General features: G+C 69.0%; 213 protein-coding genes, 5 tRNA genes, 3 rRNA genes and 1 pseudogene (2 of these 222 running past the window's edge). 86 read left to right on the forward strand and 136 right to left on the reverse strand.

The features are described from left to right. The 11 genes from BKA02_RS03545 to BKA02_RS03595 form a co-directional block, all read left to right on the forward strand. Positions 1–1,096, forward strand: partial view of a hypothetical protein gene (locus tag BKA02_RS03545; RefSeq protein WP_179431366.1) — the 3' portion only. 215 nt of this gene lie to the left of the window's left edge; only the last 1,096 of its 1,311 coding nucleotides appear in the window; its start codon lies off the left edge, out of view; it ends in the stop codon at positions 1,094–1,096. Next, complete coding sequence (locus tag BKA02_RS03550) at positions 1,093–2,166, forward strand: hypothetical protein (RefSeq protein ID WP_179431368.1); 1,074 nt, start codon at positions 1,093–1,095, stop codon at positions 2,164–2,166. Before BKA02_RS03545 ends, BKA02_RS03550 begins: the two co-directional genes overlap by 4 nt. Then, the gene (locus tag BKA02_RS03555; RefSeq protein WP_179431370.1) at positions 2,163–3,833 is read left to right on the forward strand and encodes a hypothetical protein; all 1,671 of its coding nucleotides are present in this window, start codon (positions 2,163–2,165) and stop codon (positions 3,831–3,833) included. Before BKA02_RS03550 ends, BKA02_RS03555 begins: the two co-directional genes overlap by 4 nt. A 19-nt stretch (positions 3,834–3,852) precedes the next feature. Beyond that, positions 3,853–5,181: a CHAT domain-containing protein gene (locus BKA02_RS03560; protein WP_179431372.1), complete on the forward strand. Its 1,329-nt coding sequence runs from the start codon at positions 3,853–3,855 to the stop codon at positions 5,179–5,181. Positions 5,182–5,250: 69 nt separating this feature from the next. After that, positions 5,251–9,837 carry an ATP-dependent helicase gene (locus BKA02_RS03565; RefSeq protein WP_179431374.1) on the forward strand — a complete coding sequence of 1,529 codons (4,587 nt, stop codon included), beginning with the start codon at positions 5,251–5,253 and terminating at the stop codon, positions 9,835–9,837. Between the two features lie 31 nt (positions 9,838–9,868). Further along, positions 9,869–10,645, forward strand: coding sequence for an EI24 domain-containing protein (locus tag BKA02_RS03570; protein WP_179431376.1), 777 nt, complete (start codon positions 9,869–9,871; stop codon positions 10,643–10,645). Continuing rightward, positions 10,638–11,411: a DNA-formamidopyrimidine glycosylase family protein gene (locus tag BKA02_RS03575; RefSeq protein ID WP_179431378.1), complete on the forward strand. Its 774-nt coding sequence runs from the start codon at positions 10,638–10,640 to the stop codon at positions 11,409–11,411. The genes BKA02_RS03570 and BKA02_RS03575 overlap by 8 nt, the downstream gene beginning before the upstream one ends. Positions 11,412–11,448: 37 nt before the next feature. Continuing rightward, positions 11,449–12,246 carry an APH(3'') family aminoglycoside O-phosphotransferase gene (locus BKA02_RS03580; protein WP_179431380.1) on the forward strand — a complete coding sequence of 266 codons (798 nt, stop codon included), beginning with the start codon at positions 11,449–11,451 and terminating at the stop codon, positions 12,244–12,246. A gap of 134 nt (positions 12,247–12,380) precedes the next feature. Further along, positions 12,381–12,788 (forward strand): DapH/DapD/GlmU-related protein, encoded by a 408-nt coding sequence (locus tag BKA02_RS03585; protein WP_179431382.1) that lies wholly within the window; start codon positions 12,381–12,383, stop codon positions 12,786–12,788. Positions 12,789–12,914: 126 nt separating this feature from the next. After that, positions 12,915–13,538 carry a LysR substrate-binding domain-containing protein gene (locus BKA02_RS03590; RefSeq protein WP_179435173.1) on the forward strand — a complete coding sequence of 208 codons (624 nt, stop codon included), beginning with the start codon at positions 12,915–12,917 and terminating at the stop codon, positions 13,536–13,538. Between the two features lie 21 nt (positions 13,539–13,559). Beyond that, the gene (locus tag BKA02_RS03595) at positions 13,560–14,288 is read left to right on the forward strand and encodes a glutamine amidotransferase-related protein (protein WP_179431384.1); all 729 of its coding nucleotides are present in this window, start codon (positions 13,560–13,562) and stop codon (positions 14,286–14,288) included. Positions 14,289–14,343: 55 nt separating this feature from the next. Here BKA02_RS03595 and BKA02_RS03600 read toward each other — a convergent pair whose 3' ends face one another. Continuing rightward, positions 14,344–14,817 carry a glutaminase gene (locus BKA02_RS03600; RefSeq protein ID WP_179431386.1) on the reverse strand — a complete coding sequence of 158 codons (474 nt, stop codon included), beginning with the start codon at positions 14,815–14,817 and terminating at the stop codon, positions 14,344–14,346. A gap of 78 nt (positions 14,818–14,895) precedes the next feature. Between BKA02_RS03600 and purU the strand changes: the two genes are divergently transcribed. Beyond that, complete coding sequence (gene purU, locus BKA02_RS03605) at positions 14,896–15,747, forward strand: formyltetrahydrofolate deformylase (protein WP_179431388.1); 852 nt, start codon at positions 14,896–14,898, stop codon at positions 15,745–15,747. 17 nt (positions 15,748–15,764) lie between these two features. Here purU and BKA02_RS03610 read toward each other — a convergent pair whose 3' ends face one another. From BKA02_RS03610 to BKA02_RS03620, 3 genes are read right to left on the reverse strand one after another with little or no spacing between them, the layout of a single operon-like run. Then, entirely contained in the window at positions 15,765–16,160 is a 396-nt protein-coding gene (locus BKA02_RS03610; RefSeq protein WP_179431390.1) for a PIN domain-containing protein, read from the reverse strand. Further along, a complete protein-coding gene (locus BKA02_RS03615; RefSeq protein ID WP_179431392.1) occupies positions 16,151–16,408 on the reverse strand; it encodes a type II toxin-antitoxin system Phd/YefM family antitoxin in 258 nt (85 codons plus the stop codon). The genes BKA02_RS03610 and BKA02_RS03615 overlap by 10 nt, the downstream gene beginning before the upstream one ends. A gap of 48 nt (positions 16,409–16,456) precedes the next feature. Beyond that, on the reverse strand, positions 16,457–17,509 hold the full coding sequence (locus tag BKA02_RS03620) for an NAD(P)H-dependent flavin oxidoreductase (RefSeq protein WP_179431394.1): 1,053 nt from the start codon (positions 17,507–17,509) through the stop codon (positions 16,457–16,459). 81 nt (positions 17,510–17,590) lie between these two features. Between BKA02_RS03620 and BKA02_RS03625 the strand changes: the two genes are divergently transcribed. The 8 genes from BKA02_RS03625 (at position 17,591) to BKA02_RS03660 (ending at position 26,459) form a co-directional block, all read left to right on the forward strand. Then, positions 17,591–18,625 (forward strand): hypothetical protein, encoded by a 1,035-nt coding sequence (locus BKA02_RS03625; protein ID WP_179431396.1) that lies wholly within the window; start codon positions 17,591–17,593, stop codon positions 18,623–18,625. Positions 18,626–18,700: 75 nt separating this feature from the next. After that, positions 18,701–19,573, forward strand: a complete 873-nt coding sequence (locus BKA02_RS03630) for a tryptophan 2,3-dioxygenase (protein WP_179431398.1) — start codon at positions 18,701–18,703, stop codon at positions 19,571–19,573. Beyond that, positions 19,570–20,586, forward strand: a complete 1,017-nt coding sequence (locus tag BKA02_RS03635; protein WP_179431400.1) for an amidohydrolase family protein — start codon at positions 19,570–19,572, stop codon at positions 20,584–20,586. Before BKA02_RS03630 ends, BKA02_RS03635 begins: the two co-directional genes overlap by 4 nt. Position 20,587: 1 nt before the next feature. Continuing rightward, positions 20,588–21,838, forward strand: a complete 1,251-nt coding sequence (locus tag BKA02_RS03640) for a kynureninase (RefSeq protein ID WP_179431402.1) — start codon at positions 20,588–20,590, stop codon at positions 21,836–21,838. 127 nt (positions 21,839–21,965) lie between these two features. Beyond that, positions 21,966–23,255, forward strand: coding sequence for a M18 family aminopeptidase (locus tag BKA02_RS03645; RefSeq protein WP_179431404.1), 1,290 nt, complete (start codon positions 21,966–21,968; stop codon positions 23,253–23,255). A 47-nt stretch (positions 23,256–23,302) separates the two neighbouring features. Continuing rightward, positions 23,303–24,748 (forward strand): purine-cytosine permease family protein, encoded by a 1,446-nt coding sequence (locus tag BKA02_RS03650; protein ID WP_179431406.1) that lies wholly within the window; start codon positions 23,303–23,305, stop codon positions 24,746–24,748. Beyond that, positions 24,745–25,293, forward strand: coding sequence for a cysteine hydrolase family protein (locus tag BKA02_RS03655; protein ID WP_179431408.1), 549 nt, complete (start codon positions 24,745–24,747; stop codon positions 25,291–25,293). The genes BKA02_RS03650 and BKA02_RS03655 overlap by 4 nt, the downstream gene beginning before the upstream one ends. Positions 25,294–25,400: 107 nt before the next feature. Next, complete coding sequence (locus tag BKA02_RS03660) at positions 25,401–26,459, forward strand: alpha/beta hydrolase (protein WP_179431410.1); 1,059 nt, start codon at positions 25,401–25,403, stop codon at positions 26,457–26,459. A 24-nt stretch (positions 26,460–26,483) separates the two neighbouring features. Here BKA02_RS03660 and BKA02_RS03665 read toward each other — a convergent pair whose 3' ends face one another. The 13 genes from BKA02_RS03665 to BKA02_RS03725 all read right to left on the reverse strand — a co-directional run bounded on the left by BKA02_RS03665 (position 26,484) and on the right by BKA02_RS03725 (position 42,889). Beyond that, positions 26,484–26,969 carry an FBP domain-containing protein gene (locus tag BKA02_RS03665; RefSeq protein ID WP_179431412.1) on the reverse strand — a complete coding sequence of 162 codons (486 nt, stop codon included), beginning with the start codon at positions 26,967–26,969 and terminating at the stop codon, positions 26,484–26,486. A 297-nt stretch (positions 26,970–27,266) separates the two neighbouring features. Further along, positions 27,267–27,383, reverse strand: a 5S ribosomal RNA gene (gene rrf, locus BKA02_RS03670). Between the two features lie 106 nt (positions 27,384–27,489). Continuing rightward, positions 27,490–30,601, reverse strand: a 23S ribosomal RNA gene (locus tag BKA02_RS03675). A 385-nt stretch (positions 30,602–30,986) separates the two neighbouring features. Continuing rightward, positions 30,987–32,512, reverse strand: a 16S ribosomal RNA gene (locus BKA02_RS03680). Together the 16S, 23S and 5S rRNA genes form the textbook arrangement of a ribosomal RNA operon. A gap of 465 nt (positions 32,513–32,977) precedes the next feature. Further along, positions 32,978–34,789, reverse strand: a complete 1,812-nt coding sequence (locus BKA02_RS03685; RefSeq protein WP_179431414.1) for a glycerophosphoryl diester phosphodiesterase membrane domain-containing protein — start codon at positions 34,787–34,789, stop codon at positions 32,978–32,980. Positions 34,790–34,858: 69 nt separating this feature from the next. Continuing rightward, positions 34,859–36,331 carry an MFS transporter gene (locus tag BKA02_RS03690; RefSeq protein ID WP_179431416.1) on the reverse strand — a complete coding sequence of 491 codons (1,473 nt, stop codon included), beginning with the start codon at positions 36,329–36,331 and terminating at the stop codon, positions 34,859–34,861. A 285-nt stretch (positions 36,332–36,616) separates the two neighbouring features. After that, complete coding sequence (locus BKA02_RS03695; RefSeq protein WP_179431418.1) at positions 36,617–37,396, reverse strand: DUF4184 family protein; 780 nt, start codon at positions 37,394–37,396, stop codon at positions 36,617–36,619. A 13-nt stretch (positions 37,397–37,409) separates the two neighbouring features. Further along, positions 37,410–38,714 carry a tyrosine--tRNA ligase gene (tyrS, locus tag BKA02_RS03700; RefSeq protein WP_179431420.1) on the reverse strand — a complete coding sequence of 435 codons (1,305 nt, stop codon included), beginning with the start codon at positions 38,712–38,714 and terminating at the stop codon, positions 37,410–37,412. 56 nt (positions 38,715–38,770) lie between these two features. Continuing rightward, the gene (locus BKA02_RS03705) at positions 38,771–39,580 is read right to left on the reverse strand and encodes a hypothetical protein (protein WP_179431422.1); all 810 of its coding nucleotides are present in this window, start codon (positions 39,578–39,580) and stop codon (positions 38,771–38,773) included. After that, on the reverse strand, positions 39,577–40,224 hold the full coding sequence (locus tag BKA02_RS03710) for a SatD family protein (RefSeq protein WP_179431425.1): 648 nt from the start codon (positions 40,222–40,224) through the stop codon (positions 39,577–39,579). Before BKA02_RS03710 ends, BKA02_RS03705 begins: the two co-directional genes overlap by 4 nt. 77 nt (positions 40,225–40,301) lie before the next feature. After that, positions 40,302–40,871 (reverse strand): NADPH-dependent FMN reductase, encoded by a 570-nt coding sequence (locus tag BKA02_RS03715; protein ID WP_179431427.1) that lies wholly within the window; start codon positions 40,869–40,871, stop codon positions 40,302–40,304. 87 nt (positions 40,872–40,958) lie between these two features. Beyond that, positions 40,959–41,165 carry a DUF1653 domain-containing protein gene (locus BKA02_RS03720; protein ID WP_179431429.1) on the reverse strand — a complete coding sequence of 69 codons (207 nt, stop codon included), beginning with the start codon at positions 41,163–41,165 and terminating at the stop codon, positions 40,959–40,961. A gap of 14 nt (positions 41,166–41,179) precedes the next feature. Continuing rightward, a complete protein-coding gene (locus BKA02_RS03725) occupies positions 41,180–42,889 on the reverse strand; it encodes an acyl-CoA dehydrogenase family protein (RefSeq protein WP_179431431.1) in 1,710 nt (569 codons plus the stop codon). A 156-nt stretch (positions 42,890–43,045) separates the two neighbouring features. Here BKA02_RS03725 and BKA02_RS03730 point away from each other — a divergent pair, with 156 nt between their 5' ends. Both BKA02_RS03730 and BKA02_RS03735 read left to right on the forward strand, forming a co-directional pair. Then, positions 43,046–43,771: a FadR/GntR family transcriptional regulator gene (locus BKA02_RS03730; RefSeq protein ID WP_343045333.1), complete on the forward strand. Its 726-nt coding sequence runs from the start codon at positions 43,046–43,048 to the stop codon at positions 43,769–43,771. A 28-nt stretch (positions 43,772–43,799) separates the two neighbouring features. Next, entirely contained in the window at positions 43,800–45,065 is a 1,266-nt protein-coding gene (locus tag BKA02_RS03735) for an alpha-hydroxy acid oxidase (protein ID WP_179431434.1), read from the forward strand. Positions 45,066–45,238: 173 nt separating this feature from the next. Here the strand turns inward: BKA02_RS03735 and BKA02_RS03740 are convergent, their stop codons facing one another. The 4 genes from BKA02_RS03740 to BKA02_RS03755 are packed head-to-tail and all read right to left on the reverse strand — an operon-like array spanning position 45,239 to position 49,004. After that, on the reverse strand, positions 45,239–45,484 hold the full coding sequence (locus BKA02_RS03740; RefSeq protein WP_179431436.1) for a YHS domain-containing protein: 246 nt from the start codon (positions 45,482–45,484) through the stop codon (positions 45,239–45,241). 56 nt (positions 45,485–45,540) lie between these two features. After that, a complete protein-coding gene (locus tag BKA02_RS03745) occupies positions 45,541–47,802 on the reverse strand; it encodes a heavy metal translocating P-type ATPase (protein WP_179431438.1) in 2,262 nt (753 codons plus the stop codon). A 57-nt stretch (positions 47,803–47,859) separates the two neighbouring features. After that, the gene (locus tag BKA02_RS03750; protein ID WP_179431440.1) at positions 47,860–48,795 is read right to left on the reverse strand and encodes a hypothetical protein; all 936 of its coding nucleotides are present in this window, start codon (positions 48,793–48,795) and stop codon (positions 47,860–47,862) included. Then, positions 48,795–49,004, reverse strand: coding sequence for a heavy-metal-associated domain-containing protein (locus tag BKA02_RS03755; RefSeq protein WP_179431442.1), 210 nt, complete (start codon positions 49,002–49,004; stop codon positions 48,795–48,797). Before BKA02_RS03755 ends, BKA02_RS03750 begins: the two co-directional genes overlap by 1 nt. A gap of 135 nt (positions 49,005–49,139) precedes the next feature. Between BKA02_RS03755 and BKA02_RS03760 the strand changes: the two genes are divergently transcribed. Next, the gene (locus BKA02_RS03760) at positions 49,140–49,607 is read left to right on the forward strand and encodes an ArsR/SmtB family transcription factor (protein ID WP_179431444.1); all 468 of its coding nucleotides are present in this window, start codon (positions 49,140–49,142) and stop codon (positions 49,605–49,607) included. Here BKA02_RS03760 and BKA02_RS03765 read toward each other — a convergent pair. From BKA02_RS03765 to BKA02_RS14295, 10 genes are all read right to left on the reverse strand, one after another. Further along, entirely contained in the window at positions 49,533–50,747 is a 1,215-nt protein-coding gene (locus BKA02_RS03765; protein ID WP_179431446.1) for an MFS transporter, read from the reverse strand. The genes BKA02_RS03760 and BKA02_RS03765 overlap by 75 nt on opposite strands. A 58-nt stretch (positions 50,748–50,805) precedes the next feature. Next, positions 50,806–51,597 (reverse strand): IclR family transcriptional regulator, encoded by a 792-nt coding sequence (locus BKA02_RS03770; protein ID WP_179431448.1) that lies wholly within the window; start codon positions 51,595–51,597, stop codon positions 50,806–50,808. A 19-nt stretch (positions 51,598–51,616) separates the two neighbouring features. Next, complete coding sequence (locus BKA02_RS03775; RefSeq protein ID WP_343045334.1) at positions 51,617–52,822, reverse strand: aminotransferase class V-fold PLP-dependent enzyme; 1,206 nt, start codon at positions 52,820–52,822, stop codon at positions 51,617–51,619. Further along, positions 52,815–53,576 carry an amino acid ABC transporter ATP-binding protein gene (locus BKA02_RS03780; protein ID WP_179431450.1) on the reverse strand — a complete coding sequence of 254 codons (762 nt, stop codon included), beginning with the start codon at positions 53,574–53,576 and terminating at the stop codon, positions 52,815–52,817. The genes BKA02_RS03775 and BKA02_RS03780 overlap by 8 nt, the downstream gene beginning before the upstream one ends. Continuing rightward, positions 53,573–54,487, reverse strand: coding sequence for an amino acid ABC transporter permease (locus tag BKA02_RS03785; RefSeq protein ID WP_179431452.1), 915 nt, complete (start codon positions 54,485–54,487; stop codon positions 53,573–53,575). The genes BKA02_RS03780 and BKA02_RS03785 overlap by 4 nt, the downstream gene beginning before the upstream one ends. 231 nt (positions 54,488–54,718) lie before the next feature. Beyond that, a complete protein-coding gene (locus BKA02_RS03790) occupies positions 54,719–55,663 on the reverse strand; it encodes a cation diffusion facilitator family transporter (RefSeq protein WP_179431454.1) in 945 nt (314 codons plus the stop codon). A 140-nt stretch (positions 55,664–55,803) separates the two neighbouring features. Next, positions 55,804–57,132, reverse strand: coding sequence for an NAD(P)/FAD-dependent oxidoreductase (locus tag BKA02_RS03795; protein WP_343045335.1), 1,329 nt, complete (start codon positions 57,130–57,132; stop codon positions 55,804–55,806). Next, a complete protein-coding gene (locus BKA02_RS03800; protein WP_179431458.1) occupies positions 57,050–58,210 on the reverse strand; it encodes an enolase C-terminal domain-like protein in 1,161 nt (386 codons plus the stop codon). Before BKA02_RS03800 ends, BKA02_RS03795 begins: the two co-directional genes overlap by 83 nt. Positions 58,211–58,290: 80 nt before the next feature. Further along, a complete protein-coding gene (locus BKA02_RS03805) occupies positions 58,291–59,247 on the reverse strand; it encodes a transporter substrate-binding domain-containing protein (RefSeq protein WP_179431460.1) in 957 nt (318 codons plus the stop codon). 463 nt (positions 59,248–59,710) lie between these two features. Further along, positions 59,711–60,097, reverse strand: coding sequence for a DUF3024 domain-containing protein (locus tag BKA02_RS14295; protein WP_246285967.1), 387 nt, complete (start codon positions 60,095–60,097; stop codon positions 59,711–59,713). Between the two features lie 56 nt (positions 60,098–60,153). Between BKA02_RS14295 and BKA02_RS03815 the strand changes: the two genes are divergently transcribed. Further along, on the forward strand, positions 60,154–61,314 hold the full coding sequence (locus tag BKA02_RS03815) for an IS481 family transposase (protein WP_370467900.1): 1,161 nt from the start codon (positions 60,154–60,156) through the stop codon (positions 61,312–61,314). Positions 61,315–61,429: 115 nt separating this feature from the next. On the opposite strand, the gene BKA02_RS03820 is transcribed toward BKA02_RS03815, so the two are convergent. From BKA02_RS03820 to serS, 6 genes are all read right to left on the reverse strand, one after another. Next, positions 61,430–61,521: transfer RNA gene (locus BKA02_RS03820), tRNA-Ser, on the reverse strand. Positions 61,522–61,612: 91 nt separating this feature from the next. Next, a complete protein-coding gene (locus BKA02_RS03825; protein ID WP_343045336.1) occupies positions 61,613–62,791 on the reverse strand; it encodes an LCP family protein in 1,179 nt (392 codons plus the stop codon). A 68-nt stretch (positions 62,792–62,859) separates the two neighbouring features. Next, on the reverse strand, positions 62,860–64,113 hold the full coding sequence (locus BKA02_RS03830; protein ID WP_343045337.1) for an LCP family protein: 1,254 nt from the start codon (positions 64,111–64,113) through the stop codon (positions 62,860–62,862). Between the two features lie 39 nt (positions 64,114–64,152). Continuing rightward, positions 64,153–64,237 (reverse strand) — tRNA-Ser (locus BKA02_RS03835). A gap of 106 nt (positions 64,238–64,343) precedes the next feature. Next, a complete protein-coding gene (locus tag BKA02_RS03840) occupies positions 64,344–65,141 on the reverse strand; it encodes an HAD family hydrolase (RefSeq protein WP_179431462.1) in 798 nt (265 codons plus the stop codon). After that, complete coding sequence (gene serS / locus BKA02_RS03845; RefSeq protein ID WP_179431464.1) at positions 65,138–66,448, reverse strand: serine--tRNA ligase; 1,311 nt, start codon at positions 66,446–66,448, stop codon at positions 65,138–65,140. Before serS ends, BKA02_RS03840 begins: the two co-directional genes overlap by 4 nt. A gap of 98 nt (positions 66,449–66,546) precedes the next feature. Here serS and BKA02_RS03850 point away from each other — a divergent pair, with 98 nt between their 5' ends. Continuing rightward, a complete protein-coding gene (locus BKA02_RS03850; protein WP_179431466.1) occupies positions 66,547–67,536 on the forward strand; it encodes a diacylglycerol/lipid kinase family protein in 990 nt (329 codons plus the stop codon). Positions 67,537–67,614: 78 nt separating this feature from the next. Here the strand turns inward: BKA02_RS03850 and BKA02_RS03855 are convergent, their stop codons facing one another. From BKA02_RS03855 to BKA02_RS03930, 16 genes and pseudogenes are all read right to left on the reverse strand, one after another. Further along, on the reverse strand, positions 67,615–68,346 hold the full coding sequence (locus BKA02_RS03855; protein WP_179431468.1) for a hypothetical protein: 732 nt from the start codon (positions 68,344–68,346) through the stop codon (positions 67,615–67,617). 33 nt (positions 68,347–68,379) lie between these two features. Beyond that, a complete protein-coding gene (locus tag BKA02_RS03860) occupies positions 68,380–69,282 on the reverse strand; it encodes an IS982 family transposase (RefSeq protein ID WP_179431470.1) in 903 nt (300 codons plus the stop codon). 168 nt (positions 69,283–69,450) lie between these two features. After that, positions 69,451–70,626 (reverse strand): metal-dependent hydrolase family protein, encoded by a 1,176-nt coding sequence (locus BKA02_RS03865; protein ID WP_179431472.1) that lies wholly within the window; start codon positions 70,624–70,626, stop codon positions 69,451–69,453. Between the two features lie 54 nt (positions 70,627–70,680). Further along, on the reverse strand, positions 70,681–71,520 hold the full coding sequence (locus BKA02_RS03870) for an ABC transporter ATP-binding protein (RefSeq protein WP_179431474.1): 840 nt from the start codon (positions 71,518–71,520) through the stop codon (positions 70,681–70,683). After that, on the reverse strand, positions 71,520–72,395 hold the full coding sequence (locus tag BKA02_RS03875) for an ABC transporter ATP-binding protein (RefSeq protein WP_179431476.1): 876 nt from the start codon (positions 72,393–72,395) through the stop codon (positions 71,520–71,522). The genes BKA02_RS03870 and BKA02_RS03875 overlap by 1 nt, the downstream gene beginning before the upstream one ends. Continuing rightward, positions 72,395–73,420, reverse strand: a complete 1,026-nt coding sequence (locus tag BKA02_RS03880; RefSeq protein ID WP_179431478.1) for an ABC transporter permease — start codon at positions 73,418–73,420, stop codon at positions 72,395–72,397. Before BKA02_RS03880 ends, BKA02_RS03875 begins: the two co-directional genes overlap by 1 nt. A gap of 1 nt (position 73,421) precedes the next feature. Further along, positions 73,422–74,300 (reverse strand): ABC transporter permease, encoded by an 879-nt coding sequence (locus BKA02_RS03885; protein ID WP_179431480.1) that lies wholly within the window; start codon positions 74,298–74,300, stop codon positions 73,422–73,424. A gap of 18 nt (positions 74,301–74,318) precedes the next feature. Beyond that, positions 74,319–75,449, reverse strand: coding sequence for an NAD(P)/FAD-dependent oxidoreductase (locus BKA02_RS03890; protein ID WP_179431482.1), 1,131 nt, complete (start codon positions 75,447–75,449; stop codon positions 74,319–74,321). Between the two features lie 38 nt (positions 75,450–75,487). Beyond that, positions 75,488–76,495 carry a dipeptidase gene (locus BKA02_RS03895; RefSeq protein WP_179431484.1) on the reverse strand — a complete coding sequence of 336 codons (1,008 nt, stop codon included), beginning with the start codon at positions 76,493–76,495 and terminating at the stop codon, positions 75,488–75,490. A 35-nt stretch (positions 76,496–76,530) separates the two neighbouring features. Next, positions 76,531–78,132, reverse strand: a complete 1,602-nt coding sequence (locus BKA02_RS03900; protein WP_179431486.1) for an ABC transporter substrate-binding protein — start codon at positions 78,130–78,132, stop codon at positions 76,531–76,533. Next, positions 78,129–78,785, reverse strand: coding sequence for a helix-turn-helix domain-containing protein (locus BKA02_RS03905; RefSeq protein WP_179431488.1), 657 nt, complete (start codon positions 78,783–78,785; stop codon positions 78,129–78,131). Before BKA02_RS03905 ends, BKA02_RS03900 begins: the two co-directional genes overlap by 4 nt. Then, positions 78,782–79,114, reverse strand: coding sequence for an antibiotic biosynthesis monooxygenase (locus tag BKA02_RS03910; RefSeq protein ID WP_179431490.1), 333 nt, complete (start codon positions 79,112–79,114; stop codon positions 78,782–78,784). The genes BKA02_RS03905 and BKA02_RS03910 overlap by 4 nt, the downstream gene beginning before the upstream one ends. 262 nt (positions 79,115–79,376) lie before the next feature. Then, entirely contained in the window at positions 79,377–80,168 is a 792-nt protein-coding gene (locus BKA02_RS03915; protein ID WP_343045434.1) for a serine hydrolase, read from the reverse strand. 171 nt (positions 80,169–80,339) lie between these two features. Then, positions 80,340–81,496: pseudogene (locus tag BKA02_RS03920) on the reverse strand (IS3 family transposase). A gap of 255 nt (positions 81,497–81,751) precedes the next feature. Next, positions 81,752–83,212 (reverse strand): cardiolipin synthase, encoded by a 1,461-nt coding sequence (gene cls, locus BKA02_RS03925; RefSeq protein ID WP_179431492.1) that lies wholly within the window; start codon positions 83,210–83,212, stop codon positions 81,752–81,754. 67 nt (positions 83,213–83,279) lie between these two features. Then, positions 83,280–83,456: a hypothetical protein gene (locus BKA02_RS03930; RefSeq protein WP_179431494.1), complete on the reverse strand. Its 177-nt coding sequence runs from the start codon at positions 83,454–83,456 to the stop codon at positions 83,280–83,282. Positions 83,457–83,600: 144 nt separating this feature from the next. Between BKA02_RS03930 and BKA02_RS03935 the strand changes: the two genes are divergently transcribed. Further along, positions 83,601–84,734, forward strand: coding sequence for a DUF4192 family protein (locus tag BKA02_RS03935; protein WP_179431496.1), 1,134 nt, complete (start codon positions 83,601–83,603; stop codon positions 84,732–84,734). A gap of 42 nt (positions 84,735–84,776) precedes the next feature. Here BKA02_RS03935 and lysS read toward each other — a convergent pair whose 3' ends face one another. The 11 genes from lysS to hpt form a co-directional block, all read right to left on the reverse strand. Further along, positions 84,777–86,306, reverse strand: a complete 1,530-nt coding sequence (gene lysS, locus BKA02_RS03940) for a lysine--tRNA ligase (RefSeq protein WP_179431498.1) — start codon at positions 86,304–86,306, stop codon at positions 84,777–84,779. 69 nt (positions 86,307–86,375) lie between these two features. Beyond that, entirely contained in the window at positions 86,376–87,056 is a 681-nt protein-coding gene (locus BKA02_RS03945) for a DUF2520 domain-containing protein (protein ID WP_179431500.1), read from the reverse strand. Next, positions 87,046–88,794 carry a PH domain-containing protein gene (locus tag BKA02_RS03950; protein WP_179431502.1) on the reverse strand — a complete coding sequence of 583 codons (1,749 nt, stop codon included), beginning with the start codon at positions 88,792–88,794 and terminating at the stop codon, positions 87,046–87,048. The genes BKA02_RS03945 and BKA02_RS03950 overlap by 11 nt, the downstream gene beginning before the upstream one ends. Next, positions 88,791–89,372: a PH domain-containing protein gene (locus tag BKA02_RS03955; protein ID WP_179431504.1), complete on the reverse strand. Its 582-nt coding sequence runs from the start codon at positions 89,370–89,372 to the stop codon at positions 88,791–88,793. The genes BKA02_RS03950 and BKA02_RS03955 overlap by 4 nt, the downstream gene beginning before the upstream one ends. Continuing rightward, positions 89,332–89,850: a DUF3180 domain-containing protein gene (locus BKA02_RS03960; RefSeq protein ID WP_179431506.1), complete on the reverse strand. Its 519-nt coding sequence runs from the start codon at positions 89,848–89,850 to the stop codon at positions 89,332–89,334. The genes BKA02_RS03955 and BKA02_RS03960 overlap by 41 nt, the downstream gene beginning before the upstream one ends. Then, entirely contained in the window at positions 89,847–90,395 is a 549-nt protein-coding gene (folK, locus tag BKA02_RS03965; RefSeq protein WP_179435185.1) for a 2-amino-4-hydroxy-6-hydroxymethyldihydropteridine diphosphokinase, read from the reverse strand. The genes BKA02_RS03960 and folK overlap by 4 nt, the downstream gene beginning before the upstream one ends. 29 nt (positions 90,396–90,424) lie before the next feature. Beyond that, entirely contained in the window at positions 90,425–90,898 is a 474-nt protein-coding gene (gene folB, locus BKA02_RS03970; protein ID WP_179431508.1) for a dihydroneopterin aldolase, read from the reverse strand. 40 nt (positions 90,899–90,938) lie between these two features. Next, positions 90,939–91,730 (reverse strand): dihydropteroate synthase, encoded by a 792-nt coding sequence (folP, locus tag BKA02_RS03975; protein ID WP_179435187.1) that lies wholly within the window; start codon positions 91,728–91,730, stop codon positions 90,939–90,941. A gap of 13 nt (positions 91,731–91,743) precedes the next feature. Then, positions 91,744–92,349, reverse strand: a complete 606-nt coding sequence (gene folE / locus BKA02_RS03980; RefSeq protein ID WP_179431510.1) for a GTP cyclohydrolase I — start codon at positions 92,347–92,349, stop codon at positions 91,744–91,746. A gap of 2 nt (positions 92,350–92,351) precedes the next feature. Continuing rightward, positions 92,352–94,352, reverse strand: a complete 2,001-nt coding sequence (ftsH, locus tag BKA02_RS03985; protein WP_179431512.1) for an ATP-dependent zinc metalloprotease FtsH — start codon at positions 94,350–94,352, stop codon at positions 92,352–92,354. Between the two features lie 77 nt (positions 94,353–94,429). Next, entirely contained in the window at positions 94,430–94,981 is a 552-nt protein-coding gene (gene hpt / locus BKA02_RS03990) for a hypoxanthine phosphoribosyltransferase (RefSeq protein ID WP_179431514.1), read from the reverse strand. A gap of 130 nt (positions 94,982–95,111) precedes the next feature. On the opposite strand from hpt, the gene BKA02_RS03995 reads away from it, so the two are divergent. Further along, complete coding sequence (locus BKA02_RS03995; RefSeq protein WP_179431516.1) at positions 95,112–95,744, forward strand: DUF937 domain-containing protein; 633 nt, start codon at positions 95,112–95,114, stop codon at positions 95,742–95,744. A 9-nt stretch (positions 95,745–95,753) separates the two neighbouring features. Here the strand turns inward: BKA02_RS03995 and tilS are convergent, their stop codons facing one another. After that, positions 95,754–96,749, reverse strand: coding sequence for a tRNA lysidine(34) synthetase TilS (gene tilS / locus BKA02_RS04000; RefSeq protein ID WP_179431518.1), 996 nt, complete (start codon positions 96,747–96,749; stop codon positions 95,754–95,756). 187 nt (positions 96,750–96,936) lie between these two features. Here tilS and ppa point away from each other — a divergent pair, with 187 nt between their 5' ends. Continuing rightward, positions 96,937–97,428, forward strand: coding sequence for an inorganic diphosphatase (ppa, locus tag BKA02_RS04005; protein WP_179431520.1), 492 nt, complete (start codon positions 96,937–96,939; stop codon positions 97,426–97,428). Between the two features lie 91 nt (positions 97,429–97,519). Here ppa and BKA02_RS04010 read toward each other — a convergent pair whose 3' ends face one another. Then, the gene (locus BKA02_RS04010; protein ID WP_343045338.1) at positions 97,520–98,896 is read right to left on the reverse strand and encodes a peptidoglycan DD-metalloendopeptidase family protein; all 1,377 of its coding nucleotides are present in this window, start codon (positions 98,894–98,896) and stop codon (positions 97,520–97,522) included. Between the two features lie 261 nt (positions 98,897–99,157). On the opposite strand from BKA02_RS04010, the gene BKA02_RS04015 reads away from it, so the two are divergent. The 3 genes from BKA02_RS04015 (at position 99,158) to BKA02_RS04025 (ending at position 99,471) form a co-directional block, all read left to right on the forward strand. Next, positions 99,158–99,230, forward strand: a tRNA-Glu gene (locus tag BKA02_RS04015). Between the two features lie 26 nt (positions 99,231–99,256). Beyond that, positions 99,257–99,330, forward strand: a tRNA-Asp gene (locus BKA02_RS04020). A gap of 68 nt (positions 99,331–99,398) precedes the next feature. Then, positions 99,399–99,471 (forward strand) — tRNA-Phe (locus BKA02_RS04025). A 144-nt stretch (positions 99,472–99,615) separates the two neighbouring features. Here BKA02_RS04025 and BKA02_RS04030 read toward each other — a convergent pair. Both BKA02_RS04030 and BKA02_RS04035 read right to left on the reverse strand, forming a co-directional pair. After that, on the reverse strand, positions 99,616–99,900 hold the full coding sequence (locus BKA02_RS04030; RefSeq protein ID WP_179431522.1) for a hypothetical protein: 285 nt from the start codon (positions 99,898–99,900) through the stop codon (positions 99,616–99,618). Positions 99,901–100,112: 212 nt separating this feature from the next. Continuing rightward, the gene (locus BKA02_RS04035; RefSeq protein WP_179431524.1) at positions 100,113–100,301 is read right to left on the reverse strand and encodes a hypothetical protein; all 189 of its coding nucleotides are present in this window, start codon (positions 100,299–100,301) and stop codon (positions 100,113–100,115) included. Between the two features lie 96 nt (positions 100,302–100,397). On the opposite strand from BKA02_RS04035, the gene BKA02_RS04040 reads away from it, so the two are divergent. Continuing rightward, a complete protein-coding gene (locus tag BKA02_RS04040) occupies positions 100,398–101,558 on the forward strand; it encodes a polysaccharide deacetylase family protein (RefSeq protein WP_179431526.1) in 1,161 nt (386 codons plus the stop codon). A 30-nt stretch (positions 101,559–101,588) separates the two neighbouring features. Here the strand turns inward: BKA02_RS04040 and BKA02_RS04045 are convergent, their stop codons facing one another. Continuing rightward, positions 101,589–102,764: a glycosyltransferase gene (locus BKA02_RS04045; RefSeq protein ID WP_179431528.1), complete on the reverse strand. Its 1,176-nt coding sequence runs from the start codon at positions 102,762–102,764 to the stop codon at positions 101,589–101,591. 145 nt (positions 102,765–102,909) lie between these two features. Between BKA02_RS04045 and BKA02_RS04050 the strand changes: the two genes are divergently transcribed. The 3 genes from BKA02_RS04050 (at position 102,910) to BKA02_RS04060 (ending at position 106,456) form a co-directional block, all read left to right on the forward strand. Continuing rightward, positions 102,910–103,173 (forward strand): glutaredoxin family protein, encoded by a 264-nt coding sequence (locus BKA02_RS04050; protein ID WP_179431530.1) that lies wholly within the window; start codon positions 102,910–102,912, stop codon positions 103,171–103,173. A gap of 83 nt (positions 103,174–103,256) precedes the next feature. Further along, positions 103,257–104,657 (forward strand): MFS transporter, encoded by a 1,401-nt coding sequence (locus tag BKA02_RS04055; protein ID WP_179431532.1) that lies wholly within the window; start codon positions 103,257–103,259, stop codon positions 104,655–104,657. A gap of 80 nt (positions 104,658–104,737) precedes the next feature. Then, positions 104,738–106,456, forward strand: coding sequence for an aldehyde dehydrogenase family protein (locus tag BKA02_RS04060; protein WP_179431534.1), 1,719 nt, complete (start codon positions 104,738–104,740; stop codon positions 106,454–106,456). Positions 106,457–106,483: 27 nt separating this feature from the next. On the opposite strand, the gene ypfJ is transcribed toward BKA02_RS04060, so the two are convergent. Next, positions 106,484–107,365, reverse strand: a complete 882-nt coding sequence (gene ypfJ, locus BKA02_RS04065) for a KPN_02809 family neutral zinc metallopeptidase (protein WP_179431536.1) — start codon at positions 107,363–107,365, stop codon at positions 106,484–106,486. 67 nt (positions 107,366–107,432) lie between these two features. Between ypfJ and BKA02_RS04070 the strand changes: the two genes are divergently transcribed. After that, positions 107,433–108,422 carry a malate dehydrogenase gene (locus BKA02_RS04070; protein WP_179431538.1) on the forward strand — a complete coding sequence of 330 codons (990 nt, stop codon included), beginning with the start codon at positions 107,433–107,435 and terminating at the stop codon, positions 108,420–108,422. A 160-nt stretch (positions 108,423–108,582) separates the two neighbouring features. After that, positions 108,583–109,050 carry a recombinase family protein gene (locus BKA02_RS04075; RefSeq protein WP_179431540.1) on the forward strand — a complete coding sequence of 156 codons (468 nt, stop codon included), beginning with the start codon at positions 108,583–108,585 and terminating at the stop codon, positions 109,048–109,050. Positions 109,051–109,071: 21 nt separating this feature from the next. Here BKA02_RS04075 and BKA02_RS04080 read toward each other — a convergent pair whose 3' ends face one another. The 4 genes from BKA02_RS04080 to recQ form a co-directional block, all read right to left on the reverse strand. After that, positions 109,072–110,115, reverse strand: a complete 1,044-nt coding sequence (locus tag BKA02_RS04080; RefSeq protein WP_179431542.1) for an NAD(P)-dependent alcohol dehydrogenase — start codon at positions 110,113–110,115, stop codon at positions 109,072–109,074. A 73-nt stretch (positions 110,116–110,188) separates the two neighbouring features. Further along, positions 110,189–110,752, reverse strand: a complete 564-nt coding sequence (locus BKA02_RS04085) for a DNA-3-methyladenine glycosylase I (RefSeq protein ID WP_179431544.1) — start codon at positions 110,750–110,752, stop codon at positions 110,189–110,191. A gap of 37 nt (positions 110,753–110,789) precedes the next feature. Then, positions 110,790–112,841, reverse strand: coding sequence for an acyl-CoA dehydrogenase family protein (locus BKA02_RS04090; RefSeq protein WP_179431546.1), 2,052 nt, complete (start codon positions 112,839–112,841; stop codon positions 110,790–110,792). Positions 112,842–113,009: 168 nt separating this feature from the next. Continuing rightward, positions 113,010–115,046, reverse strand: coding sequence for a DNA helicase RecQ (gene recQ / locus BKA02_RS04095; RefSeq protein ID WP_179431548.1), 2,037 nt, complete (start codon positions 115,044–115,046; stop codon positions 113,010–113,012). Between the two features lie 140 nt (positions 115,047–115,186). Between recQ and BKA02_RS04100 the strand changes: the two genes are divergently transcribed. The 5 genes from BKA02_RS04100 (at position 115,187) to BKA02_RS04120 (ending at position 119,749) form a co-directional block, all read left to right on the forward strand. Then, positions 115,187–115,549: a GNAT family N-acetyltransferase gene (locus BKA02_RS04100; protein WP_179431550.1), complete on the forward strand. Its 363-nt coding sequence runs from the start codon at positions 115,187–115,189 to the stop codon at positions 115,547–115,549. A 2-nt stretch (positions 115,550–115,551) separates the two neighbouring features. Next, on the forward strand, positions 115,552–116,472 hold the full coding sequence (locus BKA02_RS04105) for a pirin family protein (protein ID WP_179435191.1): 921 nt from the start codon (positions 115,552–115,554) through the stop codon (positions 116,470–116,472). 59 nt (positions 116,473–116,531) lie between these two features. Further along, positions 116,532–117,077 carry an ECF transporter S component gene (locus tag BKA02_RS04110; protein WP_179431552.1) on the forward strand — a complete coding sequence of 182 codons (546 nt, stop codon included), beginning with the start codon at positions 116,532–116,534 and terminating at the stop codon, positions 117,075–117,077. A 171-nt stretch (positions 117,078–117,248) separates the two neighbouring features. After that, complete coding sequence (locus BKA02_RS04115) at positions 117,249–118,913, forward strand: energy-coupling factor transporter ATPase (protein WP_179431554.1); 1,665 nt, start codon at positions 117,249–117,251, stop codon at positions 118,911–118,913. Positions 118,914–118,927: 14 nt separating this feature from the next. Beyond that, entirely contained in the window at positions 118,928–119,749 is an 822-nt protein-coding gene (locus BKA02_RS04120) for an energy-coupling factor transporter transmembrane component T family protein (RefSeq protein WP_179435193.1), read from the forward strand. Positions 119,750–119,761: 12 nt separating this feature from the next. Here BKA02_RS04120 and BKA02_RS04125 read toward each other — a convergent pair whose 3' ends face one another. The 4 genes from BKA02_RS04125 to BKA02_RS04140 are packed head-to-tail and all read right to left on the reverse strand — an operon-like array spanning position 119,762 to position 122,029. After that, positions 119,762–120,526, reverse strand: coding sequence for an ABC transporter permease (locus tag BKA02_RS04125; protein ID WP_179431556.1), 765 nt, complete (start codon positions 120,524–120,526; stop codon positions 119,762–119,764). Beyond that, positions 120,523–121,302, reverse strand: coding sequence for an ABC transporter ATP-binding protein (locus BKA02_RS04130; protein WP_179431558.1), 780 nt, complete (start codon positions 121,300–121,302; stop codon positions 120,523–120,525). Before BKA02_RS04130 ends, BKA02_RS04125 begins: the two co-directional genes overlap by 4 nt. Next, entirely contained in the window at positions 121,299–121,679 is a 381-nt protein-coding gene (locus BKA02_RS04135) for a DUF1048 domain-containing protein (protein WP_179431560.1), read from the reverse strand. The genes BKA02_RS04130 and BKA02_RS04135 overlap by 4 nt, the downstream gene beginning before the upstream one ends. Positions 121,680–121,681: 2 nt before the next feature. Beyond that, on the reverse strand, positions 121,682–122,029 hold the full coding sequence (locus BKA02_RS04140; protein ID WP_179431562.1) for a helix-turn-helix transcriptional regulator: 348 nt from the start codon (positions 122,027–122,029) through the stop codon (positions 121,682–121,684). Between the two features lie 155 nt (positions 122,030–122,184). Here BKA02_RS04140 and BKA02_RS04145 point away from each other — a divergent pair, with 155 nt between their 5' ends. Next, entirely contained in the window at positions 122,185–122,328 is a 144-nt protein-coding gene (locus tag BKA02_RS04145) for a hypothetical protein (protein ID WP_179431564.1), read from the forward strand. Positions 122,329–122,410: 82 nt separating this feature from the next. Next, positions 122,411–123,229, forward strand: a complete 819-nt coding sequence (locus BKA02_RS04150; RefSeq protein WP_179431566.1) for a hypothetical protein — start codon at positions 122,411–122,413, stop codon at positions 123,227–123,229. A 216-nt stretch (positions 123,230–123,445) separates the two neighbouring features. On the opposite strand, the gene BKA02_RS04155 is transcribed toward BKA02_RS04150, so the two are convergent. Beyond that, the gene (locus BKA02_RS04155) at positions 123,446–124,189 is read right to left on the reverse strand and encodes an SDR family NAD(P)-dependent oxidoreductase (protein WP_179431568.1); all 744 of its coding nucleotides are present in this window, start codon (positions 124,187–124,189) and stop codon (positions 123,446–123,448) included. Next, a complete protein-coding gene (locus BKA02_RS04160; protein ID WP_179431570.1) occupies positions 124,186–125,037 on the reverse strand; it encodes a TIM barrel protein in 852 nt (283 codons plus the stop codon). The genes BKA02_RS04155 and BKA02_RS04160 overlap by 4 nt, the downstream gene beginning before the upstream one ends. Before the next feature lie 208 nt (positions 125,038–125,245). Between BKA02_RS04160 and BKA02_RS04165 the strand changes: the two genes are divergently transcribed. Genes BKA02_RS04165 through BKA02_RS04185 form a run of 5 tightly spaced genes read left to right on the forward strand, consistent with a single transcriptional unit; the run spans position 125,246 to position 131,005 of the window. Next, a complete protein-coding gene (locus BKA02_RS04165) occupies positions 125,246–126,274 on the forward strand; it encodes an ABC transporter permease subunit (RefSeq protein WP_179431572.1) in 1,029 nt (342 codons plus the stop codon). 58 nt (positions 126,275–126,332) lie between these two features. Further along, the gene (locus tag BKA02_RS04170; RefSeq protein ID WP_179431574.1) at positions 126,333–127,412 is read left to right on the forward strand and encodes a sugar ABC transporter substrate-binding protein; all 1,080 of its coding nucleotides are present in this window, start codon (positions 126,333–126,335) and stop codon (positions 127,410–127,412) included. 13 nt (positions 127,413–127,425) lie between these two features. Further along, positions 127,426–128,955, forward strand: coding sequence for a sugar ABC transporter ATP-binding protein (locus BKA02_RS04175; RefSeq protein WP_179431576.1), 1,530 nt, complete (start codon positions 127,426–127,428; stop codon positions 128,953–128,955). After that, the gene (locus tag BKA02_RS04180) at positions 128,948–129,727 is read left to right on the forward strand and encodes an SDR family NAD(P)-dependent oxidoreductase (protein ID WP_179431578.1); all 780 of its coding nucleotides are present in this window, start codon (positions 128,948–128,950) and stop codon (positions 129,725–129,727) included. Before BKA02_RS04175 ends, BKA02_RS04180 begins: the two co-directional genes overlap by 8 nt. Next, positions 129,728–131,005 (forward strand): FCD domain-containing protein, encoded by a 1,278-nt coding sequence (locus BKA02_RS04185; RefSeq protein WP_179431580.1) that lies wholly within the window; start codon positions 129,728–129,730, stop codon positions 131,003–131,005. 58 nt (positions 131,006–131,063) lie between these two features. Here the strand turns inward: BKA02_RS04185 and BKA02_RS04190 are convergent, their stop codons facing one another. Beyond that, positions 131,064–131,846 (reverse strand): IclR family transcriptional regulator, encoded by a 783-nt coding sequence (locus tag BKA02_RS04190; RefSeq protein ID WP_179431582.1) that lies wholly within the window; start codon positions 131,844–131,846, stop codon positions 131,064–131,066. Positions 131,847–131,920: 74 nt separating this feature from the next. Here BKA02_RS04190 and BKA02_RS04195 point away from each other — a divergent pair, with 74 nt between their 5' ends. The 7 genes from BKA02_RS04195 to BKA02_RS04225 are packed head-to-tail and all read left to right on the forward strand — an operon-like array spanning position 131,921 to position 138,776. Beyond that, positions 131,921–132,733: a 2-keto-4-pentenoate hydratase gene (locus tag BKA02_RS04195; RefSeq protein ID WP_343045339.1), complete on the forward strand. Its 813-nt coding sequence runs from the start codon at positions 131,921–131,923 to the stop codon at positions 132,731–132,733. After that, positions 132,730–133,626: an acetaldehyde dehydrogenase (acetylating) gene (locus BKA02_RS04200; protein ID WP_179431584.1), complete on the forward strand. Its 897-nt coding sequence runs from the start codon at positions 132,730–132,732 to the stop codon at positions 133,624–133,626. The genes BKA02_RS04195 and BKA02_RS04200 overlap by 4 nt, the downstream gene beginning before the upstream one ends. Further along, a complete protein-coding gene (gene dmpG, locus BKA02_RS04205; protein WP_179431586.1) occupies positions 133,623–134,663 on the forward strand; it encodes a 4-hydroxy-2-oxovalerate aldolase in 1,041 nt (346 codons plus the stop codon). Before BKA02_RS04200 ends, dmpG begins: the two co-directional genes overlap by 4 nt. Further along, positions 134,660–135,460: a 2-keto-4-pentenoate hydratase gene (locus BKA02_RS04210; protein WP_179431588.1), complete on the forward strand. Its 801-nt coding sequence runs from the start codon at positions 134,660–134,662 to the stop codon at positions 135,458–135,460. The genes dmpG and BKA02_RS04210 overlap by 4 nt, the downstream gene beginning before the upstream one ends. Then, positions 135,457–136,950 carry an aldehyde dehydrogenase gene (locus tag BKA02_RS04215; RefSeq protein WP_218844438.1) on the forward strand — a complete coding sequence of 498 codons (1,494 nt, stop codon included), beginning with the start codon at positions 135,457–135,459 and terminating at the stop codon, positions 136,948–136,950. Before BKA02_RS04210 ends, BKA02_RS04215 begins: the two co-directional genes overlap by 4 nt. 29 nt (positions 136,951–136,979) lie before the next feature. Beyond that, positions 136,980–137,879, forward strand: coding sequence for a VOC family protein (locus BKA02_RS04220; protein ID WP_179431590.1), 900 nt, complete (start codon positions 136,980–136,982; stop codon positions 137,877–137,879). Between the two features lie 3 nt (positions 137,880–137,882). Continuing rightward, positions 137,883–138,776: a fumarylacetoacetate hydrolase family protein gene (locus tag BKA02_RS04225; RefSeq protein WP_218844440.1), complete on the forward strand. Its 894-nt coding sequence runs from the start codon at positions 137,883–137,885 to the stop codon at positions 138,774–138,776. An 83-nt stretch (positions 138,777–138,859) separates the two neighbouring features. On the opposite strand, the gene BKA02_RS04230 is transcribed toward BKA02_RS04225, so the two are convergent. Genes BKA02_RS04230 through BKA02_RS04240 form a run of 3 tightly spaced genes read right to left on the reverse strand, consistent with a single transcriptional unit; the run spans position 138,860 to position 140,645 of the window. Continuing rightward, a complete protein-coding gene (locus tag BKA02_RS04230; RefSeq protein WP_179431592.1) occupies positions 138,860–139,069 on the reverse strand; it encodes a tautomerase family protein in 210 nt (69 codons plus the stop codon). Next, on the reverse strand, positions 139,069–139,977 hold the full coding sequence (locus tag BKA02_RS04235; protein ID WP_218844442.1) for a VOC family protein: 909 nt from the start codon (positions 139,975–139,977) through the stop codon (positions 139,069–139,071). The genes BKA02_RS04230 and BKA02_RS04235 overlap by 1 nt, the downstream gene beginning before the upstream one ends. A 17-nt stretch (positions 139,978–139,994) precedes the next feature. Next, entirely contained in the window at positions 139,995–140,645 is a 651-nt protein-coding gene (locus tag BKA02_RS04240) for a class II aldolase/adducin family protein (RefSeq protein WP_179431594.1), read from the reverse strand. Positions 140,646–140,730: 85 nt separating this feature from the next. Here BKA02_RS04240 and BKA02_RS04245 point away from each other — a divergent pair, with 85 nt between their 5' ends. Further along, positions 140,731–141,306: a PadR family transcriptional regulator gene (locus BKA02_RS04245; protein ID WP_179431596.1), complete on the forward strand. Its 576-nt coding sequence runs from the start codon at positions 140,731–140,733 to the stop codon at positions 141,304–141,306. Between the two features lie 47 nt (positions 141,307–141,353). Here the strand turns inward: BKA02_RS04245 and BKA02_RS04250 are convergent, their stop codons facing one another. Together BKA02_RS04250 and BKA02_RS04255 are read right to left on the reverse strand one after the other, a co-directional pair. After that, entirely contained in the window at positions 141,354–142,517 is a 1,164-nt protein-coding gene (locus BKA02_RS04250) for an acyl-CoA dehydrogenase family protein (RefSeq protein WP_179431598.1), read from the reverse strand. 173 nt (positions 142,518–142,690) lie between these two features. Beyond that, positions 142,691–143,644 (reverse strand): M15 family metallopeptidase, encoded by a 954-nt coding sequence (locus tag BKA02_RS04255; RefSeq protein WP_343045340.1) that lies wholly within the window; start codon positions 143,642–143,644, stop codon positions 142,691–142,693. 98 nt (positions 143,645–143,742) lie between these two features. Between BKA02_RS04255 and BKA02_RS04260 the strand changes: the two genes are divergently transcribed. Both BKA02_RS04260 and BKA02_RS04265 read left to right on the forward strand, forming a co-directional pair. Continuing rightward, on the forward strand, positions 143,743–144,786 hold the full coding sequence (locus BKA02_RS04260; RefSeq protein WP_179431600.1) for an Rv2578c family radical SAM protein: 1,044 nt from the start codon (positions 143,743–143,745) through the stop codon (positions 144,784–144,786). Positions 144,787–144,825: 39 nt separating this feature from the next. After that, a complete protein-coding gene (locus tag BKA02_RS04265; RefSeq protein WP_179431602.1) occupies positions 144,826–145,491 on the forward strand; it encodes an HAD-IA family hydrolase in 666 nt (221 codons plus the stop codon). 147 nt (positions 145,492–145,638) lie between these two features. On the opposite strand, the gene BKA02_RS04270 is transcribed toward BKA02_RS04265, so the two are convergent. Next, positions 145,639–147,819: a DEAD/DEAH box helicase gene (locus BKA02_RS04270; protein WP_179431604.1), complete on the reverse strand. Its 2,181-nt coding sequence runs from the start codon at positions 147,817–147,819 to the stop codon at positions 145,639–145,641. Between the two features lie 257 nt (positions 147,820–148,076). Here BKA02_RS04270 and BKA02_RS04275 point away from each other — a divergent pair, with 257 nt between their 5' ends. After that, complete coding sequence (locus BKA02_RS04275; RefSeq protein WP_179431606.1) at positions 148,077–148,982, forward strand: aldose 1-epimerase family protein; 906 nt, start codon at positions 148,077–148,079, stop codon at positions 148,980–148,982. A 71-nt stretch (positions 148,983–149,053) separates the two neighbouring features. On the opposite strand, the gene BKA02_RS04280 is transcribed toward BKA02_RS04275, so the two are convergent. From BKA02_RS04280 to BKA02_RS04300, 5 genes are all read right to left on the reverse strand, one after another. After that, complete coding sequence (locus tag BKA02_RS04280; RefSeq protein ID WP_179431608.1) at positions 149,054–152,224, reverse strand: efflux RND transporter permease subunit; 3,171 nt, start codon at positions 152,222–152,224, stop codon at positions 149,054–149,056. A 16-nt stretch (positions 152,225–152,240) separates the two neighbouring features. Next, positions 152,241–152,831 carry a TetR/AcrR family transcriptional regulator gene (locus BKA02_RS04285; RefSeq protein ID WP_343045341.1) on the reverse strand — a complete coding sequence of 197 codons (591 nt, stop codon included), beginning with the start codon at positions 152,829–152,831 and terminating at the stop codon, positions 152,241–152,243. An 86-nt stretch (positions 152,832–152,917) separates the two neighbouring features. Then, the gene (locus BKA02_RS04290; protein ID WP_179431612.1) at positions 152,918–153,277 is read right to left on the reverse strand and encodes a fluoride efflux transporter FluC; all 360 of its coding nucleotides are present in this window, start codon (positions 153,275–153,277) and stop codon (positions 152,918–152,920) included. Continuing rightward, positions 153,274–153,648, reverse strand: coding sequence for a fluoride efflux transporter FluC (locus BKA02_RS04295; protein ID WP_343045342.1), 375 nt, complete (start codon positions 153,646–153,648; stop codon positions 153,274–153,276). The genes BKA02_RS04290 and BKA02_RS04295 overlap by 4 nt, the downstream gene beginning before the upstream one ends. A gap of 137 nt (positions 153,649–153,785) precedes the next feature. Further along, positions 153,786–154,568 (reverse strand): TipAS antibiotic-recognition domain-containing protein, encoded by a 783-nt coding sequence (locus BKA02_RS04300; RefSeq protein WP_179431614.1) that lies wholly within the window; start codon positions 154,566–154,568, stop codon positions 153,786–153,788. Between the two features lie 153 nt (positions 154,569–154,721). Here BKA02_RS04300 and BKA02_RS04305 point away from each other — a divergent pair, with 153 nt between their 5' ends. Then, positions 154,722–155,600: a DUF4097 family beta strand repeat-containing protein gene (locus BKA02_RS04305; protein WP_179431616.1), complete on the forward strand. Its 879-nt coding sequence runs from the start codon at positions 154,722–154,724 to the stop codon at positions 155,598–155,600. Then, positions 155,597–156,232, forward strand: a complete 636-nt coding sequence (locus tag BKA02_RS04310) for a helix-turn-helix transcriptional regulator (RefSeq protein ID WP_179431618.1) — start codon at positions 155,597–155,599, stop codon at positions 156,230–156,232. The genes BKA02_RS04305 and BKA02_RS04310 overlap by 4 nt, the downstream gene beginning before the upstream one ends. Here BKA02_RS04310 and BKA02_RS04315 read toward each other — a convergent pair whose 3' ends face one another. Further along, positions 156,233–156,775 (reverse strand): universal stress protein, encoded by a 543-nt coding sequence (locus tag BKA02_RS04315; protein ID WP_179431620.1) that lies wholly within the window; start codon positions 156,773–156,775, stop codon positions 156,233–156,235. 150 nt (positions 156,776–156,925) lie between these two features. Between BKA02_RS04315 and BKA02_RS04320 the strand changes: the two genes are divergently transcribed. Then, positions 156,926–157,111 carry a DUF3073 domain-containing protein gene (locus BKA02_RS04320; protein WP_179431621.1) on the forward strand — a complete coding sequence of 62 codons (186 nt, stop codon included), beginning with the start codon at positions 156,926–156,928 and terminating at the stop codon, positions 157,109–157,111. A 7-nt stretch (positions 157,112–157,118) separates the two neighbouring features. Next, positions 157,119–157,958, forward strand: a complete 840-nt coding sequence (locus tag BKA02_RS04325) for an MOSC domain-containing protein (protein WP_179431623.1) — start codon at positions 157,119–157,121, stop codon at positions 157,956–157,958. Between the two features lie 11 nt (positions 157,959–157,969). On the opposite strand, the gene BKA02_RS04330 is transcribed toward BKA02_RS04325, so the two are convergent. The 8 genes from BKA02_RS04330 to BKA02_RS04365 all read right to left on the reverse strand — a co-directional run bounded on the left by BKA02_RS04330 (position 157,970) and on the right by BKA02_RS04365 (position 168,832). Next, positions 157,970–159,352, reverse strand: coding sequence for an MFS transporter (locus BKA02_RS04330; RefSeq protein WP_343045343.1), 1,383 nt, complete (start codon positions 159,350–159,352; stop codon positions 157,970–157,972). Continuing rightward, complete coding sequence (purF, locus tag BKA02_RS04335; RefSeq protein WP_179431625.1) at positions 159,325–160,800, reverse strand: amidophosphoribosyltransferase; 1,476 nt, start codon at positions 160,798–160,800, stop codon at positions 159,325–159,327. The genes BKA02_RS04330 and purF overlap by 28 nt, the downstream gene beginning before the upstream one ends. An 8-nt stretch (positions 160,801–160,808) precedes the next feature. Then, entirely contained in the window at positions 160,809–161,912 is a 1,104-nt protein-coding gene (purM, locus tag BKA02_RS04340; RefSeq protein WP_179431627.1) for a phosphoribosylformylglycinamidine cyclo-ligase, read from the reverse strand. Positions 161,913–162,057: 145 nt separating this feature from the next. Further along, on the reverse strand, positions 162,058–164,682 hold the full coding sequence (locus tag BKA02_RS14545) for an HtaA domain-containing protein (protein WP_179431629.1): 2,625 nt from the start codon (positions 164,680–164,682) through the stop codon (positions 162,058–162,060). 151 nt (positions 164,683–164,833) lie between these two features. After that, positions 164,834–165,601 (reverse strand): heme ABC transporter ATP-binding protein, encoded by a 768-nt coding sequence (locus BKA02_RS04350; protein WP_179431631.1) that lies wholly within the window; start codon positions 165,599–165,601, stop codon positions 164,834–164,836. Further along, entirely contained in the window at positions 165,598–166,734 is a 1,137-nt protein-coding gene (locus BKA02_RS04355; protein ID WP_179435207.1) for a FecCD family ABC transporter permease, read from the reverse strand. Before BKA02_RS04355 ends, BKA02_RS04350 begins: the two co-directional genes overlap by 4 nt. Positions 166,735–166,739: 5 nt before the next feature. Then, on the reverse strand, positions 166,740–167,903 hold the full coding sequence (locus tag BKA02_RS04360; RefSeq protein WP_179431633.1) for a heme/hemin ABC transporter substrate-binding protein: 1,164 nt from the start codon (positions 167,901–167,903) through the stop codon (positions 166,740–166,742). Beyond that, positions 167,900–168,832 carry an HtaA domain-containing protein gene (locus BKA02_RS04365; RefSeq protein ID WP_179431635.1) on the reverse strand — a complete coding sequence of 311 codons (933 nt, stop codon included), beginning with the start codon at positions 168,830–168,832 and terminating at the stop codon, positions 167,900–167,902. Before BKA02_RS04365 ends, BKA02_RS04360 begins: the two co-directional genes overlap by 4 nt. Before the next feature lie 115 nt (positions 168,833–168,947). On the opposite strand from BKA02_RS04365, the gene BKA02_RS04370 reads away from it, so the two are divergent. After that, positions 168,948–169,550, forward strand: coding sequence for a zinc-binding alcohol dehydrogenase (locus BKA02_RS04370; RefSeq protein ID WP_246285969.1), 603 nt, complete (start codon positions 168,948–168,950; stop codon positions 169,548–169,550). Positions 169,551–169,648: 98 nt separating this feature from the next. Here BKA02_RS04370 and BKA02_RS04375 read toward each other — a convergent pair whose 3' ends face one another. Next, positions 169,649–169,972 carry a potassium transporter Trk gene (locus BKA02_RS04375; protein ID WP_179431639.1) on the reverse strand — a complete coding sequence of 108 codons (324 nt, stop codon included), beginning with the start codon at positions 169,970–169,972 and terminating at the stop codon, positions 169,649–169,651. A gap of 14 nt (positions 169,973–169,986) precedes the next feature. Here BKA02_RS04375 and BKA02_RS04380 point away from each other — a divergent pair, with 14 nt between their 5' ends. Beyond that, complete coding sequence (locus BKA02_RS04380) at positions 169,987–170,643, forward strand: DUF2249 domain-containing protein (RefSeq protein WP_246285970.1); 657 nt, start codon at positions 169,987–169,989, stop codon at positions 170,641–170,643. Between the two features lie 115 nt (positions 170,644–170,758). Here the strand turns inward: BKA02_RS04380 and BKA02_RS04385 are convergent, their stop codons facing one another. Continuing rightward, entirely contained in the window at positions 170,759–172,354 is a 1,596-nt protein-coding gene (locus BKA02_RS04385) for an isocitrate lyase (RefSeq protein ID WP_179431641.1), read from the reverse strand. A gap of 140 nt (positions 172,355–172,494) precedes the next feature. Beyond that, complete coding sequence (locus BKA02_RS04390) at positions 172,495–172,863, reverse strand: sterol carrier family protein (protein WP_179431643.1); 369 nt, start codon at positions 172,861–172,863, stop codon at positions 172,495–172,497. Between the two features lie 158 nt (positions 172,864–173,021). Here BKA02_RS04390 and BKA02_RS04395 point away from each other — a divergent pair, with 158 nt between their 5' ends. Both BKA02_RS04395 and purD read left to right on the forward strand, forming a co-directional pair. Next, complete coding sequence (locus BKA02_RS04395; RefSeq protein WP_343045344.1) at positions 173,022–173,705, forward strand: NUDIX hydrolase; 684 nt, start codon at positions 173,022–173,024, stop codon at positions 173,703–173,705. A gap of 38 nt (positions 173,706–173,743) precedes the next feature. Then, positions 173,744–175,021 (forward strand): phosphoribosylamine--glycine ligase, encoded by a 1,278-nt coding sequence (gene purD, locus BKA02_RS04400; RefSeq protein ID WP_179431647.1) that lies wholly within the window; start codon positions 173,744–173,746, stop codon positions 175,019–175,021. A 9-nt stretch (positions 175,022–175,030) separates the two neighbouring features. Here the strand turns inward: purD and BKA02_RS04405 are convergent, their stop codons facing one another. From BKA02_RS04405 to BKA02_RS04415, 3 genes are read right to left on the reverse strand one after another with little or no spacing between them, the layout of a single operon-like run. Beyond that, positions 175,031–175,564: a GNAT family N-acetyltransferase gene (locus BKA02_RS04405; RefSeq protein WP_179431649.1), complete on the reverse strand. Its 534-nt coding sequence runs from the start codon at positions 175,562–175,564 to the stop codon at positions 175,031–175,033. Positions 175,565–175,601: 37 nt separating this feature from the next. Further along, complete coding sequence (locus BKA02_RS04410) at positions 175,602–177,098, reverse strand: DHA2 family efflux MFS transporter permease subunit (RefSeq protein WP_179431652.1); 1,497 nt, start codon at positions 177,096–177,098, stop codon at positions 175,602–175,604. Further along, positions 177,095–177,712 carry a PadR family transcriptional regulator gene (locus BKA02_RS04415; protein ID WP_343045345.1) on the reverse strand — a complete coding sequence of 206 codons (618 nt, stop codon included), beginning with the start codon at positions 177,710–177,712 and terminating at the stop codon, positions 177,095–177,097. Before BKA02_RS04415 ends, BKA02_RS04410 begins: the two co-directional genes overlap by 4 nt. Positions 177,713–177,802: 90 nt before the next feature. Between BKA02_RS04415 and BKA02_RS04420 the strand changes: the two genes are divergently transcribed. Then, the gene (locus BKA02_RS04420) at positions 177,803–178,687 is read left to right on the forward strand and encodes a phosphoribosylaminoimidazolesuccinocarboxamide synthase (protein ID WP_179431654.1); all 885 of its coding nucleotides are present in this window, start codon (positions 177,803–177,805) and stop codon (positions 178,685–178,687) included. A gap of 8 nt (positions 178,688–178,695) precedes the next feature. Here BKA02_RS04420 and BKA02_RS04425 read toward each other — a convergent pair whose 3' ends face one another. Together BKA02_RS04425 and BKA02_RS04430 are read right to left on the reverse strand one after the other, a co-directional pair. Then, the gene (locus tag BKA02_RS04425) at positions 178,696–179,085 is read right to left on the reverse strand and encodes a type II toxin-antitoxin system VapC family toxin (protein WP_179431656.1); all 390 of its coding nucleotides are present in this window, start codon (positions 179,083–179,085) and stop codon (positions 178,696–178,698) included. Continuing rightward, positions 179,082–179,348, reverse strand: a complete 267-nt coding sequence (locus BKA02_RS04430; RefSeq protein WP_179431658.1) for a type II toxin-antitoxin system VapB family antitoxin — start codon at positions 179,346–179,348, stop codon at positions 179,082–179,084. Before BKA02_RS04430 ends, BKA02_RS04425 begins: the two co-directional genes overlap by 4 nt. 114 nt (positions 179,349–179,462) lie before the next feature. Here BKA02_RS04430 and BKA02_RS04435 point away from each other — a divergent pair, with 114 nt between their 5' ends. Next, on the forward strand, positions 179,463–180,794 hold the full coding sequence (locus tag BKA02_RS04435) for a uracil-xanthine permease family protein (RefSeq protein WP_179431660.1): 1,332 nt from the start codon (positions 179,463–179,465) through the stop codon (positions 180,792–180,794). A 69-nt stretch (positions 180,795–180,863) separates the two neighbouring features. On the opposite strand, the gene BKA02_RS04440 is transcribed toward BKA02_RS04435, so the two are convergent. The 5 genes from BKA02_RS04440 to BKA02_RS14305 form a co-directional block, all read right to left on the reverse strand. Continuing rightward, complete coding sequence (locus tag BKA02_RS04440) at positions 180,864–182,489, reverse strand: 5-oxoprolinase subunit B/C family protein (protein ID WP_246285971.1); 1,626 nt, start codon at positions 182,487–182,489, stop codon at positions 180,864–180,866. Positions 182,490–182,497: 8 nt separating this feature from the next. After that, the gene (locus tag BKA02_RS04445; RefSeq protein WP_179431664.1) at positions 182,498–183,268 is read right to left on the reverse strand and encodes a LamB/YcsF family protein; all 771 of its coding nucleotides are present in this window, start codon (positions 183,266–183,268) and stop codon (positions 182,498–182,500) included. 151 nt (positions 183,269–183,419) lie between these two features. After that, positions 183,420–184,853, reverse strand: coding sequence for an amidase (locus BKA02_RS04450; RefSeq protein WP_179431666.1), 1,434 nt, complete (start codon positions 184,851–184,853; stop codon positions 183,420–183,422). Positions 184,854–184,855: 2 nt separating this feature from the next. Next, positions 184,856–185,998: a LacI family DNA-binding transcriptional regulator gene (locus tag BKA02_RS04455; RefSeq protein ID WP_484502627.1), complete on the reverse strand. Its 1,143-nt coding sequence runs from the start codon at positions 185,996–185,998 to the stop codon at positions 184,856–184,858. After that, complete coding sequence (locus tag BKA02_RS14305; RefSeq protein WP_246285972.1) at positions 185,895–187,325, reverse strand: glycoside hydrolase family 1 protein; 1,431 nt, start codon at positions 187,323–187,325, stop codon at positions 185,895–185,897. Before BKA02_RS14305 ends, BKA02_RS04455 begins: the two co-directional genes overlap by 104 nt. 168 nt (positions 187,326–187,493) lie before the next feature. Here BKA02_RS14305 and BKA02_RS04460 point away from each other — a divergent pair, with 168 nt between their 5' ends. The 6 genes from BKA02_RS04460 to BKA02_RS04485 all read left to right on the forward strand — a co-directional run bounded on the left by BKA02_RS04460 (position 187,494) and on the right by BKA02_RS04485 (position 192,977). Continuing rightward, the gene (locus BKA02_RS04460) at positions 187,494–188,015 is read left to right on the forward strand and encodes an adenine phosphoribosyltransferase (RefSeq protein ID WP_343045347.1); all 522 of its coding nucleotides are present in this window, start codon (positions 187,494–187,496) and stop codon (positions 188,013–188,015) included. A gap of 70 nt (positions 188,016–188,085) precedes the next feature. After that, positions 188,086–188,334 carry a phosphoribosylformylglycinamidine synthase subunit PurS gene (locus BKA02_RS04465; protein ID WP_179431672.1) on the forward strand — a complete coding sequence of 83 codons (249 nt, stop codon included), beginning with the start codon at positions 188,086–188,088 and terminating at the stop codon, positions 188,332–188,334. 2 nt (positions 188,335–188,336) lie between these two features. Next, positions 188,337–189,038 carry a phosphoribosylformylglycinamidine synthase subunit PurQ gene (gene purQ / locus BKA02_RS04470; protein ID WP_179435210.1) on the forward strand — a complete coding sequence of 234 codons (702 nt, stop codon included), beginning with the start codon at positions 188,337–188,339 and terminating at the stop codon, positions 189,036–189,038. A 45-nt stretch (positions 189,039–189,083) separates the two neighbouring features. Beyond that, positions 189,084–190,016, forward strand: a complete 933-nt coding sequence (locus BKA02_RS04475; RefSeq protein WP_179431674.1) for an NAD(P)-dependent oxidoreductase — start codon at positions 189,084–189,086, stop codon at positions 190,014–190,016. A gap of 48 nt (positions 190,017–190,064) precedes the next feature. Continuing rightward, complete coding sequence (locus BKA02_RS04480) at positions 190,065–191,726, forward strand: glycoside hydrolase family 13 protein (RefSeq protein WP_179431676.1); 1,662 nt, start codon at positions 190,065–190,067, stop codon at positions 191,724–191,726. A 36-nt stretch (positions 191,727–191,762) separates the two neighbouring features. Next, positions 191,763–192,977, forward strand: coding sequence for an amidohydrolase (locus BKA02_RS04485; protein ID WP_179431678.1), 1,215 nt, complete (start codon positions 191,763–191,765; stop codon positions 192,975–192,977). A 20-nt stretch (positions 192,978–192,997) separates the two neighbouring features. On the opposite strand, the gene BKA02_RS04490 is transcribed toward BKA02_RS04485, so the two are convergent. The 3 genes from BKA02_RS04490 to BKA02_RS04500 all read right to left on the reverse strand — a co-directional run bounded on the left by BKA02_RS04490 (position 192,998) and on the right by BKA02_RS04500 (position 197,003). Further along, positions 192,998–193,720 (reverse strand): GTP pyrophosphokinase, encoded by a 723-nt coding sequence (locus BKA02_RS04490; RefSeq protein ID WP_179431680.1) that lies wholly within the window; start codon positions 193,718–193,720, stop codon positions 192,998–193,000. Between the two features lie 10 nt (positions 193,721–193,730). Next, positions 193,731–196,646, reverse strand: coding sequence for a helix-turn-helix transcriptional regulator (locus BKA02_RS04495; RefSeq protein WP_179431682.1), 2,916 nt, complete (start codon positions 196,644–196,646; stop codon positions 193,731–193,733). A gap of 72 nt (positions 196,647–196,718) precedes the next feature. Next, the gene (locus BKA02_RS04500) at positions 196,719–197,003 is read right to left on the reverse strand and encodes a hypothetical protein (RefSeq protein WP_179431684.1); all 285 of its coding nucleotides are present in this window, start codon (positions 197,001–197,003) and stop codon (positions 196,719–196,721) included. Positions 197,004–197,147: 144 nt separating this feature from the next. Here BKA02_RS04500 and BKA02_RS04505 point away from each other — a divergent pair, with 144 nt between their 5' ends. Next, positions 197,148–198,179: an FUSC family protein gene (locus BKA02_RS04505; RefSeq protein WP_179431686.1), complete on the forward strand. Its 1,032-nt coding sequence runs from the start codon at positions 197,148–197,150 to the stop codon at positions 198,177–198,179. 62 nt (positions 198,180–198,241) lie between these two features. Beyond that, complete coding sequence (locus BKA02_RS04510; protein ID WP_179431688.1) at positions 198,242–199,282, forward strand: DUF222 domain-containing protein; 1,041 nt, start codon at positions 198,242–198,244, stop codon at positions 199,280–199,282. Between the two features lie 304 nt (positions 199,283–199,586). Here BKA02_RS04510 and BKA02_RS04515 read toward each other — a convergent pair whose 3' ends face one another. The 5 genes from BKA02_RS04515 to BKA02_RS04535 all read right to left on the reverse strand — a co-directional run bounded on the left by BKA02_RS04515 (position 199,587) and on the right by BKA02_RS04535 (position 204,642). Continuing rightward, positions 199,587–200,603 (reverse strand): siderophore-interacting protein, encoded by a 1,017-nt coding sequence (locus tag BKA02_RS04515; RefSeq protein WP_179431690.1) that lies wholly within the window; start codon positions 200,601–200,603, stop codon positions 199,587–199,589. Then, positions 200,578–201,393 carry an ATP-binding cassette domain-containing protein gene (locus BKA02_RS04520; protein ID WP_179431692.1) on the reverse strand — a complete coding sequence of 272 codons (816 nt, stop codon included), beginning with the start codon at positions 201,391–201,393 and terminating at the stop codon, positions 200,578–200,580. The genes BKA02_RS04515 and BKA02_RS04520 overlap by 26 nt, the downstream gene beginning before the upstream one ends. Beyond that, positions 201,390–202,460: a FecCD family ABC transporter permease gene (locus tag BKA02_RS04525; protein WP_343045348.1), complete on the reverse strand. Its 1,071-nt coding sequence runs from the start codon at positions 202,458–202,460 to the stop codon at positions 201,390–201,392. Before BKA02_RS04525 ends, BKA02_RS04520 begins: the two co-directional genes overlap by 4 nt. After that, positions 202,457–203,494, reverse strand: coding sequence for a FecCD family ABC transporter permease (locus BKA02_RS04530; protein ID WP_179431696.1), 1,038 nt, complete (start codon positions 203,492–203,494; stop codon positions 202,457–202,459). Before BKA02_RS04530 ends, BKA02_RS04525 begins: the two co-directional genes overlap by 4 nt. 77 nt (positions 203,495–203,571) lie before the next feature. Then, positions 203,572–204,642 carry an ABC transporter substrate-binding protein gene (locus tag BKA02_RS04535; protein ID WP_179431698.1) on the reverse strand — a complete coding sequence of 357 codons (1,071 nt, stop codon included), beginning with the start codon at positions 204,640–204,642 and terminating at the stop codon, positions 203,572–203,574. A gap of 160 nt (positions 204,643–204,802) precedes the next feature. Here BKA02_RS04535 and BKA02_RS04540 point away from each other — a divergent pair, with 160 nt between their 5' ends. From BKA02_RS04540 to BKA02_RS04555, 4 genes are all read left to right on the forward strand, one after another. Then, complete coding sequence (locus BKA02_RS04540) at positions 204,803–205,366, forward strand: hypothetical protein (RefSeq protein WP_179431700.1); 564 nt, start codon at positions 204,803–204,805, stop codon at positions 205,364–205,366. A gap of 149 nt (positions 205,367–205,515) precedes the next feature. After that, entirely contained in the window at positions 205,516–206,781 is a 1,266-nt protein-coding gene (locus BKA02_RS04545) for a CaiB/BaiF CoA transferase family protein (RefSeq protein WP_179431702.1), read from the forward strand. Continuing rightward, positions 206,781–207,560, forward strand: coding sequence for an enoyl-CoA hydratase/isomerase family protein (locus BKA02_RS04550; protein WP_179431704.1), 780 nt, complete (start codon positions 206,781–206,783; stop codon positions 207,558–207,560). The genes BKA02_RS04545 and BKA02_RS04550 overlap by 1 nt, the downstream gene beginning before the upstream one ends. Before the next feature lie 64 nt (positions 207,561–207,624). Next, on the forward strand, positions 207,625–209,613 hold the full coding sequence (locus tag BKA02_RS04555; RefSeq protein WP_179431706.1) for a helix-turn-helix domain-containing protein: 1,989 nt from the start codon (positions 207,625–207,627) through the stop codon (positions 209,611–209,613). On the opposite strand, the gene BKA02_RS04560 is transcribed toward BKA02_RS04555, so the two are convergent. The 8 genes from BKA02_RS04560 to BKA02_RS04595 all read right to left on the reverse strand — a co-directional run bounded on the left by BKA02_RS04560 (position 209,604) and on the right by BKA02_RS04595 (position 218,407). Beyond that, positions 209,604–209,786, reverse strand: coding sequence for a hypothetical protein (locus BKA02_RS04560; RefSeq protein WP_179431708.1), 183 nt, complete (start codon positions 209,784–209,786; stop codon positions 209,604–209,606). The genes BKA02_RS04555 and BKA02_RS04560 overlap by 10 nt on opposite strands. Further along, positions 209,783–211,234 (reverse strand): amidase, encoded by a 1,452-nt coding sequence (locus BKA02_RS04565; RefSeq protein WP_218844444.1) that lies wholly within the window; start codon positions 211,232–211,234, stop codon positions 209,783–209,785. The genes BKA02_RS04560 and BKA02_RS04565 overlap by 4 nt, the downstream gene beginning before the upstream one ends. A 36-nt stretch (positions 211,235–211,270) precedes the next feature. Continuing rightward, on the reverse strand, positions 211,271–211,975 hold the full coding sequence (locus BKA02_RS04570; protein ID WP_179431710.1) for an ABC transporter ATP-binding protein: 705 nt from the start codon (positions 211,973–211,975) through the stop codon (positions 211,271–211,273). Beyond that, entirely contained in the window at positions 211,968–213,752 is a 1,785-nt protein-coding gene (locus tag BKA02_RS04575; protein ID WP_179431712.1) for a branched-chain amino acid ABC transporter ATP-binding protein/permease, read from the reverse strand. Before BKA02_RS04575 ends, BKA02_RS04570 begins: the two co-directional genes overlap by 8 nt. Next, complete coding sequence (locus BKA02_RS04580) at positions 213,749–214,612, reverse strand: branched-chain amino acid ABC transporter permease (RefSeq protein WP_179431714.1); 864 nt, start codon at positions 214,610–214,612, stop codon at positions 213,749–213,751. Before BKA02_RS04580 ends, BKA02_RS04575 begins: the two co-directional genes overlap by 4 nt. A 64-nt stretch (positions 214,613–214,676) precedes the next feature. Beyond that, positions 214,677–215,873: an ABC transporter substrate-binding protein gene (locus tag BKA02_RS04585; protein ID WP_179431716.1), complete on the reverse strand. Its 1,197-nt coding sequence runs from the start codon at positions 215,871–215,873 to the stop codon at positions 214,677–214,679. Positions 215,874–216,203: 330 nt separating this feature from the next. Beyond that, positions 216,204–217,145 carry a hydroxymethylglutaryl-CoA lyase gene (locus BKA02_RS04590; RefSeq protein ID WP_179431718.1) on the reverse strand — a complete coding sequence of 314 codons (942 nt, stop codon included), beginning with the start codon at positions 217,143–217,145 and terminating at the stop codon, positions 216,204–216,206. Further along, positions 217,142–218,407, reverse strand: coding sequence for a hydroxymethylglutaryl-CoA reductase, degradative (locus BKA02_RS04595; protein WP_179431720.1), 1,266 nt, complete (start codon positions 218,405–218,407; stop codon positions 217,142–217,144). The genes BKA02_RS04590 and BKA02_RS04595 overlap by 4 nt, the downstream gene beginning before the upstream one ends. A 153-nt stretch (positions 218,408–218,560) precedes the next feature. Between BKA02_RS04595 and BKA02_RS04600 the strand changes: the two genes are divergently transcribed. Continuing rightward, positions 218,561–221,065 carry a DEAD/DEAH box helicase gene (locus tag BKA02_RS04600; protein ID WP_179431722.1) on the forward strand — a complete coding sequence of 835 codons (2,505 nt, stop codon included), beginning with the start codon at positions 218,561–218,563 and terminating at the stop codon, positions 221,063–221,065. A gap of 103 nt (positions 221,066–221,168) precedes the next feature. On the opposite strand, the gene BKA02_RS04605 is transcribed toward BKA02_RS04600, so the two are convergent. Beyond that, the gene (locus BKA02_RS04605) at positions 221,169–221,558 is read right to left on the reverse strand and encodes a VOC family protein (protein ID WP_179431724.1); all 390 of its coding nucleotides are present in this window, start codon (positions 221,556–221,558) and stop codon (positions 221,169–221,171) included. A 340-nt stretch (positions 221,559–221,898) separates the two neighbouring features. Between BKA02_RS04605 and BKA02_RS04610 the strand changes: the two genes are divergently transcribed. Beyond that, on the forward strand, positions 221,899–222,837 hold the full coding sequence (locus BKA02_RS04610) for a DUF808 family protein (protein WP_179431726.1): 939 nt from the start codon (positions 221,899–221,901) through the stop codon (positions 222,835–222,837). A 19-nt stretch (positions 222,838–222,856) separates the two neighbouring features. Here BKA02_RS04610 and BKA02_RS04615 read toward each other — a convergent pair whose 3' ends face one another. Genes BKA02_RS04615 through BKA02_RS04630 form a run of 4 tightly spaced genes read right to left on the reverse strand, consistent with a single transcriptional unit; the run spans position 222,857 to position 227,400 of the window. Further along, positions 222,857–223,930: a mechanosensitive ion channel family protein gene (locus BKA02_RS04615; protein ID WP_179431728.1), complete on the reverse strand. Its 1,074-nt coding sequence runs from the start codon at positions 223,928–223,930 to the stop codon at positions 222,857–222,859. A gap of 47 nt (positions 223,931–223,977) precedes the next feature. Beyond that, entirely contained in the window at positions 223,978–225,198 is a 1,221-nt protein-coding gene (locus BKA02_RS04620) for a CehA/McbA family metallohydrolase (protein ID WP_179431730.1), read from the reverse strand. Position 225,199: 1 nt separating this feature from the next. Beyond that, positions 225,200–226,030, reverse strand: a complete 831-nt coding sequence (locus BKA02_RS04625) for a ChbG/HpnK family deacetylase (RefSeq protein WP_179431732.1) — start codon at positions 226,028–226,030, stop codon at positions 225,200–225,202. Further along, a complete protein-coding gene (locus BKA02_RS04630) occupies positions 226,027–227,400 on the reverse strand; it encodes an MFS transporter (RefSeq protein ID WP_343045349.1) in 1,374 nt (457 codons plus the stop codon). Before BKA02_RS04630 ends, BKA02_RS04625 begins: the two co-directional genes overlap by 4 nt. Positions 227,401–227,479: 79 nt before the next feature. On the opposite strand from BKA02_RS04630, the gene BKA02_RS04635 reads away from it, so the two are divergent. Next, positions 227,480–227,698, forward strand: a complete 219-nt coding sequence (locus BKA02_RS04635; RefSeq protein ID WP_179431734.1) for a hypothetical protein — start codon at positions 227,480–227,482, stop codon at positions 227,696–227,698. 18 nt (positions 227,699–227,716) lie between these two features. Here the strand turns inward: BKA02_RS04635 and BKA02_RS04640 are convergent, their stop codons facing one another. After that, positions 227,717–228,319: a hypothetical protein gene (locus tag BKA02_RS04640; protein WP_179431736.1), complete on the reverse strand. Its 603-nt coding sequence runs from the start codon at positions 228,317–228,319 to the stop codon at positions 227,717–227,719. Positions 228,320–228,458: 139 nt separating this feature from the next. Between BKA02_RS04640 and BKA02_RS04645 the strand changes: the two genes are divergently transcribed. Then, positions 228,459–228,781, forward strand: partial view of a ribonuclease H family protein gene (locus BKA02_RS04645; protein ID WP_179431738.1) — the beginning only. 349 nt of this gene lie beyond the right edge of the window; 323 of the gene's 672 nt are visible here — the first part of the coding sequence; the start codon lies at positions 228,459–228,461; its stop codon lies off the right edge, out of view.

Consider the following 228,781-nt stretch of genomic DNA (forward strand, 5'->3'; position numbering starts at 1 on the left):
CGGCTCGGCCCTCGACGCCGAAGCGGCTGCGGAACTCACCACGCGGATGCGCGACGCGGCCGACGCCCTGCGCGCCACGGCCTCGTGGTTCCAAGAGCTCAAGCGCGCCCGCCGCGCCTTGCGCATCACCGACGGCAACCCGCAGGACCTCTACTTCCAGCGCTGCTTCGAGCTCGCACGGATCCACGGCGAGCCGGGCACCGAGGCCGAGGCGGTCGCCGCCGACGTCGTCGCCGAGGTGCAGCGCGCCGCGGGAGACGCACTGCTCGCCCGCATCCGCTCGGCGCTCGGCGACGACGCGGTGCGCGCGCGCCTCCAGTCCGCGCTGGATCAGGCATGGGCGCGGCGCGGCGCATCCGACTCCCCTGCCGACGCGACGGCCGACGTCTTCGCCGCGCTGGACGCGTGCGTCGACGACCCGGACGCCACCGAGGCGCCGTACGCGGCGCTGGTCGACAGCGCGGCGGGATCGGCTGCCGCGACCGCACTGGACGAACCGGGCGGCGCCTGCGCCCTCGGGCTCACCGTCGAACGCGTCCCGGTCGCTCCGGCGCTCGGCGAGAACGCGAGGAAGAAGGATCTGCCCCGCCCCTTCGACCGTTCGATCTTCGAGCGGCTGTTCGCCGCGTTCTCCTCGAGCGCGAACCGCGAGCTCGAGATCGACGCCGAAGACCTGCTCGACGACGAGGCCGCCCGCTCCGCGCGACCGTGGCAGCTGGCCCATGAGCACAGCCGTGTGATCATGCTACTGGGGCGCGAGGCGAGCGTCGCGCTCGACGCCTCGCCGATGCACCCGGCCGCCGCGCATCGGATGCTGCGCGCACGCTGGTCGCGAGAGGCGTACGTACGGCGCGTGCTGCGCCTGCCCGCGGCGGCCAGCGGGGTTCCCGAGGCGCTGCGCGAGGATGTGCGCGTCGTGCGTCAGGGGTATCTGCGTCGCCTGTGGGTGCGACTGCACGGCCGCGAGCTGCGCGGGCACGACGTGTCGGCGGCCGAGCTGTGGGACACGCTCGACGGCGTGCTGCGGTCGGTGGTCATGGATCAGCGCCAGCGCCTCAAGACCGCGCTGGGACGCGAGCTTCCGGGGGCCGCATGAGCGTGCTCATCCGCGTGCGCGACGGCGCTGCGACGATCATCCCCGCCGAAGCGAGCGACGACGACGCGACGGCGCCGTTCGCGGTCGCCCTCGTCGAAGCGCGGGGCGCACTGCTGCGGTGGGATGTGCTGTCGGATGAGACGCATCCGGATGCCGTGGTGTGGGATGCGGCTGCCGCGCGCGACGTGCTCGAGGAGTTCTACGGCGTCGAGGTCGCCGAGGCGGTCGCGGGGCCGACGGCGGCGACGATCCCTGTGACGCCAGGATCCGGCACGACGTCATCCGGCACCGCGCGCACTCTTGCGATGCTGACCTGGGCGCGTGCGTGGTGGCCCGCAGGGGCGGCCGTGCCCGCGCTGGATCCCGCGATCCTCGACGCCGAGATCGCGCTGGCCACCGCGGCCGTGGAGCATCTGCTCGACGATGACGAGGCCGTGGAACGCGCACTCGCCGATGCGGCAGGGGCCGAGCATGCCCTGCGGCGGGTTCCCGCGCTCGCCGCCGAGGCGGCGCAGCTCTCCGAGATGCTCGCCGCGCTCGCGGAGGACTACGGCGTCGATCTGGACGCGGACACCACCGGCCCCGTGGCGGCGGCCCCGCGCGAGGAATGGGCCCTGGCTGCCGGCGGCCACGCCCCGAGCGCGGGCATCGAGCTCGGTGGAGGCACCGCGGCTGTCGCCTGGCGAGACGTGCCCGCGCAGACCGTCGCCGCGGATGTCGACGCCCGCTGGGCGCTGCGCCAAAAGGGCGCACTGTATCTGCACGTCTGTGTCACCGCCGCCCCGGGCGACGGGGACACAGCACTGCGCGCCCGGTTCGGCCCCGCTGCCCTCGGGATCGATGTCACCCTCCAGCGCGAGGGCGCGGGTTTCCACGCGACGGCAGAGGTCCCCGATGAGGTCGTGTCGCTGCCTGCTGCGGAGCGTACGCTCTGGGTCCGCGATCCGCGGCTCGTCGATGAGCCGGGCCCCGCGGAGGACTCGAGACTGCGCGGCGGCATCGTGGCCCTCGCACTCGCACGCCTCGCGCATCCGAACACCCTCGCCGAACGCGCGGCCGTCGGACGATGACCGCACAGGAGGGGTCGCCCGACGACGCGCCGCGCCACGACCCCGGCGCCGTGCATCCACCGTCGTCCACGGCGCCGCGCTGGCATCCGGCGCGCGATCTCAACAACGCCGGCGCCGACGCGCTGCGCCGCGGCGACCTCTCCGAGGGCGAACGGCTGCTGCGCGAGGCGGTCGCGCTCACCGAGGTCGCGGATGCCGACGACGCCGCCCGCGACATCCGCGCCCGCGCCATGCTCAACCTCGCCTCCGTTCCCGAAGCCGCCGGCGACCTCGCCGAAGCCCTCCGGATGACCGATGGGGCCATCGGCCTGGCCGCCGAAGTGGCCCAGCGCACCGACGACCGCCTCGGTACACGCACGGTGAGCCTGAACGCGATGCTCGGCCGTTGCCAGATCCTCACCGCGATGGATCGCCTCGACGACGCCGGCGCCGTGCTCGACGAGGTCGAGACCCGGCTCGACGACACGGTGCACCAGGCCGGCCTCATACGGTACTCCCTGCACCTCGCGCGCTCGACGCTGCTCATCATCCGCGGACGGCTGCCTCAGGCCGAGCGCGAGGCGCGCGTGGCGCTGCAGAGCGCGCTCGCCGTCGACCCGCAGCTGACGGCGAACGTCTACGTTAACCTCGCCTCGATCGCCCAGCGCACGGGCGACGACGCGGCCTCGCAGGAGTATCTCGAACTCGCCGAGCGCGTGAGCGCCGCGAACGGCGATGCGGTGAGCCGCCAGCTCGCCGCGGAGAACCTCGCCCGCGCGGCCGCGCACCGCAAGGACTGGCCGGCCGCACAGGAATCCTTCCTTCGCGCGGGGTCGCTCGCCAGAGAGGCGGGCATGGCCCGTCGACTGGCAGCGTGCAACACAGGACTCGCCGCGATCCACCTGGAGACGAACAACCCGGTGCAGGCGGCGCGCGTGCTGCGCACGCTCATCCGCGAGCTCGTCGGCCTCGGCGCCGTGCAGGAACTGCGCGAGGCGTACGGATTCCTCGGCGATGCGGAATCGAAACGCGGCAAGTTCGCCAAGGCTCACGAGGCCTATCTCGCCGCACGAGACCTGGCGCACACAGCCCACGAGCGGTGCCGGGTGGATGTGCGTCGCGCCGAGATGCACGCGGAATGGGCGTCGGTCACGCCTCTGCCCCGACGACGCCAGGAGCGCCTCGAGCAGGCGCGCGACATCGCCGTGCCCGTGCTGCTGGCGACAGAGGCGCTGCGCGCCGACTTCCCACCAGGCCCCACGCGGGAACGGTGGAGTCTGCAGATCGCCGCCCCGGCCCGTGAGCTCGCCTTCCGGCTCGCGATGACGTTGGGCGAACCGGAGCTGTTGCTCGCGCTCATCGAGAACGCGACGGCGTCCGCGACGCTGCAGGCCGAGACGATCGAGGCGACTCTGCCCACCGCCGCGGAGCCTGATCCGATCGAGGAGATCGCCCCGGTGCTCCCGTTGCGCGTGCCCCTCCCCGCGCCGGAGGATGCCGCCGAGCTGCCCGCCGCGGCCTCCGGCTTCGCGGCCGTGCCCTCGGCGCATGACGGCCTGCGCTTCGCCGCCCCGCCGCGCGTCGTCGCGATCCCCGGAGCGGAACCGGCGCTGGAGCCCTGGATCCGCGTCGCCGAGGCCGAGTATGGCGTCGCGGTGCGCTCCGACACCGTCGTGGCGGCGTGGTGAGCAGGGCGGTCGCGAGCAGATGGTGAAGAACTGGCGCGAGGTGCGGCATCTGGCCACGCCCATGCAGAGGCTGCGCGTGGACGGCACGGGCGTGCTCGCCGACCTCCCCGACAGGGAGCAACCCACCGCCCGGCTGCGCTTCGTCGACGGCGATGCCCTGTTCATCAACTGGGTCTGGGATCACCAGCGCGACTCGCCGCGCATGACGATGATCGACCGGCAGCACGTCGCCCCGGCGCTCGACGAGCTCGCCCGGGCGCTGCCTACTCCTCTGCCCGGCGAGTCGGGCGAGGAGGCGCTGCGCCGCGCCCTCACGGGCGTGCTTCTCGACGCCGAGCGCGAGCAACGTCTTGCCGAGACGCTCACGGCCTCGCTCATCCCCGAGTGGCTCGCCCTCGAGCTCAACGCGCTGGAGACGGCGGGGCGCCGCCCGCATCTGCGCATCCAGCTCTCGCCGTCGACGGCGCACCTGCCGTGGGAGCTCATGAGCACCTCCGGCGGCGAGCGCGGCATCGACATGGTCGACGCCTCCGTGCTCCTGCCCGCCTCGTTGCGCAACGATCCGGCGCGCGAGGTGCGCTCGTGGGATGCGCAGTCCCCGGTGCAGGCGATCCTCGATCCCGTCGTGCCCGGTTTCGCCGCCGCGAGCGAGCTGGGCAGTGTGCTCGGACCGATCGCCTCCGACTCTCCGCTCGTCGAGATGGTACGCCGTCTCGGCGACCGCGTGCGCCCGACTGTCGATGCCCCCGAAGAGCTGTTCCGCCGCACGGATGCCCGTCGCGAGTGGCTTGCAGACGCCGATGCGGGCAGGCTGCTGTACGTCGGACACGTCACCGCATCGACGCACGCCCTGGATGCCCAGATGCACCTGTCGGATGCGGCGGGTGCGCCCGGCCATGCGGCGCCCCTCGGCATCCACCGCCCGTACTCGGCGGCCGATATCGCGCTGGGCGCCGACGGTCTCGCCCCGCTGCGCTCACCGAGCCGCGTGGCGCTCATCGCGTGCGATTCGGGCTCGGACATGCGCTTCGCGGAGCCGACCGGGCTGGTCGCGGCGTTCGTGCACCGCGGCGCCGAGTATGTCACGGCGACGCGGTGGACGCTGCCCACCGAGGCGGGCCTGCGGCGCTTCGCCCCCGTGCTCGGAGACCGCGCGGAGGGCATGCTCGCCGAGGCGATCGTCGCGGTCGACGCCGCGCACGAGTCCGCCGATCCGGTGTCGGCACTGGGCGCATGGCAGCGCGAGAAGCGACGGCTGTGGACGAGCACGGGCGATCCGAGGCATTCGCCGGTGATCTGGGGCACGCTCGCCACGGCATGGGCGCCGGTTCCACCGCCGGTGAGCTGAGCGGTCCGCGATCCGGCCGGGCGAGGCCGGATCCGAGCGGATGTCGGCATCGGCGACGAAGATGGAGGGGTGGGTGACGTTCTCGACCGCTTCACCCCGGCCACGCAGGACTGGTTCCGGGGGGCCTTCGCCGCGCCCACTCCGGCGCAGACCGGGGCGTGGGAGGCGATCTCCGGCGGACGCAACGCCCTCGTCGTCGCGCCCACCGGCTCGGGCAAGACGCTGTCGGCCTTCCTCTGGGCGATCGACAGCGTCTTCCGCGAGCGCATCGGCGCCGCCGGCGACCCGCCGGCCGGCACCTCGCGCACGCGCATCCTCTACATCTCGCCGCTGAAGGCGCTGGGCGTGGATGTGGAGCGCAACCTGCGCTCACCGCTCATCGGCATCGGACAGTCCGCGAAACGCCTGGGGATGCCGGCCCCCGCCGTGACCGTGGGCGTGCGCTCGGGCGACACGACCTCATCCGACCGCCGCAAGCTCGTCGCCGATCCGCCCGACATCCTCATCACGACGCCCGAGTCGCTGTACCTCATGCTCACCAGCCGTGCGGCCCAGACCCTGCGCGACGTGCACACCGTCATCATCGACGAGGTGCATGCCGTCGCCGCGACCAAGCGCGGTGCGCACCTCGCCGTGAGCCTGGAGCGCTTGGATGCGCTGCGCCGCGCGAGCAGGCCCGAGGCCGCGCCCGCGCAACGGATCGGTCTGTCGGCGACCGTGCGGCCCATCGACGAGGTGGCCCGCTTCCTCGGCGGATCGCAGCCCGTGGAGATCGTCGCGCCGCGGGCGTCGAAGACCTTCTCCCTCGACGTCGTCGTCCCCATCGACGACATGCTCAACCCGCCCCCGCCCGCAGGGGCGGCGACGGATGAGCCCGCCGAGTACACCGAGGTGACCGGATCGGTGTGGCCGCACGTGGAAGAGGCGATCGTCGACCGCATCCTCGCCAACCGCTCCACCATCGTGTTCGCCAACTCGCGGCGCCTCGCCGAACGCCTCACCGGCCGGCTCAACGAGATCTACAGCGAGCGGATGGGTCTCGATCTGCCGGATCCCGCCGTCCCCGCCGCGATGATGGCGCAGGCGGGCGCCACGGCGGGAGCGGATGCGGTTCTCGCCAAGGCCCACCACGGCTCGGTGTCGAAGGAGCAGCGGGCGATCGTCGAGGAGGAGCTGAAGTCGGGGGCGCTGCGCTGTGTCGTGGCCACGAGCAGCCTCGAGCTGGGCATCGACATGGGAGCGGTCGACCTCGTCATCCAGGTGGAGGCGCCGCCCTCGGCCGCCTCGGGCCTGCAGCGCGTCGGCCGCGCCGGGCACCAGGTGGGCGAGATCAGCCGCGCGTCGCTGTTCCCCAAGCACCGCGGCGACGTGCTGCATACGGCGGTCGTCACCGAGCGGATGCTCGCCGGGCAGATCGAGGCGATCGCCGTGCCGCGCAACCCGCTCGACATCCTCGCGCAGCAGACCGTCGCCGCCTGCGCGCTCGATCCGCTCGACGTCGAGGAGTGGTTCGAGACGATCCGCCGCAGCGCGCCCTTCGCCTCGCTGCCGCGCTCGGCGTACGAGGCGACGCTCGATCTGCTCGCGGGGCGCTATCCCTCCGACGAGTTCGCCGAACTGCGCCCGCGACTCGTGTGGGATCGCGATACGGGCACGCTCACCGGTCGCCCCGGTGCGCAGCGCATCGCCGTCACAAGCGGCGGCACCATCCCCGACCGCGGACTGTTCGGCGTGTTCGTCGCCGGCGAGACCACGGGGGCGCGAGTGGGCGAGCTCGACGAGGAGATGGTCTACGAATCGCGCGTAGGCGACGTGTTCACCCTGGGCACCACGAGCTGGCGGATCGCGGAGATCACCCACGACCGCGTGAACGTCATCCCCGCCTACGGCCAGCCGGGCAAGGTCCCCTTCTGGCACGGCGACGGCCTGGGCCGCCCCTACGAGCTGGGCGAGGCGCTGGGGCGCTTCACCCGCGAGGTGCACGCGGCCAGCCCTGAGAAGGCGAGGGAGCGGCTGGACGAGGCCGGGCTCGACGAGAACGCCCAGACGAACCTGCTCGCACATCTCACCGAGCAGCGCGAGAGCGCGGGAACGCTGCCGACCGACCGCGCGCTCACCGTCGAACGAGGCCGGGATGAGATCGGCGACTGGCGCGTCATCCTGCACTCCCCGTTCGGCATGCCCGTGCACGCACCGTGGGCGCTGGCGGTGAACGCCCGCGTGCGCGAACGGCTGGGCGTCGAGGGGGCGGCGGTGGCCAGCGACGACGGCATCATCGTGCGTGTCCCGGATGCCGATGCCGAGCCCCCTGGCGCCGAGCTGTTCGTGTTCGACCCCGATGAGCTGGAGCGCATCGTCACCGGCGAGGTGGGCGGTTCGGCGCTGTTCGCCTCGCGGTTCCGAGAGTGCGCGGCCCGCGCGCTGCTCATGCCGCGGATGAATCCGAACAAGCGCACCCCGCTGTGGCAGCAGCGGCAGCGCTCGGCGCAGCTGCTGGAAGTCGCGCGACGGCATCCGACCTTCCCGATCATCCTGGAGACGCTGCGCGAAGTGCTGCAGGACGTCTACGACCTGCCCTCCCTGCGGCGCCTGGCCACGGCGATCGGCGAGCGGCGCATCCGGCTCGTCGAGACCGAGCCCGCACAGCCCTCGCCCTTCGCCCGCGATCTGCTGTTCGGCTACGTGGGCGCGTTCATGTACGAGGGGGATTCGCCGCTGGCCGAGCGGCGTGCGGCGGCGCTCTCGGTGGATCCTGCGCTGCTGGGCGAACTGCTCGGCACGGTCGAGATGCGCGAACTTCTCGATCCCGAGGTGATCGCGCAGTTCGAGCGCGAGGTGCAGCGGCTCGCCCCTGAGCGGCATGCGCGCGGCGTGGAGGGCGTGGCCGATCTGCTGCGCACCCTCGGCCCGCTCGACGCCGCCGAGGTGGCCGCCCGCCTTGAACCGGAGACTGCCCCTCGGGCCGCCGCCTTCCTCACCGAGCTCGTCGAGGCGCGGCGGGCGATCGAGGTCACGATCGGCGGCGTCCCCCGCGTCGCCGCGATCGAAGACGCGGGCCGCCTGCGCGATGCGCTCGGCGTTCCGCTACCGGTCGGCATCCCGGTCGCCTTCCTCGATCCGGTGGCCGATCCGCTCGGCGACCTGCTCTCGCGCTACGCCCGCACGCACGGCCCGTTCGCGGCATCCGCTCCCGCCGCACGACTCGGCCTGGGCCCTGCGGTCGTTCGCCAGACCCTCCTTCGCCTGGAGTCGGAGGGACGCCTCGCGAGCGGCTTCTTCCTGCCCGAGAGCACGGGCGCGGCAGACGAGACCGAGTGGTGCGACGCCGAGGTGCTGCGCCGGCTTCGGATGCGCTCGCTCGCAGCGATCCGCGGCAGCGTCGAGCCGGTGGCCCCCGAGGCGTTCGCCCGGTTCCTGCCGGAATGGCAGCACGTCACCCGCCCGCTGGAGGGTGTCGACGGCGTGGCGGCGGTGATCGAGCAGCTCGCCGGCGTGCCCATCCCGGCAAGCGCGTGGGAGTCGCTCGTGCTCCCGCAGCGGGTGCGCGACTACGCACCGGGGATGCTCGACGAGCTCACCTCCGCGGGCGAGGTGCTGTGGGCGGGGCACGGCGCCCTGCCCGGCCGCGACGGCTGGATCTCACTGCACCCGGCCGATCTCGCCCCGTTCACGATCCCCGATCCGGATGCCGAGGCGATCGCCGACGGTCTCGAGCGCGAGCTGCTCGCGGCGCTCGGTGCGGGCGGGGCGTACTTCGCCTCCCAGCTGCGCGAGGCGACGACGGCCGAGAACGAGCTGTCGATCGTCGAGGCGTTGTGGAACCTCGCCTGGGCGGGGCGTGTCACGAACGACACCTTCGCCCCGATCCGCGCCCTGCTGGCGGGCGGTTCGCAGGCGCACAAGGTCACGCGCCGCGCCCCGCGCACCCGCACCTTCCGCGGTACCTCCCTCGCCAGACCCTCGGCGGCTCCCCGGCCGGTGGCGGGCGGGCGCTGGTCGCTGATGCCGAGGGTCGAGCAGGATCCGTCGCGCCGCGCGACCGTCACCGCCGGTCTGCTTCTGGACCGCTACGGCGTCGTCACGCGCGGCTCGGTGCAGTCCGAGGCAGTTCCGGGCGGGTTCGCGCAGGCATACCGGGTGCTTGCCGGGTTCGAGGAGGCCGGGCACTGCCGCCGCGGCTACGTGATCGAGAAGCTCGGGGCCGCCCAGTTCGCCTCATCGACCACGGTCGACCGCTTGCGCACCTTCGCGGGGCTCGCCGATCCGCCCCCGCGTGCGGCCGTGACGCTCGCCGCCACCGACCCCGCCAACCCCTACGGCGCCGCGCTCGGCTGGCCGCGGCTCGATGCCGTCTCGCATCGTCCGGGGCGCAAGGCCGGAGCGCTCGTGGTGCTCGTCGACGGGCGGCTCGTGCTGTATCTGGAGCGCGGCGGCAAGACGGTGCTCGCCTTCGACGACGATCCGGAGACCGTGCGCGCCGCCGCGGCCGACCTCGCCGCGACAGCCCGCACCCGCCGGCTCGAAACCCTCACGATCGAGAAGGTCAACGGCGAAGGCATGTACGGCACCGAGCGTGGATCCGCCTTCGGCCGGATGCTGCAGGAGGCCGGTTTCGTGACGACTCCCCGCGGCTTCACGCTCCGGAAGGCGCTGTGAGCGGCGCGGTGACCGGCCCTACGCTGGCACCATGATCTCCGAGTTCGCCGCCGGCATCGGCACGCTGCTGCGCGGCGCCGGCTTCTGGAAGAAGCGCCCCGGCCTCATGTCGCTCGGGCTTGTGCCCGCCCTCATCGCTGCGGCCGTGCTGCTGGCCGCACTCATTCCGCTCGCGGCGTTCCTCGGGCCGATCAGCGACGCCGTCACCCCGTTCGCCGACGGATGGGCGGACGGATGGCGCGCCGCCCTGCGGATCGCGGTGAGCGCGGTCATCCTCATCGCTGCGCTCGCGCTGGCAGCCGCAGTGTTCACCGCCCTGGCGCTCGTCATCGGCGATCCGTTCTACCAGCGCATCTGGCGCGCTGTCGAAGAGGATCGCGGATCGGCACCCGCGGGCGAAGGCTCGTTCTGGACGACGGTCGGCGAGGGCCTGCGGCTCGTCATCACAGGCCTGCTCGTGAGCATCCTCGTGCTGCTCGTGGGCCTGATCCCCGTCATCGGCGGGATCGCGGCCGCCGTTCTGGGCGTCGTGCTCACGGGGCGCGTCCTCGCGCGCGAGCTCACCGGGCGCGCGTTCGACGCCCGCGACCTCGACAGCCAACAGCGCGCGGCGCTGATCCGCGGCGGTCGCGCACGCACGCTGGGCTTCGGCGCCGCGACTCAGCTGTGCTTCCTCATCCCGCTCGGGGCCGTACTGGTCATGCCGGCCGCCGTCGCCGGAGCGACGATGATGGCCCGCGATCTCCTGGACCGATCCCCGTCGCCCACGGCGTCCCTCCCCGCTGATGGGGCGCCGCCGCATGCCTGAGGGCGACACGGTCTACCGCGCGGCGAAGCGGCTGGATGCGGCGCTGCGCGACGGCGTCGTCGACCGGTTCGAGCTGCGCGTTCCGGCACTAGTGACGGCCGATCTGCGCGGCGAGACCGTACGCGAGGTCGTGCCGCGCGGCAAGCATCTGCTCATGCGCATCGGCGCGATGACGCTGCGCTCGCATCTGCGCATGGACGGCTCGTGGCACGTGTACCGGCCGGGCGAGCGGTGGCGAGCGCCCGCGTTCAAGGCGCGTGCGATCGTCGGCACCGACCGCGCGGGTGCCGTGGGCTTCGACGTATCGATGCTCGCCCTCGTGCCCACCCGCGACGAGGAGACGCTCGTCGGGCATCTCGGGCCCGATCCGCTCGCCGACCGCTGGGATGCCGCCGAGGCCACCCGGCGGGTCTCCCTCGATCCGCGCCCGGTGCACGTCGCGATGCTCGATCAGCGCAACGTCGCCGGCTTCGGCAACGAGTACGCGGCAGAGCTGCTGTTCCTGCGCGGCATCCTGCCCACGACCCCGGCGACCGACGTGGATGCCGAAGCGCTGATCGCGCTCGGTACCCGCACCATCCGTGCGAACGTCGCGCTCGTCGACCGCACGTTCACCGGCGTCAACCGCCGCGGCCGGACCACCTGGGTGTACGGGCGTGCGGGGCGGCCGTGCCGCCGCTGCGGCACCCTCATCGAGACGGGCGCGCTCGGTGCCGGCCCCGCCGAGGAGCGCACCACCTTCTGGTGCCCGCGCTGCCAGCGCTGACGCCGGGTCCTCGTCCCCTTCCCTGGAGTCACATCCCATGACCGCTGCTTCGCTCTTGGACCCGCGCTTCGATTGGACACCGATCGATACCGGCGAGTCGGAAGACCAGGTCCACAGGCGCGACGATGGACGCGCATACGCCAAAGTCTCGCCCCCGCACCGCGTCTCCGCGCTCGCCGGCGAACGCGACCGGCTGGAGTGGGCGGCGGGTCGCGGACTGGCCGTCCCGCAGCCGCTCGACTGGCGCGAAACCGTCGGCGGGGCGTGCCTCGTCATGACGGCGATCCCCGGCATCCCCGCCTCCGAGCTGCACGGAGGCGATCTCCGCACGGCATGGCCTTCGATGATCGGCCTGCTGGCCGCACTGCACGAACAGGACCCTTCGACATGCCCCTTCGATCGCGAGCTGGAGCGGGTGTTCGCGCGCGCCGAGGACGTCGTCCGTCGCGACGCCGTCAACCCCGCATTCCTCCCCGACGACGACAGCCACCTTCCGGCCGCGGAACTCCTGGCCCGGGTCGCGGCAGACCTTCCCGCTCGTCTCGCGCGGGAGCAAGCGGAGCGCGTGGTCTGCCACGGCGATCCGTGCCTTCCGAACTTCCTCGTCGACCCGGGAACCCTGAAATGCACGGGCATGATCGACCTCGGGCGCCTCGGCACGGCCGACCGATACGCGGATCTGTCGCTGATGCTGGCCAACGCCGAGGAGAACTGGGACTCGGTCGCACAGTCGGATGCCGCCGCCGAGGCGCTGTTCAGGACCCTCGGCATTCCGCACCCGGACCGGTCGGCACTGGACTTCTACCTCCGTCTGGATCCGCTGACCTGGGGATGAGGCGGATCGGTGCTCGTCGCACGACGCCGAGGAACGAATCACGGTCGGAACAACCTTCAACCAGGGAATGAATCCGTGCCCTTCGCGGTTGTCTCTAGTTCCGGGCCGACACAGCCCGGTCACGGGAGGTTTTCGTGGGCAAGAACTACATCGACATCGAAGACGACCACGGCGGAACGCTGCGCTACCGCAAGCACGCCAACGGCCGCGGTCTCGTCGCGCACGGCGCGAAGGTGCACCCTCAGGCGCACGTCGAGGCGGGCGCGTACATCGAGCCGGGAGCGCGCATCGGCGCGGGAGCCGTCGTCTCACGCGGGGCGTGGATCCAGGACGACGCGGTCATCGGGAGCAACGCCCGCATCGACGCGCACGCGCACATCGGCGCGGGCGCGACGGTCGGCGACGGCGCAAGCATCGGCGTGCGCACAGAGGTCGGCGCCGGGGCGCACATCGCCCGCGGCGCACGCATCGGAGATGACGAGACGGTGCCCGCAGGTCAGGCCATCGCGACCGATCGGAAGGGGCTCTGGCTAGCCGCCTGATCCAGCGCTTCTCCCCGTAGCGGTAGCGTGACACGCATGGCACGACGAGCGCCGCGACCCGCGCGGAAGAACCCGGCCGCTCCGCACGCCGCGAAGGCGAAGCCCCGGTCGGCCTCTTCACCGCGGGTGGCGCCGGCACCGCGGCGGACTGCTCCGCCCGAGCCACGCACTCTCCGCCTGGGCGCTGTGCCCGGCGCGACGCCGGGGCGGTGGATCGCCACGTGGAAGGCGCGGATGCCGCACGTCGCGATCGAACTCGTCGAGGTGCCATTCGCCGCGCAGCGCGAGCGCATCGCCGACGACGACCTCGACCTCGCGATCGTGCGGGAGCCGTTCGACCGCGACGGCATGCACGCGATCCCGCTGTATGAAGAGCTGCCGGTGGTCATCACCTCGGTCGATTCGCATCTGCTCGCCGCCGACGAGCTCGATCCGGCGGATCTCGAGGGCGAGACGCTGCTGACCACCGCAGAGGACGTGCTCGATCTCACGCTGCCCACGACACCGGCGACCTTCGGGATGCTCGACACGGTGTCGGATGCGGTCGCGACCGTCGCCAGCGGCGTCGGGATCGTCGTCGTGCCGCTCTCGCTCGCCCGGCTGCACCACCGCAAAGACGTCGAGCACCGACCGCTGCGCGGCGGCCCCGTCTCACCCGTGCTGCTCGCCTGGCGCGCCGAGCGCACGACCGAAGACGTGGAGACGTTCATCGGCATCGTCCGCGGACGCACGGCGAACTCCTCGCGCTGACGCCTCGCCTAGAATCTCCACGTGGCCTCGCTTCTCTATGTCGGCGTGCGCCCCGAGCTGGATGCGGCGACGGCGGAGCGCGCATCCTTCCGCATCGGACTCGGTGTGCCGTCCGAGCAGCTCGACCGCATCGACCTCGTCTCCTCGCCGCTGCCGGATGACGCCTTCGACCGCTACGCGGGTTTCGTCATCGGCGGGTCCCCCTTCAACGTCACCGACGCGGCCAAGTCGTCGATGCAGCTCCGGGTCGAAAGAGACCTCGAACGCATCGCCGCCCGCGCGCTCGACGGCGCGACGGCCGCGTTCTTCACCTGCTACGGGATCGGCGTCGTCACCCGGCTGCTGGGCGGCGAGGTGACGACGGATCACCCCGAGGAGGCCACGGCGACCTGGATCCGCACCACGCCGGCGGGCCTCGATGATCCGCTCTTCGGACCGTCCGGCGCCTCGTTCACGGCGTTCACGGCGCACAAGGAGGGGTCGACGACGACGCCTCCCGGTGCAACGCTGCTGGCGGTGGGCGACGTCTGCCCCGTGCAGGCGTACCGCGCGGGCGGCCGCCTTTACGCGACGCAGTTCCATCCCGAGCCTTCACCGCGCGACTTCGCCGATCGGATGGTGTTCTACCGCACGACCGGATACTTCGACGCGGATGCCTTCGACACCGTGCAGGAGGCGGTGCTGAGCGCCTCGGTCACCGAGCCCGCACACATTCTCGGCCGTTTCGCCGCCCTCGCGCTCTCCCACTGACGCTCGCCGGTCGCCGAGCGAGGGGAACGAGACTGAAGCGAGGTGAGGTCCGCATTCAGCCTTCGCCGGTGAGCAGCGTGATCCGCTCGCGCAGATATGCCCCCAGCGGCATGTACGCGCCCGACGCGGACCACCGCACCGACGAAACCCCGTCGACGAGCGCCAGGGGCCCCGATGCGCCTCCGGCATCCACCGTCGCGAGGTCGATCGGCGTCCACCCCACGTGCACGACCTCGCCCTCGCCGAAGCCGCCGCGGGCCGCGGCGAACCGGCGCTCCGCTCGCTGCCTGGCCGACTCTGCGGCATAGCCTCGGCGCACCTCGGCCGCCGCGCGCAGCACTTCCCCGGTCGCGAAGACGGCATCCGATCCGATGAGCAGCACGCCGAGATGCCAGGCGCCGCCTGCCCGTACGATGCGCGGACGGCGCCATCGCGAGGTCTTCTCCACCCCGAGCGCCTCGACGGGAGCCTCCGCCAACGCCACCCGCGCCTGCGCGATCAGCGCGGCGGAGGTGGGCTCGGCGGTCATGCCCTCACGCTACCGATTCGCGCGGATCGCCCGCACGCGGGAGAATCGACGCACACCCGCGACACCGAGGATTCCGCCATGGCCCAGCCCGACACCGCTCGCCTGCTCATCGCGTGCGACGACCAGCCCGGTATCGTCGCCGCTGTCGCCGGGGTGCTCGCCGATCACGGGGCGAACATCGTCTCGCTCGATCAGCATTCCACCGATTCCGAGGGCGGCCGCTTCTTCCAGCGCACCGTGCTGCATCTCGACGGACTCGCCGCTGCCCGGACGGCACTGGAGGAATCGCTTACAGAGGTGGCCGACCGGTTCGGCATGGAGTGGTCGCTGCACGACGCCTCACGGCGCAAGCGCGTGGCGATCTTCGTGTCGAAGTACGATCACTGCCTGCTCGAGCTGCTCTGGCGCGCACAGCGCGGGCAGCTCGACATCGACGTGACCATGGTCGTCTCCAATCACCCCGACCTCGCCGAGTCGGTGCGCTCGTTCGGCGTGCCGTTCGTGCACATCCCCGGCACCGACAAGTCCGAGATGGAGCGCCGCCAGCTGGAGCTGCTGCAGGGGAACGTCGACCTCGTCGTGCTGGCCCGCTACATGCAGATCCTCACCGACGACTTCCTGACGAGCCTCGAAGCGCCGGTCATCAACATCCACCATTCGTTCCTGCCCGCCTTCATCGGCGCGAACCCGTATGCACGGGCGAAAGAGCGCGGCGTGAAGCTCATCGGCGCGACGGCCCACTACGCCACGGCCGACCTCGACGAGGGGCCCATCATCGAGCAGGATGTCACGCGGGTCACCCACGCCGAGTCCGCCGCTCAGCTTCAGAGCCGCGGCATGGATGTGGAGCGCCTGGTGCTCGCCCGCGCCGTGCAGTGGCACGCGGAGGATCGCGTGATCGTGCACGGCCGCTCCACCGTCATCCTGTAGCGGGCGAGCAACCGCCGTCATCCGCCGATGATGTCGACGGCGAGGCCGTTCGAGGCCGCGGCGAGACGTCTGTCGTTCGTCCAGAACTGCGTGCACCCCGCCAGTTGCGCCGCGGCGAGATGGATGGCGTCAGGCGTCTTCAGCCCGAACCCGGCGCGCAACTGCGCCGCCCGCAGATACGACTGCGTGCCCAGCTCGATGATCTCCAGCCGTTCGAAGACTGCGAGGTAGCGATCGCGCAGCGCATGATCCTGCGCGCGCAACGGGCCAGGAAGGCATTCGGGAAGGATGAGCGCGCTCGTCGCCAACGGCGCGTCGGCAGCGCGGAAGGCCCGACGCACAGAAGCTCCACGCGTGCCCTGATCCTCGACCGCATAGATGAGGATGCACGCGTCGAGATAGATCAATCCCACGCCTCCCGGCCCGCCGCGATCTGCTCGTCGAGCTGCGCCGTCGAACGCACCAGGTGCGAGGGCAGCGGGTTGTCATCGAGCCACTCGGCCAGTGCCGGCCCGTTGAGGATGACATCAGGCGGGCCGATCGGAACGATCTCGACCACCGGCCTGCCCCGATTCGTGATGACCACCTCGAGCCCCGACTGGGCATCCGCGATCAGTCGCGAGAGGTTGTTGCGCGCATCCAGAACGCTGTATCGGGTCATGACCTGAACTTAGCCATATACCTGGCTAAGTTCAAGTCAGATTCCCCCTCACAACCCTGCGGCGAGCTCGGCGAAGACGTCTGCCGCGGTGTCGCGCGTGGCCAAGGGGGCGCCCTGACCGAGCCACAGCGACTGCAGCTCGCCGAGGTTCTGCTGACCGGCCGCGGCGCGGAAACGCCCGGTGAGCCAGTTCTGCACGGGGAACGGCGCGATCCCGCCGCCGGCCTCGATCGCGCGCACGGCGCGGTTGCGCGCCCCGCGGGCCAGCCGGCCGCTCATGGCCGTGGTGAGCACGCTCTCGTCGGCCGCGGTGGAGCGGATGGCCTGCCGGTGCGCGTCATTCGCGGCCGACTCGGCGGTGACGAGGAACGCGGTGCCCGCCTGCACACCGTCGGCGCCGAGGGCGCGTGCGGCCGCGACTCCGCGGCGGTCGGCGATGCCCCCTGCGGCGATCACGGGGATCGACACCGCGTCGACGATCTGCGGCACGAGCGCCAGCGCGCCCACGAGCGACTGCTCGGGCGGCTTGAGGAACGACACCCGGTGGCCCGCAGCCTCGGCCCCGGTGGCGACCACGGCATCCACCCCGCCGGCTTCCAGGGCGACGGCCTCGGCGACGGTCGTGGCGGTGCCGATCACGCGGATGCTACGGCGATGCGCCTCCTCGACGATCGCCGGCGACGGCACTCCGTAGACGACGCTGAGCACGGCCGGAGCCGCCTCCCAGATCGCCTCGAGCTGCTCGTCGAGTGCAGGCAGGTAGCGCGCGGGGATCGCCGGGACATCGACGCCGACCGCCTCGTAGAACGGCGCAAGCGCCTGCGCGAACGCGACGTGCGCGGGGGCGGGCGCGACCTCGTCGCCCGTGGGCAGCCAGATGTTCAGCGCGAACGGCCCATCCGTCGCCGCCCGCAGGGCCGCGGTCGTCGCGCGGATGCGGTCGCCGTCGTACCCGTACAGGCCGTAAGACCCGAGGCCCCCGGCCTGGCTCACCGCGGCGACGAGTTCCACCGACGACAGCCCGCCGAAGGGGGCGAGCACGATCGGCACCTCGACTCCGAGCAGGCGGGCGAGGCGGTTCGGGGCGGTCGGGGTGCTCATCCTCCGAGGCTACGCCCGGCGCATCGGCACCCTTCGGCGTATGACGACCGGGATGTCGCGGGGCGCGGATACACTGCCCGCATGGCGGTGAGCGAGGGGATGCGGCGCACGGCCTGGGCTCCGGTCGTCGCGGGAACCGCCAGCGGAGCGATCGCCACCGTCGCGGTCACGACGCACATCTACGAAGGAAACTGGTATGCACCGCTGATCATGGGCGGCGCGCCGGGCCTCGTCGTCGGAGCTCTCGCGGCCCTCTTGTGTCTCGCATCCGCGGCGCTCCTCGCCGCACGTCCACTCGCGATCGTCACGTCGTTCCTCTCCTCGCTGCTCTTGCTCGCCCTGCCCTTCGGCCTGCTCTCACGCTGGTCGTTGCCGATGTCAGCGGTCTTCGCCGGGGTGGTCGTCTTCTCCGTCGCCTCCTTCTGGGTCGCCGCAGCGCTCTTCGGCGGGCGCTCTGCCCGCATGGCGGTGAGCGAGGGGATGCGGCGCAGACGAGGCGAGGCGATCACCGTTCTCGTCATCGGCGGGCTCTGCATCCCGATCGCCATGACCTCTGCCATCGGGATGCTGCGCGAGCAGCTCCATCTGCGCTGCAGCTACCTCACCATGGGCGACCCGACGGGCGACTGGGTCTGCGCCGACGGGATCGGCTACATCGGGGCCGGTGTCGCGCTCCTCCTGCTCTCCGGCCTCCCTGTGCTCATCGCCTTCTTCGTCGTGCTCGCGACCGACGACAGCCCGCGGGTGCTCGCCGCATTGGCACCGCTGCCCGTGGTTCTCGTCGTCGCATCCACGGCCCTGTTCACCCTCACCCGCGGCGACGCCGTGCCCGCGGGTGAGAGCTGGCCCGGCATCTGGTGGGCGGCGGTCGGCATCGCCGGCCTTCTGGCGATCCTCGGCGTCGTCGCGCTGGCCATCCCCACGCCGGGCCCCCGACGGCGCGTGCTCATCGTCGCGGGGACCGCGCTGCTGCTGACCGCCGCCGTCATGCAGCCTGGGCTGGCCGGCGCGGCCCTCGCCACGGGCACGATCCTCGGCGCCCAGGCGCTGCGGGCAGCCCGCGCTCCCGCCGTTTCCCCCGTTCCGGAAGGCACTCCTGCCCCGAATCGCCCCTGACGAAGACGGGCCCCGCCGCGTTACCGTGAAAGAGCCGCACACCCCCGCGGCGTTCCCGGAACCCGATCGGATGACATGACCGCGCACGACGACGTGAACGCCCCCGACAACGAGCGCGCCCTCGAGGAGGGCATCGTCACCGACTTCCGCGAGCGCATGACCTACGGCTCGTACCTCGACCTGGATCGGCTGCTCGGCGCGCAGCATCCGGTGAGCAGGCCCGAGCACCACGACGAGATGCTGTTCATCATCCAGCATCAGACGACCGAGCTGTGGCTCACTCTCGTGCTGCACGAGATCCGTCGCGCCCGCGAGCTGCTCGCCGCCGACGATCTGCGCGAGGCACTCAAGCCGATCGCGCGGCTGAAGAACATCCAAGAGGTGCTCACGCAGCAGTGGTCGGTGCTTGCCACGCTCACTCCCACCGAGTACGCCCAGTTCCGGGGCTTCCTCGGCAGCGCCTCCGGATTCCAGTCGGTGCAGTACCGCGCGGTCGAGTTCGCACTCGGCAACAAGAACGGCAAGATGCTCGGCGTCTTCCGCAACCATCCCGAGAACCTCGCGCTGCTCACGGCCGAGTACGAGAGTCCCACGCTGTACGACGAGTTCCTGCGGCTCGTCGCCCGCCGCGGGCTGCCCGTCCCCGCGGAGATCCTGGATCGCGATGTGCGCGAGCCGTACCGCGAGCATGCCGATCTCGTCCCTGCGATCCGCGCGATCTACGAGAACCCGCACGAGCACTGGGACCTGTACGAGGCGTGCGAGAAGCTCGTCGACGTCGAAGACAACTTCCAGTTCTGGCGCTTCCGGCACCTGCGCACGGTGACGCGCACGATCGGCCGCAAGATCGGCACAGGCGGCTCCAGCGGTGTCGACTTCCTGCAGCGGGCACTCGATCTCACCTTCTTCCCCGAGCTGTACACCGTGCGCACCTCGATCGGGACGTGAGGATGCCCGGATCGCCGCGCCGGTTCGCCGCCGCGTTCGTCGACGGCACCCGCATCCGACAGGGCACGCTCGTGGTGACGGACGACGGACTGCGCCTCACCGCTGATGCGCCCGACCCCGACCTGCCGCGCCTGGACGGCGTCGTGCTCGGCGGGTTCACAGACCATCACGTGCACCTCATGCTCGTCGACGATGCGGTGCTCGACGACAGCCGCCTGCGCCATGTCATCGACCTCGGGGCGCCGCGGGACTGGATCCGTGCCCGGGCCGATGCGCCCGGCCGCACGCGGGTGTCGTACGCCGGACCGTTCCTCACGGCGCCCGGCGGCTACCCCTCCGACCGCGACTGGGCGCTGCCCGGATCGGTGCGCGAGCTCGCGGATGCGGATGCCGTGCGCGCGGCGATCGCCGAACTCGCCGAGGCCGGAGCGAGCTGCATCAAGATCGTCGCGAACACCATCGCGGGTCCTGTCCTCGACGACACCCTCGTGACCGCCCTGGTCGACGCCGCGCGCACCCACGGCCTGCCCGTCGTCGCGCACGCGGAGGGCGCGGGGCAGGCTCAGCGCGTCGTGCGCCTCGGTGCGACCCGTCTCGCGCACGCGCCGTTCACGGAGCGCCTGAACGACGACGAGATCGCCGTGCAGGCGGCATCCGCGGAGTGGATCTCGACGCTCGCGATCCACTCCGGCCGCGAGCGCGACGTTGCGCTCGACAACGTCCGGCGATTCCATGTTGCCGGCGGCATGCTGCGGTACGGCACCGACATGGGCAACGGCCCCTCCCCAGTCGACCTGCGCCGCGACGAGGTCGAGGCGCTGCGCGCGGCGGGCGTGGACGGGTGGGACCTGCTGCACGCCCTCGCGCCGGTCGACCCGCTCGAACCCGGCGCCCGCCTGCTCATCGCCGACGCGCCGGAGACCGCACGTACCGCCCCCGATCCGCTCACCGCCCGCCCGCTGCGCACCGCACACGATCTGCCCCTACCGCCCACCCGATCGCCCGGAGCCTGACATGACCGACTCGACCGCCGATGCCGCCGAGACCGCGCTGTACGACGAGGCCGCAGACCTCGACGCCGCCGATCCGCTCGCCCCGCTGCTCGACCGCTTCGCCGACGCGCCGGGGGTGAGCGCCTATCTCGACGGCAACTCGCTGGGCAGGCCGATGCGCGACCTGCCCGAGCGGCTCGCCCGGTTCGTGCGCGAGGACTGGGGCACGCGCCTGATCCGCTCGTGGGACGAGCAGTGGATGGCGATGCCCGAGACGCTCGGCGACCGGATCGGCGAGGTCGCGCTGGGGGCGGCGGCCGGGCAGACGATCGTCGCCGACTCCACGAGCGTGCTGCTGTACAAGCTCATCCGTGCCGCGCGCGCCCACGATCCCGCGCGCACCGAGATCGTGATCGAAGAGGGCAACTTCCCCACCGACCGCTTCGTCGCCGCCGGCGTCGCGGACGAGACCGGCGGCACGATCGTTCGTCTCGCCCCCGATCCGGTGCGCGGCGTGAGCGTCGACGACGTCGCCGCGGCGGTCACCGAGCGCACGGCGGTCGTCGTGCTCAGTCACGTCGACTACCGCTCCGGCGCGATGGCCGATGCGCCCGCCATCACCGCCGCGGTGCATGAGGCGGGCGCGCTCGTGCTGTGGGATCTGTGCCACTCCGTGGGCGTCATCCCGCTCGATCTGGACGCGTGGGGCGTCGACCTCGCCGTCGGCTGCACCTACAAGTACCTCAACGGCGGCCCCGGATCACCCGCCTTCGCCTACGTGCGCACGGGGTTGCAGGGTGCGCTGCGCCAGCCGATCCAGGGCTGGTTCGGCGCGAAGGACGTCTTCGCGATGGGGCCCGCCTACGAGCCCGCGCCCGGCATCCGGCGACTCCTCAGCGGCACCCCGCCGGTGCTGTCGATGCTCGGCATGCAGGGGATGATCGAGGTGATCGCCGAGGCCGGGATCGACGCGGTGCGGGCCAAGTCGGTCTCGCTCACCGAGCTCGCCCTGCGCGCGTACGACGCCGTGCTCGCGCCACTCGGGGTGCGCCTGCTCAGCCCGCGGGATGCGGCGCTCCGCGGCGGGCACGTGACGATCGGGCATCCGCGGTTCCAGGCCGTGACGCAGACGCTGTGGGCCGAAGGCGTCATCCCCGACTTCCGCTTTCCCGACGGCATCCGCCTCGGCCTGTCGCCGCTGACCACCACGCACGCCGAGACGGTTCGCGGCGTGCTCGCCGTGCGGGATGCGCTGTCGGCATCCGGGGTCTGAGGCGCCCCGAGTGCACGGGATCCCGCCGAATGTGCGGCTTGTTTCGGGAAACACGCCGTGCACTCGGCGATAAGCCGTGCAGTCGACGCACGACTCAGCCCTGAGACCCCGCGGCTACGATCGAAGCATGCCTGTCTCGCCCGCCGCCCTCGCTCACGCCGAGGACCTCGCCGACTTCGTCGCCGCCTCGCCGTCGAGCTATCACGCCGCCCACGAGGTCGCCCGTCGCCTCGAATCCGCCGGGTTCACCCGGCTGGATGAGACCGACGAGTGGCCCGCGCAGCCCGGCGGACGATTCGTCGTCGTGCGCGACGGCGCCGCGATCGCCTGGGCGGTGCCCGCGGATGCGACGGCCACGACCCCGGCGCACATCTTCGGTGCGCATACGGACTCGCCCGGCTTCAAGCTCAAGCCCCGGCCGACGACCGGGGTCAAGGGCTGGCTGCAGGCGGCGGTGGAGGTCTACGGCGGACCGCTGCTGAACTCGTGGCTCGACCGCGAGCTGCGCCTCGCGGGTCGCCTCGCCCTCGCCGACGGCCGCGTCGTGCTCGCCGACACCGGCCCGTTGCTGCGCCTGCCGCAGCTGGCGGTGCACCTCGACCGTTCGGCGAACACGTCGTTCTCGCTCGACAAGCAGACCGAGACCCAGCCGGTGTGGGGTCTGGGCGAGGCGGGGGATGCCGACCTGCTCGCCGAGCTCGCCGCATCCGCCGACGTCGACCCGGCCGACATCCGCGGGTTCGACGCCGTGGTGGCGGATGCCGCGCGCGGCGCCGTCTTCGGCAAGGACGACGCCTTCTTCGCGAGCGGCCGCCTCGACGACCTCGCCTCCGTGCACGCGGGTGTCGTCGCGCTCGCCGAGATCGCGTCGGACACGTTCGCCGGCGATGCCGTCGCCGTGCTCGCCGCGTTCGACCACGAAGAGCTCGGCTCCGCCTCTCGCTCCGGCGCCGCGGGGCCCTTCCTCGAAGATGTGCTCGCCCGCATCCAGGCGGGCCTCGGCGCCGACGCCGTCCAGGCGCGGCGCGCCATCGCGGCGTCGTGGTGCCTGTCCAGCGACGTCGGCCACTCCCTGCACCCCAACTACATCGGCAAGCACGATCCGGTCGTGCAGCCCGTGCTGGGTTCCGGGCCGATCCTCAAGATCAACGCGAACCAGCGTTACGCGACGGATGCGGTGGGCGCCGCGAGCTGGAACGCCTGGTGCGAGTCGGCCGGTGTCGCCTCGCAGGAGTTCGTCTCGAACAACGACGTGCCGTGCGGCTCGACGATCGGGCCCATCACGGCCACCCGCCTCGGCATCCGCACGGTCGACGTGGGCATCCCGATCCTCTCGATGCACTCGGCCCGCGAGCTCGCCGGCGTGAGCGACCTGCACGACCTCGCCGCCGTCGCGCGCACGTTCTTCTCCGCCTGACCAACCGATTCCTGCCGCAGGCCCGCGCATTCTGCCAGGATGAGGGCATGTCAGAGAAGATCGCCGCGGGGCCGACACTGATCGAGCACGCCGGAATCGAGATCATCCCGGAGTCCGAGCGCACGGCCAAGCCGCGCGACCTGTTTTGGCCGTGGTTCGCGGCCAACGTGTCGGTGTTCGGCATGTCGTACGGATCGTTCGTGCTCGGATTCGGCATCTCGTTCTGGCAGGCGACGCTCGTCTCGGTCATCGGCATCGTGATCTCGTTCGCGCTGTGCGGGCTGATCGCGATCGCCGGCAAACGCGGCTCGGCACCGACCATGGTGCTCTCCCGCGCCGCCTTCGGAGTGCACGGTCAGAAAGTTCCCGGCATCGTCTCGTGGCTCACCTCGATCGGCTGGGAAACGTTCCTCGCGATCATGGCGGTGCTCGCCACGGCGACCGTGATCACGCAGCTCGGCGGCGACGGTGACAGCGTCGCGCTGAAGATCATCGCGACCGTCGTGGTCGCAGCCCTCATCGTCGCGGCATCCGTTCTCGGCTATCACACGATCATGAAGATGCAGTCGGTGCTGACGTGGATCACCGGTGCCGTGACGATCCTCTACGTCATCCTGACCATCCCGCACATCGACTTCGCCGCGGTCTTCGCACGACCCGACGGCGGCTTCGCACAGACCGTCGGAGCCCTGGTGATGGTGATGACCGGATTCGGCCTGGGCTGGATCAACATCGCCGCCGACTGGTCGCGGTATCAGAAGCGCACGGCGTCCGACGGCGCGATCGTGTTCTGGAACACCTTCGGCGGTGCGATCGCCCCTGTGCTGCTCGTCGTCTTCGGTCTGCTGCTGGCCGGATCCGACGACGCGCTGATGACCGCCGTCGGCGCCGATCCGATCGGGGCGCTCGCGACGCTGCTTCCGATCTGGGTCCTCGTGCCGTTCCTGCTCACCGCCGTGCTCGCGCTGGTCTCGGGTGCGGTGCTCGGCATCTACTCGTCGGGCCTGACGCTGATCAGCCTCGGCATCCGCATCCCCCGGCCCTCGGCAGCCGCGGTCGACGGGATCATCCTCACGCTCGGGACGATCTTCGTGGTGTTCTTCGCGACCGACTTCCTGGGCCCGTTCCAGTCGTTCCTCATCACGCTCGGCGTGCCGCTGGCCTCGTGGGCCGGCATCCTCATCGCCGACATCCTCCGCCGCAAGAAGGACTACGACGAGGAGGCTCTGTTCGACGCCGCCGGCCGATACGGCGCATGGGACTGGACCTCGATCCTCACCATGGTCGTCACGTCGGTCATCGGCTGGGGTCTGGTGATCAACCAGTTCTCCGATGCCGAATGGAACAACTGGCAGGGATACTTCCTCGACCTGTTCGGCTGGCGCGATGACTGGGGCTACGCGAACCTCGGCGTACTGTTCGCGCTGATCGCCTCGTTCCTGGTGACGTGGTTCGCGAGAGCGGGCAGGATCCGGCGCCAGGAAGAGGCATGAGCGACGCCGACTGGCTGGTCGTCGTCGACCCGCAGAACATTTTCGCGGCCCCGGATTCGGAGTGGGGTTCGCCGTTCTTCGCCGAGGCGATGCCCAGGATCGCCTCGCTCGCGGCGGCGTTCGGCGACAACGTGCTCGTGACACGCTGGCTGCCCACGGCCGACCGCTCGACGTCCTGGGGCGAGTACTTCGCCGCGTGGCCGTTCGCCGACAAGCCGGCGACGGATCCGCTGTTCGACCTCGTTCCCGAGGCGCGGGCGCTCTCGCCGCATCCGACCCTCGATCTGCCGACGTTCGGCAAGTGGGGCGCCGGGCTCGAACGGATCGTGGGCGATGCCGAGGTGGTGCTCGCCGGCGTCTCGACGGACTGCTGCGTGATCTCCACGGCCCTGGCCGGAGCGGATGCGGGGGCCCGCATCACCGTCGCATCCGATGCGTGCGCAGGCTCGACCGCTGAGAACCACGCCGCCGCGCTGCACATCATGGGTCTGTATCCGCCGCAGTTGACGCTGAAGACCACGGCCGAAGTGCTCGCCGGCACCTGAGGTCGGCCTGCGCGCACGGTTGCACGGTCGCACGGTCGAGCCGTTCTCCGCCATACTGAGCAGAGATGTGCCAGTGCGCGCCGAACGGATGCGCGGAAGGGAATCCGATGACCGACGCCGATGCCGCATCGGCCACCCCTGACCCGCCGCGCAGGCGGCGTCGCGGATGGCGTATCGCCCTGGGTGTGCTCCTCGCCGTCGTCGTGGTCGTCTCGGTGGTCGGATCGATCACCCCGTGGCCGTCGGCGATGGTCATCCGCGCGGTTTTCACCAAGGGCGGTGAGGCGACCGCGGCCGAGATGGATCGCCACCAGCCGCAGGCCGCTCCCGACGAACGCCTCGACATCTCCTACGGCGACGACGGCGGCGACACGACGCTCGATGTCTTCACCCCGGTCGGCAACGACCAGCAACTGCCGACCGTCGTCTGGATCCACGGCGGGGCGTGGATCTCGGGGAACAAGAGCGACGTCGCTCCCTACCTGCGCATCCTGGCCGCCCACGGGTACACGGCCATCGGGGTGAACTACACCCTCGGCCCCGAGGGCCAGTACCCGCTCGCGGTGAACCAGCTCAACGAGGCGCTGGCCTACATCGATGCGCATGCCGAGGAACTGGGCGTCGACCCTTCGCAGATCGTCCTGGCCGGGGACTCCGCAGGCGGACAGCTGGCCAGCCAGATGGCGACGATCATGACCAGTCCCGCGTACGCCGAGATCGTCTCCGTCGACCCCGCGCTGGATGCCGACCAGCTCGTCGCGACGATCCTCAACTGCGGCGTGTACGACCTCTCCGCCCTCGCCGCGTTGCAGGGCATCGAGGGCTGGGGACTGAAGTCGGCGATGTGGGCGTATGCCGGGTCCAAGACGTGGGCAGAGGGTTCGGTGGGATCGACCATGTCGACGGTGAACTGGGTCACGGCCGATTTCCCCACCACCTACATCAGCGGTGGCAACGGCGACGGCCTCACCTGGTTGCAGTCGATCCCGATGGCCGACCGGCTCGACGAGTTGGGCGTCGACGTCACCCGATTGTTCTGGCCCGCGGGGCACGAACCGGCTCTCGCGCACGAGTACCAGTTCCACCTCGACCTCCCCGAAGCGCAGACCGCCCTGGAGAAGACGCTCGACTTCCTCGGCGACGTGACGACACCGCCCGAGGACTGATCCGCGCGCCATGGTGCGGCGTGATCAGGCCCCGACCTCGCGGAAGAACCCGGCCACGTGCTCCTGCAGGCGCGCGATCCGCGCGTCGCGGGCGGCCTCGCGGTCGTATCCCTCGTAGGCGAGCGGAGGCAATCGTCGCACGGTGGCCGAGCATCCGAAGCTCGCGCACACGAGAGTGCCGACGCTGTCGCCCTTGCGGCCCGCGGCCCCCGCCTTGCGGGCGGAGAAGAACTGCACGTCGTCGCGCAGCGTGATGTCTTCGCACCACGAGCACTGCGCGCGTGCCACGACGCGCTGTTCGGCCTGCTGCAGGAGCACGCCGGTCACGCGTCCGTCGAGATGCGCAACGACATACGCGCGACGGGGGAGCTTCGGATCGACCCAACCGAGCATGTCGAGCCTGTCGAAGTCGAGCTCGGCGAACCCGGGCGGGAGGGTGAGCGAGGATGCCTCCTTGCGGGAGGCGTTGACGAAGGATGCGCGGATCTCGCGCTCCGAAACGGGAAGCATGTGTTTATCTCTCTGAGTGAGCGGTCCGGCTGCGGGCGCCGGTGCGGACACCGCATCGAGAGCGCAGGGCGCGCTCGAGCGGTTCGAAACTGCGGTCGCAGAGCGACGCCAGGAGGGAACACCGGTGACGGACATCCGCCACCGGATCGAACTCAGCCTCTGCCGTCGGCGCAGAGCGCGCCGACAACCTCCTCGCGCGTCACCACGACGCTCCCGGAAACATGCACCCGTCGAGCTTACGACGGTTAACGCAGAGAAGCCACCCAGCTCTGGGTGGCTTCTCTGTTTTCAAAGGGAGTCCGGCGGTGTCCTACTCTCCCACAGGGTCCCCCCTGCAGTACCATCGGCGCTGTGAGGCTTAGCTTCCGGGTTCGGAATGTGACCGGGCGTTTCCCTCACGCTATGGCCGCCGAAACACTATTGACGTGTACGACACAACAACATGCGTGGTGTTGTGTTTGGTTCTCGACCGTACGTCAAGAACCACTCAGTGGACGCGGAACATCTGAAAGATAGAGGTGTTATCAAGTCGTCGGCTTATTAGTACCAGTCAGCTGCACACCTTGCGGTGCTTCCACATCTGGCCTATCAACCCAGTAGTCTGGCTGGGAGCCTCTCACCCGAAAGGGTATGGAAGTCTCATCTTGAGGCCGGCTTCCCGCTTAGATGCTTTCAGCGGTTATCCATCCCGAACGTAGCTAACCAGCGGTGCTCCTGGCGGAACAACTGGCACACCAGAGGTTCGTCCAACCCGGTCCTCTCGTACTAGGGTCAGATCCTCTCAAACTTCCTACGCGCGCAGCGGATAGGGACCGAACTGTCTCACGACGTTCTAAACCCAGCTCGCGTACCGCTTTAATGGGCGAACAGCCCAACCCTTGGGACCTACTCCAGCCCCAGGATGCGACGAGCCGACATCGAGGTGCCAAACCATGCCGTCGATATGGACTCTTGGGCAAGATCAGCCTGTTATCCCCGAGGTACCTTTTATCCGTTGAGCGACAGCGCTTCCACAAGCCACTGCCGGATCACTAGTCCCGACTTTCGTCCCTGCTCGACCTGTCAGTCTCACAGTCAAGCTCCCTTGTGCACTTACACTCGCCACCTGATTGCCAACCAGGTTGAGGGAACCTTTGGGCGCCTCCGTTACTCTTTAGGAGGCAACCGCCCCAGTTAAACTACCCACCAGGCACTGTCCCTGAACCGGATCACGGTTCGAAGTTAGATATCCAGAGTGACCAGAGTGGTATTTCAACAATGACTCCACCATAACTGGCGTCATGGCTTCACAGTCTCCCACCTATCCTACACAAGCCACACCGAACACCAATACCAAGCTGTAGTAAAGGTCACGGGGTCTTTCCGTCCTGCTGCGCGTAACGAGCATCTTTACTCGTAATGCAATTTCGCCGAGTTCGCGGTTGAGACAGTTGGGAAGTCGTTACGCCATTCGTGCAGGTCGGAACTTACCCGACAAGGAATTTCGCTACCTTAGGATGGTTATAGTTACCACCGCCGTTTACTGGGGCTTAAATTCTCAGCTTCGCCACCGAAGTGGCTGACCGGTCCTCTTAACCTTCCAGCACCGGGCAGGCGTCAGTCCGTATACATCGTCTTGCGACTTAGCACGGACCTGTGTTTTTAGTAAACAGTCGCTACCCACTGGTCTCTGCGGCCACCACACCCTTTCCCGCGCAAGGCGGTATAAGCGGGTGGCCCCCCTTCTCCCGAAGTTACGGGGGCATTTTGCCGAGTTCCTTAACCACGATTCTCTCGATCTCCTTGGTATTCTCTACCTGACCACCTGAGTCGGTTTGGGGTACGGGCGGCTAGAACCTCGCGTCGATGCTTTTCTCGGCAGCATAGGATCACCCACTTTTCATCCGCATCGTGTCTCAGCCTGTACGAGTCACGGATTTGCCTATGACTCGGCCTACACACTTGCCCCGGGACAACCATCGCCCGGGATGGGCTACCTTCCTGCGTCACACCTGTTAATACGCTAGCCGCACCAGAATGGGGTCGTACGCTAGGCCCCACGCCATCACCCGAAGGATCCGGTCATGAGGATTCAGATACTTAGCACTACTGGATTGACTGGGGCGGTTCTTCGCCGGTACGGGAATATCAACCCGTTGTCCATCGACTACGCCTGTCGGCCTCGCCTTAGGTCCCGACTTACCCAGGGAAGATTAGCTTGACCCTGGAACCCTTGGTCTTCCGGAGGACGTGTTTCTCACACGTCTTTCGCTACTCATGCCTGCATTCTCACTCGTGTAGCGTCCACGGCTAGATCACTCTGCCGCTTCACCCGCCACACGACGCTCTCCTACCCATCAACACGGCTGGACCACGAAGGCCTACCAATAATGTCAATGCCACAACTTCGGTGGCGTGCTTGAGCCCCGTTACATTGTCGGCGCGGAATCACTTGACCAGTGAGCTATTACGCACTCTTTCAAGGATGGCTGCTTCTAAGCCAACCTCCTGGTTGTCTAAGCAACTCCACATCCTTTTCCACTTAGCACGCGCTTAGGGACCTTAGATGGTGGTCTGGGTTGTTTCCCTCTCGACTATGAAGCTTATCCCCCACAGTCTCACTGCTGCGCTCTCACTTACCGGCATTCGGAGTTTGGCTGACGTCAGTAACCTTGTAGGGCCCATCGGCCATCCAGTAGCTCTACCTCCGGCAAGAAACACGCAACGCTGCACCTAAATGCATTTCGGAGAGAACCAGCTATCACGAAGTTTGATTGGCCTTTCACCCCTATCCACAGCTCATCCCCTCAGTTTTCAACCTAAGTGGGTTCGGCCCTCCACGACGTCTTACCGTCGCTTCAGCCTGGCCATGGATAGATCACTTCGCTTCGGGTCTAGGACATGCGACTGAAACGCCCTATTCAGACTCGCTTTCGCTACGGCTACCCCACACGGGTTAACCTCGCCACATATCACTAACTCGCAGGCTCATTCTTCAAAAGGCACGCTGTCACCCCTGCTAAGGAGGCTCCAACGGTTTGTAAGCAAACGGTTTCAGGTACTATTTCACTCCCCTCCCGGGGTACTTTTCACCTTTCCCTCACGGTACTTGTCCGCTATCGGTCATCTGGGAGTATTCAGGCTTATCAGGTGGTCCTGACAGATTCACACGGGATTTCACGGGCCCCGTGCTACTCGGGATACTCTCCACGCCGGAACACACATTTCGACTACGGGACTCGCACCCACTATGGTCCGTCATTCAAAACGGTTCGTCTATACGCGTCCGTCACGCCGGATCCTCGGCAGAGAATCCAAGAGAGTCCCACAACCCCGGGCATGCAACGCCTGCCGGCTATCACACACACCCGGTTTAGCCTCATCCGCTTTCGCTCGCCACTACTCACGGAATCACATGTTGTTTTCTCTTCCTGTGGGTACTGAGATGTTTCACTTCCCCACGTTCCCTCTACCCGCCCTATATATTCAGACGGGAGTCACCAGGTCAGCACGCCGCCTGGCGGGGTTTCCCCATTCGGACACCCTCGGATCAAAACTCGCTTATCAGTTCCCCGAGGCTTATCGCAGATTGCTACGTCCTTCTTCGGCTCCAGATGCCAAGGCATCCACCGTTTGCTCTTAAAGACTTGAAATCACATGAGCCAACCCCAAAAAAAAAAAAGGGGTTGTATCTATCGTTTCGAACCCACACCCCGAAAGGTGCAGACTCTTTAAGATGCTCGCGTCCACTGTGTAGTTCTCAAAGTACGGGCGGCACCCCACCCCCGCCACCAACCGGCAACAGAAATGAGGCCCAGAGGTCAGAACAACCCCCCAAGGGGTCGGCCCGGTCCCTCAGGACCCAACAGCGTGCAGACACCACATCCACGAAGCGCCCCGTTCCCACTGCCGAAGCAGCGTACTAAGAACACCACGCATCCGTGATGCCATGTCAAATGTTCCACCCATGAGCACCGGTCGGAAACATTCGTTCCGAAACCGGCTCTGTCAGAACCGAAGTTCTGCAGTGCTCCTTAGAAAGGAGGTGATCCAGCCGCACCTTCCGGTACGGCTACCTTGTTACGACTTAGTCCTAATTACCGATCCCACCTTCGACGGCTCCCTCCACAAGGGTTAGGCCACCGGCTTCAGGTGTTACCGACTTTCATGACTTGACGGGCGGTGTGTACAAGACCCGGGAACGTATTCACCGCAGCGTTGCTGATCTGCGATTACTAGCGACTCCGACTTCACGTAGTCGAGTTGCAGACTACGATCCGAACTGGGACCGGCTTTTTGGGATTCGCTCCACCTCACGGTATCGCCGCCCATTGTACCGGCCATTGTAGCATGCGTGAAGCCCAAGACATAAGGGGCATGATGATTTGACGTCATCCCCACCTTCCTCCGAGTTGACCCCGGCAGTATCCCATGAGTTCCCACCATAACGTGCTGGCAACATAGAACGAGGGTTGCGCTCGTTGCGGGACTTAACCCAACATCTCACGACACGAGCTGACGACAACCATGCACCACCTGTTCACGAGTGTCCAAAGAGTTGACCATTTCTGGCCCGTTCTCGTGTATGTCAAGCCTTGGTAAGGTTCTTCGCGTTGCATCGAATTAATCCGCATGCTCCGCCGCTTGTGCGGGTCCCCGTCAATTCCTTTGAGTTTTAGCCTTGCGGCCGTACTCCCCAGGCGGGGAACTTAATGCGTTAGCTGCGTCACGGAATCCGTGGAAAGGACCCCACAACTAGTTCCCAACGTTTACGGGGTGGACTACCAGGGTATCTAAGCCTGTTTGCTCCCCACCCTTTCGCTCCTCAGCGTCAGTAACGGCCCAGAGATCTGCCTTCGCCATCGGTGTTCCTCCTGATATCTGCGCATTCCACCGCTACACCAGGAATTCCAATCTCCCCTACCGCACTCTAGTCTGCCCGTACCCACCGCACGCCTCAGGTTGAGCCTGAGAATTTCACGGCAGACGCGACAAACCGCCTACGAGCTCTTTACGCCCAATAATTCCGGATAACGCTTGCGCCCTACGTATTACCGCGGCTGCTGGCACGTAGTTAGCCGGCGCTTTTTCTGCAGGTACCGTCACTCTCGCTTCTTCCCTGCTAAAAGAGGTTTACAACCCGAAGGCCGTCATCCCTCACGCGGCGTTGCTGCATCAGGCTTCCGCCCATTGTGCAATATTCCCCACTGCTGCCTCCCGTAGGAGTCTGGGCCGTGTCTCAGTCCCAGTGTGGCCGGTCACCCTCTCAGGCCGGCTACCCGTCGACGCCTTGGTAAGCCATTACCTCACCAACAAGCTGATAGGCCGCGAGCCCATCCCAGACCGAAAAATCTTTCCAAACGCGACCATGCGGCCACGCCTCATATCCAGTATTAGACACCGTTTCCAGCGCTTATCCCAGAGTCCAGGGCAGGTTGCTCACGTGTTACTCACCCGTTCGCCACTAATCCCCCAGATGCAAGCACCCAGGTTCATCGTTCGACTTGCATGTGTTAAGCACGCCGCCAGCGTTCATCCTGAGCCAGGATCAAACTCTCCGTAAAGAAAAAAAGCAACCAACACCGGGAAAACGGCATCAGAAGCGAGTTCGAACCTGACCAAAAGAATGAATATCAAACTGACATTCACATAAATTGATCCAAAGAAATCAACCAACCAACCAAAAAAGGTTGATCAGAGACAATAAATTGGCATTTGACAAGTGCACGCTGTTGAGTTCTCAAAGATCGGACGCTCCTGCGTTCCAGCCTCTCGGCCTTCCCGTCAGGGCAACTTCTCCACTTTATCCGAACCGGAGCCGATGTTCAAATCGGTGATCCGGGCCGGATCGCCACCTCCCGGACACGGAGGACCGCCGCTCGAATCGAGTGGAAGGAGGTGGATGTTCACTGCTTGAGGGGAGCCAGGCCTTGCGACCTCACGCTCAACCCTTTGGGGCGAACAGGTAATAATCTACGTGGATCCGGACTCGTCGGCAAATCGGGCTGATCGACCGGGCGTGTCGCGTGTCACGGCGTCGCGATGAGGCGCCCGACGGCGTCGGCGAGCCGTGCCGACAGCCCCTTCTCGCCCGTCACATCCTCGAGCGTCTTCACCGCCAGATCCGGGTGGTCGGTGATGATCCCGTCGACCCGGTCGCGCATCAGTTCGCGCATGTCGGCTTCGTCCTGCACGGTCCAGACGAAGACCGCCTTGCCGGTGTTCCAGATGTCGTCGCGCCGCTGCTGCGTGTACACGCTCTGCTCGAGCACGAGGAAGGATGCCGGAGTATCGGGCACGCCGCCGAACGAGATCGGCACGATGTACCCGATCGTGAGGTCGGGCCGCAGCCGGGTGAACTCGTCGACGACGTCGGCGCTGAGCGTGTGATAGATGTGCTCGTCTGCGCCGTCGACCTCGTCGATGAGGTCGATGAGGCCCTCGACGTAGTCGGGCGTCTCGCCACCGTGCACCTTGATCTCGATGAGCAGCTGCTGGCCGAGCTCGTCGGCGCGCTGGAGGTACTCGCGCAGCGACGGGATCTTCGCCGTGCGCCCCTCTTCGTCGTGCACCGTGATCGCCGTGGCCTCGGCGAGCGTAAGCGCCCCGACCGAGGTGTCCTTGCCGGCGAGCCGCTTCAGGTCGGTGTCATGCATGAGAACCCACCTGCCATCGGCCGTCTGCTGCACATCCATCTCGACCAGGTCGGCGCCGGCGGCGTTGGCAGCGTCGAGAGCGGGAATGGTGTTCTCCACGCCGCTCGCCGTGAACCCACGATGCGCGAGCACGAGCGTCGCCCCGTCGGCGACCTCATCGAGCGGCCCGGAGGCGGCGGCGCTCGCCCCGCCGAACGCCAGCACGCTCGCGGTCACGACGGTCACCGCCAGCGGGCGGCCGACGCGGCGACGCGGGCCGGCGACCGTCAGCGGCGCATCCTCCCACGCCTGCGCGGCGCGGAGGGCCGCCACGAGCGTCTGCGCCTGCACCATGAGCATCACGCCCACGAAGAAGAAGACCGCCACCTGCAACGCGCCAAGGCTCAGGGAGGCGACGGCGAGCGAGGCGTCGGGAACGGTGGCGTCGGAGATCAGCGTCGGCAGCAGCGCGGCCCCCGCAAGGATCATCGAACCGATCGCCAGCGGAACCAGCACGCCCGCCAGCAGGGCGACGACGCGCACCGACCGCCACCGGGTGAGCATCCAGCTGCGGGCGAGCGCCCGCGGCGCGGTCATGTCGGTCAGCGCGAGCAGCGGGATCGTGAAGATGAGCCGCAGGTTGACCCACCACAGCAGCAGGATGACGACGATGTACGCGATGGCGAGCATGGGTGTCTTGACGATCTCGTCGGTGACGAAGCGGGGGATCGCGATCCAACGGGTGAGCACGGATCCGATCCCCGCCTGTCCCAACGGCACGACGAGCACGAGGTACGGGATGAGCAGAAGCGTCGAGGGGCGACGCAGCAGATCGCTCAGCCGCTCGCCGAGACGCCTCGCGACCCCGCGTGCCGTGAATCCGCCATCGCGCAGCCGCGCATCCGCGATGAACGCGAAGATCGCCGCCTGGGCGAGAAGCGCCGCCGCCACGAGCACGAGCGAGGTGATCGCGATCGCGAGACCGGCGGGACTGCGAAGGAACTGCCCGAACGTGGTCGTGGTGACCGCGGTGAGCCCCGACGCCCGGGTGGCCAGACCGAACAGCGCCACCAGCAGCGGCGCTGCGACGAGCGCCACCGCGCCCTGCACGACGGCGACGACCACCAGGGTTCGGCCCAGACGGGTGAACGCCTCGCGGTAGCCCTCGGCGAGTGATCGTCGCACGGGCAGAGGCGGTCGCTTCATGAGATGAAGTCAACCATCTCCCGGCGCGCGACTCTCCACATCGCGGCCTGACGGCGGCCGCGCCGGCTCTTACGTCGCCGCGTCCTCGGTCTGCGGCGGCGCCCCGATCGACACGATGTCGAGCGGCATGGTGCTCGTGTCGATATACGGGTTGTCGTCCTGACCCTCGACGATCTCCTTCGCCTCGGCCGACGTCTCGACGGCGGGGAAGGATCCGATCAGCGGGCGCTTGGCCGTCTCGCGCATCGTCAGCAGTGCCACGCCGCCGAGTGCTGCGAAGAACATGATGTAGAACGCCGGCATGAAGGTGTTGCCGGTCAGCTCGATGAGCGCCTGGCTGAACAGCGGCGTCGTGCCTCCGAACAGCGACACGGCGACGTTGTATGCGATCGCCATCGCGCCGAAGCGCGAGGCGGTGGGGAACAGCGCCGGCAGGGCAGATGCCGAGATCGCCACATAGAACGCCACGGGGATGGCGACCATCGCCAGCGCGATCATCACAGCCCACTCCTCGCCGATCTGCATCACGGCGAACGCGGGGACCATGAGCACGATCGTCGAGACGACGGCGATGGCGTACACCGGCTTGCGGCCGATCCGGTCCGACAGTCGGCCGATGAAGGGCAGGCAGGCGCTCATGAGCACGAGCACGGGCACCGTCGCGAGCGCAGCCATGAGGTTGGTGACCCCCACCTCCTTCTCGAGGTAGGTGGGCATGTAGCTCGTGAGGGCGTAGCCGGCCGTGTTCGTCGCCGCCACGAGGGCGATCGCGATGAGCACCTCGCGCCAGTGGTGGCGGAAGATGCCGATGATGCCGTGCCGGGCCAGCGGGTCGTTCTCGTTCTCCGTCGTGAGGCCGGCGGCCTGCTCGGCCTCGTACGCGGGGGTCTCGGGGATCTTCAGCCGGAACCAGATCGCCACGGCGCCCAGCGGGATGGCGACGAGGAACGGGATGCGCCATCCGAAGTCGAGCATGCCTGTCTCGCCCGCCGTCGCCTCCACGATCCAGGTCGTGAGGGCCACGACGCTCGCCCCCGCCGCGAAACCGACGTAGGAGCCGACGTCGAGGAACGACGACCAGAACCCGCGCGAGCGGTCGGGCGAGAACTCGGAGACGTAGGTGGTGGCGCCGGCGTACTCGCCGCCGGTGGAGAAGCCCTGCACCATCTTGAGGAGATACAGCGGGATGATGGCCCACAGCCCGATCTGAGCGGAGGTGGGCAGCACGCCGATGAGCGCCGTGGCCGTGGCCATCATCGCCATCGTGAAGAACAGCACGCGCTGGCGACCGATGCGGTCGCCCAGCGGGCCGAGCACGAGACCGCCGAGCGGACGCACGAGGAACGAGATGGCGAATCCGAGCAGGGTGACGAGCAGCCCGAGTCCTTCGGGAAGATCCCCCGTGAAGACGGCACTCAGCGTGACGGCGAGGTAACCGTACACGCCGAAGTCGAACCACTCCATGAAGTTTCCGACGACCGTTCCCGAGATCGCGATGCGCAGATTCTTCTTCTTCACGACGAGGACGTCGTCGACGCGCATGCGTCGAGTCTTGCGTCGAACGAATGGCTTGGGCATGGGGTCAACTCCCTCGGTGACGCGCTGCTCGTGACAGCGCGGTCGCGTGATCCGGGCTGTCACGGTTCGGACGGCAATGTTCGAACGGGAAATGATGGTACTCCTCCACGGCGCGCGCGTGAGGGCCGACGCGTGCTGTGGTACCCCCGCCGTCATGCCCTTCATTCCGGGCGATAACGGGTCGATCCTCCCCTCGCGACACGCCCGGGCGGTCCCGGGCGTGTCGCGAGGGCTGAGGGGCGTCGTGCGTCAGCGAGTCGTCACACGCCAGCGCTGCGGCAGCACGAGGCACAGCACGAACGTCGCCGCTCCCCACACGGCGCACGCCGGGGGCAGCACACGGTACGCGAGATGGGCGATGGTGAACTCGGCATCCAGCGGCACGAACGCCGCCAGTCCGATCGCCGTTGCGATCCCCAGCGCGACGGGCAGGGCGGCCAGCCAGAGCCAGAAGACGATGCGCGGCGCCGGATGCGCCACGGGCGACGGAGTCCGCCTGGTCAGCCAGACGAGCGCGAAGATCGCGATCCCCGCCAGGCCCAGCACACCCGATCCGTACTGCAGCCACTTGTAGCCGGGAAGCGGGCCCCACGGCTCTCCGAGCACGGGGAGCAGTTGCACGCCGCCGCGCCCCTCGTGCGTGAGGGAGTCCCACAGGATGTGCGAGAGCACGCCCAGCCCGAGGGCGACCAGCAGCCACAGCACGCCGACCACCGAAGGGAAGGTCTCACGCCACCCGGCACGGATACCGCCGTCCCACGCCACCGGCAGTCGTTCGGCGATCGGGCGCGGCAGGACGATCCGCGTCGCCGGCCGCAGCAGCAGGCGCCACGCGAGCAGCAGCACGAGGGCGATGAGCATCGTGAGCGGCAGCATCCGCACATCGTGCGTCGTGCCGTAGTCGGGCACCACCGCACGGACGAACAGCGGAAGATCCGGCGTCATCGCCCCGACGGCGATGGCAGCGGGCACGATCGGCGTGCGCACGAAGGGAAGCGCGACGACCGCGTGACTCGGAGTGAACGGCATCGGGTCGGTGTGCTCAGCCCCGCGGAAGCAGACCCGCCAGGGTCTTCTTGCCCCGACGGAGCACGGACACCCCGCCGGGCAGACTCAGCGCGACGCTCGCGGCGTCATCGTCCACGCGAACGCCATCGAGCGAGACGCCGCCCTGGGCGATCGCGCGACGCGCCTCGGATGCGCTCGCGACGAGACCGGTCGCCACGAGCGCGTCGACCACGCTCGTGCCCGCGGGCACGGCCGCGTTCGGCAACTCCTCCAGCGCCGTGCGCAGCGTCTCGGCATCCAGCGATGTCAGGTCGCCCTGGCCGAACAGCGCCTCGGACGCGGCGATCACAGCCGCCGTGGCATCCGCGCCGTGCACCGTGGCGACGACCTCGAGGGCGAGGCGCTTCTGCGCGGCGCGACGGAACGGCTCGGTCTCGACGAGCTGCGCGTACTCCTCGATCTCGGCGCGCGTGAGGAATGTGAAGACCTTCAGACGCTCGATCACGTCGGCGTCCGCCGTGCTCAACCAGAACTGGTACATCCGGTACGGGCTGCACATCTCGGCGTCGAGCCAGATGGCGTTGCCCTCGCTCTTGCCGAACTTCGTGCCGTCGGTGTTGGTGATCAGTGGCGTGCCGATCGCGTGCGCCGAGACGCCCTCGACGCGGTGGATGAGGTCGGTGCCGCTGGTGAGGTTGCCCCACTGATCGGATCCGCCGGTCTGCAGCACGCAGCCGTACTGGCGGTACAGCTCGAGGAAGTCCATGCCCTGCAGGATCTGGTAGCTGAACTCGGTGTAGCTGATGCCGGCATCGGAGTTCAGACGCGCGGCCACGGCATCCTTCTTCAGCATCGTGCCCACGCGGTAGTGCTTGCCGATCTCGCGGAGGAAGTCGATGGCGCTCATCTGCGCGGTCCAGTCGAGATTGTTGACCATGCGCGCAGCGTTCTCGCCCTCGAAGCTGAGGAAGCGCTCGACCTGCGCGCGAAGGCGGCCGACCCATTCCTCCACGGTCTCGCGGGTGTTGAGGGTGCGCTCGGCGGTGGGGCGGGGGTCGCCGATGAGGCCCGTCGAGCCGCCGACGAGGCCGAGGGGCTTGTGCCCGGCGAGCTGGATGCGCCGCATCGTGAGCAGCTGCACGAGGTTGCCGAGGTGCAGGCTGGGGGCGGTCGGGTCGAATCCGCAGTAATAGGTGATCGCGTCTCCGGCGAGAAGGGCGCGCAGCGCCTCCTGGTCGGTGGACACGTGGACGAGGCCGCGCCACACCAGCTCGTCCCACACGTTCTCGAACGCGGGATCGAGCGCCGGCGGCGCCGTCGTCAGAGGGGGATTCGACACGCGCTCCAGGCTATCCGATGTCGCTCCCGCGCCTGCGTGCCCTCTGCTGCGTGCCCTCAGGAGGCAGCGCCCCACCAGACGAGGAACGCGGCGCCGAGGGCGACGACCCAGCTGACCAGGCTGCCCACGAGGAAGTATTCGGCCCTGGCGCCGCTCCCCCCGTCACGGGAGATCTCAGGGAAGCGCACGATCCCCTTCGCCGCGAGCATCGCAGCCAGCAGCGGATACGCGGATGCGAGTGTCAGCAGCAGCACGATCACGCGTTCCAGCGGGCCGATCAGGCGCCCGCCGCGGAAGCCGTCAGCGGGGATCGATCCTGCCGGTGATACTTCGGCAGGCGGCGCCTCTGCGGGCGGCTGATCGACGGGCGGTGCGTCCTCGGATCCCGCCTCGGGCGCATCACCATCCGCCACGACATCGACCGGCACCACGGCGTGCTCGCTGAGCAGCGCGGCACGCACGATCACGTTGCCCGTCTCCAGCAGCATGGCGAAGGCGCCGACGGCGAGCACGACGAGATCGAAGCTCACCTGCCCGCCCATCCCGGCAAAGCGCCATCCGGTGCCGAAGACGCCGGCATCGGCGCGCGCGGGACCGAACGCCACCGCCCCCGCACACAGGGCGGCGAGGAGCACGGCGGGCCAGAACGACAGCCGGGAGCGGCCGTCGGGACTCACCACGGCGGCCCAGAGCGCGGCGACGCCGACGGCCAGGATCGCGGGGATGGCGGCGTTCGCGATGGCGCCGACGATGATGAGCGCCAGCCCACCGCCCGCGAACGCGTACCAGCGCGTGCGCGGCGGGACGAACCGGCGCACGATGTCGACGATGCCGACGCACAGCAGGATGAGTCCGGCGAGGATCATGCGGCGATCCCCTTCACGAGCCTGGCGTAGCCGGCGACGACCGACCCGGCCCCCGCGCTCTGCAGTGCCTGCGAGACCGCCGACTGGCTGATCCCTTCGGCGGCGGCGAGCGCGGACTGCGTGCGCTGCAGGCAGCGGCCGCGGGTGAGCCGGCGCTCGCGCTCCGACATCCGCGTCACGATCTCATCGCGGGCGAGCAGGTACGCATCGGCGAGGTCCACGAGGGTGCGCATAGCATCATCCTCCCCCTGGCCTGCGACAATCCCGCTGCGCGAACTCGGCACGGCACGCTGCTGGCGGGCATGCACGGCGTCGATCGCAGCGCGAGCCGCCCACCAGCCCGGGCCATCCTGCAGCGGCGCGCCATCGGAATCGACCGGGCGGATCTCGCCGATGCCGATGCCGAAGCGCAGTTCGTGTCCGTCGGGCAGGCCGAGCTGGATGAGCAGGATCGCGGCGAGCGCCGCATCCAGCGATGCATAGCGGCCCTGCAGCTCGTCGCCGGCGGTGGGCCGGAGGGGCTCGAGCGCGACCGGCAGATCGCGCTCGGCGCGCTCGACGGCGTCTTCGAACACGCGCTGCGCGGCCGAGCGGTCGGGCAGCGCGCGGGAGCCGACGATGTCGGCGATCACGGCCACATCCATTGCATAAGCATATCGCTTATATCTGTGGATTATAAGAGGGTCACTGATTTTCTGACGATATCAGTCGACGCGAGAGGTCACTTCTCACGTGGGAGCACCGTCAGCACGCGCTCGATGTGCTCCCGGAACTCCGCCATATAGGTACGGAGGAACTCCTCCGTCGACGAGTTCGCGACCGATCCGTCGTCGAGGAAGACCTCTTTCGTGAAGTGGATGTACGCCTCGGGCGAGGTCATCTGCCGCGCGTTGCAGAACGAGAGCACGCTGCGCAGCGACTGCTGGGCCAGCGCCGTGCCGAGCACGCCCGCCGACGCCCCGATCACGGCCGCGGGGATGTGGTCGAACGAGTTCGTGCCCTTCGGACGCGACGCCCAGTCGATCGCGTTCTTCAGCCCGCCGGGGATCGAGCGGTTGTACTCCGGGGTCACGAAGAGGATGGCGTCGCTCGCCTCGATGGCGCGCTTGAGCGCGAGACCCTCGGCCGGATAGTCCTCATCGACGTCGGGGGTGTACAACGGCAGCCCGCCGATGGGGATCTCGGTGAACTCGAGGTCGTCGGGCGCGAGCCGGATCAACGCCTTCGACAGCACACGGTTGATGGATGTTGATGAGAGGCTTCCGATGAGGTATCCGACCTTGTACGACATGACGCTCCTTCGCTCCTCGGATGCGCGCGGCGCCGGCGGCCGCCCGTCACCATTCTGCTCCCGCGCGGCGCATCGCACTCTGCGGATTCACTCCACGCGACGAAAGCGCGGGCCGTGGTAGTCGCCGCGGTCGACGTGCTCGGTGAACATCGCCAGCGGGCGCACCCAGTGCCCGCCGTCGCCGTACAGCTGACGGTAGAACACGTGCGGCTCTTCCGTCTCGCTGTGCCGGCCGACGCCGATCACCTCGTACCGCGCACCCTTGAAGTGCTCGTAGACCCCGGGCTCGATCATGCCTCCATCATCGCTCAGGCGATCTCGCCCGCAGCGACCGCCTCGGCGAGCGCCTGCACCCGCGAGAGGTGGTGCGCCCCGTAGAAGGACGCGGCGGTGATGCGCGATGCCTCTGCTCCGCCGGAAGAGAGCACCGCGAGCGCGGCCTGCGCGTGCATCCATCCGCCTGCGAGCGTGCCGAGCAACAGGAGGTAGGGCACGCTAACGGCGAAGGCGTCGCGCGACGAGCCCGCATCGAGCAGATCGGCCGTCGAGCGTCGCGCCGCATCCACGGCGCGGGCGAGCTGGTCGGCGAGGCGCGAGGCCTCGTCACGCGCACGTAGGCCCGCGACCGTCTCGTCGATGAGGGAGAACAGGCGCCCCGCCGTCGCCCCGCCGTCGCGGATCACCTTGCGCCCGACGAGGTCGTTGGACTGGATGGCGGTGGTGCCCTCGTAGATCGGAGTGATGCGCACGTCGCGGTAGTGCTGGGCGACGCCGGTCTCTTCGATGAAGCCCATGCCGCCGAAGACCTGGATCGCGTCGCTCGTCACGCCGATCGCATCCTCGGTCGTCCATCCCTTGAGGATCGGCACGAAGAACTCGCCGAGCGCACGCGTCTCGGCATCGTCGTGGCCGCGGTCGAGCAGGTCGCCGACGTACACGCCGAGCGCGCGCATCGCGAAGATCTTGCTCGACATCGACAGCAGCAGGCGACGCACGTCGGGATGCTCGGCGATGGGGGTGCCCGCCGGACGATCCATCACCGGACCCTGCAGGCGCTGGGCCGCGTACTCGGCAGCCTGCTGGTAGGCGCGGTCGGCGATGCCGGTGGCCTGGAACCCCATACCCGCGCGGGCGGAGTTCATCATCACGAACATGCCGGCAAGACCGCCGTGCAGCTCGCCCACGAGATAGCCGGTCGCGTCGTCGTAGTCGAGCACGCAGGTAGGGCTGGCGTGGATGCCGAGCTTGTGCTCGATGCTCACCGTCGTGATCGCGTTGCGCTCGCCCAGTGATCCGTCCTCGCCCACGAGGCGCTTGGGAGCGACGAACAGCGACAGGCCCTTGGCGCCCTCGGGAGCATCCGGGGTACGCGCGAGCACGAGGTGCACGATGTTCTCCGCGAGGTCGTGATCGCCCCAGGTGATGAAGATCTTCTGCCCGCGGATGGCCCAGCTGCCGTCGTCGCGCGGCGTCGCCATGGTGCGGATCGCGCCCAGGTCGGTGCCGGCGGCGGGCTCGGTGAGATTCATCGTTCCCGTCCACTCGCCCGAGACGAGTTTGGTCAGGTACGTCTCGCGCACCTCATCGGACGCGACGGCGTCGAGTGCGTGGATCTGACCCGCGGTGAGCAGCCAGCACAGCGCGAAGGCGGCGTTGGAGGCATTCCAGAACTCGCCGAGTCCCGCACGGATGGCGCCGGGCAGTCCGTCGCCGCCGGCCGATACGGGCGCCTCGGCGGTGATCCAACCTGCGTCGACGAAGGCGCGGAACGCCTCGGCGAAGCCACCGGGCAGGTGCACGGCGCCGTCGTCGAGGCGGGCGCCGACGAGGTCTCCGTCGCGCTCGAGCGGAGCGAGCACGGAGGCGGCGAACTCGCCCGCCGCGCCGAGGATCTCGCCGGCATCGTCGGCGGAGAGCTCACCACCGGTCGCCCGCGCGACGAGGTCGACGCCGAAGGCGTCTTTGAGCAGGAACGCGTAGTCCTCGACGGGGGGCCGGTACGGAGACGACTCGGTCATGATGCCTCGATCCACTCGGAAAGTTTTGATACTGAGGCTCAGTTTACATGCGACTCCGTCTCAAGTTTGATGAACAACCCCGCTCAGCGTCGCAGTCGGGCGATTGCGTGGTCTGACCACAGGGCGTACGCTGTGGTCAGACCACAGGAGGAGCACGTGCCGCACGAAGACCGCGACGAAGCGCCGCGCGCCTGGCGCGCCGTGCTCGCTCGCATCGAGCACGATCTCGCCGAGGGGCGGATCGGGCCGGGAGACCACCTGCCTCCGGAACGCGAGTTGGCCGTCGAGCTCGGCGTGGGCCGTTCGAGTGTGCGCGAGGCGCTGCGCGTGCTCGAGGTGATGGGCCTCATCCGCACGGCCACCGGATCCGGCCCCCGCTCCGGGGCGATCGTGATCGCGACGCCGACCGGCGGCATGCAGTCGCTGCTGCGCTTGCAGGTGGCCGCCCAGGGATTCGCCGTCGACGACGTCGTGCAGACCCGACTCGTGCTCGAATCCGCCGTCGTCACGGCGCTGGCCTCCGCCGAGCACGCCGGCACCGCCGACGCGCATGCGCTGCTGGATGCTATGGATGCGCCGACGCTGGCGCCCGACGAGTTCCTCGCGCTCGACGCGCGACTGCACCTGGCCCTCGCCGAGGCATCCGGAAACGGCGTCATCGCCGTGATGATGGCCGGGCTGCGCGCCGCCATCGAGTCGTACGTGCTGGCCGGGTCGGCGCGCCTCGACGACTGGGCGGGGATGCGCGACCGGCTGCATCGTGAGCACCGCGAACTCGTCGCCGCCATCGACGCCGGCGACGCCGAGCGGGCCCGGATGCTCGTGCACGACCACATCGTCGGCTACTACACCGCGACCGGGCTGATGCCCGGCACCGCGTGACCGAGAACACGACCGAAGGAGAACACCCATGGTGCAGCGGCAGTTTCCCAAGCCCGCCGAGCTCTTGGAGCTGATGACGTTCAAGAAGCCCGAGCTCGACGGCCGCAAACGCCGCCTCGATGCCGCGCTCACCATCTCGGATCTGCGCACGATCGCCAAGCGCCGCACTCCGAAGGCGGCGTTCGACTACACCGACGGCGCCGCGGAGGGCGAGCTGTCGCTCGCGCGGGCCCGCCAAGCGTTCGAAGACGTCGAGTTCCACCCCGGCATCCTCGCGCCCGCCCCCGATGTCGACACGTCGGTCGAGATCCTCGACGGACCCAGCGCCCTGCCGTTCGGCATCGCGCCGACCGGGTTCACCCGGCTCATGCAGACCGAGGGCGAGGTCGCCGGAGCCGGTGCAGCAGCCGCGGCGGGCATCCCGTTCACCCTCTCCACCCTCGGCACCACCTCGATCGAGGGCGTGAAGGGCGCCAATCCGCACGGGCGCAACTGGTTTCAGCTGTACGTCATGCGCGACCGCGAGATCTCGTACGAGCTGACCCGCCGCGCGGCGGCGGCCGGCTTCGACACCTTGCACTTCACCGTCGACACCCCCGTCGCGGGCGCGCGGCTGCGCGACAAGCGCAACGGGTTCTCCATCCCGCCGCAGCTCACGCTCGGCACGATCATCAACGCGATCCCGCGGCCGTGGTGGTGGTTCGACTTCCTCACCACGCCCAAGCTCGAGTTCGCCTCGCTGTCGTCGACCGGCGGCACGGTCGGCGAGCTGCTCGACGCCGCGATGGACCCGACCATCAGCTACGACGATCTCGACGTCATCCGCGGGCTCTGGCCGGGCAAGATCGTCGTCAAGGGCGTGCAGAACGTCGACGACGCCGTGCGGCTGAAGGATGCTGGGGTCGACGGGATCGTGCTGTCCAACCACGGCGGGCGCCAGCTCGACCGCGCCCCCATCCCCTTCCACCTGCTGCCCTCGGTGCGCGCCGCGGTGGGCGACGACTTCACCGTCATGGTCGACACCGGCATCATGAACGGCGCCGACATCGTCGCCTCCATCGCCCTCGGCGCCGACTTCACCCTCATCGGCCGCGCCTATCTGTACGGGCTCATGGCCGGCGGCCGCCAGGGTGTCGACCGCACGATCGCCATCCTGCGCACCGAGATCGAACGCACCATGCGCCTGCTCGGCGTCTCGTCGCTGCACGAGCTGAACCCCTCGCACGTCACGCAGCTCACCCGTCTCGTGCCGGTGGAGCGGGCGGAAGCGGAGCCCGCGGCACTGCGCGACTGAGACGTTCTATACGGACGCGGCAGCGCCCAGCGTCGAGGCGCGTGCGCCTTCCCCGCGAGACGGCAACTGCGTTCCGAGACGGCGGACGATTCGCACGGTCTCGGAACGGAGTTGCGGTCTCGGCGCCAGGATCATCGCCCCCCACCGACGGTCAGGATCGGGCATCCGGATGCCTACGCCATGTTCGCGGCGTACTTGGCGGGATCCGAGTCGAAAGCAGGACCGCAACCGGCGCAGCAGAAGTAGTACCGCTCACCCTCGTAGTCGCGGAACAGGCCAGCCGCCTCGGCCGCCTTCTTGCTGACGGCGCTGCCGACCATGACGGGACAGGTGGTCATGTCGTCCGCTCCGCCGAGGAGGTCTTCACGACCCTCGCTGTCCGGTGCCGAGCCCATGTGGGAATGTGCGCTGCAGTTCATTACTGGTTTCTCCTTGTCGTGTGCTTCTGTTGCGTGGTGAATGTCGGGGTCGAGCGTCATGCCCGGGCGATGCTCTTGAATCGGCGCAGCCGAAGGCTGTTGCCGACGACGAAGACGCTCGAGAACGCCATCGCCGCGCCGGCGAGCATGGGATTGAGCATGCCCAGCGCTGCAATCGGAATGGCCGCGACGTTGTAGGCGAACGCCCAGAACAGGTTGGTCTTGATCGTGCCGAGCGTCTTGCGCGACAGGCGGATCGCGTCGACGGCGGATCGCAGGTCACCGCGCACGAGCGTGATGTCGGACGCTTCGATCGCGACGTCGGTCCCGGTTCCCATGGCCAGGCCCAGGTCGGCCTGTGCGAGCGCCGGAGCGTCGTTCACTCCATCGCCGATCATCGCGACGATCCGGCCGCGCTCCTGGTAGCGGGCGACGACGTCGATCTTGTCCTTCGGGAGAACCTCGGCGATGACCTCTTCGATGCCGACCTCCGCCGCGATCTGTCGCGCCACGGCCTCGTTATCGCCCGTCAGCAGGATCGGAGTCAGCCCGATCTCCTTGATCCCGCGGATCGCCTCGGCGCTCGTGGGCTTGACGGTGTCTGCCACCACGAGGATGCCGCGCGCCCGGCCGTCCCAGCCGACCGCGACCACGGTCTTGCCCTCGCCTTCGGCATGTGCCTTGGCCGACGCGACGTCAGGGTGGAGTCTCTGCGACCAGTCGGCCAGCAGCGACTCGCGCCCGACGATCACCGGCGTGCCCTCGATGATCCCCTGAACACCCTTGCCCTCGATGTTCGCGAAGTCCTCGATCGCCGGCAGCTCGCCGACTTCCTGAGTGGCCCCCAGGGCGATCGCCTGTGCGATCGGATGCTCGGACGCATCCTCCAGCGCTCCCGCGAAGCGCAGCAGCTGGGCACGATCGACACCCGGCTCGGGGATGACATCGACGAGGCGCATCTTCCCGCTCGTGACGGTGCCGGTCTTATCGAGCACGACAGTATCGACCTGGCGCGTCGACTCGAGCACCTCGGGGCCCTTGATGAGGATCCCCATCTGGGCGCCGCGTCCGGTCCCGACGAGCAGCGCGGTCGGTGTCGCGAGTCCCAACGCGCACGGGCAGGCGATGACGAGAACGGCGACGGCCGCGGTGAACGCGGCGGTGGCGGGAAAGCCCGCGCCGAGCCATGCGCCGAGGGCGATGACCGCGATGAGGATCACGATCGGCACGAACACGCCGGAGATGCGGTCGGCGAGTCGTTGCACCTCGGCCTTGCCGGTCTGCGCGTCTTCGACGAGCCTCGCCATCTGGGCGAGCTGCGTGTCGGATCCGATCCGTGTCGCACGCACGACCAGGCGCCCGCCGGCGTTCACCGTGGCGCCCGTGACAGCGTCGCCGGGGCCGACCTCGACCGGCACCGATTCGCCCGTGAGCATCGACGCATCCACCGCCGACGTCCCCGAGACGACGGTGCCGTCCGTGGCAAGCTTCTCGCCGGGGCGCACGATGAACTCATCACCGACGACGAGGTCATCCGTCGAGATCTTCGCCTCGATGCCGTCGCGCAGCACCGATACCTCTTTGGCGCCGAGTTCGAGCAGCGCGCGAAGCGCGGCACCGGCTTGGCGTTTGGAACGCTTCTCGAAGTAGCGTCCGGCCAGGATGAACACCGTCACGCCCGCGCCGACCTCGAGATAGATGTTCGCGGCGCCGTCGGACGGGCCGACCGTCAGCTCGAACGGGTGCGTCATTCCCGGCGTTCCCGCGGTGCCGAAGAACAAGGCGTACAGCGACCACAGCAACGCCGCAGAGGTGCCCATCGAGATGAGCGTGTCCATCGTTGCCGTGCCGTGCCTGAGGTTCATCCACGCCGCCTTGTGGAACGGCCATGCACCCCAGATGATGACCGGTGCGGCGAGCGCGAGCGATGCCCATTGCCAGTAGGTGAACTGCGCTGCGGGGATCATCGCCATCGCGATCACCGGCACCGCAAGGATGACCGAGACGATGAGTCGTTGCTTCAGCGACGTCAGCTCCGGGTCGGCCTCGTCACGTGCGTCATCCGTGGACGTGACCTGCTTCGGCGCCGGAAGAGCGGCCGTGTACCCCGTCTTCTCGACCTCGGCGACCAGAAGGGCCGGATCGTATCCGTCCGGGATCGTGACCTTCGCCTTCTCCGTGGCGTAGTTGACCGTCGCCGACACACCGTCGAGCTTGTTGAGCTTCCGCTCGATGCGGTTCGCACAGGATGCGCAGGTCATCCCGCCGATCTCCAGTTCGATGGCCGGTTGACCGGCGATCGGCGCTGCTGAGCTCATCGCTTTCCCTCTCCTTCAGTGCTTCATGGGCCGCTGCGCGGCCGTGGCTGCAAGGCGTCAGTGTCCATCGCCATGGTCGGAGGGCGCTCCATCACCGTGGCCGGCATCGATCACGAACTCGGCGGTATGCACCTGCCCATCGACCTGGAAGTCGAAGTAGAGGAGGTAACGACCCGCCGTCGGCGCCTCGGCCATGAACGCGACCTCCGGGCCCGCCGTATCTCCCGGAGTCGGGTCATCCCCCATCGCGTGCACGTGCAGGTAGGCAAGGTCTCCCTCCCGCAGCGCCACGAGGTGTCCGAACGCTCCCAGGTACGGTTCCAGCGAGGTCACCGGCTCTCCCGCGCGCTCGACGGAGACGGTGAGCTCTCCGGAGCCGCCGGCCACGAGATCGCCGTCGAGCGTGACCGTGAAGCCGTCGACCTCGGCGACGCGCCGTGCCTCGGTAGACACCGGCGCGAACGAGCCACCGATATCGATCGCACGCGTCAGCGTGATCCCTTCCGCGCCGTCCGTGGCGGGCGTGAAGTCGGCGTACACCCGATAGGTGCCCGCCGCGTTCCAGGTCCACGGCACCGACCAGGTGCCGGTCACCTCGTCGCGTACGGGATGAACATGCCGGAACTCGGCGCCGTCACTACGGACGACGATGAGATGGAGCTCCTTTTCGTGCGCGACGGCGTATTCCATGACCGGCTCTCCGGACACCGTCTGGATCTGGAAGCTCAGCACACCTTCGACCCCGACAGCCGGCGGGCCGTCGATGGGCGACAGCGCATATCCCTGCGCTTCGAGCGAGAGTCCCTTGAGAGCCTGCCCCGCGGATACCGCCTCAGATTCTTCGCCGTGACCATCATGCGCACCCATTTCGGCCTGCCCTCCCCATGCGGCGACGGCATCGCTCGGGATGATGGCCGCAGAAGCGGCGAACGCTGCCGCGAACGCCACCGCCAGACCGCCGCCGTAAAGAGCGAGCCGTGCGCCCGCCCTCATCAGACCCGCACCGCGGTGTAGCCCGCCTCTTCGACGGCAGCGAGCACCTGCGCGTCGTCGATCGAGCCATCCGAGCTGACAGTCAGCCTGCCGGTCTCCGCGCTGACCTGGATGTCTGCGACTCCCTCGAGCTCACCGACCTCTTCGCGGATCGACATCTCGCAGTGCCCGCAGGTCATGCCCGTCACCCGGTACTCGTTCGTCGTCATCTCTCGCTCCTTCGCCTCTTCTATACCCATAGAGGGTACTCACCTCACAGTGAACGTTATACCCCACCCGGGTATTCCGCAACCAGGTCGAAGGCGATGTTCGACACGCCTCGCGGAAATGCATATGATCGCTGCATGTCGATGAATGTCGAACGCCTCGCCGTTCTGGACGACGCAGCGACCGCCGCGTACGCACACCTGTTCCAGGCGCTTGCCGATCCCACCAGGCTGTCCATCGTGCAGCACCTCTCCGCGGGCGAGCATCGTGTGCGAGACCTGGTCGATCACATGGGACTTGCGCAGTCGACCGTGAGCAAGCATGTCGGGTTCCTGCTCGAGTGCGGGCTCGCAGCCATGCGACCCGAAGGTCGATCGACCTGGTACTCCCTGTCGGACACCCCTCGCCTGCGTCGACTCATCGCCGTCGCCGAAGAGATGCTCGACACCACGGGGAATCACTTCGAGTTGTGCACCCACCTCCGACTTCCCCACGAACACTCCGTCCCGGCCGCACTCGGCCAGGCAGCCCTACTGGCGCCGCACGAGGAGCGTTCTCCAGATCGCCAGACAGGTGAGCACGCCCGCGAGACTGACGACCGATAGCACGATCGCCGTCGGACCGACCCCGAACCTGGCGCTCAGGGCGCCCACGGAGGGGTACATGACCAGCAGAAAGCCATGGGAGAGCGAGAAGTATCCGCTGAAGATCGCGTTGCGCGATCCCTCCGTCGAGAAACGTCGCAGCAGCCTTCCGGACAGTGTGACGACCGCTGAGGTGAACAGCCCGAACAGCACCCAGAGGCAGGGCACAAGCCAGTGCAGGGTTCCCACAGGCACGAAGATCAGGGACGCGCCCACCGAAAGGAGCACCACCGGCATCGGGGCGACGCAGAAGAACATGACACTGTAGTCGGGCCACCGGCGCACCAGTCGCGGCGCGATGAGGGCTGTCGTCAGCGACCCTGTGCCGAAGCAGGCGAGCAGGAGCGCGACATCACTCGACCCGCCGCCGAGATCGTCCTTGACGACGAGGACCGTCGTCACGACGACGACGGACGTCGAGGCGGACAGTGCCAGGTTCAACCCGAGCAGCCCCCGCAGTTCACGTCGCTGCACGAACGCGAGGACGCCTTCCAGGAGCCTGCGGCGGAATGACCTGACGAGCATGCCGCCGTGTTCGGGAACCGCCGTGCGCACGATGATCAACGCCGAGACGACGAAACCGACGGTCGTTCCCAGGAACAGCAGGTTGAAATCCATGACGACGAGGAGCGCGGCGGCGATCATGGGGCTGACGAGCGACTCCGCGTCGTAGCTGAGGCGCGTCATTGCGAGCGCGTAGGTGTACTGCGTCTCATCGGGAACGACGTCGGGGATCAGCGCTTGGAGCGCGGGCGTGAACAGTGCGGATGCGCTCTGCAGCACGAAGATCAATACATAGATCTGCCACGCCTCCGTGACGAACGGAAGGAGCAGCGCGGTTGCGGCACGCAGGACATCCGCGAAGACCAGCACCTGTTTGCTCCTGAAGCGCGAGGTCAACGCGGACAGCACCGGGGTCAAGAAGACATAGGCGACCATCTTCACCATCATCGCGACGCCGAGGATGGCACCCGCATCTCCTCCGGCGATGTCGTACGCGAGCAGACCGAGGGCCACGGTCAGGATGCCCGTGCCGATCAGACCGACGCAGTGCGCGGTGAACAGTCGCCGGTAGATCCGGTTGCGGAGGACGGCCAGCATGCCTAGCCGTCGCTCATCGTCGACGCGCTCGCGGAACCGATGGAGGAGATCATTCCGCTCAGAGCCGCTCTTCGAGCGGATGCTCCTCCTGGTACCCGAGGCTCTGCGAGATGGATGCGGCCGTGTCGACGACCGCGCCGACCAGATAGTCGAGGCGGAGCGGGTCCACCTGATCACCGGGCGCATCGACGCTGATGCACACCGCGTACCGCACCCGTCCCTTGTCATCGCGGACCGGCGCGGAGACGCCCACCGTCTCCGGCGTGATCTCGCCCGCGCTCACACAGTGCCCGGTGCGGCGGATGCCGGCCAGCAGTTCTCGGATCTGCTTCGGATCGTTGGGGGTTCTGTTGGTGTACCGACTCAGCGGCGCAGCCAGCACCTCGTCCACGAACCGATCGTCTTGGAATGCCAAGATCGATCGGCCGGCGCCGGCGTGCAGGCCGACCGTATCGCCGACCTCGACCGTCACCTCCGTGGCGCTGTTCATGTCGAGACGGTCCACGCACAGATACCGGTGACCGCGCAGAGAGTAGAGCAGCGTCACCTCTCCCGTGCTCTCGGCCGTGCGAACGAGATGCCGGCGCGCCACGGTGGCCAGCGAGCGATTCTTGACCGAACGCCCGAGCGCAACCGCTGCCGGCCCGAGCACGTACGCTCCCCGCTCTTCCGGTTGTTCGACGAATCCACGCTGTTCCAGGGAACGGACGATCCGGTACACCACCGCCTTGTTGAGCTCCAGGTGCCGGGCGAGGTCACTCAGCCCCCAGCTCGACCGCTGCAGAAAGGCCTCCAGCACCGACAGGGTGCGCTCGACACCCACCAGCGAGTTGTTCTTCGGCTCGGTCATTCTTCCTCTCCCCTGTCTGCTATCCCTGGATATCGGAGAGCGCTGAAACCAGCGCCTCGATGTCCTCCGATGAGTTGTAGTAGTGCGCAGACGCTCTGACGACGCTGGCGAGGCCGCGTCGCGGCAGATCCCAGCGCGACGACCGTGCCCTCGACACGCTCACGTTGAGGCGCATGCGCCTCAACGTGGTCATGACGTCGTCCGGGGCGACTCCGTCGACGGTGAAGGAGACGATCCCGCACTGTCGCTCGCCCTGATCGGCAAGCCTCACTCGAGGCACCTCGGCCAGGCTATCGCGCAACCGGCTCCCGAGAGCGAGCACGCGCGACTCGATTCCGCTCATCCCCAACGAGAGGGCGTAATCGACGGCAGCCCCGAGACCGAGGAGATTGGCGTAGTTCTTCTCCCAGGTCTCATAGCGGATCGCCGTTGGCGCCAGCTCATATTCGTCCGCGCCCAGCCACACCGCCGATCGTCCGTCGAGGAAGGCCGGAGCGAACAGCTCCATCGACTCCGCGCGGACATACGCGAACCCTGTGCCGCGCGGCCCGCGGAGGAACTTCCGGCCCGTGCCGGTGAGCACGTCGCACTGGAGAAGGTCGACGGAAAGATCCAGTTGCCCGACGGATTGGCAGGCATCGAGCAGGAACGGAACTCCCGCCTCTCGGCAGAGCCCTCCCACGCGCTCGGCCGGATTGATCAGCCCGCCCTGGGTCGGAATGTGATTCATCGCCACCAGCCGCGTCCGCGGAACCTCCAGTTCCTTCTGCAGCCGGTCGAGGTCGATCTGACCCGTCGCATCGTCATCGATGACGACGATCTCCACTCCGCTCATGCGCGCGCGATGGAGATAGGCGATCGCGTTTCCTCCATACTCGGACCGGCAGGTCAGGATCCGGTCGCCCGCGGCCAGCTCGAGTCCGTAGAACACCATGTCCCACGCCCTCGTCGCGCTGTCGGCGAGCGCGATCTCATCCGGTGATGCGCCGACGAGCGTCGCTAAAGACGCATACACGGCATCGATACGATCGCTGAACGCCTCGCGCGTCTCGTATCCGCCGAGTCTCTCCTCCTGGTCGAGGTACTCCTTCTGCACATCGGTGACGATTCGCGGCGGCAACGCGCATCCCGCGTTGTTGAAATGGATGACGCCCGGAATCCCCCTCGTGTCTGCGCGCACGGCAGCCACGTCGATGAGCGAGGCGCTCCCGACCCCGTCAGACACGATTCAGGAAGTCCTTCGCACGCTCGGTCCGGGGCGAATCCAGCACGTCACGCGGATGCCCCTCCTCCACGATCACTCCACCGTCCATGAACGCGACGTGGTCGGCGACATCGTGCGCGAAAGCCATCTCGTGCGTGACCACGATCATCGTCATGCCGGCACGGGCGAGATCCTTCATCACCGCGAGCACTTCGCCGACCAGTTCAGGATCGAGAGCAGACGTCGGTTCGTCGAACAGCAGGACTTTGGGCTGCATCGACAGTGCCCGCGCGATGGCGACTCTCTGCTGCTGCCCGCCGGAGAGCTCCGCCGGGTAATGACCGGCACGAGAGCCCAGACTCACGCGCTCGAGGAGTTCCATCCCCCGCCGTTTCGTCTCGGCGCGACTCTCGCGCTTCACCCACCGGGGTGCCACCGTGACGTTCTCCAAGGCCGTCATGTGGGGGAACAGGTTGAACTGCTGGAACACCATGCCGATCGACGCACGCTGTCCCGCGATCTCCTTCTCGTCGAGCACACGGTAGTGTCCGCGGCGGGTGGCCTTGCCCATCAGGACGCCGTCGACGCGAATCTCTCCGAGCTCGGGCTGCTCCAGACTGTTGATGCAGCGCAGCAAGGTGGACTTCCCCGACCCCGAGGGACCGATGAGGCAGCTCACACTGCCCCGCTCCACCGCGTAATCGACGCCCTTGAGCACTTCGACCTTGCCGAAGCTCTTGTGGATGCCGCTGAGTTCGATGAATGGTTCGTTCATGCCGCCACCTCCTGCTCCTGCGCCGCGGCGGGCGCGCCCTGCCGCACCTTGCGTGGAACGAAACCCTTCGAATAATGCGCCTCGAGCAGATGCTGGATGTATCCGAGCACCGACGTGACGAACAGATACCAGAGTCCAACGACGATCAGGAGCGGGATCGTCTGATAGTTCAACGCGTAGATGATCTGCGCGCTGTGCAGCAGGTCGGACAAACCGATGATGCTCACGAGTGAGGTGTTCTTGAACGCACCGACGAGGTTGTTGCCGGTGGGCGGGATGATCATGCGCACCGCCTGGGGGATGATGATCCGGTACACCTGGGCCGGCTTCATCCCGAGGGCGCGCGCGGCTTCGCTCTGCCCTCGGTTGACTCCCAGAAGACCGCCTCGGATGACTTCCGCCATCAGCGCAGCCTCATTCAGCGAGAGCGCGAGCAGCGCGGCGGTGAACGGGGTGATCAGCTTGTTCGCATCCATGCCGAACAGGAGCGGACCGAAGGGGATCTCCAGTCCGATCGTCGGGAACAGCGCCGCGATGTTGAACCAGAAGATCACCTGGATCAGCAGCGGAGTGCCTCGGAAGAACCACACGTAGAGCGCGGAGGCGGAAGACAGGATCCGATTGCTGGAGAGCCGCATCACCGCCAGGATCAGACCGAGCACGGAGCCGATGACCATGACGAGCACCATCAGCCCGAGCGAGAGGAACAGCCCCTTGATGATCGAGGGGTTGAACATGTACTCGGCGACGATCGGCCATCCGAAGTTCTTGTTCGTCAGCGCCGCGTCGAGCAGGACGGCGGCGAAGAACAGCACCACGACCGCCGCGACATAGCTCCACGGCCCCGGCAGCTTGCGGATCAGCTTTCCCCCTCCCGGCGAGGGGAAGGCGCGCAGTTCACTCGTGGTCATCGGAGCAGCTCGATTCGCTGCGGAGCGTCGAGACGGACGAGCGCGGGGCTCGGGTAGCGCACGGAGTTGCGTCTCATGATTCTGTTCATCGGAATCTCACAATCGTCATTGATGGAGTGCATGTCGCGCGGTTCTCTAAGCGAACTATCGATTCGCTAAAAGAAACGCTAATGAAGGCCCGACGCGGGTGTCAACAGCGGATCCGCAATTGATCACGGTTCGCGGCACCGGTCAGGCGTGTTTGATCGAGGCCCCCTCGTGTTCGCTGATGTGCTCCGTCTCGATCTGGAACGTCGAGTGATGCACGGACACGTCGAAGTGCTCGGCAACGCATTCCTTCACATCGTGGAGGACCTCTGCCGCGTGGCCGTCTGTGAAGCAGCCGTCTTCGACGACGATGTGAGCGGTCAGGATCGGCAGACCGGTCGCCACGGTCGAGGCGTGCACGTCGTGAACCTCCTTGACGTGATCGATCTCGGCGATGTGCTCGCGCACCTTGTCGAGATCGAGCCCCTTCGGAGTGAACTCCATCAGGACGCCTGCTGTCTCGCGCATGAGCTTGACCGCCCGGGGAAGAATCAGCGCAGCGATGAACAGCCCCGCCAAGGCGTCGGCCTGATAGAAGCCCGTCGTGGCGATGACGATCGCTGCGATGATCACCCCCAACGACCCCAGCGCGTCATTGACCACCTCGAGGAACGCGGCGCGCATATTGAAGTTCGCCCCTCGACTCGACGCCAGGACGAGTATCGCCGTGATGTTCGCCGCCAGGCCGATGATGCCGAAGACGAGAAGTTCGACGGCGGGGACCTCGGGCGGCTCGAACAGGCGCCGCACCCCCTCGATCGCGGCATAGCATCCGACGACGAGCAACAGCGTCGCCTGCCCGAGGGCCGCGATCACTTCGATCCGGCGAAAGCCCCACGTCCGCCGCGAGTCGGCGGGCCGGAGCATCAGCGTCGCCGCGATCAGCGCGACGAGCAGCCCGGAGGCATCCGTGATCGCGTGCGCGGTGTCGGTGAGCAACGCCAGGCTACCCGTGACGAACGAGCCCACTGCTTGCGCGATGACGATGAGCGCCGTGATGCCGAAAGCGATCCACAGCTTCCTCCGATAGTCGCCGGGGAGTCCGACGGCTTCGTCCACTACGGGACCGTGGTTGTGTCCTGCACCCATGCTGGGCCTCCATGTCGCTTGGTTCCGACGACCTCGGGATCACGAGGTCTTATCATCGGTGTTTAACGATGTTATCGCTACAGCACGATTTTAGGAAGATCGCCTTCTCTCGTTCCGACTGCGCCGCGCGATCTTCGGTGCTACTGCGCCGCCGGGAAGTGGATCGTCGAGAACACGGGGAAGTCCTCGACGCTCTTGTTCAACAGGCGGGTGGGAGCGAAGTCGGTCAGCAGGTCATCACGTCGCCCCTTCACCAGCTCCTCGCTGACAAGGGCGCCGACCGTGAGAGACAGCGTGACTCCGGAGTGCATCGCCGCCACGTAGCATCGTTCGAATCCGTCGACGAACCCGATGGCAGGCTTTCCGTCGGCGGGACGCGCGCGCTGACCGATCTTCAGCTTCTCGACCTGCGCACCTTCGACGTTCCGGAAGACACGCGAGAGACGGCGAAGCATCTCCTGCGCGATGAGCCCGGTCGTGTCGGCCTGGTATGCCGGGTCTGCCCGATGGTCGAGGTCGGGTGTCTGGAGAAGAAGCCTCCCCCCGCCGTCCGGTCGGATATTCATGTCCGGTGTGATGATGTTCGACGCCAGCTGCACGAGCTGAGGATTCGTGTAGCCGAGGAAGCCGCAGGCGATCTTGTTGGGCGCATCGGCATCGATCATGGCGAACGTCTGGCCCAGCATCCCCAGCAAGGAGGACGACCAGCGGCCGGCGGCGAAGACGACCTGGTCTCCGCTCCACGTCGAACCGTCGTTCAGGCGCAGGCTGACGGCATCCGCTCCCTCTTCGACATCGACCACTTCGACGGGCGTGCGCAGCTGGACGCCGTTGCGCCGGGCCTCATCCCACAGTCGCGCGAGGAACGGCGCCATCTCGACGTACCCCTCTTCGGGGAAGTACCAGATGTTTCCGGAACGCGGATCGATGAGCAGCTCGGGAATGCGTGCGGTGATCTCGTCCGCGGAGACCTGGGTGACGGCGTAGTCACGGTCCTTCAGACCGGAGACCCGCGTCTCGAGACGCTCCTTCGCCTGTTCCTTCACAGCCCACTCGTACGTGCCGGTCTGGCGGAACCACTGCCCCTCGGACGGCCCGGCCGCCTGCAGTCGGATATGGCGATGGAGGCCATCGAGATTCAGCGCATGGTAGCTCTCGGGATTCTTCCCATTGGAGTTCACCCACGCGAAGGTCTTCGTGCTCGTGCCCGCACCGATGCGTTCACGTTCGAAGATCGTCACCTCGACGCCTGCAAGGGCAAGCGATCTGGCGATCGACAAGCCGATGACGCCCGCGCCGATGACCGCGATCTTCTGCTTCACCATTTCTGTGTTCCTTTCACGTACTTCATCCTCGAGTGTGAGATTGAGATCGATGTGATTCTCATCAGACCGCGACGCGGTACTCCGAGATCGCGTCGCGGTGACAGTCGACGCCGAAACCTGGTGAGGTCGGCAGCACGAAGGCACCGTTCTCAAGCTCCGGTTCCGGTCCGGCGATGTCGGCGCGCAGGCGCAGGTTGCCGAAGAGCGCGTACGGCGCGTATTCGACCATCACGATGTTCTGATGGCAGACGGCCAGATGCACCTGTGCCGCCGCGGTCAGTGACGTGGCCGACACACCGAAGGTCGTCACGCTGCGTCCGCGTGACTCGGCCTCGAGCACCACTTCGCGCGCGCCGATGACGCCGGAGAGATGCGGGCCCGGCTGAACGATATCGGCTCCGCCGAGTTCCATCTGGGCGATGAACTGCGTCGTGGTGACCATGGCGCCGCCGGCGGCAAGGCGGAGGGGAACGGCATCACGCAGTTCTCGCAACCAGTCCCAGCGTTCGGGCAGGAACGGGTCTTCGAGGAAGACGGCCCCGAGCGCGAGGTATGCGCGAGCCGCCTCAACGGCGGAGCGCACGCTGGTCCACCGATACACGTTGTCCACGGACAGCTCGATCCCGGTGCCGAAATGCTCCCGGATGCTGCGGACGAGATCGATGGCTTCGCGCTCGTCGGTGTTGTAGTCGGTCGCTTCGATCTTGAAGCTGCGATACCCGTACTCCTGTGCGCGCTCGATGTCATCGATGCCGCGACGGAGCACATCGGCATACGATCCGCGGTTGTAGATCGTGATGTAGGGGCGCACGGCTCTTGCCACGGGCGGCGTCTCCGCCCCCGACATGATCTGCCAGGCGGGGCGCCCGGTGAGCCTGCCGTACAGATCGACGAGGGCCGTCTCGATGCCGCCGATCGCGACCCGGCCCAGGCCCGCTCTGCCGGTGATGATGGCACTGGCGCGGAGCTCCTGGATGAGCGCATGCAGTTCGCCGAGCGGGCGTCCGACGAGCGCCGCACGTGGACCCCTGTCCCGCGGATGCGGGCCTTCGAACTCGACGAGCGCGACCAGCGCGGGGATGTGCCCGTTGATCTCCGCCCACCCGGAGATGCCGGCATCCGTCGAGACTTCGACGATCACCGCCTCGTCACGGAGAACGTTGCGCGACTTCTGGATATCGGGAGAGCGGACGCCGTACGCATCGATTCCCGTGATGCGCACGTCGTCCACTCTCAGGCCTTGCTCCTGCAACTCAGATCCTCCTGCTAAGGGTGAAGAGATCATTGCTTTCCGGGGTTCCCCTAGTGAAGCTGTTCGATCTGCGCTTCCTCCAGTTGGTACCCGTCCATGCCCCACCTCTCGAAGATCTCGGTGTACTCGGGCATGGCGGCAACGATCTTCATCGCGCTGACCAGAGCGGGTGTGAGATCGGAGTCCTTCGGCACTCCCATCGCCAAGATGTTGCCGTAGCCGCCTTCCCGCGTGATCACGTCGGGGAGCAGTTCGAAGTTCACGTCGCCCGTGCGCTTGGCGTACGCAAGCGGGACCCCATCTCCCATGAAGGCGTCGGCGCGGCCGTTGCTCAGCGCGAGGATCGCCTGGTTCGTATCCGGCACGGTGACGATGTTGATCGGCTCTTTGCCTGCGCAAGCGTCGTTCAGAGCGGGAAGCTCGACAGTCGCCTGAATCGTGCCCGCGGCCACCGCGACGGAGGCTCCGCACAGACCGTCCAAGCTCAAGTCTTTCGGGTTCCCCGATGGCACGGCGATGGCAGAACCGCCCGACGTGAACGGAATCATGTCCATCTGCTGCAACCGGTCTGCGTTCGGTGTCATCGACGCCATCGCGACGGTGTACTTGCCAGAGACGAGGCCCGGGATGATTCCATCGAAAGGCACCGAGACGAGCTCAGCGTCGATGCCCATGACGCGAATGAGCAGACGAGCGATATCGGCGTTGGATCCGAGACTGGTGTGCCCATCGGCGGACACGAAGGTCTGGGGCGGTGCGCCCGCCGACAACGCCATGGTGAAGTCGGACGACTTGTAGGAGTCGGGGATCAGCGCTTCGACATCGGGATCGGCTTTGACCTCGTCGAAGGTGTTCACCTCCTCGATGTCCAGAGCCGTTCCGGAATCATCCGGTGAGTCGGTGTCGCTCGCGCCGGGCGAACCGGTCTCGCTCGAGCAGGCAGACAGACCCAACACGAGCACCAGCGCTAGTGCGGCCGAGGCCTTGTTTACTGAACTGATCTTCATCTGATCTTCCAATCGACAGGTACACATTCTTTGTGCGTCAGACGGACGACGACCTTGCGAGGGATTCGGGTCCTCACAAGAGGATGATGCTTGGTTCGTACAGCGAACCAGTGATTCGCTAAAAGAAACGCTACCGAGGGGCGTCTGACACTGTCAAGGGATTTGGATCCGCGCCGCGCAACCCAGAGTGGTTATCGCTCTCAATAGTCGCGGCAGTCCTCCCTGCGGGCAGGAGTTCGCACTGCACGGCATCAGGATTGACGTCTTTGAACCTCAGCGCCTGTGAGGAGCCTCGGTCTTGTCGGCGGGGTCAACTGCGCCGGGTGCGACCGTGTGATGTCCCAGAAAATTGGCGGCGACGGAGGGATCTAAACCTCGTCGGTCGTCATCCCTCTCGACCGCCTCAATCCCGTTCGACTGTGGGCACCTCGTGGGCTCGAAAGTCCGCCCGCACGGCATCCGGTCACCCCCAGAAGATCGGATCTGCTCCGCTGCCGATGTAGTCGAGCAGCGTCTGCACCCGCTTCGTCGGCCTCTTGCGTGTGTACTCGTGGAACCGGGAGTGACGATCTGCCCAGTAGATGCTCCACTGCCCTGTCGTTCCGACGTAGCGAAGCCGCACGATCGGGGTGCGGATCCAGTCGCCTCCGCCATCCCAAGGTGGACGCGCCTCGAAGATCGTGACGTGCCCGTCGGCGATCTCGCACTCGACCCCTGAGCCTCGACTAGCTCGTAAACTATGTCGCGACTCAGGACATTTGGCGGAGACGGAGGTGTCTGGTTTCAGGACATCGTTGACAGATGATCGCGCGGATCGTGCTCGTGATCGTTGACACCTGAGTCGGGTCATCGTCGACGCTCTGCCGGTGATGATCGTTGACCGGTGAGTCGGGTCATCGTTGACGGGTGAAACCAAAGAATCTCGTCATCGTCCGCGCCGTCACCGATCAAGGCCTGACCCATGCTGAAGCCGCTGCGCGCTTCGGGGTGACCCGCCAATGGGTACACACCCTCGTGCACCGTTACGAAGCCGAAGGCCCGGACGGACTCGCGCCACGCTCTCGGGCCCCGAAGAACCGGCCCGGCACCACCCCGCCCGCAATCCGCGACCGGATCGTCCAACTACGCAGCGACCTGACCCACTCCGGAGCCGACGCCGGGCCGGTCACGATCGCCTGGTACCTCGAGCAGGAAGGCCACCGATCACCATCCACGTCCACGATCCGCAGGATCCTGCACGACGCCGGCCTCATCGTCCCCGCACCCCACAAACGCCCCCGCAGCTCTTACATCCGATTCCAAGCCGATCTGCCCAACGAATGCTGGCAAGCCGACATCACACACTGGTTCCTCGCCAACGGCACCCGCGTCGAGATCCTCGACTTCCTCGACGACCACGCCCGCTACCTGCTCGACATCCGGCCCGCGGCGGCGTTCACAGGCCCGATGGTCGTCACCGCGATGACCGAGCTGATCGCCCGCTACGGGCCGCCGTATTCGACTCTCACCGACAACGGCCTCGTGTTCACCACCCGCCTGGCCCGCTTCAAAGGCGCCCGTGGCGGATTCGAGAAACTCCTCACCGCGCACCGCATCACTCAGAAAAACGGCCGCCCCGGTCACCCGCAAACCCAGGGGAAGATCGAACGCTTCCACCGGACACTCAAACGCTGGCTCACCGCACGCCCACTGCCCGACACGATCGAAGACCTCGCCGCCCGGCTCGCACAGTTCCAGACCTGGTACAACACCGCCCGCCCCCACAGAGCGCTCGCAGGCCGCACCCCCGAGCAGGCCTACACCGCGCTCCCGAAAGCCACCCCGACCACGACCACCGACACGACCGAATGGCGCTCCCGCACCGACACCGTCGACCAGCACGGGAAAGTCACCCTCCGCTACGCCGGCCAGATCCGCCACCTCGGCATCGGCCGCGCTCACTCAGGCACCCCGGTGCTCCTACTCACCCACAACCGCGACGTCACCGTCAGCAGCATGAACACCGGAGAAATCATCGCCGAGTTCACCATCGACCCCGACAAGAACTACCAGGCCAAGAACCCGTGACCCCCACCGTCAACGATGACCCGACTCACCAACCCCGCGTCACACGTCAACACCCCACACAACAAAAAAGCCCTGAGCCGCGACCAGTTCGTAAACTATGTCGCGACTCAGGACATGGCGGAGACGGAGGGATTTGAACCCTCGGTCCCCGTGAGGGGACTCCACCTTAGCAGGGTGGCGCACTAGGCCTGACTATGCGACGTCTCCATGCATCCGGGCTCTTGCGAACCGAACGCGTCGTCCCATCCTAACGGCTCCGAAAGCACGATGCGAACGCACGGAATGCGACGGAATCGGCTCAGCCGTTGCCGTTGGAGCAGGTGCGCTGGTCGGCGCGATTGCCAGAGACTTCGGGCGGCAGCGTCGTGACCGGGGCGGGCTCGGCGCCCTCGGTGGGCGGGGGCGCGGGCGCGCCGGTGCCGTCGTCGGCGAGGACGACCCCGTCGTCCTCCCCCGGCTGATGCGTGATCTGCAACGGGGTGTTGGCGCGGATCGCGTCCCACAGGATGTCGGCCGACGCCGTGTCGGGGATGACGTGGTTCGGGTTCTCCGGATCCCACAGCGTGGGGTACTGCACGAAGGTGATCTCTTCGACCGGCACGCTCTTCAGCGCCAGGGCGAGTTGGGCGAGCAAGATCGGGTTGGTCAGGCTCTGGCTGGGCGTGACGTTCTCGAACGCCGTGTTCACGAGCCGCATCAGCGTGCCCGTGTCCCGGAGCACCTCGTCGCTGGACACCTTGCGCACCAGGCTCGACAGGTACTGCTGCTGGTTTCCGATGCGGCTCAGGTCGCTGCCGTTGCCCACCCCGTGCCGGGTGCGCAGAAACTTCAGCGCCTCCACGCCCGCGATGGTGTGCTCGCCGGCCGGCAGGTCGAGGTCGGTGTCGGGATCGACGATGGGCGACGCCAGGCACACCTCCACCCCGCCGACGGCGTTGGTGATCTCGATCACACCGCCGAAGGTGACCGACGCCGCGAACTCGATGTCCTGCCCCGTGAGCTGAGTGATGGTCGAGGCGACGCAGGCGAGCTCGCCGTACTGGTAGGCGGAGTTCAGCGGCTGCTTCGACATGGCCTCGCGCGTGTCGCCGTCGGCGTCGACGCATGACGGGATGGGGATCTGCAGATCGCGGGGGAAGCTCACCGCGGTGACCCGCCGCGGATCCGACGAGACGTGCACGAGCAGGTTGACGTCGTTGAGCGTGCCGTTGTCGTCTTCGATGAGGATGCCGTCCTCATCCAGCGGGCACCGGTCGCCGAACAGGTACGCGTAGTCCTGCTCGCACACGTCCAGCCCGACGAGCAGCAGATCGAACCCCTCGGTGTACGCGCCGAGGTCGGGCGGCAGAGACTCCTGCCCCTCGAGGGCGACCGCCCCGTCTCCGAAGGTGTGCGCGAGATCGTTGACGACGAATCCAGCGACGGCGACGGCACTGACGAGCACGACCGACGCGGCGATGCCGATGAGCTTCAGCACTTGCGTCCAGACACGCGTCGCCCGCCCGCGCCGATGTCGGGCCAGCGGTGAGCGCTCGTCAGAACGGCTCAGTTTCCGACACCGTTCGAGCAGGTCTCGTCCTTGGCCGACTGGCCCTTGACGCCGTCGGGCAGCGTGACGACGCCCGGAGTGGTCGGCGGCGTCGACGGGTCGACGGTCTCGCCGTCACCGGGGGTCGTGTCGACGGGCGTCTCGATCGGACTGCCGTCGGGGTTCACGGCCCCATCGCTGTGCCCGGTCACCTGCAGCTGCTGGTTCGCCTCGAGCGCAGCCCAGAGGATGTCGGCGCTGTCGTAGTCCGGAACGACGCGATCGATGTCGTCCGGGTCGGTGAAGACGGGGTACTGCAGGAAGTTGATGTCTTCATACGGCACGTTCTTCATCGCGAGGGCGATCTGCACGAGCAGCACGGGGTTGGTCAGGCTCTTGCTGGGCGTGACGTTCTCCAGCGCGGTCCGGGCGAGCGAGAGCAGCGTCGCGGGATTCGTCAGCACCTCCTCACTGACGAGCTTGCGCGCCAGCGCCGACATGTACACCTGCTGATTGCTGATGCGGCCCAGGTCGCTGCCGTCGCCGATGCCGTGCCTGGTGCGCAGGAACTGCAGGGCGTTCCAGCCGGCGAGGTTGACGACGCCGGCGGGAAGATCCAGCCCGGTGTACGGGTCGCTGAGACCGTTCGCGATGCACACCGGCACGCCTCCGATCGAGTTCGTGATGTCGATCACGCCCTGCCAGGTGACCTTCGCCGCGAACTGGATGTCGAGCCCCGAGAGCTCCGAGACCGTCTGCACCACGCAGTTGAGACCGCCGGTGTCGAGCGCGAGGTTGATCTGCGCCTTCGAGCTGGCCGAGGTCTCGTTGCCGTTCTCGTCGGTGCACTCCGGCCTGGGAACCATGAGGTCGCGAGGGAATGTGACGACCGTCACGCGGCGTGGGTTGTCGGAGATGTGCAGCAGCATGTTCACGTCGTTGCGCGCGCCGCCTTCATCTTCGGTGCACCGCTCGCCGAAGGACTCCTCGTAGCCCTCCTCGCACTCGTCGCTGCCGACGAGCAGCATGTTCACGCCGCCTTCGATCGCCCCGATGTCGGGCGGAACCGACTCCTGGCCGGCGATGTCGACGGCGTTGTCGGTGAACGGCTTCGACAGGTCGTTGAAGACGTACGCCGCGACGCTCACGCCGCTCACGAGCACGACGGCCATGGCGATGCCGACGATCTTCAGCAACTGGCCCCAGGCGCTGGGTTTGCGCAACTGGCCGTGCCCGGCGACGGGGCGTCGAGTTCGGGAGTTCGCGCTCACTCGGTGCCTTTCGGGGATTCTGCCGTTGCGAGGATTCTGCGGAGGGTGTGGGATTCGAACCCACGGGACATCGCTGCCCACTGGTTTTCAAGACCAGCTCCATCGGCCGCTCGGACAACCCTCCCGAGGCGCACTCTCGTACGCGACGATCAGGCGTCGAGTCTATCCGACACGATGCGCTCCCATTCTGTCTGCCACGGCTGGAGACACCCTGGATGCCCGCCGCGGACTCACATCGCGGGGATCGTCTCGAGCGCGACGGCGAGCCCGCCCTGCTCGACGGATGCCGTCGTCTCGGTGGCCGCAGCCTTCACCTCGTCTGGCGCCTGCCCCATGGCAACGGCCCGGCCGCCGACCGCCTGCGCCCAGCCGAACATGCCGATGTCGTTGCGCCCGTCGCCAGCCACGAACACGCGTGCACCGTCGTGCTCGCGCGCCGCGCGCACCCGCTCCAGCGCCGTGCCCTTGTCGACGCCGTGGGGCGCGATGTCGAGCCACGCCGTCCAGCCGATCGCGTACGACACCTCGTCGAGCCCCACCTCGCGCACGAGACGCTGGAAGTCGGCTTCGTCGTGGCGTGGAGAGACGACAACCACGCGCGAGACCTCCTGCGCGGAGAGCTCGTCGAAGCTGACCTGCCTGGCATTCTCCAGCGCCCACTCGCCGATGACATCCGTGTACAGCCGTTCACCGTCGGCCAGCTCCACCATGTACCGCGCCTCGGACAGCCGTTCGGCGAGCAGGCCGAGCACGGCGCGCGGGTCGAAGGTCTCGACGTGCCAGCGCTCGTAGCCGTCGGCGGTGCGGCGCATCGTGACGGCACCGTTCGAGCACACGACGTACTCGGGCGCGATGCCGAGTTCATCGAGGAAGCGGCCCGCCGTGACCCAACTGCGGCCGGTCGCGAGGGTCACCTCGTGGCCGGCATCGCGCACGCGGGCGACGGCTTCGACCACTCCGGGGCTGAAGGTCTCGTCTTCGAACACGAGCGTGCCGTCGACGTCGAGCCCGATGAGCCAGGCCGTCATCCGGCCGCCCCGTCGGTGTCTTCATGGCTGAGCGGGTGCATCACCTCGAGCCCGCCGAGGTAGGGGCGCAGCACCTCGGGCACCACGACGGAGCCGTCGGCCTGTTGATGCGTCTCGAGCAGCGCCACGATCCAGCGCGTGGTCGCCAGGGTTCCGTTGAGTGTGGCGACGTGCTGGGTCTTGCCCGGCTTCCCGTCTTCTCCCGCGAGGCGGTGGCGCACATCCAGGCGGCGCGCCTGGTATGTGGTGCAGTTCGACGTGGAGGTCAGCTCGCGGAACGCGCCCTGCGTGGGCACCCAGGCCTCGATGTCGTACTTACGCGCGGCGCTGGATCCGAGATCGCCCGCGGCGACGTCGATCACCCGGTACGACAGGCCCAGCGAGGTGAGCATCTGCTCCTGCAGCGCGACGAGCCGCAGGTGCTCGGCCTCAGCATCGGACGGGTCGGTGTACACGAACATCTCCAGCTTGTTGAACTGGTGGACGCGGATGATGCCACGGGTGTCCTTGCCGTGCGATCCGGCCTCGCGGCGATAGCAGGTCGACCACCCGGCGTACCGCAGCGCACCCGCCGACAGGTCGACGATCTCATCCTTGTGGTATCCGGCGAGCGCGACCTCGCTCGTGCCGACGAGGTACAGGTCGTCATCCTTGTCGAGGTGGTACACCTCATCGGCGTGCTCGCCGAGGAACCCCGTGCCCTGCATGATCTCGGGGCGCACGAGGGTGGGCGTGATGAGCGGCACGAAACCGGCCTGCAGCGCCCTGTCCAGCGCCAGATTCATCAGGGCGATCTCCAGGCGTGCTCCGATGCCGCGGAGGAAGTAGAAGCGGGCGCCCGAGACCTTCGCCCCGCGCTCCATGTCGATGGCGCCGAGCAGTTCGCCCAGCTCGAGGTGGTCGCGCGGCTCGAAGTCGAAGACGGGCTGCTCGCCGACGCGGCGCAGTTCGACGAAGTCCTCTTCGCCGCCGGCGGGCACCCCCTCGATGATGACGTTCTGCACCCGGCCGAGCGCGTCGGCGGCCGCCTCGCCCGCGGCATGAGCAGCATGCTGGGCCTGCTTCACCCGCTCGGCGAGCTCCTTGGCCTGCGCGACGAGGGCGGGCTTGTCCTCCTTGGGAGCGGCGGCGACCTGCTTGCCGAAGGCGTTCTGCTGCGCACGCAGCTCTTCGAACGCGGTCAGCGCGGTGCGGCGGGATCGATCGGCCTCGATGGCGGCGTCGACGGTCTCCGGCGCGTTGCCGCGCGCGGTCTGGGAACGTCGGACGAGCTCGGGCTCGTCGCGCAGAAGGGCGAGATCGATCACCCCTCGAGTCTAATCGGCCTCGCGCCGCAGGCTTCCGGGCGCGGCCCGCCCGGGCATCCGCGCCACGATCCGTGTGCCCGGGGCTCTAAGCTTTCGCCATGACCGCTGACGACCACCGCCGTGCCGCGCTGGTCGTCAACCCCGTCAAGGCCGATGCCCCCCGGCTGCAGCGTCTGCTCGTCGATCTCTCGAACGAGGCCGGATGGGCCGAACCCGAGATCATCGAGACGAGCGTCGACGATCCGGGGCAGCAGGCCACGCGGCGCGCGCTCGACGGCGCCGCCGCCGTGCTTGTGGCGGGAGGCGACGGCACCGTGCGGGCCGTGTCGGAGGCGATGGCCCGATCCGAGGTGCCGCTCGCGATCATCCCCAGCGGCACGGGCAACCTCCTCGCCCGCAACCTCGGCCTGCCGCTGGCAGACCCACGGCGCATGATCCGCGCCGTGTTCGAGGGCGACGTGCACGATGTCGACGTCGGATGGGCGGAGTTCACCCGCGACGACGGGTCGCGCGACGAGCACGCCTTCGTCGTGCTGGCCGGTATCGGGCTCGACGCCGACATGATCGCCAACACACGCCCCGCGCTGAAGAAGTCGATGGGGTGGGTCGCCTACGTCGACGGCGCGGCCCGGTCGCTCACCGCCGCGGAGCCCTTCCGCGTGGTCTATTCGATCGATGACGAGCGTCTGCATTCGGTGAAGGTGCAGAGCATGCTCTTCGCCAACTGCGGCACGCTGCCCGCGGGCATCGCCCTCATCCCCGACGCCTCGATCGCCGATGGCGGGCTCGACGTCGCCGTCATCCAGCCGCGCGGCCCCTTCGGCTGGCTCGCCGTGTGGCGCACGGTCTGGTGGCAGAACTCCGTGCTGCGCCGCACCGAGACCGGGCGGCGCATGATCGCATGGGGCGGGCAGAACAGATCGGTGCGCTACCTGCGCGGTGCCTCCGCCGAGGCCGCCGCGACCGAGGCCCGCCCTGTGGAGCTCGACGGCGACGAGTTCGGTGAGGCCGTGCGCATCCGCTGCCGCATCGACCCCGGCGCACTGCGCATCGTCTTCCCCGCCGGTATGGACGTCGCCCGCCTCTGACGGGGGCGCCCGGCGTCAGAGCTCAGCCGGCGATCGGCCCTCAACTAGCGATGGGCCCTCAACCAGCGAGATGGGCCCTCAACCAGCGATGGGCACCGCGCCGTCGAGGTTGTCTCCCACGAGCGTCAGCACCTGCGGACCCTCCGGCCGCGCGCCGATATCGAGCACGGTAAGGCGAGGAGCCATGTCCATCGTGCACGCCCGATCCTCGGAGCGGAACGACACGGTCGCGCCGTCGGAGCTCGGCTCCACCGACTCCACGATCGGCGGACAGCTCGACGAGCCCCACGTCAGAAGGACGACGCCGGTGGCGTCGTACCAGCCCGCGCTCGGCGCATAGTCGGTGCCCTCGCCCGGAACACCCATGAGCGAGCCGTCGCCGGCGAGGATGATCTCTGTGTCGGATCCGTCGCCGGACACCGTGAGGACGACATCGGACGACGGATCGATCCCCTCCGGCACAGCGAGGAACGACGCGCGCGGCGCGTAGTCGGCGGTGCACGCGGCCTTCTCATCCGCGACCGACAGCGTCACATCGATGCTCTGCCCGTCCGTGCTCTGCCCGTCGCCGCGTTCCCCCTCGGCCGCCGGTCGGCATGCCGTCGAGGAGGAGCCCCACGTGATGATCGCGATGGCGCGGCCCCGGTCGATCCACGCCGCGGCCGCGCTCGGCTGCTCCGGCGTCGGCGTGACGGTGGGAGGCGAGGCGGGAATCTCCGACGGCCGGCCGCCCGGCCCGCCCGCGCATCCCGCCAAGACGATCACCGCGGCCGCGAGCAACGCCGCCGCACCCGCACTACGCATCCTCATGCCGCCATGCTAGATGAGTGAGTCCGTTTGCGTTCAGTGGTCGTAGGCGATGAGTGATCTCTTGATGGGGGCGTCGATGAGCCAGTTGTGCCAGATGCTGGCGGCGAGGGCGAGGAGTCGCGCGGCGACTCGAGAGTAGACGCCTGCGATGGTGCGCCCGCCGTGGTCTTCGAGGGTGAGTTGGCCTTTCAAGGTGTCGAACACGGATTCGACCCATTGTCGGATCCCGCCGAGTTTCCCGAACCGCGGAGTCTCGTCTTTGCGGTCGGGGCGGATCAGATGCGCGCCGAGGTCGTCGGTGACGAACGCTTCGAACTCTTTCCCGGCGAAGCCCTTGTCGCCGACGATCACCTGGCCCGGCTGAATGAGGTGCCGGTCCTGCCGCAACAGAGCTTCGGTGACTTCTCGTTCACCGATCTTTGGATTCGCGAGTCCCCAGATCACGGGCATCCCGTCGGGGGTGCAGACAAGGTAGAGCGGGAATCCCCAGAAGAACCGGGAGTGGGAGGCGCAGTATCCATAACCGGCGTCGTCGGCGAGGTCGGAGCGTTTCACCGTCTCGCGGGACTTCCCGCACGGCAGCGGGGTCGAGTCGACCAGCCGGGTGATCTCTCCAAATGTCGGGGTATCGCGGGCGAGCTCGGTGATCACCGCCGAGAGTAACCCGGTCGATTGGCGGACGCGTTTGCCCCACCCGGACTGCTTCGGAATGCCCGGGAACATGCCGCGCAGATGCGCCCTCGCGTAACGGATCCACTTCCGATCCGACGCGATCCCGAGCAGATGCTGCGCGACGAGCAGACACAACAACTCGACGTCATTCAGCACCGGCTTGCGACCGGGCGACCGGTCACGGGTGAAGCCGATCGCGGGCAGGATCCGATCATCGAGATGGACATAGAGTGTGACAAGGAGGGTGTTGAGGTCTGTTTTCACACACTGGGCTTAACACCCTCCGCCTCCGATTAACAGCCTCCACGCCGCCAACGCCAAACGGACTCACTCATCTAGCGGCGCAGCATCGGCGCGCGAAATGCGCTCCGACACGGGCGGACGTCCTGCGCATCGGCTCATCCCGATGCGCAGGACGCGGCGACACCGCGTCTAGGCGACCACGGATCCTCGCTGCACGACAAGAAGATGAGCGTCGATCTCCCACAGGGCGGAGGGGTTCTCGATCGGATCGTCGCTGAGCACGATGGCGTCGCCGTGGGCACCGTGATCCAGGTGGCCCAGCGAGGCGTCGCCGAAGATCTCCGCGTTGCCCGCGGTCATGGAGTGCAGCGCCTCCTCGGCCCCGATCGCTTCGACCTGCAGCTGCACGCCGCGGAGCTGCTCATCCTCCATATCTCCCATGAGGTCGGTGCCGAATCCGAGCCGGACCCCCGCACGCAGCGCGAGCTGCGCTGCCTCCTTCCCCTTCGAGAGCACCTCGGCGTTCTTTGCGAGCGAGACCTCGTTCAGGCCGAGCGATGCCCCTCGGAGACCCATGGCCTCGTATGTCACGAGCGTCGGCACGAGGAACACCCCCAGACGCGACATCTCCTCCGCGGTGGCGGCATCGATGAAGTTGCCGTGCTCGATGCACCGGACGCCGTTCTCGATCGAGTGCCGCACCGACTCCGACGAGTACGAGTGCGCTGTGACATAGCTGCCTCGGCGGTGCGCCTCATCCGCGACGGCACGGAGCTCCTCGGCGGAGTACTGCGGAGACAGCAGAGGATCGGTCAACGAGAACACGCCCCCGGAGGTCATGACCTTGATCGCGTGAGCACCCGTGCGCAGACGATCGCGCACCGCCACCCGCAACGAGTCGACGCCGTCGACGAGCTCGCACATGTGCCCGTGGGTGAAGCACACGTCGACGTGCTCGGATCGCGGGTCGCCGTGACCGCCCGTCTGGCTCAGCGCAGGCCCGGTGAAGAGATACCGCGGCGAGGGGAAGAGACCTCGATCGGCCGCGTGCTTCAGCCCGATGTCACCTCCCGCCACGTCCCGCACCGTGGTGAACCCCCGCCGTAGCGCGGCCTCCAGGCGCCTGCTGCCCTGCAGCGCCGCGTAGCTCAGCGGCCCTCGCTCGCTCTCGAATCCGTCCAGACTGAAGGCGTACGCGTGGAAATGCGCGTCGCTGAGTCCGGGGATGACCCATCTCCCGGAGCCGTCGATCCGCTCCGCGCCTTCCGGAGCGCGATCCACGACGATGCCGTCCGCGATCGCGAGGTCGCGTTCGACGAAGCCCCGCCCGCGACCGCCCCACACCTTCGCGCCCGTGATGAGCATCGATCCTGTCCCTGTCACATCTGCTCCATTCGATACCAGGACGAAGACGTCGCTCTAGCGACCATCCTGCTCGGCTTCCTTCGTCGCCCCTCCGATGCGCGGCGCCGCGTCGACCAGCAGTCGCGTATAGGCGTGGGTCGGCGAGCGGAGCACCGCCTCAGCGGGCCCCGCCTCGACGAGCTCGCCATGGAGGAGCACTCCGATGTCATCGCAGAAGTACTCGGCGATGCCGAGATCATGGGTGATGAAGAGATAGCTCAGCCCGAGCTCGCGTTGCAGGTCGACGAGGAGGTTGATCACCTGCGCCTGAATGGAGACGTCCAGCGCCGACACCGGCTCGTCGAGCACCAGCACCCGTGGCTTCATGATCAGCGCACGCGCTATCGCCACGCGCTGGCGCTGCCCGCCCGACAGCTGATGGGGCTTGCGCTCGAGGAACTCGCTCCCCAGGCCGACCAGCTCCAGCGCTTCGCCGGCACGATGATCCCTGGCGGCAGACGAGCCCACCCGGTGTATGTCCAGAGGCTCGCGAACCAGGCTGCGGACGGAATACCGTGAGTCCAGAGAGCCGCCCGCATCCTGGAACACCATCTGAAGATGCCTGCGGAGCTTTCGATCGGAGCGCGGACGGACCGGATCCAGGACCTGCCCGTCGAGCTGGATGCTCCCTTCGTACCCCCGCACGAGGCCCATCACGCATCGTGCGAGCGTGGACTTCCCCGATCCGGTCTCGCCCACCAGCCCGTAGGTGCGCCGCTCACCGATCTGGAGGGAGACGTCCTGCAACGCGTGGACCGCGCTCTGCTTCTTCTCGGTCCCTCGGCTGCGGAACACCTTCGTCAGATGCTCGATCTTCAGGACCGCCGGCGCCTCGTTCGCAGAAGAGCCTTGCATCACTGACCACCCTTCTGTCGGCCGAGCTCCCCGCCGATCGTCGCGAGCGCACCGTCCTGCCTCGTATAGCCCGGCGCCGGGATCGCCCCGATCAACGCCCGGGTATACGGATGCGTGGGCCGGCTGAGCAGGCGCGAGGTCTCTCCCTCCTCGACGAGGTCGCCGCGATACAGGACGAGGATCCTGTCGCAGAACTCAGACACGATCCCGAGATTGTGGGTCACGAAGAGCACGGCCATGTCGCGCTCCTTCGCGAGCCGGGTGAGCAGCTTGATGATCTGCGCCTGGGTGGTGACGTCGAGCGCGGTGGTCGGCTCATCCGCGAGCAAGAGATCCGGGTCGTTCGCGAGCGCCATGGCGATGCCCACCCGCTGCTTCATGCCACCGGAGAACTGGTGCGGGTAGGCGTCGAGCCTCTCTTCGGCCCGAGCGATCTCGACCTCGGTCAGCAGACTCGCGGCGAGCGAGCGGCGTGCGCTCCTGCCCAGCCCGGGCTGATGTCGAGCGATGATCTCGTCGAGCTGACGGCCGATGCTCATGAGCGGATTCAAGCTGCTCGACGGATCCTGCAGGACCACCGAGATCCGCCGGCCCCTCAGCTCGTCGAGCTGACTCTCGCGCATCGCACGAAGGTCCTGTCCGTCGAACCGGATCTTCCCGTCCGTTATGCGCCCCGCCTCGTCCAGCAGGTTGATGATCGACATCAGCAGCGCGGATTTCCCCGATCCGGACTCGCCGACGAGCCCGACCCGCTCACCGGCGACGATCGTCAGGGTCACTCCCTTGACCGCCTCCACGTCTCCGTTCGACGTTCGAAAGGAGATCCGCAGCCCTTCCACCTCGAGAAGCGGCGATTCGAAGCTGTCATCCGCCATCAGTTCCCTCGCAATCGAACTCGTGGATCGATGAGGCCGTAGATGAACTCCAGCGCGAGGCTGATGATCACATACATGACCGCGCTGAGCAGGATGAAGGCCTGGACCACTGCGTAGTCCTTCGCGAGCACCGAGTCCACGACCAGTTGCCCGACGCCCGGCCAGTTGAACACCGATTCGACCAGCACGCTCCCCGCCACCAGCTGAGCGAATATCAGCGCGCTCGCCGTCAAGGTCGGGAAGAGCGCGTTCGGCAGCGCGTGCCGGGCGAAGGAGCGGAATCGGCCGATGCCCTTGCTGCGCGCGAGCGTGATGTACGGCGCGTTCCCCACCTCGAGAAGGTTGGCGCGCAGAAGTCTCACCAGATAGGAGAACGGCCCGATGCCGAGAACGATCGCCGGGAGCACGAGATGCCAGAGGGCGTCGACGAACACGTCGAATCGACCGTGGACCAGGGAGTCGACGAGATAGAACCCTGTGGGCCCGAGGTCGAACTGCTCGCCTCCGGAGAGCCGGCCCTCCGGTCCGGGGAACACGGGCAGCAGTTGCGAGAACACCAGCAGCGTCACGAGGGCCAGCCAGAAGGGCGCCACGCCGTGGGCCAGGAAGGCGAAGCCGCGAACGGCGCCGTCCAGAGGCGGGTTCTTCCGATAGGTGATCACCAGCGCCAGCACCACCGCGAGCGCCAACGCGAAGACGAATGCCCAGAGCGCGAGTTCGATCGACGCGGGAAAGCGGCTGAGCAGGATCTCGCGAACCGGCATCCCGGCGCTGTAGGCGAAACCCCAGTCGCCGGTGAGGAAGGAACCGATGTAGGTGAGGAACTGGATCGGGATCGGCTGGTCGAGGCCCATGTGCCGCGCCTGGGCCTCGACGACCTCCGGGCTCGCGAACTCGCCGGCCACAAGGCGCGCCGGGTCACCGGGCAGCATCCGCAAAAGGATGAAGGCGATCAGCACCGTGCCCAGCACGGTCAGCACCGCACCGCCCAGCTGCGTGAGCCACGACCTTATCTGAGTGCGCATCTCAAATCCTCCTCGGATCGAGCAGGGTCCGAAGGCGATCCGCGACCATGGACGCAGACGTCACGGCGATCAGGATCCCGATGCCGGGATAGATCGCCAACCACCATTGCCCGGTCAGGGCGTAGTTCTGCCCCTCGGTGATCATGAGGCCCCACTCGGACATCGGGATCTGTGCGCCCAGACCCAGGAAGCCCAGGGCGGCCAGGGTGAGGATCGCGTATCCGAAGTTGGCCGCCGTCTGGATGACGAGCGTCGGGAATACGTGCGGGAGGACATGGAAAAGCACTGTTCGCGGCCGCGGGGAGCCCAGGGTGTCCTGCGCCTCGATGAACGTGGCCGATCGGACGCGGAGCACGTCGCTGCGGACCAGGCGGGCGATGAACGGGATCGAGGTCAGCACGATGCCGATGCTCGCCGTCCACACCCCGGACCCCAGCGCGACGGTCACCGCCATCGCCAGCACCAGGGGAGGGAACGCCAGTGTCGCGTCCATGATCCTGAGGACGACCGCCACCCACGGCGCCGTCGTCATGCCCAGGGCCAGGCCGAGGGTGCCGCCGATCAGCGCGCCGAGAAGGGCGATGATCAGTCCGAGGAACAACGACACCCCCGCCCCCGCGATGAAACGGGCGAGGACGTCCCGTCCGTTCTGGTCCATGCCCATGGGATGGCTCAGCGACGGCGCCTCGAGCGCTCGTGACAGATCCGTCGCATCCGGCGACAGCGGCCAGAGAACCGGACCGAGGATGGCGACGAGGAACAGGACGAGCAGTCCGGAAGCCGCGGTGGGCAGCAGGATGTCGTTCCGTATCCGCCGGGTTCTCGGGGCGTTCGTGGGCGCTGCCTCGACCGGTGCGCCGGAGGCCAGGGGCGAACTCATGCGACTCGTCCTGACCCGCTACTTGAACCTCGCCGGGCTGTAGGGCGCAAGGTCGAGAGCGACCTGCTCCCCCACGGCAAGGTCAGCGGCCGTGGAGCCGACGAAAGGTCCCATGGTCAGACCCGAGGAGCCCAGACCTGTGGCGATCACCACTGAGGGCCATCCCTCCAATGCGCCGACGATGGGCAGGCGGTCCGGAGAGAACGGACGGAAGCCGACTCGGGTCTCCAGCACCGAGGCCTCCGCGAGGCCCGGCGCGACCCGGAGCGCGTCCGCGACCACCTCGAGTGTTCCGCCGACGGTCTCTCGGTAGTCGAAGGCGGCGTCGTCCTCGCGGGTGGCGCCGGCGACGATCCGGCCGCCGCCGAAGGGGATGATGTAGGAGTGGTGGAACCCGGTGATGATCGGATACTTCGAGGTGTCGGTGTCACGCAATCCCATGTGCATGAGCTGGCCCCGCTGAGGGAAGACCGGAAGCTCATGGCCCAGAGGGCGCAGGAGATCCGAGGTCCACGCGCCGGGGGCGAGGACGATCCGATCGGCGGGATGGGCCGTGCCGTCCACCGTCACTCGGACATCGTCGCCGTCGACGGAGAGCTCCGCCTCTCCGCGGACGAGGTTGCCGCCTCTCTTGAGGAAGGCACGCAGCAGGGAGTCCCGCAGCCGCCGGCCGTCGACTCGCGCCCCCGTCGGCGAGTGGATCCCCACGGTGCCCGGCTGCAGCGGCGGGAACAGCTCCTGCGCTCCTCGAGCGTCGACGATGGACAGATCCCCGTTGTCGATCGCGCCGGATCGGGTTCGCTCGTTGAACAGCAGAAGCAGATCCTTGAGCCGCTCCGCCTCTGTGTCGTCCATGGCGATGACGAGGCTGCCGCACACCTCGTATCCGGTGTCGGTTTCGCCGTCGGCCTCGAGCTGCGCCGTCAGCTCCTTATAGAACCGCGCGGATGCGAATGCCATGGGGTACCAGGCCGTGGGAGGGGTATGCGCCACACCGGGGTCGACGCCGCCGGCTCCGGCCATGGTCGCCTCCCCTTCCCTGTTGTTGCTGATCAGGGTGACGCCGAGCCCTTTCACGGCGAGCCGGTAGGCCGCCGCCGCACCGACGATGCCGCCGCCGATGACGACGAAGTTCTCTGTTGAAGACATTCTTGAAATCCTCCTGCTTGCTTGTCTGAGCTGCGTGCTCACTGCCACACGGTCTCGGCCACCCGAAGGAAGTTCTCCCCGAGCACCTTCCTGATCACGGACTCGGAGTAGCCTCGCTTCACCATCTCCGCGGTCAGGTTGGGGAAGTCGTCGAAGCCTCCGAACCCCTCGATGGCGGGCGGCGAGATGCTCCTGTCCGAGCTGGCGCCGTACTGGAGCGCAAAGTCCGGCGGAACGGGCTCGGCGGCGAAGTTCTCGTTGAAATCCGTCCCCACCCCGACGTGGTCCTCGCCGACGAGCTCGAGGAAATGGTCCATGTGCCTGAAGAAGTCGTCGAGCGTGGGATGACCGCCTGACCGTGGGCGGTTCAGGACCTCCCAGGCGACGACGCCGATGACTCCGCCGGTGTCGGCGATGGCCTTGGCCAGGTCATCCGGGAGGTTGCGCGGATGGGGCGTGACCTCGAATGCGTTGGAGTGGCTGGCGATGATCGGCGCCGTGGAGAGCTTCGCTGCATCGGAGGAGGTCTTCCAGCCGACGTGCGAGACGTCGACGATGACCCCGGTGCTGTTGAACGCGCTCACCACCTGCTGCCCGTAGAAGGTCAGCCCCTGGTCTCGGGGCTCACGGCATCCGCTCCCGATGAGATTCTGCTCGTTGTAGGTCAGTTGACTGACCCGCAGGCCCATCTGATGGAGGACAGGAAGCGTGTTCAGCCAGTCGTCTTCGAACGGCGAGCCGGTCTGAAAGGCGATCGTGATGCCCAGCTTCGAACTGGCCTTGGCGGTTCTGATGTCGTCTGCCGTGGTCACGAGCATCACGGTGTCCGATTCCCATTCGATGAACCGACGCACCCGGTTGACCTCGGCGATCGCCTGTCGGAACGACTGCGTGTACGCCGAGATGGTGGCGTTGATGGAGGTGACTCCCGCTTCCTTGGCCCGTATGGCCACCTGCCCGGCTCCTCGCGCCGGCGTCGGCCAGGCAGGATTGGTGGCACTGGCCATGTCGATGACGAGCAGCTCGCTGTGAGGAGTGTGGGTCATAGCAGTCTCCGCGCTTTCCGTTGCTGGATTCATGGTCACTTCTTCGCCCAGTTGCTCATCCGCAACGAGTTCGAGTACTCGTAGTCGGTGACATCGGCGCTGAGGACCGCGACATACTGATCGCCGAACACGGTGATCTTCGGCGACTGAGCGGTCCACAACGTGGTGATCTCGTCGTAGAGCTTCTGTCGGGTTTCGTCGTCTGAGGCCATACGCGCCTGGGCGAGGAGCTCGTCGGCGCCCTCGACGCAGATGCCCGACAGGTTGAAGCTCACGCCGCAGACCATGTCGTAGGCCAGGTAGTAGCCCGGATCGGCACCGGCAGGACCGGTCAGGCGGATATAGGCATCCACCGTGTGGCCCTGTGTCGCCGTGGTGTAGTCGGGGGCGGAGAGTTCCTTCACCGACACGTTCACACCCAGCTGCGCCCATTCTGACTGGGCGACGGCGGCCAGCTGCTTGTCGCTCGCCTGGCCCTGCGTGATGACGAGCTCCATGTCGACGGGGACCGTCACGCCGGATTCGGCGATGAGCTGCTTCGCCTTCTCGATGTCATACTCTCGCGGCGCGGAGAGCTCGGCGTTGAAGAAGGGCATCGCTGGCTGGATCGGGCCGTAGTACGGAGTCCCGTATCCGTATGCGACGCTCTTCAAGACCTCCTCGTAGGGGATGGCCAAGGAGAGAGCCTCCCGGAACTTCGCATTGTCGAAGGGCGCTCGTTCGTTGTTGAGCCCGATCTGCAAGGCCAGGGTGGACTCCGACGCCACGACCGTGAGCTTCGAGTCGTCCTCGAGGCTGTTCGCCGCCTGCTTGGCGAGCCCGAGAGTGACATCCGCCGTGCCGTTCTGCGCCTGCAGGAGCAGAGTCGCGGGGCTGCTGACGAAGTTGATGACGATCTCATCGGTCTCGGGCTGAAGCGGGAAGTCGGGATTGCGCACCAGGACGGCACGCTCATTGGGGCGATAGGAGTCGAGCAGGAAAGGACCCACCCCGGCGACGTTCGAGGCCATCCATTCGTTGATCTCGCCTTCGGCGTACCCCCCGTTCTCCTCGACGACGCTCGGATCGACGATCATGGGCGTGGACGTCCATGCGGCGAGCATGTTGGCCGAAGGCTTCTCGAGAGTGATCGTGAGGCTGTACTCGTCGTCGACGGTGATGTCCTGGATGATGCCCGGGGAACCGTCCTCCGCCGGGTAGGCCCCGCACATGCCCATCGTGAGCAGCCGGTCGAACGAATACTTGACGGCTTCGGCGTTCAACGGCTCCCCACTGGGGAACGTGACATCGTCTCGGAGCTGGAACGTATACTCGGTTCCGTCGTCGCTGATGACCCAGGACTCGGCGATGTAGGGCTCGACCACGCTCGGATCCATCTCCTGGAAGCCGCCCGGCGCCTCTCGCGTACCGAACCTGGTGAGGCTGGAGTACACGTTCGACCCGATCGCGGTGTCGTAGTACATGCTGCAGCCCGCGGCGGGATCGAGCGTGGTCGGCGCGGTGGGCACGTTTACGACGAGCCGTTCCTTACCGACGTCTCCGTCGTTCGTCGACGGCGCCTGGCAACCGGAGATGCTGAGCACTGCGACGACGCCGATGGCGGCCAAACCGACTGCTGAAAGCTTCTTCGCTCTCATAATCTTCTCCTCTTCATGGAAGGAATATGGGCAGAACTGGACTGGGCAAAGATCGGAGGGGTTATCGACCAGAGGGTCTCGACGTTGCTCTCGGTGGCATTGTGGAGCGTGTGCGGGTGGCTCGAATCGATGTGGATCGACTCCCCCTCGCGAAGCAGATACTCCTCGTCGCCGACGATGAAGATGAGCTCCCCCTTCAGCACATAGCAGAACTCTTCGCCCTCGTGCCCCGACGAGACCTCTCCGCGGACGGCGGGGGGGACGGTGACCAGCAGCGTTTCCAACTGTTTCCCCGGCCACGGGCTCGAGAGCAAGCGGTACCGATAGCCGCTGGCGACGATCTCCATCGCCGCAGGCTCGTCGCGATGGTGGACGTGCACCTCAGGATCGGCGACGACCGCGCCCGCCTCGCCGGCGGCCGTCTCCTCCGACTCGAATGTGAGGAGGTCGTTGGTCTCGACCTCCAGGGCCGTCGCGATGGCGCGCAGAGAGGTCAACGCGAAGGCCGAGAGCCCTCGTTCGGCCAGCGACAGGAACGCCGCGGACAGGCCGGTCTTCTCCGCGAGCTGCCTCAGCGTGAGCCCCCTGGCCTTGCGGTACGAGCGCACCGCCGCTCCGATCGCCTTGGTCTGGTCGTCCCGGTTGTCGGTCATGATGCCTGTTCCTCCGATCCGACGGAGATCGCGACGCGGTACACGTCGCCCCCGGCCTCGCCGTCGTCATCCGAGGCGAGGACGTCACGGATGCCGGTGCCCGAGGTCATGCGCCACGGATAGCTGACCCAGTTCGCATAGTCGGCCGCGGAGGTCCAGAGCGCGGTCACGAGCGCCGGAGCGGACGAGACCTCGGGAACCTGCAGCTCCGCAGAAAGGCAGCCGGGAAACTCGACGGCGACCTCAAGAACTCGATTCTCTCTGAAGTAGTCGACCAGTCTGTCGTGGTCGCCGTCCTTCGGCGTCAGGTAGAGAACACTTCGAATCACGGGGTTCGCCCTTCACATCAACAACTTTGTTATGTACCACTTGATTTTTTACTAAACATTTTACGTCGTGTCAAGGAGTTTCCGAACCTGCTGCGATCGGACGGCGCCCCTCCTCGAACGGCGGGACGGCAATGAGCTCGACGATCGGCGCTGCGGCCGCGCAGCCGTCAGCTCGACCGGGCCCGATGCGCGAGGGCGCGCGGCGGCGTCGATCGCCTGGATCCCGGGCGGCCCTGCTCCCTCGCCGACACGGCGGCCGGTGTCAGTGCGCGTACTCCATCAGCTCGACGCCGAGCACACGGAAGGCGTCGTGCGCACGCAGCCGATGCGTGATCGAGAGGTCGTCGAAGCAGACGACCAGGGCGTAGGCGACGCCCGCACGGGGACCGGCGAGGACCCCTGCCTCCACGCGCACCCCCCGGTCGCGGCCCGTCTTGTTGATGAACAGCAGCCCGTGCGCATCCTGCTCGTGCGCGAAGGGGTCGAGCCCGGTGGATGCGGCGATCAGGCTGAGGTCCTGGTTGAGGCTCAGCCACTCGGACACCTGCGCGCTCACCGCCGCGTTCACCACCGTGGAGTTGACCAGGGCGGCGAAGAGCGAGGCGAGCTCCCTGGTGGAGCCGACGGCCACCTGCGGGGCGTCGTCGGGACCGCGCAGGTCGCGGAAGCGGTCGAGCATCGCCGTACGGGTGAGCCCGAGCGCGTCGATGCGCTCGCGCACCCGGTCGTGCCCCACTCTCTGCAGCAGCGCGTTCACGGCGATCGGATCCCCCGCGGTGGCCGCGATCGTCGCGAGATCGGCGAGCGCGAGCGCGGGAACGTGCAGATGCCGCCAGAGCCCCGACGTGGAGACGGAGTCGACGAAGGATCGATCGGCGACCTCGAGCGGGTCCAGGGTCCCCTCCTCGAACTGGGCGGCGACCTCGATCAGGAGGGGGACAACGCCGAGCCCGGCGATGGGCAGGCTGAGATGGTCGTCGCCGGCCAGCACGCGGCTTCCGCTGTCGAGGTCGACGACATTGAATCGCCCCGGGTCTCGTGGAGGGTCTGATATCCCGAGAGGATGAGACCTATGCCAGCTTTGAGGAAGTATCCGCAGGAGTTGCGGGAGCGAGCAATGCGGCTCGTGCAGGAAGCGCGAAAGGAAGACCCGGAGCTGTCGGGCGTGAGGAACGAATCGGTGACAGGTTGACCTGCCCCACGGATTGGGTGCCAGTCGGGGTCGCTAACTCGCGGCGGGGATGTCGTTGATTTCGAGTGTCTCGTATTCGATTGGGGTGCGGTAGCCGAGGGCGGAGTGACGTCGCTGACGGTTGTGGAAGATTTCGATGTACTCGAAGATCGCGTTGGCGAGTTCGACTCTGGTTTTCCACTTCTTCCGGTTCAGCAGTTCGATCTGCATGGATGACCAAAAGCTCTCCATCATCGCGTTATCCAGCCCGTCGCCGACCGATCCGAAAGAAGGCAACAATCCGGCTGAGCGGATCTTCTCCCCGAAGAGCCAGGAGGTGAACTGCGTTCCGTGGTCCGCATGCACGATCCCGCCCGGGGCTGGACGACGACTCCGGATAGCCATGTCGAGCGCGTTGATGACGAGTGTGGTGTCCTGCTTGGAGTCGATCGACCAGCCGATGATTCGTCGACTGTAGGCGTCTAGGACGGCGGCGCAGTAGACCCAGCCTTCGCGCGTGCGGTGCTGCGTGATGTCAGTGACCCAGAGCTCGTTCGGACGGGGCCTGGCGAACTTCCGATTCACGAGATCATCGGCAGTAACGACGCCTCGGAGTCGTTTGGTGCGGATAGGCCCCGGCAGCCCGTAGATCCCGGCCAGACGCATCAGCTTGTGCACCGTCCGCTCGCTGACGGTGACGCCCATCGCCATGGTCAGCTCGGCGTGCACGCGGCGGTATCCGTAGGTGCCACGTGAGGTGACGTGCACTTCGCGGATTAGCCCGGTCAGCCACTGCCGGCGCAGCTCGGACGGGGTTATGGGCTTCCGTTTGACGCGGTAGTAGTGCTGCCTGGCGACCCCGAGGACGCGGCAGCAGCGGTCGATCGGGATCCCGGCGTCGGCGAGGCGGTCGATCACCGGGAAGAGCCTTTTGGGCGGGGACGCTCCTCGTCGAGAAACTTCGCCGCTTGCCGGACGATCAGCAACTCCGTCTCGAGCTCTCGAATGCGGCGCCGCGCTGCGCGCAGCTCTGCCGATTCCGACGACGGGACACCGGGGCGGCGGCCGTTGTCGATGTCGTCCTGGCGGATCCAGTTCGAGAGAGTGACAGGGTGGATGCCGAGCTCGACGGCGGTCTGCTTGGCCTGCTTGCCGGCACGCACAAGCGCGACAGCGCGAGCACGAAACTCCGGCGGGTACGGACGGGGCATGATGGTGAGCCTTCCGGATCAGGCCACCAGTTAGCCACCGAAACTGGAACCCTTTCCGTGGGGCAGGTCAACCTGTCACCGATTCGTTCCTCACGCCCATCTGGCACAACTGGCTCATCGACGCCCCCATCAAGAGATCACTCATCGCCTACGACCACTGAACGCAAACGGACTCACTCATCTAGGGGCGCAGGCCGGCCCGACCCAGAACGGCGGCTGTAAAGGTGCCGTGAGATCGGAGTCGTGCGAGACCCCTCACTGCAGCGAGGAGGTGAGCCGGGCCAGGTTGTCGAGCACGCGCGAGCGCAACGGCTGCTGCGCCCACTCCTCGGCGGTGAGCTCACGACTGAGCGAGCGGTACTCGTCTTCTACGGCGCGCAGCTCGTCGACGAACTCCTCGCCGCGCACGAGCATCGACACCTCCATGTTGAGACCGAAGGAGCGCATGTCCATGTTGCTCGAACCGATGACGGCGATGTCCTCATCGATCGTGAGGCTCTTGGTGTGCAGGATGTACGGCTTGCGGTACATCCAGATCTTCACGCCGCCGCGCAGCAGCGCCTCGTAATAGCTGCGCTGGGCGTGGTAGACGATCGCCTGATCGCCCTCCTCCGAGACGAACAGCTCCACCTGCACTCCCCGGTCGCAGGCGGCCGTGACGGCGAGCAGCACCGCCTCGTTCGGCACGAAATAGGGGCTGACGATCATGATCTTGCGCTGCGCCGCGTAGAGCAGGCCGAGGAAGAGGCGCAGGTTGTTCTCCACGTCGAATCCCGGGCCCGATGGCACGATCTGGCAGTCCAGGTCGCCCGACCCGCGCTCGGAGATGTTGAGGCGCAGGGTGTCGGGCACCCGGTCGGTCTCGCTGTAGTAGTCGCTGAGGAACACCGCGTTCACGCTCGACACGACGGGGCCGTCGATGCGCACCATGAGATCGACCCAGTGCAGCCCGCGACGGATGTTCTTGGGCAGGTTGTACGACGAATCGGTGACGTTCTGCGAGCCGAGGAAGGCGACCTCGCCGTCGACCACGAGCAGCTTGCGGTGATTGCGCAGATCCGGCCGCTGCGTGCGCCCCTTGAACGGCTGCACGGGCAGCATGAGGTGCCAGTCGGCGCCCATCGCATCCAGTCGGCGCACCGTCTGCTTGTACCGCGGCTTCCAGCGGTTCGCCCAGTGATCCAGCAGCACGCGCACCGGCACGCCGCGCGCGGCCGCCTCCTCCATGGCGCGGAAGAAGCCGTCGGTCGCCTCGTCGGACTGCAGGATGTAGAACTCCACGTGCACGAAGTCACGCGCACCGCGGATCGCGTCTGCCATGGCATCCAGCGACTCCTGATAGTCGCTGATGATGTGCACGCCGTTGTCGCCGGACAGCGGCAGCGCCCCCATCCGCTGGTTCATCCCCACGAGGGAGAGCAGCCAGTCGGGGTAGTCGGGACGCAGCGTGCCGAGCCGCACCGACGAGCTCGTCTCGTTGATGTAGGCGTTGATGCGCTCCTGCTTGCGCCGGTACGCGCGCGGAAGCCGCGGGTTGCCGATGAGCAGGAAGAGGAAGACGCCCACGATCGGGATGAAGTAGATCGCCAGCAGCCACGCCATGGCCGCCGTGGGGCGCCGGTTGCGCGGCACGATGATGATCGCGGCGACGCGGATCGACAGGTCGATGACCAGCGCGATCCCCGCCACCCACCAGGGCCAGCCGTCGAAGGTCATCGCACTCCTGCCGGGGAGGCGTCGCAGAGGCGCGACTGCATCTCACAGTACCGGGCGTCGCGCGGAGTCAGGATGAACGGGGCGGAAGTCCGCGCGCCGCGCGCTCCTCCGCCTCGATGCGCGCGTGCACGCGACGTTCAGTGCGATCGAAGCGCAGGATGCCGCGCAGCACGATCACGAAGACGATGCACACCGCGATCGTCGGCAGGATCGACCATGCCGCCGCGGCCCAGAACTCGTCCATGCCGTCATCCTACCCGCCGTGCATCGACGCGGCCTGTGCCGGGGCGACGGGGTCTCCCTCCCCAAGAGCGCATTCCGACGAGTTCGTCACAGGTCGTGGGAACCGGGCCACGGCACGACCGCGGCTGCGCGCAGGATGCTCTGCATGACAACGATCCTCCGCGCCTCGGGCGCCGCCCAGCTTCTCTCGCACATCCCCGTCCTCACCGGATTCGTCCCGCGGCACAGCATCGTTCTCCTGCCGTTCTGCGAGTCCCGCACGATCGGCGCCCTGCGCTTCGACGCGCCCGACCCCGCCTCCGAGGACAGCGACGAGATCGCACGGTTCGCCGCGACCGCCGTCGGCACGGCGTGCCGCGTCCCCGACACGGATGCCCTCGCCATCGCCTTCTATCTCGACGAGCCGCTGCGCGCCGAGGCGCACGACACACCTCCGCGGAGCGCCCTGCCGCTGAGCGACCTGGCCGATGAGCTGATGCGACGTGCGGACGCCTGCGGGCTGCATCTGGTCGAGGTGCTCTGCGTCGGCCCCGATGGTTGGAGCGACTATCGCGACCCCGCCCGCATCGTGCACCCTCTCGCCGATCTCCCGGCGCCGCCGAGCGTGCCGGGAATCGCCGAGATCGGCGCCGATCAGCACAGCGGGGCGGAGCTCCCGCAGGTGGACCTCGTGGAGAAGGAGCGCGTGGGGCGTGCGCTCCTCGCGCTCGAGCAGGCGCTGAGTGCGCGTTCGACCCACGAACGCGTCGATCCTCGGGCGTTCGCGGCGGTCCTCGCCGTCGACGACCTGCCGGTGTTCTTCGAGTCGGTGCTGGATCGGCCCGAGAATCTTCCGCCGTTCTCGACCGCCGCACTGCTGTGGGCGCTGTCGCGCCCCCTGCTGCGCGATGTCGCCCTGGTGCAATGGGCGCGCGACATCGACGCGGGCGATCGCTCGCTCCAGGCCCAGCTCGCCTTCCGAGGCGACCCGGCGACGATCCCCTCCGACCTCGGCGAGGTGCTGCTCGGCCGGGGCCCTCGCCCCGACGCCGACCGGCTGGGCGTGGCGCTCACTATCGTGCGCGCGGCTGCGGCACGCGCGCCGCGAGCGCAGCGGATCGGGGCCCTCACCGCCGCGGCCTGGCTGTCGTGGGCGCGCGGTCAGGCGACCCACGCGGCGCACTACTTGAAGCTGGCCGACGACATCGATCCGGAGTTCTCGTTCACCCGGATGCTGCGCGTGCTCGTCGACGGATCGGTGCTGCCGGAATGGGCCTTCGCCGCCGCGCGCCCGTCATGACGGCGGCTATCTGACGACGGAGAGCTACTTGACGACGACGACCTACTTGACGAGCGGGAACAGGATCGTCTCGCGGATGCCGAGGCCGGTGAGCGCCATGAGCAGGCGATCGATGCCCATGCCCATGCCGCCCGTCGGGGGCATGCCGTGCTCGAGGGCGCGCAAGAACTCCTCGTCCACGCGCATCGCCTCCACGTCACCGCGGGCGGCGAGCTTGGCCTGCTCCACGAAGCGCTCGCGCTGGATCACCGGGTCGACGAGCTCGGAGTAGCCGGTGGCCAGCTCGAACCCGCGCACGTAAAGGTCCCACTTCTCCACGACGCCCGGGATCGAGCGGTGCTCGCGCACGAGGGGGGAGGTGTCGACGGGGAAGTCCATGACGAAGGTGGGGCTCACCAGATCGCCCTTGACGAAGTACTCCCACAGCTCCTCGATGAGCTTGCCGTGGGTGGCCTGCGGCGGCACCTCGACGCCCTGCTCCTCAGCGAAGGACACGAGCTCGTCCACGGGGTCGCCGGGGGCGAAGCGACGACCGGTTGCCTCGGAGAGCGAGTCGTACATCGAGATGCGCGCCCATTCGCCACCGAAGTCGTACTCGGTGCCGTCGGCCCAGGTGACGGTCGTCGATCCCGACACAGCGACGGCGGCCTTCTGGATGAGCTCCTGTGTGAGATCGGCGATGCCGTGGTAGTCGGTGTAGGCCTGGTAGGCCTCGAGCATCGCGAACTCCGGGCTGTGCGTCGAGTCGGCGCCCTCGTTGCGGAAGTTGCGGTTGATCTCGAACACCCGATCGATGCCGCCCACCACCGCACGCTTCAGGTACAGCTCGGGCGCGATGCGCAGATAGAGCTCGGCGTCGAAGGCGTTGGAGTGCGTGATGAACGGCCGCGCCGCGGCGCCGCCGTGCTGCACCTGCAGCATCGGCGTCTCCACCTCGACGAAGTCGTGCGCGGTGAACGTGCCGCGCAAGCTCGCGTTGACGGCGGCTCGGGCGCGCACCGTCGTCCGCGCCTGGTCGCGCACGATGAGGTCGAGGAAGCGGCTGCGCACGCGGCCCTCTTCGCTGAGCTCGCCGTACACGTTGGGCAGCGGCAGGATCGCCTTCGACGCGATCTGCCATCCGTCGGCCATGATCGACAGCTCACCGCGGCGGCTGGAGATCACCTCGCCGTGCACGAAGACGTGATCGCCGAGGTCGACGAGCTCCTTCCACCGCGCCAGCGACTCCTCGCCGACGTTCGCCAGGGAGATCATCGCCTGGATGCGTGAGCCGTCTCCGGACTGCAGGGACGCGAAGCAGAGCTTGCCCGTGTTGCGGCTGAACACCACGCGCCCTGCGATGCCGGCGACGACGCCGGTCTCGGCCCCCGCCTCGAGGTCGCCGTACTCGGCGCGCAGCGCGGAGATCGTCGTCGTCACGGGCACCGATACGGGGAAGGCGCCGCCCGCCGCGCTCTCGCGCTCGGCGATGAGGCGTTCGCGCTTGGCCAGCCGCACCGCCTTCTGCTCGAAGACGTCGTCCGCGCCGTCGGCGGGGTCTTGGGCAGGGGTCGGCGCGGGTGCGTCAGTCATGGGGCGGGGCTCCTCGAGAAGTCGCGTCCCAGTCTACCGGCGCCCTGTATGGGGCACTCCCGGTCGGGATCACTCCCCGACGGGCTCGCGCAGGGCCCGCTCGAAGGTCGACGACACCAGCGCCGACAGGTATCCACCCGGGTTCTCCACCCCGATGCCGCGGAGGATGCCGGTGGCCTGCCCCACGATCGACCGCGCGAAGGCGGATGCCGTCGAGATCGCCTCGGCATAGGCGGGTCGATCATCCTCGGCGATCACCACCGGCTCGCATCCCAGTTCGACGGCCAGCGCCTGCGCGATCGGCAGCACCATCGGCGGCCCGGTCACGGCGGCATAGGCGGCCTGCAGCTGGCGCAGATCGAGCGTCGTGCCGGTGAAACTGATCGCCGGATGCACGGCGAGCGGGATCGCACCGCCGCGGAGCGCGGGTTCGAGCACCGCCGTGCCGAAGGCCGGGTCGGTGTGCATCACGAGCTGGCCGGGCTGCCATGCCCCGACCTCGGCGAGGCCCTCGACGAGTCCGGCGAGCTGCTCGGAGGGGACGGCGACGACGACGAGCTGACTCTGGCGCACGAGCTCATCGGCATCGAGGACGGCCACCCCGGGCAGCACGGCCTCCACCCGGTCGGGGTCGGAGCCGGCGGTGATCCCGATCAGACGATGCCCGGCGCCGGCCAGGGCCGCGCCGATGACGGGTCCGACGTGACCGGCGCCGATGATGCCGACGCCGAGCCGTCCGTCACGCGCCATCGATCGGCTCTCGGGGGGCGGGCGGCTCCGCGAGCGGGGCCGGCTCCGCGGCCGCGGGCGAGGGCGAGACGGCGGGCGCGTACTCGGCGACGACCTCGGCCCAGCGGTGGCCCGGGTCCGCATACGCCGCGTCGGCCGCACGGCGCGCGATGTCGTCGACGGCGCGCATGAGTGCGCCGGATTCCATGCCGACCACCTCGCCGAGGATCGGCCCGGTCACGCTATGGGCCTTCATCCAGGCCACCCGCTGAGCGCGGTCGATCGGGCCCTGCGAGGCCGAGACCCCCTGCAGCCGGGCGAGGGGGAATACGGCGAGCTTGCGCCATACGACGCCGCGGCGCATGACGATGCCGTAGTCGGTCACGGTGAAGCCGTGCCGCCGCCACGACAGCGGCCGACGCCACCATGCGCGCGGCTCGAGCCGCTGGTACGGATCGTCATGCTCCTGCGGGCCGAACATGCCGTGCTCCCACACCAGCGGGCGGTCCTGCGCGGGCAGGTCGGGCAGCACCAGGGCGAGCACGCGCTCGACGTCGGCGCGAGTGCCCACCGGCAGCACGATGTTGAACTGCTGCGCCGTCGACGACTGCTGCTGCGCGGCGCTCTTGCCCGACATCCGGTTGATCTTGATCGTCCACCAGCCGAACGGCCGCCAGAGGAACGACTGCGAGACCTCCACGGCGAAGATGCGTCCCGGCGGGATCGTCTCGGTGACCGTGGTGAGCAGCCCGAAGGTGATGCGGATGCCGTCTCGCGTGGGCGCGATCGAGTACCGCAGCGAGCGCGAGATCTGCGCCCACGCGATGGCGACGGCGGCAATCACGAACGGGACGCCCACGCCGAGTCCGAGACCCAGCAGGGCGAGGGTCGCCTCCGGTCCGCCTCCGGAGAGGATGGCGGGCGTGGCGATCGCCATCCCCACGGCGAAGATGACACCGAAGAGCACCAGCCACACCCCACCCGTGATCGCCTGCGATCCGATGAGACGGCCGGTGGGAATCGTCACGATGCTCTCGGGCTCGACGTCGGCGCGGTCGACCCCGGCGAACAGCCCCGTCACGCCGTCGCTCACGGCGCCGCTCAACTGCTGACGCCGCGTGCACGCATCGCCCTGGCCGCGCCCTGCGGCTCTCGCCTCGCGTGCAGCGCGGGCGCCCGAGGCCAGACGCAGGATCTCGGCGCGCACGGATTCGGCCTTGCCCGTCGACAGGTACTCCAACGCGACGTTCGCGTCGGTGCCCGCACCGACGACCTCGAGCTTGGCGAGCCCGATCAGCCGTGCGAGGAACGGCCGGGTGAGGTTCACGCCCTGCACCCGATCCAGCGGCGCGCGGCGGTGCGAACGGAAGACGATGCCCTTGCGCACCTCGACGTCGTCGCCGGTGATGCGGAACTCGTGGAAGCGCCACACGAGCCAGAAGATGACGATGAGCACCAGGAGCACGCCGAGCACGATGAGCAGCGCGACGAGGGCGAGGTTGTTGGCCAGCACCCAGTCCACCGGATCGCCGCCGCTGAACTCCTCCGGGTGCACGTCGCGCGGGGTGAAGATGCTGACGAACCAGAAGATGAGCCGGTCGCGGAAGCTGTTGAACACGATGCCGGCCACGACGATGAGCACCAGGCCGCCCTTGAGCAGCGGGGTGAGCGGATGCAGGCGGTGCCACTCGCCGTCGGCGAGCGAGTCCGTCTCGGCCGGCGAGCCGTCCGGGCCTGCGGCGGCGTGCGGCTGGCTCACAGGCCGGTCCGGCGGGTCTCGGCGACGTCGATGAGCGTGTCGCGCAGCGTCTCGGCCGCCTCCTGGGTCATGCCAGGGATCTCCACGCCCGTTGTGGCGGCGGCCGTGACGAGCTTGAGCTTGGCGACGCCGAAGGCGCGATCCAACGGCCCGTGCGTGATGTCGACGAGCTGCATGCGCCCGTACGGCACGGCGATCATCCGCTGCCACAGGATGCCTTTGCGGAAGACGATGTCGTCGTCGCGCAGCATGTAGCCGATCGCCCGCGCCTGCCTCGGCAGCACGATGAGCGTGATCACGGTGACGACCACGATCGCGATTCCGGGGAACAGCGCCCAGCCGAGGTGGAAGGCGAGGACGGCGACGAGGACGGCGGCGATCACGACGACGAGCAGCAGCACGTTCTGGAGCACCTGCGAGACGACGTAGCGCGGCGAGATCTGATGCCAGACGCCGTCGAGCGCGAGCCTGCCCTCGCCCCGCGGCTCCTTGAGCCGGGTGAACGTGCCGTCGTCGAGCACGGCGTCAGCGGCCGGCTCACCGTGCGGCGGGAGCGGCGGTTCCGGTGTGGTCGTCATCGTCATCCTCCGTCCCGGCCTCCGCGGAGGCATCGGGATCATTCGGCAATGTGCAGAAGCTCTCGGCTACCAGCGCCGCGATCACGAGCACGACGGCTCCGACCAGCGCGGCGACGATCGCCACCGCCGAGCCTACCGGCGGCGGCACCGGACGCGAGAGGAGGTAGCCGAGCAGTCCCGCGGCGAAGCCCGCGAGCGCGGCGCCGGCCAGGCTCGACGCCCGCGCGAGCACGGCGGTGCGCAGTGCCCGGAACGGATTCACGCGTCGTCGGTTCTCACCCGTCGCCCGCACGCTGCGCCGGATCTGCCACGCCATCACGAGCAGCCCTGCGCCCAGCAGCACGAGCAGGATCGGCAGGGCGACCGCGGGGGTGAAGGTCGCCCGGCCCGCCGAGGTCAGCGCATGATCGACGAGCACGCCCGCGGCGGCACCGGCCAGCGCGACGAGCAGCAGGATGACGGGGGAGGTGCGCTTCATCCCGACGCCCCCGGCGTGCCGTCGGCGGCATTGGACCCGGCGTCGCGGCGCAGTGCATCCACGAGCGCCGCGACCCGGCCATGACCGGGCAACACCGCCTCGGGATCGACGTCGAGCCATGGTTCGAGCACGAAGAGCCGCTCGTGCGCGCGCGGATGCGGCAGCAGCATCCGCGCGTCGTCGCTGCGCACATCTCCGTAAGCGACGAGATCGAGATCGAGCGTGCGGTCGCCCCAGCGCTCGGCGCGCACACGACCGTTCTCGTCTTCGATCGCGTGCAGCATTCCCAGCAGCACCTGCGGCGCGAGCCGCGTGGTCACGATCGCCACGGCGTTGACGTAGCCGGGGGCGTCGGGATCGGGCCCGTCCAGCCTCAGCGCGACCGTCTCGACCGGGCGCGACATGCGCACTCCATCGACGAGCGGCAGGCGGCGGATCGCGTCGGCGGCCGCCTCGATCGTGCCCGCTCGGTCGCCGAGGTTCGCGCCCAGCGCGACCACGGCATCCACGGGCTCGCGTCCGGGGCGCGGATCCGGCATGCGCATCGGCCTGCCGGGCTGCGGCGGGCGGGGCCTCATGATTCGCCCTGTTCCCGGCCAGCGTTCTCCCCGACGCCCTGTTCCTCAACGCCCCGTTCCCCGCTGCCCCGCCCCGGGGCGCCGGGCATCGGATGCGGCGCCTCCACACGCCCGCGGTGCACGGTGACAGACACGTCGGCGAAGGTGAGCGGGATCGGGGCGTGCGGCTTGTGCACCGTGACGGCCACCATCCTCACCCGCTCGTCTTCCAGCGCCGCATCGGCGATGCGCGCCGCGAGCGTCTCGATGAGGTCCACGGGCTCGCCGGCGACGATCGCGGCGACCTTCTCGGCGAGCTCACCGTAGTGCACGGTGTCGGCGACGTCGTCGGAGGCGGCGGCATCCTTCAGCGGAAGGTGCAGCGTGAGGTCGATCGTGAACTCCTGACCGTCGGCGCGCTCGTGCGCGAAGACGCCGTGGCGCCCGAACACCGTGAGGCCGGTGAGGGTGATCTGGTCGAGGAAGTCCATGCCCTTAGCGTACGGGGAGCGTCCGACGATGCGGCCGCGCTCAGCCGTCCCAGGCGGCGCGCACGGCGAGCGCATCCCGCGTGCCGGCGACGTCGTGCACGCGCACGGCCCACGCTCCCGCACGCGCGGCGAGCACGCTCGTCACGGCGGTGGCGGCATCCCTGCGCTCCAGCGACGCCTCCTCGCCCAGGGCTCCGGTGAGGAAACGCTTGCGCGAGGTGCCCACGAGCACCCGTGGTCCCAGCGCGACGACGTCATCGAGTTCGCGCAGCAGCTCCCAGTTCTGTGCGACGGTCTTGGCGAACCCGATGCCCGGATCCACGATCACCCGTGCCGGGGCGATCCCCGCCGCCGCGGCCGACTCCATCCGCTCGCGGAGCTCCGCGGCGACCTCGCGGCCGATGCGCGTGTACTGCGCCTGCGCGTACATATCGGCGGAGGGCCCCCGCCAGTGCCCGAGCACGATGTCGGCACCGCTGTCGGCGACGGCGGCGAACATGTCTGGATCGGCCAGCCCGCCCGAGACGTCGTTGACGATGCGCGCGCCGGCCCCGATCGCGGCGACCGCCGTCGAGGCATTGAGCGTGTCGACGCTCACAGCGGCGCCGTCGGCGGCGAGCTGGGCGATCACCGGCAGGATGCGGCGGCGCTCCTCGGCGGGATCGACGCGCTCGGCGCCGGGCCGGGTCGACTCGCCTCCGATATCGAGCACACCCGCCCCCTGGGCGCGGAGCAGGCGTCCGTGCGCGATCGCGTCGTCGGCGTCGAAGTAGCGGCCACCGTCGCTGAACGAGTCGGGCGTCGCGTTGACGATGCCCCAGATGCCCGTCACCGCGCGGCCCCGGTCATCCCGCCCGCTCATCGCGCGCCCCGGCGCCGATGAGCGCGATGAGCTCGGCGCGCGCCGCAGGCTCCGTGTAGTCGCCGCGGGCCGCGATCGTGAGCGTGGATGCCGCGGGCTGACGGCCGCCGCGCATCGTCACGCAGCCGTGCGAAGCGTCGAGCACGACGAGCACGCCGCGCGCGTCGAGGTGAGACGCGATGGCCTCGGCGATCTGCTCGCCGAGCCGTTCCTGCACCTGCGGGCGCGCCGCGAAGGTCTCCACCACCCGCACGAGCGAGCCGAGCCCCACGACCTGCTCGCCCGGCAGGTAGGCGATGTGCGCGTGACCGGCGAACGGCAGCAGGTGATGCTCGCACACCGAGCGGAAGCGGATATCGCGCAGCAGCACCGCCCCCGACGGCAGTGTCTCGGGGGCAGGACCGTGGGCGACGCTGATCGTGCGGGCGAGAGGTGCGGCCGCATCCTCTCCGACGCCGGCGAAGAACTCGGCGTACAGCTCGGCCACGCGCGTGGGCGTCTGGGTGAGACCCGGACGATCCGGATCCTCGCCGATCGCCTCGAGCAGTTGCCGCGTGAGCTCGGCGACGCGCTCCCGGTCGACGGCCATCGTCAGGCCGTCGCGGGGCGGGGATGGCCTCCGGCCTGCCCGGGCTTGCGCTCCGACGCGGCCGGCGCGGGCACGTTCGCCGCCGTCGCCGTATCCGGGATGCGCACCGGCACGTCGATCGGGGGCAGGGCGGACACCGGGCGGTCTTCGCTGGAGAGCCACTGCGGGCGCTCGGGGAGCTTGCGCACATCGGCGAAGATGTCGGCGATCTGGTTGTGATCCAGCGTCTCCTTCTCGAGCAGCTCGCGGGCGAGCCGGTCGAGCACGTCGCGGTTCTCGCTGATCACCTGGTACGCCTCGTTGTGCGCCTGCTCGATGAGCGCGCGCACCTCGGCGTCGACGGTCTCGGCGATGCCCTCGGAGTAGTCGCGTCCGCGGTTCATGTCACGGGCGACGAACATCTCGCCGCCGCCGGAGCCGAGCTTGACCGGGCCGACCTGCGTGGTCATGCCGTACTCGGTCACCATCTTGCGCGCGATGTCGGTGGCCTTCTCGATGTCGTTCGAGGCACCTGTGGTCGGATCGTGGAAGACGATCTCCTCCGCCACGCGCCCTCCCATCGCATAGGTGAGCTGGTCCTGCAGCTCGTTGCGGGTGACCGAGAACTTGTCCTCCAGCGGGAGGACCATCGTGTAACCGAGGGCCTTGCCGCGCGGGAGGATCGTGATCTTGGTGACCGGGTCGGAGTAGTTCATCGCCGCCGCCGCGAGCGCGTGCCCGCCCTCGTGGTACGCCGTGATGAGCTTCTCCTTGTCCTTCATCACACGGGTTCGCCGCTGCGGGCCGGCGATGACGCGGTCGATCGCCTCGTCGAGCGCCCGGTTGTCGACGAGCTGGGCGTTGGAGCGCGCCGTGAGCAGAGCGGCCTCGTTGAGCACGTTCGCCAGATCCGCGCCGGTGAAGCCGGGGGTCTTGCGCGCGACGACCTCGAGGTCGACGCCGTTCGCCAGCGGCTTGCCCTTGGCGTGCACCTCGAGGATCTTCTGGCGGCCCTTCAGATCCGGCGCATCCACGCCGATCTGGCGGTCGAAGCGGCCGGGGCGCAGCAGGGCGGGGTCGAGGATGTCGGGGCGGTTGGTCGCGGCGATGACGATGACGTTCGCGTTCGGGTCGAAGCCGTCCATCTCCACGAGCATCTGGTTCAGGGTCTGCTCGCGCTCGTCGTTGCCGCCGCCCATGCCGGCGCCGCGGTGGCGGCCGACGGCGTCGATCTCGTCGATGAAGATGATGGCGGGGGAGTTCTCCTTGGCCTGGGTGAACAGGTCGCGCACGCGCGAGGCACCCACGCCGACGAACATCTCGACGAAGTCGGATCCGGAGATCGAGTAGAAGGGGGCGCCCGCCTCGCCGGCCACGGCGCGGGCCAGCAGCGTCTTGCCGGTTCCGGGAGGACCGTACAGCAGCACGCCCTTCGGGATGCGGGCGCCGATCGCCTGGAACTTGGCGGGATCCTGCAGGAACTCCTTGATCTCCTGCAGCTCCTCGATGGCCTCATCCGCCCCGGCGACGTCGGCGAAGGTGACCGTGGGGGTCTCCTTGCTCACGAGCTTCGCGCGCGATTTTCCGAACTGCATGATCTTGCCCCCGCCGCCCTGGGCCGACGACAGCAGCCACCAGAACAGCAGACCCAGCAGGATCATCGGGATGAGCAGAGAGAGGATGCCGTCGAACCAGCTGGCCTTCGGCACCGCGTCGTCGAAGCCGTCTTTCGGGGCGGCCTCGTTGATCGCGGAGATGACCTCTTCGCCGCGGAAGGAGTTGTAGTAGAACTGCACCGCATCGGCGCCCTCATAGGGCTTGGAGAGCTTCATGTCGACGCGCTGATCGCCATCCGTCGTGACCACCTCGGTGACCGTGCCGCCCTTGAGCAGCTCCAGTCCCTGATCGGTGCGGATCTGCTTGGTCCCGCTCAGGCTCGAGATGAGCGTGAACCCGCCGATCAGCAGCACACCGATGAGCACCACGTAGATCAGCGGATTGCGGGTGATCTTCTTCGCGTCCATGATCCTGTCAGCGTATCGCGGCGTTCCTCGCGGTCTCCTGGGATTCGCCGACGGCGTACGTCGGGAGTCCCGCGGGCTCAGGAGTACACGTGCGGGGCGAGCACGGCCACGTCGCGCAGGTTGCGGTAGCGCTCGGCATAGTCGAGGCCGTAACCGACGACGAAGTCCGGCGGGATGTCGAAGCCGACGTACTTGCAGTCGATCTCGACCTTGGCCGCCTCGGGCTTGCGAAGGAGAGCCAGCACCTCGATCGACTCGGCGCCGCGCGATTCGAAGTTCTCCAGCAACCAGCTCAAGGTCAGCCCGGAGTCGATGATGTCCTCGACGATCAGCACGTGCTTGCCGTGCAGGTCGGTGTCGAGGTCTTTGCGGATCTGCACCACGCCGCTGGACTTGGTGCTCGCGCCGTAGCTGGACACGGCCATCCAGTCCATGGGTGCCTGGATCGGCAGGGCGCGCACGAAATCGGCCATCACCATGACGGCGCCCTTCAGGACGCCGATCAGGAGGAGATCCTTGCCCTCGTAGTCCTGGGCCACCCGCTGGGCCAGCTCATCGAGCTTCTGCCTGATCTGCTCCTCCGTGACGAGGATCTCGGCAAGGTCGTCCTGGATGTCGGCGGCGCGCATGCGTCGATTTTATGCGAAGCATGTGGCGAACCCCACTCCCGCTCGGGGAGGCGTCGCACTAGGGTGAGGGACACGCCGGAGCGGTGAGCCGGCAACGAAGCGGGCGACGCCCGGGGAGGAAAGGGAAGTCATGGATATCAACGACATCATGAAGATGATTCCGATCGACGATATCGCCGAGAAGCTCGGGGTCGACAAAGACGTCGCGACGCAGGCCGTCCAAGAGGGTAGCCAGGTGATCGTAGGCGGTCTCGCCAAGCAGGCCGAGACGCCCGAGGGCTCCTCGGCGATCGAACAGGCGCTGAGCAAGCACGGCGGCTTCTCGGGGGCAGGTTCCGTCGCCGACGTGGATGAGGCCGACGGGGAGAAGATCATCAATCACGTGTTCGGCGGCAACCAGGGGCAGGTCGCCCAGGCCATGACGAACGAGCAGACGACGGCCGGGATCGACTTCGGCAAGCTGCTCCCGATCCTCGCCCCCATCGTCATGGGCCTGATCGCCAACCACGCCAAAGGCCAGCAGCCCGCGACCGCCGACGCATCCGCTGGCGGCGGTGGCGGCGGCGGCATCGGTGACATGATCGGCGGCCTGCTCGGCGGCGGCGGGAACAACAACGCCGGCGGAGGCGGAGGAGGCCTCGACATCGGCGGCATCCTCGGCAACATCGGCGGCATGCTCGGTGGGGGGAACAACAGCGGCGGAGGCAGCGGCGGCATCGACATCGGCGGCCTTCTCGGGGGCCTCCTCGGCGGCAAGAAGTAACCCGACGAGTCAGGGGCGGGCGGTGATCTCGATCCGTCCGCCCCTTCTCTGTGCCCGGCACCCGGGCAGATCGATGGGCCCCTGCCCCGACCAGTCGGTCACGAGCCGCGCCACTTCGATCGTCTGACGCCGGGTCAGGCTCGCCCCGAACTCGCTGTCGACCACGAGGCGGATGATGCGGTTGCGCAGCGCCGCCGGGTTGGCCGCGAGTGCGGATGCGCTGATGGAGATGCCCGCCTCGGCATGCTCGACGATGTCCTCGATGGTCTCGTGGATCATCTCATCGAACGCCTCGGCATCCTCCCTGAGCTGTTCGGCGGTGCGCGCGAGCGCCTCCGCGATGCCCGGGCCGAGTTCTTCCTCCATCACCGGAAGCACGCGCGATCGCGCCCGCACGCGGGCGAAGCGGGGATCGTCGTTGTGCGGGTCGTCCCAGAACTCCAGCCCCTGCGCCGCGCACGCTGCGCGCGTCGTCGTGCGCCGAACGGCGAGCAGCGGGCGGAGCCACACCGTGTCGTCGGGATCGGTGCGCACGCGGGCCATCCCCTGCAGGCTCGCCGCCCCCGATCCGCGGGCCAGGCCCAGCAGCACGGTCTCGGCCTGATCGTCGAGGGTGTGCCCGAGCAGCACGGGCGCGCGTTCGGCCTGCGCGACGGTGCGCAGCGCCGCGTACCGCGCATCGCGGGCCGCGGCCTCGAGCCCGTCGCCGTCGGCATCGCGCACCTCGACCGGCTCGACGAGAGCGCGGATGCCGAGGCTGCGCGCCGTCTCGGCCGCGCGGGCGGCCTGCGCATCCGACCCTTCCTGCAGACCGTGATCGACCGTGACGCTCACGACCTCGACGCCGGCCCGACGCGCCTCGAACGCCGTGGCTGCGGCGAGCGCGAGCGAGTCGGCGCCACCGGACAGCCCGATGACGACAGCGCGCGGCGGCTCGGGCAGCGACGCGAGTGCGGTGCGCACGGCGAGACGGACCTCGGCGACGGCGGGATCGGGAGTCGGCATCCCTCCACGCTAGCCCGCTGGGCGCCGCTCTCCTTCGCCGAGTGCGCGGCTCCTCGCCCAGTGCACGGCGTGTTGACGAGAAGAACCCGCACATTCGGCGGGAAGCCCCGCACTCGCGGGGGCTGGCGTACACAGCGGTAGGCTTGTGCGCGGCATCCTCCCGTCATTTTCTTCAAGGAGCACACGCATGGGCGCACACGACGCCGTCATCGAGATCCCGCGCGGCAGCCGCGTGAAGTACGAGGTCGATCACGAGACCGGGCGAGTGCACCTCGACCGCGTCCTGTACACGACCTTCGGCTACCCCGCCGACTACGGATACTTCGACAACACCCTCGGCGAAGACGGCGACCCGCTCGACGTGCTCGTGCTGCTCGACCACGCGATCTACCCCGGCGTCGTCGTGAACGTGCGGCCCGTGGCCGTGCTGAAGATGAGCGATGAGGCCGGCGGCGACGACAAGCTCGTCGCCGTGCTGAGCAAGGACCCGCGCTGGGAGCACATCCAAGACGTCGGCGACCTCGCCGAATACACCAAGAAGGAGATCGCGCACTTCTTCGAGCACTACAAGGACCTCGAGCCGAACAAGTGGGTCAAGGTCGACGAGTGGGGCGACGCCGCCGAGGCGCAGCGCATCCTCGACGAAGCGATCACCCGCGCGCAGACGCACGAGCGCTGATACCGATCCGACTCCGGTCGGATGCGACAGACCCCCGGATACGCCGCACGGCGCCCGGGGGTCTTCGCTGTCGCAGGTCGGAGGGGGCGGATCAGCCCATGTACACGCCGCGGTTCTCCATGAACGTGATGGGGTTGATGGTGTTGCCCCACTGATACACCTCGAAGTGCAGGTGGCAGCCGAAGGAGTTGCCGGTGTTGCCCGCATAGGCGATGACCTGGCCGGCCGAGACCCAGGTGCCCGAGCGGACCGCGAAACCACCATCGACGATGTGGCCGTACCCGGTGCCGATGCCGTCGCCGTGACCGAGGCGGATGTAGTTGCCGTACCCGCCGTACCATCCGACGTAGTCGACATAGGCGTCGTGCGCCGCGTAGATCGGTGCCCAGCAGCCGTTGGCGAGGTCGACGCCCTCGTGGAAGCTCGAACCGCAGCCGGAGCTGTCGCAGTCGGGCGTGCGGTAGCCGTATCCGGAGGACTGGAATCCGCCGTGCGGACGGACCCATCCGCCGGTACCAGCACCGCCGCCACCGCCTCCTCCGCCGCCCCCACCGCCGTTGTTGCGGTCCTCTTCTTCGCGGCGACGACGGTCTTCTTCTTCCTGACGACGGCGCTCTTCCTCCTGGCGGCGGCGTTCCTCTTCGCCTGCCTGGTAGTCGGCGACCGTCTTGGCCGTGGTGTCCTGCAGGGCGGCGAGCTGCGCCTGCAGGGTCAGCAGGTTCGCCTCGGAGTCGGCCAGCGCGGCCGCGGCCTCGTCGGCGGCCGCCTGCGCGGCGATCATCTTCTGCTCGGCGACCTTCTGGAGGCGATCGCGCTCATCGCGCGCGGCCTGCGCCTGGTCGCTGAGGTTCTGCGCCGTGTTCTTGGCGGCGACGGCCTTGTCGTAGACGGCCTGGTTGCGCGAGAGCAGGCGATCCATCTGGCCCAGCTTCGACAGCAGCTGGTCGGCCGTGGCCGCGGAGCCCGAGAAGAAGAGCTCGAGTGAGGTGTTGTCACCGCCGTTGCGGTAGATCTGTGCAGCGACCTGACCGGCCTCGCGAGCCGAGTCGAGCGCGAGCTGCTCCTGCGCATCGGCCTGGGCCTGCAGGTCGTCGGCTCGGCGAGCGGCTTCGGTGAACGCCTGCTGTGCCGCGAAGAACTCATCTCCGGCGCGCTGGGCCGCGGCCTTCGTCTCGGCGACGCGCTGAGTGAGCGAGGCGATCAGCTGCTGGATGCGGGTGATCTCGCCAGCCTTGGCCGCCTCGTTGTCCATCGCGGCCTGCACGTCGTCCCACGATGGATAGTCGGCGGCCCACGCGCGTGGAGCGGCGGCGACCCCGCTGCCGATGGCGCCGGCGGCGACCAGGCCGAAGGCGCCGAGGCCGAGGGCGGTGCGTCTGTTCATCCGGAGCGAGGGCCACAGGGTGCGCTTCTCGGCCGCGGTCGGCCCGCAGCCGCAGTCGACCGTATCGCCGTCATGGCTCGCCACACGGTCCCCTTTCGCCGGTTTCACAGAAGTCACACTAACAACATTCACCACATACGCAACAGGTCAGAGTACGATTGACTAGTTGCCGCATTCGGGATCGACACACCCTTCGCTGGGCCCGTCGAGGGCATCCTCCCCCAGGACACGCCCGAGCGTGCAGCAGGCGCGCCCTCGATTGGTGTTTTGCTCAGACGATCCCTTATGCTTGAGCGTCGGCAAGGGAACCCTGGTTCTCGAGCGGGAGGGTTTCACGCCCTCCACGGCCCCATCGTTTAGCGGCCTAGGACGCCGCCCTTTCACGGCGGTAGCACGGGTTCGAATCCCGTTGGGGTCACTCATCCGATACAATTTCACAAGTATGGCCCTGTAGCGCAGTTGGTTAGCGTGCCGCCCTGTCACGGCGGAGGTCGCGGGTTCAAGTCCCGTCAGGGTCGCTCCAAGCGACGGGCCCTTTCTCTACGAGAGGGCCTTTCGTCTCGGACGCGACGGATCGCCGTCGCGCGGCTCTGTAGCTCAGTTGGTAGAGCGTTCGACTGAAAATCGAAAGGTCACCGGATCGATGCCGGTCGGAGCCACAAGGACCGTCGTTACAACGGTCCCAGAAACCCTCGCCTAGCTTCTACATGGCGGGGGTTTCGTCTTGCCCAGAGCGCGCTGACTTGTCCGCCGCCTGCGGCGGCCCCGTCCAACGCCCGAGAAGGGCACGAGCGCAGGCCGCCTCAGCGGGTTCCGGCGGCGCGGCGGCGAGGGAAGCGGTCGCGCCAGGTGCGACGCGGGCGCGAGGAACTGCCGCAGAGAGCGGCGCGGGCGGCGGCCATGGTCGGGTACGACCCGATCCGCAGGCTGTGCCGGTTGTGCGCGACGTGCTCGTGGCGGTCGATGGAGATGAAGCCGGCGAACTCGCCGTCGCGGGTCGCGACGAACACGTCGTCGGCCGCCTGCTTCCAGGTCAGCGCGGCGCCGGATGCGGGATCCGGACGCGCGGATGTGGTGATGATGCTCATGGTGATGCTCTGTCGTTCGTGGGGCGGCGCAATGCGCTCACCCGGATGAGGCCGGGCCGACGAACGCGCATCGGTGCGCGTCGTCCTTGTGCCATGCCGGCCGATTCCCGCGGCGCCGATCAGATGGCGAAGCCTGCGAGGAACTCCTCATCATAGCAGGCACGCCCGGACCGGGGCGAATCGCCTGCGTCACGCGCGACGAGCGCGACGGCTCACTCCCAGGACTTGGTGCGCTTGGTCGCGCCGCCTCGCTCGCGCATGATCCAGGCGAGCGAAAGGCAGACCAGAACCAGCCCTGCGACGAAGACGAGCGCGGGAACGGTCGTGAGCGCCTGGGCGAATCCCATCAGCCAGATGCCGCCGAGGAACAAGACCAAGAAGATGATGAAGCTGACGATCACCGGGCTACCTCCTGTTGTGCACCTCATCCTACTCCGGCATGAGGGATCGCCCTCACTCGGGCGCACACCGGGCGCATCGCCTCCTAAACTCGAGGCATGTCTGCGCCGCCGCCGTCCCGACGCTCGCTCCGGCCCTCTCGTGCGGTCATCCGCCGACGGCGCCTGGTCGCCGGCGTGATCGCGCTCGTCACGGTCGCGGTGCTCGCCGTCGGCGGCACGATGCTGGTCCGCGCCCTCCTCGGCTCCTCTGCGACAGCCGATGCCGCCCGGCCGTCGCCTAGCGGAACACCGACCCCGACTGCGACGCCTCTGACTCCCGCCGAACAGCTCCTGGCGACCACCGACGATCCGAACGCGTGCGCCGTCTCGTTCGAGGGCGACGGCATCGCGATCGATCCGATGCTGCAGACCCAGGGCGTGCTCTACACGGGCCTGCCGATCCCCGCGCGCGACGGCGCGGTGTTCGCCGGCTGGTATGCCACCCCCGACGACGCCGCGGCCTACACGCAGACGGCGCGAATCAACGGCTCCGAACTCACGTCCTGCACCGAGCAGCAGGTCACGCTCTACGGATCGTGGATGACCCCCGAGCAGAACGAGGACACTCAGGCTGAGGTCCCGATCCTGATGTACCACCAGTTCACGACCAACCCCGACGGCGAGGACAACTGGCTGCGCGGCAACTACGCGTACATCGGCGACTTCCAGGCGCAGATGGCGTACATCGCCGAGCAGCAGTTCTACCTGCCCACCTGGCTGGAACTCAACGCCTTCATCGACGGGCAGCTCTACCTGCCCCAGCACTCCGTGATCATCACCGACGACGACGCCGATCAGAGCTGGCTCGACCTCGCCGTGCCGGTGGTGACGCAGCACCAGCTTCTGACGACGTCGTTCGTGATCACCAACGCGCGGCAGGCTCCCTCACCCTCGCCGTACGTCATCCAGCGCTCCCACACGCACAACATGCACGAGGCGGGAGAGAACGGCAAGGGCCGGATGGTCAACTGGTCGGCCGCCGACATCGCCGCCGACCTCGAGCAGTCCGCCGCGATCCTCGGCGCCAAGGAGGTCGTCGCCTACCCGTACGGGCACTACAACGACACCACCAAGGAGGGCGTGACCGCTGCCGGCTTCCTCCTCGGGCGCACGATCGACTGGGGCTACGTCGAGATCGGCACCGACAAGCTCGCGCTCCCCGTGATCCGCATCAACTACGGCGACACTCTCGACAGCCTGATCGCGAACATCGGCTGACACCGCCCGCCCTGGTATGCAGCCCGCGGCCTACAGCTCGCCGGGGCGCATCGCCTCGGCGTCGATGGCGCGGATGATCCGCTGCGCCGCGGTGTCGACCGGCGGCTCGCCGGCGCCGCGGCGGGAGCGACGCGGCGCGTAGACGACGAGCGAATGGAAGACGAATCGCACGAAGAACGCGGCCACGAGCGAGAGCGCCGCGGCGAGGATGCTGGAGAGGTGCCACGTCTCGACCATGAAGGCGAGCACGGGGATGCGCACCGCCGCCTCAACGTTGTTGAACGCGAACGAGGTGGCGAAGCGCACGGGCAGACGTGATGCACCCTCGCGCATGTCGGCGAAGACGAACCGCTCCTGCAGCACGAAGTTGCCGATGATCGTCGCCTCGGCCGCCACGATCGCCGCCCACACGTACGGCACGCCCAGCTCGGTGAGCGCCCACATGATCGCGAGGTTGGCGACCGCGCCCAGCGCGCCGATGAGGGCGAACAGCGACATCTTGCCGAAGCGCAGGCGCGACAGGTGCATCAGGAACGTCGTTCCCTGACGGAACGTGGCCTTCGAGGTGCCGTGCAGCCGCGCGGCGAAGGCCATCGGCACCTCGGCCACCCGCAACTCGGAGCGCACGAGGATCTCGAGCAGGATCTTGAATCCGTTCGGCTTGAGCGCGGCCGGGTCGATCCGGCGGCGATCGACGAGGAAGAACCCCGTCATCGGGTCGGAACTGCGCGCCAGGCGCTTGGGGAACATCGCCTTGGTCAGCAGCGTCGCCGCGCGGGAGAGCCCGAACCGCACCGCGGTGCCCAGCCCTGCGCTGTCGCCGCCGCCGATGTAGCGCGAGGCGGCGACGACATCCGCCCCGCCCTCGTCGTACCGCTCCAGCAGGGCGCGCAAGAGCTCGGGGGGATGCTGCAGATCACCGTCCATGACGATGCACACGTCGTGGGATGCTGCGCCCAGCCCCGCCACGACGGCGCCGCCGAGACCTCCGTCGGGCCGTTCGCGATGGAGCACGCGCACGGGAAGCTCGGCGTCGACGGCTGCCTCGCGCACGGCGTCGGGGGTGCCGTCGGTGCTGTCGTCGACGAAGAGGATCTCGGCCTCGAGCCCCGCGAGCGCGGCGCTGGATCGCCGCACGACCTCGGCGACGTTGTCGCGCTCATTGAAGGTGGGGACGATGACCGTCACCGCCGTCGGCGCGCGCATGCTCCGTCCTCCCCGCGTCGTGCCTCGACGCCCGGGTTTCATCGTGCCATGTCTTGTTCGGGCTCACCTGCGAGCTCCGTGCAGGGAAGGAGCGATCTCGACGGTTTCGCGGCCACCGCACTGTCGACGGCTCTACCCTGGAATCATGAGCACTCCCGATTCCTCGACAATCACGATGTTCGGCGCCGAGTGGTGCCGCGACTGCCGCCGCACCAAGGCGCAGCTGGACTCCCTAGGCGTCGAGTACACCTACGTCGACCTCGTCGCCGATCCCTCGGCCGCCGACATCGCCAAGGAGATCTCGGGTCGCACGAACATCCCGGTCGTCGTGTACCCCGACTCGTCCCATCACGTCGAACCGTCGAATGCCGACGTCGAGTCGAAGCTGCGCGAGCTCTCCCTCATCTGACGCCGGCCGGACTCGGGCTCATCTGCTCCCGGCCGCACTCACGCTCGATCTCGCCCGCCCCGGAGCGCCGATACACTGGCGCGATGAGCATCGACGCTCGACCCGAACGAGCATCCTCACGCCTTCGCGCCACGACGATCGCGCGGTACGCCGCCGGTTCCGTCGGCACCGGCGGATACGCGACCCTTCCGGGGCTGGTCCTCACCTACTTCCTCACCGACAACCTCGGGGTCACGGCACTGCTGGCCGGCATCATCGTCACCGCCGCCAAGGTGTGGGACGTCGTGATCGACCCGGTCATCGGAGCCGCCTCCGATCGGGCGCTGGCCCGCACCGGGCACCGACGCGGGATGATGGTGGCCGGCGCCTTCACGCTGCCGGTGTTCTTCGCCCTCACCTTCGCCGTGCCGCCCGCGTTCGGTCCCGTCGCGGGAGCGATCTGCGTGCTCGCGGCGTTCCTGGCCACCGCCACGGCGTTCAGCATCTTCCAGGTGCCGTACGTCGCCCTGCCCGCGGAGCTGACTCCGAGCTACGACGAGCGCACGCGACTGCTGAGCTGGCGCGTGATCGCCCTCACCGCGGCGATCCTCCTCTTCGGCGCGGGCGGCCCGGAGCTGCGCAGGCTCACCGGCGACCCCGTCACGGGGTACCTGGTCATGGGCATCGTGGCCGGACTCGTCATCGGGCTCGGGATGCTGGTGGCCTCGCGCTCCGACGAGCGCACGCCGATCTCCGATCCCGGCGAGCCCTCGGCCGCCACGATCGCCGACTCCACCCCGGGGATCCGCGAGCAGTACGCCGCCGGAATCGCGACCCTGCGCCGCTCCGCGCCATTCCGCTCCCTGCTGGCGACGTTCCTGCTGCAGGCGCTCGCGACCGGCACCATGCTCGCCGGCGCTCAGTACGTCGCGACCTGGGTACTGCATTCCGAGAGCGCCGTGACGCTGCTCTTCGTGGCGCTCGTCGGCCCCGCCCTCATCGCCACTCCGCTGTGGGAGCGGCTCTCGCGCCGCACCGGCAAGGAGCGCGCGTTCACCCTCGCCTCGATCCTGTTCCTGATCGCTGCGACGAGTATCGCGGCCGCGATCTGGACGCCCGGAGCGTGGATCTATGCATCCGTCGCCGTCGCCGGCATCGCCTACGCAGGCCTGCAGGCCCTGCCCATGGCGATGCTGCCCGACGTGATCTCTCACGACGAACGCCGCCACGGCCCCGGCCGGGCCGGCACGTTCACGGGCGTCTGGACGGCGGGCGAGACCGTCGGGTTCGCGCTCGGGGCGACGATCGTGGCGGGTGTGCTCGCGCTGACGGGATACGTGTCCCGCGTCGCCGGCGAGGCGAGCACCCAGCCGCCGGGCGCCGTGACGGGCATAGTCATCTGCTTCAGCATCGTTCCCGCCGTGCTGCTCGTGCTCAGCCTGCTCACCCTCTCGCGCTACCGTCTTCGCCGCGCCGACATCGACGGGCTCCCTGCTGGCGAGTGAGGCGCCGCGCGCGAGCACGCGCACGCAGACTCGGCACGGCCCACGCGCGTAGGCTGACACCACGCTCTTGAGGAGGACCGATGCCCACCGCCCTGGCCGAAGACCTGCGCGCACCTCTGGATGCCGCGATCGCCGAACTCGAGACGGGTTCGGGGTCGTGGGCCGCGATGAGTCCGGCCCAGCGCGTCACCCTGCTGCGCGGCGTGCGCCGGAGCGTCGCCGGAGTCTCCCGGAAGTGGGCGCGGGTCGCCGCCGACTCCAAGCAGCTCCCCGCCGGGCACCCGCTGCGCGGCGAGGAATGGCTCAGCGGCCCGTACGGCACCCTCGGCGCGCTGGATGCGTACATCGAGACGCTCGATCGCCTCGCCGAAGGACGCAACCCGCTCGACGGGGTGCGCATCGACAGCGCACCCGGCGATCGCACGCGCATCCATGCCTTCCCGCTCACCGCGTCGGATCGCATCCTGCTCTCCGGCTTCACGGGTGAGGTGTGGCTGCGCCCGGGGACGACGCCCGGGGATGCCCGTGCGCGCGCCGGCCTCGCGCAGCGCCGACCCGCCGAGGGCGGCGTCGGGCTCGTGCTCGGTGCAGGGAACGTCACCTCCATCCCGGTGCTCGATGTGCTCTACGAGCTGCTGGCCCACGACCGCGTCGCCATCCTCAAGCTCAACCCGACGCAGGATCCGCTGCTGCCCGTCTTCGAGAAGGCCCTCGCGCCGTTGATGGCCGCGGGTCTGCTGCGCATCGTGCGCGGCGGCGGCGATGTCGGCGCGTACCTCACCGGCCATCCGCGGATCGCGCACGTGCACATCACGGGCTCTGCTCCCACGTTCGACGCGATCGTCTGGGGCACCGGCGCGGCCGGCAAGCGACGCCGCCGCGAGAACCGCCCCCAGTTGAAGAAGCCGATCACCGCCGAGCTCGGCGGGGTCTCGCCGATCATCGTCGTGCCCGGCGAGTGGAGCGAGGCCGACCTGCGCTATCAGGCCGAGCATGTGGCGACCATGCGCCTGCAGAACTGCGGCCACAACTGCATCGCCGGCCAGGTCGTGATCCTCTCGGCAGACTGGCCGCAGCGTGCGCAGTTCCTCACCGAGCTGCGGCGGGCGTACGCCACGGCCCCAGAGCGCCCGCTGTGGTATCCGCACGCCGACGAGCGGATGCGGCAGGCCGCCGAGTCCTATCCGGACGCGCTCGTGCTGGCCGACCGGCTGCTCGTGGAGATCGGGCCCGACGACGATCCCTCTGCTCTGGAGAACACGGAGTACTTCGCCCCCGTGCTCGGCGTCGTCTCCCTTCCCGGCTCCGGCCAGGGCTTCCTCGATGCCGCCGTGAGCCACGCCAACGACCGCCTGCAAGGCACGCTCGGCGCGAACGTGCTCGTCGACCCCGCCACCGAGCACGCCCTCGGCGACGACTTCACCCGCGCGATCGCCGAGCTGCGCTACGGCTCCATCGCGATCAACACCTGGACCGCGTTCGGCTTCATCGCACCGACGATGACCTGGGGGGCCTTCCCGGGAGGCACGATCGCCGACGTCGGCAGCGGGATCGGCGTCGTGCACAACGCCCTGCTCCTCGGCGACGTCGAACGCTCGGTCGTGCGCGGACCGTTCCGCCCGTTGCCGCGTTCGCTGGGCGCCTGGCGAGACGGCGGACGGTTCACGATCCTGCCCAAGCCACCGTGGTTCGTCTCGTCACGTACGGGAACCGAGGTGAGCGAAGGCCTCACCCGCTTCCGCGCCCGCGGCGGCGTGCTCGCCCTGATGCGCACGCTGATCCAGGCGATGCGCGCCTGACCGGCCCGCGGGCCATCTCCGATCGGCCTACAGGTCGCCGCCGGCCACCGAGAACGTGTCGCAGCGTTCGAGTCCGAACTTGTACCCGGTGGCGAACCACCGCATTCGCTGCTCGCTGGAACCGTGGGTCCAGCTCTCCGGGTTGGTGAAACCCGACATCTGCTGGATGTGGTCGTCGCCGACCGCCGCGGCCGCGTTCACCGCATCCTCCAGCTCCTTCTCGGTCGGAGCCTTCATGTAGGGCTGGCCGTTGTCGTCTTTCTGCTCTGCCATGTCGGCGATGAACGCGCCCGCGTAGCAGTCGGCCTGCAGCTCGGTGCGCACGCCGTTGCTCTCCGGCCCGGTGCCGTTGTTCGGGTGCGCGGACATGATGCCGGTGATGTTCTGGATGTGGTGGCCGTACTCGTGGGAGAGGATGTACACCTGCGCGAGTGCGCCCGCCGAGGCCCCGAAGCGCTGACGCAGCAGGTCGAAGAAGGTCGGATCGATGTACACGCCCTCGTCGGGCGGGCAGTAGAACGGACCGACCTGATTCGACGCCGTGCCGCACGGGGTGGGGGTGGAACCGTCCACGACCGTGAGCGTCGGTGCACGGTAGCCCTGCACCTGCGCCGCCCAGAAGTCGTCGAGCACGAGCGAGGTCGAGGCGATGCGGCAGTCGTCGCGCTCGTTGGCGTCGGCGCCGGTCTCGCACTGCGCGATGACCGATCCGTTCGTCGACTGCGAGCCGCCCGCAGGGGCGGCCTGTCCGCCGCCGAAGAAACCGGAGAGGTCGACGCCGGTGAACATGTTGAGCAGCATCACGGCGATGGCGCCCACGCCGACGACGCTGCCGCCCGCGATCGCTGCATTGCGACCGCGGCGGCGGGCCTTGTTCTCGCTGACGTCGGCGTTCGGGTTGAAAGTCATGGGATGAGAGTACCGTCGCCGGGCCGGGCACGGGGAGACTCCCCCCGACGGGGAATAGTCTCGACCCATGACCACGACGATCACGATCACCGGTGCCGGCGGGCAGATCGGCTACGCATTGCTGTTCCGCATCGCGGCGGGCGACATGCTCGGCCCCGACGAGCACGTGCGGTTGCGGCTCCTCGAGATCCCCGCAGGGCTGGGGGCGGCCGAGGGCGCAGCCCTCGAACTGCAGGACGGCGCGTTCCCTCTGCTCGACGACGTGGAGGTCACCGACGATCCGGCCGTCGGCTTCGCCGGCGCCGACCACGCTCTGCTCGTGGGCTCACGACCGCGCGGGCCCGGCATGGAACGCGGCGACCTGCTCGCGGCGAACGGGGCGATCTTCGGTCCGCAGGGTGCGGCCATCGCGGCGAACGCCGCCTCGGGCGTACGCGTGACGGTGGTCGGCAACCCCGCGAACACGAACGCCCTCATCGCCGCGGCCGCCGCCGACGGAGTGCCCGCCGAGCAGTTCAGCGCTCTCACCCGCCTGGACGAGAACCGCGCCCGCGCGCAGCTCGCCGCAGCGCTCGAGGTGCCGGTGGCCTCGGTCCGCCGCGTGCCGATCTGGGGAAACCACTCCGCGACGCAGTTCCCCGACGTCGGTCACGCGCTCATCGACGGGCGCCCCGCCGCGGATGCTCTGGCCGCACGCGTGGGCGACGTCGACGCCTGGCTGGGCGAGACGTTCATCCCCCGCGTCGCGGGGCGCGGCGCCGAGATCATCTCCGTGCGCGGGTCGTCGTCGGTGGCCTCTGCTGCCAGCGCGACGATCGACCACGTGCGCTCCTGGGCGCTCGGCACCGACGACTGGACGAGCGCCGGTGTCGTCTCGCACGGCGAGTACGGCGTACCCGAGGGGCTCATCTGCTCCTTCCCCGTGGAGTCCGTCGCCGGCCGCTGGCGCATCGTGGAGGGTCTGCAGCCGGATGCGGGGGCACGCACGCGCATCGATGCCTCCGTCGCCGAGCTCGTGGATGAGCGCGACGCCGTGCGCCGGCTCGGGCTGATCTGAACGGCTGCCTCTTTGAACGCCGTCTCGGCATCCGCCCCGGCCCTCCTCCCCGGGGCGCGGTCATCGCGCCTGCAGCAGCGCTGACGCACTGTCCACAACGCACGAGGCGGATGCCCCGATGTCGGCGGTTCAGGGCAGAATGGATGGCGGAGGTTCGGCGATGAGCGAGAAGACGCACACCGGGGCATCGGCGATGCACGACGAGGCTGCGACGAGTCCGCTGCATCTGCCGCATCCCGCCGCAGAGTGCCCGAAGTGCTTCACGCAGCTTCAGGACAACCGCAACTGGTGGTCGGCCCGGCCCGAGGGCTCACGTCTCGTCGGCCTCGTCGTCGCACGCGACGGCATGCCGTCAGTCGTCGAGCAGCGCGAAGACCTCACCCGCTTCGGCGTTCCCATCGAGGGGTTCCGCCATCCGGCCCCTGACATCCTGGAGAGCTGGAACGACCGGATCGCCCGGCTCATCGACACCCTCACCGCCGGTGATGTGCTCGTCGTGGCGAACGTGCACGCGCTCGGCCGCGACACCGACGAAGAGGCCCGCACCGTGGCGGCGCTGCGCCGGCACGGTGTGATCGTGAAGGTGCTCGCGCACCACGCGCATCACCTCGCCGACATCGCCCGCTGACGCCGACGACCGGGCCCGCGCTCAGGCGAAGGTAGCCGCGTCGATGACGAAGCGGAACCGAACGTCCGAGGCGAGCACACGCTCGTAGGCGACGTTGATGTCGGCGGCGCCGATGACCTCGATCTCGGCGGCGATGCCGTGCTCAGCGCAGAAGTCGAGCATCTCCTGCGTCTCGGCGATCCCGCCGATGTTCGATCCCGCCAGCGAACGGCGCCCGCCGATGAGCTGCGCGACGTCGACGCTCATCGGCTCGGGCGGAAGGCCCACGCATACCATCGTGCCGTCGATGTCGAGCAGGCGCAGGTAGGCGCTGAAGTCGAGCGGGGCGCTGACCGTGTTGAGGATCACATCGAACGAGTGCCGCAGCGAGCGGAACGTCTCAGGGTCGCTCGTGGCGAGGTAGCGGTCGGCACCGAGTCGAAGGCCGACGTCTTTCTTCGAGAGCGTCTGCGACAACACGGTCACCTCGGCGCCCAGGGCGTGCGCGATCTGCACGCCCATGTGTCCGAGGCCGCCGAGTCCGACCACCGCGACGCGTGAACCCGGTCCGACGTTCCAATGCCGCAGCGGCGAGTAGGTGGTGATGCCCGCGCACAGAAGGGGCGCTGCGCGGTCGAGGGGGATCGAGTCGGGGATGCGCAGCACGAACGCCTCGGTGACGACGACCTGCTGCGAGTATCCGCCCTGGGTGATCGTGCCGTCGCGGTCGACCGCACCGTACGTGCCGACGGCGCGTTCGCGGCAGTGCTGCTCCAGGCCGCGACGGCAGGCATCGCACTGCCCGCACGAATTGACCAGACAGCCGACGCCCACGCGGTCACCGACCGCGAACCGGGTGACCTCGTCGCCGACCGCCGAGACGATGCCCGCGATCTCGTGCCCGGGTGTGAGCGGGTACTGCTGCGGCCCCCAGTCGCCGCGCACGGTGTGGATGTCGGAGTGGCAGATGCCCGCGAAGACGATGTCGATCACGACGTCGAGCGGGCCCGGATCACGGCGCGTGACGGTGGTCCGTTCGAGGGGCGCGCCCTCGGCGGGAGCGGCGAAGGCGGAGACGACGGACATGGTCCTCCTCGATGATCAGCCGGCGGATCACCGGCTTCTTCATCCTAAGGACGCGCGGAGTCGGGGGCTTCGATCAGTTCGCGCGCCAGCATCCGACGATGTGGTCGTCGACCATGCCCGTCGACTGCATGAGCGCGTACATCGTCGTGGGCCCCACGAAGCGGAACCCGCGGGCCCGCAGCGCTTTGCTCATCGCCACCGACTCGAGCGTCGTCGCAGGGATCTCGGTCATGCTCTGCGGACGAGCCCTCCGGCCCCGCGGCGCGAACGACCACATCAGTGCGTCCAGCTCACCGTCGGCCATCGCGTCGACGAGACGAGCGTTGCCGATCGCCGCCTCGATCTTCGCGCGATTGCGGATGATGCCGGCATCGGCCATGAGCCGGTCGACGTCGCCCTCGTCGAATCGAGCGACGACCGAAGGGTCGAAGCCCGCGAACACCTCGCGGAACCGGGGCCTCTTGCGCAGGATCGTGATCCAGGAGAGCCCGGCCTGGAAGCCCTCCAGCGTCATCTTCTCGTACAGCGCGCGGTCCCCGTGCAGCGCGACGCCCCACTCCTCGTCGTGGTAGCGGCGGTACTCCGGGTCGTCCCCCGCCCAGGCGCAGCGGGTCCGGTCGTCGGCGGCGATCGTCATGGCGCCAGCGTAGGGGTCGCCGCCGACATCGACCGCGTTACTTCTTCGCCTTCTTCTTCAGCGTCTTCTCGAGCACCGGGGCCTGCCCGGAGGCCTCCAGCTCGGCGTAGTAGGCGCGGGCCTCGTCCTGCCGCTCCTGCTCGATGCCCGAGGCGATGGGGGCGCGCACGTGCTCGGGGGCGTAGCCGAATGCGGCCACGAGGTCGAGCGCGTGCGGGCGCAGCCGCAGGCAGAGGCGATCGATGTAGCGCGAGACCGCGGCGGCGCGCTGCGCCGACAGGCGCCCGTTGACGAGGTACCAGGCGAGGTGCTTCTCGATGAGGTGCAGGCCGAACAGATCGCGCAGCCAGGTGAGCACCTTGGTCGTGCCTTCGTCGTCGGCCTTGTGCACGGCATCCGTGAAGGCCTCCCACTGCAGCAGCTCGCCGTGCGCACGCGCCGCCTCGATGAGATCGGCCTGGTTCTCGTTGAACAGCTTCTCGCCGAGCACCTTGTCCTTGCCGGCGGGACGCAGTCGACCGGCGATGTCGGCGATCATCTGCTCGACGCGGTCGGAGAGCAGCTCGTGCTGCTGCTCTTCGCGCAGCCCGTTCTCGACCGAGCGCGCGGTGGATCCGAGATCGGCGACGGCCTGCCCGAACTGACGCAGGCCCGCGCCGTGGAACACCTTGCCCGCGGTCTGCTCGACGGCGTACCGGGCGAGAGCGGCGGCATCCTTGCCCTTGAACTGCGTGGCGAAGTCGGTGAGCAGACGCTTTCCGGCCAGCTGCAGCAGGATGTTGTTGTCGCCTTCGAAGGTGACGTAGATGTCGAGGTCCTGCCGCAGGCCGACGAAGCGGTTGTCGAACATGAAGCCGGCGCCTCCGCACGCCTCGCGGCACTCCTGCAACGTGTCGAGCGCGTGCCATGTCGACAGCGGCTTGAGGGCGGCGGCGAGGGTCTCGAGGTCCTCGCGATCCTCCGGGGTGTCGGTGCGGCCGGAGAAGACGCCGTCGAACTTCTGCAGGAACTCGTCGTGCGCGAAGATCTGCGCGTACGTCGTCGCGAGCCTGGGCAGCAGGCGCCGCTGGTGCTTGCCGTAGTCGAGCAGCACCGTCTCCTCGCCGTTCACACCGTCGAACTGGCGGCGCTGCGTGCCGTAGGTGAGGGCGATGTGCAGGCCCAGGGCGGATGCCCACGACGCGGCGCCGTCGAGCGACACGCGCCCCTGCACGAGCGTTCCGAGCATCGTGAAGAAGCGGCGTCCTGGACTGTCGATCGGGCTCGTGTAGGTGCCGTCGGCGGCGACGTCGCCGTAGCGGTTGAGCAGGTTCGTGCGGGGAACGCGCACGTGGTCGAAGCTGAGGCGTCCGTTGTCGATGCCGTTGAGCCCGCCCTTGAGGCCGTCGTCCTCGCGCCCGATGCCGGGAAGGTCCTTGCCGTCGTCTCCGCGCAGCGGCACGTAGAAGCAGTGCACGCCGTGGTTGACGCCGTTCGTGATGAGCTGGGCGAACACGGTGGCGGCGATGCCGTGCAGCGCCGCGTTGCCGAGGAACTCCTTCGTCGCCGCGCGGAACGGCGTGTTGATGACGAACTCCTCGGTCTCGGGGTCGTACGTGGCCGTCGTGCCGATGGCCTGCACATCCGATCCGTGACCGATCTCGGTCATGGCGAACGCGCCCGGGATGGAGAGGTCCATGATCCCGGGCAGCCAGCGGTCGTGGTGCTCCTCGGTGCCCAGCTGCAGCACGGCGCCGCCGAACAGTCCCCACTGCACACCCGACTTGATCTGCAGGCTGGGGTCGGCGGCGACGAGCTCTTCGAAGCCGGCGATGTTGCCGCCGTTGTCTTCGGAGCCGCCCAGGCGCTTCGGGAAAGCGCGGTGCACGGCACCGTTCTGCACGAGAAGGTGCAGCTGGCTGAGCACGCGCTCGCGGTGCGCATCCTTGCCGAGCGCATCGTCGCGCCAGAACGCTGGGTCTTTGATCATCTCGCGGGCCTCGCGACGGATGGGCGCCCAAGTGCCCAGGAGCATCTCGTTGACCTTCACGGCGTCGAGCTGCGGGGTCGTCTCCGCGGGGGCGGAGCTGGCGGCGGTGACGTCGACCATGAGCATTCCTCTCAGGGAAGAAGTAGGGATACTCCTACCGTAGGACTCCTCCAAGCAGCACCGAAACTGACTGTGGTAAATCTCCAAATGCAGCCGGGGGCGCGGTCGCGGCGCGTTGTCTGCTCACCACAGCGTCCCCGCTTGTCGCCGTGGGTCGGAGCATCCGCATCAGGTCGCCGCGATCACGGCGAGCACGGCATCGCCGTAGGCTTCGCGCTTCTTCTCGCCGATGCCGGTGATGCCGTCGAGCTCGCCGATGGATGCCGGGCGCAGCTCCGCGAGCGCGCGCAGCGTGGCGTCGCCGAACACGATGTACGCCGGCTTGCCGATCTCGCGTGCCGTCTCAGCGCGCCACGCCCGCAGCGCTTCGAACAGCGAGCGATCGCCCTCGGCGACAGCATCCGATGCGGCCGACGCCTTGCGCGCGCGGCCACCGCCGCTGACCCGACCCATCGTGTCCTTGCGCAGCGGAACGGGCGTCTCGCCCTTCAGCACTCCACCAGCCGCCTCACCCGGTGCGAGGGTGCCGTAGTCGCCCTGGGCGACGAGGATGCCCCGGGCGAGCAGCTGCCGCACGACGCTGCGCCAGTCCTGATCGGAGAGGTCGGTGCCTATGCCGTAGGTCGCGAGGCCGTCGTGCTTCTGCTGGCGGATGCGGTCGTTCGAGGATCCGCGGAGGATGTCGATGAGGTGCCCGGCGCCGAAGGCCTGGTTGCGCTCGCGCTTCAGGCGGACGATCGTCGAGAGCAGCTTCTGCGCCGGGACGAGTCCGTCGAACGTATCGGGCTTCTCCAGGCACGTGTCGCAGTTGCCGCACGGGCCGGATTCCTGCCCGAAGTAGTTCAGCAGATTCTGCCGGCGGCACTCGACCGTCTCGCACAGTGCGAGCATGGCGTCGAGGTGCTGCCCCATCCGCATCTTGAACGTGCGGTCGCCCGGCGACTGGTCGATGAGTCGGCGCTGCTGCACGACGTCGCCGAGGCCGTACGCCATCCACGCCACGCTCGGCTCGCCGTCGCGGCCGGCGCGACCGGTCTCCTGGTAGTAACCTTCGACGGATTTCGGCAAGTCGATGTGCGCGACGAAGCGGACATCCGGCTTGTCGATGCCCATGCCGAACGCGATCGTCGCGACCATGACGACGCCGCCCTCGCGCAGGAAGCGCGCCTGGTTGGCCGCCCGCACCTCGGCAGGAAGGCCCGCGTGGTACGGCAGCGCGTCGAAGCCCTGCGCGGCGAGATATGTCGCGGTCTGCTCGACGGACTTGCGGCTGAGGGCGTAGACGATGCCCGCGGCACCCTCGGGCATGGAGCGGATGAAGGAGACGAGCTGCTTGCGCGGATCCACCTTCGGCACGATCCGGTACTGGATGTTCGGCCGATCGAAGCTCGCCACGAAGTGCTTCGCCGCGGGGGTGCCCCCAGGGCCGTCGAGGTGCAGGCGCTCGGTGAGCTCCTTGTGCGTGGCGCGGGTCGCCGTGGCAGTGAGCGCCATGCGCGGCACCCCGGGGAACCGCTCACCCAGGTCGCCGAGCGCGAGGTAGTCGGGTCGGAAGTCATGACCCCACTGCGACACGCAATGCGCCTCGTCAATCGCGATCACGCTGAGCGCGCCGCGCTGCAGCAGCCGGGTCGTCGCAGGCGACGACAGCCGCTCGGGCGCGACGTAGACGAGATCGAGCTCGCCGGCCAGATACGCGCGCTCGACGTCGGCGCGCTCGGCGGCGCTCTGCGTGGAGTTGAGGTAGGCGGCGTTCACGCCGTTGGCGCGCAGCGCATCCACCTGATCGTGCATCAGCGCGATGAGCGGGCTGACGACGAGTCCCGTGCCCTCGCGCACGAGTGCGGGGATCTGATAGCAGACGCTCTTGCCGCCGCCGGTGGGCATGAGCACGACGGCGTCGCCGCCGGAGACGACCTGATCGATGATCTCGGCCTGATCACCGCGGAACGACTCGTAGCCGTACACCGTGCGCAGCGCGTCGGCGGGCGTCGCGAAGCGCGCGGGGGCGGCTGCGGCGGGCGGGGCGAAGCTCGCGACCGGCGTCGCATCGGGCACGCCCATCCACTCGCCCTCTTCGGGGTGCTGAGCGTCGTCCCACGGATCGCCGTAGACGTCGTCGGCATAGAAGTCGTCGGGCGGCTCGGGCAGAGGCAGGTCCTGATAGGGATCGCGAGACGAGTCGCGGGGACCATGCGGCGGCATGCCCCCAGCGTAACGAGCCGCGCCGACACCACGGGCCGCGGTGCGGACGGCCGTGCGGGCTCGTCGACTCCCGTCCCGCAGTCCCGCCGCAGGCGTAGGTTGGAGACAGGCACGGGCATCCGCCCGGCGGAGGAGGACGCATGACCGACATCGCCGTCACCCGTAAAGATGACGCATCCCGCTACGAGATCCATCACGACGGTACGCTCGCCGGATTCGTCGAGTTCGAGCTGCGCCCGGATGCCGCCTCCGCCGACACGATCCGGTTCGTGCACACCGAGATCGACCCTGCCTTCCAGGGCAAGGGTCTCGCGGGGCGCCTGGCCGGCGATGCACTCGCGGATGCCGTGGCACGCGAACTCGAGATCGTGCCGCTGTGCCCGTACATCGCCCGCTACGCCGACACGCACGATATCCCCGGCGCCCGCGTGCGCCCCGCCCCCGAGACGCGGCCCGCGCAGCAGCCGGACGAGCAGCCCGGAGAACAGACCGCGTCGAAATGAGCATGCACGGCCCGCGCTCGATCCTGCTGGAGCCGCGACAGGTGCCGCTGGGCGGCGTGCGGGACATGGATGTGCGGCGCATCCTGCCCAGCCGCGACCTGCCGACCATCGGGGCCTGGTGCTTCCTCGACCGCTTCGGACCCGACGAGGTGCGCATGCGCGTGGAACCGCATCCGCACATCGGCCTGCAGACCGTCACCTGGCCGCTGGTCGGCGAGATCCGTCACCGCGACGCCGTGGGCAGCGACGTGGTGCTGCGCCGCGGGCAGCTCAACCTCATGACGGCCGGGCACGGCATCTCGCACTCGGAGTACTCCGTCGGCGACGATGCCGTGCCGCTGGACGCCCTGCAGTTCTGGGTCGCGCTGCCCGAGGAGGCCTGCGCGGGGCACGGCGCGTTCGAGCAGCACACCGACCTGCCCGCACTGTCGCTGCCCGCCGAAGACGGCCCGGCGGCGACGGCGACCGTCGTGCTCGGCGAGTTCGCCGGCACGCACTCGCCCGCCACGGCGTACACGCCGATCGTGGGCGCCGAGATCCGCCTCGACCCCGACTCGCGAGTCTCGCTGCCGCTGCGGATCGACTGGGAGCACGCGGTGCTCGCCGTCGAGGGCGATGCGCACGTCGCCGCCAAGGAGGTGCCGGTGGGTTCGATGCTGTACCTCGGCGACTCCCGCGACCGCGTCGAGGTCATCACCGAGGAGGGCGCACTGCTCTTCCTGCTCGGCGGCGCCCCGTTCGAGGAGGATCTGGTGATGTGGTGGAACTTCGCCGCCCGCACGCACGACGAGATCGCCGTGGCGCGCGAAGAGTGGGAGGCCGGCGCGGAGCGATTCGGCCATGTCGTGGGGCATGGAGCCGAGCGCATCCCCGCCCCGCCCATCCCCCCGGTGCACCTGCGCCCGCGGCACCGCCGGGTCTGAGCGGCACGAGGCGATCCACAGAGCACTCCGCGGGGGCCCGGCGCGACTACGCTGGGCTGGTGCCCACCCGCTCTCGGCTGCTGTCCACACGCGTTCTGCTGACCTGTGCGGCGCTCGGCGTCGCCACCGGTCTCGTCGCCGGAGTGGCCGGATGGATCACCCCGGTCGTGCTGCTCGCCGCGCCGTTCCTGTACGGTCTCGTGCTCGGCTCGCACGTGCTGCCTGGGATCATCGCGCAGGAGGTGCTGCGCCTGCCTCTCGTGGCCCTGCTCACCCACGTGCTCGCGGCCCTGGTGGGCAGCGCGTTCAACCCCGCGTGGTTTCCCCGCTACATCGGCACGGCGCTGCTGTTCGGGCTCATCCAGGAGGGCATCGCGGCCCTCACCCGCTACCGGGCCTGGGGGGCGTGGCGCTTCTTCGTCTCGGCCGCGATCATCGGCGTCATCGTCGCCGTGGTCGTCTTCTTCGCCGTGGACCTCGGCTCGATGGCGATCTGGGTGCAGGTGACCTACCTCATCCTCGCCGTGCTGGGGCCCGTGGTCTGGACGGCGATCGGACTCGGTGTGGGCTCTGCCCTGCGCAGGGCGGGCGTCGCGCAGCGCTGAGCGCGCATCCGCGGGAGGAGAACCCCGCGTCGGGAGGAGTGATGGCGTCCGATCGTCCTCCCGAGCCGGAGAAGTCCTCCCGAGGCGGCGTCATGCTCCCGACCCCGCAGTGGCCGCACAGGTAAGGCTCGGCTAAATTGGAAGGGCATCCCCCTTCCACCCGAGGTCTTCGTGTCGTCATCCGCACCGCTGATCCGCGTGCGCGATCTGTCACTGACGCACGCGGGGTCCGGCAACCCCTCGCCGCGCGGGATCTCGGTCGAGATCGCCGCCGGCGAGGTCGTACTGCTGCTGGGCCCGAGCGGCTCGGGAAAGTCCACGCTCACCCTCGCCCTGAACGGACTCATCCCGCATGCCGTTCCCGCGACGGTGGACGGATCGGTCGGGATCACCGGCCTCGACACGGCCGACACCCCCGTCGCCCGGCTGAGCACCGAGGTGTCGATGGTGTTCCAGGATCCGGATGCGCAACTGGTCACGGGGACGGTGCTCGACGAGGTCGCCTTCGCACTGGAGAACCTGCGGATGCCGGTGGCCGAGGTGCTCGCCCGATCCGAGGCGGCACTGCGGCGGATGGGGCTGTGGGAGCGGCGCGACGAGAACCCCGACCGGCTCTCGGGCGGGGGGCGACAGCGGCTCGCGATCGCGGCGGCGCTGGCCACCGGCTCGCGCGTGCTCGTGCTCGATGAGCCGACGGCGAATCTCGACCCGGATGGCATCGACGACGTCTACGACGCGCTGGGCGACGTCGCGACCGATGCCGCGCGGGCGATCGTGCTCGTCGAGCACGCCCTCGACCCGGCGCTCGCGATCGCCACCCGCGTGCTCGTGCTCGACCGGGCGGGGCGCCTCGCCTTCGACGGGACGCCCGAAGAGGTGCTGCGCGGGCACGCCGACGAGCTGACCGCGCTGGGCGTCTGGCTGCCCACCGCGGCACTCCTGGCGCGGCGGCTGCGCGAGCGCGGCGTGCCGGTCGAACCCCTGCCGCTCACCGCGGGCGAGCTGCAGGTTGCGCTCGCCGACGCCGTCACCGACGTGCCGACTCCTGCCCCGGATGCTGCCGCCGAGCCCGCATCCGAACCGATCGTGCGCGTGCGGGGTCTCACCGTCGCGCGACGCAAGACGACGATCCTGCACGACATCGACCTCGACATCCCGGCCGGATCCATCACCGCCGTCGTCGGCGCCAACGGCGCGGGCAAGACGACCCTGGTGCAGGCGATCGCGGGCGTCGTGCCGCCGCCGCGCGGGCATGTGCAGGTAGCAGGGCTGGACCCGGCGACCGCGTCGCCGCGTGAGCTGACCGCACGGATCGGCTTCGTCTTCCAGAACCCGGAGCACCAGTTCATCGCCCCCACGGTGTTCGAGGATCTCGCGCACGGCCTGCGGCTTCGGCATTCGCCCGCCGATGAGATCGACGAGAAGGTCGGGGCGATGCTCGGCCGCTTCGGCCTCGAGCACAAAGCGGCGGTGCATCCTTTCCTGCTCTCCGGCGGCGAGAAGCGGCGCCTGTCGGTGGGCACAGCGCTCATCACTCGCCCCGAGGTGCTCGTGCTCGACGAACCGACGTTCGGGCAGGACCACGCGCGTGCCACCGAACTGCTCGACCTCGTGCAGCAGTTGCGCGCCGAGGGCACGACGATCGTGCTCGTCACGCACGACATGCGCATCGTCGCCGAGCACGCATCCCACGTCGTCGTGCTGACCGGCGGCCGCATCCGCGCCGCGGGGCGCACGGCCGACGTGCTGCGCGAGGGTGCCGGCCTCCGCCTGCCGGATGCGCTGCGCGCCGTGCCCCCTGCCCTCCGGCCCCTGCTGCAGGAGCGCGTGCGGTGAGCGCCAAGCCGACGATGACAACCTCGCCCGTGGCCGACCCGTACGCGAGCGCGGCCCCGGTGCCGCGTCATGCGTACCTGCACCATCTGAATCCGCTCGCGAAGGTCGGCGCCGTGCTGCCCGCGATGGCACTGCTCCCGTTCACGCGTGACCTCGCGACGCCGGCGGCCTTCCTCGCGCTGGCGTACCTCGTGCTGCTCACCGGGGCACGGCTGAGCGGTCGGGTGCTCGCGATCCTATTCCTGGCCATGCCGGTCGGGATGCTCCTGCTCGGTCTCGGCTTCGCGGTGTGGGCCGACCCCGCGCGCGTCGCCGACACGGCGAGCGTGCTGCGGATCGGCGACTGGCACCTGCGCTCCGGCGCGTTGCTCATCGGTGCGGCGACCGCGCTGCGCCTGGGCGCGATCCTCGCGCTCGCCTTCATCGGCGGGCTCACGACGACCGGCCCCGACCTCGTGCGGGCCAGCGTACAGCAGTTGCGCGTGCCGTACCGGATCGGATACACCGCGCTGGCCGCGTACCGATTCGTGCCTCGCTTCGGACACGAGCTCGCGGTCATCCGCGCGGCGCATCGGGTGCGCGGACACGCATCCGGCTTCTGGGGCGGACGCGGGCCGATCGCACGGCTGGCCCGCGGATGGGGCTACATCGTGCCGCTGCTGGCCGGCGCCATTCGACACGCTGAGCGCGTGGCGCTGGCGATGGACTCGCGGGCCTTCGGCGCGCATCCGACCAGGACCGAGCGGCACGTCGTGCCCTTCCGTGCCCGCGACGTCGTCTTCATCGTCGCGATGCTCGCGGCTTCGGCGACCCTATTCGTCCTCTTCCTGCGCTGATCCTCCGGGGCGTCAGGAAAGACGACGGCGGTACACGAGCCCGGCGCCCGCGTACGCGGCGGCGAGGATGCCGACGAGCCACGCCATCGCCACCCAGATGTCGCCGCCCACCGGTTGACCGGCGAACAGCGCCCGGATCGTGTTCACGATCGAGGTGACCGGCTGGTGCTCGGCGAACCACGCGACCGGAGCGGGCATGGATGCCGTCGGCACGAATGCCGAGCTGACGAAGGGCAGGAAGATCAGCGGGTAGCTGAACGCGCTCGCGCCGTCGACCGTCTTGGCGGAGAGCCCGGCGATCACGGCGATCCACGTGAGGGTGAGCGTGAACAGGAGCAGGACGCCGGCGACGCCGAGCCAGGCGCCGAACGACGCCCCGGTGCGGAAACCCATCGCGAACGCGACACCGACGACGATCGCCACCGAGAGCATGTTCGCCACCGCCGAGGTGAGCACATGCGCCCACAGAATGCTCGAGCGCGCGATCGGCATCGACTGGAATCGCTCGAAGATCCCGCCCTGCATATCGAGGAACAGCCGGTAGGCGGTGTACGAGATGCCGGAGGCGATCGTGATGAGCAGGATGCCGGGGAGCATGTAGTCGATGTACGAGCCGCTGCCGCCGGTGTCGATCGCGCCGCCGAACACCCACACGAAGAGCATGAGCAGGGCGATCGGTGTGATCGCGGTGGTGATGATCGTGTCGGGGCTGCGCAGGATGTGACGCAGTGATCGCCCGGTGAGGACGCGCGTGTCGCTGAGAACGTGACTGGTCATGCGGAATCCTTTCGTGCTGTCGGGCCGACGAGGGCGAGGAAGACATCCTCCAGACTCGGCTGCTTCTCGACGTACTCGACTTCGGCGGCGGGCAGCAGCTTCTTGAGCTCGGCCAGCGTGCCGTTCTGGATGATCGTGCCCTCGTGGAGGATCGCGATCCGATCCGCGAGCTGCTCGGCCTCGTCGAGGTGCTGCGTGGTCAGCAGCACGGTCGTGCCGGCATCCGCCAGCTGCCTGACCGTCTGCCAGACCTCGATGCGCGACTGCGGGTCCAGACCCGTGGTCGGCTCGTCGAGGAAGACGACCGGAGGGTCTCCGACCAGGCTCATCGCGATATCGAGCCGGCGGCGCATGCCGCCGGAGTAGGTGCCGGCACGGCGTCCACCGGCATCCGTCAGCGAGAAGCGCGCGAGCAGGTCGTCGGCGATCGCGGCGGGGTCGGGAAGGTGACGCAGCCGGGCCACGAGCACGAGGTTCTCCCGGCCGGTGAGCACCTCGTCCACGGCGGCGAACTGACCCGTGAGGCTGATCGACCGCCGTACGTCGCCGGGTGCGGTCGCGACGTCGAACCCGCTCACCACGGCCGTGCCGGCGTCGGCCTTCAGCAGCGTGGAGAGGATGCGCACGAGCGTGGTCTTTCCGGCACCGTTGGAGCCGAGCAGGGCGAAGATGCTTCCCGCCTGCACGTCCAGGTCGACGCCGCGCAGCACGTCGAGGTCGCCGAACGACTTCTCGATCCCACGCACGTGGATGGCGGATGCAGAGGCCACGGTCATGAGCCCGCATCCTTGTCGCTCTCGTCGGCGGCCGCGTCGAACGCCTTGCGCAGGCGTGCGCGCTCCTTGTCGATCCATTCCGTGCCGCGGTACGACTTCGCGAACGTCTCGGTGAAGTCCACCGGGTCGTCGCCGACGATGTCGTGCACGGGCGTGCCGTCGATCGCCGCGCGCTCCCAGAGGTCGGTGAGGTCGGTGAGCATCGTGATGAGGGTCTCGCCGTCGGTGATGCCGCCGTAGTACAGGAAGTACCGGTGCATCGCCTTGGCCACGGAGGCGTAGGGCTCAGGAAGGGCGTCGATGCGTGCCTTGTCCGTGCGGTACTGCTTCTTCTGCTCGAGCGATCCGGTGAGCGCTTCGATCCATTTCAGTGCCATGATCAGTGTCTTTCGTCGTCGGAGTTGTCGGTGGTGCGGAGGCGTTCGATGCGGTCGGCGAGGACGCGCCAGGTGGCCCAGAACTCGGCCAGTTGCGCCCTCCCCTGCGGGTTGAGGGAGAACACCTTGCGTGGCGGCCCCTTCTCGGACGGGACCTTCTCGACATCGACGAGACCGCGCTGCTCGATGCGCACGAGCAGCGCGTACACGGTGCCCTCCGCGGTGTCGGAGAAGCCTTCTTCGCGCAGCCGGGCCGTGATCTCGTATCCGTACGCCGGCTTGTCGGCGAGGATCGCGAGCACGATGCCCTCGAGCGTGCCCTTGAGCATCTCCGTCATCTGGTTCGCCACGCGACGCCTCCTACTCAGTGTTGCTGACTACCAGTACAAAGTAGCACTGAGTACCGCTATTGAGCAACACTGACTACCGAGATCAGCCTGCGCCTCACCGCGCTCGGCGGCAGCGATCCCAACGCGATGGCCGCGGATCGACACCGCCGCGCGTCATGACGCGCATCCTCGTCGACACGTCCATCTGGATCGATCACCTGCTCGCCAGCCCCCTGATCAGGGGCGACGTGCGCCTGTGGACCCGCGACCGGCGCCGCGCCGAGGCCGCTGCGCGCCTCGGCATCGACGCCCCGCCCTGATCGACCAGAACCTCCTTCTCACCACGACCCGTGATCGGGAGAGAGTCGCCTGCGGCATCCTGGGTCGAAGGAGGCGGGTCGCATGGCAAGACGCATCAGGGTCACGAGCAGTCGACGGGGCGGCGTGATCCGCGAGGAGCGCACGGCGCCGTTCTGGCTCGAGCACCTCATCGGCCTGATCTTCGGCGGCCTCGCCGTGATCGTGATCGGCATCGTCGTGCTCGTGCTCACCGACTGGGGTCGCGTGGCCCTGACCTGGATCGGGTTCGGTTTCGGCGTCATTCTGACGGTGGTGCTGTTCATCGCTCCCGTCCGAAGCATCCGGGCAGGAGAGCGCACGGCCGTCTGGATGGGCGAGGTGCTCTGCGCGATCGGCTGGGGATGCATGACCATCTCGCTGGCGGCCGGCCTGCCGCTGCTCTTCTGGATCGGGCCGCAGAACCTCCCCGAATGGGCCATGGTCATCCCCGGCGCTGGGACGGCGCTTTTCACGGGCGTCGCCGTACTCGGGATGTGGTTGATGACTCGCGGGCCGCTCCCACCCCTCGACCGCACGCCCCGCACCGCCACGGTCCTTTACAACACCGTGGATGCCGAAGGCGGGCAGGACATCACGGTGCGGTACCACGGCGCCGACGGCTCGCAGCACGAGGCGGAGCTCGCGGACCTCATCGACGACAGCTGGCTGGATCGCTTCGCCGAGGGGACGACGTGGCAGATCTACGCCTTCGAGGATGCGGCGCTGGCCGACGCCGTGGTGTTCCTGACCGAGGAGCACGACGAGGTGTGGCGCGACGGCTACAAGCTCAACGGCGTGCGGCTCGGCGGCGAAGGCGGGCCGCTGCCTCCGGGGCCCGGGTCACCGTTCCTGCGCGAGGGCGGGAAGTTCACGTTCGAGTGACGCGTCAGCGCTTGCCGGCGATCTGGCGGCCGACGAGGTCGCGCATGATCTCGTTCGTGCCGCCGTAGATGCGGTGGCCGGGGACATTGTGTGCGAAGACCTTGCGCGGCGACCCTTCTCAGACGGCACCTTCTCGATGTCGACGACCTCCTTCCGCTCCACGCGGACAAGCAAGACAACCATCGAGCCGCTCGATAGAACCAGAGGTTTCAAGAGTCAAGAGCGCAAGAGGCCACCGTCGACCCAGAGGTTCTGGGCGGTGAGGAAGGCCGCGTCGTCGGACGCCAGGAAGGCGACGGCGCCCGCCAGGTCCTCCGGCTCCTCTGCGCGCTTGATGGCCTGAAGCTGCGGGACGATGTCGTAGAGATGCGCCGGCGAGGTGCCGGTCGGCGTCTTCACGAGGCTCGGGCCGATCGAGTTCACCGTGATGCCCTCGGCCGCGAGTTCGGTGGCGGCTCCCCGCGTCAGGCCGATGACAGCCATCTTGCTCGCGATGTAGGGGACGAGATCGGGGATCACGAGTCCCACCGAGCTCGATGAAATGTTGATCACTCGACCCCACCGTCGTTCGCGCATCGCTGGCGTGAACGCCTGCATCGTGTGCAGCATCGACTCCACGTTTACGGCGAACACCTGACGCCACACCTCAAGGGTGATCTCGTCCCACGGGATCGGCGGATAGATCCCGGCGTTGTTCACGAGGATGTCAGGCGAACCGACGGAGTCGGCCACCGCGTCGACCACGGAGGAAACAGCTGCCGGATCGGTGAGATCGACGCGATGCGCGCTGGCCCGTCCCCCGGCCTCGACGATGAGATCGACCGTCTCCTCGGCATCCGAGATGTCCAGGATCGCGACGCGGGCTCCCTCGCTCGCGAGCTTCTGGGCGAGCACCTGTCCGATGCCCACGGCTCCGCCCGTCACGACGGCGGTTCGTCCGGAGAGTCGTGCTGAGGTCATGACATTCCCTTTCCCGTTGTGGCCCGTGTAATCGCATGCGTTTCGTCGCCTGGAACCGGGCTCAATCCGGCCCAATCTCTGAACGCCGCCAGGTCGGCGGCGGTGCCCCGCCTGCTCGGCGCGAACTCGAGGCCCACCGGGCCGGTGTAGCCGAGCTCCTCGAGCAGCAGTAGAAGGTCGGCGAGCGGCTCGCCTCCGGATCCGGGCACACCACGACCAGGCCGATCGGCGATCTGCGCATAGCGGATGAACGAGGCATGCCGGCGAAGGGACGCTGAGATATCCGGCTCCGTCTCGATCAGATGGAACAGGTCGGCCAGTACGCCGAGGTTCGAGACGCCCGAGACCTCCCGCACGCGTTCGATGAACTCTGCCGCCTGGCCCAAGGAACGGATGCCGTAGCCGGGCACGCCGCTCATCGGCTCGATGACGATCTCTCCGGCGGCATCCGCAACCACGCCGGCCGCCCACGAGTACTGGCGGACGGCGGTCTCCGCAGCACTCGCGTCATCCGAATCAACCACCCCGTAGAGTCCGACGAACGTTCGACAGCCAGTGCGCTCTCCCAGCGTGAGCGCGGCGTCGACGTTGCGACGCAGACGATCCCCCCGTGCCGCCGAAGCGAAGATGCCGCGGTCGCCGTTCGCGAGATCGCCGTGATCCAAGCCGAGGGAGGTCAGCGTGACACCGGCGTCGTCCAGGGCGACCGCGAAGTCGTCGACCTGACGCGCCGAGGGAGCGGGGGAGTCGAAGGGCCACCAGAACTCGACAGCGTCGAAGCCGGCTGCGCGCGCGGCCGCCGGGCGACTCAGCATCGGCAGCTCCGGGAACAGGATCGAGCAGTTCACCGAGAAAGCCGCAGCGAATCTCGATCGCATCGTCGAGCCCCCTTCATCGTCGAACGGCGACGTGTTGTCGTCCAGGCCATTCAATACATAGTGCATACAGGTTGACACTTGTTGTTCCGATCATCGGAACACTGGCTAGACAGACGTGATTTCTGGATGCATTCTTTCTCGTACGACGTATCGCCGTCGCATTCGAGGAGGAATGTCCGTGACCGTCACGCCCACCCAGCAGGACCTGACCACGACCGTCCCCGAGGCAGCCGGCGTCACGAAGCGAAGCCGCAGGGTCCTCGCGGAGGAGGGAGGCGTTCTGGGCGCGCTGGTCGTGCTTGTCGTCGTCATCTCGGCGCTGCATCCCGATTTCCTGCAGTTCCACTCGATGACCTCCGTGCTGCGCGACTCGGCGTTCGTCGGCCTGATGGCGTTCGGCATGGTGTACCTGCTGTCGATGCAGGAGCTCGATCTGTCGGTGGGCAGCGTGTTCGGATTGAGCGCCGTGATCTGTGCGATGTTCATCAGGGCGGGCGTGGACCCGTGGCTGTCGGGACTGCTCACGCTGGTCCTCGCAGCGGCCTTCGGCGCCCTCAACGCCGGCATCGCCAACCTCTTCCGACTACCGGGCATCATCGTCACGCTGGGCACCCTGTCGGTGTTCCGGGGGCTCGACCTCGTGATCAGCGGCGGCGGACCGATCACGATCTCGGCGCACGGCTCGTTCTTCGACGTGCTGGGGCGCAGCGTCCTGGGCATCCCCACCTCGGTCCTGGTGCTGGTCGCGGCCGGCGTACTGCTGCACGTGATCTACCGCTGGACCCGCTTCGGAGTGCTCGTGCGGGCGATCGGCAGCAACGGCCGCGCCGCCGAGTACGCAGGCATACCGGTGCGTCGCGTGCGCATGCAGGCGTTCATGCTCACGGCCGGCCTCGCCGGGCTCGCGGGAGTGCTCAGCGTCGCGTTCTTCGGCAGCGCCGACCCGTCCCTGGGCACCGGACAGGAGATCGTGGTGATCGCCGCGGCCATCATCGGCGGCACCGCCCTGTCCGGCGGCTCCGGAACCGTGATTGGGGCCCTCCTGGGCTCGGTGCTCATCACCGTCATCAACGCGGGGCTCGTCTACTTCGGCGTCAGCGCCAACTGGGGAACTCTCGTCACCGGCGTCGTCATCATCGGCGCCGTCGCTCTGGACAGCTCTCTGCGCAATCGCCTGTTCCGCCTCATCCGTCCCCGTCGTACCTGAACACCGCCGCCCGAACGGCGTCCATCACCCGAAGCACCGCCCTTCAAAGGAGAAGACCATGAGAACGCACCATCGCATGATCGCCCTGGCCGTCACCGGCGTCGTCGCCCTCGGCCTCACGGCCTGCGCCGGCGGCGAGGCCGACGCAGGCGACGACAACGTGTCCATCACGCTCGTCCAGGGCACCACCGCTCTGCCCTTCGCTCAGACCACCGCCGCGGGCGCCAAGGCGGCGATCGCCGAGGTGGGGGGAGTCCACCTCGAGGTCGCCGGCCCCGCCAACATCGATCCGGCCACGGAGGTGAAGATCTTCCAGCAGGTCGTCTCCACGCGCCCAGACGGCATCCTGCTCCAGGAGCTCCCGCCGGACCTCTTCACCCGTCCGGTGCAGGACGCGGAGGACGCCGGCATCACCGTCCTCCCGTACACGATCGCTCCCGCCTCCGATTCAAGCTCGACGATCTTCGTCGGCGACAACGGCTTCGACATCGGACGCATGGGCGCGGATGCCGTCGCAGACGCCCTCATCGCGCAGCACGGCTCGGAGGACATCACGGGCAAGATCCCGACGGGCATCTGCGTTCCCGGCCTCTCGGTGCTCACGTCCCGCATCGACGGCTTCCGCGAGCGCATGGCGGAGCGCCTTCCCGGCGTCGAGGTGCTGGAGCCCTTCGACAGCAAGTCCGATCCCGCTCAGAACTTCACCGTGTGGCAGCAGGCGGTATCCGCCAACGCCGACGCGGTGGCGATGATGACCCCGTGCGAAGCCGACGTGCAGAATCTCATCAAGATCAAGCAGGACTCCGACGCCACCTGGCAGCTGGCCGGCTTCGACATCAACGACATCAGCCTCCAGGGCCTGCGCGATGGAGTCATCGTCGGACTGTTCCCGCAGTCGTCGTACCTCCACGGATACGTCTCGGCACGCCTGCTCGCGGAGTCGCTGAAGAACGGCACCGATCTGCCGAAGGGCTGGGTCGCCATCGAGGTGATCCCCGTGACCGCCGAGAACGTCGAGGAGATCGCGGAGCGCGAGTCGTCGCCCGAAGCGCAGGCGGCGTACTGGAAGCCGTACATCGACGAGATCTTCGCGGCCGACACCGTCGCCACCCGGCCGCTCGCCGACGCGAACAAGTAGGAACCGGATCCGCATGTACGAGGCTCGGTCGATCACCAAGACATACGCGTCGGTGCCGGCGCTGTCCGAGGTCAGCTTCACAGCCGTCCCCGGCGAGGTGCACGCGCTGCTCGGAATGAACGGCGCGGGCAAGTCGACGCTGGTGAAGATCCTGGTGGGCGTGGAGCAGCCGAGCACCGGCACCCTCGTGCTCGACGACGAGGAGCTCGTGCTCGGGTCGGCCCGGCAGGCGGGGGAGCACGGGATCGCGGTCGTGGCGCAGGATCTGAACGTGTTCGAGCACCTCAGCGTTCAGGCCAACCTGTTCGTGATGCGCGAGCCCCGCCGTGCCGGGTTCATCGACCAGGCGATCATGCGGGAACGCAGCCGCAGGGTGCTCGAACGCGTTGGCCTCGACCTCGATCCCCGCACGCTACTCGGCGGGCTCTCCACGGGCGATCGCCAGCGAGTGGCGATCGCCCGTGCGCTCCTCTTCGATCCGAGAGTGCTGGTGCTGGACGAGCCGACTTCGGCGCTGCAGGCTCGGGAGACGGAACAGTTGCTCGAGCTGATCCGGGGACTGCGCGACAGCGGCACGGCGATCGTGTACGTTTCGCACTTCCTCCAGGAGGTCTTCAGCGTCGCCGATCGCGTGACGGTGCTGCGCGACGGGCGCACCGTCGTGCCGGGCGTGCCAGCCGCATCCACCACGCTCGCCGAGACGGTGCAAGCTATGGCGGGCGATGCCGCCGCCGGCGTCGCCGTCGTGACCGATCCCGCTTCCCCGGGTGATCGGTCGGCTCGCTCCCTGGAGGCGCGGGACCTCGGCCTGATCGGCGCCTTCGACCACGTCTCCTTCCGAGCATCCGGCGGAGAGGTCCTGGGCATCGCCGGACTCGAGGGATCGGGGGCGAGGGAGCTGCTGCAGAGCATCTTCGGCGCACGTCCGGCCGACGCCGGCACGGCCGTGCTCGACGGGGACGTCGAGGTCGGGCGCACCATGAACGCGAGCGTCCGCCGAGGGGTCGCCTACGTACCGCCGGACCGCCAGCGATCGGGCGTGATGCTCGACTCGAGCATCGTCGACAACATCGTTCAAGTTCGGGTGGCGACGCTCGGACGCGGAGGGCTGCTGCTGACGAGGCGGGCCCTCGCGCGACGGGCGGAGCAGCGCATCCGGCAGCTCGGGATCAAGGTCGATCAGGCCGGCGATCGTCTTCGGGTGCTCTCCGGAGGCAATCAGCAGAAGGTGATGCTCGGCAAGTGGCTGGAGGCCGACGCCACGGTATTCCTGCTCGACGATCCGACGGCGGCGGTGGACGTGCACGCCCGCGCCGACATCCACGCGGTCCTGCGCGGCCTGGCGGCCTCCGGAGCCGTGGTCGTCATCGCGTCGAGCGACACCGACGAGCTCATCGAGGTGTGCGATCGCATCGGGGTGATGTACCAGGGTCGCCTGTGCGCCATGGTGGAGAACGCGGGCCTGACCACGCCCGCTCTGCTCGAGGCCGTGAACACCGGCGTCATGCCGGATGTCGTAACGAAAGGAAAAGTCAATGCCTGATCTCAGCGGAAGGACCGCGGTCGTCACCGGCGGCGGCAGCGGAATCGGAGCGGCGACGGCGGCGATGCTCGCCTCGTACGGCGCGCGGGTCGCCGTGGGGGACGTCTCTGCCGACGCCGGCGCCGCGACGGTGGCCCGCATCGCCGATGCCGGCGGGACCGCGGTCGCGGTCGAGCACGATGTGCGATCGCTGGAGAGCGGCCGGCGCATGGTGACCGCGGTCGAGGACGCCCTGGGCCCCATCGACATCCTGGTCAACAACGCCGGCGTCTCGCGCCGCGTGCCCTTCCTCGAACTCGACGAGAGGGAGTGGGACCGACTCATGGACATCAACGTCAAGGGGGTATTGTTTACCACTCAGGCGGTCCTGCCGGGGATGGTCGAGCGAGGATGGGGGCGCGTGCTCAACATGTCCTCCGTGGTCGGCAAGGAGGCCTATCCGGGCTTCCTGCACTACTGCACGTCGAAGTTCGCGATCATCGGCATGACGCAGGGCATCGCCAAGGAGTTCGCCCTCACCGGGGTGACGGTGAACGCCGTGTGCCCCGGCATCGTCGAGACGCCGCTTCACGACGGGGTGGTCGCTCAGATGGCCGAGGGCGCAGGGGTCTCGAGGGAGCGGGCCTGGGAGGACTTCCTGGGGTCGGTGCCGATGGGCCGCCCGCAGACTCCCGAGGACGTGGCGGAGATGATCTCGTTCCTCGCATCCGACAAGGCCCGCAACATCACAGGTTCCGCGTTCAACGTCGCGGGCGGCATGGAGGTGCGCTAGGTGGGTCGTCGAGGCGACCGGATCGAGGGGATCGACCTCGTCACCGTACCCGACCGCGGGGTCGGCGTGCCCGTGCTGCACGCGTACCTCCGCGAGAGCATCCTCGATGGCCGCCTCGCCCCTGGGTCCGTCCTGTCTCAGGTCGCCTTGGCCGAGCAACTGGGAGTGAGCAGGACGCCAGTGCGAGAAGTGCTGCGGCGGCTACAACAGGAGGGCCTGGTCGAGATCGAGCCGAACCAGCGCGCGCGTGTGGCGCGCTTCGCGCCCGAAGAGGTCGACGTGCAGCAAGCGCTGCGGATCCTCGCGGAGTCACTCGCGGTGTCGGCCGGGATCGCCGCATTCACCCAGGACCAGCACGAGCTCGGGCGGAGTCTGCTGTCAAGGATGCGCAACGCGCGTGGTCACGACGATGCGGACGACTGGTTCGAGGCGCACGCCGAGTTCCACGAGCTGATCGTCGCCGGTGCGCCGGAGCAGCTGCGGCGGCACCTACGCGACATCGCCGACGCCACGGCGAGGGAGCGGTTCGACCGGTGGAGGAGCATGCCGCGCCCGGTGCAAGAGCGGATCGACCGTGAGCACGAGCTGATCCTCGAGGCGGTCTGGCTCGGGCACGATAACCTCGCGGTCGCCCGTCTCGCCCATCACCTCGCCGACTCAGCCACACGATCGCTCATAGCCAGAGCGCCGGGATACAAGCCCGCCACGATTGCCCATGCCGAACGATTGTCGGCAGGCCACCAGGATCCCGCGGGTGCCGTGGACGAGGATGCTGAGGCCGGATTTGACGCCGCGGCCGTGCAGAGTATCTACGTGCAGCGGATCGCACTGGAGAGCCTCGGTGCTCGCATGACCGCCGAGGCGTCCTCCGCCGGACACGCTCTGGAGCGCATGGCGGACGCTCTGGAGCGCATGCGCGACTTCAGCAGCGGGTCTCCGACATCGCACTGGCAGACGGCGCATCGCGAGTTCCATCTCGCCGCATCGAGCGCGCTAGGAGACGACCTGCTCCACCAGGTCGACGCCTTGATCGGACGGAGCCGGCATTTCATGCTCATGCACGGACCCGAGAACACGGATGCGTGGACCATGGCCAACGCCCTGCACGAGTCGGTGTTCGACGCGATCGACCGCGCGGACGGCGCCGGAGCCTCCGCGGCGATTGCCAACGACTTGGCTCGCCCATCTCTGTCGCTCATCGGCTACTTCGCGCCGGAGTTCGATGCGAAGGTGCTGCGGGCGACGTTCGCGCAGCTGTCCGCGGATGGGAGCTCGTGACCATATCGTTCCGATGAGCGGAACGACATCTCGCAACGGGGTGGTGAAGGCGCAGTTTTCAGAGTCGCAGTCCTGGTCGGCGTCCGACCTCGCGGGAGATCGCCAGTGCGGCAGTCTGCACCGCGAGGCCCACCCTTCTCACATCGAACGTGCGGTCCCAGCCCGCGGCCGAAATCGCTGCCACCGGCTCGCCGGAGGTGCCGCGGATGCACGCGGCGGCGCAAGCGATGCCCGGTCCGCTCTCCTCGCGCTCGTAGGCGACCCCGACAGCGCGCACCCGCGCCAACTCTCGGCGCAGACGATCGGCATCCGTTACGGTGTGCGGTCCGACCTTGGACAGTCCGTCGGCCACGAGGGCGTCGACGAACTGCTCATCATGGAAGGCGAGCAGCGCCTTGCCGACGCCGGTGGCATGAGCAGGCATCCGTCCTCCGACGCGGCTCGGCAACCGAGGCGTGCCGCGGGCCGGGAGGATTTCGATGTAGACCACCTCTTCCCGCTCGAGCACTGCGAGGTGGACTGTCAGCCCGACGGCGCTGCGCAGGTCGGACATCGAGGCCAGGGCGACTTTGCGGAGATCGCGGGGGCGCGCCGCGGCCTCGCCCAGCTCGAAGACGCGCAGTCCGAGCCGCACTCCGGACGCCGTCCGTTCCAGGAGTTGATGCACGACCAACTCCTGGACGATACGCGAGGTGGTCGACTTGGCGAGGCCAGTACGTCGAGCGATCTCCGATACGCCCAGCACCGACTCCTCAGGGCCGAAGAGTCCCAGGATCGCCGCGACCCGTCCGATCATCGACGTGGCTCCCTCGTCGGCGTCGTTCCAGTCAGCGGATCTCATATTGGGAGTATGCCGCGTGTCGCATCCATACTCCAACCACGCCCAAGCGCGAGCCGGGCGACGAAGGAGTCGAAGTGACAGATCTGCCGTACGCCGAGCTCGGCGAGGAGCTGATGACCGCGGCCGCGAGCCGCGTCCCGATCGCGCCGTTGACCTCGCGGTACCCAGAACTGACCCTGGAGGACGCGTACCGGGTGCAGGAGCACCAGGTGCGGGCCTGGGATCGCGCCGGACGGCATCTGATCGGATTCAAGGTCGGGCTGACCAGCAAGGCCATGCAACGGATGCTCGGCGTGGCCTCCCCGGACTTCGGCCACCTCTACCAGGACATGGTTCTCGACAACACCGCTCCCATCAACGCCGAGCGCTTCATCGCCCCCCGGGTCGAGCCGGAGGTCACCTTCGTGCTGAAGGACGACTTGTCCGGCCCCGGTCTCACGATCATCGACGCCGTACGCGCCGTCGACTACGCGATCGCGTCGATCGAGTTGATCGACTCTCGCATCGCCGACTGGCGCATAGGACTGGCCGACACCATCGCCGACAACGCCTCGTCGGGCGCCCTGCTGCTGGGCAAAGTCCCCGTCGCGCTCGACGCCGTCGATCTCGGCCTGCTCGGCTGCGTCGTTACCAAGAACGGCGAGGTGGTGGCATCCGGCGCTGGTGCCGCGGTGCTGGGGCATCCGATCAACGGTCTGCTGTGGCTGGCCAACCAGCTCGGCCGCTTCGGCCGCACCCTGCCGGCAGGGTCGGTGGTGATGTCCGGTTCGATTACCGCCGCGGTCCCGGTGGCGCCGGGCGACCGGGTCACCGCCGCATTCGCCGGACTCGGAACCGTCGACGCCCGCGTCGCTCCCGCGTCGCACGACAGCGAGGAGAACTCATGAACCCCACCGCCGCCATCGTCGGATCCGGGAACATCGGCACCGACCTGCTGATCAAGCTGCTGCGCAGCGACGCGCTCGAAGTGCATTCGCTCGTCGGCATCGATCCTGCGTCCGACGGCCTCGCCCGTGCCGCGGGGCTGGGCGTCACCACCACCGCCGGAGGAGTGGACTGGCTGCTGGGGCAGGACCGGCTGCCCGACTTCGTGTTCGAGGCGACCAGCGCCAGCGCCCACGCCGCGAACGCACCGCGATATGCCGACGCGGGCATCGTCGCCATCGATCTCACGCCCGCCGCGATCGGGCCGTTCGTGTGTCCCGCCGTCAACCTCGGTGAGCACGCCGACGCGCGAAACCTCAACATGATCACGTGCGGCGGACAAGCCACCGTCCCCATCGTTGACGCCGTATCCCGCGTCGCCCGGGTGCCTTACGCCGAGATCGTGGCGTCGATCTCATCACGGTCCGCCGGCCCGGGCACGAGGGCGAACATCGACGAGTTCACGGAGACCACCGCTCACGCGCTGGAGCGCGTCGGTGGCGCGGAACGCGGCAAAGCGATCATCATCCTCAACCCGGTCAAGCCCGACATGATCATGCGCGACACCGTCTTCTGCTCGCTCGAGCCGGATGTCGATCGCGAGGCGGTGGCAGAGGCCATCCATCTGCGCGTGGAGGAGGTGCAGCGGTACGTCCCCGGCTACCGTCTGCGCAGCGATCCCCAGTTCGACGATCCGTCGCCCCTGTGGGACGGCCACGGCCGGGTCGCGGTGTTCCTCGAGGTCACCGGCAACGGCGACTACCTGCCGCCGTGGGCGGGGAACCTCGACATCATGACCGCGGCGGCCATGCGCGTCGGCGAGCTGCTCGCCTCCTCGAGAAAGGCTCTGGCATGAGCGAAGCGATCACCCGGCCCGGCGTTCGGCGCGAGGGCGTGCGCATCACCGACACGACGCTCCGCGACGGAAGCCACGCGGTGCGCCATCGGTTCACCGAGCGCCAGGTGCTCGACGTGGCCGGCGCTCTCGATCGCGCGGGTGTGCCGGTGATCGAGGTCACGCACGGCGACGGCCTCAGCGGCTCCTCGTTCAACTACGGCTTCAGCCTCGTGCGCGACATCGACCTCGTCGCGGCGGCCGTCGACGAGGTCGAGCGTGCGCGGATCGCGGTGCTGATGCTGCCGGGCCTCGGCACGGTGGCGGACCTGCGAGAGGCGCACGGCGTCGGCGCGCGGGTCGCCCGCATCGCGACGCACTGCACCGAGGCCGACGTGTCGATCCAGCACTTCCGCGCAGCACGCGAGCTCGGCATGGAGACGGTCGGCTTCCTCATGCTCGCGCACCGCATCGAACCCGATGAGCTGGCCGCGCAGGCCAGGATCATGGCGGATGCCGGCTGCCAGTGCGTCTACGTGGTCGACTCCGCCGGCGCACTGATGCCTCACACGGCGTCCGCTCGCGTCGCCGCTCTCGTCGAGGAACTGGGGGACGACGCCGAGGTCGGCTTCCACGGACATCAGAACCTCTCCCTCGGCATCGCGAACTCGCTGGCCGCGTACGAGGCCGGCGCCCGGCAGATCGACGGAACGCTCTGCGCGCTCGGCGCCGGCGCAGGCAATTCGCCCAGCGAGGTGCTCACCGCCGTGTTCAGCGCGCTCGGCGTGCCGACCGGGATCGACGAGGAGTTGATGCTCGCCGCGGCCGAGGAGGTGCTGCGGCCGCTCGTCAGCCGCATGCCCGTGGCCGACCGCGCGTCCATCGTCCAGGGCAGGTACGGAGTATACAACTCCTTCCTGCTGCACGCCGAACGGGCCGCCAAGCGCTATGACGTGCCGGCGTACCAGATCCTCAAGCGGGTCGGCGAAGCGGGATACGTCGGCGGCCAAGAGGACATGATCATCGACGTCGCCATCGAACTGGCGGCTGCGCGATGAGCGCCCTCGACCCGTCGGTCGTCGACCGCATCGCCCATGAGCTGCTGGAGCGCGAGACCGAGCGCCGCGACGGCGGGCGGATCACGGACGTCCATCCCGAGCTCGACTTGGAGATCGCGTACGAGGCGCAGCGAGTGCTCATCGAGCGCAAGGTCGCAGCCGGGCAGACGGTCGTCGGCGTGAAGCTGGGCCTCACGTCGCGGGCCAAACAGCTGCGGATGGGGATATCGTCGCCCCTCACCGCCGTGTTGACCGATACGATGGCGATCCCGACTGGGGCGCCACTGGATGCGACGGAGCTCATCCATCCGCGCGTGGAGCCCGAGATCGCGTTCGTCATGCGCGAGCGTCTGGCCGGGCCTGGGGTCACCGCGGCGACCGCGCTCGCCGCGGTGCGCAGCGTCCACGCGGGACTCGAGATCATCGACAGCCGGTTCGCCGACTTCAGCTTCGCGCTTCCGGACGTCGTCGCGGACAACGCGTCGAGTGCGAGGTACCTGATCTCCCCTGACGGAATCTCACCCGAGGGGCTGGATCTCTGGCTCGAGGCCGCGGTCCTGCTTCGCAACGGCGAGGTCGTCGACACGGCGACCGGAGCGGCCGTGCAGGGCCATCCCGCCGAGGCGCTCGCGCTCGCGGCCAACGAGCTCGATCGCCGCGGCGGTGCCATCGAGGCGGGTGCGATCGTCCTGACCGGCGGTCTCACCGACGCCGTCGCGATCGAGCCCGGCGACGACGTCGCCGTCCGCTTCACCCATCTCGGGTCGCTTTCCCTCAGTATCGGAGGTCACTCATGAGCATCACCGTCCCCGGCGCAGCCGGATCGTCCGTCTCCGACGACGGCCTGCCCTTCGTCGGCCACGTCATCGACGGCGAGGAGGTGCCCTCCCGCAGCGGTCACGTGTTCCCCAGCATCGACCCCTACACGCGGGAGCCCTGGGCCCAGGTCGCCCTGGGAACCGCCGTCGACGCCGGACTCGCCGTGGCGGCGGCCCGTCGCGCCTTCGACGAGGGCCCGTGGCCCCGGATGTCTGCAGGGCGCCGCCGCGAGCTGATTCATCGCTTCGCCGACCTCATCGAGGAGCACGCGGACGAACTCGCGATGGCCGACACCCACGACATGGGCAAGCCGATCACGCAGAGCAGGGGCAACGATGTGCCGCGCACGGCCCTGAACTTCCGCTTCTTCGCCGATCACGCGGCCCTCACCCCGGCCGAAGTGCTGCCCATGGACTCCGGGCACCACACCTATACGCGCTTCGATCCCGCCGGAGTCGTGGTCGCCATCGCACCGTGGAACTTCCCGATGATGCTCGAGAGTTGGAAGGTGGCTCCCGCGCTGGCCTGGGGCAACACCGTGGTGCTCAAGCCCGCGGAGGACTCCCCGGTGTCGGCCACGATCATGGCTCGCCTCGCGCTGGAGGCGGGCATCCCGCCAGGGGTCTTCAACGTCGTGCACGGCTACGGTCCCGATTCGGTCGGAGAGGCGCTGACGGGGAACCCCGACGTCGACCGGATCACTTTCACCGGCGAATCGACGACCGGGAAGGCCATAGCCAGGGCGGCATCGGCGAACCTGGTGCCGGTGAGCCTCGAGCTCGGCGGCAAGGGCGCGAATGTCGTGTTCGAGGACGCGGATCTCGACAACGCGATCGACTGGTCGATCCGCGCCGTCTTCACCAACGCCGGTCAGGTGTGTCTGGCCGGCAGTCGGATCTACGTCGAGCGACCGCTGCTTGACGAGTTCGTCGACCGCTTCGCGGCGGCTGCGAACGCGATGGTGGTCGGCGATCCCAAGGACCCGGTCACGCAGATCGGCCCGCTCTCGAGCGGGGCGCACTACACGAAGGTGCGCGGCTACTTCGACTCGATCCCGGAGTCGAACGGGCGCCAGATCGGCGGAGAGCTCGGCGAGGGCTGGTTCGTGACGCCGACCGTGGTCGTCGAGCCCGATCGCGACTCGCCGCATCAGCGCGAGGAGATCTTCGGTCCGATCGTGACGATCACCCCCTTCGACACGGAGGACGAGGCGATCCGCGAGGTCAACGACAGCCCCTACGGCCTGAACGCGATGGTCTTCACCGAGGACCTGACCCGCGCGCACAGGGTCTCGGCTGCGCTCGTGGTCGGCACGGTATGGGTGAACTGCTTCTTCGTCCGCGATCTGCGCGCGCCGTTCGGCGGCGCCAAGGCATCGGGCGTCGGACGCGAGGGCGGCAACTTCAGCCGCGAGTTCTTCACCGAACCGAAGGCCGTCGTGATGCAGATGAGCCGGCCCGCGCACTGAGACATTGCAGCATCCGTCGAAAGGACATCATGAACACCACTCCCGCGACCGTTTCGAAGCTCGGCTACGTCGAGTTCCAGACGAAGGACATGGATCGCCTGATCGACTACTACACGAACGTCCTCGACTTCGTGCTGGTGGACCGCGACGCCGACGAGGCGTATCTCACGCCCGACTTCGACCATCACGCGGTGGTCATCAGGAAGTCGGAGGCCCCCCAGGCCCGCACCGCGGTCGGCTACCAGATCCGGGAGAGCGTCGCCGACGCCGAGCGTCGCCTTCGGGATGCCGGGTTCGAGGTCCAGCGCCGCAGCGACTTCGCTCCCTACACGCCGGAGCTGCTCGTCGTGAACGAACCGCTCACCGGCACGCCGATCCACCTCTACGACGCACAGGCCGGCAGCGGGATCGACGGCTACACGCCGCTGCGTCCGACCAAGCTCGGCCACATCGCTGCGTTCGTGCCGGAGCTGGGGCCGCTGCAGGACTTCTATCAGAACCTGCTGGGCTTCAGATGGTCTGACACGATCGGCGACTTCTTCGTCTTCCTCCGGTGCAACGCCGACCACCACGCCGCGAACTTCATGGCATCGAAGACCCGTACGGGGCAGCACCACATCGCCTACGAGATGCGCGACCTCAACCACCTGCAGACGATGCTGGATCACATGGCGCGTCACGATGTGCGTCTGGAGTGGGGGCCGGGGCGCCACGGAGCCGGCCACAACGTCTTCACCTACCACCACGACCCCGACGGCAACCTGGTCGAGCTCTTCACGCAGCTCGACACGATCGTCGACGAGCAGCGCGGCTACTTCGAGCCCCGGCCCTGGCACGACTCGTTCCCGCAGTACCCCAAGACGTGGGAGGTGGATGCCGCAGCCGTGAACAGCTGGGGACCCATCAATCCCGCTCTGCTGGAGCACTGAGCCGTGGCCACGCCGAACTGGTCCATCGCGCAGTACCGGATGCCGGGGGAGATGCGCGTCCGAGCCGGCATCCTGATGGACGGGTCCGTGCGCGCGCTGCCGGCCGGCTGGCCGCTGGTCGCCGTCGACATCTTCGACGACTGGGAGCGGTGGTCGACGCAGCTTCGCGATCTCGACGTCCACTCGCTCCCGCTGGTGATCGGCGCCGAGCTCGCGGCGCCGATCACGTTCCCCCGAAAGGTGCTGTGCGCGGGCGCGAACTTCTACGACCATGCTGCGGAGATGGGCACGGCGACGCCCGATCCGGCCGCGCCCCCGTTCTTCTTCCTCAAGCCGCCCACCACGACCGTGGTCGGGCCGTTCGACGACGTCCGCGTTCCCGACCTGGCGCACGCCGGTCTCGACTGGGAGATCGAACTGGCGGCGGTCATCGGCCGCCGCGCCAGGGACGTCGCGCCCGACGAGGCGCCGGGCGTCGTGGCGGGGTACACGGTGTCGAACGATCTCTCGGCGCGCGCGCGATTCCCCCGGCCGTCGGCTGTGCAGGCGCCGTTCGCGTGGGACTGGCTCGGGCACAAGGCGCTCGACGACTCGTGTCCGCTCGGGCCGGGGGTCGTGCCGGCGTGGATGATCGACGACCCGCAGGAACTGGCGATGCGATTAAGCGTCGACGGGGTGATCAAGCAGGACTCGTCGACCTCCGACATGGTGGTGCCGGTCGCGCGGCTGATCTCGGCCGCGAGCAGATGGGTCACGCTGGAACCGGGGGACGTCGTCCTCACCGGAACGCCGGCCGGCGTCGGCATGCCGCGGCAGGACTTCCTCGGCGACGGTGCGCGGGTGCGCGCGGAGATCGAAGGGATCGGCGCCATCGAGAACAAGATCGTCGGTGTCTGAGGCCGGCCCAGCGATGTTCTGAATCCGCGACCTCTCGCCGAGGCCGCATCCGCGTCGGCGGGTGCGGCCTCGGCGGTTTCGAGTCAGGCGCGGCCCGTGTCCTCTGCGGCGCGCTCGAAGAGGGTCGTCCCTCCCGAGAGCCACTGGGTCGGCGGTACCTCGGTGACCAGAACCCGCACGCTCGCGGGCGGCGCATCGAGCGCACGCACCGCCGCGTCGTGCACCTCGCCCATCAGCGTCCGCAACTGCTGCGACGTGCGACCCTGCGCGATCGAGATCTGGATGATCGGCATCAGGCGTCCTGCAGCGAGGTCGCGGCCTCGAGCGGGCGGCGCACCTGGGGTTGGGTCTGCACGCGCTGTGTGGCCCCGCCCCACATGTCGATCGACTTGGGGTGCTCTGGATCGAAGTAGCGGGGCACCCAGTCGTCGTCCTCGATGAGGCGCACGCCGTACGAGTACTCGTAAGTCAGGCCCTCGGGTCCCTTGAAGTAGATGAAGATCGCGGTCGACTGCGGATGCCGGCCGGGGCCCTGCTCGATCTCGACGCCCTTCTCGAGCAGGAAGTTCCAGCTGCGCATCACGTCGTCGATGCTCTCGACCTGGAAGTTGATGTGGCACAGACCCGGCTGCGAGCCCTTGAACACCGCCAGCTTGTGGTGCACGGGATCGAAGCGCATGAGCGCTGCCCACTCGCCGATCCAGTCGCTGATCTTGATGTTGAAGTGCGTGCTCCACCACTCGTAGGCCGCGCGCACGTCGGGTGCGTCGACGCAGAGGTGTCCGAACTCGACGATGCCGGCGCGCCGGCTGAACTGCACGGCGTTGGCATCCGAGAACTGGTCGACCACGAGGTCGAACCTGTTGCCCCAGGGGTCGTCGAAGCTGACGAACTCTCGGACCCGTCGAGAACGCGCCTCCTCGGGCGTGCCACGCACCGTGCGGATGCCCGAGAGCTCCAGGTGCGCTTCGGCTCGGGTCAGGGCGTCGCTGTCGGCGACGCAGAGCCCCGAGCTGAGGACGCCGGACTCCCCCTCGACGAAGGCGAGGCAGTGGTGGCGGTGGTCGGCGCGCAGATAGTGCACGCCGTCGTCCGCGCCCTGGTACTCCATGCCCACGATCTCGGTCGCGAACCGCACGGCCTCCTTCGCGTCGGCCGTCCCGGATCGCACGTAGGCGATGTCTGTCAGCTCGATCATCATCGATCCCTTCTCTGTCTTCATCCGGATGCCGCGTGCGTGCGCACGAGGTGCTCGTAGATGCGCGGCAGCAGCTCCGAGTCGCGCTCCCGCCACCACGCCTGCTGATCAGCGGGAAGCTCCGTCTCTTCCGGGGCGGCGAGGGTCAGCTCGGCGCTCCGTTCGAGCAGCCACATGCGTGCCACGGCGGCCGCGGCGTCTGCGCCGTGGGTCACCGCGCCGTTGCCGTACAGCACGACGGCGGGTGCGTCGTGCAGCGCGTCGACCACCGCGTCGGCCGACACCCTGTCCCGGATGAGACGCGAGTCGGCGTGCACAGGCACGTGCGGGCCGAGCAGCGCTCCCTGGCCGTCAAGAGGGCGCAGCGCTCGCCTGGCGGCGACGGCCTTGGCGACGGCGCGCGGCTGTGCACGGCAAACGGCTCCCGTCGCCGGATGCGCGCGTGCGATCGCCAGATGGATCCAGGCCTCCTTCGGTGCGCCGAGCGGCAGCTCCGAGCAGTCGATGCGGATGCGCACGAGCTGTTCGGGTGTCTGGAACGCCAGCGGCACCGGTGCGGTGATGAGCAGTTCGTCGCCGTCTCGGATGGAGATGTGGCCGAACGCGTCGACAAGGCCGGCGCCGGCGACGACGGCTGCCGCCTCAAGCAGTCGCTCCTCGATTGAGCCCATCCCGTCTCCATCCTCCCTGATAGGCATCACTATATCTGTATGAATAGAAATATCTAGAGAGCAGTATTCGCGATAGTGTCGCGGCATGTCTCTGCCGCACGCCATCCTGGGGGTGCTCGAGGCCCGGCCGATGACCGGGTACGAGCTAACCCGCTTCTTCGAGTCCACGGCCCGATGGGTGTGGACTGCGCCGCAGAGCCAGATCTATCCGCTCCTGCGCAAGCTCGAGGACTCAGGATGGGTTGAGGGCGAACACCAACTGCGCGGCAAGCACCAGCGCCGTACGGAGTATTCGATCACTCCGACCGGGCTGACCGAACTGCGTCGGTGGCTGGGCGAGCCACATGAGGAGCCAAGCCAACGCGACGGACTCCTGCTCAAGGCCTTGTTTTTCGATCTCTCGGAGCCGGAGAATGCACAAGCCGTTTTGGAAGAGCACATCACTGAACTGCAAGATCGCATCGAACAGTGGTCTGCGCACCGAGCAATGTTGCTAGCTCAGGAAACGCCGTTACTAACGGAACGCCTCAAGAATCGTCCGGCTCAAGACCATCGGCGCATCTCCGAGCTCAAAGCGCATGTCTTCGACTACCTCATCAGGCAGGGAAAGTTGCGGCAACAATGGTGCCAGGAAACCCTGGAGCTCGTGCACACCAACTAGAGGGATGGAGCCCACCGGATCCGCGTGGGCGAGACCGACCGAAACCGTCAGCGCTTGCCGGCGATCTGGCGGCCGACGAGGTCGCGCATGATCTCGTTCGTGCCGCCGTAGATGCGGTGCACGCGGGCGTCGGTGAAGGCGCGGGCGATCGGGTACTCCATGATGTAGCCGTAGCCGCCGTGCAGCTGCACGCCCATGTCGAGCACCTCCCACTCGCGCTCGGTCGCCCAGAACTTCACCTTCGCGGCGTCCTCGGCGGTGAGCCTCGCCTCCTGATAGGCCTTCAGCGCACGATCGACGTACGCCCACATCGCCTCGGTCGTGGTGACCATGTCGGCCAGGCGGAAGCGCGTGTTCTGGAAGTCGGCGATCCGCTCGCCGAACGCCTCACGGTCCTTCGTGTAGGCGATGGTCCAATCGGTGGCGGCCTGCGCGGCGGCCGCGGCGGCCACGCCGATCGAGAGCCGCTCGAGCGGCAGGTTCATCATCAGCTGGATGAATCCCTGGCCCTCCTTGCCGCTGATGAGGTTCTCATCCGGCACGAACACGTCGGTGAAGCTGAGCTCGGCGGTATCCCAGCCGTGGAAGCCCATCTTGCTGAGCTTCTTGCCCTGGTCGAAGCCCTCCATCCCCTTCTCCACGATCAGCAGGCTGAACGCGTCGGGGCGGTTGCCCTCGCCGGTCTTGACGAAGGTGACGACGATGTCGGCCGTGGTGCCCGACGAGATGAACGTCTTGGCGCCGTTGAGGATATACCCGCCGTCGACCTTCTTCGCGTTGGTCTTGATGCCGCGCAGATCGGAGCCCGCACCCGGGTCGGTCATGGCGAGCGCGCCGAGCACCTCGCCGGTGGCCATCTTCGGCAGCCACTTCTCCTTCTGCTCCTGCGTGCCCATGTGCACGAGGTAGGGGACGGCAAGGTCGTCTTGGATGCCGAAGGCGCCCGCCAGCGAACCGGCGCCGGCGGCGATGATCTCCTCCATGACGATGGTGCGGAAGCGGTAGTCCTGCAGCATGCCCGCGCCGCCGAACTCCTCGGGGACGGAGAGTCCGATCAGACCCGACTCCCCCGCGGCTCGCATGGTGTCGCGGTCGATCTCGCCCGCGGCCTCCCACTTCTCGATGCTCTCGGTGCTCACGTAGTGCTTGACGAAGTCCTTCACCACGTCGCGGAATGCCTCGTGGTCCTCTTCGTAGATGTCGCGTTCCATGCCCGCTCCTCACAACAGTCGAAATGCGTCGTCGCACCGAGATTCTAGGCCGGTGCGACGACGCGAGCGAGAGTCGATTGTGGGAATGCATCCCGCGATCGGTGACACCGGGTTCCACGATTGTGGAAACGCTCCAGAGGTGCGGATGCGCAGTGATCCCCACCGATGCGCGGTCAGCCGAGGTAGTCGGGCGCGGCGGGCAGTCCGAAGAACTGCTCGAGCGATCCGTATCCGCCCTGAGCATAGGCGGCGGCGATCTCCGTGCCCACGTAGCGCAGGTGCCACGGCTCCGGATCGTACCCGGTGGCCGGTGTCTGACCCTCGACGTAGCGCACGATGAAGCCGTACTCCCACGAATGCTCGGCGACCCACTGCCCCGCGTCGGTGTCGCCGAAGTCGAGGATGCCGCTGCACTCGCCCCAGATGCACTGCTCGACGTCGGCCGCGAGCCCGCTCTGGTGCTCGCTGAATCCCGGACGGGCGGACTGCGCATCTGCCTCAGCCTGGCCGTACATGCCCACCTGCCCGCGATACGTGTCGATCTGCATCTGGTACGAGCGGTAACCGCTGCCCAGCCCCAGCTCTCCGACGCCGGCGGCGTCGCTGGCCGCCGACATCGCATCCAGCGCCTGGGCGACATCGCTGCGCAGCGGGCCCGCGGCGCTGTCGCTGACCAGCGCAGGCGACGCGAGCGAGGCAGGACCGTACTCGAGCGGGGTGAACGGTCGGGTCTTGTTGACGACGAGCCACAACCGGGTGGGATCGCCCAGATCGATGCACGGCGCGTTGCCGGAGGCGACGGCGCTCTGGAACGCCGCCCCACCGCCGAAAGCCGCCACCGCGGCGTTGTCATCGCCCGACGCAAGCGCGGCCTGCACGGCAGGATCCGTGCACGGCGCGACGGTCGCAGCTTCTTCGCGCTCCACGGCCGGCAGCTGTTTCGCCACCGCCGGGCGCGGGACCATGACCGCCGCCTCCGCCGCACCATCGGCCTCGGCCGTCGAGCCTCCGGCGAGCGCCCATACGATCCCGATCGCGGTGACCGCCAGGCCGAGGGGCACGAACAGGCGAAGTTTCGCCGATCCGTCCACGGCATGGCGCGCCACGGGGTGCTTCGGGAAGGTCACCGCACCATTCTGTCGCGATTGGCTCCAAGAATGCCGATCTTCGAAGATTCTCACTATTCTCTGTTGACATGCATTCGATGCTATGTTCGAATACCGACATGCGATGGCAAGGACAACGGATCACCGACGTCGACGAGTCGGCGCTTCCAGGTATGGAGAACCGCACCGGGTTCCTGCGCACGGTGACGACGCCCGAGTTCGCCGGGATGACTTTTCACGAAGTGCTCGCGAAATCGGCGCTCAACCACGTCCCCGGCCCTTCGCGCATGCCGTTCCAGTGGACGATCAACCCTTACCGCGGCTGCAGTCATGCATGCTCATACTGCTTCGCGCGGGGCACGCACACGTACCTCGATCTGGATGCGGGCCGCGACTTCGATTCGCAGATCGTCGTCAAGGTCAACCTCGTCGACGTGCTGCGGAAGGAACTGCGGCGCGGATCCTGGAAGCACGAGACCGTGGCGCTCGGCACGAACACCGACCCCTACCAGCGCGCCGAGGGGCGGTATCGGCTCATGCCCGGCGTCATCCGCGCGCTCGCGGAGTCGGGCACGCCCCTGTCGGTCTTGACGAAGGGCACGCTCATCCGGCGCGACATCCCGGTGCTGGCCGAGGCCGCGCAGACCATTCCTGTGGATGTGCAGCTCTCGATCGCGGTATTCGACGAGGAGCTGCGCGCCGCCATCGAACCGGGAGCTCCTACGACACAGGCGCGCCTCGATACCGTGCGCGCCCTGTCGGACGCCGGGTTCCGGGTGGGAGTCTTCCTCATGCCGATCCTGCCGCACCTCACCGACTCGATCCCGGCGATCGACGAGGCGCTCACCCGGATCCGCGGCGCCGGCGCCGACCACGCGATCTACGGCGCCCTGCACCTGCGCGCCGGCGTGAAGCCGTGGTTCATGCAGTGGCTCTCGCAGCATCGCCCCGATCTGCTGCCGTCGTACCGCGCACTGTATCCCGGAGCCGCCGCCGAGGCGCCCAAGGCCTACCGGCAGTGGCTCGCGAAGCGGGTGCGCCCGCTCATCCGCGCACACAGGCTCGAGGCGCGGCGTTCCGGCGACGACACCCCGGCTCGCACGCTCACCCAACCCGCCGTGCTCACCTCGAGCGCGCCGACGGCGCAGCCGATGCTGTTCTGAACGGCGTGGCGACCGCGTCCATGCTGGCAGACTGACTCAGTGACTCCGATCCTGTTCGACCTCGATGCGACGCTCATCGATCAGGCATCGGCATCGGCGCCGGCCGTCCGCGAGTGGGGCGCTGAGCTCGGCCTTCCGACCGACGCGATCGTCGAGCGATGGGCGGCGCTGTCATCGCGTCACTACGCTCGCTACCAGGCGCGCGAGATCTCGTTTCAGGGACAGCGTCGGGAACGCGTCCGCGGACTTCTCGAACGCGAGCTCGAGGACGACGAGGCCGATGAGCTTTTCGCCGGGTATCTGTGGCGGTACGAGGCCGGCTGGGCGTTGTACGCCGATGCCGTTCCATGTCTGGACCGTCTGAAAGATGCGGGAGTCGCGCTCGGGGTCCTCACGAACGGTGATCGCACTCAACAGATGCAGAAAATCGATCGCTTCGGACTCGCCCCGTATTTCGACGCGATCGTCTGCTCATCCGACCTGCCGTACGGCAAGCCTCACCCGGGCGCATTCGAAGCGGCTGCTTCCGCACTCGGACGAGCCGCAGCCGACATCGTCATGGTCGGCGACAGTATCGAGAATGATGCGCACGGCGCGCTCAAGGCCGGGATGCGCGCCGTTCTGCTCGATCGTGATGACGCATACACGGGCGACGACCTCACGCGGATCACGACGCTCGACGAACTCACGCACTTCTACTCGTAGTCCGAGAGCTATGGCTATCGGACCGATCCATCCGCATGTTCGCGGTGCAGCCGACCGAAACGGACCCGACGTGCACGACGACGTGACCCTTCACGTCAGCCGTGCTCGCCCCGCCCGGCGGTGTGAGCCGGGAGGGGCGGGGCCGAGTCAGGCCGTGAGGTCGGCATCGGACGGCAGGCGCCCGGCGATCTCCTCGACCACGTCGTCGCCCGCACGGGCCTCGTCGAACGGCGCCTCGATCTCAGCGCGGTCGAGCAGCTCCGTCATCCGGCGACGGCGCTGGCGCGTGATGAGAGTCACCACGCGTCCGGCGCGACCGGCACGGCCGGTGCGACCGGAGCGGTGCAGGTACGTCTTGTACTCGTCGGGCGCATCGGCCTGCACCACCAGATCGATGTCATCGACGTGGATGCCGCGCGCGGCCACATCCGTCGCCACGAGCACGTTCACCTTGCCCGAGGTCATGCGCGCGAGGTTGCGCGTGCGCCGGCCCTGGTTGAGGTCGCCGTGCAGCGCGACGGTGGGGATGCCCGCATCCTCGAACTGCTCGGCGAGCATCTCGGCGTACGCGCGGGTGCGCGAGAACACGAGCGTCTTCCCCTCGCGATCAACGAGCGAGGTGAGGATGTCGGCCTTGTCGCGGTGATCGATCACGAGCACGCGATGCTCGATGCTACTCGAGTCCTGGTCCTCGCCGGCGACCTCGTATACCGCCGGGTCGACGAGGAACTCGTCGACGAGCGAGGCGACCTCGCGGTCGAGCGTCGCGGAGAACAGGAGTTTCTGGCTCGCCGTGCCATCGGGCAGCCCGGTGCCCGTCGCGCGGAGGATGCGCTGCACGGGCTCGACGAAACCGAGCTCGCACATGTGGTCGGCCTCGTCGAGCACGGCGATGCGGGCATCCGACAGGTCGAGCTTTCCCTGCTCGATGAGGTCTTCGATGCGGCCAGGGGTGCCGATGACGATGTCGACGCCCTTCTTCAGCGCGCCCACTTGCCGCGCCTGCGGCACGCCGCCGTAGATCTGCGTCGTGAACAGGCCGACACTGCGCGCGATCGGCTGCACGGTGCGATCGATCTGCAGCGCCAGCTCGCGCGTGGGCGCGAGGATGATCGCGCGCGGCGACCGGCCGAACTCGCGTTTCTTGCCCGCCTGCGATTTCAGGATGCTCTCGACGAGAGGTGCGCCGAAGGCGATCGTCTTGCCGGATCCGGTGCGGCCGCGGCCGAGCACATCGCGCCCCTCGAGGATCGCCGGGATCGTGGCGGCCTGGATGGGGAACGGCGTCTGGGCGCCCATGTTCGCCAGTGTCTCGGCGATGTTCGAACCCAGCCCCAGATCGGCGAAGCTCACATCGGCGACCTCGGCGGCCTGCACGGCCTGCGCCTGCAGGCGCTCGTGCACGACATCCTCGATCGGTGCCGCGGCCGGAGCCGATGTGCGGTGCCAGTCGTCGCGGCTCGGACGCGTCTCACGGCCCGGACGCGACGGACGGTCGGCACGGCGGTCGCCCCGTCCGAACCGGTCGTCGCGCTGCGGACGATCGTAGCGGGGGCGCTCGGGCCGACGGTCGTCACGCTCGAAGCGCGTGCGGTCCTGGCGATTCCGGTCATCCCGCTCGAAGCGGGGGCGGTCGGACCGACGGTCGTCCCGCTCATGGCGGGGTCGATCCTGACGGTTCCGATCATCACGATCGAACCGGGGGCGCTCGGAGCGCCGGTCGTCACGGTCGTTGCGCGGGCGATCCTGACGGTTCCGATCATCACGGTCGAACCGCGCACGATCATCCCGCTCGTAGCGCGGACGGTCCTGACGCGCACGGTCGTCCCGCTCGAAGCGGGGGCGCTCGGCCCGGCGGTCGGCGCCGGAACGACGGTCGTCCCGCTCGAAGCGCGTGCGGTCGTCGCGACGGTCGCGGTCGAAGCGCGGGCGCTCGGTGCGGCGGTCCTCGCGCCCGAAGCGGTCGTCGCGACGGTGCGGCGCATCGACGCGTCCCGACTCGGCGCGGCCGCGGATGCCGCGGGCCTCATCGCGACCGGCCTTCTCCTGCGCGCTCCAACGCCGCTTCGGCGCGTCGTCGGCGGGGCGGTAGCCGCGGTGCTTGGGCGAACGGCTGCCGGGGCGCGCATCGGCGCGCTCGTACCGCCCGGCGCCGTCACGACCAGCGCCTTCGCGGCCCGCGCCGTCACGTCCGCCGCCGTCACGGGCGCTGCGGTCGTCGCGACGCGCTCCCCCGGTGTGGCGGTCGTGGAACGGCGTCTTCTTCGCGTAGCGCGGCTCGAAGTTGGCGGCGGGGCGACCGCCGCGGGGCTTGTGGTTCTTGGGCATGGGGTGTCCTTCGTCTGGTTCTCTTGCACGAGAACAGCGCCGCGCGCCGCGGGTCGCGCGGGGCACGGACATACCCGGACTGTCGTCGGCCGGGGGCCATTCATAGTGATGGATCATGCGCACGGCGGATGCACCGGGCTCACCATCGGCCCCTGGGCTCACACGTGCTCGAACGATCCCGCCATGGCGGGTGCCCGAAGCCGACCAGTGCAGTCTAGCCGGGCCGCCTGGGAAGCGACCGGTCGTACGATGACGGCATGCACTCGCCCACCGGTCAGCAGGTCCTCCTCCACAGAGGCGGCGTGTCGGCCCGCATCGCCCAGGTCGGCGCATCGCTGCGCCATCTCGTCGTCGCGGGAACCACCGTCGTGCCGCCCTACCCCGATGACGAGCCCGCCCCGATGTGCGCGGGCGTCGTGCTCGTGCCGTGGCCCAACCGCATCCGCGACGGCGTCTGGCGCGACGGCGACACCGAGCGCGCCCTGGCGATCACGGAGCCGAAGCTGCACAACGCCAGCCACGGCCTGCTGCGCTTCGCCGCGTACGAGATCGCAGAGCACTCCGACGACACGGCGACTCTGCGCGCGACGGTCGTGCCGCAGACCGGGTACCCCTACCTGCTCGACACGGCGGTGACCTACACGCTCGAGGATGACGGCATTCGCGTCGCGCACGAGGTCGTCAACCGCTCGGCGACGGATGCCCCGGTCGCGCTGGGCGTGCATCCGTATGTCACGATCGGCGACACCGATCCGCGAGGGCTCGTGCTGCGCATCCCCGCCGAGTCGTTCTTCGAGACCGACGACCGGATGCTGCCCGTCGGCGAATCGCCGGTTTCGGGCGGCACGGATCTTCGTGCGGGCCGCCCTCTCGGCGAGGTGCAGCTCGACACCGGCTTCGCCACCCTGCGCCGCGGCGCCGACGACCGCGCCCGCACGAGCCTCACCGCTCCCGACGGGCGCACCGCGGCGCTCTGGCAGGGAGCCGGGTTCGACTACGTGCAGGTGTACACGACGCCGCGGTATCCGGGGCAGGAGCTCGCCGTCGCGATCGAGCCGATGACCGCACCCGCCGAGGCCTTCAACTCCGGCCGCGGACTGCGCCGACTCGCACCCGGCGAGGCGTGGACGCTCGAGTGGGGGATCACGCTCTCGGCGGAGTGAGGGGAGCGGGCGGCGCCCCGAGCAGAATCTCGTCTGGCTCCGCCAGCTCGACGACCGGATGCGGAATCCAGTCAGCCCAACGGGTTCGCGGAGACGCCCTTCTCGCGCAGCTCGCGGCGGGTGAGCGCGGGCGGCTCCGGCGAATCCGGACCATCCGGGTCGCCGTCCTCGAGCCCCGGCGCATCCGTCCCGCCCGCACGCTTCGCCGCCCGGCGCTCGCGGGCCCCTTCGACGAGGTTGTAGAGGGTCGGCAGCACGATGAGCGTGAGCACGGTCGAGGAGATGAGCCCCCCGATCACGACGATCGCCAGCGGCTGCGAGATGAACCCGGCGTGCCCCGTGATGCCGAGCGCCATCGGAGTGAGCGCGAAGATCGTCGCCAGTGCCGTCATGAGGATGGGGCGCAGACGCTTCTCGCCGCCGGCGAGCGTCGCCTCGGCCACGCTCAGCCCCTTCTCGCGGTACTGATTGACGAGGTCGACGAGCACGATGGCGTTCGTCACGACGATGCCGATGAGCATGAGCACGCCGATGAGGGATGCGACGCCCAGCGGCACGCCCGTGACGATCTGCAGCAGGATCGCCCCGGTCGCCGCGAACGGCACCGAGACGAGCAGCAGCAGCGGCTGGCGCAACGACTTGAACGTCGCCACCATCACGACGTAGACGATGAGGATCGCCGCGAGCATCGCCAGGCCCAGCTGGGCGAACGAGTCCTGCTGCTGCGAGGCGACGCCGCCGATCTCGGCGCGGGCACCGTCGGGCAGCGACGCCTCGTCGATCGCGGCCGACACCGACGCCGAGGCGACGGCGAGGTTGTCGGAGCTCATCGGCACGGTGATCGTCGCGGTGCGACGCCCCTGCTCTGTGGTGATCGAGGTCGGCCCCTCGCGCTGCTCGACCGTGGCGATGTCCTGCAGCGCGACCGGTCCGAGCGCCGAGGGCACGACGAGCTGACGCAGCGCGTCGACGGTGGTCGGCGGCGTGGGCGCGGCGAGATACACCGACAGCGAGCTCTCGTCGATCTCCACCGAGCCGATCTGCTGCGGCCGCATCGTGCTCGACACGATCGAGCCCACCGCCACCTCCGACAGCCCGTGCTGCGCGGCGGCGGCGCGATCGACGACCACGGCGATGTACGGCAGCGAGGCGGCGAGGTTGTCGGTCACCTGACCGATGCCGTCGCGGCCCTTCAGGTCGTCGACGAGCGCGGTCGTCGCCTTCTGCAGGCTCTCGCCGTCGGGCGCCGTCACGGCCACCTCGATGTCGCTCGACGCCAGCCCTGCCGATGCCGCGACCGTGATGTCGCCGACGCCGTCGAGCCCGTCCACGGCATCCTGCACATCGGCGCGCAGGCGCTCCTGGTCGGCATCCGGGTCGGTCTGGATCGAATAGGTCACCGCCGCACCGCCGCTGAAGGCGTCGCGCAGCGCCGAGCCGCTCGAACCGATCGACGCCTGCACGTCGGTGATGCCGTCGACGCCTGCCAGAGCATCCTCGACGGCGCGGGCCGCCTCCGACTTGGCCTCCAGGCTCGCGGTCGGACCAAGATCCTGCGTCACCGTCATGGTGTTCTGGCCCGAGTCGCTGAGGAAGTTGATCTTCATCAGCGGAGCGGCGGCCAGCGTCGCGCCCAGCACGACGACGGCGAGGATCACGGTGAGCCCGGAGTGCTTGAGCGTCCAGGTGAGGATCGGCCGGTACACCTCCTGCAGCTTCGTCGGCGGCGCATCCGGATGCTCGGGATCGATCGCGCGACCGTGCTCGTCGAGCAGCGGCTTGCCCGGGCGCAGGAACCAGTACGCCAGCACGGGCACGATCGTGAGCGCGACGAGCAGCGAGGCGGCCATCGCGATCGTCACCGTCATCGCGAACGGCCGGAACAGCTCGCCGACCATGTCTCCCACGAACACGATCGGCAGGAACACCGCCACCGTCGTGATGGTCGATGCGGTGATGGCGGCGGCCACCTCGCGCACGGCGAGGCGGATCGCATCGCCCTTGTCGGCATCGCCCACATAGTGCCGTTTGATGTTCTCGATCACCACGATCGAGTCGTCGACCACGCGCCCGATCGCGATCGTGAGCGCACCGAGGGTGAGCATGTTCAGCGAGTAGCCGAAGGCCTGCAGCCCGATGAAGGTGATGAGCACCGAGGTGGGGATCGAGATCGCGGTGACCAGCGTCGAACGGATCGAGAGCAGGAAGACGAGGATGACGACGACGGCGAACAGCAGGCCCAGCAGTCCCTCGGTGGCGAGCGTCTCGATGGACTGCGTGATGAACGGCGCCTGATCGAACACGACCGTGAACTCGGCATCGGGGAACGAGGTCTTCAGATCGTCGAGCACCGTGAGCACGCCGTTCGAGACCTCGACGGTGTTCGCGGCGGGCAGCTTGGTGATCGCGATCGACAGCGCATCCTCGCCGTTCACGCGCGAGAGCGAGGTGACCGGATCGGTGCCCAGTTCGACGGTGGCGACGTCGCCGATGGTCGCGGACGATCCCACCAGCGGCAGAGCGGCGATCTCGTCGACCGAGGTGATCTTCGCCCCCGTCTGCACGGTGAGCGTCTCGTCGCCCTCGGTGATGTCTCCGCCGGGGAAGAGCACGCCGTTCTGCTGCAGCGCCGACGAGATCGCGTTCGTGCCGAGACCCTGCGCGGCGAGCGCGGCGACATCCGGAGTGATCGTGACGCGGTGGCCCACGCCGCCGACGATCTGGGCGGCGTTGACCCCGTCGACGTCTTCGAGCTGCGGCACGATGACGTTGTCGAGGTCGGCCTGAGCCTGATCGCCCTCGCCGAGCCCGCTGACGGCGATCTGGATGACGGGGAAGTCGTCGATCGAGATCGACAGCACCTGCGGCTCGACGTCTTCCGGGAGCTGGCTCGAGATGCGGTTGATCGCCTGCTGCATCTTCTGCTCGGCGGTGGCCAGGTTCGTGCCGTAGGTGAACGTGGCCTGCACGATCGATGCGTTCGTCGTGCTCGTCGCCGTCGTCGACTCCAGACCCGGAACGCCTTGGATGGCCGTCTCGATCGGCGTGGACACGTCGTTCTCGACGACCTCGGGCGAGGCGCCGGGGTAGGTGGTCATCACCATGAGCGCGGGCAGCTCGAGCGAGGGGATGAGCTCCTGCTTGAGGTTGGTCAGCGCGATCCCGCCGAAGACGGCGGCGACGATCGTGACGAGTGCGATGAGCGCGCGGTTGCGCAGGCTCAGGACGGCGAGTGAAGACACGGCGATCTCTCGGTTGCTATGCGGTGGACGTCGGGGACGGGGATGCGGCGGACTCGGCGACGCCGAGGATGCCGGCGAGCGCGGCCTGGATGATGTGCTGCTCGAGCGGCTGTTCGTGGATCTGTGCGTGCCACAGTACGCCGTCGATGAAGACGGCAGCCGCCTCTGCACGCTCCGGCCCGTGCACGGGGGCGAAGATCCCGACGAGCTCGTCCGACCAGTGGCGGGCGAGCTCGCGCAGCCGCGGATCGTGCACGGCCGCGGTGACGACGGCGCGGTCGGCCTGCACCGCGGCCCCGTCGGCGAGCGCGGTGTGGATCAGCTCGGCGAGAACCGCGGGGGTGGCGCCCTGCTCCTGGATCACCTCCCGGACGTGCACCATCCGCTCTCCGACGTGGCCGGCGAGCAGATGAAGCGCGGCGTCGCGGAGATCGTCGAGCGTGGCGAAGTACTGCGTGGTGGCGCCCAGCGGCACCTCCGCGCGGGCGGCGACCATCCGATGCGTGATCGCGTCGACGCCGACCTCTGTGATGAGTTCGGCCGCCGCCGTGGTGATCGCGAGCCGCCGCGTCTCAGGGTCGCGCTTGCGGCGAACGGCGTCCGACACGATGCTCCCCCCTCTGGACATATACGCTGGACGGCTGTACATGTACGTTTGTACATTCCGGCGTTATGAGGACGCTGAGCGTCTGCTCACAGCGCGGCGCCGACGGCGAGCCCGCCGACCGCCGCGACGACGGATGCCGCGAAGGTTCCGACCAGATGCCCGACGGATGCGGGGCGCTCGCCGTCCTTCCACAACGCGATGGCGTCGAGCATGGCGGTGCTGAAGGTCGTGTATCCGCCGAGCAGCCCGGCGCCGACGACGAATGCCGCCTCCGGGAGCGCCGCGGTGACGACTCCCAGCGCGAACGCCCCCGTGATGTTCACGATGACGATCCCCCAGGGAAAGCGCCCCTTCGTGAGTGACATGATCCCGACATCGGCGAGATAGCGCAGGCCGGCACCGACACCGCCGGCAACCGATGCGAGCAGGAAGACGAGGGGCGTCATGCCGCGCCCTTTCCGCGGGGCCGCCCGATGCGCAATCCGGTGAAGGCGGCCGCGACACCGAGCCCGAGCGTCAGCAGCACGTAGACCGCCGCCGTCGTCGGCTCATCCGCCCACAGCTCCACGGTGCCGACGGCGAACGCGCTGTAGGTGGTGAATCCGCCCAGGACTCCGGTGCCCAGGAACACCCGCGCATCCGTCGACCCGGGAAGCCGCGCCGCGAGCACGCTGATCAGAAGGGCGCCCACGACGTTCGCGATGAGCGTCGCGAGAGGGAAGCCGCCCGCACTCGGAACCAGCAGGCCGACACCCAGTCGTGCCGCCGTGCCCAACATCCCGCCGACGACGACCAGGAGCAGGCGGCGGAGAGTCACGCGGCAACTCTAGTCGCGACCTCCACCGCCGCTACGGAGGAGATCTCACGAACGGGAGGACGGATCTGTGGCCGTCGCACCCCGGTTCGCGAGATCTCCTCCCGTCCGTGCGCTGTGGCACGGAGCTGTGACGCGGATCAGAGGTTGGCCTCGGCGTAGACGCGCAGAGCGTCGCGGACGAACTCCGCGCCCTGCGTACCCCCCGCCGAGGTGGCGTAGTTGGCGCCGAACCGCGGGTCGGCGACGTACATCTCACCGAGCCCGATCACATACCCCTTCACGTCACCGTCCTTGCGGGCGGCCGGCGTGCCGGGGATGCCCCTGAGCCACTCGACGTGACGCCGCGCGAGCTCCTGCGCCTCCGCCGATGCCGGATCGATGCCGGCGTCGGCGGCGGCGATCCAGTCGCGCCCGAGGTCGGACATGAGCTGCTGCCAGTCGGCACGCTCGGCGTCGGTCATCGACCGCCACCAGCGGTCGCTGTCGGCATATGCCTGCTTGCCCCAGCGCTCCTCGACCTCGTCCTTGTACTGGGTGTGGTCGAACCCGTCGAACATGTTCTCTGCCATGAGAGATTCACCTGCTTTCAATGCGTTGATGGTTGTCTCGACCGACGCGATCTGCCGCGTCAGCCGGTTCTGCTCCTCGCGCAGGTACGCGAGATGCGTCTCGAGAGCGGATGCTTCGCGCACTCCCTCGCGGGAGAGCACGTCGCCGATCTGCGGCAGCCCGAGTCCGAGCTCCCGCAGCAGAAGGATCCGCTGCAGTCGCACGAGGGCCGCCTGGTCGTAGTGCCGGTAGCCGTTGTGCGCGATGCGCGACGGGGCGAGCAGCCCGATGTCGTCGTAGTGACGCAGCGTCCTGCTCGTGGTTCCCGCCAGCCGGGCGATCTCCTGGATCGACCAGTCCTGTGTGCCCACGACGTCTCCTTCCGCTCTCGATACCTCAACGGTAGAAGTTGACGTTACGTCAAGGTCAAGCCGAATCTCGAACTAATCTTGACAAACTCGCGATATATCGTGTTATCGTGTCTCAACGCGATATATCGCGATCAATCGAACTCAGGAGAGAACATGACCGAGAAGTGGCTCATCGCCCCCGGCGAAGAACGCGTCATCGACATCGACCAGGCCTCACGGCTCAAGATCGGCCTCGTCGGCGGACAGGTCGATGTCATCGCGCACGATGAACCGGGCATCCGCATCGAGGTCCACGGCGTCACCGTCAAGGACCTGCGCATCCAGTCCGACGGCACCCAGGTCGAGATCGATCACCCGCAGCTCGGCTGGGACAACTTCCTCGAGGTGTTCCGCAACTTCGGCTCCGGCGGGCCCAAGGCCGAGGTCAGCGTGGCCGTCCCCCGCCACATCGCCCTCACCCTCGGTGTCGTCAGCGCAGGGGCCCTCGTCTCCGGACTCACCAATGACGCACGCCTGAACACCGTCTCGGGCGACGTCATCGTCGACACGCACACCGGCGATCTCTCGCTCAACGCTGTCTCCGGCGACGTGCAGGTGCGCGGCCTCGCCGGAAGCGCCACGGCCAACAGCGTCTCGGGCGACGTCGCGATCACCGGCACGCTGCGCAAGACCATCGTCGACACGGTGTCGGGCTCGATCCTCGTCGATGCCGAGGGCGCCGTGAACACGATCACCCTCAACACCGTCTCGGGAGCCAGCACCATCCGCCTCGACGACGGCCTGCCCGCCAACTACGTGACCCGCAGCATGAGCGGGCGCTTGACCATCGACGGCATCGACCGCGGCGGATCGGGCCCGAGCAACTACGCGGGCCGTGTCGGAGAGCTCGCCGGCTCGTTCGCCGACGTGCGCGTGAACAGCGTGTCTGGTGCCATCACGGTGCTGCGACGCCCGCACCCCTCCGTCGCCGACGACCCGGTGTCGTTCGACGGCGACGAGGCGACGGCGGCCGAAGGGGATGATCGGCTGTGACCCCCGCCGTCTTCTCGCACGGCGACCTGCGGCTGTACCTGCTGTCGCTGCTCGCCGAGTCGCCGCAGCACGGCTACGGCATCATCCAGGCGCTCACCGACCGCACGGGCGGCACCTACACCCCGAGCGCGGGCACGATCTATCCGCGCCTGGCCAAGCTCGAGGAGGAGGGGCTGGTCTCCAAGACCGTCGACGGGCGCACGACGATCTACGCGATCACCGATGCCGGTCGCGCCGAGCTCGCCGCGCGCGAGGGCGATCTCGCCGGCATCCAGGACGGCCTGGCCGACTCGGTGCGCCTCATCGCCAACGAAGTGCGCCAGAGCGTGCAGGAGGCGATGAAGAGCCTGCGGGCCGATCTCGCCACGGCTGCGCAGGACGAGCGTCGCACGGCGACGAGCCCGCCTGCGACCGCGACGCAGGCACCCCGCGACGATGCGCGCATCTCGAGCCGGGAAAACCTGCACCGGGCGGATGCCGCGGTCAACGCGTTCCGCGGTCAGGTGCGCGCCACGCTGCGCACGCACGTCGCCAAGGGCGGTGCGTTGCCGGTAGCCGTCGTCGACGACCTCGAGCGTGCGCTGAACGCCGCAGCGGATGCGGTGACCAGGGCGGTCTCCTCCACCCGCTGACTACTCGGTCCAGATGTCCTTCTGCTCGTCGGGCACCGGCTCTTCAAGCGGCACGACGAGCACGGGGCGCGATTGGCGGTGCGAGAGGCGGGCGGCGACCGATCCGGTGAAGAACTCGCGGATCGACTCGCCCAGTCCGCGCTTGCGCGTGCCGACGACGATGAGCTGGGCATCCACCGCGTTGCCGAGCTGTTTGATGGCCAGCGCCGGGTCGCCGACGAGCTGGCGGGCCGTCCAGGTGAGGCCGCTGCCGTTGAGCTCGTGCTCGGCAGCACGGCGCACATCCTCGAACTCGACGGCGCCGACGTCGACGTTCAGATCGATCGGTGCCGAGTGCACGTAGCCGTCGGGATCCTCGTAGGTGACGAAGCGCGACACATCGACGTGCACGACCACGAGCGGAGCATCCATCAGCTTCGCGTACTGGATGCCGGTCGCCAGCACGCGCGGGGGCTGATCCGGTTGCATCGCGACGATCACGGCCTTCCGCAGGCTCGCGTTCTGCACCTCGTCCTCGCCGGGGGTGGAGTCGTCGTCCGCCATGATTCCGTTCCCTTCGCCGCCTCGATCCGGGCCGGGGTCACTGGCCCTCGTGCTATCCTGAATGCTACTCTTACCGGCCGCACGCCGGTGCCGTTGAACAGACATCGGGCCCCCTTTCCGCCCGGTGCTTCCAGTAAGGGGGTCTCGCGCATGGGCCGTGGCCGTCAGAAGGCAAAGCACACGAAGATCGCTCGTGAACTCAAGGCGTACAGTCCGGATGTGAACTACGCCGCGCTCGAGCGTGAACTCGGTCACACCGACGAGGGCGACCAGTACGTCGACAAGTGGGCCGACGAGTACGCCGACGAAGACGAGGACGAGCTCGAGAACGCCTGACCGGCGCATGCCGCGCGTCAAGGCTCTCTTTCGTCACCCCGTCAAGGGGTTCACCGCCGAGCGGTGCACGTCGCTGGACGTGCAGGCCGATGGCCGGATCGCCGGCGACCGCGTGCTGGCGTTCCGCTTCGCGGATGCCGCCGAACCCGAAGAGCGCGACGGCCTGGACTACTGGCCGAAGTCGAAGGGCCTCGCCCTGCAGGACTTCCCGAGCCTCGCCGCACTCCGCCTCGCCTACGACCACGAGGCGCTGCGGGTACGGATCACCCACCGTCACGCCGTGCTCGTGGAGGCCGGACTCGATCGCACGGGGCGCGCGGCGCTCGAAGAAGCGCTCACCGCCTTCGTGCTGGCGACGCCGGACGCCCGGCGACTGCAGCGGACGGGACGGCTGCCGCTCGTGCTCGTCGGCGACGGCATCGCGGCGCGCTTCCAGGATCGCCCCCGCGGCTTCGTCACGGCGCATCCCGCCGAGAGCGCAGCGGCCATCGGCGCCGCGCTCGGGAAGGAGGTCGATGACCGCCGGTTCCGCTCGAACGTCGTCATCGAGGGCCTGCCCGCATGGGACGAGCTCGCCTGGAGCGGCGAGGTGCGCATCGGCGAGGTGCGCTTCACACCGCAGCAGCTGCTCGTGCGGTGCCTGGCCACCCACGCGAACCCCGACACGGGCGTGCGCGATGCCAAGGTGCTCACCACCCTCACCGGCGCGCTCGGGCAGCCGGAGCCGGTGCTGGGATGCGCCCTGCTGCCGCCCGGCGACAGCGGCGGCCGGGTGGGCGATCATGGCAGCGCCGACTCGCCCGTGCTCGGCACGATCCGCGTAGGCGACGAGGTCGTCATCGCCTGAGCGCGGGCCGCTCATCGCCAGCGCCCGCGCCGGCGTTCCCACTCGTCCTCGACCGTGCGGCGGCGTCCGGCGACGATGCCTGCCGGGATGGAGGCCAGCACGACTCCCCCGAGCACGATCAGCGGCACATCCCATCCGCCCGTCGCGTCGTGCAGCACCCCCACGAGCACGGGGAACACGGCGGCGATCATGTAGCCGGTGCTCTGCGCGAAGCCGCTGAGCGCCACCGCGCTCTCGGGCGTGCGGGCGCGGATGCTGATGAGCACGAGCGCGAGCGGGAACATGAGCCCGACGCATCCGTACAGCACCACCCAGAGCGGGATCAACGCCGGCACGGGGGCGAACAGCATCCCCGCCACGCCGGCGAGCGCCCCCAGCATCCCGACGATGTAGATGGATCGCGTCGCCTGGAAGCGCACGACCAGTAGCGGCACGACGAGCCCCGCGGGCAGCCCGATCAGCGCGAACAGCGACAGCAGGGTGCCGGCGGTCGCCTCGTCGACGCCCACCCGGTCGACGAGCAGCTGCGGCAACCAGGCGAAGGCGACGTACGAGAGCGTCGACGAGGTGCTGAACACGATCGCGATGGCCCAGGCCAACGGGATGCGCAGCATCCGGGTGAGGATCCGGCCGTCGGGCGGCGCGACCACGATCGGGCCCGTCGACATGCTCGCCGCGTCTCCGTAATCGGCGCGTGGCCGCAGCAGCGCCGGCTCCTCCGGCGGCGCTGCCTCGGCCGGCGCGGCCGGCTCGGCCGACGCACCGATGCCCTGACCGATGCGCTCGCGCACGAGCAGGATCACCCACGGGAAGATCCCCGCGAGCGCGAACACGCCCCACATCGCCAGCGAGAAGCGCCACCCGGCGCCGTCGGCGACGGGCACGGCGACCAGCGGCGGCAGGAACGTGCTGACCGCCATCATCGTCGTGTACAGCGTCATCATCGCCCCGAGCCGGTCGGGGAAGTACTTCTTCACCAGCGGCGGCAGCAGGATGTTGCCCATGCCCACCCCCGCGAAGATCACCCCCGAGGTGATCAGCAGCGAGATCGCGTCGAACGACAGCCCGCGGGCGACCAGCCCCAGCGCCACGGCCGACAGGGCGAACGCGGCGACACGCTCGAGCCCGAACCGCTTCTCCAGCACGGGGGTGAGCAAGCCGAACACGGCGAAGCACACCGGCGGAAGCGTGCCGACGATGCCGAGCATTGCCGCCGAAAGCGGGTACTCCGCGCCGATGCGGTCGACGACGGGCGAGAGGGAGGCCACCGCCGAGCGCAGCGAGAACGCGCACAGCACGATCCCGAGCACCGCCAGGACGCGGCCGCGCCACAGCGGTGCCCGCGCTGCGCTGCGCACCGCCCCCGTCACGAGCTCTGCGATCCTTCGAGCCACTCGAGGTACTCCTCGGTGACGGTGCCGGTGACGTAGCGGCCGTCGAACGGGCTCATGTCGAGGTCTTCGAGATCGGTCCCCTCGATGATCGCGGCCTTGAGATCCTCGACCTCCTGGTAGACCATGCGATCGCAGCCGAGCACCTCGGCGATCTCGGGGATCGTGCGCCCGTAGGCGACGAGCTCATGCTTGGAAGGCATGTTGATGCCGTACACGTGAGGATGCCGGATGGGCGGGGCGGCCGAGGCGAACACGACCGACTTCGCCCCCGCATCCCGCGCCATCTGGATGATCTGCTGGCTCGTCGTGCCGCGCACGATCGAGTCGTCGATGAGCAGCACGTTCTTGCCCTGGAACTCGCTCGACATGGCGTTGAGCTTCTGGCGCACGCTCTTCTTGCGCACCGCCTGCCCGGGCATGATGAACGTGCGGCCCACGTAGCGGTTCTTGTAGAAGCCCTCGCGGTACTCGATCCCGAGCTTGCGGGCGACCTCCATGGCCGCCGGGCGCGAGGAGTCGGGGATGGGCATCACGACGTCGATCTCGTCGAGCGGCACGTGGGCGGCGATGGTGTCGGCCAGGCGCGCGCCCATCCGCAGCCGCGACTCGTACACCGAGACGCCGTTCATCACCGAGTCGGGGCGGGCCAGGTACACGTACTCGAAGGCGCACGGGCTCAACCGGGTCTGCTCGGCGCACTGCCGGCTGAACAGCCGTCCGTCGTCGGTGATGAACACGGCCTCGCCGGGGGCGATCTCGCGCACGACGTCGTAGTCGGCATTCTCCAGCACGAGCGATTCGCTGGCGACGACCCATTCGTCGCGCGGCGCGGTCATGCCTGTGCCCTGCGAGGAGCGCCGGCCGAGGATGAGAGGGCGGATGCCGAACGGGTCGCGGAAGGCGAGCAGGCCGTGCCCGGCGATGATCGCGATGACCGCGTAGGCGCCGTCGATGCGCGCGTGCGTGCGGGCGACGGCGTCGAAGATGCGCTCGGGGTCGAGATCGACGGCCGAGGTGGTGGACTGCAGCTCGTTCGCGAGCACGTTCAGCAGCAGCTCGGTGTCGCTGGAGGAGTTGAGGTGCCGGCGGTCTCGGCGGTCCATGTCGACGGTGAGCTCGCGCGTGTTGGTGAGGTTGCCGTTGTGGATGAGGATGATGCCGTACGGCGAGTTCACGTAGAACGGCTGCGCCTCCTCCTCGCTGGAGGCCGTTCCCTTCGTGGCGTAGCGCACGTGGCCGAGCCCGACGTTGCCGAGCAGCGCCCGCATGTCGCGCGTGCGGAACGCCTCGCGCACCATGCCGGACGCCTTGGCCATGTGCATGACGCCATTCGGCTCGGCGGTGGCGATCCCCGTGGCGTCCTGCCCCCGATGCTGCAGCAACAGGAGGGCGTCGTAGATGTCCTGGTTGACGAGGCCGGATCCGACCATGCCGACGATGCCGCACATAGGTGTCGCTACTCGCCCTCTCGATACGTGCCGACCAGCCGCACGGCGCCGCCGTCGACGCCCTTCGCGCCTTCTTCGAACTCGCCCTCGGGGCGCGCCCCAGTGCGCACTTCCGCGACCTGCCAGGTATCGATCCCGCCCGCCGTGAGAGCGACGGAGATCTCGGATGCGGCCGCCGGATCGACGATCGCGAGGAAGCCGATCCCGAGGTTCCAGGTGCCCTCACTGGATTCCAGGGAGGTGCCGGCGATGTCGCCGAGCACCCGGAACACGGCAGCGGGCGACCAGGTGGAGCGGTCGACCTCGGCCCAGCTTCCCTGGGGCAGCACGCGCGCGAGGTTCGCGGCGATGCCGCCGCCGGTGACGTGGCTGAGCGCGTGCAGGCGTTCGCCGAACGCATCCGCGATGCCCAGCAGCGGCGTCGTGTAGAGCCGGGTGGGGATGAGCAGCTCCTCGCCCCAGGTGCGGCCGAAGTCGGCGGCGGTGTCGGTGTACGAGACGCCGGCGCCGGCGAGGATGTGGCGCACGAGCGAGAAGCCGTTGGAGTGCAGGCCGCTGGAGGCCAGGGCGAGCACGACGTCGCCGTCGCGCACGCGGTCGGCGCCCAGCATCCGATCCGCCTCGACGACGCCGGTGGCGGCCCCTGCGACGTCGTAGTCGTCGGGGCCCAGCAGGCCGGGATGCTCGGCGGTCTCGCCGCCGACGAGCGCGGTGCCGGTGAGCGTGCACGCCTCGGCGATGCCGCGCACGATGGCCGCGATCCGCTCGGGATGCACCTTGCCGCAGGCGATGTAGTCGGTCATGAACAGCGGCTTCGCCCCTACGACGACGATGTCGTCGACGACCATGCCGACGAGGTCGTGGCCGATGGTGTCGTGCACGTCGAGCGCCTGGGCGATCGCGACCTTCGTGCCCACGCCGTCGGTGCTCGTGGCGAGCAGCGGATGCGCGTAGCCGCGCAGGGCGGAGGCGTCGAACAGTCCGGCGAAACCGCCCACGCCGCCCTGCACCTCGGGGCCGTGCGTGGCGCGCACGGCGGACTTCATCAGCTCGACGGCACGATCTCCCGCGGCCGTGTCGACGCCGGCCGCGGCATAGGTGTGGGAGGACACGCCTCCAGCCTAGCGGCGCCCGGGCGGGACTCAGGTGCCCCGGTTCGCCCTCCCGCCGCCGCGGCGGGGGCGTAGCCGGGCACCCGAACGCACGAGGGGCCCGCTCCGGTATTCCGGAACGAGCCCCTCGCCGTCTTCCCGCGCGTCAGACCGCGACGCGACGACGGCGCATCAGCACCAGGACGACGCCCAGCGCGAGCACGCCGAGACCGAGCGCGGCGGCACCGGCGGCCGGCTCCCCTCCGGTCACGGCCAGCCCGCCGGTGCTGTCGTCGCACGGCACCTCGGCGCCGAGCGGGAACGCGATCGAGACGGCATCCAGCGCCTCACCGGCGCCGTAGAACCCGGCGAACGCGTCGGCTCCCGCCGCCGTCAGCGCTGCGGATGCTCCGCTCCAGCCGATCTCGCCGCCGCCGGTCGAAGCCGACGGGAGCGAGATCGTCGCGAAGGCGACACCGGAGGCATTGATGTCGGGCGAGCCGTTGTAGCCCTTCGACTGCACGCTCAGGTACAGCGTGGCCGACGAGCCGTTCACCCGCACGCGGGGGTTCGACAGCGTCAGATCCAGCGCTCCGGAGTGCCCGGTGAAGTGCATCGATCCGCCGAACGAGACGCTGCCGTTGCCCGTCTCGGTGCTGTACGCGCCCGAGCCGGAGCCCCAGCTGCCCGACACCGAGCCCTTGGCGATGGGGCCGTTGATGTAGTTCACGAACGACTCCTTCACGCCCCACGACAGGCTCGCGCCGCTGACGGCGTTGGCCACGCACACCTCGGGTGCGGGCTCCGGAGCCGGAGCGGGCGCCGGGACGGGAGCCGCGGTGATCGTGATCGGGGTGGACAGGTTCAGGCCCCCGCCGGTCACGACGATCGTGTGCGCACCGGGAGGGGTGCTCGCCGGGATCGTGCCCTGCACCGAGAAGGTGCCGTCGGCGCCGACCAGGCCGGAGCCCAGCAGCACGGCGTCGGAGTGCAGCTCGACGGAGACCTGGGTGCCGGCGGGCAGTCCCGAGCCCGACACGGTGACCGATCCGCCCTGCGCGACCGCGTCGGCGCTCAGCCGGATGCCGGGCTCGACGGGGCCGGCAGGCTGGGCGACCGTGATGGGCGTGAAGGTGTCGAGCGACCGGTCGGTGACCGACAGACCGTGCGCCGCCGAGGTGGCGACGTGGTACGCGACCTCGGGGTCGAGCACGCCGGCGGGGACGGTGAGCGTCGTCGTGAACGCGCCCTCGACGATCTGGTTCGGCATGACCCAGCCCTGCGCGATCCAGCCCTCGGCGGGGAGCGGACCCTCGCCGTGCCAGACCGACTCCTCGCCGAACAGCACGTAGGCGCCGTTGGCGGCGGATGCGCCGACGAAGCCGGTGCCGCTGATCGTGAGCACGGTCTCGGCGTTCGGGTCGAGGTCGGCGTTCGGGGTCACCGTGACGGCAGGAGCCGGGTCGGGCTCCGGAGCGGTCTGCTCCTCGCCGACGTAGTCGATCGGCACGCTCAGCTCCTGCGCGGCGTTGGTGACGCCGCCGGCGCCGTACGTGTACACGCCCCAGTTGCCGCCCTCGAGGCCGTCTTCGAACTTCTGCGCCGTGAGGGTCGCGGTGAACGAGCCGTCGGCGCCGAGCTCCACCCACTGGCCGCGGATGGCGCCCTGGTACTTCGGGTCGACCTGGTCGAGCACGTCGGACGACAGCGCCCAGCGCTGATCGACCACGGTGCGGGCCGAGCTCTTGGCGCCCGCCGAGGGCTGCCAGTCGTCGAGGAAGGATCCGAGCACCACGTACGCGCCCTGCGGCAGGGTGTTCGGGATCGGCACGCCGCGGCCGCCGACGTTGGCGGCCGGGTCGAAGCCGGTGCCCACGACGACGAGCTCGTCGCCGGTGTGCACGGCGCTGCCGTCGTAGGGCGTGGTGCCGTCGGCGAGGAAGACCGACAGGGCCGGGTCGAAGGTCGGGGTCTCGGGCTCTTCGGGCGCGACGACGGTGTGCGGCACGACGTCGGATGCCGAGGGGGCGAACGCCGAGGCGTCGGCCGGGGCGAAGTCGGCGCGCAGACCAGTGAGGTCGGCGGGCACATCGGTCACGACGGTCGTAGCGGAGCCGCCGACCACCTCGACGGACTCGGAGATCGCGCCGGATCCCTCGGCGGTCACGCCGGAGAAGGTGACGGAGCCGGGCGCATCCGCGGGTGACACGGACGCGGTGAGGGTGATCTCCTCACCCTGCTCCGACTCCCCCTCCGGAGCGACGGACAGCGTCGTGCTCGTCTCGGTCGGCAGCGGGAGCGGGTCGATGAGGTCCCAGTCCTCCGCCGTAAGCGGCACGGTCTGGCGGGTGTAGATCGTCGAGGCGTCGGGGTTGCTGTGACCCACCCAGACGATGACCTCGTAGTCCTTGTCGCGCTCGAGCGCGTCGGCCGGGGCCACGAGGGTCTGATCGAACGCGCCGTCGGCGAAGGTGACGGCCGGGGGCATCCAGTATCCGAAGACGACGTAGCCGCCCTCCATGCCCACGGAGGACTCGGTGCCGGCCTCGATCACGGCGCCGTACGCGCCGGAGATGCCGTCGAAGCCGGAGCCCTGCACGCGGATGGTTGCGCCATCGGCCGAGGCGTCGGTGATCGACACGTCGATGGCCGGTGCAGGAGCAGCCTCTGCTGAAACGGCCTGGGCGGGTACGGCGCCGAACACCACCCCGGAGAACATCAGGGCCGCGGCGGTCAGCGCCGCCAGCAGGCGTGAACGGGAGCGTCTGAGCGCTCTCGGGGTAGCAGACACGGTCTTCTCCTCAGGACGATACGCCGGGTCCGGCGCGGAATGGGACGGTGAGGGATAGGTAAGCCTAACCTCATGTCATTCAGACTAGTAAGGTTAGGCTTTCCTGGCAAATGTCTGAGCACGCACTGAGCGCGAATGGCGGACGAAACGCTCAGGCGCGCCGGGGGAGCACGAGCGGATGCCCGTTGAGCGGGTCGGCGACCACGCCCACCTCGGTCGCGTACACGCTCTCGATCCGCTCCTCGGTGAGCACCTCCGCGGGAGTTCCCACGGCCACGATCCGCCCCTCGGCGAGCATCGCCAGCTCGTCGGCGTAGGCGGCGGCCAGACTCAGGTCGTGCAGCACCGCGACAACGGCGCGCCCCTCGTCGGCGAGCGTGCGCGCGATGCGCAGCAGCTCCTCCTGATGACGCAGGTCGAGCGCGGCGGTGGGTTCGTCGAGCAGCACGACCGGCGCATCCTGCACGAGCACCCGCGCGAAGGACACGCGCGCCTGCTCTCCGCCGGACAGCGAGCCGAAGATGCGGTGTGCGAGGTGGGCGATGTCGGCACGGCGCATCGCATCGGCGATGATCGTATCGTCGTCGCGGCCGGCGCCCTGCCAAGGTGCGCATCCCATCTCGACCACCTGGGCGACCGAGAACGGGAACGCGACGCGATTGGCCTGCAGCAGCAGACTGCGCCGCCGCGCAAGGGCACGCGGGTGGTGCGAGCGCAGGGGCGCACCGTCGAGGAGCACCTCGCCGCGCGCGGGTCGCACATCGCCGGCGAGCGCGCCGAGCATTGTCGACTTGCCCGCCCCGTTCGGCCCGACCAGGGCGAGAACCCGCCCATAGCCGACCTCCAGCGAGACGTCGTCGAGGATCATCGCCCCGCCGACGCGGTGCGTGACGCCGAGCACCTCGTAGGCGGCGGTCATCGCCAGCCCCCCGCGTTGCGGCGCACGAGCAGGGAGAAGAACGGCCCGCCCAGCAGCGCGGTGAGGATGCCGATGGGCAGGTCGGCGGCGGGCACCAGGGTGCGGGCGAGCACGTCGGCGAAGACGAGCAGCACGGCCCCGCCCAGGAACGACAAGACCAGGAGCGGCCGGGTGGCGGGGCCCTGGATGCCGCGGAACAGGTGCGGGATCACGAGCCCCACGAAGGCGATGATCCCGGCGAACGCCACGGCCACGCCGGTGAGCAGCGCGACGACGAGGATGGACACGATGCGCAGGCGTTCGACGCGCACGCCGAGGTGCGCGGCGGTGCGGTCGCCCAGCGAGAGCAGATCGTACTGCCGTCCGCCGCCGAGCGCGGCCGCGCCTCCTACGAGCACGGCGAGCGCGACGACGAGCACCTCGATCCAGCGGGCGCCGTTGAGCGAGCCGAGCTGCCAGAACACGATCTGCTCGCGCGAGGCCGTGCTGCCCAGGAACATGAGCACGGCCAGCAGCGCTCCGCCGAGCGCGTTGACGGCGACGCCCGTGAGGATGAGGCGCACGGCGTCGGTGCGACCCTCCGCGCGGGCGGCGGAGTACACGAGCAGTGTGGCGGCGAGCCCGCCGACGAAGGCGAGCCCGGCCGTCGTCCACGACCCGAACACGGTGAGCCCGAGCGTGATCGAGAGCGCGGCGCCCACTGCGGCGCCCGACGAGACCCCCACGACTCCGGGTTCGGCGAGCGGGTTGCCGAACACGGCCTGCATGACCACGCCGGCCAGTGCGAGCGCCCCGCCCACGAGCACCGCCATCGCGATGCGCGGGAAGCGGATCTGCCAGAGCGAGCGTTCGGGCAGTTCGACCGGGGCATCCGCCGCGCCGCCGATGCCGAACGGCCGCAGCAGGGCCGCGAGCACCTCGCCGGGCCCCACGCCGAGCTGGCCGACGCCGGCCGAGACCACCACGCCCACGGCGAGGAGCACGACGAGCACGGGCACGATCAGCGCCCCGCGCGCGGCGCCGCGCGGGGCGCGAGCGGGGCGAGCGGGGGTGCGTTCGGATGCCGGGGCGGAGGACGCCTCGGGGGCGTTCCCCCGCGGCGCCTGATCCGCGGAGCGAGGTCGATGATGCACGGTCGTCACGACGCGGGCTCCTCCGCGCGCAGGGTCAGATCCGGGGCGTACACGGCGCGGGCGAGCGCCGTGAGAACCCCTGCGGAGTGCGGCCCGAACGAGAGGATCTGCGCATCGTCCATGTCGACGAAGCGCCGGTGCTGGCCCGCGGCCGTCACCGCGAGCGCGGTCTTCTCCTCGATCAGCCCGTCCACGCCGCCAGCCGACTCGATGCCGTGCGTCATCACGAGGATGAGATCGGGGTCGGCGGCGACCATCGCCTCGTCGGTCATCGGGCGCATCCCCTCCCAGCCCAGCTCACCCGCCACGTCGACGCCGCCGAGGGCCGTGATGAGGGCGTCGGCGCCAGACTCCTCGCCGAACAGGTAGTAGACGCCGGCCGAGCCGCGCACGTAGAGGAAGAGCATCCGCACCCGGTCGGCGGGGTCGGCCGGGGTGATCCCTGCGATCTGCGATGTGACCGCGGCCACGTCGTCGGTGATCCGGGCGGCCAGCAGCTCGCCGGACTCGGGGGCACCGAGCGCTGCGGCCACGTCGCGCGCGAGCTGCGCGGCGCCGTCGAACGAGGGCTCGTTGTCGAGGAAGACGACGGGGATGCCCACATCGCGCAGCTGCTCGACGACGTCGCGGGGGCCGATGGATCCGTCGGTGAGCACGGCGGTCGGGGCGAGCGCGACGATCCGCTCGACGTCGACGGTGTGGCCCGATCCGGTCACGACCGGCAGGTCTTCGGTGCCGGGGAACGTCGTGGCGGCATCGCGGCCGATGAGCAGATCGCCCAGCCCCAGACCCCACACGGTGGCGGCGAGGGACCCCGCGCGGTCGATGGCGAGCAGGCGCGACGTGTCATCGATCGTGACCTCGACATCTCCGGCCTGGTCATGCGAGGTCACCGTCACCGGCAGCGTCACCCGCGGGTCGGCGGCGACCGGTTCGACGGCGACGTCGTCGAGCAGCGCCGTCGACGGCCCCTCCCAGGCCCGCGGATCCTCGACCGGCACGAGCTCGTCGAGGCCGGGCAGGGCGGTGGCTGCCGTGGCTGGCGGGGCCGCGGGGGCATGCTCGGCGGCCGACGCCGCGCATCCGGCCGTTCCGGCCAGCAGCCCGGCGCCGATGACGAGAGCGAGCAGCCGGGCGGCGTGGCGCGGTGGGCGCGCGCCGCGTCTCATGCCGTGCCGCCGGGGGCGTCGTCGGGAGCGTGTGCCGCATCGGATGCCTCGCCCGAACCGGCTCCGCGGCGGCGCACGAGCAGTGCGGTCGCCCCGGCGGCGACGATGAAGACCGCGGCGCCTCCGATCGCCCACGGCACCCACGATCCATCGTCGGCCGATCCGCCGTCGGCACCGGGGGCGTCGAACGCGGCGTCCGTCGTGTCGTCGACGGGCGCCGTGGTCTCCTCGGCGGGCTTCTTCTCGGTCTCGCACGTGCTGGTGAGCGCGATCGAGATCGGGTCGAGCGGCGTGCCCGCCTCGTAGCTGCCGAACGCCTCGAAGCCCTCGGCGGTGACCGTGGCGGGGATGTCGACGGCGGCGATCTGCGGTGCCGCCCAGTCCAGTGCGGGCAGCTCGAGAGCGGCGAACGGCACGCCCTCGCGCACCTCGGGCGTCACCTCGCCGCCGGCGAGCGCGTCGTCCATCGAGACGCCGGTGATGTCGAGCGACAGATGCGCGCCGGCGTCATCGAGCACGAGCACCGGCTCGGCGATGGTCGTCTGCAGCAGGCCGCCGTGGCCGGTGAAGAGCACGCTGCCGGTGAAGGAGATCTCGCCGTGGCCCGCGGCGTCGATCTCGCCGTGCGCGCCGCTCCAGGTGAACACGGGAGTCTCGTAGGTCGCGCCGTCCATCGCCTCCCAGGAGCCGTTGGCGATCGAGCCCGAGATGTACGAGCGGAACGACTCCTTGAAGCCCCACGTCAGCGTGCCGTCGGATACCGTGCACACCGTGCCGTCGGCCGCCTGCGCCGGGGCGGCGGGTGCCAGCGGAGCGATCGCCGCGGCGGCGAGGGCCCCGAGGCCGAGGACGGACAGAAGGGTGCGCGACGACATGGCGACCTCTCCGCCGCCGTCACGGACGGCGGCTCGATGTGCGGGATGACGCATGCCAGGAGTCAATGTTTAGGCATGCCTTACCTAAACCCTAACGGACTCCTCCGCCGCGTCAAGCCGCGGGTCGTCGTTCGCCCCGGACGACGGCGGGATCCGTACGATGGGGGCCATGGGCGAGAAGCCGCAGTGGCTGGTACGCGAAGACGCGGGCGTTCCCGTGCTCATCGCGCTCGCCCTGCGCCAGACGCTCGGCATCCGTGAGCCGTCGGATCTGCCGCCGCTGCGCGACCGCGACGCCCGCACCCCCGATGCTCCGGAGACCACGCCCGAACTGGAGCGGCAGTGGCGTCAGTACTGGGACATGACGGTCGAGCCACGCGCGCATCCCGCATCCGTGCCGCTCGAGCTCGTCGACGGATTCGACACGCTCGTCGCCCTGCCCGCCGAGGGTGCCGACGAGTTGCGCGCCGCGATCGAGCCGCATGCCGGATCGACGCTGCGCTATGCCCGCGAGGCGCAGGCGCGCTACACGCGCACGGTGTCGGGCAGCGGGGGCAACGCCTATCGCGCGTACGCGAGTGCGATCGCCGAGTTCGAGCGCGACGCCGGCAGGCGCGCGCACTCCTTCGAGCTGAACGTGCACGTGCTGCCGTTCACCCAGCGCGGGATCTGGTGGATCGGATCGCTCAGCGTCGCCATCACCGACGGCCTGCGCCGCGACGTCGTCGCCTTCGACACCGCGATCCGTCCCGTCATCGCCGACCTGGCGTAGCCGGGCGCTTCGCGAGTGCGCGGCTTCCCGCCGAGTGCACGGCCTGTCGCCGGAAACAAGCCGTTCGTTCGGCGAGTTCCCGTGCACTCGGGGTCGGGCTACTCGGCGTCGGAGACGGTCTCGCGGTCGACCTGCACGATGTGCGAGCGGCGGCGCGTGACGCGGTCGATCACCACGGCGACGAGGCCGCCGAGACCGAGCCCCAGCGGGACCGTCCACAGCAGCAGGAATCCGAAGACCTGCATGGGCGGGTAGACGACGTCGAGCACCTCGGAGGGCTCGTAGCTCCCGGTGAGCGTGAGGATGCCCGCGACGACGATCCCGGCGATCGCGCCGAGCGCGAGGAACACGCCGATCCGCGGCGCACGGCGCACGCGGGCCTCGACTCTCTCGCCGGATGCGGCCTGGGATGCGGAACTCATGCACCCATTCTCCCATGCGTCATCGAACGGGCGCCGCGGCCTATGTTGGAGGGGAACAGCGACGGGAGGAGCTCATGGCGGGCGACACGAGGATCGACGTCCGCGACACGCCGAAACCGCAGCGCCACGCGCTCATCCTCGAGGCGTTCGATCGGCTCGCGGCCGGCGACAGCATCCTGCTGACGAACGATCACGAGCCCCGCCACCTGCGCGAGGACTTCGAGCGGGAACTGCCCGGGTCGTTCGGATGGGAGTCTCTCGGCCCCGACGAGGACGGCAGCTGGCAGGTGCGCATCACGAAGACGACGCGCGCTCCCCTGCCGCGACTCGTCGCCGATACGAACGCCCTGTTCGCGGACCTCGACCCCTCCAGCGCCGGATCCGTCTGGCAATTGACACCCGCACGGCGCGACCTCGACGCCAACATCATCGCGCTGCCCGCAGGCGACGCGATCGACACGCACGACGGCCCCGGCCTCGACGTGCTGTTCGTCGTGCTGTCCGGATCCGGAACGCTCGGCACCGAGACCGGTGAGATCGCCCTTGCACCGGGCGCGGTCGTCTGGCTGCCCCCGCGCTCGCAGCGCCGCATCGACGCGGGCGCCGAAGGCCTGCGCTACCTCACCGTGCACCACCGCAAGCCGACGCTGTCGATCACCCCGCGCCCGTAGCAGCGCCCCGGTCGTCGGGCGAGGAGCGACGCGACGTGGTGGGGCCCGCAGGGACTATCACCACGTCGCGTCTCGATGCGCCCACTCGACGACCGAGGAGGGGGACGGTGTTCGATCAGCCGAACTGGTTCATCGTGTTGTCCTTGCCACCGGCCTTCAGCGCTGCGTCGCCGGCGAAGTACTCCTTGTGGTTGTCGCCGATGTCGGAGCCGGCCATGTTCTGGTGCTTGACGGTGGCGATGCCCTCACGGATCTCTCGGCGCTGCACGCCCCGCACGTAGGCGAGCATGCCCTCCTCGCCGAAGTAGCCCTTGGCCAGGTCATCCGTCGAGAGGGCCGCCGTGTGGTAGGTCGGCAGGGTGATGAGGTGGTGGAAGATGCCGGCGCGGGCCGAGCCGTCCTTCTGGAAGGTGCGGATCTTCTCATCCGCCAGCTCCGCCAGCTCGGTGCCGTCGTAGTCGACGCTCATCAGGTCGCCGCGGTCGTAGGCCGAGACGTCGACGCCCTGCTCCGCGAGCTGGTCGTACGCCTGCTGGCGGAAGTTGAGCGTCCAGTTGAACGACGGACTGTTGTTGTAGACGAGCTTGGCGTTCGGGATCTCCTCGCGGATGCGGTCGACCATTCCGGCGATCTGCTCGACATGCGGCTTCTCCGTCTCGATCCACAGCAGGTCGGCGCCGTGGCGCAGCGATGTGATGCAGTCGAGCACGACCCGGTCCTCGCCGGTGCCGGGGCGGAACTGGTACAGGTTGCTCGCCAGGCGCTTCGGACGCAGCAGCCTGCCGTCGCGGCGGATGACGACGTCACCGTCGCTCAGCGCATCCTCGCCGATCTCCTCGACGTCGAGGAACGCGTTGTACTGGTCGCCCAGGTCACCTGGTGCGCTCGACACCGCGAGCTTCTGAGTGAGACCGGCACCGAGCGAGTCGGTGCGGGCGACGATCACGCCGTTGTCGATTCCCAGTTCGAGGAACGCGTAGCGCACGGCATTGAGCTTGGCGATGAAGTCGTCGTGCGGAACGGTGACCTTGCCGTCCTGGTGACCGCACTGCTTCTCGTCCGACACCTGGTTCTCGATCTGGATGGCACAGGCGCCCGCCTCGATCATCTTCTTCGCGAGCAGGTAGGTGGCCTCGGGGTTGCCGAAGCCGGCGTCGATGTCGGCGATGATCGGCACGACGTGGGTCTCGTGGTTGTCGATCTGCGACTGGATGAACTCCACGGCCGTCTCGTCGCCCGCGAGACGCGCCTCGTCGAGCTTCGTGAACAGCAGGTCGAGCTCGCGGGCGTCGGCCTGGCGGAGGAACGTGTAGAGCTCCTCGATGAGCGCGGGCACCGAGGTCTTCTCATGCATCGACTGGTCGGGCAGCGGGCCGAACTCGGAGCGCAGGGCCGCCACCATCCAGCCCGACAGGTACAGGTAGCGCTTGTTGGTGGACTTCAGGTGCTTCTTGATCGAGATGAGCTTCTGCTGCCCGATGAAGCCGTGCCAGACGCCGAGCGACTGCGTGTAAACGGAGGAGTCGCCGTCGTACTCGGCCATGTCGCGGCGCATGATGTCGGCGGTGTACTGGGCGATCTCGAGCCCCGTCTTGAACCGGTTCTGCGCCCGCATCCGGGCGACGTACTCGGGGTTGATCGCGTCCCAGGCCGATCCGTTCTGCGCCTTGAGCGCACGGATGGCCTCGATGTCGTCTTCGTAAGCGGTCATGGTGTTCCTTCGCGGTCGTGGCGTCGTCGCCGGGCTGCAGCTGAGTGGATTGATCACCACTCTGAGCCAAGAAACCCCAGGCTTCCGACCACTCGGGGAGGGAAGTTTCGTCGATTTTCTGCGTTCGCGAAGAAGAACCGTCAGGGTCTCAGCGGAAGGAGCCCGTCGAGGTCGGCGCGCGTACCCGAGGCGCGGATGCGACCGGATGCTGCAGCATCGGCCCATGCCTCGATTCCGGTCGCCACGGCGATCCAGGTCGCGGCATCCATCTCGACGACGTTCGGCGGGGTGCCGCGGGTGTGCCGGGGACCCTGCACGACCTGTACGGCGCCGAACGGCGGCACGCGCACCTCGACGGTGCCTCCCGGCGCCTTCTCGTCGAGCAGCTGCAGCAGGTAGCGCACGGCCGTCGCCAGCTCCGTGCGCGCGGGCTTGTCGCCTGTCGCGCGGGCATCCGCGACGGCGGTCAGCGCCGCGCGCCCGGCGGCGGTGTCGATGGTGCGTGCCACCCGCTCAGGATACGCAGTCGGCGCAGCGGCGATGGCTCGAAGGTCGACCCGGCCGCCCTCGACGAGCTGCGCGCCGCCGGGGTCGAGGTCGTCATCGCCTGAGCGGATCGCACCTCATGCATGGCGTCGCCGGTGCGCATCGGGGATACGCTCGAGGAGTGAGCGATCCGCCGAACCCGGAAGGCGCCAGGGCGCAGCTGATCGAGGCCGCCCGCCGCGGCCCGTGGGACCCGAAGGGGCTGCCGCGGCTTCCCGACGACGTGCGGATCCGCCGATCGGCGGTGCTCATCCTCTTCGGCGTGCTCGACAGCATTCCGGCCACGACGCAGGATGCCGTCGTCGCGAAGGACCTCGACGTGCTGCTGCAACGGCGCGCGCCCACCCTGTCGTCGCATCCGGGGCAGGTCTCGTTCCCCGGCGGCGGGTATGAGGACGACGATCGCGACGACATCGACACCGCCCTGCGCGAGGCCGAGGAGGAGACCGGGCTCGACCCGTCGGGCGTCGAGATCCTCGCCGCCCTTCCCGCACTCCCCCTCGCCGTGAGCAACCACCGCGTCACGCCCGTTCTCGGCTGGTGGACGACGCCGTCCGAGGTCGCGGCCGTGGATCATGCCGAGACCGTCGAGGTGTTCCGCACGCCGGTGGCGCAGCTGCTCGACCCCGCGACCCGGTTCACCTCCACGATCACGCGCGCGGGCATGACGTTCAAGGGGCCGGCGTTCGACGTCGACGGGCTCATCGTGTGGGGGTTCACGGCGATGGTGCTCGACGGCCTGTTCGACGCGGCCGGATGGACGCTGCCGTGGGACAGAGGCGACGAGCGCCCCGTCACCGTCTGAACCCGGGCGACGGCGGGCGCGCTGGGTAGGCTGGGCGCGTGAAGATCCTCGTCCTCGGTTCCGGTGCCCGTGAGCACGCGATCATCCTCGCCCTTCGTGCGGAGCAGGACGCGCACGACGTGTTCGCCGCCCCGGGCAACGCGGGGATCGCGCAGGACGCGACGCTCGTCGACCTCGATCCGCTCGACGGCGCTGCCGTCGCCGGGTTCGCCGATGCGCAGGCGATCGACCTCGTCGTGATCGGCCCCGAGGCCCCGCTCGTCGCGGGCGTCGCCGATGTGCTGCGCGGTCGCGGCATCCCCGTGTTCGGCCCGGGCAAGGCGGCCGCCCAGCTGGAGGGATCGAAGGCGTTCGCCAAGCGGATCATGGATGCCGCCGGCGTGCCGACCGGGCGCGCGGTGCGGGCCGCGAGCACGGCTGAGGTGGAGGCGGCGTTCGACGAGCTCGGCGCCCCGCACGTCGTCAAGGCCGACGGGCTGGCCGCGGGCAAGGGCGTCATCGTCACGGGCGACCGCGCCGAGGCGCTCGCCCACGCCGAGCAGTATCTGCCCTCGGGCCCCGTGCTCGTGGAGGAGTTCCTCTCCGGCCCCGAGGTGTCGCTCTTCTTCCTCTCCGACGGCGACACGGTGCGCGCGCTCACCCCCGCACAGGACTTCAAGCGCGCCTTCGACGGCGACGCCGGCCCCAACACCGGCGGCATGGGCGCCTATTCGCCGCTGCCGTGGCTGGCCGAGCGCTTCGGCGACGAGGCCGCGTTCGTCGCCGAGGTCACCGACACCGTCGCCCTTCCCGTCATCCGGCAGCTGGATGCCGAGGGCACCCCGTTCATCGGGTTGCTGTACGCGGGGCTCATCCTCACCGACGGCGGCGTTCGGGTCATCGAGTTCAACGTGCGCTTCGGCGACCCCGAGACCCAGGTGGTGCTGCCCCGGCTCATCACGCCGCTGTCCGAGCTACTGCTCGCGGCGGCCTCGGGCACGCTGGAGGACCAACCCCAGCCGGCGTTCTCCGACGAGGTGGCCGTCACCGTCGTGCTCGCCAGCGAGGGCTACCCGGAGAGTCCGCAGACCGGGCGCCTCATCGAAGGGCTCGACGAGGCCGCGGCCGTCGAAGGCGTACGCATCGTGCACGCCGCCACGGGCGCACCGGATGCGCCCGATGGATCGCTCGTGGCAACCGGCGGCCGCGTGCTGAACGTCGTCGCGACGGGTTCGGACTTCGCCGATGCCCGCGCCCGTGCGTACGAGGCGATCGGCCGCATCCGTCTCGACGGCGCGCACCACCGCACCGACATCGCCGCCCGCGTCGCCTCCTGAGCTCCTCGATCAGCCGAGCGGGATCCAATAGCGGCGCAGGCGCGGATGCCCGGCATCCTTCGCGTCGATGACGTCCTGCAGCACGCCGCCCGCGCCCTCGATCGTCCGCGCCGAGCCGATGTTGTCGTCGTCGCAGGTGAGCATCACCCGCTCGAACCCCTCGGCTCTGGCCCGGTCGAGCACGAGGCCCAGCGCCGTCGAGGCGAGTCCTCGGCGGCGGCGCGAGGCGCGCACCGAGTAGCCGATATGCCCTCCGACGCGGCGCAGGAAGTCGTTGAGCTCGAGGCGGAACGCGATGAACCCCGCCACCTCGCCGTCGTCGAGGATCCAGAAGAAGTCGCACGGCACGCGGTCGTCGGGCAGGGTGGCCGCGCGGTCGGCGTACAGCGCCGCCCTGGCGACGAGGTCGGCGCACGTGGCGCGATCCGCCGCGGCATCGTCGTTCAGCCCCGCACCGTCGATGTGCCCTCCGCCGAACTCCGCGACGGCCGCCGCCCACGAGTCGAAAAGATCCATCGTGGGGCGTGCGAGCGTAGCGGTCATCCGCTCATCCAATCACGCGCCGGGCGATACTCCTGCGTCAGCGGAGGTGCTTCGGGCGGCGCAGGAACAGCACCGCCACGACGCCGAGCAGGATGAACGACGCCGGCAGCAGCATCGTCTGCGCCATCGCATCGGCGAAGGGTTTCGCGATCATCTCGGGCATGGCGCCTCCGCCGAATCCGCTCGGCGCCTCGTCCATACCGGGGAGGTTCGCTTCGAGACGGCTCTGCATGAACGCCGCGATCGCGGCCGACCCGAGCACGGATCCGATCGTGCGCATCGTGTTGTAGATGCCCGATCCGGCGCCGGCCTGGCGCGGCGGCAGGTCGCGCGTCGCCGTGGTGGCCAGCGGACCCCACATGCCCGCGTTGCCGAAGCCGAGGATGGCGGAAGGGATGAGCATCCAGCCGATCGCCGTGTCGGTGTTCATCATCATCGCGAACAGGAACAGCGACACGGCAACGCACAGCAGGCCTGGCACGAGCATGAGGCGCGGATCGATCCGGTCGAGCAGCTTGCCCGCGAAGGGCGAGATCACTCCGGCGGCGAGCGCCATCGGGATCATCAGCAGCGCCGACTCCGTGGGGGTGAGCCCGCGGGCCAGCTGCAGGAAGAACATCAGCGGCAGCCCCTGAGAGGTGACGGTGAACCCGACGATGACGATCGTGATGTTCGACCAGGTGAAGTTGCGCGTGCGGAACAGCTCCATCGGCACGAGCGGCTCGTTCCTCGTGCGCGTCTGGTACCAGAGGAACAGCCCCATCACCACGACGCCGGCGATGATGAGCCCCCAGACCGAGATGGGCCCCCAGATGACGCCCCAGTCGTAGGCCTCGCCCTCCTGCAGCCCGAACACGATGAGGAACAGGGCGATCGCGCTGAGGAAGACACCAGGCACGTCGAAGCGGTGCTTGTGCGTTTCGAGCTTGGGAACGAGGATCCACGCGAGGATGAATCCGATCACGCCGACGGGCAGGTTGATGAAGAAGATCCACTCCCAGCCGAGGCCGTCGACGAGGAATCCGCCGGCGAGCGGCCCCACGAGCATGGCGACTCCGGATGCGCCGCCCCACAGGCCCATCGCTGCGCCGCGGCGCTCGGGCGGGAATGTGCGGGTGATCATGGCCATCGTCTGCGGGGTGAGCAGCGCTGCGCCGATGCCCTGCGCGGCACGGGCCCAGATCAGGCCGTCGAGTGTGATCGACAGACCGCACCACAGCGAGGCGACGGTGAAGATAGCCAGCCCGATGAGGTAGATGTTCTTCGGCCCGAACCGGTCGCCCAGGCGGCCGGTGATGAGCAGCGGCACGGCGTAGGCGAGCAGGTAGGCGCTGGTGACCCACACGACCCGGTCGAGGTTGTTGGAGTCGGGATCGAGGGCGGCCTTGATCGCCGGGTTCGCCACGCTCACGATCGTCGTGTCGACGAGGATCATGAAGAACCCGATGACGAGCGCCCACAGCGCGGGCCACGGACTGCGCTCCGGAGCCGTGGGGGATGCGCCGCTCGAAGCGGTACGGAGGGAGTCGGTCATTGTGCGGCGGCCTTTCGCTGGGCGAGATAGCGGTCTGTGTCGAGATGACCGGCGGATCCCCATGGGATCTCGTCGGCCCCGAGGCGGGAGAGGAGGGCGTCGAGCCAGACGACCTCGGCGTCGAGGAGCGCCTGCTGCCGCTCGATCTCGATGAGGAACTGGGCAGGGACCCCCTTGTCCCGCGCGTTCGCGAACCCGTCGCGGTGGATCTGCGCCTCGTCGGCAAGGGCGACCCGGCGGATGCGGAGCAGGGCGACGGCGTCGTCGCGCTCCACGTTGTGCGCCTCGGCGAGCGCGACGCGGAACTGGGCGGGCCGATCGATGCGGCTGAGCTCTTCGCGGATCCACGAGTGCATGGCGTTGTGGCCGGCATCCGTGAGCGCGTAGGTGGTGCGCTCGGGTCGGTTGCCCTCGCGGTCGGTGCCGACCTTCTCGATCAGGCCCTGCTCGAGCATCCGGTTCACGCAGTGGTAGAGCGTGCCGTTGGTGACCTTGACGAGGCGCTCGTCGCGCCGCATGCGCAGCAGTCGCACCATCTCGTACGGGTGCATGTCGGCTTCGCGCAGCAGCGCGAGCACCATGACCCCGAGAGGGGTGAGCTTCGGCTCCGGCACGATGATCCGCTCCAATTAGTCGATGTGGACTATCCGCATTGGACTATATCCATTCCGACGTGCCTCTCGCAAGGTCGGGATAATGGGCGGGTGAGCACTCCCTCCTCCCCCCTCTCCCTGCCCGGCTGGCGCCACCTGTACTCCGGCAAGGTGCGTGACCTCTACGCCTCGGCCGACCCCGCCGACACCCGCATCCTCGTCGTCGCCTCCGACCGGGTGAGCTCGTTCGACCACGTGCTGGCGCCGGGTATCCCCGGCAAGGGCGCCCTGCTGACCACGCTCAGCCGCTGGTGGTTCGATCGCCTCGCCGAGGGGCCGGATGCCGTGGCCGACCACCGCGCCGACGGCGAGCTTCCCGCCGAGGTCGCCGACCGGGCGATGCTCGCCCAGTCGCTGGAGATGCTGCCGATCGAGTGCGTCGTGCGCGGCTATCTCACCGGTTCCGGCTGGGCGGAATACTCGACCGCGGGCACCGTGTGCGGCATCCCGCTGCCGGAGGGCCTGCACAACGGCGACAGGCTAGCCGAGCCGATCTTCACCCCCGCGTACAAGGCCCCGATGGGCGAGCACGACGAGAACATCACCTTCGCCCGCACCGCGGAGATCGTGGGCGCCGAGCGTGCCGCCCAGCTGCGCGACGTCTCGCTGGGGATCTACCGTCGCGCGGCGGCGATCGCCGAGGAGAAGGGCCTGATCCTCGCCGACACGAAGTTCGAGTTCGGCGTCGATGCCGAGGGTGTGCTGCGCCTGGCCGACGAAGCGCTCACGAGCGACTCCTCGCGCTACTGGGATCTCGAGGGGTGGCGCACGGGCACGACGCCGGAGGAGCGGATGGCCAGCTTCGACAAGCAGATCGTGCGCGACTGGCTCGCCGCGAACTGGGACCGGCAGGGCGAGCCTCCCCGGCTTCCCGACCACGTCGTGGAGCGCACCGCCGCCCGCTACGCGGAGCTCATCGAGCGCCTCACGGCCTGACCTCCGCCCTACTCGGCGATCCGCACATCCGTGTGGATGAAATCGGCGCCCTTGCACAGCAGCGGCTCGTCGTGGGCGATGGCGAGCGCGTAGCTGAAGCAGTCACCGTAGTTGAGCCTCGCGGGGCTGCCCGAGCCGCGGCCGTACTTCTCGTACGCATCGCTCCCGATGCTCGCCTGGACTTCGTCGACCGGAACGATGCGGGTGTCGGCCGCCCGGATCAACCCACGCACGGCAGCCAACCCGCCCTGCCGCAGCTGCATGCGAGCGACGACCTCCGCCTCAACGAGAGTGGCCGCCGACATCGCCACCTCGTGCTGCTTGAGGAGAAGCTGGAACCGCGGAGCTTCGGGCTCATGCTTTGCGATCGCGATCAGTGCGGAAGTGTCGACGATCAACGCGGAAGGCCCGTTTCGGGGTCGTACATCTCATCCATGATCTCTTCGATGCTGCGTCCCGTATCGGGAAGGGCCTGGAGCCGCGCCACCGCGCGATCGATGGCTGCCGCACGTTCATCGAGGCGCCGCTGCTCGGCGTGATCCATCTCCTCCAACCGCCGGCGCACCGCATCCTCCACCGCGCCGGTCTGACTCTTGCCCGTCAACTCGGCGAGGCGGCGCACCATCGCATGCACGCTCTCGTTCTTGATGTTCAGGCTCATGTCCGAGATTCTACCCTTCATGAGCCCGTTCTACCCTAGACCGCCGACATTCACGGCACTCGGCGCAACGATAAGGTTTCCCCAGCCTTCATCCCCTTGATCTGAGGAGCCCCCATGCCCCTGTGGAAGCTGCACGGCAACGGTCGCACCGTCGCGCCCGGCGCCGTCGTCCGTCCCGAAGAGCGCCTGAACTGGCCCGCCACGATCGCGATCGGCGTGCAGCACGTCATCGCCATGTTCGGCGCGACCTTCCTCGTGCCGATCCTCACCGGATTCCCCGTGCCGACGACGCTGCTGTTCAGCGGTGTCGGCACGATCCTGTTCCTGCTGATCACGCGCAACAAGCTGCCCAGCTATCTGGGCTCGTCCTTCGCGTTCATCGCGCCGGTCACCGCGGCCACGGCGAGCGCCGGGATGGGATCGGCGCTGGCCGGCATCGTCGCCGTCGGCGTGCTGCTGGCCATCATCGGCGTCGTCGTGCACACGGTCGGCGTGCAGTGGGTCGACCGGTTCCTGCCGCCCGTGCTCGCCGGCACGATCGTGGCGCTCATCGGGTTCAACCTCGCCGGCGCCGCGCACGGCAACTTCGCCGCCGCTCCCATCACGGCGACGTTCACGCTCGCGGCGACCATCCTGTTCGCCGTGCTGTTCCGCGGGTTCCTCGGGCGCATCTCGATCTTCCTCGGCGTCGCGGCCGGGTACATCTTCGCGGCCTTCCGCGGCGAGCTCGACTTCTCGGCCGTCGAGAGCGCGGCATGGGTCGGGCTGCCCACCTTCCACCTGCCCGACTTCGCCTCCAGCGGCACCTGGGCCGGCATCGCGATGTTCCTGCCGGTGGTGCTCGTGCTCATCGCCGAGAACGTCGGCCACGTGCGCGGCGTCGCGACGATGGTGGAGGATCCCGCGATCAACGAGAACACGGGCAAGGCGCTCATCGCCGACGGCGTCTCGACCGCGCTGGCCGGATTCTTCGGCGGCTCCGGCACGACCACGTACGGCGAGAACATCGGCGTCATGGCATCCACCCGCGTGTACTCGACCGCCGCCTACTGGGTGGCCGGGGCGGCCGCGATCCTGCTGAGCCTTTCGCCGAAGTTCGGCGAGGTCATCAACTCCGTGCCCGCGGGCGTGCTCGGAGGTGTGACCACGGCGCTGTACGGACTGATCGGCATCATCGGCGTGAAGATCTGGGTCGACAACCGCGTGGATTTCTCCCGCCCCGTCAACCAGTACACGGCCGCCGTCGCGCTCATCATCGCCGTGGGCGGGTTCATGATCAAGGACGAGAACTCCGGCTTCGAGCTGGGCGGCATCGTCATCGCCACGCTCGCCGCGATCGTGATCTACCACCTCGGCAACCTCATCGCGCGCCTGAGGCGCACGGGTGCCGACGACCCGCGTCCGCTCGCGGCCGTCGGGCCGATGGGCGGCGATCCCGTCGACTGAGCCCCTCAGCTCCTTGCCGAGTGCACGGCTTGTCGCCGACTGCACGGCCTATTCCACGAAACAACCCGCTCACGCGACGGGATGCCGTGCACTCGGCGCGGGTGCGATCCGGAAGCGGATGCGAGCCCCTGGGGGGAGCTGAGCGGCGAGGTCGAGGTCGCCGTCGGCGACGCATCCGATCACGGGATAGCCGCCCGTCACCGGATGATCGGCGAGGAACAGCACGGGCTGACCATCGGGCGGCACCTGCAGTGCGCCCGTGACCATGCCCTCGCTGGGCAGCTCCCCCTCGACGGCGCGCTCCAGGCGCGCCGGCCCGTGCAGCCCTGAGCCGTGCAGCCCTGAGCCGTGCAGCCGCAGCCCCACCCGGTCCGAACGCGGCGTGACCTCCCACTCCCGCTCGGCGAGTGCGCGGCACGCCTCGGGCGTGAACCAGTCGTCGCGCGGGCCGAGTACGACCTCCAGCTCGACGACCTCTCCGGATGCAGGGAGCATCCTAGGCAGGGGATCGGGCTGCACCGGATGCGGCGCCGCGGCCGGGTCGCCGACGGCGATCGCGTCGTCGGCACGCACCGGCGCGGGGCCGAGGTCGGCGAGGGTGTCGGAGGCGGCGCTGCCGAGCACGGTCGGGGCGAGGATGCCACCGCGCACGCCGATCACCCGCCGCAGCCCGCGCTCCGGCGCCTCCCACTCGATCGCATCGCCGTCGCCCAACGCGTACGGGATGCCCGCGACCATCTCCTGCTCGTCGCCGTCGGGGCGGATGCGCCACGCCTCGCCCTCGGCGCCGGTGAACGCGATGACCGATGCCGGCCCGCGGTAGCGCAGCATCCCTGCGCCGATCGCCTCGAGCACCGCGGCACCGGGCGCATTGCCCACAGCCCGGTTCGCATCGCGCAGCGCCGTGCGGTCGGCGGCGCCGGAGACCGAGACGCCGAGGGAGGCATAGCCGGGGCGCCCGCGATCCTGGATCAGCAATTGCAGGGGCGGGCGGATGACGGTGAAGGCTCCTACCGCTTCGGTCGCCTCACCGCCTCCCGGTCGCCCCGCGGGGCCGGTCCGGACGCTCGACGACCGGCGGACGGCGGAGCCCCGGGCGGGTGCGCGCTCGAAGCGGATGCGGGTGCCGGGGACGAGGAGGGCGGGCGGGTCGCGGTCGGGATCCCACATCACGGCATCCGTACGGCCGATGAGCTGCCAGCCGCCGGGGCTCTCGCGCGGATAGACGCCGGTGAACTCGCCCGCGAGGCCCACCGCCCCCGCCGGAACGCCCGTGCGCGGGGTGGCGCGACGGGGCACGGCGAACAGCGGATCGTTGCTCACGGCGTAGCCGAATCCGGGCGCGAAGCCCGAGAACGCGACCCGCCACTCCGCGGCGAGATGCCGACGCACGAGCTCCTCGGCCGAGACGCCGAGCAGGTCGGCGGCCTCGGCCAGATCGTCGCCGTCGTAGTGCACGGGGATGCGCACCTCCGGGCCCTCCGCGGCAGCATCGTCGCCGTCGACCGCATCCCCGAGCCGGCGCTCGAGCTCGGCGCGCGAGACGAGGGCCGGATCGAAACGCACGAGCACGGTGCGGGCGGCGGGGATCAGCTCGCGCACGCCCTCGATCCCGGCCGCGGCCCATCCCCGGTGCGCGCGGACCGCGGTGGCGAGGTCGGCGAACTCCGCGAGGATGCCGCGATCTGACGCCATGAGGAACCTCATCGCCCGCCGCCGACGAACGGGCGGATGGCGATACCCGCGGCAGCGAGCGCCGCACGCAGGGTCTGCGCCATCGCGACCGCACCGGGGCTGTCGCCGTGCACGCAGATCGAGCGCGCGTCCACGCGCACGTCGGTGCCGTCGACGGCACGGATGACGCCGTCACGCGCGAAGCGCACCATCCGCTCGGCGACGGCTTCCGGGTCGTCGAGCACGGCGCCAGGCGCGGTGCGCGGCACGAGGCGGCCGTCGGGCAGGTAGCCGCGGTCGGCGAAGGCCTCGGCGGCCGTCGCGAGCCCGGCCTCAGCGGCGATCGGCAGCACGACGCCGCCGGCGAGACCCAGCACCACGAGCGAGGGATCCACCGCGCGGATGCCGGCGATCACGGCTCGCGCCTGCCGCTCGTCGCGCGCGATCGTGTTGTAGAGCGCGCCGTGCGGCTTGACGTAGCGCACGGCGCCGCCGGCGGCCCGGGCCGCGTCGAGCATCCATGCCAGCTGCTCCTCGACATCGGCCTGCAGGGCGGCGGCGTCGGGGCTCATCGGCCTGCGCCCGAACCCCTCGAAGTCGCGGTAGGAGGGATGCGCGCCGATCGTCACGCCGCGCGCGACGGCGGCGCCGAGCGTTTCGCGAATGCCGCCGGGCGTGCCGGCATGGAAGCCGCACGAGACGTTCGCGCTGGAGACCAGCGCCAGCATCCCCTCGTCGTCGGCGACGATGCGATCGGGGCTGTTCTCGCCGAGGTCGGCGTTGAGGTCGATCCAGTCCATGCGGGCTCCTCGCCCCATCGTGTCAGATGCCGCATCCTCCCCGTCATCCCCTCCCGAGTGCGCGGCTTGCCGTCGACTGCACGGCTTGTTCCACGAAACAGTCCGCTCACTCGACGACAAGCCGTGCACTCGGCGCAGGGAGAGAGGAGCGTCACTCCAGCCCCGGCGGGAACCCCGAGATCCCCGAGGCACGCTCCAGCCGGGCGGCGAGCGCGATGATCGTCGCCTCGCCGCCGGGGCGCCCGATCAGCTGCACGCTCACCGGATGCCCGCCGGCCGTGCGCGACACCGGCACGACGATCGCGGGGAGCCCGGCGACGTTGACGAAGCTGCTGTACGGCGCATACTGCACCTGACGCGCGAAGCACCGCTCCGGATCCGACTCGTCGTAGCTGCCCACCGGCTGCGGCGGTTCGGCCAGCGCGGGGGTGAGCACGGCGTCGAAGGGCGCGAACTCCTCGATCGTGGCGCGCTCGAACTCGGCCGCGGCGCTGAGCCCGGAGAGCAGCTGCGGCGCCGTGAGCCGGCGCCCCTCCGCCACGAGGTACGCGGTCATGGGTCGCACCAGCGCCAGTTCGGCCGCCGACAGCGTCATGCGGGCGGCACTCGCCCGCCACAGCACGCCGAACAGGGATGCGTATCCGCGCGGCCGCCAGGCGAGGTCGTCGATCGCGCACCCGTCGTTCTGCAACACGGCGGCGGCGTGCTGCACGGCCGCGGCGGCATCCGGATCGAGCGCGATGTCGACGTCGTCGTCCCACGGGCTCACCGTCGTCACCGCGACGCGGGTCGCGCCGGGATCGGCCGTGGCCGCGTTGAGGAACGGACCCGATCCCGGCGCCCCCGTCGCGAACGGATAGGGGCGGCCGTCGACGAGCGCATCCAGAAGCAGGGCGGCATCGGCCACCGTGCGGGCGATAGGTCCGGTCACGGCGAGCCCGCCGACGCCGGTCATGCCCGAGCCCACGGCGACCCGACCGCGCGACGGCTTCAGCCCCACGACGCCGACGGTCGCGGCCGGGATGCGGATGGAGCCGCCGCCGTCCGAGGCGGGCGCGAGCGAGACGAGCCCGGCTGCCACCGCCACCGCGGCGCCGCCGCTGGAGCCGCCGGCGCCGTTGCGCGCATCCCACGGATCGCGAGCGGGCGGGGCGACATCCGACTCGGTGTAACCGACGAGCCCGAACTCGGGGGTGTTCGTCTTGCCCAGGCTGATACCGCCCGCCTCGTCGAGCACCAGGGCCTCAGGATCGGATGCCGTGGGCACGAACCCCCCGTGCAGTCCGTGCAGTCCGTGCAGCCGCGACCCGTAGCGGGTGGGCACGCCGGCGCGGGCGACGAGATCCTTGTCGCCGAAAGCCAGTCCCCACAGCGCGCCGCACGGCTCGGCGTCGCCGAGCGCCTCGGCGCGGACGAGCGCCGCATCCCCCGTCACCTCGACGAACGCACCGAGACCGCCCTCGTGTCCGTCGTCGAACCGCCGGATGCGTTCGAGGTAGTGCGCGACCAGCTCGCGGGGAGAGACGTCGCCGCGGCGCAGCGCATCCCGCTGCTCCAGGGCGGTGAGCTCGTGCAGCTCCGCCATGCTCAGCTCGACGCCCGCACGACGAGCTCGGTGGGCAGGATCGTCGTGCGCTCGGCCGGACGCCCGGCGAGATGATCCAACAGCACCTGCACCATCGTCTCGCCCATGTCGTGCAGAGGCTGGCGCACGGTCGACAGGGCGGGATCGGTCGCCACCGCCACGGGGGAGTCGTCGACGCCGATGAGCGCCACGTCCTCGGGCACGCGCAGCCCGGCACCCTGCAGCGCGGTCATCACTCCGCGGGCCATAAGGTCGCTGGCGGCGAAGATCGCATCCGGTGCGGGCTCTCCGGATGCGCGGAGGCCGGCCAGCAGTTCCCGGGTCGCCTCGCGCGCGACGTCTTCGGCGAAGCCGCCCTCCACGACCGCCACCGGCTCGAACCCGGCGTCGGCGAGCGCCGCGCGGAACCCGTCGACGCGGTCGATTCCGGCCGGCATCGTGAGGGGGCCTGCGACCATCGCGAGGCGCCGGCGCCCGCGCGCGAGCAGGTGCTCGGTGGCCGTGCGCCCCGCGGCGACGTTGTCGACGTCGACGACGAAGTCCGTGTCGCGGCGGCGCTCGGGGCGTCCGCCGAACACCACCGGCAGCGTCTCGGCGATCCGGTCGACGAAGGCGTCGCTCGTGTGGTGCGAGACGATGATCGCCGCATCCACACCGCCGTTGCGCATGAAGCTCGTCATCTTGTCGCGCGGGTCGTCGCTGGCGATGAGCAGGTTGAGGATGTAGTCCGAGCCGGTCAGCCGGGCGCTGATGCCCGAGACGATCTCGGCGAAGAACGGATCGCCGAAGAACCGACGGGTGTTCTCCGGCACGACGAGCGCGATCGCGTGCGTCTGCCTGCTCGCCAGCGACCGGGCGGCCCGGTGGGGCGTGTACCGCATCCGCTCGATCGCGTCGGTGACCGCCGCGAACGCCTCCGGACTCACCGCCGTGGAGCCGTTGACCACCCGCGACACCGTCGAGCGCGAGACGCCCGCGGCCACCGCGACCTCTTCGATGGTGGCGCGAGTCACGGCGATCCTCCCGGGGCGGACGGCGCGTCTACAACGAGCGCGCGGCGATGATCCGAGCGTACTCCCGACCGCTGTCCTTGACCGTGCGCTCCTGGGTGTCGTAGTCGACGCGCACGATCCCGAAGCGCTTATCGTAGCCCCACGACCATTCGAAGTTGTCCATGAGCGACCAGGCGAAGTACCCGCGCACATCGACACCCGTGTCGACGGCATCCAGCACCGCGGCCAGGTGCGCGCGCAGATAGTCGGTGCGATCCGCGTCGTGCACGCGCTTCTCGCCGTTCTCGACCGAGACCGCATCGTCGAAGGCGGCGCCGTTCTCGGTGATGAACAGCCGCACCCCCGCGGGTCGCGCGTACTCGTCCCACACCCGCTGCAGTAGCCGGGTGAGTCCCTCGGGCTGAATCTCCCAGTTCTGCGCCGTGCGGGGCAGCCCCCGCTCCACGGGGTGGATGCCCTCGAACGACGGGTACGGGCTGCGCCCCGGCCGCGTTGTGGCCGGGCCGCCGCCGACGGGCGGATGCTCCTGCCGCGTTCCCGAGACGAGGTCGCCGTGGTAGTAGTTGACCCCCTGCGTGTCGATGGGCTGCGCGATCGCCGTCAGATCGCCGTCGTGCACGGCGGCCTCGAACGCGTCGACGGCCGCCGGATCCACGGCCCGGATGTCCTCGACGATGTCGGCGGGATAGCTCGCGCGGTGGATCGGATCGAGGAACCAGCGGTTGAACTGCCCGTCCACGCGGCGCGCGGCATCGACGTCCCCGGCGTTCTGCGGATCGGCGGGGTCGGCCACGGTGTGGTTCAGCGTGATGCCCAGATCGAGCGACGCGTCGCGCCCGCGCAGCTCGCGCACCGCGCCGCCGTGGGCGAGCAGGAGGTGGTGCGAGGCGAGCAGCCCCTCGGCGACGCTCGTGTGCCCCGGCGCGTGCTCGCCGCCGGTGTGGCCGAGGAAGGATGCGCACCACGGCTCGTTGAGCGTGGTCCACACCTTCACGCGGTCGCCGAGCGCGTCGTGCAGGCTCGCCGCGTAATCGACGAAGCGCTCGGCCGTGTCGCGCGAGACCCATCCGCCCTTCTCCTGCAGGGCCTGCGGCAGGTCCCAGTGGTACAGCGTGAGCCAGGGCAGGATGTCGGCGGCGAGCAGCTCGTCGACGAGACGCGAGTAGAAGTCGATGCCGGCGGAGTTCACGGCACCGCCGTCGGGGCGCACGCGCGCCCAGGAGACGGAGAAGCGGTAGGTCTGCAGCCCCAGGCTCTTCATGAGCGCCACGTCGTCGGCGTACCGGCGGTAATGATCGCACGCGACGTCTCCGTCGTCGCCGCCGACGATCGCACCGGGGATGCGCGTGAACGCATCCCAGATCGACGCGGTGCGGCCGTCGTCGAAGGCCGCGCCCTCGATCTGGTACGCCGCGGTGGCGGCGCCGAAGAGAAAGCCGTCGGGGAACGCGCGAGTCATGGGGTCAGCGTATGGGAGCGCTCCCATACGCGTCAATGGAGGTGCGGCGCACGGCCCCTCCGCGAGTGCGCGGCTTGTCGCCGAATGCGCGGCTTATCGACGGGAACAAGCCGCGCACTCGGCGGGATCCCGCGCACTCGTCGAGCCCCGCGCGCGTACTCTGGTGCGGTGACCTCCGCCACAGCGCTCGCCCGCGCAGAATCCCTCATCCGCTCGATCCCGGATCACCCCGAGCCCGGCATCCTGTTCCGCGACATCACGCCGCTGCTCGCCGACGCCGAGGGATTGCGCGTCACGACCGAGGCGCTCGTCGAGCCGTTCGCCGGTTCCTTCGACGTTATCGCAGGGATCGAGGCGCGCGGCTTCATCCTCGCCGCCGCGGCCGCCATCGTCGCCGGCACCGGTCTCGTGCCGATCCGCAAGGCCGGCAAGCTCCCCCAACCCGCCGCGGCCGTCGACTACGCGCTCGAGTACGGCACGGCCACGATCGAGATGCACGATGATCTGCCCGCGGGATCGCGCATCCTCTTGATCGACGACGTGCTCGCCACGGGAGGCACGCTCGCCGCCGGGCGACGCATCGTCGAGCAACTCGGCTACACCGTCGCCGGAGTCTCGGTGCTGTTCGAGATCGCCGGGCTCGGCGGCCGCGACTTCGTCGGCGACGTGCACACCGTCTTCTCCTCGTGACCGCAGCGGGCACGGCCCGGGCGCGGCGATAGACTGACCGCATCCCCGCCCGCGACTTCCGGAGCCTCGAATGCCCACCATCGTCGTCGACGTCATGCCCAAGTCCGAACTCCTCGACCCGCAGGGCAAAGCCGTCTCCGGTGCCTTCGCGCGCACGGGCGTGACCGCCTTCAGCGATGTGCGCATCGGCAAGCGCTTCGAGCTGACCGTCGACGGCGAAGTGACGGATGCCGTGCTCGCCGAGGCGAAGCGCGTCGCCGCGGACGTGCTCTCCAACTCCGTCATCGAGGACGTCGTCGGCATCGAGGTCGTGGAGTGAGCATCCGCATCGGGGTCATCACCTTCCCGGGCTCCCTCGACGACCGCGATGCGCAGCGGGCCGTGCGCCTGGCCGGTGCCGAGCCCGTCGCCCTATGGCACGGCTCGCACGACCTCGACGGCGTCGACGCCCTCGTGCTGCCCGGCGGATTCAGCTACGGCGACTACCTGCGCTCGGGCGCCATCGCCGCACTCTCGCCGATCATGGCCGAGGTGAAGGATGCCGCCGCGAGCGGGATGCCCGTGCTCGGCATCTGCAACGGGTTCCAGATGCTCGTCGAGGCGCATCTGCTGCCGGGCGGGCTCATCCGCAACGACCATCAGCACTTCGTGCGCCGCGATCAGCGCCTGGTCGTCGAGAACGCCGGCACGGCTTGGACGAGCGCGTTCGAGAAGGGGCAGGAGATCGTCATCCCGCTGAAGAACGGCGAGGGCGGCTACATCGCATCCGAAGACACTCTCGACCGCCTCGAGGGCGAAGGCCTCGTCGCCTTCCGCTACGCCGGCGTCAACCCGAACGGATCGCTGCGCGACATCGCCGGCGTCACGAACGAGCGCGGCAACGTCGTGGGGCTTATGCCGCATCCCGAGCACGCGACCGAGCCCGGCTTCGGCCCCGACACGTCCGCGGCGATGCGCTCGGGCACCGATGGTCTCGGGTTCTTCACGAGCGCCATCGCCGCCGTCGCGCACGCCGCGGCGTAGCGGCATCGCGCGGAGGCCCTGCACCCCGGCGATAGAGTCGGGGACGTGAGCCTGTTCGTCACCGTCCCCACCACCCGTCTCCGCGATGGCATCGGCGCGTTGCCTGAGGGCGTCGAGCTGGAGATCTGGGATCTCGCCTCGCCCGCCCCGCGGGATCGCATCGACCTCGTTGTCCCGCCGTACATGGGTGCGACCGGGGTGCTCAGCGCGCTGAACGGGCTCGACATCGGTATCGTGCAGAGCCAGTCGATCGGATACGACGGCGTCGCGGATGCGCTGCCCGCGGGCATCCCGTTCGCCAATGCCGCGAGCGTGCACGAGACCTCCACGGCTGAGCTCGCCGTCGGTCTGATGATCGCCGCGCAGCGCGAACTGCCGCGGTTCGTACGCGCCCAGGACCGGGGCGAGTGGTCGCCGGTGTTCGCCGAGAGCCTCGCCGACCGCAGGGTGCTGCTGGTCGGCTTCGGCGGCGTGGGCGAGGCGATCGCCCTGCGCTTGGAGCCGTTCGAGGTCGAGATGACCGTCGTCGCGCGCACCGCTCGCACGCTCTGGCACGAGCGGCTCGGCCGCGTGCAGGTGCACGGGATCGACGAACTGGCCGCGCTTCTGCCGGAGGCCGAGATCGTCGTGCTGAGCCTTCCCGGCGGCGAGGAGACCCACCACCTCTTCGACGCAGACCTGCTGGCGGCCCTCCCCGACGGCGCGCTCGTGGTGAACGTGGGTCGCGGATCCATCGTCGACACGGATGCGCTGCGCACCGAGCTCGAATCGGGCCGCCTGCGCGCCGCACTCGACGTCTTCGAGGAGGAGCCGCTGCCCGCCGACGATCCCCTGTGGCAGGCGCCGAACCTCGTGGTCAGCCCGCACGTCGGCGGGGCGTCCACTGCGATGAACCCGCGGATCGCGAAGCTCGTCCGGACCCAGATCGACCTGATGCTCAAGGGCCAGCCGCCGATCAACGTCGTCCTCGGCGGCTGAGCGCCTGACAGTTGCGTGCGGCGGCGCGAAGCACATTAGCCTGGTCGCATGCCTGAGCTCGAACAGTTCGCCGCCCCCGGTTCGGAATGGTGGCGGAGCGCCGTCATCTACCAGATCTATCCCCGTTCGTTCGCGGATGCGTCGGGCGACGGCATCGGCGACCTCCCCGGTATCACCGCGCGTCTGGACTCGCTGAGCGAGCTCGGCGTCGACGCCATCTGGCTGAGCCCGTTCATGACGAGCCCCCAGCGAGACGCGGGCTACGACGTCGCCGACTACCGCGACGTCGACCCGCTCTTCGGCACCCTCGCCGACTTCGACGACATGCTCGCGCAGGCCCATGCCCGCGGCATCCGCGTGATCGTCGACCTCGTGCCGAACCACTCCTCCGACCAGCACGCCTGGTTCCAGGCGGCGCTGGCCGCGGGCCCTGGTAGCCCCGAACGCGCGCGCTACATCTTCCGCGACGGCCGCGGCGAGAACGGCGAGCTGCCGCCGAACAATTGGCAGAGCGTGTTCGGCGGCGGGATGTGGGAGTGCGTGACCGAGGCCGACGGCACACCGGGCCAGTGGTACCTGCACATCTTCGACGCCACCCAGCCCGACTTCGACTGGACGAACGAGGAGGTGCGCGAGGAGTTCCGCTCCATCCTGCGCTTCTGGCTCGACCGCGGCGTCGACGGCTTCCGCGTCGACGTCGCGCACGGCATGGTCAAGAAGGAGGGCCTGCCCGACTACACCCCTCCGGCCGACGCCGACTCGATGGGCGGGGGAGAGGACGACGTTCCGTACTGGGGCCAAGACGGCGTGCACGATATATACCGCGACTGGCATAAGGTGCTCGCCGCGTACGACGGCGACCGTGCGCTGTGCGGCGAGGCGTGGATGCCGACGCTGCACCAGACGGCGATGTGGGTGCGCCCCGACGAGATGCACCAGACCTTCAACTTCCCGTACCTCCTGACGCCGTGGGATGCCGAGGCGCTGCGCGCGGTGATCCGCGAGTCGCTCGACGAGTTCGGCGCCGTGGGCGCCCCGAGCACCTGGGTGCTGTCGAACCACGACGTCGTGCGGCACGCCTCCCGCCTCGCGCTCACCGCCGACAACCCGCAGGGCGAGGGCATCGGCCCGAATTCGCCCGGCAAGCCGGACCCGGTCGTGGGGCTGGCACGGGGTCGTGCGGCCACGACGGTCATGCTCGCGCTGCCGGGCTCGGCGTACCTCTACCAGGGTGAGGAGCTGGGTCTGCCGGAGGCGATGGAGATCCCCGACGAGTTCCGGCAGGATCCCACCTGGTTCCGAACGAACGGCGAGCGCTACGGGCGCGACGGATGCCGGGTGCCGCTGCCGTGGACGGCCGAGGGCCCGGCGTACGGGTTCAACGACACCGGCGCATCCTGGTTGCCGCAGCCGGCGGAGTGGGCCGAGTACGCTCGCGACGTCGAGGAGACGGCCGACGATTCGACGCTCGCGCTCTACAAGCTGCTGCTGCGCCTGCGCCGCGAGCACGGACTGGGCACCGGCGCCCTGGTCTGGGAAGACCTGGGCGCCGACGCCGTCGCCTTCCGCCGTGGCGACCTGCACGTGGCCGCGAACCTCGGGTCGGCGCCGCTCGCGCTGCCGGAAGGCGCGCACTTCGTCGTGCAGAGCGCGCGCTTCGAGGGCGCCGCGCTTCCCGTGAACGCAGCGGCCTGGTACACGCTCCCCTGATCCACCCCGGCTGGCCGCGCGGATAGGCTCGTCGTCATGACCATCGACCTCGAGGCGCTGTACGTCGACCTGCACCGGCATCCCGAGCTGTCGTTCCAGGAGACGCGCACGGCGGGGATCGCGGCGCAGCACCTGCGCGAGCTCGGAATCGAGATCACCGAGGGCGTGGGGCGCACGGGCGTCGTCGGCGTGCTCGCGAACGGCCCCGGTCCCGTCGTGTGGGTGCGCGCCGACATGGATGCGCTGCCCGTGCGCGAGGATTCGGGCCTGGCCTACGCGAGCACCGTCGTCGGCACGGATGCCGAGGGCAACAGCGTGCCCGTCATGCACGCCTGCGGGCACGACATGCACGTCACGGCCATGATCGGCGCCGTCGAACGCCTCGTCGGGACGACCGACGAGTGGTCGGGCACCGTCGTTGTGATCATCCAGCCCGCCGAGGAGTTCGGCGCCGGGGCGAGAGCCATGCTCGACGACGGGATGCTGGCGCGCTTCCCGAAGCCCGACATCGTGCTCGGGCAGCACGTCACGCCCCTGCCCGCAGGCCAGGTCGGGCTGCGGCCGGGACCGCAGATGTCGGCCTCCGACGGCCTCACCGTCACGTTGCACGGCCGGGGCGGACACGGCTCGCGCCCGCACTCGACGGTCGATCCGGTGGTCATGGCGGCAGCCACCATCATGCGGCTGCAGACCGTGGTCTCGCGGGAGATGGATCCGCATGACCTCACCGTCGTGAGCGTCGGGGCCGTGCACGCCGGCACGAAGAACAACATCATCCCGCCGCACGCGACCCTCGAGCTCAGCCTGCGTTACCCCGACGACGCGCTGCGCGAGAAGGTGCTCGCCGCCGTGGAGCGAGTGATCCGGGCCGAGGCGATGGCCTCGGGCGCGACACAGGAGCCCACGATCGAAACTCTGCACACCCTGCCCGCCACGATCAACGACACCGCCGCCGCCGCGAGGGTCACCGCCGCGTTCCGCGACGCCTTCGGGATCGACAACGTCGTGGATCCCGGCCTGTACGCCGGCAGTGAAGACGTCTCGTGGTTCGCTCGCGACGCCGAGGTGCCGCTCGTGTTCTGGTTCTGGGGCGGCATCGATCCCGAGCTCTACGCCCACGCCGTGGCGAACGACTCCGTCGCCGAAGACGTGCCCAGCACGCACGCGCCCGCCTTCGCCCCCGTCATCCACCCCACGATCGAGGTGGGCGTGACCGCCATGGCCACCGCAGCGCGCACCTTCCTCGGCTGAAGCGGCGGCGCACCCGGCAGTCAGACCCGGATCGGGCGCTGCGAGCGCGCGGGGCCGGAAGGCACGCCGGGCCCAGCAGACTCGCCGGCTCGTGTGCCATGAGCCTCGTGATGCAGGCGCTCCATGCGCGCATCCAGCTCGCTCGCGGCATCCGCCGCCGCCGTGAGACTGTCGACGAGGTGGTCGGGCACGTGGCCGTCGAACTTGTAGTGGATCTTGTGCTCGAGGCTCGCCCAAAAGTCCATCGCGATGGTGCGGAACTGCACCTCCACGGGTACCCGGATCGCGCCGGTCGAGAGGAACACCGGCACCTCCAGGATGGCGTGCAGACTGCGGTAGCCGTTGGCCTTGGGCTCGGCGATGTAGTCCTTCACGGTGCGCACGCTCACGTCGTCCTGCGCGGTGAGCAGGTCGAACAGCAGGTACACGTCGGCGACGAAGCTGCACGTGACGCGCACGCCTGCGATGTCGGTAATGTGCTCGCGAATCGAGTCGAAGTCGGGATCGATCCCGCGCCGCGCGACCTTCTCGACGATGCTGTCGGGCGATTTGACCCTGCTCTTGACGTGCTCGATCGGGTTGTACGCGTGGTGGTGGGTGAACTCATCGCGCAGGATCGAGATCTTCGTCTCGACCTCGCGCATCCCGAACTCGTACTCGTGCAGAAACCGCTGGAACTCGTCGCGCAGCTCACGCGCCTCGCGCACCGTGCCGGTCAGCGCCAGATCATCGCCCGTGCTCATATCCACGACGTTACGCATCCGTGATTCGAATCACCTGAGCACCGGACAGGGTCTCGGTGGATGCCGGCGCGACAGCACCGCCCCTGGTCGCCACGACGGCGGCCTCGGTGCGTGAGGCCACGCCGAGCTTGCGCAGGATCGCCGAGACGTGCACGCTCACCGTCTTCGCGCTGATGAACAGCCGCTCGCCGATCTGCCGGTTGCTCAATCCCTCGACCAGCAGGTCGAGCACCTGCCGTTCGCGAACGGTGAGGTCGACGGCGGCCTCGGCGATCGCATCCGCGGTACCGGCAGCGCGCAGCCCTGTCGCCGCGGCGAACTCGGCCACCTGATCCTGCAGCGGCGCATGCTCGAGAGCGGCGGCGATCTCGCCCGCCTCGGCGAGCACGGCCGCGGCGCTCGCGCGATCGCCCGCGGCCACGAGCGTGCGCGCGAGGTCGAGACGCACGGTGACGCGGTGGATCACCGGGATGTCGGGCCCGTCGGCGAAGGGCAGCGCCGCTCGCAGGGCCTGCTCGGAGGGCGCGCAAAGTGCGAGCAGCACGGCCGACCAGGCGTCGCCGCGCAGACCGGTAGGCAGCGCCTCCCAGGCGGCGGCCACCTCTCTCGCCAGGCCCGACGCGCGCTCCGCGTCACCACGGGCGCGCATCCGCACGAGCAGCCATCCCGCGCTCAGCAGAACGAAACGTCGGAGCGCGTTCACGGTGGGAGCCTCGTCGAGCAGGTGTCGCACGAGCGCGACCGCTCCATCGAGATCTCCGCCGGCGGTCGTGAGCATCAGCTCGATGCCGAGATAGCCGAACGCCACCTGCTGCTCGAGCTCTGCGGCCAGCTCGAAGACCGGGCGCCACTCGTCCAGCAGCGAGCGCGCCTCGTCGAGTCGCCCGCGCCAGATCAGCGCCCGCACCCGCGACCCGGTCGTGTAGACCCGGAAGACGCGCAGGGTGCGCATCCCGAGATCGGTGTCGAGAAGCCGCTCCGCCCAGGCGATCTCGCCGAGCTCGAGCAGGGGCTCGACGATGTTCTGCGTGAGGATGGAGCCCGACGTGCGGCGCACCCCGATGCTCTCCGCCTGCGCGATCCCCTCCTCGGCGATGACAATCGCGTCGCGGAACCGCCCGGTCACATACAGCGCGTCGGAGTAGTTGACCCGATAGCGCAGCCGGGAATCATGCCGTTGTGCCCGACGGCGCGACTCCGCGAATCCGGCGATCATCTCGTCGACCTCGCCCAGATGCATCCGTCCCGCCGATCGCAGATTGATCGCCACCGATGCGATCTCGTCATCTCCGAGACGGTCGGCGATGCTCCGGGCCTCCTCCAGCAGGCCGATTGCCTCCTCGAACCGGCCCGCCAGCTGGTAGCGACCTGCAAGATAGGTGAGCAGGCTCGCCCGCAGACGGTCGTCGTCGAGCCGCGCGGCCATCACCTCCAGTGCTTCAAGGAATGCCTCGATCGCCCCGGGACGCGCGAGGTTCTGCAGATTGAGGCCCTTGTCGCGGAGAAGTCTGACGTGCACGGCCGGATCGGCCTCGTGCGGGTCGAGCTCGGACAGCGCGAGATCGACCACGGCGAGCGCGCGTTCGCCGTGGCCCGCGTTGCGCAGGATCTGGCCGAGTCGCATCTGCAGCATCACGCGCGGCGTGCCGGTGACCTCTTCCGCGTCGGGAACCTGATCCCACAGCTCCAGCGCCAGCTCGCCGAAGCGGGCCGCCGTCGAGTACGCGAAGCTGACCTTGGCCTGCACCATCGCCGCGACCGCCGCCGGCAGGGCGCGAGGGGCATCGCGAGCCAGGTGCCAGTGGAACGCCAGCGCGGACTGAAGCGGCGCCCCCGTCTCGTCGGCGATGCGCTCCAGAGCATCCGCATAGTCCCAGTGCAGCCGCGCCCGCTCGCCCGGCAACAGGTCGTCGTGCACGGCCTCGCGCAGCAGCGCGTGCCGGAACGCGTAGGCGTCGTCGCGCACGACCAGCACCGCGGCGTTGGTGGCCTCGCGGATGGCCGCGTCGCGACGCTGCTCGTCAAGATCGACGAGCCGGGCGAGCAGCTCGTGCGACACGGGCGCCTCCGAGCCGGATACCGCGCGCACCACGCGCTGCGCGTCGTCTCCGAGCTGGTCGAAACGGGCGAGCAGCAGATCGCGCAGCGTCTCGGGGAGCGGTCCCTGCACGTTGCAGACGAGCTCCTCGACGAAGAACGGCACGCCCTCGGAGCGCTCCAGCATGCGCGTCAGCGCGGATTCGTCGACGTCGCCCGCGAGTGATGCCACCAGGGTGCGCAGCGATTGCCGGTCGAGGCGCCCGAGCGGGATGCGTTCGATCAGGCGTGCTCGCTCGGCCTCGCCGAGGAAGGCGCGCACCGGACCCCCGCGCCGCGTCTCGTCGGTGCGGCACGTGAGCACGAAAAGCACCCGTCGGTCGGCGAGGGCGCGCAGCAGGAACGACACCAGCGACAGCGTGGCCGCATCGGCCCAGTGCAGGTCTTCGACGAGCACCGCGACGGGCCGGATCAGCGCCGCCGCTTCGAGGAGGTTCGCGATCGCCTCACCCAGGCTCTCCGGCGCGACCGAGGCGCGGTCGATCGGTCCTTCGCCGAACTCGGGCAGCACCAGACGCAGCGCGTCGCGCCCTGGCCCTGCCGCCTCGGCGCCGCCGAGCTCGGCGACCAGACCGCGCACGATCGCCGCCATCGGGCCGTAGGGCGCGGGGGTCGATCCGTAGTCCAGGCACCACCCGGTGAGCACCGTCGCCTGCGGTTCGGCGATGCGCGCGAACTCGCGCAGCATCCGTGATTTTCCGATGCCCGCTTCGCCCGACAGCAGCACGGAGGCGGGCTCGCCCCGATGCGCGCGATCCAGCGCCTCGCGCAGCAACTCGAGCTCGGTGTCGCGACCGACCATCTCGGCAGACGGCGCGAAGAGGGACATGCCTTCATCGTGCCATCCGCCGCCGACATCGAGGCCGCCCTGCGACCTCATGCCGACGACCGTCGACGCAGTTCACCCACGCGTGGCCATCGGGATGCTCCCGGCGTCGGCCATGCTGCGCGGATCGGTCCGGGTCTCGGCGGGCACGAGGCGACGAAGGCGCCGGCGCTCCGCGCGCGCGGCGCGCCCCGCGCCCCCGCCCCGGTGGACGAGGCGTCGCAGCCGCGCGCCGATGCGGTCGCGCGGCACGATCTGCTCGGCGCGCTCGGCGATCACGCGACGGCGCTCGACGGCACGCACGATCTGCTCGGTCTCGAGCGTGCTGAGCCGGTGATGGAGATAGGGGTGCTCGAACATGGTGACTCCTCTTTCGGTACCTTCACGGTCCTCGCTAAGGCGGGGGCCCGGCATCGGGCGGATGCCTTAACTTCGGGCGCGCGCGCCTCAGATGGCGATACCCGAAGCACCACCCGCCGGCAGACGGGGGGATACCGTGGTCGCATGCGCATGACCGCCGCCGTCCGCGCCGCCAAGCGCGCGCCCCTGCTCCAGGTGGGCAAGTCGGCCGTCGCCACGATCGCCGCCTGGCTGCTGGCGGGCTGGATCGTGCCGGGCCAGTTGCCCGTGTTCGCGGCGATCGCGGCGCTGCTGGTCGTGCAGCCCAGCGTCAACCAGTCGCTCTCGAAGGCGATCGAGCGCAGCTTCGGCGTGATCGTCGGCGTCGTCATCGCGGTGCTACTCAGCCTCGTGCTCGGCACCACGAGCTGGATCATTCTCCTCGCGATCGTCGTGGCCATGCTCGTCGCCTGGGCGTTCCGCGCGACCCCTGGCACGGGCAACCAGGTGGCGATCTCGGCGATGCTGGTGCTCGCGCTCGGCGCATCCAGCCCCGACTACGCGCTCGCCCGGATCGGCGAGACGCTCATCGGCGCGCTCGTGGGGATCGTCGTCAACGTGCTCATCGTGCCGCCCGTGCTCGTGGCCCCCGTGCGCCGCGACCTCGATCTGCTCGGACGCGAACTCGCCGCGAGCCTCGACCGGCTCGCCGAGGCGCTCACCCAGCGCACCTCCGCGGCACGGCTGCAGGAGCTCATGCTCGAGGCGCGCCTGCTGCGCCCGATGAAAGAGGCGGCGGAGTCATCGGTGACCACCGCCGAGGAGTCGCTCACCCTGAACCCGCGGCGCTCCCGCCACCGCGACGAGCTCGCGGCGATGCACTCATTGCTGGAACGGCTGGGCCCTGTCGTCACCCAGGTGATCGGGATGACGCGCGCGTATGTCGACCACTACGACGATTCGCTCGTCGACGAGCCCGCCGTCGCGGCGATCGCCGAGCAGCTGCGCCGCGCCGGGCACGACGTGCGCCTGGCCGTGCAGATCGCCGAGGTGTCACCCGAGCCGGAGCCGCTCACCTCAGCCGTTCCGGCCCTCACGACGCCCCTCTCCCTGCGCCCGCCGTCGTCGGGGCACTGGGTACTCATCGGATCGCTCACGGAGGATCTGCGCCGGATCCACTCCGAATTGATAGATTAAATATTCTCAATACAACCTCATTGTGGCTTCTTTGTTTCGTACTTTTGTACTAGTATTGGGTCATGGGAACGACGCCCGGTGACTACCTCTCCCGCTCACGGGAGATCGCCGAGGAGTGCGGGGCCATCAGCACCGAGATCGCCCGACTCGAAGCACAGCGGGCGGAGCTGTTGGCCGAGCGAGTCGTGTTGCTGCTGGATGAGATCCCGCCCGGGCGGCACGGGTTCGAGCAGGCTGAACGGTCCATGGATTGCGAGATCTCCGCGGCGCTGCATGTGACACGCGGCGCAGCCATGCGGATGCTGGCGACGTCGTGGGTGATCTACGACCGCTTCCCCGCCACCCGCGACGCACTGGCCGCAGGCGAGATCTCATTCCGCCACGCGACGGTGATCACCGCAGCAGCAGCCCCCATCCCCCGCGAGAACGTCGAGGCGATCGCGGCATTCGAGGCGCAGGTCATGCCCTACGCGACGGAAGAGACCGCCGCCCGCACCGAAGCGTTCGCGAAATCCGTCGCCGCAGCGGTCGCACCCGAAACCGTCGTCGAACGGCATGAACGGGCACGCAGGCGACGCTCCGTGTCGGTATCCGACCTTGAAGACGGACTATCGATCCTGACACTCATCCTTCCCTCCGTGCAGGCCCACGGGATCATGGACCGGGTGTCTGCGACAGCCCGCGGGATTCGCGACAACGCGGCCCGCGGCATCCGCGACAATGCGGATAGATCCGACGACGACATCGACGACCAGCTCCTGTCCGGCCAGGACGAGACCCCCACGGTCGACGACCGGACTCTGGACGAGATCCGTGCCGACATCGCCGCCGACCTGCTCCTCACCGGCACCACCACCATCACCACCGACGCCGGGCTCGACGGGGTTCACGCCACCGTGCAGGTCACGATCGCCGCGACCACCCTCGCCGGGCTCGACGACAAGCCCGCCGAACTCGACGGACACGGACCCCTCCACCCCGACATCGCCCGACGCCTCGCCGGACACGCCACCTCATGGTCCAGACTCTTCCTCGACCAGACCGGAATGGTCACCCGAGTCGACCGATACACCCCCACCAACGACATGAAACGATACCTGTGAGCAAGAGACAGACACTGCCGGTTCCCCGGATGCCGCACCCCCGCCCGACGCTGCCACCTCGACCACAACCACGACCACGCCAAAGGCGGACCCACCGACCTACGAAACCTCGCACACCTCTGCCCCGCACACCACGCCCTCAAACACCCCGACCACGACGACCGATGGCGATGGACCGCGAAACAACTCTCGGGCGGCAGTATCCGATGGACAACACCATCCGGGCACAGCTACACCGACGCATCCCCACCCCGCGTCATGTTCGTCTGACGCAACGCCGGCATGCCGGATAGTGAACCGCGAGTCAGCCGCGCATCGCGACGCCGCGGCGCCAGTAGCCCATGAAGGCCACCTGCGCGCGATCGATGCCGAGGTCCTTCACCAGGTGCCGTCGAAGCGTGGTGACCACGCCGCTCTCCCCCGCGATCCAGAAGTACCGGTCCGTCGCATGGCCGACGCCGGTGACGTCTTCGCCGAGGCCCGAGTAGATCGGCGTCTCCCATACGAGGGCGTCGCCCTCCACGTCGGTGACGGTGATCTCGGCGCCCGCATCGCCATCGCCCAGATAGTCGAGCACTGTGGGGATGAGGCGCAACCCGTGCGCCGCGTCACCGCGCGCCAGCCAGTGCACCTCCACGCCGTCGGGCGCATCGATCGCCAGTTCGTCCTGGGTCGAGGGCACCTCCAGGAAGGCAATGCCGCGAAGATCGCGCGGCGCGTCTTCCAGGATGCGGGCGATGGCCGGTGCAGCCGTCTCGTCGCCCGCCAGCACTACCGAGGTCGCCGCACCCGGGGCGTACTCGATGCCGCTGCGATCCGTCCGTCCGCGCCGCGGGCCGATGACGAGCAGCTCGTCCCCCACGGATGCCGTGCTCGCCCACCGCGAGGCCGGTCCGGTCAGACCCGGCTCGAGATGCAGCACGAAGTCGACGACGACCTCGGTGGCGACATCCGTGACACGCAGCTCCCGCACCGAGTACGTGCGCATCGAACCTCGTTCGCCCTCCGGCACCGCGAGGTAGTCGCCCCACCAGTCGTCCGTGTCGGGCGAGATCGGCGGCAGGATGCCCGAGTCCGGCGGGAAGACGAGCTTGATGCGCGCGTCGAACACCTCCCCCGGCGTGCCGAAGTCGTCGAGATCGTCGCCGCCCAGAGTGATGCGCACGAAGTTCGGCGACACCCTCTCGACCGCGCGCACGGCGGCGCGCGCCAGCACGTACGAGGGGCGCGGCCGTGCGGTCGCTCCCGCACCGCTGTCTCCGGCGTCCTCGTCGTCCGTCACCGTCGCGATCCGCTCAGCCGATGCTGTTCGTGTGGACATGATGCCTCCCGATGGGTGTGACCATCGGCTTTCCCGAGACGGGGTCGATGGTGATCTGATTGGCCAGGCCGAAGACCTCTTCGACCATGGCGGTGGTGACGACCTCCGCCGGCGCCCCCACGGCATGCACGCGGCCCTGCCGCATGGCGACGATCTCGTCGGAGTATCGCGCGGCGAGGTTGAGGTCGTGCAGCACCATGACGATCGTGGTGCCGCGGGCGACGCTGAGGTCTGTGAGCAGGTCGAGCACGTCGACCTGGTGGGCGACGTCGAGGAACGTCGTGGGCTCGTCCAGCAGCAGGATGTCGGTCTCCTGAGCCAGCGCCATCGCGATCCACACGCGCTGGCGCTGCCCGCCAGAGAGCTCGTCGACGCTGCGGTCGGCAAGCGCTGTGATGCCGGTCGCCTCCAGCGCGTCGGCGACGACCTCGTAGTCGTGAGTGCTCCAGCGCGCCAGCGCCTTCTGATGCGGATGCCGCCCGCGGCCGACGAGGTCGGAGACAGCGATCCCCTCGGGCGCGATCGGCGACTGCGGCAGGAGCCCCAGGATGCGCGCGACCTCCTTGGTGGGCCGCGAGTGCACCGACTTTCCGTCGAGCACGACCTGTCCCGCACTCGGCGAGAGCAGCCGCGCGAGCGCCCGCAGCAACGTGGATTTGCCGCAGCCGTTGGCCCCCACGATCGAGGTGATCCGCCCTGGCGCGATCGTCAGGTCCAGCCCCTCGATGATGAGGCGATCGGTGTAGCCGAGGGTGAGTCCCTCGGCGGTCAGGCGATGCGCTTCGGTCACAGTGATCCTCCCGCGCGGTTGATGCGGATGAGCAGATAGATGAGGTACGGGGCCCCGAGCACGCCGGTGACGACGCCGACGGGGTAGCGCGCGCCGAGGCCGTACTGCGCCACGAGGTCGCCCGCGAGCACGAGCAGCGCCCCGACCAGCGCCGACGGCAGCAGCAGCGAGGCGCCGGTCCCCGTGATCCGCGCGGCGATGGGCCCAGCCATGAACGCGACGAACGCAACGGGCCCGACCGCGGCGGTGGCCACGGCGAGCAGCATGACGGCGCCGAGGATGAGCAGCATGCGCGTGGAGCCGACGCGCACGCCGAGCCCGGCAGCCGAGTCGTCGCCGAGTTGGAGCGCCCCCAGCGCGCGGCCACGCGAGAGCATCACCGGCATGAGCACGGCCACGGCGAGCGCGAGCGGCAGCACGTCGTCCCACGACGCGTTGTTGAGGCTGCCGGTGAGCCACTGCATCGCCGTCTGGATGTCCCACTGCGCGGCGCGCGAGAGCACGTACGACACGACGCTCTGGAGCATCGCGGCAACCCCGATGCCGATGAGGATCAGCCGGGTGCCGGCGAAGCCGCCGCGGTTCGAGAGCCCGTAGATCGTCAGGGCCGTGAGCACGGCACCGCCGAGAGCGAGCAGCGACACCGCCGGACCGCTCCACCCGAGCACGACGATGCCGACGACGGCCGCGGCGCTCGCGCCCTGCGAGATGCCGATGATGTCGGGCGAGGCCAGCGGGTTGCGCAGCAGGGTCTGGAACGACACGCCCGCCATGCCGAACGCCGCGCCGGCGAGGATCGCCAGCGCGGCGCGCGGCAGGCGCAGCTCGCCGATCGTGAACGAGGCGCCGGGCACGGTCTCGCCGAGCAGCACGCGCACGATCTCGTCAGGCCCGTAGAAGGTGTTGCCGACCATGAGCGCCACGACGAACACGGCGAGGACGAGCACCGCCAGCACGATCGAGGCGGCCGCGTGGCGCCGCTGCCGGGCACGGCGTCCGGCGAGCACCGCATCCGCCCCGGTGCGGATGGGGCGGGATGCGGGCGGGCGCGTATCGACGGCGGTCACAGTTCGCGCACCTTCTGGCGGCGGACGATCCATATGAAGAACGGTGCGCCGATGACGGCCGTGACGATGCCGACCTGGATCTCCTGCGACGACGGGGCGATCACGCGGCCCACGATGTCGGCGGCGACGAGCAGTGCGGCCCCGGCGACCGCCGAGAACGGCAGCAGCCACCGGTGGTCGGTGCCCACGAGCATCCTGCACATGTGCGGCACGACGAGCCCGATGAAGCCGATGGGCCCGGCGAGCGCGGTGGCCGCACCCGCGAGGATCACGGCACCCAGCGCCGACACCAGCCTGGTGCGGAACACGTTCTCCCCCAGGCCCGCCGCCATGTCGTCGCCGAGGGCGAGCGAGTTCATGCCTCGCGCGCACACGAAGCAGATGAGCGCACCGACCGCGAGCACGGGGGCGGTGGCGGAGATGCGCGGCCACTCCGCCCCGCCGACGCCGCCGATCTGCCACGACTGGAAGACCTGCAGCAGGTCGACGCGCGGCAGCATGACGGCGCTGATGAGCGAGGCGAATGCCGCCGAGGTGGCGGCCCCGGCGAGCGCCAGCTTGAGCGGGGTCGCGCCGCCGCGGCCGAGCGAGCCCACCGCGTAGACGAAGACGCCCGCCCCCGCCGCGCCCGCGATGGCGAAGACCATGAAGCTGTACGGATCGGCGATCCCGAGGAACGCGATGCCGACGACGACCGCCAGCGACGCCCCGTTGGTGACGCCGAGGATGCCCGGGTCGGCGATCGGGTTGCGGGTGACGGCCTGCATGCTCGCACCCGACAGTGCGAGGGCGGCGCCCACGAGCAGGGCGAGCACGGTGCGGGGGATGCGCTTGACGATCGCCGCCTGCGACACGGTGTCGGTGTGGCCCGCCAGCGCGGCGACAATGTCGTCGACGTTCACCGCGCGCACACCGAACGCGATCGACAGCGTCGCGAGCACCATCAGTGCCACGACCCCGGCGAGCAGCCACAGCATCCGCACCGCTGCCGGGCGCCGCAGAGTCGCGGAGTCCGGCGCGGCGGGACGCGTCATGGTGCTGGCGTTCACGTGCTGCCGTTCACGAGGTGGTGTTCACGAGTGGACCAGGGTCGTCGGTGCGGCCCCGTCGGTCAGTTCGCCAGCAGCGGCTTCTCGAGGATGGTGAAGTAATCGTCGATGCCCCACCCGATCGACAGCGGCGACGGGTTGGCGGAGGCCGCGATAGGAGTGGCGTCGGGCAGGATAGCGATATGCCCGGCGGCGATCGCGGGGATCTTCGACAGCAGCGGATCGGCCTGCAGCAGCGGGATCATCGACGCATCGCCGTACGTGATGAACACGTCGACGTCGGCGAACTTCTCCGCCTCCTCGGCGCTCACCATGAGGTAGAACTCCTCGGTGTCGGCGTTCTCCTTCACGATCTCGGGTTCGGGGAAGCCGAGGCCCGTGAGGTAGCCGGGGCGTGTGTCGGCCGCGGTGTAGTAGCCGATCTGGCTGAGGTCGCTGGGGTCGATGTAGGAGAACAGCAGCTTCTGGTCCTGCAGCGCGGGGTGGGCGGCGAGCGCCGCATCCGTCTCGGCGTGGATCTGCTCGATGAGCGCGGCGCCCTCGTCGGCCAGACCCAGCGCCTCGGAGTTGAGGGTGATCATGTCTTCGACCGAGGTGCCCCAGGCGACCTCGGGGTATGCCACGACGGGGGCGATCTTCGACAGCGTGTCGTAGTCCTCCTGCGTGAGGCCCGAGTAGGAGGCGAGGATGACGTCGGGCCGGGTGTCGGCGACGGCCTCGTAATCGATGCCGTCGGTCTCATCGAACAGCACCGGCACCTCGCCGGCCTCCTCGGCCTTCTTGTCGCCGATGAGCGACACGTCGACGCCGAGGTCGGTGAGCGTGTCTTCGACCCAGGGCAGGACACCGTTGTCGTCGTCATCGCCCCAGGTCGCCTTGCTCATGCCGACCGGCACGATGCCCAGGGCGAGCGGCACCTCATGGTTGGCCCAGGCGACGGTGGCGACGCGCACGGGCTTCTCGGTGATCGTGGTCTCGCCGTAGACGTGCTCGATCGTGACGGGGAAGCCGTCGGCGGATGCGGCACCGCCGGCGTCAGCGGCCCCCGAATCGGAGGCGGGTGTGGAGCAGGCGGCGAGGCCGACGGCGAGCACGGCAGCGGTGCCGACGGCGAGGATGCGGGTGAGGCGCACGGGCGCTCCTTCACGGTGCGGAGGTCACGGAGGGGAGGATGCTTTGGTAAGCCTGCCCTAACTTACCAGATGTTCGTGCTTGTCAAAGTCGCGGCACGACGAGCGGGTGGGTGACGTCGTCGCGGAGCGCCTCCCGCGAACAGGATGAGAGGATCGGGGCGTGCTCACGGAGACTGCCGACACGCTTGCCCTCACGGCGGATACGGGCCGCGGCGCGCCCAGCCGACGCCTGCTCGCGGGTCTCGGAATCGGGAGCGCAGCGATCGGCGCAGCACTGCTGGCGTGGTGCGTCTGGCGACTTGTCGACGGCATCGCCCCCGCCGCCGCGGTCGGCGCGGTCGCGGGACTCGCGCTGCTCGCGGTCGCCGGCGCCTGCCTCACCGTCGTGCAGACGCTGCAGCGCACCGAGCGCAACGGGCTCATCCTGGCGGTCGAACCCGGCCGGGTCGTCACGCCCGGCGGCCCGATCCCCGCATCCGCCCTGCGCCGCATCCGCCTGCGCAGCCGCCGCTTCGCCCTCCGCACGCGGCACCCCGTGACGGCGGAGTGGGAGGCGCGAACGGGCACGGGAACGCACCGCACGATCGTGTTCGAGCGCACGGACGGCGCCGTCGAACGCGTGCACGCGGCCGTCTTCGCCACCGACGACGAGTTCGCCCGCGTCGTCCGCGCCGTGCTGCGCTTCGCCGAAGCGCACACCATCCCCGTCCAGCGCGGTCGCTGAGGGCACCTCGCACCACACAGCGGTATATGCGCGCGTCCGGGTGGAACTGCACAAGTGTGGCCGGACGCACATATTCTGACCCGCCGCGCACCTGAGAGTGTTCATCTCAACGACCCACAGACGAGCAATGTTGACGCGAGGAAACACCCATGACCAACGCATCCGTCGCGCCGGGATCGACTTCCCGTAAGACACACGATGCTGAGCCCGGCGCCCTTGACGGCGTCGTGGTCATCGATATCACAAGAGTCGTAGCGGGGCCGTACTGCTCGATGATTCTTGCCGATCTCGGTGCCACCGTGATCAAAGTCGAGCATCCGGACGAGCCCGACTACACGCGGACCTTCCCACCGATGCTGCAAGGCGACGGGGCCAGAAGCATGAGCGGCTTTTTCGCGCAGTACAACAGGAACAAGCTGGGCGTCACCATCAACCTTCGTCACGACGACGGAAAGGCGCTCCTGCGCAGACTCGTCGAATCCGCGCATGTCCTGGTCGAGAACTTTCGTCCGGGCACCATGGACAAGCTCGGCGTTGGCTATGAAACCCTCCGACAGATCAACCCGCAGCTCGTCTATGCGGCGCTCAGCGGATTCGGACAGCACGGTCCGTACCGCACCAAGCCGGCCTATGACAACAGCGCCCAGGCCACGGGCGGCCTGTGGTCGATGAACGGCCCCCTCGGGGGTCCTCCCGTGCGCGTGGGGACCATCATCGGCGATCTCGCCGCGAGTCTTTATGGCGTCGTCGGCGTGCTCGCCGCCTTGCGCCATGCGGAACGGACCGGAGAAGGACAGCTCGTCGACATCTCGCAGCAGGACTCCGTGCTCACGCTGACGGAGAACGCCGTCGTCAACTACTCCGCGACCGGCGAAGTTGCCATGCCCCTCGGAAACCAGCATCCGTTCGTCCGCCCCTACGAGCTGTTCCCCTGCGCCGACGGCTTCGTCTTCTTCGGTGGGTACACCGACAAGTTCTGGAAGCTCTCGTGCGAGATCTTCGGCGCACCGAGCGACTTCGCGGACAATCCCGATCTGCACAGCATGGCGGTCCGATTCTCCGACGAGGCGTATCGGGATCGGGTCCGTCCTCTCATCGAGGGCTGGTTTCGTTCACGCACGAAGGCTGAGCTGGAGAACCTCGCCGGGGATCACGTTCCACTCAGCGCGGTGAAGAACATCAGCGAGGTCGTCGCCGATCCGCAGATCGCCGCGCGCGACATGGTGATCGAAACAGAATACGAAGGCTTCGGATCGCTTCAGACCTTCGGCTCACCCATCAAACTGACGCGCACGCCGCCCCGGGTGCGCGGTCTCGCTCCGCACACCGGTGCGCACACCGAGACCGTGCTCAGAGATCTTCTCGGTCTCACGCAGGACGAGATCGCGGATCTTCGCCGCGGCGGGACGATCTGATGGCGAAGGTGGTCCTCGAGCGCCTCGAGGGGGTCGGGGTGATCACGATCACGCGACCGGAGAAGCTGAACTCTCTGACTCTCTCGATGTACGACCAACTCGGAGAAGCCTTTGCTGAAGTCGCCGAGGATCCCGGGATCGGCGTCGCAATCTTGACCGGCTCGGGCACGAGGGCGTTCTGCGTCGGAGCAGATCTCGGTGAGTCGATACCGGCGCTCACCGAGGGACGATTCGACATCAGCCGATGGGACGCCGCGCACCAGAAGCACTCCCGGCTCGACAAGCCGGTCATCGCGGCGGTGAATGGTCTCTGCCTCGGTGGCGGGTTCGAGATCGTGCTCTCCACCGACATCCGGATCGCGTCGGAAGACGCATCGTTCGGCCTTCCCGAGACCGGTGTCGGCGTCGTACCCGCTGGAGGAACACTCGTCCGTCTCGTCCGGCAGATACCGTACGCATTCGCGATGGACCTGATGATGCGGGGAACGCGGATCGATGCACGCACCGCCGAACGCTACGGGATCGTCAACCAGGTGGTCCCGGCTACCGACCTTCTCGACGTTGCATGGGATATCGCCGGTGATCTTCTGACCCGCAGCAGAACGGCTGTCGCAACCGTGAAGGCGGCGGTCCGCGAGCTCATCGACCTCCCTTACGACGAAGCGTTCCGACGCGAGGCTCTCCTCGGGCAAGGGGCGTTCACGAGCGATGATGCGAGGGAGGGCCTCACCGCATTCGCCGAGCGGAGAGCACCGGTCTTCCCCTCGCAGCAGGCCTAGAATGCCGACATCGCTCCCGAACGGTCCGGAGCGCTGGTCGAACGGGGCTCTGAGCATGGCGGGGATGACAAAGAAGTCGACCGCCGATATGTCGGACCTGCCGACGATCGCGAAAGAGATCCTCGCCGCGGCCCGGGCAGAACCGGGCCAGGTGCCGAGTTCGCTGCGCCTCTTCCTCGATCGCGCGGGAACCGGAACCGACGAGGTTGCCGCTCTGCTCGCCGCCGTCCACGAATCGCAGATCCTCGGAGCGCGCCTGAGGCGAAGGACCGCCGAACTGGAGGCGCTGTTCTCGACCGCACGAGAGCTTGTCCGCCTGCAGGATGTGAATGATGTGCTCCGCCGTCTCGTGCAGCGCGCGCACGACCTGATGGGCACCGACGTCACCTATCTTTCCGAAGTCGAGGTCGGGACCCAGGACCTCATCGTCCGGCACTCCGTCGGCACGGTCACCCCGGAGTTCCGCGATCTCCTCGTTCCCGCCGGTTACGGGCTCGCGAGCCGCGTCGTCCAGACCAGGGAACCGGTCTGGGTTTCGAGGTACGAGACGATGCAGCTCGCGCGTCGCGATTCGCGGATCGACGCCGCCGTGGTCGCCGAAGGACTCGTGTCCTTTCTCGGTGTGCCTCTCGCCGTGGGTGACGAGGTGCTCGGCGCACTCTTCGCTTGCAACCGCTTCCCTCATGAGTCCTCGCCGGACGAAGTACTGTTGCTGTCCGCCTTCGCAGACCATGCGGCCGCGGTGCTCCACAGTGTGCGCGTGCTCGCGAGCGCCGAGACGGCGACGTTGCGCGCGGAGGAGGCCTATCAAGAGCTGGAGAAGCACCTCTCGGCGACCGAGCTCGCCGGCGCGGTCCACGAGGAACTGACATCCGCGGTGATCTCCGGCGGAACCGTCGTGGACATCGTCGAAACGCTGGCCCGAAGCCTCGACACGCGAGTGTGGGCGATTGATGAGAACGGCAGAGCTCTGCATCTGTCAGAGGAAGCGGACCTGCCTTCGCGCACCGCTCTGGACTCGGCGCTGGCGCAGAGCAGATCGAGCGGTCACGTGGCGAGCGTCCACTCCGATGATCGCGGATGGTTCGTCGTGGCGATCCTGGGCGCCGATCGGGTACTTGGGGCGATCGTCGCCGAGGAACAGGAGGGGCTTCCAGACGATATCGCCCGTCGCACGCTGGAGCGGGCAGCCCACGTCGCCGCGCTTGTCTCGTTCAAACAAGAGGCCGTCTCGGCCATTCGAGCCGAGCGCCGAGCGCGGTGGCTCTTGATGACGTTGGATGGACGCGATCCATCCCCCGACGGAGGAGATCCTCTGGTCCCCTCTCCGAAGCTCCTCACCGGCTGCGCTGTGGTGAGCATCGGCGGGAGCCGAGGAACGGAGGCGTCTGCCATCGCGGAACGAGCGGTGGGGGACACAGGTTTCGTCGCATTGCACCGCGACGACAGGATCATCGTCGCCTGGACGATTCCCGATGTGTTGGACTCCACAGAGCGACTGCGCAGAGTGCTGGCTGACAATCTCCGTGAGCCGCAGGTCACCGCGGTCGCCTGTGTACGGGACGTCGCTCCGAACGAGCTGCCGGAGATCGTCGACCGCGCTTCGCGGGATCTGAGCTTCCTCCCCGCGCTGGGCGTGACGGGGACCACTGTGTCGTCCGATGCCTTCGCCCCGTATCATGTGCTGTCGCCGAGCGATCCGGAGACGGTCGGTCGCTTCATCGATGGCCTCCTCGGCAACGTCATCGCGTGGGACAACCACCGCGACGCGCGCCTGTTCGAGACTCTTCTGGCCTACTTCGAGGAAGGAGAGAACCGCTCCGTCGTCGCCGCGTCCCTCCACATCCACAAGAACACCGTTCAGCAGCGGTTGGAGCGGATCCAAGCGCTGCTGAACGGTGAACTATCCGATCCCGAGTTCCGCTTCCGCCTCCAGGCAGCAGTCCGTCTGGAGCATCTGCGACGCACCCTCCGGGCTGGGACGACGGCGGCGTCGAACGCCGAGACCGTCCCTGCCCGTCACCGCAGCCGGCGACCGATCACTCAGGAATAAACTGAGAAGACCAGTTGAGGCTCTTCTGCCTCGGCCAGTTCGAGGGTGTACAGCGCATCGACGGCCGCTCGCTGGGCGGGATACAGCCGTCCAAGGATAGCGAGCTCCGCCTCGGAGGCGCGGATACCGGCGGTCTCCAGCAAGAAGGCGACGGTCTCTTCAGGGGTGCTCATGCGATGCTCTCCTTCACGATGTCCGATTCTGCGAGGTGGTGGCTGGTGCGGCGCTGGAAGGCGTCAGCTATCCGCAGCACGGTCGACTCTTCGAACGGGCGGCCTGCGAGCTGCAGTCCGAGCGGAAGCCCCGTGGCATCCTGTCCCATCGGCACGGAGATCGCGGGATAGCCGACCCCGTTCCAGTAGCCGGTGTTCACGACGTCGATGTACTGCTCGAAGTCCTGCGTCGCCAGCGGCAGCCCACCGGTCATCGCCGTCGGGGTGAGGTGGATATCGATATGTGCGAACATCTCCTCCATCTCCCGGACGGCTGCCCGGCGGAGACGTTGCATCTGGACGTAGTCACCGGAGGAGAAGAGTGCCCCGGTCGCGATCGACAGCCGCGTCTCGGCGCCGTAATCCTCCCAGCGTGACTTGAGGTTCTCGCGGTGATACGCGAACGCCTCCATCACGAACCCGAGCATGGTCGCGTCCTTGAGCTCGTCGCGGTAGGGCAACGGCGCATCGGAGATCACCACCCCCGCCTCGCGGAGTACGGCGATCGCTGCATGGACGCCCTCGGCGGTAGCGGGATCGCAGAGCGGCGAGTCGAGGAAACTCAGATCGATACCGACCCGCAGACCCTCGATGTTCCCGTCAAGCCCGGCGACGTAGTCATCGACCGGACGGTCGACGCTGCACGCGTCGGACTCGTCGTGACCGGCGAGCACATTGAGCATCAGCCCGCAGTCATAAGCGGTCCTGGTCATGGGCCCCACATGGTCGTAACTGAATCCTAGAGGGACGATACGCGACTTCGGCACACGTCCGAAGGTCTGCTTGAACCCGGAGATCCCGCACCATGCGGCCGGCATCCGAATGCTCCCTCCCGTGTCGGTTCCCAGCCCCCCGAGGAACAGTCCCGAAGCCACCCCCGCGCCCGTTCCCGAGCTGGATCCGCCTGTCCAATGGTCCGTGGAGAAGGGGTTGCGCGGGATCGGGAACGGCTTCTGCGGGTCCGGCATGCCCACCGCGAACTCCATGGTGGTGGTCTTGCCCGTGAGGACGGCGCCGGCCGCTCTCAGACGTGCGACCACCGGTGCGTCCTGACCTCCCCCGAAGCCCGATTCGAGGACGAGGCTCTGCGCGGTCGTCGGCGCATCGGATGTGGAGATGTTGTCCTTGATCCCCAGCGGTATACCCTGTAGCGGGCCGATTTCGACGCCGCGGGCGAACTGCTCATCCGCCCGATCGGCCGCCTGCCTCGCCTCGTCATCGAGGCGGACGATATACACGCCCAGGCGCTCGGCGAGCGCGTCGGCACGGGCGATGGTCTTCTCGGTCAGCTCACGCGAGGTGATTGTGCCGTCGCGCAGCGCACGCGCGGCGGCGCTGATGGTCAGTGGCAGCCGATCGGCTACGCGAGAGATGTCCGCGTCCTCGCGAACGTCCTTGTCTGTCTTCATGGTGTCGATCTCCGGATTCGATGGACGGGGTGGCTTCTACACGCCGAGATACTGGTGCTGCAAGGACTCCTCTCGTACGAGGTCCTCCACACGGAGGTTTGCGACGATCTGACCGCGATCGATCACCCGGACGCGCTCCGCGACCTTGGCGACGAAGTCGAGGTTCTGCTCGACCACGAGGACGGCGAGCCCGCGTTCTTGCGCGATCCTAGCGACGGTCTCCGCGATCTCGGCGACGATCGAAGGTTGGATGCCTTCGGACGGCTCGTCCAGCAGCAGCACCTTCGGGTCGCTGATCAGCGCCCTGCCGATGGCGAGGATCTGCTGCTGTCCACCGCTGAGACTTGCGCCCCGATCCTGCAACTTCTCACCGAGCAGGGGGAGCATGTCGAGGATCTCCGCCAGCCGACGCGATGGATCGCGCATCCGCATCGCCTTCACCGCGACCAGCAGATTCTCCTTGACCGTCAGCGTGCCGAATATGTCCCTGCCCTGCGGGACATAGGCGATCCCGGCTCTCGCCCTGCGGTGGGGCGGGAACGAGGTGACCTCTTCCCCGGCAACTGCGACGCTCCCCTCTGTCGCCCTGCGGTGCCCCGCGACGGCGCGAAGCAGGGTTGTTTTCCCGACACCATTGCGGCCGATGAGAACCGAGATCTCTCCCGCGGAGACGCTCAGATCTATATCGCGCACCACGACGAGAGGACCGTATCCGGCCACGAGCCGTTGAATGTCAAGCATGTGCCCGCCCGAGATAGACATTGAGAACCCGCTCGTCGCTCCGGAGCTCGTCGATCGTGCCCCTGGTCAGGATCGCGCCGCGGTCGAGAACCGTCACCGGTGCTCCAAGGTCGCGAATGAACTCCATGTCGTGCTCGACGACGATCACGGTCAGATGCGAGGCCACAGAGCGGATGAGCCTTGCGATCGCCCTGGTCTCCTCCGTGGTCATTCCCGCCGTGGGCTCGTCGAGCAAGAGAACCCGTGGGCGTGTGGCCAGCGCCATACCGATCTCGAGGAGCTGCCGATGCCCGTGCGCGAGCTGGGAGGCGTCGAACGAAGCGGCGTGGCCGAGTCCGAGCCACGACTCGATCTCCGCCGCGCGCGCCGTCGCCGCAGACGCACTCCGATCGTCAGCGTATACAGCGAGCCAGAGGTTCTCTCGGACGGGAAGATCCATGAAGACACTGGCGATCTGCCGTTTGAGCGCGAGTCCGCGACGGGCGCGGACGAAGACGGGAAGACGCGTGATGTCGTCGTCCCCGAGCCTGATGGTTCCGTCATTCGGCTGCACATAGCCCATAAGCAGCCCGAACAGTGTCGATTTGCCCGCGCCGTTCGGGCCGACGATCGAATGGATCTCGGCAGCGTCGAACGTGAGAGAGACATCTCGGGTGACCTCGAGACCGCCGTATCGCTTCGAAAGGTGAGCGACCGACAGCGTCGCGCCTCCTCGCTCGTTCGACGGAACCGGGAAGGGCCCGCGCACAGCATCCAGGACTTGCTCGGATGCGACGGCGGAACGTCGTCGATCATGCAGGCGCTTGATGAGCGCGCCGAGACTGGGCACGATCCCCGTAGGGAGGACAAGAACGACGACGATCAGCACGAGGCCGAGCACGATGGGACTGAGGTCTCCACCGGCCGAACCCAGCACAGAGGTAAGAGGCTCCACGATGAGCACGCCCACAAAGGCGCCGGCGAGAGAGGTGCGGCCGCCGACCATCGCCCAGACCACGACGAGCGCCGCTTGTGAGAGGCCGAAGACGGACGGATCCGTGTACAGCACCGTCGCTGCATAGAGCGCCCCGGCGAGTCCCGCCAAGCCGCCGCCGACCATGAAGGCGCGGAGCTTGACGTTTCTGACGTTATAGCCGAGCAACTCAGCTCGATCTGGGTTGACCGCGGTCGCGACGACAACCCGCCCGAAAGGACGGCGGAGTATGCCCTTCAGGAGATAGACCGCGGCTGCGGCGAGCAGCGCGATGAGCACCAACGTAGGCAACGGCGCGAGCGTGCCCTCAAGGCCCGGGAACGTCAGTGGCACACCGGAGATTCCGTTGTATCCACCGAGAGGCACGTCTCCCACGCGGATCGAGGGATCAGCGAGACCGCCGAGAATGGTGACCAGAACCAATGAGAACGCCAAAGTGACCACGGCCACGGGCAGAGGGCCCAGACGACCGTAGAAGACCACATACCCGAGCCCTGCCGCTACGAGCGCGGAGACGGCCACCGCTATCAGCACCGCCGAGACGGTCTCCCGCGTGACGTCCACGATGTTGCCTGCGGTCAGACAATAGACATAGGCGCCGATTCCGAAAAAGGCGGCCTGCGCGAAGCTGAACACCCCTGCTTTTCCCCACACGAACGTCAGGCTGAGGGCAAGCATCCCGTAGATCAGCCAAGTCGTCGACTGCTGCACCTGCGCGCGGCCGGAGAGCGCGCTCCAGAGCACGAAGATCACGGCGGCCGCGATCGGCCACAGCACCTGCCACGTCGTTGCTGCGCGCCTCATAGCGTGCGCTTCCAGGACGCCGAGATGCCGTTCGGCAGCATTCTCAGGAGCAGCATGGCGACGACCATGAGGGCGGCAGTCCCGAGAACTGGGCTCACCGCGTTCGCAACGATCTCGCGGCTCGCGCCCAGTACACCGGATGCGGCCACCAGCCCCGCCAGCACCGCAGGGCCGCCGAGGACTACGGTCATGAAGGCCGACGAGATCAAGGGCAGGCCCATCGATGGGACCACGGCGAGCAGCGGAGAGAGCACAGCGCCGGCGAGGGCGGCGAATGCCGACCCCAGCGTGAAGGTGGTGGCGTTGACCCATCGGGTGTTCACCCCGAGGCTGGCGGCCATGTCACGATTCTGCATGGTCGCACGTGCCAGCATCCCGTACCGGGTCCGAGTGAACACGAGATAGGTCGCGATGACGCAGAGGCAGGCGATGCCGATGATCAGCAGCGAGTACCAGCCGATGGAGTAAGAGCCGATCGCAAGGCTGCCGAAGGGCGTCTGGATGCCACGTGGTGTGGTGCCGATGAGCAGCACTGCGGCCTGCTGCAGCACAAGGCTGAGACCGAACGTGGCCAGCAGTGTGCTCTCGATCCGGCGACCGTAGAGACGGCTGATGAGCAGCCGCTCGACGATCAGCCCGAGCATGGCGCCCGCTGCGACGGCGCAGACGATGGCGAGAACGAAGGGCACTCCGGAGGAGGTGAGAATCACCGTGACGAAGGCACCAATCATGATGAACTCTCCGTGCGCCATGTTGATGACGCCCATGATGCCGAACGTGATCGATAGACCCAACGCGGAGATCACAAGGGTGGAGATCCCGACGAGTGCGCTCAGGGAAGTCACGAGGAGGAAGTCCATCAGCACTCCCTCTCCGTCGTACCGCCCTCAAGGGGGCGGTACGACGGTCGAATCATCGTTGAGATCATGGCGTGTACTGCTGGTTGTCGTCGGGGTTCGCCACGAGGTCGCAGACTTCCTGCTCGAAGGTCGGTACCTGTGCAGTGAGCGTGTCGAGGACCGTGAACGCCCGATTGTCGACCTGAGCGATGGAGATGTCTCGGATCGTGTGATTGGTCTTCGGATCGATGGTCACTGTGCCGGCCGGACCGTCGAAGGACACGTCGCCGGTGGCAATGGCTTCGAGTACCTTGTCCCGATCAGTCGAACCGGCCTTCTCCACTGCGGCTGCCCACAGATGCCACGCTTCCCAGTCCTTCTCCGCGAGTCCGCTGATGTAAGAGTGGTCGCTGCCGAACGCGTCCTCGAACTTCGCCAGGAAGTCTTTGTTCGCCGGGTTATCGAGTTCCTCGTAATAGTTGTATGCGGTGATGATGCCGTTCGTGTCTTCCGCAGGAAGCGTCTCCTGTTCGTTGCCGAGGCCGAAGGCATTGGAGATCACCGTGGTCGAATCGAGAATCCCTCGAGTCTGAAGCTCGCGATAGAACGGCACGTGGTTCGCGCCGACGACGAAGGACGCGATGACATCCGGTTTCGCGGCCTGAATCTTGCTGAGCGTGGCGCTGAAGTCGCCGCTGTCCAGTGAGATGAAGTCCGTTCCGACAATGGTCGACCCCGACTCATCGGCGTATTTCTGGAGCCACTGGGCGGAGATCTGTCCGAAGTTGTAATCCGCTGCGACGATGTAGATGCTCTTGGGACCAGAGGCGGTCGCGTAGTCGAACAGTGGCTTGATGTACTGAGATGCCGTCTCTCCGGTCGTGATCTCGTTGATGTCGCACACGCCACCCTCATAGCCGGCGTTGAAGAAGTACAGCGTTTCGGCGCGATCGAGAACGGGCCGCATCGCCTCTCGCGCAGCACTCGTGGTACCACCCATCACGACCGCTACTTGGTCCTTGTTCACGAGTTGATTCGCGAACTCGACGTTCTTCGCCGTCGAGGATTGAGAGTCGTATTGGATCAGCTCGAGCTGTCGACCCAGCACACCGCCGCTTTGATTGATGTCGTCGATCGCCAACTCTGCGACTTGCGATTTCACGAGCGAGTACACATTCAGCGGCCCCGTCATATCGAGCACGGATCCGACCTTGATGACATCGCCGCCGTCATCTTGCTGCGGCGACTCCGTCAGCCCAGAGCACGCCGTCACAGTCGTCATCGCCACAACGGCTACAACGCCTAAACTCCATCGTCTAGCGCTATTCATAACTCTCCTGTGTCCGTAGTCAGGAGTGCCCGATCGAGGTGAAGAAGCCGAGCACCCAAGCGGATCGGAAGGAATCCGGTCACGTCGCTTGCAATGACGATAAGTTGCGGAGACAGGCCCGCTATAGATGATGCGCACACATAGTTGCGATACTCGATATGTGCTCTCGAACCAGCCGTGACGCGGGTTGTGCTCGAGCTTCGAATCGACGCACCAGCCTCTGGCCGCCCGTCTCCGTCGGCGCGCCGACAACCCCTGCCGAGCACGGGAGAGCGGACTGTTTCAGTAAGCCAGCGCCTTTGCGACTCGTGACGTGATGGGCTTGCGGAGCACGTCGGCGAGCCACAGGCTCGTCTCGTGCAGGGCATCGGGATCGATGCCCGTGCGGATGCCGAGCCCGGTCAGCATCCACACGAGGTCGTCGGTGGCGAGGTTGCCCGTCGCCGATCTCGCGAACGGGCAGCCGCCGGTCCCCCCGGCGGCGGCGTCGAAGATCCGCACGCCCTCCTCCAGCCCGGCGTAGACGTTGGCGAGGGCCATCCCGTAGGTGTCGTGCATGTGCAGCGCGAGCGAGGCGACGGGGATGCCGTCGGCCGCGAGCGCCCGCACGCTCGCCCGGACCTGGCCCGGGGTGGCCACGCCGATCGTGTCTCCGAGCGAGAGGTCCTCGATCCCCCAGGACCGCATGGCCTGCGCCAGACGCACCACCTCGCCCACGGCGACCTCCCCCTCCCAGGGGTCGCCGAAGACCATCGATAGGTAGCCGCGCACGCGCACGCCGTCGGCCTTCGCGCGCTCGGTCACCTGTACGACGGCGCCCTCCATCCGCTCGCGGGAGGCGCCGAGGTTCTCGCGCGAGAACGACTCGGTGACGCTGAGGAACACGGCGATGTCATCCGCGCCGGCCGCACGCGCCAGCTCGTAGCCGCGCACGTTGGGCACCAGCACGGGGGTGCGCGCAGGCAGGCTCTTCACCTGCGCGAACACCTCGGAGGAGTCGGCCATCTGCGGCACGCGGTCGGCGCGTACGAAGCTGCCGACCTCGATCACCGGCGCCCCCGCCGCGGCGAGGCGGCGGATGAGCTCGACCTTCGTGGTGGCGGCGACGAGGGTCGGCTCGGCCTGCAGGCCGTCGCGCGGGGAGACCTCCCAGATCTCCACGGCGTCGGCCAGCCCCGGCTGGTCCGCCACGGCGGGCAGCCCCAGTTCGCGGGTGGTGGTCATCGCCCCGCCCGCAGCTCGGCGAGCACCGTCTCGGCGACGTCGGCGCGCACGGCGCGGCGCTCGACGAGGGCGGCGGCCACGGCATCCACCTCGTCGCCCGCAGCGCCCGCCGCGACGGCGACGTTGCGGGCGTGCAGGCCCATGTGCCCGCGCTGGATGCCTTCGGCGGCGAGCGCCCGGACCGCCGCGACGTTCTGAACGAGGCCGATGGCGGTGACGATCTCGGCGAGCTCGCGCGCGGTGGTCGCCTCGGTGAGGGCCACGGCGGCGCGGGCGGCCGGGTGCGACTTGGTGGCGCCGCCGACCAGGCCCACCGCCATGGGCAGCTCGAGGGTGGCGACGAGGTTGCCCTCGGCGTCGCGCTCGAAGCGCGAGAGGGCGCGGTACTGCCCGTCGCGGGCCGCATAGGCGTGGGCACCCGCCTCGACCGCGCGGGTGTCGTTCCCGGTGGCGAGGACGACGGCGGAGATGCCGTTCATGATGCCCTTGTTGTGCGTGGCCGCGCGGTAGGGGTCGTCGTAGGCGAGATTCGCCCCGAGCACCATGTTCGCCACGACCTCCTCGCCGCCGATCTCCTCGGGGCGGATGACCACGCGCACGCGGGTGAGGCGCAGGTCGGCGAGGTTGGTGAGGATGCGCAGGAGCGAGCGGCCGCCGGCGATCTCGGCCAGGCGCGGCGCGATGGCCTCGGCCATGGTGTTCACGGCGTTGGCGCCCATCGCGTCGCCGACGTTCACGACGAGATGCACGACGAGGTGATCGTCGAGCAGGCCGTGCACCGTGCGCACGAGCAGGTCGCGGGCCCCGCCGCCGATCTCGACCAGGCGCGGGTCCTGCTCGTCGGCGAGGGTGAGGATCTCGTCCTTGGCCTCGATGAGGCGGGCACGCGCGCCGTGCGGGTCGGCGACGTCGAGCAGCTGGATCTGAGCCTGCATGATCGGCTCGGTGGAGGTGGCGAACACGCCGCCGGTGGAGCGCGCCATGCGGGCGATGTTGGAGGAGGCCGCCACGACCGAGGGCTCCTCGGTGGCCATCGGGACGATGACCTCGCGGCCGTTCACGATGAGGTTGGTCGCCACCCCGACGGGGATCCCGATCTGGCCGATGACGTTCTCGATCATGCGGTCGGCCTGATCGTCGCCGAGACCGCGCCCTTCGAGATCGCTGAGGTCGATGTCTGCGCCGATCGCGTCGACGACGCTCGCACGGCGCTGCGCGATCGTGAGATTGCGCAGGCCGCTGAGCCGGGATGTGGTGGTCACGGTGCTGTCCTTCCTGGGCGACGTCCGCGTCGCCCAGGAAGCAAGTCAAATGACCCGAACCCTCGTTCAACAGGTTCGTGAGGAACATAGTGAGGGACACGAGTATGTCCGGCCGATACGGCATCCATCGACGGATGGGATGATCGAAGCATCATGTCTGCGCCGCTGGATCCGTCCATTCACTCCGTTGACGGCGCGAAACCCGATCCGGACGCCGTGTACGCGGCGTTCGCGGAGTGGGTCGAGTCCACCGGCATCTCGCTGTATCCCGCGCAGGACGAGGCGCTCATCGAGATCGTCTCGGGGCAGAACCTGATCCTGTCCACACCCACCGGCACGGGGAAGTCGCTCGTGGCGATGGGCGCACACTTCGCCGCCCTCTCCGAAGGTCGCCGCACGTATTACACGGCCCCCATCAAGGCGCTGGTGAGCGAGAAGTTCTTCGCCCTCGTCGACGTGTTCGGGGCGGACAGCGTGGGCATGGTCACGGGAGACTCCTCGGTGAACGCCGAGGCACCGATCGTGTGCTGCACGGCGGAGATCCTCGCCAACCTCGCCCTGCGCGAGGGGCCGGATGCGGACGTCGGTCAGGTCGTCATGGACGAGTTCCACTTCTACGGAGACCCGGACCGGGGATGGGCGTGGCAGGTGCCGCTGCTGACCCTCCCCCAGGCGCAGTTCGTGCTCATGTCGGCGACGCTCGGCGATGTCAGCACGCTCGCTGAAGACCTCACTCGACGCACTGGGCGCGAGACGGTCGTGGTCACCGGGGTCGAGCGGCCGGTCCCGCTGCACTTCCACTACGAGACGACGCCCATCCACGAGACGATCGACGAGCTGCTGCACACCGACCGCGCCCCGGTCTACGTCGTGCACTTCGCGCAGGCCGCCGCCATGGAGCGGGCGCAGGCGCTGGCCAGCGCCAAGGTCGCCACCCGCGAGCAGCGCGACGAGATCGCCGCCCTCATCGGCGGGTTCCGCTTCACCACCGCTTTCGGCAAGACCCTGTCGCGCCTGCTGCGGATGGGCATCGGCGTGCATCACGCCGGGATGCTGCCCAAGTACCGCCGCCTGGTCGAACAGCTCGCCCAACGCGGACTGCTGCGCGTCATCTGCGGTACCGACACCCTGGGCGTGGGGATCAACGTCCCCATCCGCACCGTGCTTCTGACCGCGCTGACGAAGTTCGACGGCACCCGGATGCGCCAGCTCAACGCCCGCGAGTTCCACCAGATCGCCGGGCGTGCGGGTCGCGCCGGGTTCGATACCGCCGGCACCGTCGTCGCGCAGGCGCCCGAGCACGAGACCGAGAACCTCGCCGCGATCCGCAAGGCGGGCGACGACGCGAAGAAGAAGCGCAAGATCATCCGCAAGAAGGCGCCCGATGGCTTCGTCTCCTGGGGCGAGCCGTCGTTCCAGAAGCTCATTGTCGCCGAGCCCGAGACCCTCACCTCGCACATGCGGATCACGAGCGCGATGATGCTCAACGTGATCGCCCGCGGCGGCGACGTGTTCGGAAACATGCGGGCACTGGTATACGACAACCACGAGCCCCGCGCACAGCAGCGGGTGCTGGCGCTGCGGGCGCTCGGGATCTACCGGACGCTGCGCGCATCCGGGGTCGTGGAAGACGGGCCGGACGGCATCCGCCTCACCGTCGACCTGCAGCCGAACTTCGCCCTGAATCAGCCGCTGTCGCCGTTCGCGCTGGCGGCGTTCGAGCTGCTCGACCCGGAATCGCCGTCGTTCGCGCTGGATGCGATCTCCATCGTCGAGGCGACGCTTGACGATCCGCGCGCCGTGCTCTCGCAGCAGCAGTTCTTGGCACGCGGCGAGGCCGTGGCCGCGATGAAGGCGGAGGGCATGGAGTACGACGAGCGCATGGAGGCGCTCGAAGAGATCACATACCCGAAGCCGCTGGACGAACTGCTGAGCGCGGCGTTCGAGACGTTCAGCGCCTCCCAGCCGTGGATTCGCGACTTCGAGCTGCGGCCCAAGTCGGTCGTGCGCGACATGTACGAACGTGCCATGTCATTCGGGGAATACGTCGCGCAGTACAAGGTCGCCCGCTCGGAGGGCGTCGTTCTCCGCTACCTCTCCGATGCCTTCCGCGCCGCCTCGCAGACGATCCCGGAGCACCTCAAGACCGAAGAGCTGCGCGACCTCATCGAATGGCTCGGGGAGCTCGTCCGTCAGGTCGACTCCTCCCTGCTCGACGAGTGGGAGCAGCTGGTCTCCGGAGGCGGCCCCGTCGACCATGACGACGAGCCGATCGTGCCACCCGCTCCGAAACGACTGACCGGCAACGTGCGGGCGTTCCGCATCCTCGTGCGCAACGAGCTGTTCCGTCGGGTGCAGCTCGCCGCGAGAGAGGACATCGACGCACTGGCCGCGCTCGATCCCGAGCTGGGAGCCGAGGGTTGGGCCGACGCGCTGGATGCGTACTTCGCCGAGCACGACGAGATCATCACCGGGGCGGATGCGCGAAGCACCGTCCTGCTCGTCCTCGAGGAGTCGGGTCGCACCTGGCACGCGCAGCAGATCCTCGACGACCCGGCCGGCGATCACGATTGGCGCATCTCCGCGACGGTCGACCTCGACGCCTCCGACGAGGCCGGCGAGGCGGTCGTCTCCGTCACATCCGTCCACCGCCTCTGACCGCGAGACGACGACGCCGTCCCGAGACAGCGGAATCCACCCGGGGTTTCGGAACGGCGTCGTCGTCTCGTGGGTAGCGGCTGCCGGGCCCCGCGCCCCGCGCTCAGCCCTGCATGACGGCGAGGACGTTTCCCGCGGGATCGCGGAACCAGGCGATGTCGGGGCCGTGCTCGCCGCCGCGCACGATCCCGCGCTCGTCGGAGGGGAACTCCTCGTCGCTGTATATCTTCGTGTCCACCCCGCGGGAGATGAGGTCGTCCACCGCAGCCTCGATGTCGGGCACCGGGAAGTTCAGGATCGTGAAGCTCGCAGGCTCGTGGTTCGGCTTCGGATAGACGAAGACCGATCCTCCGTTCGGAAGCCGCAGGTCGAGAAACCCCATCGGATCGACCGAGACGTCGAGTCCGAGCGTGGTTCCGTAGAACTCGCGTGCCGCATCGATGTCGTCGACGCTGAAACCGCTGAACGCACCATCCACTGCGAAGCCCGACATGCCTCCAGCATCCGCCGATCGAGCCGCAATGTCGAGACTCCGCTGACCTCGTTCCGCCGAACGCCTTCGCGTGCCCCGATCCGCCCTCCGTGCGCCCGCACCGGGCGGATCGGGGCACGTGAGTCGGCGGGTCGCGCCGCGCGGGCCCGCGGCGTGCCCCCCCCCCCCCGCCCCACCGCTGACGGCGAGACGACGCCTCCCTTCCGAGCGGCGGAATCCACCCGGGGTTTCGGAACGGAGTTGTCGTCTCGCGGATGGGATGGGGAAGGAGCGCAAGGCGGGATGCGCCCAGTAGTGTGGGTTCGCGGGCCGCAGGCACCGGTCGCGAAGGGGGATGCACATGTCGGTTGGACTGCTCGCCGTCGTCGACGACATCCTCAGCGCCGCGCTCAAGGCCTCGGCGAAGTCGGCCGCGGTCGTGGTCGACGACGCCGCCGTCACCCCGCAGTACGTGCAAGGCATCACGCCCGCGCGCGAGCTGCCGGTCGTGGGGAAGATCGCACTGGGGTCGATCGCGAACAAGTTCCTCATCATCATTCCGCTCGCGCTGCTGCTCACCGCGTTCGCGCCCTGGGTGCTGCCGTATCTGCTCATCATCGGCGGCTCGTACCTCTGCTTCGAGGGCGCCGAGAAGGTGCTCGAATGGTTCGGAATCCACCACGGAGGCGAGGAGGACGGCACGCGCGACGAGAAGCGGCTCGTGCTCGGCGCCGTGCGCACCGACCTCATCCTCTCCACCGAGATCATGCTCATCTCCCTGTCGAACCTCGACGACGACATGGGCATCCCGATGACGCTGGCCGTGCTCGCCGTGATCGCGATCGTGATGACCGGCGTTGTCTACGGCGCCGTGGCGCTGCTGGTGAAGATCGACGACATCGGCCTGAAGATGGCCAAGGACGACAACCCGCGCGTGCGCCACACCGGAGCGCGCATCGTGCGGTCGATGCCGGCCGTGTTCCGCGTGATCAGCGTGATCGGCACCGTCGCGATGCTGTGGGTCGGCGGGCACCTCGTGCTCGCGAACCTCGGCGAGGTCGGAGTGGTGTTCTTCTCCGACATGCTGCACGGCATCGAGCATCTGCTCGCGCCCGCCGGCGCCGTGGTCGCCTGGGTCGGCGAGACGCTCGTCTCGGCCATCGCAGGGCTCGCCTGGGGCCTTGTGATCGTCGGCATCGTGATGCTCATCGCACGGCTCTTCGGCAAGAACCCCTCATTCCACGAGGGCGGCGAGTCGCCGCAGGCCGCCAAAGCGTCCGGAGCCGCCCCCGGTCGTTGACCGCGCTGCGCGCCTCCGCTCATCGCCCGGGTCGAGCGGGCTCTTCCACCGCCACGCGCGTGACGGGCAGGGCCTCGGGATGCTCGCGCTGCAGCCACGTCACGATCGACTCCCGCAGGTGGCAGCGCAGCGTCCACTGGTCGTCGGCATTGGCTGCCGAGATCTTGAAGCGCACCGTCACCCGGCCGCCCTCGGCACCGGTGACGAGCACATTGGCCGAACGGCCGTCATACTCCGGCGCCGCCTCGATGATCTCGGTGAACTTGGCACGCAGCTCATCGATCGGCACCCGCCAGTCGAGGTCCATGTAGACGGTGCCGATGATCTTGTCCGAACGTCGGGTCCAGCTCTCGATGGGTGTCTTCGTGAAGTAGGTGCACGGCAGGATGAGCCGCCGCTCGTCCCACACGTCGACGACGACGTACGAGAGGTTGATCTCACCGATCCGCCCCCACATCCCTTCGACGACGACGATGTCTCCCACGCGGATCGAGTCGGTGAAGGCGATCTGTAGGCCGGCGATGAGGTTGCCCAGCGTCGACTGCGCGGCAAGGCCCGCGATCACGCTGACGATGCCGGCCGAGGCGAGCAGGCTCGTGCCGACGGCCCGCACCTCGGGGAACGAGAACAGCACGATCCCCAGTGCGACGACCCCGATCGCGACGATCACGAGCCGGTTGATGATGGTCAGCTGCGTACGACGGCGACGACCCTGCACCGTGCTCACATCACCCGCGACGCTGCGCAGCATGAGCCGGCTCATCCCGAACGAGACGAGCGTGGCGAGCACCCACGCACCGCTGAGGATCGTCGCGATGAGGAACACCCGCTCGGCAACCGGCCACCAGCCCTGCCCCGCGGGAAGCGTGAACGCGCACGCGATCCACAGCCCCACGACGAGGCACAGCACCGAGCCCGGGATGCGCAGGTTCCGCTCCATCTCAGCCAGCCATTCGCGTCGGCGAGCGAGTCGGGTGAGCGTGAACCGCACGGTGATCACGATCGCGGCCGCGGCGACCACGGCCAGCAGCACAGCGACGAACCAGCCCAGCCACGACTCCCACTCCAGCAGTGGATCGGTGTTCGTACCCATTCCCTCAGCCTACGACCCGTCCCTCTCCGTCCAAGGTCGCAGGGCGGTCACGCGCTGATCGCGAGGCATTCGCCGGTCGCCGATTCCAGCCGGAACGGCCCACCCGAGCCGGGGAGCACCACCCGATCGCCGTGCAGGAGCCGTCGGCGGCCTTCGACATCGCAGAACACCGTCCCGTCGGCTGCCATCGCGATGAGCTCGACGCCCACGCGCACCAGCGCAGGGGCGTCGGGCGTGGGAAGCCGCGTGATGGCCGTGCGTCCCGCGTGCACCGCGTCGAGGATCGCTTCGGGGCTGCGCTCCTCCGCGGCCACCCACGTCACCGGTGTACCGGGCAGGTATTTCAGCTCGGGGCTGTGGTAGTCGCTGCCGCCGAGCAGCACGGCATCGCGGCGCCAGCGTGCGAGCAGCGCCCAGGGTGCGGTGGCTGTCGCCTCGAGGAACCAGCTGACATGCCACAGTTCGAGGGCCGCGGGCAACGCATCCAGCGGATGCTGCCATGCCCAGTCGCCCTGCAGCGGATGGTTGATGCTGAGCAGGCCACCGCGCTCGGCCGCCTCGGTCACCCAGCGGTGCGCGGGTTCACGGAAGTCGATCCAACCGATCTCGCCGAAGGCATTCGCGTGACCGTGCGGGGTCGTCACCTCCTGGCCGGGGAGCAGCGTGATGCCGTGCGCGGCACCGACGCCGTCGAGCAGCGGATGATGCGAGACGGTGTTGTGCTCGGTGACGGCGAGGAAGTCGAGCCCGTTGCCGACGGCGAGCGCGGCGAGCTCGCCCAGCGACTGCGCACCGTCGGAGTGCGTCGAGTGCGCGTGGAAGTCTCCGGCGAACCAGGTGAGCCCCGCCGGAGCGGGAAGGTTGCGCGCGCTCGCTCGCGGCGCATCCGGCCGCGGTGCGCCGAGGGGTTCGTCAGGGATCGCGGATCGTGCGGGCGTCTCGATGACGACGGTGACATCGACCGGCTCGACCGGCATCTTGTACAGGCCGAGTTGCACGCTCCACTCGCCCGGTTCCAGCGGCCCGGGCACGTACCCGGGGGTAGCCGCGTCGGCACGGATGACGAATGACGAGCGGGCGCCGCCCGACCATCCGCGCCAGCCGTCGGTGCCCTCGCATCCGAGATCGATCACGGCGGCATCGCGGTCGTACGAGAGCGTCACCTCCACGCTGTCGTCGCCGGCGCCGATCTCGAACGGGATGCCGATGACATCGTTCTCGAAGGCGTCGTCGCGGCCGAGCCTCAGCGTGTGCCGGGTGGTCGTCATGTCATCCGTCCTCTCGATCGGTCCAGGTCGTCGCCTTCACGATGCCTTCCTCCTCCAGGGCCTCGCGCCACTGCGCGTCGCGCAGCAGGCGGGCCTCCCAGGAGCGCATGATCCCGGCGTCGCCGGGCACGGCGTCTTCCGCCGACGGGTGCACGAAGAACTCGCTGGTCCCCTCGGGTACGAGCGTCAGCTGCCCGATCATCGCGTCGAGGAACGCGTCGTACGAGCCCCACTCGGCGGCCGTGCCTCGATTCGTGAGGATGCTGTCGGGAAGCGGCACTCCGAGCCGGTCGGCGGCGGTGATCGCCCGCTCGTGGGCGACGGCGAGCGCGGCGGGCAGCGGTTCTCCGATGTACGACGTGGGATCTCGCGGCAGCCGGAAGGCGAGCGCGTGCTGCGCGCACCACGGGAGCACATGCTCCAACCAGGGGCGACCATCCAGTCCATAGAGCGCCCCGGCGTGCGCGTCGGCGACGACCGGATGCGCACCGCGTTCCACGAACCAGGCGTGCTGGGCGTCGAGCTCGGCGATCACGGTGTCGATGGAGACGCCGGCGAGCGCTGCCGGGTCGGCGGGCAGAAGACCGTCGTCATCGGCCGGGGCACCGCTCAACGGCGCCCAGCCGGTGCCGACGTCGCGGGTGAGAGCAAGGTGCGCGTGCGGCACGGCGTCCATTCCTCGCAGCGCATGCACGGCGTCGTCCGCGGCGGGGGCGACGGCGAGCAGTGTCGCAGCGGTCACGCATCCGTCGGCGAACAGGCCGAGAATCGCCTCGTTCGTCGCGGAGTCGCGGCCCAGGTCGTCGGCCGTGATCACGAGCCGCCGCGTCATGATTCCCCCTCGACGCGCACCGGGGGCGCATCCTCCGGCGGCCCCTCGGCGTCGGCCCGGTCCGCCGGCGGCTCCGGAACCTGCAGGAAGCGCGCGGCGATCGCGCCCACCGTGGTGAACACGAGCGGATACGCGCAGAGGTATACCCGGAACGCCATACCCGGGTCGGATCCGGGCGCATCCCCCGACTCGTATCCGAAGAACAGCGCCAGCGAGGCGAGCGCGAGGCCCGTGACGATCGAGTTCAACCGTCCGAAGAAGCCGAAGGCCGAGAGGAACAGCCCCTCGCGGTGCTCGCCGTTGGTCTCGGCATCCGCATCGAGCACGCGCACGACGATGAGGTCGTTCGTCGCGAGCATCCCTGACCATCCGATGCCCACGAGCGCTCCGGCGCAGATCGCCGAGACGAGATCGAACGCGAAGAACAGCGCCACGAAGCTCAGAGCCAGCACGGCGAAGGCGAGCCGCCAGGTGCGCAGCGCTCCCCAGCGGGCGACGAGGCGCGTCCAGCCCACCAGTCCCGCCGCGGCGACGACGATCACGGCGGCCTGCAGATACAGTGCCATCGCCACCGGCAGACCCAGCGAGTACTTGACATACAGCTGGAGCCCCGCGAGCACGATGGCCATCGCGATGCCGTAGCAGGCCCCGATGAGGCCGACCTTCCAGAACAGCGGGTTGCGGACGATCGAGCCGATGCTCGACCACAGCGGTGGACGGACCAGCGTCGAGTATCGCGGATTCTCGCGCGCGCTGAGCGCCATGAACCAGATGACGGCGACGGCGATGGATCCGTAGATGATCGCCGTCGTGGTGAAGCCGACCGTGGTGTTCTCCGTGCCGAACACGCTCGTGGTGAGCAGTGGCGTCAGCGCGAGAGAGATCACCAGCGCGACGAGCTGGAAGCCCTGGCGCAGGCCGTTCGCCACGGCGCGCCTGCGCTCGGTGGGGTAGAGCTCGGGCAGCAGCGCACCGTAGTTGGCGTTGAGCATCGAGTCGAACGCCTCGCACAGGATCGCGAAGACCGCGAACCACAGCACGAGGCCCAGGCCGTCGAGCGACGCCGGTGCGGAGAAGAACGCGATCATGCACGCGGCCAGCAGAGGCGCGCCGATCATCAGCCACGGCCTGCGCCGCCCGAACCGGGTGCGCGTGCGGTCGGAGAGGTACCCGAGGATCGGGTTGTCGATCGCATCCATCACCGCGTAGATCACCATGACGACCGCGTACGCGCGCACGTCGAGGCCGAGGATGTCGACGTAATAGAGGATCATCGACCCTTTGATCATGTTGATCGGGATCGAGGTGCCGAACATGCCGATGGCATAGCGCCACGGCGCCGTCGCGCGAGTCCCCATCGCCTCTGTCACGGGGCAAGCCTAGGTCAGAACACCGAGCCCCGCCCCCGGTCGTTGCGCCGGGAACGGGCAGAGGGCGCACAATGGAGGCATGGGACTGTTCACGCAAGGACCCCAGCACCGCAAGGACGAGTGGGCGGGGCTGCCCTCCGAGCCGTATGAACCCGAGGGCGTCGAGGATGTGCTCGGCACCGTTCCCGCCGCCGACCCGTCGAACCTCGGCATGGGCGAGCTGGCCGATGCGGAGGTCACGACGATCGACATCCCCCTGCCGCCCGCGTCCGACGCATCCGGATCCGCGGGGGACTGACCGCGGTCACTGCGGAGGTCAGGACGGGGTGAAGTCGACGCGGATCACCCAGACGACCACTTCGCGGGTGCCGTCGGTGATCTGGATCCAGATCTGCGGGGCGGTGAGCTGGGCGTAGAGGTCTTCGTGGAAGACGGTGCCCGACAGATCCCATTCCAGCGCGCACGGCCCGCTGTCACCCAGGCAGTCCGCTCCCGCCGACGGGTCGAGCGCGAGGGGTGCGACTCCTCGCTCATACGGATCCTCCACGTGCAGGATCGCGCGCACATCCGCATCCGTCGCGGAGTAGCCGACGAGCGTGGCGGCGATCGAGGCGGTGACGTTCGAGGTCGTCGTGCCGAGATCCGTGATCAGCGCCGTCGTCCCGCCCAACGGGAACGGCTGATCCATCCCGCATTCGACGGCATCGACGAGCCCGTCCATCGACGGCGCGAGCGCCGTACACGGATCCGCCGCTTCGGGTTCCGGCGACGACTCGCCGGCCGCGCCCGCGGAAGGCGAGTCGTCGACGGCGCCGGGGTCGCCGGACTCCGCAGGCGCGCATCCCGCCATCGACAGCGCCAGCGCACCGGCGGCGAGCGCGACCGCGGCCCGCATCGCCACCCACCGGTTCGCAGCCATCGTCACCGCCTCCTCGGTCGTCTCACGTGCGTTCCCGACCCTACGTCGCCGCCCCGTCCCTCCCGGTCACGGATTCGCCGCGGGGAGCCACGTGCGCGACGCGCCCGGCCGCCGCGCACGCCGCCGTTACGGTGGAGGGATGACCATCACCGCCGCCGCAGACGGCTCCGCGCTGGGCAACCCGGGTCCCAACGGCTGGGCCTGGTACATCGACGAGCAGAACTGGGCGGCAGGCGGATCACCGCACGGCACGAACAACCAGGGCGAGCTGCGCGCGGTGCTCGAGCTGCTGCACGCGACCGCCGGCACCGACGACGACCTGCGCATCCTGTGCGACAGCAAGTACGTGATCGACTCCATCACCAAGTGGATGCCCGGATGGAAGCGCCGCGGATGGCGCAAGTCCGACGGCGGCGCCGTGCTCAACCGCGACCTCATGGAAGCGCTGGATGCGGCCATGCA

Source organism: Microbacterium pseudoresistens, from assembly GCF_013409745.1.
In the GTDB taxonomy this organism is placed as follows: Bacteria; Actinomycetota; Actinomycetes; order Actinomycetales; family Microbacteriaceae; genus Microbacterium; species Microbacterium pseudoresistens.

Excerpts from the sequence above, each read along its gene's own strand:
- BKA02_RS04320 (WP_179431621.1), top strand. The coding sequence starts at position 156,926 with ATGGGCCGTGGCCGTCAGAAGGCAAAGCACACGAAGATCGCTCGTGAA.
- purU (WP_179431388.1), top strand. The coding sequence starts at position 14,896 with ATGGCCCAGCCCGACACCGCTCGCCTGCTCATCGCGTGCGACGACCAG.
- BKA02_RS04100 (WP_179431550.1), top strand. The coding sequence starts at position 115,187 with ATGACCGACATCGCCGTCACCCGTAAAGATGACGCATCCCGCTACGAG.
- BKA02_RS03655 (WP_179431408.1), top strand. The coding sequence starts at position 24,745 with ATGAGCGACGCCGACTGGCTGGTCGTCGTCGACCCGCAGAACATTTTC.
- BKA02_RS04530 (WP_179431696.1), bottom strand. The coding sequence starts at position 203,494 with ATGACGCGTCCCGCCGCGCCGGACTCCGCGACTCTGCGGCGCCCGGCA.
- BKA02_RS04555 (WP_179431706.1), top strand. The coding sequence starts at position 207,625 with ATGACAAAGAAGTCGACCGCCGATATGTCGGACCTGCCGACGATCGCG.
- BKA02_RS04050 (WP_179431530.1), top strand. The coding sequence starts at position 102,910 with ATGAGCACTCCCGATTCCTCGACAATCACGATGTTCGGCGCCGAGTGG.
- BKA02_RS14305 (WP_246285972.1), bottom strand. The coding sequence starts at position 187,325 with ATGACTCGCGCGTTCCCCGACGGCTTTCTCTTCGGCGCCGCCACCGCG.
- BKA02_RS03560 (WP_179431372.1), top strand. The coding sequence starts at position 3,853 with ATGGTGAAGAACTGGCGCGAGGTGCGGCATCTGGCCACGCCCATGCAG.
- BKA02_RS04490 (WP_179431680.1), bottom strand. The coding sequence starts at position 193,720 with ATGAGCACGGGCGATGATCTGGCGCTGACCGGCACGGTGCGCGAGGCG.
- BKA02_RS03570 (WP_179431376.1), top strand. The coding sequence starts at position 9,869 with ATGATCTCCGAGTTCGCCGCCGGCATCGGCACGCTGCTGCGCGGCGCC.
- BKA02_RS04155 (WP_179431568.1), bottom strand. The coding sequence starts at position 124,189 with ATGACCTCAGCACGACTCTCCGGACGAACCGCCGTCGTGACGGGCGGA.
- BKA02_RS03890 (WP_179431482.1), bottom strand. The coding sequence starts at position 75,449 with ATGTCTTCAACAGAGAACTTCGTCGTCATCGGCGGCGGCATCGTCGGT.
- BKA02_RS04450 (WP_179431666.1), bottom strand. The coding sequence starts at position 184,853 with ATGGCGGAGCTGCACGAGCTCACCGCCCTGGAGCAGCGGGATGCGCTG.
- BKA02_RS03785 (WP_179431452.1), bottom strand. The coding sequence starts at position 54,487 with ATGACCACGAGTGAACTGCGCGCCTTCCCCTCGCCGGGAGGGGGAAAG.
- BKA02_RS04260 (WP_179431600.1), top strand. The coding sequence starts at position 143,743 with ATGCGATGGCAAGGACAACGGATCACCGACGTCGACGAGTCGGCGCTT.
- BKA02_RS03850 (WP_179431466.1), top strand. The coding sequence starts at position 66,547 with ATGACCGCTGACGACCACCGCCGTGCCGCGCTGGTCGTCAACCCCGTC.
- BKA02_RS03945 (WP_179431500.1), bottom strand. The coding sequence starts at position 87,056 with ATGGCGCGTGACGGACGGCTCGGCGTCGGCATCATCGGCGCCGGTCAC.
- BKA02_RS03745 (WP_179431438.1), bottom strand. The coding sequence starts at position 47,802 with ATGAGCTCAGCAGCGCCGATCGCCGGTCAACCGGCCATCGAACTGGAG.
- BKA02_RS04325 (WP_179431623.1), top strand. The coding sequence starts at position 157,119 with ATGCCGCGCGTCAAGGCTCTCTTTCGTCACCCCGTCAAGGGGTTCACC.
- BKA02_RS04440 (WP_246285971.1), bottom strand. The coding sequence starts at position 182,489 with ATGGCGTCAGATCGCGGCATCCTCGCGGAGTTCGCCGACCTCGCCACC.
- BKA02_RS03770 (WP_179431448.1), bottom strand. The coding sequence starts at position 51,597 with ATGACCGAGCCGAAGAACAACTCGCTGGTGGGTGTCGAGCGCACCCTG.
- BKA02_RS03690 (WP_179431416.1), bottom strand. The coding sequence starts at position 36,331 with ATGCGCGTCGACGACGTCCTCGTCGTGAAGAAGAAGAATCTGCGCATC.
- BKA02_RS04040 (WP_179431526.1), top strand. The coding sequence starts at position 100,398 with ATGTCTGCGCCGCCGCCGTCCCGACGCTCGCTCCGGCCCTCTCGTGCG.
- BKA02_RS04625 (WP_179431732.1), bottom strand. The coding sequence starts at position 226,030 with ATGACGCGGCGGCTCGTGATCACGGCCGACGACCTGGGCCGCGACTCC.
- BKA02_RS03905 (WP_179431488.1), bottom strand. The coding sequence starts at position 78,785 with ATGACCGACAACCGGGACGACCAGACCAAGGCGATCGGAGCGGCGGTG.
- BKA02_RS03840 (WP_179431462.1), bottom strand. The coding sequence starts at position 65,141 with ATGACGGCCTGGCTCATCGGGCTCGACGTCGACGGCACGCTCGTGTTC.
- BKA02_RS03960 (WP_179431506.1), bottom strand. The coding sequence starts at position 89,850 with ATGAAGCGCACCTCCCCCGTCATCCTGCTGCTCGTCGCGCTGGCCGGT.
- BKA02_RS04620 (WP_179431730.1), bottom strand. The coding sequence starts at position 225,198 with ATGACGACCACCCGGCACACGCTGAGGCTCGGCCGCGACGACGCCTTC.
- BKA02_RS03935 (WP_179431496.1), top strand. The coding sequence starts at position 83,601 with ATGACAACGATCCTCCGCGCCTCGGGCGCCGCCCAGCTTCTCTCGCAC.
- BKA02_RS04515 (WP_179431690.1), bottom strand. The coding sequence starts at position 200,603 with ATGTCCACACGAACAGCATCGGCTGAGCGGATCGCGACGGTGACGGAC.
- BKA02_RS03715 (WP_179431427.1), bottom strand. The coding sequence starts at position 40,871 with ATGTCGTACAAGGTCGGATACCTCATCGGAAGCCTCTCATCAACATCC.
- BKA02_RS04360 (WP_179431633.1), bottom strand. The coding sequence starts at position 167,903 with ATGAGACGCGGCGCGCGCCCACCGCGCCACGCCGCCCGGCTGCTCGCT.
- BKA02_RS03805 (WP_179431460.1), bottom strand. The coding sequence starts at position 59,247 with ATGAAGATCAGTTCAGTAAACAAGGCCTCGGCCGCACTAGCGCTGGTG.
- BKA02_RS04090 (WP_179431546.1), bottom strand. The coding sequence starts at position 112,841 with ATGGTCGACGTCACCGCCGCCAGCTCCGCCCCCGCGGAGACGACCCCG.
- BKA02_RS04045 (WP_179431528.1), bottom strand. The coding sequence starts at position 102,764 with ATGCGCGCGCCGACGGCGGTGACGGTCATCGTCCCCACCTTCAATGAG.
- BKA02_RS03600 (WP_179431386.1), bottom strand. The coding sequence starts at position 14,817 with ATGACCGCCGAGCCCACCTCCGCCGCGCTGATCGCGCAGGCGCGGGTG.
- BKA02_RS04605 (WP_179431724.1), bottom strand. The coding sequence starts at position 221,558 with ATGTCGGGCTTCGCAGTGGATGGTGCGTTCAGCGGTTTCAGCGTCGAC.
- BKA02_RS04240 (WP_179431594.1), bottom strand. The coding sequence starts at position 140,645 with ATGGGCTCAATCGAGGAGCGACTGCTTGAGGCGGCAGCCGTCGTCGCC.
- ppa (WP_179431520.1), top strand. The coding sequence starts at position 96,937 with ATGGGCGCACACGACGCCGTCATCGAGATCCCGCGCGGCAGCCGCGTG.
- ypfJ (WP_179431536.1), bottom strand. The coding sequence starts at position 107,365 with ATGACTTTCAACCCGAACGCCGACGTCAGCGAGAACAAGGCCCGCCGC.
- BKA02_RS04145 (WP_179431564.1), top strand. The coding sequence starts at position 122,185 with ATGACGCGCATCCTCGTCGACACGTCCATCTGGATCGATCACCTGCTC.
- BKA02_RS04600 (WP_179431722.1), top strand. The coding sequence starts at position 218,561 with ATGTCTGCGCCGCTGGATCCGTCCATTCACTCCGTTGACGGCGCGAAA.
- BKA02_RS04210 (WP_179431588.1), top strand. The coding sequence starts at position 134,660 with ATGAGCGCCCTCGACCCGTCGGTCGTCGACCGCATCGCCCATGAGCTG.
- BKA02_RS04500 (WP_179431684.1), bottom strand. The coding sequence starts at position 197,003 with ATGTTCGAGCACCCCTATCTCCATCACCGGCTCAGCACGCTCGAGACC.
- BKA02_RS04085 (WP_179431544.1), bottom strand. The coding sequence starts at position 110,752 with ATGACGATCGCCGCCGACGACCGGACCCGCTGCGCCTGGGCGGGGGAC.
- hpt (WP_179431514.1), bottom strand. The coding sequence starts at position 94,981 with ATGCGCGCCGCCGACATCCAGGACGACCTTGCCGAGATCCTCGTCACG.
- BKA02_RS04220 (WP_179431590.1), top strand. The coding sequence starts at position 136,980 with ATGAACACCACTCCCGCGACCGTTTCGAAGCTCGGCTACGTCGAGTTC.
- tilS (WP_179431518.1), bottom strand. The coding sequence starts at position 96,749 with ATGCCGACTCCCGATCCCGCCGTCGCCGAGGTCCGTCTCGCCGTGCGC.
- BKA02_RS03550 (WP_179431368.1), top strand. The coding sequence starts at position 1,093 with ATGAGCGTGCTCATCCGCGTGCGCGACGGCGCTGCGACGATCATCCCC.
- BKA02_RS04175 (WP_179431576.1), top strand. The coding sequence starts at position 127,426 with ATGTACGAGGCTCGGTCGATCACCAAGACATACGCGTCGGTGCCGGCG.
- BKA02_RS03650 (WP_179431406.1), top strand. The coding sequence starts at position 23,303 with ATGTCAGAGAAGATCGCCGCGGGGCCGACACTGATCGAGCACGCCGGA.
- BKA02_RS04410 (WP_179431652.1), bottom strand. The coding sequence starts at position 177,098 with ATGACCGACTCCCTCCGTACCGCTTCGAGCGGCGCATCCCCCACGGCT.
- BKA02_RS04180 (WP_179431578.1), top strand. The coding sequence starts at position 128,948 with ATGCCTGATCTCAGCGGAAGGACCGCGGTCGTCACCGGCGGCGGCAGC.
- BKA02_RS04445 (WP_179431664.1), bottom strand. The coding sequence starts at position 183,268 with ATGGACTGGATCGACCTCAACGCCGACCTCGGCGAGAACAGCCCCGAT.
- BKA02_RS04060 (WP_179431534.1), top strand. The coding sequence starts at position 104,738 with ATGCCCACCGCCCTGGCCGAAGACCTGCGCGCACCTCTGGATGCCGCG.
- BKA02_RS04070 (WP_179431538.1), top strand. The coding sequence starts at position 107,433 with ATGACCACGACGATCACGATCACCGGTGCCGGCGGGCAGATCGGCTAC.
- BKA02_RS03885 (WP_179431480.1), bottom strand. The coding sequence starts at position 74,300 with ATGAGTTCGCCCCTGGCCTCCGGCGCACCGGTCGAGGCAGCGCCCACG.
- BKA02_RS04370 (WP_246285969.1), top strand. The coding sequence starts at position 168,948 with ATGGGCGAGAAGCCGCAGTGGCTGGTACGCGAAGACGCGGGCGTTCCC.
- BKA02_RS04385 (WP_179431641.1), bottom strand. The coding sequence starts at position 172,354 with ATGACCGCTTACGAAGACGACATCGAGGCCATCCGTGCGCTCAAGGCG.
- BKA02_RS03630 (WP_179431398.1), top strand. The coding sequence starts at position 18,701 with ATGACCGCGCACGACGACGTGAACGCCCCCGACAACGAGCGCGCCCTC.
- BKA02_RS04560 (WP_179431708.1), bottom strand. The coding sequence starts at position 209,786 with ATGAGCACCCCTGAAGAGACCGTCGCCTTCTTGCTGGAGACCGCCGGT.
- BKA02_RS04275 (WP_179431606.1), top strand. The coding sequence starts at position 148,077 with ATGCACTCGCCCACCGGTCAGCAGGTCCTCCTCCACAGAGGCGGCGTG.
- BKA02_RS04545 (WP_179431702.1), top strand. The coding sequence starts at position 205,516 with ATGACCAACGCATCCGTCGCGCCGGGATCGACTTCCCGTAAGACACAC.
- BKA02_RS04350 (WP_179431631.1), bottom strand. The coding sequence starts at position 165,601 with ATGACCGCCGCCTACGAGGTGCTCGGCGTCACGCACCGCGTCGGCGGG.
- BKA02_RS04200 (WP_179431584.1), top strand. The coding sequence starts at position 132,730 with ATGAACCCCACCGCCGCCATCGTCGGATCCGGGAACATCGGCACCGAC.
- BKA02_RS03555 (WP_179431370.1), top strand. The coding sequence starts at position 2,163 with ATGACCGCACAGGAGGGGTCGCCCGACGACGCGCCGCGCCACGACCCC.
- BKA02_RS03640 (WP_179431402.1), top strand. The coding sequence starts at position 20,588 with ATGACCGACTCGACCGCCGATGCCGCCGAGACCGCGCTGTACGACGAG.
- BKA02_RS03740 (WP_179431436.1), bottom strand. The coding sequence starts at position 45,484 with ATGAACTGCAGCGCACATTCCCACATGGGCTCGGCACCGGACAGCGAG.
- BKA02_RS04405 (WP_179431649.1), bottom strand. The coding sequence starts at position 175,564 with ATGACCGCTACGCTCGCACGCCCCACGATGGATCTTTTCGACTCGTGG.
- BKA02_RS04230 (WP_179431592.1), bottom strand. The coding sequence starts at position 139,069 with ATGCCGATCATCCAGATCTCGATCGCGCAGGGTCGCACGTCGCAGCAG.
- BKA02_RS04135 (WP_179431560.1), bottom strand. The coding sequence starts at position 121,679 with ATGGCACTGAAATGGATCGAAGCGCTCACCGGATCGCTCGAGCAGAAG.
- BKA02_RS04075 (WP_179431540.1), top strand. The coding sequence starts at position 108,583 with ATGAGCGAGAAGACGCACACCGGGGCATCGGCGATGCACGACGAGGCT.
- BKA02_RS04435 (WP_179431660.1), top strand. The coding sequence starts at position 179,463 with ATGCCCCTGTGGAAGCTGCACGGCAACGGTCGCACCGTCGCGCCCGGC.
- BKA02_RS03760 (WP_179431444.1), top strand. The coding sequence starts at position 49,140 with ATGTCGATGAATGTCGAACGCCTCGCCGTTCTGGACGACGCAGCGACC.
- BKA02_RS04215 (WP_218844438.1), top strand. The coding sequence starts at position 135,457 with ATGAGCATCACCGTCCCCGGCGCAGCCGGATCGTCCGTCTCCGACGAC.
- BKA02_RS04365 (WP_179431635.1), bottom strand. The coding sequence starts at position 168,832 with ATGCGTCATCCCGCACATCGAGCCGCCGTCCGTGACGGCGGCGGAGAG.
- BKA02_RS03575 (WP_179431378.1), top strand. The coding sequence starts at position 10,638 with ATGCCTGAGGGCGACACGGTCTACCGCGCGGCGAAGCGGCTGGATGCG.
- BKA02_RS04590 (WP_179431718.1), bottom strand. The coding sequence starts at position 217,145 with ATGACCACCACCCGCGAACTGGGGCTGCCCGCCGTGGCGGACCAGCCG.
- BKA02_RS04510 (WP_179431688.1), top strand. The coding sequence starts at position 198,242 with ATGGGAACGACGCCCGGTGACTACCTCTCCCGCTCACGGGAGATCGCC.
- BKA02_RS03780 (WP_179431450.1), bottom strand. The coding sequence starts at position 53,576 with ATGAACGAACCATTCATCGAACTCAGCGGCATCCACAAGAGCTTCGGC.
- BKA02_RS04030 (WP_179431522.1), bottom strand. The coding sequence starts at position 99,900 with ATGAGCATCATCACCACATCCGCGCGTCCGGATCCCGCATCCGGCGCC.
- BKA02_RS04245 (WP_179431596.1), top strand. The coding sequence starts at position 140,731 with ATGTCTCTGCCGCACGCCATCCTGGGGGTGCTCGAGGCCCGGCCGATG.
- BKA02_RS04610 (WP_179431726.1), top strand. The coding sequence starts at position 221,899 with ATGTCGGTTGGACTGCTCGCCGTCGTCGACGACATCCTCAGCGCCGCG.
- BKA02_RS04235 (WP_218844442.1), bottom strand. The coding sequence starts at position 139,977 with ATGATGATCGAGCTGACAGACATCGCCTACGTGCGATCCGGGACGGCC.
- BKA02_RS03620 (WP_179431394.1), bottom strand. The coding sequence starts at position 17,509 with ATGAGCACCCCGACCGCCCCGAACCGCCTCGCCCGCCTGCTCGGAGTC.
- BKA02_RS04575 (WP_179431712.1), bottom strand. The coding sequence starts at position 213,752 with ATGAGGCGCGCAGCAACGACGTGGCAGGTGCTGTGGCCGATCGCGGCC.
- BKA02_RS04485 (WP_179431678.1), top strand. The coding sequence starts at position 191,763 with ATGACCATCGACCTCGAGGCGCTGTACGTCGACCTGCACCGGCATCCC.
- BKA02_RS03615 (WP_179431392.1), bottom strand. The coding sequence starts at position 16,408 with ATGACCCGATACAGCGTTCTGGATGCGCGCAACAACCTCTCGCGACTG.
- BKA02_RS04585 (WP_179431716.1), bottom strand. The coding sequence starts at position 215,873 with ATGACGACTGTGACGGCGTGCTCTGGGCTGACGGAGTCGCCGCAGCAA.
- BKA02_RS04570 (WP_179431710.1), bottom strand. The coding sequence starts at position 211,975 with ATGCTTGACATTCAACGGCTCGTGGCCGGATACGGTCCTCTCGTCGTG.
- BKA02_RS04430 (WP_179431658.1), bottom strand. The coding sequence starts at position 179,348 with ATGAGCCTGAACATCAAGAACGAGAGCGTGCATGCGATGGTGCGCCGC.
- BKA02_RS04465 (WP_179431672.1), top strand. The coding sequence starts at position 188,086 with ATGCCCACCATCGTCGTCGACGTCATGCCCAAGTCCGAACTCCTCGAC.
- BKA02_RS04105 (WP_179435191.1), top strand. The coding sequence starts at position 115,552 with ATGCACGGCCCGCGCTCGATCCTGCTGGAGCCGCGACAGGTGCCGCTG.
- recQ (WP_179431548.1), bottom strand. The coding sequence starts at position 115,046 with ATGCCGCCGCATGGTCCCCGCGACTCGTCTCGCGATCCCTATCAGGAC.
- BKA02_RS04580 (WP_179431714.1), bottom strand. The coding sequence starts at position 214,612 with ATGGACTTCCTCCTCGTGACTTCCCTGAGCGCACTCGTCGGGATCTCC.
- BKA02_RS04640 (WP_179431736.1), bottom strand. The coding sequence starts at position 228,319 with ATGGCTGCGAACCGGTGGGTGGCGATGCGGGCCGCGGTCGCGCTCGCC.
- BKA02_RS03665 (WP_179431412.1), bottom strand. The coding sequence starts at position 26,969 with ATGCTTCCCGTTTCGGAGCGCGAGATCCGCGCATCCTTCGTCAACGCC.
- BKA02_RS14295 (WP_246285967.1), bottom strand. The coding sequence starts at position 60,097 with ATGACCCGACTCAGGTGTCAACGATCACGAGCACGATCCGCGCGATCA.
- purF (WP_179431625.1), bottom strand. The coding sequence starts at position 160,800 with ATGTGCGGCATCGTCGGCATGGTCGGATCCGGCCTCGTCAACCAGGAC.
- BKA02_RS03995 (WP_179431516.1), top strand. The coding sequence starts at position 95,112 with ATGGATATCAACGACATCATGAAGATGATTCCGATCGACGATATCGCC.
- BKA02_RS03865 (WP_179431472.1), bottom strand. The coding sequence starts at position 70,626 with ATGCTCATCACGGGCGCGAAGGTGTGGGGCGGTCGCGGGCGGGGCTTC.
- BKA02_RS03660 (WP_179431410.1), top strand. The coding sequence starts at position 25,401 with ATGACCGACGCCGATGCCGCATCGGCCACCCCTGACCCGCCGCGCAGG.
- BKA02_RS03765 (WP_179431446.1), bottom strand. The coding sequence starts at position 50,747 with ATGCTGGCCGTCCTCCGCAACCGGATCTACCGGCGACTGTTCACCGCG.
- BKA02_RS03645 (WP_179431404.1), top strand. The coding sequence starts at position 21,966 with ATGCCTGTCTCGCCCGCCGCCCTCGCTCACGCCGAGGACCTCGCCGAC.
- BKA02_RS04305 (WP_179431616.1), top strand. The coding sequence starts at position 154,722 with ATGACCGAGAAGTGGCTCATCGCCCCCGGCGAAGAACGCGTCATCGAC.
- folE (WP_179431510.1), bottom strand. The coding sequence starts at position 92,349 with ATGGCCGTCGACCGGGAGCGCGTCGCCGAGCTCACGCGGCAACTGCTC.
- BKA02_RS04190 (WP_179431582.1), bottom strand. The coding sequence starts at position 131,846 with ATGAGATCCGCTGACTGGAACGACGCCGACGAGGGAGCCACGTCGATG.
- BKA02_RS03870 (WP_179431474.1), bottom strand. The coding sequence starts at position 71,520 with ATGCAAGGCTCTTCTGCGAACGAGGCGCCGGCGGTCCTGAAGATCGAG.
- BKA02_RS04375 (WP_179431639.1), bottom strand. The coding sequence starts at position 169,972 with ATGAGTTCCGCATCCCAGGCCGCATCCGGCGAGAGAGTCGAGGCCCGC.
- BKA02_RS03875 (WP_179431476.1), bottom strand. The coding sequence starts at position 72,395 with ATGGCGGATGACAGCTTCGAATCGCCGCTTCTCGAGGTGGAAGGGCTG.
- BKA02_RS03580 (WP_179431380.1), top strand. The coding sequence starts at position 11,449 with ATGACCGCTGCTTCGCTCTTGGACCCGCGCTTCGATTGGACACCGATC.
- BKA02_RS03710 (WP_179431425.1), bottom strand. The coding sequence starts at position 40,224 with ATGGATGTGGCCGTGATCGCCGACATCGTCGGCTCCCGCGCGCTGCCC.
- BKA02_RS04270 (WP_179431604.1), bottom strand. The coding sequence starts at position 147,819 with ATGCCCAAGAACCACAAGCCCCGCGGCGGTCGCCCCGCCGCCAACTTC.
- BKA02_RS03720 (WP_179431429.1), bottom strand. The coding sequence starts at position 41,165 with ATGATCGAGCCCGGGGTCTACGAGCACTTCAAGGGTGCGCGGTACGAG.
- BKA02_RS03725 (WP_179431431.1), bottom strand. The coding sequence starts at position 42,889 with ATGACCGAGTCGTCTCCGTACCGGCCCCCCGTCGAGGACTACGCGTTC.
- lysS (WP_179431498.1), bottom strand. The coding sequence starts at position 86,306 with ATGACTGACGCACCCGCGCCGACCCCTGCCCAAGACCCCGCCGACGGC.
- BKA02_RS03955 (WP_179431504.1), bottom strand. The coding sequence starts at position 89,372 with ATGACGACCACACCGGAACCGCCGCTCCCGCCGCACGGTGAGCCGGCC.
- BKA02_RS04495 (WP_179431682.1), bottom strand. The coding sequence starts at position 196,646 with ATGTCCCTCTTCGCGCCGTCTGCCGAGATGGTCGGTCGCGACACCGAG.
- BKA02_RS04150 (WP_179431566.1), top strand. The coding sequence starts at position 122,411 with ATGGCAAGACGCATCAGGGTCACGAGCAGTCGACGGGGCGGCGTGATC.
- BKA02_RS04170 (WP_179431574.1), top strand. The coding sequence starts at position 126,333 with ATGAGAACGCACCATCGCATGATCGCCCTGGCCGTCACCGGCGTCGTC.
- BKA02_RS03855 (WP_179431468.1), bottom strand. The coding sequence starts at position 68,346 with ATGAGGATGCGTAGTGCGGGTGCGGCGGCGTTGCTCGCGGCCGCGGTG.
- BKA02_RS04120 (WP_179435193.1), top strand. The coding sequence starts at position 118,928 with ATGACAACCTCGCCCGTGGCCGACCCGTACGCGAGCGCGGCCCCGGTG.
- BKA02_RS04615 (WP_179431728.1), bottom strand. The coding sequence starts at position 223,930 with ATGGGTACGAACACCGATCCACTGCTGGAGTGGGAGTCGTGGCTGGGC.
- BKA02_RS03900 (WP_179431486.1), bottom strand. The coding sequence starts at position 78,132 with ATGAGAGCGAAGAAGCTTTCAGCAGTCGGTTTGGCCGCCATCGGCGTC.
- BKA02_RS03930 (WP_179431494.1), bottom strand. The coding sequence starts at position 83,456 with ATGGACGAGTTCTGGGCCGCGGCGGCATGGTCGATCCTGCCGACGATC.
- BKA02_RS03755 (WP_179431442.1), bottom strand. The coding sequence starts at position 49,004 with ATGACGACGAACGAGTACCGGGTGACGGGCATGACCTGCGGGCACTGC.
- BKA02_RS03790 (WP_179431454.1), bottom strand. The coding sequence starts at position 55,663 with ATGGGTGCAGGACACAACCACGGTCCCGTAGTGGACGAAGCCGTCGGA.
- BKA02_RS04250 (WP_179431598.1), bottom strand. The coding sequence starts at position 142,517 with ATGGAACGCGACATCTACGAAGAGGACCACGAGGCATTCCGCGACGTG.
- BKA02_RS03625 (WP_179431396.1), top strand. The coding sequence starts at position 17,591 with ATGGCGGTGAGCGAGGGGATGCGGCGCACGGCCTGGGCTCCGGTCGTC.
- BKA02_RS04635 (WP_179431734.1), top strand. The coding sequence starts at position 227,480 with ATGGGACTGTTCACGCAAGGACCCCAGCACCGCAAGGACGAGTGGGCG.
- BKA02_RS04550 (WP_179431704.1), top strand. The coding sequence starts at position 206,781 with ATGGCGAAGGTGGTCCTCGAGCGCCTCGAGGGGGTCGGGGTGATCACG.
- BKA02_RS04505 (WP_179431686.1), top strand. The coding sequence starts at position 197,148 with ATGCGCATGACCGCCGCCGTCCGCGCCGCCAAGCGCGCGCCCCTGCTC.
- BKA02_RS03685 (WP_179431414.1), bottom strand. The coding sequence starts at position 34,789 with ATGAAGCGACCGCCTCTGCCCGTGCGACGATCACTCGCCGAGGGCTAC.
- BKA02_RS03735 (WP_179431434.1), top strand. The coding sequence starts at position 43,800 with ATGGTGCAGCGGCAGTTTCCCAAGCCCGCCGAGCTCTTGGAGCTGATG.
- BKA02_RS03695 (WP_179431418.1), bottom strand. The coding sequence starts at position 37,396 with ATGCCGTTCACTCCGAGTCACGCGGTCGTCGCGCTTCCCTTCGTGCGC.
- BKA02_RS03750 (WP_179431440.1), bottom strand. The coding sequence starts at position 48,795 with ATGAGGGCGGGCGCACGGCTCGCTCTTTACGGCGGCGGTCTGGCGGTG.
- BKA02_RS04130 (WP_179431558.1), bottom strand. The coding sequence starts at position 121,302 with ATGACCGTGGCCTCTGCATCCGCCATCCACGTGCGTGGGATCGAGAAG.
- BKA02_RS03895 (WP_179431484.1), bottom strand. The coding sequence starts at position 76,495 with ATGACCCACACTCCTCACAGCGAGCTGCTCGTCATCGACATGGCCAGT.
- dmpG (WP_179431586.1), top strand. The coding sequence starts at position 133,623 with ATGAGCGAAGCGATCACCCGGCCCGGCGTTCGGCGCGAGGGCGTGCGC.
- BKA02_RS04125 (WP_179431556.1), bottom strand. The coding sequence starts at position 120,526 with ATGACCAGTCACGTTCTCAGCGACACGCGCGTCCTCACCGGGCGATCA.
- BKA02_RS04055 (WP_179431532.1), top strand. The coding sequence starts at position 103,257 with ATGAGCATCGACGCTCGACCCGAACGAGCATCCTCACGCCTTCGCGCC.
- BKA02_RS04315 (WP_179431620.1), bottom strand. The coding sequence starts at position 156,775 with ATGGCGGACGACGACTCCACCCCCGGCGAGGACGAGGTGCAGAACGCG.
- folK (WP_179435185.1), bottom strand. The coding sequence starts at position 90,395 with ATGCGCATGCCGGATCCGCGCCCCGGACGCGAGCCCGTGGATGCCGTG.
- BKA02_RS03880 (WP_179431478.1), bottom strand. The coding sequence starts at position 73,420 with ATGCGCACTCAGATAAGGTCGTGGCTCACGCAGCTGGGCGGTGCGGTG.
- BKA02_RS04290 (WP_179431612.1), bottom strand. The coding sequence starts at position 153,277 with ATGACGCCCCTCGTCTTCCTGCTCGCATCGGTTGCCGGCGGTGTCGGT.
- BKA02_RS04380 (WP_246285970.1), top strand. The coding sequence starts at position 169,987 with ATGCGTCATCGAACGGGCGCCGCGGCCTATGTTGGAGGGGAACAGCGA.
- BKA02_RS04565 (WP_218844444.1), bottom strand. The coding sequence starts at position 211,234 with ATGAAGACAGACAAGGACGTTCGCGAGGACGCGGACATCTCTCGCGTA.
- ftsH (WP_179431512.1), bottom strand. The coding sequence starts at position 94,352 with ATGGACGCGAAGAAGATCACCCGCAATCCGCTGATCTACGTGGTGCTC.
- cls (WP_179431492.1), bottom strand. The coding sequence starts at position 83,212 with ATGACCTTCGACGGCTGGCCCTGGTGGGTGGCGGGGATCGCGCTGGTC.
- BKA02_RS03705 (WP_179431422.1), bottom strand. The coding sequence starts at position 39,580 with ATGATCCTCGCCGGACTCATCCTGCTGTGCGTCGGCATCGTCGACATC.
- BKA02_RS04480 (WP_179431676.1), top strand. The coding sequence starts at position 190,065 with ATGCCTGAGCTCGAACAGTTCGCCGCCCCCGGTTCGGAATGGTGGCGG.
- BKA02_RS04080 (WP_179431542.1), bottom strand. The coding sequence starts at position 110,115 with ATGTCCGTCGTCTCCGCCTTCGCCGCTCCCGCCGAGGGCGCGCCCCTC.
- folB (WP_179431508.1), bottom strand. The coding sequence starts at position 90,898 with ATGGACTTCCTCGACCAGATCACCCTCACCGGCCTCACGGTGTTCGGG.